Here is a 224,324-nt window from a genome sequence, read left to right on the forward strand (position 1 = left end):
GAGGCGTTCGGGTTCACCCAGGTCGCGGTCTACGAGGGCGACGACGGCTCGGTGATGCACGCGGAGCTGGCGTACGGCAACGGCGCGGTCATGCTGGGCAGCAAGGGGCGCGGCGGCACCTTCGACAAGGTCATGGAGGCGGCCGGCCCGGCCGGGGTCTACATCGTGGTCGACGACGTGGACGCCCATCACCGGCGGGCGGCCGAGCACGGCGTCGAGATCCTGATGGAGCCCACCGACCAGGACTACGGCTCCCGGGACTACATGGCGCGGGACGCCGAGGGCAACGTCTGGAGCTTCGGGACGTACGCGCCGCAGCTGTGACCCCGCGGCGCGTGCGCGCGTACGTACGGGCCGGGGCTCAGCCGCCGCCGGTGTGGACCTGGAAGGCGGCCCGGCGGACCGCCTTGGCGAGGGCGGGGTCGGGGTGGGCGGCGGCCAGGGCGACCAGTACCTGCACCGTGCGGGGGTGGCCGACCGCGCGGACCTCGTCCAGCAGCCGGGGGACGGTGGTGCGGACGGCGGAGTCGAGGTGCCGGGCGAGCAGTTCGGCCTCGCCGTGGTCGGCGATGGCGGCGGCCGTGTCCACCCACAGCCAGGTCGACTCCTCGGGGGTGAGCACGTCCTGGGCGTCGTCGGGGTCCGCCCCGTCGTGCTCGGCGAGCCAGAGCAGGACGTACGGGCGCAGCGCGGGCTCGCGCAGGGCCGCGCGCACCTCGCGCTCGGCGGGGGCTCCGACCACCCGCAGGGCTTCGAAGGCCAGGCCGCGCAGCAGGGCGTCCTCACCCCGGGCGGCGTGCAGCAGCTCGCTGACGGCGTGGCCGACGGGCCGGGCGGCGAGCCAGGCCTGGTACTCGGCGCGGGCCGGTCCGGGGGTGAGGCGGGCGCAGCCGTGCAGCATGGCGGCGGCGGACTGCTCGATGTTGCCGGCCGGGCTCTGGGCGGCGACGCAGATCTGCTCCAGCTTCACCCACACGGCCCAGCTGCCGAGGGGGGTGAGGGTGGCCCGGGCGGGGCCGAGGGTGACGGCGTCCACGGCGGCGAGTCCGCCCAGCGCCCAGCGCAGCAGCCGGGCGAGCGGCAGCGGCCGGGGTTCGGCGGTGGCGGTGGAGCCGGAGGCGGGCTCGGGGCCGTAGGGGACCTCGCAGCGCTCGTCGCGCAGCTCGGTGACCCGCTGGCCGAGCAGGTCCAGGAGGTCGGGGACGGTCACCGGCCCGGCGGACAGCTGGAGCAGCGACAGCAGCTGCGGCATGGCCTCGACCACCTCGGCGACGGCCGAGGTGGCGATGTCCGCGGGGGCCGGGTGGACGAGCGACCAGGCGTCGAAGAGGGCGACCCAGCCGCGCAGCACGGCGGTGTCGTCGCGGTCCCAGGCGCGCAGCCGCCAGCCGGGGCGGGCGTGTCCGCCGTGCACCTCGACGAGGCCGGAGAGGCGGGCGCGGTCCCAGCCGACCCGGATCTGCCCGTGCGTCAGGCCCAGTTCCGCGGCGGCCCGTTCGACATCTACGGCGGGCAGTGCGCCCGGGGGCGCGGGGCGTCCGCCGCCGCCCGCGCCGAGGTTCAGCTCGGCCCAGCGGGCCAGCCGTACCGCGTCGGCGAGCGAGGCGCGGGCGCGGTTCGCCAGGTCCGCCGTGGCGGGGGTGCCCGCCGGGGGTCGGGTGGCCGACCGGGTTCGCCGGTCGGTCACCGCCTTGCGCGCCGTGGCGACGGAGCGCTGGGAGACGAGTCGGAGTCTGGAGTCGCGAGCCAACTGCTCATCAGGCTTTCGGGACGTCACGGAAGCAGTCTCGCCCGTCACTGGCCGAAAGCCCAAACGGAACGGGTCATTTCCACAGGTCACGGGGCGGATGAACCGGGAGGAATCCCCCACCTCGCCCCGTCCGCCACAGGCCCTTCACCCGGGCGCCACATCACACGTCACATGAGAGGGGTGAGGAAGCGTCGCAGCGCCTCCTCGTAGCGCAGCGGGTCGGCGTTCCACATCGCCCCGTGCCCGGCGTCCATCACGGTGTGCAGGGTGACCAGGTCGGGCCGGGCCGCGGCGAGCCGGCGGGAGGGCTCCCAGGGGGCGATCGCGTCGGCGGGCCCGTGGAAGATCAGGACGGGCACGCGCAGCGCCCCGGGGTCGGCCCCCGGCGCGAGGTGGTCGGCGCGCAGCCCGGCGCGGCCCTCGGCGGCCCGGACGGCCAGCGGGAGCAGCGGGGACGGGGTGCCGCGGGCGGCGGCCAGGGCGCGCAGGGTGGCGTGCCAGTCCAGTACCGGCGAGTCCAGCACCACCCCGGAGACCCGGCCGGCCAGGGCCGAGCGCTCCAGGACGCGCAGGGCCATGGCGGCGCCGGTGGACCAGCCGTACAGGACCACGCGGCGGGCCCCGTAGCGCACGGCGTAGCGGATGGCGGCGTCCAGGTCCCGCCACTCCGACTCGCCGAGGTGGCCGAGGCCGTCCGGGGAGGCGGGGGCGCCGATGTCGCCCCGGTAGCCGAGGTCGAGCACCGGGAGGCGGTGGCGGTGCAGGAAGGGCATGACCGCCATCGGGTGCTCCCGGCCGGTGCCGAGTCCGTGGACGGTGATCACCCAGGTGCCCCGGGCGCCGGGCAGGAACCAGGCCGGGAGCGGGCCGAGCTCGCCGGGGACGTCCACGTCGGCGTGGTCCAGCCCGAGGGCGGAGCGCGGGTTGCCCCGGTGCACCTGGGGGGTGAGGGTGACCCGGGTGCCGGGGGTCAGGCTGCCGTGGGTGACGGCGAGGAGGCGGCGTACGACGGTGTCCGGGTCGTGCGGGACGCCGGTGAGGACGGAGCCGACCACGGCGTGCACCCCGGGCGCCTCCAGGCCGTGGACCCCGGGGCGCAGGGAGGCCAGCGAGCGGGTGAGGACCACCCGGCCGGCGCCGGTGGAGTGCACGCTGAGGCGTGGGCCGCCGGGCAGCGGCCGGCCCGGTTCGGGCCGCAGGGCCGCGTCGGCGGCGTACCGGCCGGCCGCGACCGCGGCCGCTCCGGCGCCGATCAGGGTCGTGGTGACGGCCGCTGCCGTCGCTGTGGCGGTACGCACCGTTCCAGTCTCGGCGCGCGGCGCTGGAGGGGCCACCGGAAGGGGTCGCTCCAAGCGGAGTGATCTACCTCTCTTTCCGGGGTCCGGGGAGGGGCGTCCGCAGGACTTCGGGCCTCCCGGAAGGACCCGTTCACCCTGCTTTGACGTGCAGGAATCAGGATGGCTACGAAAGAATCGGGACGAATGGCCCGATCGTGCGGCGCGCAGGGACACCGCACCGCCCGAGTCAGTTCATCTTCCGTTCACCCAGGTTGCCTACGGTCGCCGAGCCACTGACGCCAAACAGAAGCCTGGGTAAATGGAGCACATAACGCTTCTCCTCGGGATCGTGATCATCACCGCTCTCGTGTTCGACTTCACGAACGGTTTCCACGACACAGCCAACGCGATGGCCACCACCATCTCGACCGGCGCCCTCAAGCCCAAGACGGCGGTGGCCATGTCCGCCGTGCTCAACCTCGTCGGCGCGTTCATGTCCGTGGAGGTCGCCAAGACGATCTCCAAGGGCCTGGTCAACGAGGAGGGCATTCAGCCGGAGGTGATCTTCGCCGCCCTGGTCGGCGCGATCCTCTGGAACCTCGTCACCTGGCTGGTCGGCCTCCCCTCCAGCTCCTCCCACGCTCTGATGGGCGGCCTGGTCGGCGCGGCCGTCGCCTCCGCCGGCCTCGGCGCCGTCAACGGCGACACGCTCGTCACCAAGGTGCTGCTCCCCGCCGTCGCCGCGCCGATCGTGGCCGGTGTGGCCGCGATGCTGGCCACGAAGGTCACGTACAAGCTGAACGGCAAGGTCGGCGAGAAGACCTCCGCCAAGGGCTACAAGGCCGGCCAGATCGCCTCGGCCGGTCTGGTCTCCCTCGCGCACGGCACCAACGACGCGCAGAAGACGATGGGCATCATCACCCTGGCCCTGGTCGCCGGCGGCGCGCTCGCGCCCGGCTCCAACCCGCCGGTCTGGGTCATCGTCTCCGCCGGTCTGGCCATCGCCACGGGCACCTACCTGGGCGGCTGGCGCATCATCCGCACCATGGGCTCCGGCCTGACCGACCTGCAGCCGCAGCAGGGCTTCGCCGCCCAGACCTCGGCCGCCAGCGTCATCCTGGCCTCCTCCAACCTCGGCTTCTCCCTCTCCACGACGCACGCCTGCTCCGGCGCCGTCATGGGCGCGGGCCTGGGCCGCAAGGGCGGCGTGGTCCGCTGGTCCACCGCCACCCGCATGTTCGTCGCGTGGGGCCTGACCCTGCCGGCCGCCGCCCTCGTCGCCTCCGGCGCCGAGCTGGTCATGCGCACCGGTGACATCGGCGTCACCGCCGTCGCGGTCTTCCTGGTCGCCTCCTGCGTCGCCATCTGGCTGATCTCCCGCCGCCAGGTCGTCGACCACACCAACGTCAACGAAGCCGGCACCGCCTCCACCGAGGCCGAGGAGCCCGGCGTGGTCACCACCGCCATGGCCGCCGTCGTGGTCCCGCCGCTCGCGGGCACCACCGCCGCGGTCACCGACGAGGACCTCAAGGCCACCATCCCGGCCGCGACGGCCGCGACGGCCTCCCCGACGACCCCCACGGCTCCGGCCGCGGCGGTCTGACCCCGAGAACGACAGAGGAAACGGCAGTATGAAGATCGACTGGGCAGCACTCGGCTCCGTCTTCGGGGTCAGCCTCTCCGCCACCGTCGGCCTCGTGGCCCTCTTCACCCTGGGCCTGGTGGGCCTCTCCAAGCACGAGACCGCCACCGAGCAGGGCGGGGCCGCGACCCTGGCCCGCAGCGGCGCCTACGCCTGCTTCGCGCTCTGTGCGGCGGCCGTGGCCTACGGGATCTACCTGATCGTCAGCTGACACCGCCACCCCGCGTACGAAAGCTCCCTCCGGGATTCCCCGGAGGGAGCTTTCGCGTACCCGCACCCCTTCTCCGCCGTCCGTCCCACCAGGTCAACGGCAAGTTGACGGGCGTTCGCAGGGCGTGGTGGACTGCCCGAGCCAATACGGCGGCATGGAGAGGAAGTCCGGTGCGAATCCGGCGCGGTCCCGCCACTGTCACCGGGGAGCGCACGCGGCGCGTGCGCCCCGGGAGCCAGGAACTCTCGCCGCCGGACACGTCGAACCAGGGCGCGGACCCTGAGTGAGGACATACCTGCCACCATGCGTGCCGACCGCGTCTTCGCGTACGGCGCCACGGCGGGGCTGATCGGCGACCGGATCCTCGGGGATCCTCGCCGGGGGCACCCCGTGGCCGCCTTCGGACGAGCCGCCGCCGCCGTCGAGGGCGCCCTGTGGCGCGACGACCGCGCCCGGGGCCTCCTGCACACCCTCATCTGCGCGGGCGGCGCCGCCGCCGCCGGCGCGCTGGGCGCGCGCGCCGTGCGCTCCCGGCCCGCGGCCGCCCGTATCGCCCTGACCGCCGCGGCCACCTGGGCCGTGGTCGGCGGCACCTCCCTCGGGCGGGAGGCCCGCGCCATCGGCGGGGCGCTCGCCGCCGGGGACGCCGAGGTGGCCCGGGAGCGGCTCCCGCACCTGTGCGGACGCGACCCCCAGGCGCTCGACGAGCAGCAGATGGCCCGGGCCGTCGTGGAGTCCGTCGCCGAGAACACCTCCGACGCGGTGGTCGGGGCCCTGGTGTGGGGCGCCGTCGCCGGGGTCCCCGGGCTGCTGGCCTTCCGCGCCGTGAACACCCTGGACGCGATGGTCGGCCACAAGTCGCCCCGCTACCTGCGCTACGGCTGGGCCTCCGCCCGACTCGACGACCTGGCCGGCTGGCCCGGAGCCCGGCTCACGGCCCTCGCCGCCGTGGCCGCCGGCCCCGACCGGCGGGGAGCCGTACGGGCCTGGCGCGCCGACGCCGCCGCCCACCCCAGCCCCAACGCCGGCCCGGTGGAGGCCTCCTTCGCCGGTGCCCTCGGCGTCCGGCTGGGCGGAACCCTGTCCTACGGCGGCCGGATCGAGCACCGGGCGGTGCTGAACGGGGAGCGGGGGCGGCCGGTGGAGGTCGCGGACATCGAGCGGGCGGTACGGCTGTCACGGCGGGTGACCTGGCTGGCGCTCGGGGCCTGCGTGGCGGTCCGCTGCGCCGTGGCGAAGACGGCGAAGACGGCGAAGACGAAGAGGGGACGGGCATGAGCGGTACGGGGCGCGGCGGCGGACTGCTGGTCGCGGGCACGACGTCCGACGCGGGCAAGAGCGTGGTCACGGCGGGCATCTGCCGCTGGCTGGCCCGGCAGGGCGTGAAGGTGGCCCCGTTCAAGGCGCAGAACATGTCGCTGAACTCGTTCGTGACCCGCGAGGGCGCCGAGATCGGCCGCGCCCAGGCCATGCAGGCGCAGGCCGCCCGGGTGGAGCCGACCGCGCTGATGAACCCGGTCCTGCTCAAGCCCGGCAGCGACCGCAGCAGCCAGGTGGTGCTGCTGGGCAAGCCGGTCGGCGAGATGAGCGCCCGCGGCTACCACGGCGGCCGGCAGGAGCAGCTCCTCGGCATCGTCACGGACTGCCTGGAGCAGCTGCGGGGCACGTATGACGCCGTGATCTGCGAAGGGGCGGGCAGTCCGGCCGAGATCAACCTGCGCCGGACCGACATCGTGAACATGGGCATCGCGCGGGCCGCGCGGTTCCCGGTGGTCGTGGTCGGCGACATCGACCGGGGCGGGGTCTTCGCCTCCTTCTTCGGGACGACGGCACTGCTGTCCCCCGAGGACCAGTCGCTGATCGCCGGGTACATGGTCAACAAGTTCCGCGGCGACGTGTCCCTGCTGGAGCCCGGCATGGAGATGCTGCGCGGCCTGACGGGGCGTGCGACGTACGGGGTGCTGCCCTTCCAGCACGGGCTGGGCATCGACGAGGAGGACGGCCTGCGGGTCTCGTTGCGGGGCGCGGTACGCGAGTCCGTGGTCGCCCCGCCGGTCGGCGAGGACGTGCTGCGGGTCGCGGTGTGCGCGGTGCCGCTGATGTCGAACTTCACCGACGTGGACGCGCTGGCGGCCGAGCCGGGCGTGGTCGTGCGGTTCGTGGACCGCGCCGAGGAGCTGGCCGACGCCGACCTGGCCGTCGTACCGGGCACGCGCGGAACGGTGAAGGCGCTGGAGTGGCTGCGGGAGCGGGGCCTCGCCGACGCCTTGGCCCGGCGGGCCGCCGAGGGGCGGCCGGTGCTGGGCATCTGCGGCGGCTTCCAGGCGCTGGGCGAGCACATCGAGGACGAGGTCGAGTCGAAGGCCGGCTCGGTGGCGGGGCTCGGGCTGCTGCCGGTGCGGGTGCGGTTCGCCGCCGAGAAGACCCTGGCCCGGCCGGAGGGCACCGCGCTGGGCGAGGAGGTCTCGGGCTACGAGATCCACCACGGGGTGGCCGAGGTGCTGGGCGGCGAGCCGTTCCTGGACGGCTGCCGGGTCGGATCGGTGTGGGGCACCCACTGGCACGGCTCGCTGGAGTCGGACGGCTTCCGCCGGGCGTTCCTCCGGGAAGTCGCCGCGGCTGCCGGGCGGCGCTTCGTGCCGGCCCCGGACACGTCGTTCGCGGCGCTGCGGGAGGAGCAGCTGGACCTGCTGGGGGACCTGATCGAGGAGCACGCCGACACGGACGCGCTGCTCCGGCTGATCGAGTCCGGCGCCCCGGCGGGCCTCCCGTTCCTCCCCCCGGGCGCCCCGTGAGGGCGGCGGCCCTGCGGGGCCGTTCCCCTGCCCGCCCTTCGCCCGTTCCCGGGGGCTCCGCCCCTGACCCATTTGAGGCGCTGGGGTCTGGGGGCGGAGCCCCTGGGATGCGGGGTCCGGGGCAGCGCCCCGGGGAACGGGCGAAGGGCGGGGCGGGGAGCCGCCCGCGCAGCGGTACCCGCGCGGCCCTCCGCCCAGCACCCCCGACGGACCCCCGCACCCGCACCCGCACCCGCACCCACACCCACACCCACGACAGCCCGCGCAAGCGCACCCGTACAGGAGGAGTGAGCAACCCATGAGCACGCCCTACCCGTTCACCGCAGTGGTCGGCCAGACCGACCTGCGGCTGGCGCTCCTGCTCAACGCCGTGAGCCCGGCGGTCGGCGGCGTGCTCGTGCGCGGCGAGAAGGGGACCGCCAAGTCCACCGCCGTGCGCGCGCTGTCGGCGCTGCTGCCGCAGGTGGACGTCGTACCCGGCTGCCGGTTCTCGTGTGCGCCGGCCGCGCCCGACCCGGCCTGCCCGGACGGCCCGCACGAGCCCGGCCCCGGCGCCGACCGCCCCGCGCGCATGGTCGAGCTGCCCGTCGGCGCCTCCGAGGACCGCCTCGTCGGCGCCCTCGACATCGAACGCGCCCTCGCCGAGGGCGTGAAGGCCTTCGAGCCCGGCCTCCTCGCCGACGCGCACCGCGGGATCCTGTACGTCGACGAGGTCAACCTGCTCCACGACCACCTCATCGACCTCCTCCTCGACGCCGCCGCGATGGGCGCCTCCTACGTGGAGCGCGAGGGCGTCTCCGTGCGGCACGCGGCCCGGTTCCTGCTCGTCGGCACCATGAACCCCGAGGAGGGCGAGCTGCGCCCGCAGCTGCTGGACCGGTTCGGGCTGACCGTCGAGGTCGCGGCATCCCGGGAGCCCGCCCAGCGCGTCGAGGTGGTGCGCCGCCGGCTCGCGTACGAGGACGATCCGGCGGGCTTCGCCACCCGCTGGGCCGGGGACGAGAACGAGGTGCGGGCACGGGTCGTGGCCGCCCGGGCGCTGCTCCCGCAGGTCCGGCTCGGGGACAACGCGCTGCTGCAGATCGCCGCCACCTGCGCCGGGTTCGAGGTCGACGGCATGCGCGCCGACATCGTGATGGCCCGTACCGCGACCGCCCTGGCCGCCTGGGCCGGGCGGACCTCGGTGCTCAAGGAGGACGTCCGGCAGGCCGCCCTGCTGGCCCTCCCCCACCGGCGCCGGCGCAACCCGTTCGACGCGCCCGGCCTGGACGAGGACAAGCTCGACGAGATCCTGAACGGCTTCCCCGACGAGGAGCCGGAGCCCGAGCCCGACCCGGAGCCCGAGGGCCCGGACGACGGTGACGGCGACGGCGGCGGCCCCGACGGGGGCGGTGGCGGGGTGCCCCCGCAGGGCGGCGGGCCCGAGACCGGGCACGCGCCCGACACCCCTCAGGAGACTCCGCAGGAGGCCCCGCAGGAGGCCTCCGAGCCGCAGCCCTCCGCCCCGCAGGGCGGGGCCGGCGGGGCGGAGCAGGCCGCCGTGGGGGCCGCCGAGCCGTTCCGCACCAAGATGCTCAGCGTGCCCGGCCTCGGCGAGGGCGCGGCCGGGCGGCGTTCGCGCGCCCGTACCGCGCACGGCCGCACCACCGGCGCCCAGCGCCCCCGGGGGCAGCTGACGAAGCTGCACCTGGCGGCCACCGTGCACGCCGCCGCCCCGCACCAGAAGGCACGCGGGCGCGCCGGGCGCGGCCTCCTCGTGCGCCGGGACGACCTGCGCCAGGCCACCCGGGAGGGCCGCGAGGGCAACCTCGTGCTGTTCTGCGTCGACGCCTCGGGCTCGATGGCCGCCCGGCAGCGGATGAGCGCCGTCAAGGGCGCGGTGCTGTCGCTGCTGCTGGACGCCTACCAGCGCCGGGACAAGGTCGGCCTGATCACCTTCCGCGGGGCCGGCGCCGAGCTGGCGCTGCCGCCCACCTCCTCGGTGGACGCGGCCGCCGCCCGGCTGGAGAAGCTGCCGACCGGCGGCCGCACCCCCCTCGGCCCGGGCCTGCTCAAGGCCCACGAGGTGCTGCGGATCGAGCGGCTGCGGGATCCTTCGCGCCGCCCGCTGCTGGTGGTCGTCACCGACGGCCGGGCCACCTCGGCCGGGGCCGTCGGCGGTGACCCGCGCGAGCTGTCGGGGCGCAGCGCCCGGCTGCTGGCCGCCGAGGGGATCGCCTCGGTGGTGGTGGACTGCGAGTCCGGGCCGGTCCGGCTGGGGCTGGCGGGGGCGCTGGCCGCCGACCTGGGCGCGCCCGCCGTGACCCTGGACGGGCTGCGGGCCGACTCGCTGGCCGGGCTCGTGAAGAACGTACGTACCGCAGTGACCCACGAAACCCCCAGGAGGGCCGCGTAATGCCGCAGGGACAGCCGACCGTCGTTCCGGACGACGGGCTCACGACGCGTCAGCGCCGCAACCGTCCGCTCGTCTTCGTGCACACCGGGCCGGGCAAGGGCAAGTCGACGGCCGCGTTCGGCCTGGCGCTGCGCGCCTGGAACCAGGGCTGGCCGATCGGGGTGTTCCAGTTCGTCAAGTCGGCGAAGTGGAAGGTCGGCGAGGAGAACGCGCTGAAGGTTCTGGGCGCCTCCGGTGAGGGCGGGTCCGTCGTCTGGCACAAGATGGGCGAGGGCTGGTCCTGGGTCCAGCGGGACGCGCAGCTCGACAACGAGCAGGCCGCCAAGGAGGGCTGGGAGCAGGTCAAGCGCGACCTGGCCGCCGAGACGCACAAGCTCTACGTGCTCGACGAGTTCGCGTACCCGATGCACTGGGGCTGGATCGACGTGGACGAGGTGATCGAGGTGCTGCGGAACCGCCCCGGCACCCAGCACGTGGTCATCACCGGCCGCAACGCCCCGGAGAAGCTGCTGGAGTTCGCGGACCTGGTCACCGAGATGACCAAGGTCAAGCACCCCATGGACGCCGGCCAGAAGGGCCAGAAGGGCATCGAGTGGTGACGTCCGTGAACGTGCCCCGGCTGGTCATCGCCGCGCCGTCCTCCGGCAGCGGCAAGACCACCGTGGCGACGGGCCTGATGGCGGCCTTCGCGGAGCGCGGCCTCGCCGTGTCCCCGCACAAGGCCGGGCCCGACTACATCGACCCCGGCTACCACGCGCTGGCCACGGGCCGGCCGGGCCGCAACCTGGACGCCTTCATGTGCGGGCCGGAGCTGGTCGGCCCGCTGTTCGCGCACGGCTCCGCCGGGTGCGACCTCGCCGTGGTCGAGGGCGTGATGGGGCTGTACGACGGCGCCGCGGGGCGGGGTGAGCTGGCCTCGACGGCGCAGGTGGCGAAGCTGCTGCGGGCGCCGGTGGTGCTGGTGGTGGACGCCTCCTCGCAGTCGCGGTCGGTGGCGGCGCTGGTGCACGGCTTCGCCTCGTTCGACCCGCAGGTGCGGCTCGGCGGGGTGATCCTGAACAAGGTGGGCTCCGACCGGCACGAGGTGATGCTCCGGGAGGCGCTGGAGGAGGCCGGGATGCCGGTCCTCGGTGTCATGCGGCGGGCCCCTCAGGTGGCGACGCCGTCCCGGCACCTGGGCCTGGTCCCGGTGGCCGAGCGGCGGGCCGACGCGGTCGCGGCGGTGGCGGCGCTGGCCGGGCAGGTGCGGGCGGGCTGTGATCTGGACGCGCTGATGGCGCTGGCCCGGACGGCGCCGCCGCTGGACTGCGCGGCGTGGTCGCCGGAGGAAGCCGTCTCCGCCGTCTCTGCCGTCTCCGCCGTCCCGGGTGCCTCGGGTGCCTCGGGTGCCTCGGGGCGGCGTCCCGTCGTCGCCGTCGCCGGCGGGGCGGCGTTCACGTTCTCGTACGCCGAGCACGCGGAGCTGCTGACGGCTTCCGGCGCCGAGGTGGTCGCCTTCGACCCGCTGCGGGACGAGGCGCTCCCCGAGGGCACCGCCGGGCTGGTGATAGGCGGCGGGTTCCCCGAGGTGTACGCCCCGGAGCTGTCGGCGAACGAGCCGCTGCGCAAGGCCGTCGCGGACTTCGCGGCGGCCGGCGGGCCGGTGGCGGCCGAGTGCGCCGGGCTGCTGTACCTGGCGCGTTCCCTCGACGGGAAGCCGATGTGCGGGGTGCTCGACGCCGACGCCCGGATGTCGGAGCGGCTGACCCTCGGCTACCGCGAGGCGGTCGCGGTGTCGGACAGCTCGCTCGCCGCCGCGGGGACGCGGCTGCGGGGGCACGAGTTCCACCGCACGGTGGTCGAGCCGGGTGCCGGAGCGTCGCCGGCGTGGGGGTTCACGCATCCCGAACGCCGCGTCGAGGGCTTCGTACGGCAGGGCGTGCACGCCAGCTACCTGCACACCCACTGGGCGGCGCAGCCCTCGGTCGCCCGGCGCTTCGCGGAAGCCGCGGCAGCGCACCGGTGACGAGCCTCCCCGGCCGGGGGTCAGTCCGCGAGGCCGACCACGAGCCAGATGCCGGCCACCCCGCCGACCGTGCACATCAGCGTGGACAGGGCGGGGTGCTCGTGGTGCGCCTCGGGGAGGATCTCGGCGGCGGCCAGGTACAGCAGGGCACCGCCGAAGAATCCGAGGTACGCCCCGAGGGGTTCCTCCGGAAGGGTGAACAGCAGGGTGGACGCTGCGCCGACGACCGGGGCCACGGCGTCCGCGGAGAGCATCAGCAGGGCCTTGCGGCGGGCGTTCCCGTAGAGGCGGGTGAGCGTGTACGTGTTGAACCCGTCGGCGAAGTCGTGGGTGACGACGGCCAGGGCCACGGCCACGCCCATGCCGCCGCCGACCTGGAAGGCGGCGCCGAGGGCCACTCCGTCGGCGACGCTGTGGCCGACCATCGCGGCGGCCGCGGTGAGGCCGACCTGCGGGACGCGGCCGCCGCCGTGGCCGTCGTGCCCGCCGTGGGCGCCGTTGTTCGCGGCGCCGTGCGCGGCCTGGCGTACGGCGAGCAGGCGCTCCACCACGTGGGCGACCAGGAAGCCGGCCACGAAGAGCAGCAGGGCCAGCGGGACGCCGAACACCTCCTGGCCGGCGGCGTGCATGGCCTCCGGGAGCAGGTCGAGGCCGACCACGCCGAGCATCAGCCCGCCGGCCAGGCCGAGCACCAGGTGGCGGCGGTCGGTGACGCGTTGCGCCGTCCAGCCGCCCGCCAGCGTCATGAGGAACGCGCCCAAAGCAACGATCACCGCCATGTGCCCCTGGATACCGACTGGCGGCCGGGTGCGCACTTCCGCGCGCGGGTGGCGGGCGGCAGCGTGTTGACGACGACAGACGGACGACGGACGGAGGAGGGATCCCGGTGGGCGAATACGTGACGCGGCTGGTGGTCGGGGTCGGCGGACGCGCGGGGGTCTCCGTGGAGGAGGTCTGCGCGCTGGTCGAGGAGACGCTGCGGGGGGCCGGACTGGCCACGGAGGCGGTGACCGCGCTGGCCACGGTGGAGTCGAAGACCGGGGAGCCGGGCATCGCGGGGGCGGCGGAACGTTTCGGCGTGCCGTTGGTCGGCTATCCGGCGGAGCGGCTCGCGCTGATCCCGGTGCCGCACCCCTCGGCGTCGGTGCGGAACGCCTCCGGCACCGCTTCGGTGGCGGAGGCGGCGGCCCTGGCGGGCGGCGGGGAACTCCTCGTGCCGAAGCGGCGGTCGGTGGCGGCGACGTGCGCGGTGGCCACCGCCGAGGAGCACGACCTGCGCCACCACGGGGACGCGGAGGTGGCGGACGCGGGCGGCGCGCTGGTCGACCTCGCGGTGAACGTACGCTCCGACACGCCGCCGCGGTGGCTGAAGGAGCGGATCGCGGCCTGCCTGGGCGACCTGGCGGCCTACCCCGACGGACGGGCGGCGCGCGCGGCGGTGGCGGCCCGGCACGGGCTGCCGGTCGAGCGGGTGCTGCTGACGGCGGGGGCGGCGGAGGCGTTCGTACTGATCGCGCGGGCGCTGGGGGCCGTCCGGCCGGTCGTGGTGCACCCGCAGTTCACCGAGCCGGAGGCGGCCCTGCGGGACGCCGGGCACCGGGTGGAGCGGGTGGTGCTGCGGCCCGAGGACGGCTTCCGGCTGGACCCGGCGGCGGTGCCGGAGGAAGCCGACCTGGTGGTGGTCGGCAACCCCACCAACCCGACGTCGGTCCTGCACCCGGCGGGTGTCCTGGCGGCGCTGGCCCGGCCGGGGCGGACCCTGGTGGTGGACGAGGCCTTCATGGACGCCGTCCCGGGTGAACGGGAGGCGCTGGCCGGGCGGATGGACCTGCCGGGCCTGGTGGTGCTGCGCAGCCTGACGAAGACGTGGGGGCTGGCGGGGCTGCGGATCGGGTACGTGCTGGCCGAGCCGGAGGTCATCGCGAAGCTGGCCGCCGCGCAGCCGCTGTGGCCGGTGTCGACGCCGGCGCTGGTGGCGGCGGAGGCCTGCGTGTCGCCCGCGGCGCTGGCGGAGGCGGAGGCCGCGGCGCGGCGGATCGCGGTGGACCGGGAGCACCTGCTGGCGGGACTGACGGAGTTCGAGGAGGTCACGGTGTCGGGGGTGGCCGAGGGGCCGTTCGTCCTGGTCCGCGTCCCGGGCGCGGCGGAGGTACGCACCCGCCTGCGCGCGCTGGGCTTCGCGGTGCGCCGGGGGGACACCTTCCCGGGCCTGGACGCCGACTGGCTCCGCCTGGCGGTCCGCGACCGCGCGACGACCGGCCGCCTGCTCCAGGCCCTGGACCACGCCCTCGCGCTGGCCGCACGGTAGGGGCGGGGCGGTCGGGGGCGTCCTGACGGAAACCCCCGGACCAGCCCTGGGACCGCCCCGCCGCTGCTCCGGGCGCGGGCGGCGGGCGGCCGGCGGCGCGCCTACCATGGCGGCAGCAAACGACGGACGGGGGGCGGCACATGAGGACGGCGGCGCGAATAGGGATCGGGGTGGGGGTGCTCGCCCTGGTCGGCGGGGGCGTCTACGCCGTACCCCGGTTCATGGACCGTGGCGCGGACGCCACCGAGCAGCGGCTGCAGGGGAAGCCCGGGACGGCGAAGGGTCCGGCCGGGACGCCGTTCACGCTGGTGGCGACGGGCGACATCATCCCGTACCCCTCGATCATCCAGCGCGCGGCGGACGACGCCGGCGACAAGGCCGGCGAGTACGACTTCCGTAAGATACTCGCGGGCGTCAAGCCCATCGTGTCCGCCGCCGATCTGGCGATATGCCACCACGAGATACCGTACGGCCGGCCCGGCGGCCCCTACACCGGCTATCCCGCCTTCAAGGCCCCGCACCAGCTGGCCGACGCCCTCAAGGACGCCGGGTACGACAGCTGCTCCACCGCTTCGAACCACACCCTCGACGACGGCTACGACGGCCTCACCCGCACCCTCGACCACCTCGACCGGGTCGGCCTCAAGCACGTCGGTTCGGCGCGCAGCGCCGAGGAGGCCAAGGCGCCGGCCGTGCTCTCGGCCGGCGGCGCGAAGGTCGCCCAGCTGGACTACACGTACGGGACGAACGGCATACCGGTCCCGGCGGGCAAGCCCTGGGCCGTCAACCTGATCGACCAGTCCCGGATCATCGCCGACGCCCGCGCGGCCCGGGCGGCCGGCGCGAACGTCGTGCTCCTCAGCGTCCACTGGGGCACCGAGTGGCAGACGGCGCCCGACCAGCAGCAGAAGGACCTGGCGCAGGCGCTGACCGCCTCGCGCGGGGCGGACGGCCTGCCCGACATCGATCTGATCCTCGGGACGCACAACCACGTGCCGCAGCCCTACGAGAAGATCAACGGCACCTGGGTGGTGTTCGGGATGGGCGATCAGGTCGCGAGCTTCTACGAGCCGGAGAAGGCCCGGGGCAACATGTCCTCGATCCCCCGGTTCACCTTCGCCCCGTCGGCCGGGAACAGGGGCCGCTGGGAGGTGGTGAAGGCCGAGTACCTGACGCAGTTCTCGGACATGAAGCCGCCGTTCCGGGTCGTCTGCGCCTCCTGCGCTCCGGACCGTGCCGACTACGCCAAGGCCGACGAGGAGGTCACGGCGGCCGTCACCTCGCGCGGGGCCGTCGGACAGGGGCTGGAGCGCGCCACCCGCTGAGGGGGGGGCCGGCGGCTACTGGGTCCTGCCGCGCCGGGTCACGACGAGGGCGCCCGCGCCGATGCCGAGCAGGAGGAGGGCGCCGCCCGCGACGTACGGGGTGACCGAACCGGCGCCGGTCTCGGCGAGGTTGGCCTGCGTCGTGGTCCGGGCCGCGGTCTGCGGCTTGACGTCGGGCTTGGCGTCGGACTTGGCCTCCGGCTTGGCGGCGGGGCTCGGCTCGGTTCCCCCGGGGGCTTCGCAGTGGGCTTCGGCCAGTACGACCTCGCCGTCGACCTGGGCCACGTTCAGGTCCAGCGGGTTGACGGACACCTTCAGGCGCAGCGCGGCCGCCGCGGCGGTGGTGGAGGTGGTCTGCGTACCGGAGAGCTCCAGGGAGACGGATCCGACGCCGGGGACGTCGACCTTGGTGGCGGGGCCGCCGGCGGTGAGGGTGACCTTCTTGCCGAGGGCGGTGACCGTGCCGAGGACGTTCGAGGTGGCGACGGGCTTCCTGCCCGCTTCGCAGACGGCCTTGGAGGTGACCTTCTCGACCTCGATGAGGGAGAGCCGGGGCAGGCCGGGGACGTGGACCCTGGCGTGGGCGAGGTTCGATTCGGCCTGTGCGGTGTTCTTGTCGGCGGTCGCCTTGGCGGTGGCGACGTCCGCCTTCAGGACGCTGACGGGCCGTCCCTGTTCGGCACCGTCGAGGGTGACGGTGAGGGCCGTCTTCTCGGCGGTGGCGGGGGCGGTGACCTCGTTGAGGGTGGTCTTCAGCGGGACGTGCACGGCCTTGTTGAGCAGGCCCACGTCGAGTCCGGCCCGCAGGACGACGGCTCCGGACGTTCCCTCGCTCCCGGCGCCGCCGCCCGTGGCGAGGGCGGGCGGCGCGGTGAGCAGGGCTACCGCCCCCGTGGCGAGCAGAACGGCCGCGGGCATGCGGAAGGTGTTGCTGTTCAAGATGGTGGAACCCCCGGGGAGTTGGGTGCCGCCGGGGGCCAATGGGGGACATCGCGCGCGCCGACGGCTTCGACGTTCGAATCCTTGCGCACGGGGAGTGAACGGTCAGCGACCCGACGTGAGTTCACCCCAAAGGGTGGATTCCACGCATGTATTCGATTTGTGACGCACCACCCGTCTCAGAAGTCCCGTCCGTCGCAGCCGCTAGTGCTGTGGCCGACCCGGTGGACCTTTCCGGGCACGGCCCTAGGCCCGGACCACGCCGTTCACGATGACCCGGTCCGGCTGTGCCAGGGCGCGTACGTCGGCCCGCGGGTCGGCGGCGTAGACGACGAGGTCGGCCGGGGCACCCTCGGTGAGGCCGGGGCGGCCGAGCCATGCGCGGGCCGCCCAGGCCGTCGCCGAGAGGGCGTCCAGCGGCGGGATGCCGGCCTTCACGAGCTCCGCGACCTCGGCGGCGACCAGGCCGTGCGGCAGGGAGCCGCCCGCGTCCGTGCCCACGTACACCTGGATGCCCGCGTCCCAGGCCGCCCGGACGGTGTCGTAGCGCCGCTCGTGGAGCCGCCGCATGTGCGCCGACCAGCGGGGGAACTTCGCCTCGCCGCCCGCCGCCAGTTTCGGGAACGTGGCGATGTTCACGAGGGTCGGCACGATCGCGACGCCGCGCTCCGCGAACAGCGGGATGGTCTCCTCGGTCAGGCCGGTGGCGTGCTCGATGCAGTCGATGCCCGCCTCCACGAGGTCCCGCAGCGAGTCCTCCGCGAAGCAGTGCGCGGTGACCCGGGCGCCCAGGCGGTGCGCCTCGGCGATGGCGGCCTCGACCTCGGCGCGCGGCCAGCAGGCCGTCAGGTCGCCGGCGTCGCGTTCGATCCAGTCGCCGACGAGCTTGACCCAGCCGTCGCCGCGCCGGGCCTCCCGGGCGACGTACTCGACGAGCTGCGGCGGCTCGATCTCGTGGGCGTAGTTGCGGATGTAGCGGCGGGTGCGGGCGATGTGCCGGCCCGCCCGGATGATCTTCGGAAGGTCGTCCCGGTCGTCGATCCAGCGGGTGTCGGAGGGGGATCCGGCGTCGCGGACGAGGAGGGTGCCGGCGTCCCGGTCGGTGAGGGCCTGCGCCTCGGCCGTCGGGGCGTCGACCGGGCCGTGGGCGTCGAGGCCGACGTGGCAGTGCGCGTCGACCAGGCCGGGCAGAACCCATCCGGTGACCGTGGTGACCTCGCGGGCGGCGGTCGGCCGCTCGTAGGAGATCCGTCCGCCGACGACCCACAGTTCGTCGCGCACCTCGTGGGGCCCGACGAGTACGCGCCCCTTCACATGGAGCACACCGTTGTGATCACTCATGTCCGCACTGTACGTGCGCGCTGGGTAGGCTCGGCCGGGAACCCCGGACGAAGAGAGCACCGACGTGACCCACCCCCTGCTGGACCTCCCGCCGCTGACCGCCGAGCGTTTCGCGTCGATCGAGCGGGGGGTGGCGCGGCTGCTGGACACCCGGCACGACGTGGTGGTCACCCAGGGCGAGGCGCTGCTGCCGCTGGAGGGGTGCATCCGCGCGGGGGCGCGGCCGGGTTCGACGGCGCTGAACGTCGTCACTGGGCCGTACGGGACCACCTTCGGCAACTGGCTGCGGGACGCCGGGTCGAACGTGGTGGACCTGGCGGTGCCCTTCGACACGGCCGTCGGCGGCGAGCAGGTGGCCCGTGCGCTGGCGGAGCACCCGGAGATCGACTTCGTGTCGCTGGTGCACGCCGAGGCGGCCACCGGCAACACCAATCCGGTCGCGGAGATCGGCGAGGCGGTACGGGCCCACGGGGCGCTGTTCATGCTGGACGCGGTGGCCTCGGTGGGTGCCGAGCCGCTGCTGCCGGACGCGTGGGGCGTGGACCTGTGCGTGATCGGCGCGCAGAAGGCGATGGGCGGCCCGGCGGGGGTTTCCGCGGTGTCGGTGAGCGACCGGGCCTGGGAGCGGTTCGCGGCCAACCCGGCGGCGCCGCGCCGCTCGTACCTCTCGCTGCTGGACTGGAAGGAGCGCTGGATCGACGGGGGCCGCAAGACGCTGCTCCACGCGCCCGCGCAGCTGGAGATGCTGGCGCTGGAGGCCTGCCTGGACCGGATCGCGGAGGAGGGCCTGGAGGGCGTGCTCGGCCGGCACGCGGCGGCCGCCCGGGCCACCCGGGCGGGCGCGGCCGCGCTCGGGGTCGCCCCCTGGGTCGGCGACCCCGCGCAGGCCGCGCCGGTGGCGAGCACGCTGCGGGTCACGGACGCCTCGCTGGTGGTGGCGAAGGCCCTTGCGGCGGATCCGGCGGCCCCGCTCGCGGCGGGCGGCGGGTCGCTGGCCGGGGAGATGGTCCGCGTCAACCACTACGGCCCGGATGCGTCGCCGGAGGCGGTCGGCGCCGCGCTGGGGGCGCTGGCCCTCGCCCTCGACGCCGATCCGGCGCCGGCCCTGGCCGCGGCTTCGGCGGCCTGGGCGTAGCTCCCGGGCCCGCCGGCGTCAGCCGGCCAGCACCTCCAGCAGCCGGTCCACGTCCGCCTCGGTGTTGTAGAGGTGGAAGGAGGCCCGCAGGGCTCCGTCGCGGGCGGAGGTCTGGATCCCGGCGGCCTCCAGGTCGGGCTGCCGGTGGGCCAGGCCCGGTACCGAGACGATGGCGGCGTCGCCGGGGACGGGCTCGTGGCCGAGGCGGGCGAGCCCTTCCCGGTAGCGGGCGGCGAGGGCGGTGTCGTGGGCGTGGACGGCGTCGATGCCGATCCGCTCCAGCAGCGCCAGTGAGGGCTCGGCGGCGTAGTACGGGAGGAAGGCCGCGGACTCGTCGAAGCGGCGGGCGTCCCCGGCCAGTTGCCGCATGGGGCCGTAGACGGCGTCCCACTTGGACTCGGCGGCCACCCAGCCGGCGTGCAGCGGGGTCAGTCCGGGCTGGGCCTCCTCCGAGACCGTCAGGTAGGAGGCGCCGCGGCCGCCGAGCAGCCACTTGTAGCCGCCGGTGACGGTGTACTCGTAGGGCGAGGCGTCGAAGGGCAGCCAGCCGGCGGCCTGGGTGGCGTCCACGAGCATCCGCGCCCCGTGCGCGGCGGTGGCCGTGCGGACGGCGGCGAGGTCAGCCGTACGGCCGTCGGCGGACTGGACGGCGCTCAGTGCGACGAGTGCGGTGTCGGGGCGGACGGCTTCGGCGAGGGATTCCAGCGGGGCGAAGCGGACCTTGAGGTCGCCGCGGAGCACGAAGGGGTTCATGACGGAGGCGAAGTCCCGCTCGGGCACCAGGACTTCGGCGCCGGCGGGCAGGGAGGCGGCGATCAGGCCCACGTGGACGGCGACGGACGAGCCGACGGCGACGCGCCGCGGGTCGATCGAGACGAACCGGGCGAAGGCGGCCCGCACGCGCTCGACGATCGCGAAGTCGCCGGCGGGCAGTCCGGCTCCCGCCGCCTCGGCCAGCTCCCGCACCGCGGCGACGGAGGCCCGCGGGAGCACTCCGGCGCCGGCGGTGTTGAGGAAGGTGGTGGAGTGCGCGAACTCGGCGGCGCACACGCGGGACACGTGGGAGAGCGGAAGATCCATGCCGTCCACTCTGCGCCGAAGCCAACTGAAAGTCCATTGGCGAGTTTTATGTACCCAACCAAAGAAAACCTTATGAGGAGGTGATCGGGCGGGGTCAGCTCCAGTCGATGTCGGCCAGGCTCTCCAGTGGTGCCCGTGCCTCCAGGGATTCCGGTACCACCAGGGTGTCGGCGTCCGTCATCACGGCGGGGAAGCGGATGTGGGCCTGCTGCTGGACCTCGGTGACCTTGACCTGGAACACCCGGAACTCGTCCAGTTCCAGGGCCTCCGGCAGGACGATGTTCTGCGCCAGCAGGAAGGCCTTGGCCTTGAACGTGCCGTGTTCGGAGTAGGCGATGACCTTCCAGAAGGCGCGCGGGATCCGCACCCCGCGGAACTCCCGGTCGTCCTCCTGGAAGACCGGCCCGCCGAACACGCTGACCTTGAGGTCGTCCACGTCGACGTCCTCGAACACCGCGTCCTCGAGCCTTCCCCAGATGCCGCCGCGCTTGCTCTGGTTGAAGTCGTCCATCTGCGGGGCGATGTTGGTGTAGAAGAACGAGTCCTCGTTGGCCCGCTGCGCCTCGGGGAGCGGGCCCCAGCAGACGTCGGCGCGGCGCGCTATGTGGCCCCGGTCGAGGCGGTTGGTCTTGCCGCCCTTGTCCTTGTACAGCTCGTTGTCGACCTGGACCCCGGCCGGCAGGCGCGGGTCCTTGACGAAGTCCTTCGGGCGCTTGAGCGCCTTCAGCGCGCCACCGTCTATGTTCCAGGCCACCCAGATCGCGAAGCGCCGCGGCTTGCTCAGCGCCAGGGAGAAGTGGGTGTACGGAATCACGGCGGAGCCGTCGAGCAGTACCGCGGTGTCCTTGATCGACGGGTTGAGCGACGGTGTGCCGACCGGTACGGCGAGGAAGCCCGGGTCGTACCCGGTCAGGGACTCCAGCAGGGCGGTGGACGGCGCCTCCAGGGTGACCTTCAGCTGCTCGAACACCGCGCGCGGGAAGCAGGCGAGCGCCCGCTCCTCGGGAGCGGACTCGTCCTCGCCGCCGAAATGCAGGCCGGCCAGTACGTCCGAGGGCCTGCCCGAACGCGTCTTGAACATCCACGCGGAGCCGGAGTCGCCGAAGGTGCTGATCTCACCGCCGGCCGCGGGGTGGCGGGGGTCGGGGCCGATCTCGAAGCACTCGATCTCCTTCGTCCCGATCGGCGGCCCGTAGGGGACGCTGACCTTGACGAAGGGGCGGGTCACGATCCCGTGGGTGACGCCGGTGGTCCGCCCGGACTTGACGACCTTGTCGCCGATGTGCGGCTCGCCCAGCAGTTTCGGCGTGACACCGAGGCCGAGGATGTCGGTCTCGACGCCGCGCTCGGTGATGGTCGACACGGCGCAGTCGCCGACCGTGCCGAGGTGGGCGCGCCGCAGGGAGCCGAGGCGGTTCGCGGCGAAGCGGCTGTCGTCGTCCGTGCCGGGCTGGACGATCTCGTCGCCCGCCTGGCCCTCCCGGCCGTTCAGGACGTGCCAGTTGCTCAGCAGGCAGGTGGCGCCGTCGTTCTTGTCGAAGACGATGCACCCGAGGGTGCCGGCGTGCAGGCGGACGCTCCCGACGCTCACTCCCGGGCGGACCGGGTCGACGCGCATCTGCCGCTCCGGCGTCTGGGCCTCGGCGACGACGAGGAAGTGCGGCTGGTAGCTGCGTTCGATCACGTCGGTGTTCAGGACGAGGCCGTCGCCGATGTTGATGGACGGGGGTATCTCGGTGGTGCCCAGGGCCCTCATCCCCTCGGGCCGCACCTTCGTGCCGACCGTGAACTGGAGGGCGAGTTCCTTGGTCCGCTTCCCCTTGTCCGTCTCCTTGTAGCCGATGCCGATCGAGGAGATGTTCGGGTCCTTGAGGTAGGCGGACCCGTGGGTACGGATGTACCGCTTGGCCAGGTCGATGATCTTGTCCTGCCCGTCCGCGGATGTGGCGGCACGGGACTTGGCGGACGAACGCTTCTTGGCGGTCATCGGGGTCTCCTTCCGCAAAGGAGTCGGGTCCCCGAGTTGGTTGAAACCGAAGCGAACTGACGCAGTGCGGGGGCAGGCAGGGGCCTGCGCCGTGCGCGTGCACGTCCAGCCTACGGCCGGGCCGCCGGGCGGGCGCGCCGGGCGGCCCGGCTGCTGTGCCTCACGCGGCGGGGCGCCCGGTACGGGAGGTACGCGGGCGCCCCGGGAGCGGGACCGGCGGTTCAGCCCTGAGGGACGGCGCACGCCCCGTCGGGCTCGCAGGCCTCGGCACCGGGAGCCGTCTCCACGGCCTCGCGCCCGGCCCAGGCCTGCTCCAGGGCGCGGGTGAACACCTCGGCCGGCTGGCCGCCGGAGATGCCGTAGCGGCGGTCGAGGACGAAGAACGGAACGGCGTTGGCGCCCAGTTCGGCCGCCTCGCGCTCGTCGGCCCGTACCCGGTCCGCGTAGGCGGAGTCGTCGGCGAGGACCTCGCGGGCCTCCGCCTCGTCCAGTCCGGCCTCCACGGCCAGGGCGAGCAGTACCTCGGGGTCGAAGACGGACCGCTCCTCGGCGAAGTTGGCCCGGAAGGCGAGGTCGAGGAGCTGTTCCTGCCGGCCGCGGACGGCGGCCAGGTGCAGCAGGCGGTGGATGTCGAAGGTGTTGCCGTGGTCACGGCCGTCGGTGCGGTATTCCAGCCCCTCGGCGCGGGCGCTCGCGGCGACGTGCTCCTCCATCGCGCGGGCCTCGTCGAGGGTGCGCCCGTACTTGCGGGCGAGCATCTCCAGGACGGGAGCGGTGACTCCCTTGGGGCCGTTCGGGTCCAGCTCGAAGGACCGGAAGACGACCTCCACCTCGTCGCGGTGCGCGAACTCGGCCAGCCCCTTGGCGAACCGGGCCTTGCCGATGTAGCACCACGGGCAGGCGATGTCGCTCCAGATCTCGACGCGCATGTTCCTTCTTCTCTCCAGGTACGGCCAATCGGTTTCCCGTTCAACCATCCGGGGTTCCGTCTCATTCCCCGGACGCCGGGCCGACCTCCAGCCAGAGCGTGCGGTGGGAGCCCGCGGGGGCGTCGGCCGGATCGGGGCGCCAGCCGTGGGAGGCGTAGAAGGCCTGGGCGCGCAGGTTGTGCTCGTACACCTCCAGGCGGACCCGGTCGATCCCGGCCCGCCGCCAGGCGGCGAGGCAGGCCGCGTGCAGGGCGGCTCCGGTGCCCCGGCGCCAGTGGCCGGGGTCCACGTGGAGCTGGGTGAGGGTGGTCACGCCGTCGGCCGTGAGGAAGGCCGCCACTCCGGTGACCTCTCCGTCCCGCTCGGCGCACAGCACCTGGCCCTGCGCCGCCGGGCGGGCCACCGCCCGCTCCCAGCCCTCGCGGGTGCGCGCCGACTCGGTCTCACCCGCGTAGGCCTCCTCGGGGACCCGGTCCCGGTAGTAGGTGGCCCTGGCCCTGGCGTGCAGGGCTGCGATGGCGTCGAGGTCGCTGGTGAGCGCGGTCCGGATCATGGGAAGGGGAACGCGCCGGGAACCGTGTCGGTTCCCGGCGCGTCGGCCCCCTGCGAGCGGCGGCTACTTCTTCAGCCACGCCGCCATCATCTTCTGGGCGATCGGCGCGGCCAGCTTGCCGCCGCCGATCTCGGAACGGTCGGTGTCCGAGTTCTCGATCATCACGGCAACGGCGATCTGCTTGCCGCCCGCCTTGGCGTACGAGGTGAACCAGGCCAGCGGCGGGATGTTGTTGTTGACGCCGCGCTGGGCCGTGCCCGTCTTGCCGCCCACCTCGGCGCCCGCGACCTGGGCGGGCTTGCCGCCGCCTTCGGTGGCCACCGTGCGCATGGCGTCCTGGAGCATCGAGGCCGTCTTCGGGCTCATCACCTGCTCGGTCTTCGGGTCCTTGAGGTCCTCCAGCACGTTGCCGTCGGCATCGGTCACCTCGGAGACCATGTGCGGGGCGACGAGCTTGCCGCCGTTCTCGATCGCCGCCGTCACCATGGCCATCTGGAGCGGGGTGGCCTGCACGTCGAACTGGCCGATACCCGTCTGTGCCACCTGGTCGACCGACAGCTTCTTCGTGGGGTACTTGCTCGGCGGGTTGGTGCGGACCGGGGTGTCGATCTGCGTGTTGAAGCCGAGCTTCTCCGCCATCGCCCGCATCTTGTCCTGGCCGAGCTTGGAGGCGAGGTCCGCGAAGACGTTGTTGCAGGACAGCTTCAGGGCGGTGCGGGCCGAGACGTTGTTGCAGGCCTCGTCGCCCGCCTCGCTGGGCAGCTTGGTACGGGTCCCGGGGATCGTGTACGCGCCCTGCACGCCCGTCGGCGTGTCGATGCTCGTCACCAGGCCGTTCTCGATCGCCGCGGCGAGGGTGACCAGCTTGAAGGTGGAGCCGGGCGCCTGCGGCTTGCGCAGTGCCACGTTCTCCATGGCCTTGCCCTTGTCGGCGGACAGCTCGTCCCAGGCGGCCGAGTCGTTGGCACCGGTGATCCGGCCCGGGTCGTAGGACGGGTTGTTGACCACGGCGAGGATCTGGCCCGTCGCCGGGTCGATGGCCACGGCCGCGCCCTGCTTGCCGTTCAGGGCGTCGTAGGCGGCCTTCTGCACGCCCTTGTCGATGGTGGTGAGGACGTTGCCCGGATCGGCCCGCTTGTTGGTGAGCATGTCCATCACCGTCTTCAGCCGGGTGTCCGAGCCGTTGAGGACGTTCTTGTAGACGCCCTCCAGCATGGTCGTGCCGTAGGCCTGGGAGCTGTAGCCGGTGATCGGGGCGTAGAGCGGGCCGTCCACGTAGGTCCGCTTGTACCCGAAGTCCTTGCCGCCCGTCTTCGTGGAGCCGGTGATCGACTCACCGCCCACGATGATGTTCCCCAACGGGTTCTCGTACTGCCCGATGAGGTTGCGCCGGTTGTTCTTGTCGTCTGCGAGGGCCTGGCCTTGGTATGCCTGCACCCAGGTGACCCGCACCATGAGGGCCAGCACCAGAAGCAGACAGAAGACCGACGCACGCCTGATCGTCTTGTTCATCCCCCAGAAGGACGTACCAGCGGCCGCACCCGTTCCGCTCTGACCCGATTGTGGCGGGGTTCTCAGCCTTTCTTCATGTTGAAGCCCCCCTCGTAGGCGGCTATGACGGCCTGGGTCCGGTCGCGGGAGCCGGTTTTGGCGAGGACCGCGGCCACGTGCGTCTTGACCGTCTGCGGGCCCACGCCGAGGTGTTCGCTGATCTCCTGGTTGGACAGTCCGGTGGCCATCAGGCGCAGGACGTCGGCCTCCCGGTCGGTGAGCCGGGCCGCCCAGGGGGGTGCCGCGGGCGGGGCGGCCGCCGTGTGGGCGGCCGCCAGGGCGCGGACCGCCGCCGGGAAGAGCAGCGAGTCCCCCCGGGCGACGAGGCGGACCGCACCGATCAGCTCGTCGGGATCGGCCCGCTTGAGGAGGAACCCGGAGGCGCCGGCGCGCAGCGCGTCGTAGACGTAGGAGTCGTTCTCGAAGGTGGTGACGACCACGATCCGGGGCGGGTCGGGCATGGAGCGCAGGATCTGCCCGGTGGCCCGGATGCCGTCGATCTCCGGCATGCGGACGTCCATCAGCACCACGTCGGGGGTCAGCGAGCGGACCAGTGGGACGGCCTCGGCGCCCGTGGCCGCCTCTCCGACGACCTCCATGTCGGGTTCCGCGTCGAGGATGACCCGCAGGGCGGTGCGGACCATCCGCTCGTCGTCGGCGACGACGATGCGCAGCGGCGGCCGGCTCATCGCCCGGCTCCGCCGGCCGCGGCGGCCGCGGCGGCCGCGGTGCCGAGCGGCAGGACCGCGCGCAGCCGCCACCGGCCCTCGTGCGGGCCGGCCTCGACGCGGCCGCCCAGCAGGGAGGCCCGCTCGGCGGCGCCGTGCAGCCCGCGGCCCCCGGTGGTGCGCCGCCGCTCGCCTCCGGGGGCGGGCGGGGCCTGGGCGGGCGGGTTGGTCATGGTGATCTCCAGTTCGCGGTGGCCGTCGGGTGTGTGGACGCGGATCAGCAGGGCGATGGGGCCCAGGCCGTGGCGCAGGGCGTTGCTCAGGCCCTCCTGGACGATCCGGTAGGCCTCGCGGGAGGCGATGGCCGGGAGCTGCTCCCAGTCCCCGGCCGGGCCGGGGTCCTGCTGGACGGTGACGGTGGTGCCGCCGGCCCGGGTGCGGGCCAGCAGCCCTTCGAGGTCGGCGGCGAGGGTCGGGGCGGGTGCGGCGTCGGCCCGGGCGGGATCCCCGTCGCGCAGCAGGCCGAGGACCGTGTCGAGCTCGCCGACCGTGCGCCGGGTGGTCTCCTCGATCGCGGCGAGCGCCTCCCGTACGAACTCCGGGTCGCGGTCGAGCACCCGCCGGGCCGCGCCCGCCTGGAGGGTGACGGCGCTCAGGGCGTGCCCCACGGCGTCGTGCAGCTCGCGCGCCAGCCGGTTGCGGACGGCGAGGTCGGCGGCCCGTTCCTCGGCGGCGGCCAGCCGGTCCGCCGCGGTCGGCCCGAGGAGCACGGGCGCGAGCCGGGCCAGCAGCGCCCCCGCCACGGCGGAGGTGACGACGACCAGGGCCAGCAGCCCCACCCCGAGGAAGGGCGCGGCGTACGGGTTCGCCTCGCTGCTGAACCAGCCCGCCCCGAGGGGTGCCCGGCGCAGGGTGGCGGAGAAGGGCACCAGGATCAGCACCAGCGCCATGGGCGTCGCCGCGAGCGTCATCCCGCTGATCACCGCCCCGACCCCCAGGTGCAGGGTCCACCAGGCGGAGGCCCGCCACCGGGAGCCCCACGAGCGTGCGGGCCCGTCGGCCAGCGGCTGCCCCGGTACCCCGCACATGGCCCGCACGGCCGTCACCGACAGCGGCCGCACCAGCCCGAACAGCCCGGTCACGGCGGCCAGCGGCAGCGCGGCGGTGTAGGAGGCGAGGGTCAGGGGCAGGGAGCCCAGGACGTTGCCCCGGCCGGCCACGACACCGACCCACACCTGACTGAGCAGGAAGTAGGGCATCAGCAGGGCGCCGCCGAGTATCAGGTGCACCCAGCGCAGCCGGGCCCGTGCCCCCAGCAGCAGCCCGGGCCACCCCCGGACCCGCACCGCCGCCCCCGTCCCGTTCATCCCGCTCCCCCGTTCCTGCCGTTCCCCCGCCTCAGCGCGCCCGCCGGGCGTACAGGCGGTGGGTGAGGACCACCGCCGCGAGCAGCCCGGTGATCATCTGGCCAGCGTAGGTCAGGCAGGCGGCCGTGGTGGTCCGTTCGTCCGTCCCGAAGTCGACTCCCAGGGCGGCGACCGCCATCCACGCCCCCCAGGTCAGCGTCGCCGCCGAGCCGATCCAGGTGAGGGCCAGCGGCCACCGCGCCGTGCCCGCGGTTCCCCGGGCCAGCAGCAGCGCCCCCGCCCCGGCGGCCAGGGCGCATATCGCGTGGGCTCCCGAGACGACCCCCGTCTCCGCCGAGTACCCCGCCACCAGCCGGGCGGGCAGTCCGGCGCTCCCGCCGAACGCCCAGTACAGGTGCGCCGCGCCCACCGCGGTGCCCGCCAGCGCGGCGGCTCCCGCCACCACCCCCGTGGGAGACGGGAGCCTCCGCGCCGGCGCGTCCTGCCCGCGTCCGCCCCAGCGCTCCCGCGCATAGGGGACGAACAGCCCGGCCAGGGCGATCCCCTGGAGGATGAAGCCGCCGTAGACGACGTTGAACACCCAGGGGTCGAGGAAGGGCTCCCGGGCCGACTTCACGGCCTCCCCGGCACCCATCCCCAGGACCTTGACGAGGAGTTGGGCCGGGTAGCCCAGGACTATCGGGGTGAGCAGACCGGTGGCCACGAAGACCGGGACTGCCATCAGCCATCCCGGCACCCGTCTGCCCCAGGGCAGGGTGAGCGCCAGGACGAGCAGGATCACGGTGGCGTCCATGGCCAGCGTCACCGCGTTGGCCACGATGAGGGGCAGCCCGCCCTTCAGCAGCACGCTGCCCGCCGGTATCCCGATGTGGCTCCCGGCCAGCCAGGCCGCCTTGATGGTCAGGTACGGCAGGGTGGCGGCCAGCGCGACGCCCCGCAGGACCCGCCGGCCCGTGCCCAGCCGCGCGGCCGGGCGCGGCCCCGTACCGCTGCTGCCGGGGGCGCCTGCCCCGTGCCTCGCGCTCGCGGCGTTCGTCGCGCTCGTCGTGTTCGTCGCGTTCGTGGGCTTCATGGGGTTCGTCGGGGCGGTCGCGTGGACGGCTCGTGTGTTCATGTCCCCACGGTCCCGCGTACGGATCCCCGCCACCTCCCCCGCGAAGGTGAACCGCCTCCCCCGTGCGGGGGAGGCGGTACCCGCCGAGGTCGTCACATGCGCCGGGTCACGACCGACAGCCGGTCCCGAGCCTCGAACAGCGCCGCCTTGATGGTCTGTTCGTGCTCCTCCGTCAGCCGCGCCACCGGCACCGAGCAGCTCACCGCGTCGCGGGCCGGCGTCCGGTACGGGACGGCCACGCCGAAGCAGCGCAGGCCGAGCGTGTTCTCCTCCCGGTCCACCGCGTACCCCTGCTCCCGCACCAGCGCGAGCTCGTCCACCAGCTGCTCCCGGTCGGTGATGGTGTGCTCCGTGACCGCCTCCAGCCGCTTCGGCAGCAGCGCGCGCACCTCCTCGTCGGCGTGCGAGGCCAGCAGCGCCTTGCCGAGGGCCGTGGAGTGGACGGGGAGCCGGCGCCCCACCCGGGTGAAGGGCCGCAGGTAGTGCTGGGACTGGCGGGTGGCGAGGTAGACCACGCTCGTACCGTCCAGCCGCGCCAGGTGGATGGTCTCGGTGGTGTCGTCGGAGAGCCGGTCCAGGGTGGGCCGGGCCGCCGCGACCACCTCGTCGCCGTCGATGTACGAGCTCCCGACCAGCAGGGCCCGTACGCCGATGCCGTACCGCGTACCGGTGGCGTCGGTCTCCACCCAGCCCAGGTTCACCAGCGTGCGCAGCAGCATGTAGAGGCTGGACTTGGGCAGGGAGAGGTCGTTCTGGATGTCGGCGAGGCTGTGCAGGCCCGGCCGTGCCGCGAAGTGCTCCAGCAGCAGGACGGTACGCACCGCCGACTTCACCGGCGCCGCCGGCACGGGGACCCCCGGATCGGCCGGGCCGGCCGTCTCGGCTGTCGTCATACGCCTCTTCCCCTCTGGTCGGCTCTGATCGCCTCTTGTCACCCGGTGGACGCGGAAATAGAGTCCGCAGCAGAAGTGATCATTCATCCACCGGAACGGCGTTCAGAATACTGAACGGTCCAGGAGGTAGCGGGCCATGGCAGGGACACCAGTCTGGAGTGTGGACCCCCGCACCGGGAAGCAGCGCGGACAGGTTGCGGCGGAAGCCACACCCGAGGACGTGGACAGGGCCGTACGCGCGGCCCACGACGCCCGCGGGGCCCTGGCGGACGCGGCCCTCCGGGCCCGCTTCCTGCGCACCGCCGCCGAACTCCTCGACGGGGCCGGCCCGGCCGTGGTGGAGGCCGCCGAAGCGGAGACCGCGCTGGGCGCCGGCCGCCTCACCGGCGAGCTGGCCCGCACCACCGGCCAGCTGCGCGCCTTCGCCGACGCCGTCGAGGAGGGCTCGCACCTCGACATCCGGATCGACCGGGCCGACCCCTCCCTCAGCCCGCCGCGCCCCGAACTGCGCCGCTACAAGGTGCCGCTGGGCGTGGTCGCCGTCTACGCCGCCTCCAACTTCCCGCTGGCCTTCTCCGTGCCCGGCGGCGACACCGCGAGCGCGCTGGCCGCGGGCTGCCCGGTGGTGGTCAAGGCCCATCCCGACCACCCGGCCACCTCCGAGCTGTGCGCCTCGCTGCTGCGCCGGGCCGCCGTGGCGTGCGGGCTGCCGGCGGAACTGGTCACCGTCCTCCACGGCTTCGACGCCGGGGTGGAACTGGTCCGCCACCCCCTGGTGTCCGCCGCCGGCTTCACCGGGTCCATCCGGGGCGGCCGGGCCCTGTTCGACGCGGCCGCCGCACGGCCGGTGCCGATCCCCTTCCACGGCGAGCTCGGCTCCCTCAACCCCGTCGTCGTCACCCCGGCGGCCGCCGCCGAGCGCGCCGAGGAGATCGGCTCCGGGCTCGCGGGCTCGGTCACCCTCGGCGTCGGCCAGTTCTGCGTCAAGCCCGGCCTGGTCCTGGTCCCCGAGGGCCCCGACGGCGACCGGCTCGCCGGCGCTCTCGCCAAGTCCCTGGGCGAGAGCGGCCCCGGGGTCCTGCTCGACCACCGGATGCGGGAGAACTTCCTGGCCGGCGTGCGGGAACGGGCCGCCCTCCCCGGTGTCACCGCGCCCGTCACCCCGGGGCCGGGCGGCGAGCACACCGTCGGCGCCGGGTTCCTGAGCGTGCCCGCCGCCACCCTGCTGGAGGGCGGCGCCCACGAGGTGCTCCTGGAGGAGTGCTTCGGCCCCGTCACCGTCGTCGTCCGGTACGCCGGCCGGCCCGAGGCCGCCGCGGTCCTGGACCGGCTCGGCGGGAACCTGAGCGCCACCCTCCAGCTCTCGCGGGCCGAGACCGAGGGCGCGCCCGGACCGGCCGCCGCGCTGATCTCGCAGGTCACGGGGCTGGCGGGGCGGATCGTGGTGAACGGCTGGCCGACCGGCGTCGCGGTGGCCCCGGCCCAGCACCACGGCGGCCCGTACCCGGCGGCCACCTCGCACTCCACCTCCGTCGGCGGCACCGCGATCGAGCGGTGGCTGCGCCCGGTGGCCTACCAGTCGGTGCCGGACGCGCTGCTCCCGCCCGAGCTGCGCGAGGCCAACCCGCTGGGCCTTCCGCGCCGCGTGACCGGCCCCGCGTAATCCCGTTGCCGCCCCGCCCGCCGGCGGGGCAGGCTGCGCCCCATGCCGAAACCACAGGGGTTCACGTACGAGGTCCACGGCGACCGCACCGTCCGCATCACGCACCGGGGCCGCGCCGCGGGCACGCTGCGGGGCGCCCGGGCGGACAGGTTCCTGGCCGAGGTCGAGTCCGGTGACGCTCAGCTGGTGATGGCCCGGTGGACCGGCTCCTACAAGTTCGGCAACGAGCGCACCGCCCGCGACCACCCCCGCAACCGGCGCTGAAAATCACGCCGAGGGTAAGGGAACGGCAAAGCGGCTCCGGTCGTTCTCCGGGCATGACCGCTATGACCCCTGGTTCCAACCTGCCGCTCGACACCGTCCGCGTGACGGTGGACGTGGCTGCCCCGGTGCGTCTCGACGTGTCGGGGCTCCTGCTCGCGGCGGACGGCAAGGTGCGCTCCGACGCCGACTTCATCTTCTACAACCAGCCCTCCGGGCCCGGTGTCAGCTACCGGTCCGGCGGCGGTTCGGCGCCGGACTCCATCACCGTGGACACGGGCGCGCTGCCGCCCGGCATCGAGCGGATCGTGGTCACCGCGAGTCCCGACGCGGCCGGGCAGACCTTCCAGGGCATCGAGCCCACCGCCACCGTGCGGGACGCGGCGGGCGGCGCGGTGATCGCCACCTTCACCCCGCCGCGGCTGGGCCCGGAGACCGCCCTCGTGGTCGTGGAGATCTACCAGCGCGGCGGTGCCTGGAAGGTACGCGCGGTCGGCCAGGGGTACGCGAACGGCCTCGCGGGCATCGCCACCGACTTCGGGGTCTCCGTGGACGAGGAGCCGGCCCCGCCCGCGGCGACCGCTCCGGTCACCCCGGCAGCTCCGGTCGCCCCGGCCGCGCCGGCCGCCGCCGCTCCGGTCGCCCCTCCGGCACCCGCCGCACCGCCGGCCCCCGCCTCCGTCGGCGGCGGGAAGATCAACCTCGACAAGGGCCGGGTCAGCCTCCAGAAGAACCAGACCGTGTCCCTGGTCAAGGGCGGCCGCCCGCTGCTCTCGCAGGTCAAGATGGGTCTGGGCTGGGAGCCGGCCTACGGCGGCCGCGACATCGACCTCGACGCGTCCGTCATCGCCTACGGCCCGCAGCGCAATTTCATCGACAGCTGCTACTTCGGCAAGCTGTCGATCCTGGGCGGCGCGATCAAGCACTCGGGTGACAACCTCACGGGTGACGGCGCCGGGGACGACGAGGTGATCGTCGTGGACCTGGGCCGGCTGCCCGCCGAGGCCACCGGACTGGTCTTCACGGTGAACTCCTTCTCCGGCCAGAAGTTCACCGAGGTCGCCAAGGCCTACTGCCGGCTGATCGACGCGGCGAGCGGGGAGGAGCTGGTCCGCTTCGACCTGACCGGCGCCGAGCCGCAGACCGGGGTCATGATGGCCAAGCTCATCAAGCAGTTCTCCGGCGAATGGGAGATGACGGCCATGGGCGAGTTTGTGAAGTCCCGCACAGTGCGCGGCATGGTCAAACCCGCCTCGCAGGCACTCTGAGCAGGTGGGCGGGCATATGCCGACACCCTGGAGCCGATGGGCGGCCATCCGGGTGATGGATGCCACGCGTAATCCGGAGGTGGCTGTCAGTGCCCGCCCGTAGCCTTGGAGCCATGCAGAACACACTCCGGCCCGCGGGTCCCGCGCGCCCGTCCGCCGCCGAGGCGAACGAGGCGATACGGCACCTCGTCGAGACCTGGGACGGGGAGTGGCCCTCGGAGGCGTACGAGTTCCTGCTCGAGGAGTGGGCAGCGGCCTCCCGCGCCGAGGAGCTGGCCGCCGTCCAGTAGCCGGCGTCCCCCGGGGCACAGGGGTGCCCCGGGACCGCCGGCCCGCCCGCGTCAGCGCGGGGAGCGCCGCCAGGGGCCGGTGATGGCAAGCATGATGCCCGGGTCCTGGATGCTGGCGTACAGGGTGCGCCCGTCCGGGGAGAAGCAGACCCCGGTGAATTCCGAGTACTCCGGCTTGTCGGCCGTGCCGATGTTGAGTTCGTTGCGGGCGAGCGGGTAGACGCGGCCCGACTCCGTGGCGCCGAGCAGGTGTTGCAGGCCCTCGCCGTCCTCGGCGATGACCAGGCCGCCGTACGGCGACACCGTGATGTTGTCGGGGCCGTCGTAGCCGCCGTCGGCGGCCGGGTCCCGGTTGACGCCGATCAGCACGACCAGCCGGATCGTGCGCCGCTTGGGGTCGTAGAACCACACCTGGCCGTCGTGCGCGGCGCCCGGGCTCTCCTCGCGCGCGTAGGAGGAGACGAAGTAGGCGCCCCCGTCGGCCCACCACATGCCCTCCAGCTTGCGGGCCCTGGTCACCGCGCCGGCCGCGAACTGCTTGCGCACCGAGAGGCTGCGCGCGTCGCGGTCGGTCACCTCCACCCAGTCGACCCCGTACACGGTGCCGGTCTTCGTGGCGCGCGAGAGGTCGTCCACGAACCGGCCCTGACTGTCGAAGCACTTGGCGGCCGCGAGCACCCCGGCGTCGGGGGCGAGGGTACGCAGCCGGCCGCGCCCGTGCCGGAAGCCGTGCGGCGGGGTCCAGCGGTAGAGCAGCCCGTTGGGGCCGGAGGCGTCCTCGGTCAGGTAGGCGTGGCCCTGGCGCGGGTCGATGACCACCGCCTCGTGGGCGTACCGCCCGAACGCCTTGACCGGCTGCGGGTCGCGGTTGGCCCGGCGGTCGTGCGGGTCGACCTCGAAGACGTAGCCGTGGTCCTTGGTCATGCCGTTCTTGCCGGCCAGGTCCTCGGTCTCCTCGCAGGTCAGCCAGGTTCCCCAGGGGGTGGCCCCGCCCGCGCAGTTGGTCGACGTGCCCGCGACGCCCACCCATTCGGCCACCTCGCCGCCGCGCCGGACCTCCACGACGGTGCAGCCGCCGGAAGCGGCCGGGTCGTAGACGAGGCCCTCGGCGAGCGGTACGGGGTGCGCCCAGCCTCCGCGCGGGCCCTTCAGTTCGTGGTTGTTGACGAGGAGGGTGACTCCGTGGTGGCCCTCGAAGGCGGCGGTCCCGTCGTGGTTGGACGGGGTGCTCTCACCGGATTCGAGGGTGGTGACACCGCTGCGGGTGATCACGCGGTAGGTGAACCCGGCGGGCAGGGCCAGCAGCCCGGCGGGGTCGGCGACGAGCGGCCCGTAGCCGGGGGCGTGCGGGCGGCCGTGGGCGTCGAGCGCGTCGGGCCGGGGGTCGTCCGCCGCGAGTGCCCCGGGGGCGGTGGCGAGGGCGCCGACCGTCCCGGTCAGTGCGACGCCCGCACCGGCGATGACGGTGCGGGCGGTGAAGTCTCTGCGGCTGAGGGGCATCGGGTCTCCAGGGGTGGGGAGGTGGTGCGCCTGACGTACGGTCGCAGGCGCACACGCTCCCGCCCGTACGTGAACGGCGGCTGAACTACCCGCGAATGCGGGCCGAGCCCTTGCCGGTCCCCGGAATGGCGGAATTGATTCGAATGCCGTCCCGGAATCGGCCTGTTGCGGACCCTCGCCGAAACCTCCCCCCGCCTCCCCGCCGAACCCCCGGCCCGCCTGCCGGAACACCCGTCCGGGCGCCCGCCGTCCGCCGACGGGCGGCCGACGGGCACCGCGCTGACCCCGCCCGGACGGCCGTGCCGACGGCCGTCCGGGCCGCCGCATGGGCCGCCGCATGGGCCGTCGTACGGGGCTGCCGTACTGGTCAGGGCTGCCGGGAGCGGGCCTTGAACGCGGCCTTCCGCGCCTCCTTCGAGGCCTTCTTGTCCGGGTGCAGCCGGCCCATGGCCTCCAGGACGTACGCGGTGGCGGGGTGCTCCACCCGCCACGCCTGCTCGAAGAACCCGGTGTGGTGCTCCGTCAGGCTCCGCATCAGCAGCGGCAGCTCCTCGGTCTCCCCGTCCGCCGCGAGCTGCGCCGCGATCGTGTCCACCGTCAGCCAGAACACCATCGTCTCGTCCGGCACCGGTACGTCGGCCACCCCGTGCTCGGCGAGCCAGACCCGGGCGAGCCCGCCGAGCTCCGGGTCGTCCAGGACGGCGCGGACCGCTGGCTCCGCCTCCGGCCCGGCCGGGGCGAGGGCCTGCTGGCAGCGCAGCCGGCGCAGCGGGGCGCCCTCGTCGTCGCCGCGGGCGGCGGCCAGCAGTTCGGCGACGGCGTCCGGCAGTTCGCGCCCGGCCAGCCACTGCTCGATCTCGGACTGGGCGGCGCCCTCCGGGTAGAAGGAGACGGCGTCGAGCAGCGCGTCGGCGCCCTTGTCGGCCAGCTCCCCGACGGCGGGGGCCTCGACCCCGGCTTCGAGCATCCGGGCACGGACGCCGTACAGGCCGAGCGGGGTCAGCCGCACCATCCCGTACCGGGACACGTCCTCGTCGTCCTCCGGCCCCGTCCCCGGGCCCGTCTCCCCGGAGTCGTCGGCGAGCTCGTCCGCCTCGGCGAGCAGCGCCTCGTCCACCGGGCGGTACTCGACCAGCCCGATGGGCTCCAGCTGCCGGAACTGGTCGTCGAGGCGCATCATCGCGTCCGACACCTGTTCCAGGACGGCGTCCGTGGGGTCGCCCATCTCGTCGGGCACGATCATCGAGGCGGCGAGGACCGGCAGCGGCACCGGACCCTCGCCGGGGCCGCCCTCGGCGACGGTGAGCAGGTAGAGGTTGGCGAGGACCCCGTCGAGGAAGTCCGCTTCCCGCTGGGGGTTCCAGTCGAGGCGGTCGAAGTCGATCTCGCCGCCCGCGTCGAGGGCGTCGACGAGGTCGTCCAGGTCGGGTACGGCCGCGTCCGCGAGGACGGTATCCAGGGCGGCGAGCCACAGGTCGAGCACGTCGCCGGGCGCGCCGCCGGCGAGCAGCGCGAGGTCCTCGCCGGGGGTGGCGGTGCCGTACTCGGGCTCGCCCGCCTCGGCGCCGTCGCCGCTGTCCTCCTCCGGCTCGGTCACGTCGACGAGGCCGGTGTCCACGGCGACCCGCCAGGCCTGGCTCGCGTACACGGGCGAGTCCTCGTCGGCGGCGTCGAGGCCGAGGACGGCGACGGCCTCGGGCAGCTGGTCGGGGGCGAGCTCGCCGCCGACGTCCACGCGGGTGTCGGGGCCCGACCAGCGGGCGAGGCGTACGGCGCGGGCGAACAGCGGGGCGACGAGGGCGTCGCGGGCCAGCTCCGCATCGGATTGCAGCCGTACCGGCGGCAGCGTGGGGTGCGGCTCTGCGGACATGGGGTGGTTCTCCTCGGACGGGACGCACGGGGCGGAGGGACGGCTGAGCGGTGGGACGGGCGGGCCTCGGCGTCCGGGCGACGGGATGCCGTCCGGCCGTGTGGCCGAAAACACACGCAACGGACCGTCAGGCCGGTTGCGGCGACCAAGCGTAGACGCAATCGGGGCGGGCCCGGCGGCCATCACCCTCGGTTCATCGCACAGTCAGCTTCCGTATCCCCTGGAGGTCTTGACAACGTCCCTGGTCACCCAGGAAATTGACGCGCGTAGATGTACACGGGCCGTCAAGAGCCCGCACCCTCTCCTCCACACACCGGAGTTCCCGCCCATGCGCTCCTCGCATCCCCGTTCCGCCGCCGTCGCGGCCCTCGTCGCCACCGCCCTGGCCACCGGCCTGCTCGCGGGCACCGCCGACGCGGCCGAAGGCGCCGTGTCCGCCGATCCGATACGCATCCACGACATCCAGGGCACGACCCGGATCTCCCCCCTGAACGGCAAGCAGGTCGCCGACGTCCAGGGCATCGTCACGGGTGTGCGCACCTACGGCTCGCGCGGCTTCTGGATCCAGGACCCGGACGCCGACGACAACCCGGCCACCAGCGAGGGCGTCTTCGTCTTCACCGGCTCCGTCCCGACCGTCGCCGTCGGCGACGCCGTGAAGGTTTCCGGCACGGTCGGCGAGTACGTCCCGGGCGGCGCGAACTCCGGCAACCAGTCCGTCACCCAGATCGCCAAGCCCACGGTGACGGTGCTCTCCTCGGGCAACGCGCTGCCCGAGGCCACCGCGGTCAACGAGTACACCGTCCCCGCGGAGTACGCCCCCGCGGGCGACCCGGCGGCCGGTGGCAGCATCAACGGCCTCACCCTGGAGCCCTCCCGCTACGCCCTGGACCACTACGAGTCCCTCGAGGGCATGAACGTGAGGATCGGCACCTCGCGCGTGGTCGGCGCCACCGACGCGCACGCCGAGCTGTGGGTGACGGTGAAGGGCTGGGAGAACGCCGCCAAGCGCGGCGGCACCGTCTACGGCTCGTACGAGTCCCAGAACACCGGCCGCCTCCAGATCCAGCAGCTCGCGCCGCTCGCGCAGCAGCCCTTCCCGGTGGCCAACGTCGGCGACAAGCTGACCGGCACCACCGAGGGCCCCCTGGACTTCAACCAGTTCGGCGGCTACACGCTGGTGGCGCGCACCCTCGGCACGGTCAAGGCGGGCACCCTCGCCCCGGAGAAGACCAAGGCCCAGTCGCCCGGTGAGCTCGCGGTGGCCACGTACAACGTGGAGAACCTCGACCCGACCGACCCCCAGGAGAAGTTCGCCAACCTCGCCAAGGCGGTCGTGACCAACCTGGCCTCGCCCGACATCCTGGCCCTGGAGGAGATCCAGGACGACAACGGCGCCAAGAACGACGGCACCGTCTCGGCCGAGCAGACGCTGACGAAGTTCACCGAGGCGATCAAGGCGGCGGGCGGCCCGGCCTACCAGTGGCGCACCATCGCCCCCGAGAACAACAAGGACGGCGGCGAGCCCGGCGGCAACATCCGCCAGGTGTTCCTGTTCAACCCGGAGCGGGTCTCCTTCACCGACCGCGCCGCGGGCGACGCGGTGACGGCGGCCGGTGTGACGACGGAGCGGGGCAAGGCCGCCCTGACCCACTCCCCCGGCCGGATCGACCCGGCGAACCCGGCGTGGGCCGACAGCCGCAAGCCGCTGGCCGGCGAGTTCCTCTTCCGCGGCCGCACGGTCTTCGTGATCGCCAACCACTTCGGCTCCAAGGGCGGCGACGAGGGCCTGACCTCGCACCACCAGCCGCCGGTGCGCTCCTCGGAGGCCAAGCGGCTCCTGCAGGCGCAGGCGGTCAACGGGTTCGTCAAGCAGCTGCTGGCGGTCGACAAGAACGCGGCCGTGCTCGCGGTCGGCGACATCAACGACTTCGAGTTCTCCGGGACGGCGAAGGCGCTGGAGGACGGCGGCGCGCTGTACTCGGCGATCAAGTCGCTGCCGAAGGCGGAACGTTACTCGTACGTCTACCAGGGCAACGCCCAGGTGCTGGACCAGATCCTGACCAGCCCGTCGATCAAGAACTTCACGTACGACAGCGTGCACATCAACGCCGAGTTCTCCGCGCAGAACAGCGACCACGACCCGCAGGTGCTGCGCTTCCGCCCGTAACCCGGACCGTGGGGCCCGGCCGCCTTCCCCGGCCGGGCCCCTGCCACAATCCGGCCATGATCTTCCGCATCGCCACCCGCCGGGACCTGCCCGCCGTACTCGCCCTGCTGGCCGACGAGGAGCGGCTCCTGGACCCGGCCTCGGTCACCGTCGGCGAGGAGCACGAGCGTGCCTTCGCCGCCATCGCGGCGGACCCGCGCAACGAGATGCTGGTCCTGACGGACGGAGAGGCGGACGGGGCGGCGGTCCTGGGCTGCCTCCAGCTGACGTACGTGCCGGGCCTGGGCCAGGGCGGCCGCGAGCGGGCCCTGGTGGAGGCGGTACGGATCCGCGCGGACCGGCGCGGCGGCGGCCTGGGCGCGGAGCTGATGCGCCTCGCGGTCGAGCGGGCCCGCGAACGGGGCTGCGGACTCGTCCAGCTGACCAGCAACAAGCGGCGCGGCGCGGCCCACCGCTTCTACGAACGGCTGGGCTTCGCCCGCAGCCACGAGGGCTTCAAGCTGGTCCTCGAACCGTAGGTCGGGACCTTCGGCCCTGGCGTGACGCTGGACACACCGGGGCCAAAATCGTCCGGTTGTGGTGTTGAGTGTCCCCACGCCCGAACTTGCCCTCCTTGTACCCCCGCACTCCGGGAGGACCGCGTGTTCCCCTCCATGTCCCTCGCCCAGGAAATCGGCCTCGCCGTCCTCGCCGTGGCCGCGCTCGTCTGGGTCGTCGGCCTCGGCCACATGCTGTGGGACAGCCGCTTCCACCACCCGGAGCCAGGTGCCCACGAGGGCCTGCCGGTGATCCCGGCCCAGCGCACCGCGGTCACGCACCCGATGGAGTCGGTGGAGCTGACCGAGGCGGAGGAACGGGCCTTCGCGGGCCTGATCCGCACGATCGCCCTGAACTGACCGGGAGCGCCCCGCCCCCCTGAACCTCCCTGAACCTCCCGGAACGCCCCTCGCCCCCGCGGCGCGAGGGGCGTTCCGGCACGTCCGGGCGGAGGCGCCGCCCTCGGTTGCGGGCCCGGTCACGCGCGTCGATAGTGGGAGAGGCAGCCGCGCCTTGATCACCGGGGCCCGGGCGCCGTACACGGCCACGGACATCCGGCGGCCCGCGACGGCATGAGCCCCTGGGCGCTCCCCCTCCCACTCCGCACCCGGCGACCGGCCGGGTCACCCCCCGCACGGCGCGGCGTCCTGCCGATCCCCTTCACAGGACCGAGAGGAGCACCCCCATGCGCTCCATGCGCCCCAGGGCCCGGGTACGCCGCCTCCTTGCGACAGCGTCGGTTTTCGCGGCCGGAGGCCTCATGCTGCTGCCCGCGCCCCACACCGCGGCACAGCCGGCCGCGCCCACGATCACGGTGGCCGACGTTCCGGAGGGCACGTACCAGCTCGTGAACGTCCAGACCGGCAAGTGCGCGACGGTGGCGGGCGGGTCCACGACCGCCAACAACCACCCGCTCGTCCAGTTCGACTGCGACACCCACCCCTCGCGCCGCTGGCAGGTGACGAACGAGGAGGACGGCGCCTTCCAGATCGTCAACGGGCAGACGCGCAAGTGCGCCACCGTCGCGGGCGGGACCACGGACGCCAACAACCACCCGCTGGTCCAGTTCGACTGCGACACGCACCCGTCGCGCCGCTGGCGCATCACGAACAGCGACGGCAGGTCCTTCCAGCTCGTGAACGCGCAGACGGGCAAGTGCGCCACCGTCGCCGGCGGGACCACCACCGCCAACAACCACCCGCTGGTCCAGTTCGACTGCGACAGCCACCCCTCGCGCCGCTGGTTCCTGCGGCTGGTGGGGTGAGCGGTCCCGCCGTGCCGGAAAGGCGAGTGCCCTCCCGCGTCCGGCGGGAGGGCACTCGGTGGTGACGCGGGGACGGGCGCTGCCCGCGGCGTCAGTTGTGGCTGTGCAGGACCTCGTTGAGGCCGCCCCAGTTCGCCTTGTACGGGCGGGCCTCGACGGCGCCGGTGACCGAGTTGCGGCGGAAGAGGATGTTGTCGGCGCCGGAGAGCTCCAGGGCCTTGACGATCTGGCCGTCCGGCAGGGTCACCCGGGTGCCCGCGGTGACGTAGAGGCCGGCCTCGACGACGCACTCGTCGCCCAGCGCGATGCCGATGCCCGCCTCGGCGCCGACCAGGGTGCGCTCGCCGATCGAGATGATCTGCTTGCCGCCGCCCGAGAGGGTGCCCATGGTGGACGCGCCGCCGCCGATGTCGGAGCCGTCGCCGACGACGACGCCCGCCGAGATGCGGCCCTCGACCATGGAGGTGCCCAGGGTGCCGGCGTTGAAGTTGACGAAGCCCTCGTGCATGACGGTGGTGCCCTCGGCGAGGTGCGCGCCGAGGCGGACGCGGTCGGCGTCGGCGATGCGCACGCCCTTGGGGGCGACGTAGTCGGTCATGCGCGGGAACTTGTCGATCGAGGTGACCTGGAGGTGCAGGCCCTCGGCGCGGGCGTTCAGCCGGACGGTCTCGACCTGGTCGACGGCGACGGGGCCGAGCGAGGTCCAGGCGACGTTGGTGAGCAGGCCGAAGACGCCGTCCAGGTTCTGGCCGTGCGGCTTGACCAGGCGGTGGCTCAGCAGGTGCAGGCGCAGGTACGCGTCGTGCGCGTCCAGCGGCTTGTCCTCCAGGGAGGCGATGACGGTGCGGACGGCTACGACCTCGACCCCGCGGACCGCGTCCGAGCGGATGGCCTTGGCCGCCGCGGCGCCGAGGAGCTCCACGGCCTGCTCGGCGGTGAGGCGCTCGGTGCCGGCCGGGCCGGGCTCGGCGGCCAGCTCGGGGGCGGGGAACCAGGTGTCGAGGACGGTGCCGTCGGCGGTGATGGTGGCAAGTCCGGCGGCGACGGCGCCGGTGGTACGCGTAGCAGTCATGCCCGAAACCTAACCGGCGACGGCCGCCCTGGGCGAACCGGTCTCATGTGCCGGTCGCGCGCGTCGCCGTACCCCCCGCGCGCCCACGGCCAGCACGATCGCCCCGGCGGCCGCACCGAGAGCGGCGCACAGCGGCCACAGCAGGTCGGGCGCGGCGGCGTACAGGGCCCCGCCCAGGGGCGCGGCGAGGACGACGCCGCTGACGGACACCCCCGCGTACAGGCTCTGGAAGCGGCCGATGGCGTGCTCGGGCGACTCGTCGGCGACGTACGCGGTGGCGGTGGCCTTGTAGAGGATCTCGCCGAGGGTGAGCAGCACCATCATCGCGGCGGCGGTCGCGGTGCCCACGCCGAGCAGCAGCATCGCGTAGCCGCCGCCCACGAGCGCCAGACCGCTACCGATGACGTGCAGCGGGGAACGCCGGCGCAGGGCGAGGGCGGCGGGGATCTCCAGGAGCATGATGACGCCGCCGTTGATCCCGATGAGCAGCCCGTACGCACGGGTGTCCATGCCGTGGTCGGCGAGGAACACCGGGAAGGTCGTGTAGTGCTGCCGGTAGACGAGGTCGATGACGACGATCGCGCCGAGCAGGACGAGTACGGCGGGCCGTGCGCGCAGCTCCCGCCACAGCCCTCCGCGGCCCAGACCCCCGTCCGGGGCCGCGGAGGGAGCGGTGGCAGCCCTGACCGGGACGACCCGGGCGGTCCAGAGGGCGAAGAAGAGGGTGCCGAGGCCGTCCGCGACGAAGAGCCAGTCGTAGGAGAGCCCGGTCGCGACGAGGGCCCCGAGCGGTGAGCCCACCGCGAAGCCGGCGTTGGACGTGAAGCGGGTGACCGCGAAGGCCTGGCGCCGGGAGCCCTCCGGCACGGTGACGGCGACCAGCGCCGAGTTGGCGGCCCGGATCACCCCGGAGGCGTACTGGGCGAGCGGCAGGACGAGGGCCAGCAGGCCGGTGGGGGCCGCCGGCAGGACCACGAGGGCGGCGCCGCCGAGCACGGAGGCGGCGAGCAGGACGCGGCGGTGGCCGAAGCGGTCGCCGTACCAGCCGCCGGTGAAGTTCCCGGCGACCAGGCCGATGCCGCCGATGCCGACGACCAGTCCCGCCTGGGCGGCGCCGAGGCCGCGCGGGCCGGTCAGGTAGAGGAAGACGAAGACGAAGGTGAAGCTGACGACGGCATTGACGAAGATCCCCGCAGCCAGCAGCCACACGACCCTCGGTACGTCCTTGAACCCCTGCAGCACACCCGTGTCCCCCGTGCGTTCCGTGAGTCGGTTCCTTTTGGGAACGGACTATGTCAGCATGACAGCCTTGGGTCAACGGACAAAGGAGTTCCCATGGCCCAGCGCACGCACCTCGGCGACGCGGACTGCTCCATCGCCCAGGCCCTCGACGTCGTGGGCGACTGGTGGACGCTGCTGATCGTGCGGGACACCGCGCGCGGCCTGTACCGCTTCGAGGAGCTCCAGCGCGAGCTGGGCGTGTCCCGGAAGGTGCTCGCCGAGCGGCTGAAGCTGCTGGTCGAGGCCGGGGTGCTGACGCGCGAGCCGTACCAGGAGCGCCCGGTACGGCACGAATACCGGCTGACCCCGCGCGGGCGGGGGCTGCTGCCGGTCCTGGTGGCCCTCCAGGACTGGGGTGACACCTGGGTCCTGGGAGAGGGAGAGATGACGGCGACGACCGAGGAGTCCTCGAAGGAGGCCGTACGGGTCCACGCGCTGCGCGGCACCCGGCTGCCGGAGCTGCTGCTGCCGGACCGTTTCGGCGAGCTCCGCGACCCGGTGGCCGACACCCCGTTCACCGTCCTGTACTGCTTCCCCGGCGCGTACGCCCGGGCCGAGTCCTACCCGCCCGGGTGGGCCGGGATCCCGGGCGCGAAGGGCTGCACGCTCGAATCGTGCACGTTCCGCGACCAGCTGGCGGAGTTCACCGCCGCCGGCGCCACCGTGCACGGCGTCTCCACCCAGCGGCCGGACGAGCAGCGGGAGTTCGCGGAGCAGGAACGGCTGCGCTTCCCGCTGCTGTCGGACGCCGGTCTGGACCTGGTGACGGCGCTGCGGCTGCCGACGTTCCGCGCGGCGGGGGTGAGCCGGATCAAGCGGCTGACGCTGGTCGTGGACCGGGAGCGCACGGTGCGCGAGGTGATCTACCCGATCACGGACATCGAGGCGAGCGTGGCGGCGGCCCTGGGAGCGGTCCGCGGCACCGGCTGACGGTTTCCGCCGGGGCGCCCGCTCCGTAGATCCGCTGGAGGTGCCGCGCCTCCCGGTGGGGCGGAGAATCAGACGGGTGGGGGACGTCCCAGTACCACGAGGGAACGGGGAGTCCGATGTCATCCGCGAAGCGTCCGCGCCGGCTGGCGCGCCTTTCCGCCGCCGTGGCCATGACCTGCGGCCTGGCAACGGCCACGGCCGTCCCGGCGACGGCCGTCCCGGCGACGGCCGCCGACCCGATCACGAAGGCCCCGACCCTGCTGAACCTGCGGCTGGACGCCCCGACGGCCTATCTCACCTTCCGCGACAACGCGGAACCCGACACCCTGTACACGATCACCCTCACCGAGAAGGACGACCCGGGCTACACCAAGATCGTGCGCACGGCACCCGGGCACGTGCCGGGTACGGGCCGGGTCGCCACGCGCTCGGCCGAGGGCATCAAGCCGGGCGTGGCCTACTGCGCGACGATCCGGGCGACCGTCCACTACGAGGACTCCCCGCTCAACGCCTACGAGCTGGAGGATCCGGACACCGCGGAGTCCAACAAGGTGTGCGCCGCCCCCGCCGACCCGGCGAAGCCCGAGACCGCGCAGACCGACCTGTCCGTCGGCCCGATCACCGGCGAGGCCGCCCCTCCGTCGGGCACCAACCGGAACTACTGGGTGGGGTACGCCAACAAGGGCGCCGAGGCGACCGGCGTCGTGCTCGACGTCTGGGCGACCGGGCCGATGAAGCTGCGGCGGCCTCCGGACAGCGGCACCTTCAGCGGCTTCACCTGCGCGCCCTCCGGAGCCTCCGGCTTCCGCTGCACGGGCGGCACCGTCAAGGCCGGGGAGAAGGGCCAGATCCCGTTCCTGATCGCGGTGACGACGACCGGCAACGGCACCATCCACGCGTCGATCACCGGCTCCGGCGACACGAACACCGCCGACAACGGAGCCTCGTTCGCCTTCCAGGCGATCCCGCGAACGGTCTAGGGGATGTCTGGTGGATCAGGGCCGGGCCCTGATCCACCAGCCTAGGCCGGCCGCAGCACCCGGGACAGGACCTCGCGGGCGTACGGCTCCTCGTACGGGGCGCCCGTCAGCAGTACCTGGAGGCTGATGCCGTCCATCACCGCCACCAGCGCCCGCGCCGTGACCGGGTCGGTGTGCTCCGCCAGGGCCGCTGCCACCGCCTCGCACCATTCGGCGGCGACCGGCCGCAGCGCCGGGCGGCGCAGGGCGGCCAGGTACAGCTCGTACTCCAGCTCCGCCCGCCCCCGGTCCGCCTCCAGGATCTCCCCCAGCAGCCGCGCCAGCGCACCGGCGAGGTCCTCGCCCTCGCGCACCGCCGGCACGGGAGCGTACACCTCGCAGGCCTGCCGCAGGGAGGCGACCAGCAGGTCGTCCAGGGTCTTGAAGTGGTACGTGGTCGAGCCCAGCGGCACGTCCGCCTCCGCCGCCGCGCTGCGATGGCTGAGCCCCGCGATCCCCTTGGCCCCCACGACCCGGATCGCGGCGTCGATGATCCGCTGCCTGCGGTCGGGGTCGTAGCGGCGCGCTGCGGCGGCCATCAGTGCGTCGCCCCGCCCAGGTTCAGCAGCACCACGCCGCCGATGACCAGCGCGATCCCGGCGATCTTCGCGGCGGTGGTGGCCTCCCCCAGGAACACCATCCCTATCGCGGCGATGGCGGCGGTGCCGACCCCGGCCCAGATCGCGTACGCGGTGCCCACCGACATCGACTTCAGCGTCTGCGCGAGCAGGGTGAAGGCGATGACGTAGCCCAGCAGGGTGCCCAGCGAGGGCCAGAGGCGGGTGAATCCGTCGCTGTACTTCATGGCGGTGGTCCCGGCGACCTCCGCGGCTATGGCCATGGCGAGCAGTACGTAAGGCATGTGTACGACAGTACACATCGATGCGTACACATGTACACACGCACGTCCGGGTACACCCGGGCCCAGCGGAGCTACGGTGGCCCCCTCAGGGGACGGGGGCGGCTCATGGCGCAGCATTGGACCCACGCGGGCGGCGGCTGGCTGCCGCCGCGACGCCCCCGGCCCGGCGTGGTGCCGCTGCGGCCCCTGGGGCCCGGCGAGATCCTCGGGGGTGCCGCCACCACCCTGCGCCGGTACGGCGGAGCGCTGTGCGGCGCGCTGCTCCTCGGCCAGCTCGCGGGGGCCCTGCTGGTCGCCGCGGCGGCCGGGGCGGCCACCCTGGCCTCCCTCAGCCCCAGCTCCGGCAGCCGGGTCTTCGTCTGGACGCTGTTCCCGGCGGCGGCCCTGTTCCTGCTGTTCACCTGCGCCCTGGCGACCGCCCTGATCGCGGTGCTGCTGCGCCCGGCGGTGCTCGGCCGCGCCGTGACCGTACCGGGGCTGCTGCGGGCGGGGCTGACCCGGACCCCGGCCGTGCTCGGCGCGCAGCTGCTGGCGCTGTTCGCCGCGGCGGCCCCGGTCGTGGCGGCCGGGGCCGCCGGGCTGCCGGCGCCCGCGCTGCTGCCGCTGGTCCCGGTGGCCCTGTGGCTCGGGGTGCTGTTCGCCCTGGCGCCCACCGCCGCCGGGTACGAGGGGCTCGGGCCGGTGGCGGCGCTGCGGCGTTCGGCGCGCCTGGTGCGGGGCGCGTGGTGGCGGACCCTCGGGGTCACGGCCCCTGCGGTGGCGTTCACCTGCGCGGCCGGGTACGCGCTGCAGGCCTGGTTCGGCCTGGCCGGGGCGCTGTCGGCGCTGGTCCTGCTGCCGGCCTTCCCGCAGCTGCCCGCCGGGCTGCTCTACGTGGACCGGCGGATCCGCCGCGAGCACCTCGCCGAGGCGCTCGTGGCGGATCCGGAGCCGTTCAGTTCAGGGTGAACCAGGCCGCGCGGGCCTTCTTCCACTCCGGGTGCGTCAGGTCCTTGGCCTGGGTGCCGTCGCCGTACAGGTCGGCGGAGCCGCTGTCGGTGACCACCTGCACCCGGGCCCCGGGGGCGTTCAGGTCCGGCACCTCCACGACGGCCTCCCAGCCGCCGGGGTCGGTGGTGGGCAGGTCGGCCCGCTTGACGGGGGCGTGGCCCGGGACGCCGTCCCACTGGTAGAGGGCGTACGGGTCGGAATTGTCGTCGGCCGCCCAGGAGCCGGCCAGGATCAGGTACTGGTCGGCGGCGTTCTTCTTGACGTCCCGCACCGACAGCCCGCCGAGGTCGAGTTCGACGCCGGAGCCGAAGACCGCCTCGGCGCCGCTCGACAGCACCTGGTCGAAGTTGGTGACCGGCACGAGCAGGGCCTTGCCGCCGGGCACGGCCGGGGCGAGCGGGGCGCGGAAGCCCAGGTAGGCGGTGGTGGTGGAACCGGGTGCGAACTCCAGGCCCTCCACGTTGAACCCGTCGATCTGCTTCGGCGCTTCGCCGGCCGCGGTGCCCGCCGCGAAGCCGTAGCGGTTGCCGTTCGCGGTGTCCCAGGCGACGAGGTCGTCGCGGAGATTCTTGTACGAGCGCCCGTACGCGAGCTGCGTGCCCGGGCCGGACCCGCTGACGGTGGTGGTGAACACCGTGTTGCGGGGCGCCTTGTACTCGCCGTCCTTGTTGTTGCCGAGGGAACCGGTCCAGTAGACGGTGTTGCCGATCCGGGTGGCGCCCTCGATGTCCACCTCCTTGGTGACGCCGAGCTGGGAGCTGAAGTCCCAGGTGCGCACGGGGGCGGCGGAGCGGGAACGGTCGTACAGGCGCAGCACGTTGTTCTCGTCGTCGGCGACCACGGTGAAGCCGCCGCCCACGTCGACGGCGGCCGAGGAGTCCGAGGCGCCGCTGAAGTAGCGGGCGTCGGCCGGGTTCTGGACGGCGGCTGAGGCGGCGTAGGAGAGGGTCCTGGTGGCGGTCTTGCCGCCGAGCCCGGTGACCTTGACCGTCAGGCTGGTGTAGCCGCGGGCGTGCGCGGTGACGGCCAGCTGCCGTACGGCCCCGGTACCGGTGACCGTGACGTCGCCGGTGCCGGCGACGGAGGCGTTGCTGGAGGCCGAGGCGCTGACGGTCAGGGCGGAGGCGTCGGCGCCGCTCTGGCCTACGGTCACGCCGACGGTCTGGTCGCCCGCCCCGCCCACGGATCCCGACAGGTAGGCGGCGGACAGCGAGATGGCCGGGGTCCCGTAGGTGACCGCGTGCGCGGGCATGACGGTAGCGGCGACGATCAGTGCGGCGGCGCCCGCGGTACCCGCGATGCCGAGCTGCTTCTTCAAGGTGGCGTCCTCTCCCTCACGGCGTCACGCTGTGACGGCCGTCGAGAAGGTTCGGCCACCGTGGCCAACTCCCGGTGCACGTCACGCGTCGGCCCGGAAAAATCCCCGGAGAACCCTGAGTACAGGGAGGGCCCCCGGCACGACCGTGCCGGGGGCCCTCACGCGTACGCGTCGCTCAGACGTTGAAGCCGAGCGCGCGCAGCTGCTCACGGCCGTCGTCCGTGATCTTGTCCGGGCCCCACGGGGGCATCCAGACCCAGTTGATGCGGAGCTCGTTGACGATGCCCTCCGTCGCCGACTTCGCCTGGTCCTCGATGACGTCCGTCAGCGGGCAGGCCGCCGAGGTCAGGGTCATGTCGAGGGTGGCGATGTTCGCGTCGTCGATGTGGATGCCGTAGATCAGGCCCAGGTTGACGACGTCGATGCCCAGCTCGGGGTCGACCACGTCGTAGAGGGCCTCGCGGACCTCCTCCTCGGTGGCCGGCTTGGTCGACGCCTCGGGCGTCGCGTTCTCGGTCATGCCGTCTTCCTCTCCGCGTCGCCCAGCACCTGGGCGGTCGCGTCCTTCCACGCCATCCAGCTCAGCAGAGCACACTTCACGCGCGCCGGATACTTGGAGACGCCGACGAACGCGACCGCGTCCTCCAGCACCTCCTCCATGGCCTCGTCGGGCTCGATCTTGCCCTTGGACTGCATCATCTCCAGGAACACGCCCTGGATCTTCTGCGCCTCGGCCAGCTCCTTGCCGACCAGCAGCTCGTTCAGTACGGACGCGCTGGCCTGGCTGATGGAGCAGCCCTGGCCCTCGTAGGAGACGTCGGTGAGCGTCTCCCCGTCGTACTTCACGCGGAGCGTGATCTCGTCGCCGCACGTCGGGTTGACGTGGTGCACCTCGGCGTCGCCGTCGCGCAGGCCGCGCCCGTGCGGGTGCTTGTAGTGGTCCAGGATCAGTTCCTGGTACATCGAATCCAGCTTCACAGCCTCGTCCTCGTCGCCTTCGTCAGCCGAAGAAGTTCCGTACGTGCTCCAGCCCGTCGATCAGCGCGTCGACCTCGGCGGGAGAGGAGTACAGGTAGAAAGACGCTCGCGTGGTCGCGGGAATTCCGTACCGGAGGCAGACGGGGCGTGCGCAGTGGTGTCCCACGCGGACCGCGATGCCCTGCTCGTCCAGCACCTGGCCGACGTCGTGCGGGTGGATGTCACCGAGCGTGAAGGAGATCGCGGCACCGCGGTCCTCGGCCGTGGTCGGGCCGATGATCCGCAGGTCGGGCACCTCCAGGAGGCGCTTGACCGCGTACTCGGTGATCGCGTGCTCGTGGGCGGCGATGTTCTCCATGCCGATCGAGGTCAGGTAGTCCACGGCCGCGCCGAGGCCGACGGCCTGGGCGATCGGGGGCGTGCCGGCCTCGAACTTGTGGGGCGCCGGGGCGTACGTGGAGGAGTGCATCGAGACGGTCTCGATCATCTCGCCGCCACCGAGGAACGGGGGCAGGTCCTCCAGGAGCTCCTGGCGGCCCCACAGGACGCCGATGCCGGTCGGGCCGCACATCTTGTGGCCGGTGAAGGCCACGAAGTCGGCGCCGAGGGCCTGGACGTCCAGGGGCATGTGGGGAGCGGCCTGCGAGGCGTCGATCAGCACCAGCGCGCCGACCTCCTGAGCGCGCCGGACGATCGCCTCGACCGGGTTGACCGTGCCCAGGATGTTGGAGACCAGCGTGAAGGAGACGATCTTCGTCTTCTCCGTGATGACCTCTTCGATGTTGGACAGGTCGAGCCGGCCGTCGTCGGTGAGGCCGAACCACTTCAGCTTCGCGCCGGTGCGCTGCGAGAGCAGCTGCCACGGCACGATGTTGGAGTGGTGCTCCATCTCCGTGATGGCGATCTCGGTCTCGCGGTCGACCCGGTAGGGCTCGTCCGCCCAGCCGAGCATGTTCGCGACCAGGTTGAGCGACTCCGAGGCGTTCTTGGTGAAGATCACCTCGTCGCGGCTCGGCGCGTTGATGAAGGCGGCGACCTTGTCGCGGGCGCCCTCGTACAGCGCCGTGGCCTCCTCCGCGAGCACGTGCACGCCGCGGTGGACGTTGGCGTTGTGCCGCTCGTAGTACTCGTTCAGCGCGTCGAGCACCTGGCGCGGCTTCTGCGAGGTCGCCGCGTTGTCCAGGTAAACGATCTTCTTCCCGTCGTGGACCACACGATCCAGCAGGGGGAAGTCCTTGCGGATCGCCTCGATGTCGAGGAGGCCAGGCAGCTGTGTCACGCGGTCGCGCCACCCTTCACGTACTTGTCGTAGCCCTCGTTCTCCAGCTGGTCGGCGAGCTCGGCGCCGCCGGACTCGGCGATGCGGCCGTTGGCGAACACGTGGACGAAGTCGGGCTTGATGTAGCGCAGGATGCGCGTGTAGTGGGTGATCAGCAGGGTGCCGACCTCACCGGTCTCGCGGACGCGGTTGACGCCCTCGGAGACGATGCGCAGGGCGTCGACGTCGAGGCCGGAGTCGGTCTCGTCGAGGATCGCGATCTTCGGCTTGAGGAGCTCCAGCTGGAGGATCTCGTGGCGCTTCTTCTCACCGCCGGAGAAGCCCTCGTTGACGTTGCGCTCGGCGAAGGCCGGGTCCATCTGGAGCTGCTCCATGGCGGACTTGACCTCCTTCACCCAGGTACGCAGCTTGGGGGCCTCGCCGCGCATGGCGGTGGCGGAGGTGCGCAGGAAGTTGGAGACCGAGACGCCGGGGACCTCGACCGGGTACTGCATGGCGAGGAAGACGCCGGCGCGGGCGCGCTCGTCGACGGACATCTCCAGGACGTCTTCGCCGTCGAGGGTCACGGTGCCACCGGTGATGGTGTACTTCGGGTGACCGGCGAGGGAGTACGCCAGGGTGGACTTGCCGGAGCCGTTGGGGCCCATGATGGCGTGCGTCTCACCCTGCTTGACCGTCAGGTCGACACCCTTGAGGATCTCGCGGGCGCCGTTCTCGGCCTCGACGGAGACGTGCAGGTCGTGGATTTCAAGCGTTGCCATGGGTACCTCAGGACTCCTGGGTGAGGGAGACGAGCACGTCGTCCCCTTCGATCTTTACGGGATAAACGGGGACGGGGCGCGTCGCGGGCAGACCGGAGGGCTTGCCGGTGCGCAGGTCGAAGGCCGACCCGTGCAGCCAGCACTCGATCATGCAGTCCTCGACCTCACCCTCCGAGAGCGAGACGTTCGCGTGCGAGCAGACGTCGTTGATCGCGAACACCTCCCCCTCGGTGGAGACGATGGACACCGGCGTGCCGTCGAGTTCCACCCGCTTGGGGGTGTTCTCCTCCAGCTCGCTCAGCGCACAGGCCTTGACGTACGTCATCAGACGGCCGCCGCCAGCTCGGCCTCGATCTTCGCGATGAGGCGCTCCTCGATGTCCGCGACACCGATCTGCTGGACGAGCTCGGCGAAGAAGCCGCGCACGACCAGGCGGCGGGCCTCGTCGGCCGGGATGCCACGGGCCTGGAGGTAGAAGAGCTGCTCGTCGTCGAAGCGGCCGGTCGCGGAGGCGTGGCCGGCGCCGACGATCTCGCCGGTCTCGATCTCCAGGTTCGGCACCGAGTCGACGCGCGCGCCGTCCGTCAGGACGAGGTTGCGGTTCATCTCGTAGGTGTCGGTGCCCTCGGCGGTCTTCTCGATGAGCACGTCACCGATCCAGACGGCGTGGGCGTCCTGGCCCTGGAGCGCGCCCTTGTAGACCACGTTGGACTTGCAGTGCGGGGCGTCGTGGGTGACCAGGAGGCGGTGCTCCTGGTGCTGGCCCGCGTCCGTGAAGTACACGCCGAGCATCTCGGCCTCGCCGCCGGGGCCCGCGTAGCTGACGCGCGGGTGCAGGCGGACCAGGTCGCCGCCGAAGGTCACGACGACGGACTTGAAGCTCGCGTCACGGCCGACGAGGGCGTTGTGCTGCGAGGTGTGGACCGCGGTGTCGTCCCAGTCCTGGACGGACACGAAGGTCACCTTGGCGCCGTCGCCGACGAGGATGTCGACGTTGGCGGCGCGGACGCCGTCGCCGGTGTGGTCGATCACGATGATCGCCTCGGCGAAGGGCTTGATGTCGAAGACGGTGTGCCCGAAGGTCGTGCCGCCCTCACCGTGGAGCGCGACCCGGATGGGCTCGGCGAGCACGGTCTCCTTGGGCACGGTGACGACCGTGGCCTTGGCGAACGAGGAGAAGGCCTGCGCGGAGACCCGGTCGACGGGGGTGCCGGCCTTGCCGATCCGCTCGTCGCCGCGCTCGACGGACTCGACCGTCACGCCCTCGGGGGCGTCGATCTGGGCCTTCATGGTGCCGTTGGCGACCGCGGTGCCGTCGTGCAGGCCCTTGAGGCGGGCCAGCGGGGTGAACCGCCACTCCTCCTCGCGGCCGTGCGGAACGGGGAAGTCGGCCACGTCGAAGGACGGGGGCGCGCTCATCCGGGTGGCGACGGTGGACTCGGCGGCCACCGCGATCGCGCCGGCGGTGGTGGAGCCCGCCGGAATGTTCTGAGCCTCAGCCATGGCTGTCGTCTTGCTCACTCTCTGAAAAAGCACTGCCTGCATACGTGTGGCGAATGTGCTGGGACGGGGGCGGGGGCGGCCGGGGTGCGCCGGCCGCCGTCGGGACTAGCCGACCGAGCCCTCCATCTGCAGCTCGATGAGCCGGTTGAGCTCCAGCGCGTACTCCATCGGCAGCTCCTTCGCGATCGGCTCGACGAAGCCGCGCACGATCATGGCCATGGCCTCGAACTCGGTGAGCCCGCGCTGCATCAGGTAGAAGAGCTGGTCGTCGGAGACCTTGGAGACGGTGGCCTCGTGGCCCATCGTCACGTCGTCCTCGCGGACGTCCACGTAGGGGTAGGTGTCCGAGCGGGAGATGGTGTCGACGAGGAGCGCGTCGCACAGCACGTTGGACTTGGAGCCCGCGGCGCCCTCGCCGATCTCGACCAGACCGCGGTAGGAGGTGCGGCCGCCGCCTCGCGCCACCGACTTGGAGACGATGTTGGAGGAGGTGTTCGGCGCCATGTGGACCATCTTGGAACCGGCGTCCTGGTGCTGGCCCTCGCCCGCGAAGGCGATGGACAGGGTCTCGCCCTTGGCGTGCTCGCCCATCAGGTAGACGGCCGGGTACTTCATGGTGACCTTGGAACCGATGTTGCCGTCGATCCACTCCATGGTCGCGCCCTCGTACGCCACGGCGCGCTTGGTGACCAGGTTGTAGACGTTGTTCGACCAGTTCTGGATGGTCGTGTAGCGGCAGCGGCCGCCCTTCTTCACGATGATCTCGACCACGGCGCTGTGCAGCGAGTCCGAGGAGTAGATCGGGGCGGTGCAGCCCTCGACGTAGTGGACGTAGGCGTCCTCGTCGACGATGATCAGCGTCCGCTCGAACTGGCCCATGTTCTCCGTGTTGATGCGGAAGTAGGCCTGGAGCGGGATGTCCACGTGGACACCCTTGGGGACGTAGATGAAGGAGCCGCCCGACCACACGGCGGTGTTCAGCGACGCGAACTTGTTGTCGCCGACCGGGATGACCGTGCCGAAGTACTCCTGGAAGAGCTCCGGGTGCTCCTTGAGCGCGGTGTCCGTGTCGAGGAAGATGACGCCCTGCTCCTCCAGGTCCTCGCGGATCTGGTGGTAGACGACCTCGGACTCGTACTGGGCCGCGACACCGGCGACGAGGCGCTGCTTCTCCGCCTCCGGGATGCCGAGCTTGTCGTACGTGTTCTTGATGTCCTCGGGCAGTTCCTCCCAGGAAGCGGCCTGCTTCTCGGTGGAACGCACGAAGTACTTGATGTTGTCGAAGTCGATGCCCGAGAGGTCGGAACCCCAGTTGGGCATGGGCTTCTTGTCGAACAGCTTGAGACCCTTGAGGCGGAGCTTCAGCATCCACTCCGGCTCGGACTTCTTCGCCGAGATGTCGCGCACGACATCCTCGGACAGACCCCGCTTGGCAGCGGCGCCGGCCGCGTCGGAGTCGGCCCAGCCGTATTCGTAGGTGCCCAGGCCATCGAGCTCAGGGTGAGCAGTCTCCGTGGTCATGCGGGGTTCCTCCCGGCCGTACTTGCAGATACTGATGTGTCGGTCTGTGTGGCGCTCGTGCTACGCGGAATGAACGTCGTGCACACCCCGTCGCCGTGGGCGATCGTGGCGAGGCGCTGCACATGCGTCCCGAGCAGGCGGGAGAAGACCTCGGTCTCCGCCTCGCAGAGCTGCGGGAACTGCTCGGCGACGTGTGCGACCGGGCAGTGGTGCTGACAGAGCTGTTCACCGCTGTGCGGACCGGGAGCGCTCTTCGCCGTAGCAGCGTACCCGTCCGCGGTCAACGCCTTGGCAAGGGCCTCGGTGCGGTCCGCGGGTGCGGCCGCCTCCACGGCTTCCCGGTAGGCCCGCGCCTGTGTCTCCATCCGCGCCCTCGCGAAGGCGGCGACGGCCGCCTCGCCCTCGTCGCCCCCGCCGACGGACTGCGCGATCCAGCGCAGGGCGTCCGCGGCAAGGGTGTCGTAGGACTGGTCGAAGGCGTCGCGGCCGCAGTCGGTGAGCGCGAAGACCTTGGCGGGCCGGCCCCGGGTGCGTGCGCCGTACACACGCTGCTCACGGGGTTCGACCACGTCATCGGCGACGAGCGTGTCGAGGTGGCGGCGCACGGCGGCCTGAGTGAGGCCCAGACGCTGCGCGAGGTCGGCGACGGTGGAGGGGCCGTGGTCCAGGATGGACCGCGCGACCCGGTTGCGGGTTGACCGCTCCCCGGTCGCGAGTTCCCCCTGGGGGGCCTCGCTCGTCCGTTCGCCGTATTTCACAACGCCATTGTTGCGTAATTAAGCGAGCCCCGACAAGCCGTGACGGACGCCACGCCCGGTGGCGTCCATCACTAAGGGTTACCTTATTTATCTACGGAGAGTTAATCGGTAGATGGAATTCCGTTTCCATTCCCGGCGGGAGGAGTCGTGTCCGCGGCACCGCGTTCGAATCAATTCCCCCTTTCCCGGCCCGTCGACCCCGGGGCCGAGGCGCCCTTCCCGCGCTCCGTAGACTCAGTCACCATGAGCAACGACCCCGCCGTGGAAATCCGCGGACTGGTGAAGCGGTACGGCCCCAAAACGGCGGTGGACGGCCTGGACCTCACCGTCCCGCGCGGCTCCGTCACCGCGGTACTCGGCCCCAACGGCGCGGGCAAGACCACCACGGTGGAGACCTGCGAGGGCTACCACCGCCCCGACGCCGGCACCGTCCGCGTCCTCGGCCTCGACCCGGTGGCCCAGGCCGGGCGGCTGCGCCCGCGCGTCGGCGTGATGCTCCAGTCCGGCGGCGTCTACTCGGGCGCCCGCGCCGTGGAGATGCTGCGCCACATGGCGAAGCTGTACGCCGACCCCCTCGACGTCGACACCCTCGTGGAACGCCTCGGCCTCGGCGGCTGCGGCCGCACCGCCTACCGCCGGCTCTCCGGCGGCCAGCAGCAGCGGCTCGCCCTGGCCATGGCCGTCGTCGGCCGCCCCGAGCTGGTCTTCCTGGACGAGCCCACCGCCGGCCTCGACCCGCAGGCCCGCCGCGCGACCTGGGACCTCGTACGCGAACTGCGCGCCGACGGCGTCACCGTCGTCCTCACCACCCACCACATGGACGAGGCCGAGCAGCTCTCCGACGAGGTCGCCATCGTGGACGCCGGCAAGGTCATCGCGCACGGCAGCCCCGAGCAGCTGTGCCGGGGCGGCGCCGAGAACACCCTGCGGTTCACCGGCCGCCCCTCCCTCGACCTCGCCTCCCTGCTGAAGGCCCTGCCCGACGGCAGCCAGGCCGCCGAGCTCACCCCGGGCGCCTACCGGGTCACCGGCGACGTGGACCCGCAGCTGCTGGCCACCGTCGCCTCCTGGTGCGCCCAGCACGGGGTGATGCCCGACAGCCTCTCCGTCGAGCGGCACACCCTCGAAGACGTCTTCCTCGAACTGACCGGTAAGGAGCTGCGCGCATGAGCGCCGGTACGTTCACCCCCCGGCCGGGGGCCGCGCCGGTGTCCCGGATGATCTGGGCGCAGACCGCGCTGGAGACCCGGATGCTGCTGCGCAACGGCGAGCAGCTGCTGCTCACCGTGATCATCCCGGCGCTGCTGCTGACCCTCTTCTCCGCCGTCGACATCGTGGACACGGGCGACGGGAAGGCCGTCGACTTCCTGGCCCCGGGCGTCCTCGCCCTCGCCGTGATGTCCACCGCCTTCACCGGCCAGGCCATCGCCACCGGGTTCGACCGCCGCTACGGGGTGCTCAAGCGGCTCGGCGCCTCCCCGCTGCCGCGCTGGGCGCTGATGACCGCCAAGACCCTGTCGGTGCTGGTCACCGAGGTGCTCCAGGTGGCCCTGCTGACGGTGATCGCCCTCGCGCTGGGCTGGTCCCCGCACGGGAACCCGTTGTCGGTCGCGGTGCTGCTGCTGCTCGGCACGGCCGCCTTCTCCGGGCTCGGCCTGCTGATGGCGGGGACCCTCAAGGCCGAGGTGACGCTGGCCGCGGCGAACCTGGTGTTCCTGCTGCTGCTGGTCACCGGCGGGGTGATCGTGCCGCTGGAGAAGTTCCCCGGCGCGGTGCAGTCCGTGCTCGGCCTGCTGCCGATCTCGGCACTGTCCGACGGGCTGCGCGAGGTGCTCCGGAACGGGTCCGCGCTGCCGTGGGGCGACGCGGCCGTGCTGGGCGGCTGGGCGGTCCTGGGGCTGGGCGCCGCCGCGAAGTGGTTCCGCTGGGAGTGAGCCACAGCGGCGGGCGGCCGCCGGTGCGCCGGGAGTGAATCGGCGCCCCGGATCGTTGGCCCGACGGGAGGATGACCAGCCTCCACACATCGGAACGCCGGGGGGCGTGGCATGGCTCAGCGGGAGGCCGCTCTGCGGCTGGACGGACAGTGGGAGCGGATCAGATCGGGGGCCGAGCCGGCCGGGCCCGCCGAGAGCGAGCGGCTGCTGCGGGAGCTGATCGGCGCGCTGCGCGGGCCCGCGCAGACCGACCCCGAGTGCGCCGCCCGGCTCGGGCTGCGCCTGGGAGACCTGGCGGCACGCCGGTTCGGGGGCGGGGACCGGGCCGGGGCGCTGGCAGCCGTCGAGGAGGGGCTCGGCCACGCTCGCCGGGCCGCGCCGCACGCGCCGGAGTACGCCCGCTGGTACGCCCGGGGGCTGATCAACCAGGGGGTCTGGCTGGCGTGGCCGCTGAGCGACGCGGCCCGGCTGCCCCGGCACCCGCTGGGCGAGGGCGGCGAGAGCGGCCCGGGTGCGATGGAGCGGGCGGCCGGCGAGCGCGCCCGTGACGTGACGCGGGCCGCCGTCGAGGTCTGGGCCGGGCTGGACCAGGAGGACCCGGTCAACCGGCGGGGGCTCGCGCAGGCCAAGGTGTTCCTCGCGGACCGGCTCGCGGAGCTGGGCTCCGCGGCGCAGGCGGTCGCCTGGGCGGTGGACGCCGAGTCCGGGTTCCGCCGGCTGCTGCTCGCGGACCCCGGGCCGGAGGCCGCGCAGGAGGCCGGGGAGGCCCTGGACCACATCGGCCGCCAGCTGGAGCTGCGGCTGCGCTTCCTGGGCTTCGACGCGCTGGCGGGGCTCCGGGCCGACGGGCTGCTGCCCGAGCGGCTGCTGCCGCAGGCGGTGGTGGCGGCCCGGATCCAGGGCGTGCCCGAGGCGGTGATCGGGGGCCGGCTGGGGCTGGACGCCGAGCAGGTGGCCACGATGCTGGAGGTGACCCCGTGGCTCGCGGTGTGGCGGGTCGAGGTGCGGGCCGCCGACGGGCTGTGGAACGTACAGCCGGATCCGTGGCAGGGGTCGGCGCAGGTGCGGGGGCTGACCGCCGAGGAGGTGGGGGCCGACCTGGTGCGGGGGTTCGCCGGGTCGCCGCTGCACCCCGGCGAGGGCGGCCTGTGGCGGGTTCTGGTGTGGTGGCACGAGGAGGGGGATCCGGCGGGCGCCAGGTTCCGCCGGACGCTCGGACCCGACGCCCCCGTCGGCACCCCCTCGTGAAACTTTGCACAAGGCGCCGCATACGATAGGCGCCGTGTTGAACCCATTCGCATACATCGCCGACCGCTGGACGCCGTCACCCCGGACCGTCCGGCGGGCCGCGTCCGCCGCGCTCCTGATGAGCGTGGCCATCATCGTCACCGGCGGCGCGGTGCGGCTGACCGGATCCGGTCTCGGCTGCGACACCTGGCCCAAGTGCACGGACGACAGCCTGGTCGTCACCCAGGCCCAGGGTTTCCACGGAGCCATCGAGTTCGGCAACCGGATGCTGACGTACGTGCTGAGCGCGGCCGTCGGCTGGTTCATCCTCGCGGCGCGCTCCTCGAAGCCGTGGCGGCACTCGCTGACCGGGCTCGGCTGGATTCAGTTCGCCCTGGTGATGGGAAACGCGGTCCTCGGCGGCATCACCGTCCTGACTGGCCTCAACCCGTACAGCGTCGCCGGGCACTTCCTGCTCGCCACCGGCCTGATCGCGGTCACCACCGTCTCCTGGCAGCGCACCCGCGAGGGTGACGGCGCCCCCCGCCCGCGCGTGCCGGGGCCCGTGCGCAAACTGTCGTGGGCGCTGATCGCGACCACCCTGGTGCTGATCGCGGCGGGCACGGTCGTGACGGGCTCCGGTCCGCACGCCGGCGACAAGAGCGAGATCAAGCGCATGCCGTTCGACTGGGCGGCCACCGCCCACGTGCACGCCATCGCCGCCTGGCTGGTCTGCGCGCTCGCCGTCGCGATGTGGCTGGTGCTGCGGGTGGTGGACGCCCCCGGCGACACCCGGGCGCGCGCCCGCGACCTGCTGGTCGTACTGCTCGCCCAGGGCGCGATCGGCTACGTCCAGTTCTTCACGAAGCTGCCCGAGGTACTGGTCGCCGCGCACATGCTGGGCTCCTGCCTGGTGTGGATCTCGGTGCTGCGCCTGGCCCTGAGCCTGCGCGAGCGCTCCGCGGACCGGGTGGAGGCCCCGGCGCGGGACGAGGAGCAGCTCTCGGCGGTCTGACGCCGTCCGGCCGGACGGCGCCCGGCGCCGTCAGCCGCGCTCGTCGAGCCGGTAGACGCGCCGGGCGTTGCCGGCCGCGAGCATTCCCGCGACGCGCTGCGCGTCCTGCCAGGACCAGGCGCCCTCGGCGACCCAGCCCCCCAGGACCCGGTCGAGCGCCTCGCGGAACACCAGGGCGCCGACCGCGTGCAGCTCGGGCAGGTCCCGCCCGCCGCTGGAGAACAGCAGCTTGCCGAAGGGCGCGAGTTCCAGCAGCTCCGCCAGTACGGCGGCGGCCCGCGCCCCCGTGCGTGCGAGGGCCGGGCCGAGGTCGGCGTGGACGTGCGGGTGCTCCGCCGCCAGGCGGGCCGTCTGCCGGTGGTACGGGTACCCGCCGCTCAGCACCAGCCGCGCGCCCAGGCCCGCGGTGGCCCGTACGAACCCGGCGAGCGGCTCGGGGTCGTCCCCGCCGGTGTGCAGCTGGAGCGGCAGCCCGCAGGCCAGCGCGCTCCACACCAGGTGCCGCAGGAGCACGGGGTCCCGTAGCTCCCCTCCCCTGGTGCGGCCGGCCAGCCAGCGCCCGGCCGCCGCCCGGACCTCCCCGGGCCCGGGCGGTTCCGGGGCTGCGTCCAGGGCGGCCGCGCAGCCGGTGCGGGCCCCGCAGGCGAAGCCGACGGCTCCGGCGGCGGCGTGGTGGACGGCTCCGGCGAGGTTGGCGAGGAAGGCCACGACGGTCCCGGAGGTGTCGGCGGCCTGCTCGGCCAGTATCTCCAGCCGGACCACCTCGAAGGCCTCCGCGTCCCCGGCGAGGGCCAGCTCCTTGGGCCCCGTGAGGTCTCCGGCTGCTCCCGTGTCGACGAGGTACGTGCCCGTCCCCGAGCCCCGCAGCAGCCGTCTGGTGCTCTCCGCGGCGCCGAGCTCGCGCCGCCGGGCCAGGTACCGGGCGGGCGGGCAGTGCGGCTCCAGGCCGAGCAGGGGCGGGCACCAGCGGCGCACGGCGAAGCCCGTCTGGGTGTCGAAGAACGTGGTGCCCGGGGCGGGCGGGCCGGCCGAGCGGATGAGCTGGGCCTCGAAGGTGGCGATGCCCAGCTCGGTGCGGAGCACCCCGAGGCAGTGCTGGTCCGCCAGGGGCGGCGTTTCGATCATCCGGTCATCCCGTTGCGGACGTGGGGAAGCGGCTTCCACACGTCCTAACGGGTGAGCGGGGTGTGAAGTATTGCCCGCTCTGTTGACCGACCCGCGTTTCGGGGAATCGGGCGGCCGGGGATTCAGGCGGCCGGGTTGGCGGGGCCGCCGATCTGGATTCCGGCCATCCGGGTCCACTCGTACGGGCCGGTCTTCACCCGGGCGGCGAACTCCCCGTCGAACTCCTCGTGGAGGGTCAGCCCGGCCTGTTCGGCGGCGAGCTGGGCCACGGCGTACGTCGGGGCCACCAGGTCGCCCCAGCCGCCGTCGGTGCCCACGAGCACGATGCGGGTGCCGGCCTGGCCGATGTGCGCGAGCTGGCCCTCGGCGCCGCCGTGCTGCTTGGCGAACGCGCCGATCTGCCGGGCCAGCTTCGCGGCCGTGCGGCTGTGCTTCTTGTCCGCGGGCGCTGCGGCCCCGGAGGTGTCTGCGGTGTCTGGGGTCTCTGCCATGGACGGCATGCTACCGGCGAGTAATCAGCGGAGGAAGGGATCCACGGCCACGGCGACGAAGAGGAGCGACACATAGGTGATCGACCAGTGGAACAGCCGCATCTCCTTGAGCTTCGCGCCCGTCACCCCGGCCTTGGCCCGGGCGCTCAGCGCGTGCGCCTCCCACAGCCACCAGCCGCCGGCCAGCAGCGCGACCGAGGTGTAGAACCAGCCGGTGTACCCCAGCGGGGTCAGCAGCAGCGAGACCGCCACCATCACCCAGCTGTAGAGGACGATCTGGCGCGCCACGGCCTTGTTGCCCGCCACCACCGGCAGCATCGGCACGCCGACCCGCGCGTAGTCGTCCTTGACCTTCATGGACAGCGGCCAGTAGTGCGGCGGCGTCCAGAAGAAGATGACCAGGAAGAGGATGACGGCGGCCCAGGAGACCTCGTTCTTCACCGCCGACCAGCCGATGAGCACCGGCATGCAGCCGGCGATCCCGCCCCAGACGATGTTCTGCGCGGTGCGCCGCTTCAGCAGCATCGTGTAGACGACCACGTAGAAGAGGAGCGCGCCGAGCGCGAGTGCGGCCGACAGCCAGTTGATCAGCAGGCCGAAGAACAGCGTCGAGACGACGCCCAGCGAGATGCCGAAGACCAGGCACTCGGCCGGGCTCACCATGCCGGTCACCAGCGGACGCTGGGACGTGCGGTCCATCAGCGCGTCGATGTCGCGGTCGATGTACATGTTCAGCGCGTTGGCGCCGCCCGCGGACAGGTAGCCGCCGAAGCAGGTGGCGAGCACCAGCCACAGCGACGGCACGCCCTGCTCCGCGAGGAACATCACCGGCACTGTGGTGATCAGCAGAAGTTCGATGATCCGCGGCTTGGTCAAAGCCACGAAAGCCATGACCCGGGCCCCGAACGGCCGGTGACCGGGGCTCGTCCCGAGCACCCCCGCTGGACGGGATTCGACGGCCGTCACGCACACCCCTGAGAGAGAATCCAGCAAGCTTCCGAAGCGATGCCTCCAGTAAATGAAGGCTCGGTAAAGGCTTGCGCGTACCACGCCACTGTAGACGTAGCTCTTGCCCCGCCCCGCGCGGGGGTCGCCTCGTGTTGAGCCGATCGGACCGATGGCAAGATCACCGACGGCGGATCCCAGGTGAACGGCGGACACCGGGACGGCGACGCACTGCGTGCACTCGAATAGCCGCACGCCCTGGCGGGGGTAGGCTCGGAATCGCGCCGGTGTCACCGTTCGTCACCGGCAAAACAACATGTGGAGAGGAGCCCTGACCAACGGTGAGCACCAAGCCGACCACCCCAGAGCTCGAGTGGACCGAACTGGACCAGCGGGCCGTCGACACCGCCCGCATCCTGGCCGCCGACGCGGTCCAGAAGGTCGGGAACGGACACCCCGGTACGGCGATGAGCCTGGCCCCCGCCGCGTACACGCTTTTCCAGAAGGTCATGCGGCACGACCCCTCGGACCCGGAGTGGGTCGGGCGTGACCGTTTCGTGCTCTCCGCAGGGCACTCGTCCCTGACTCTTTACACCCAGCTCTACCTGGGCGGTTTCGGCCTGGAGCTGGACGACCTCAAGGCCTTCCGCACCTGGGGCTCCAAGACCCCCGGCCACCCGGAGTACGGTCACACGGCCGCCGTCGAGACCACCACCGGGCCGCTGGGCCAGGGCATCGCCAACGCGGTGGGCATGGCCATGGCCGCCCGCTACGAGCGCGGCCTGTTCGACCCGGAGGCCGCCGAGGGCACCTCCCCGTTCGACCACATGGTCTACGCGATCGCGGGCGACGGCTGCCTCCAGGAGGGCATCTCCCACGAGGCGTCCGCGCTGGCCGGCCACCAGAAGCTCGGCAACCTGGTGCTGCTGTGGGACGACAACCACATCTCCATCGAGGGTGACACGGAGACGGCCGTCTCCGAGGACACCATGAAGCGCTACGAGGCGTACGGCTGGCACGTCCAGCGCGTCGAGCAGCTGGAGAACGGCGACCTCGACCCGAAGGCCCTGTTCGCCGCCCTCCAGGCCGCCAAGGCCGAGACCGGGCGCCCGTCCTTCATCGCGGCCCGCTCGATCATCGCCTGGCCCGCCCCGCACGCCCAGGGAACCGAGGCCTCCCACGGCTCGGCCCTCGGCAACGACGAGGTCGCCGCGACCAAGCGCGTGCTCGGCTTCGACCCGGAGCAGACCTTCGAGGTCTCCGACGCGGTCCTCGGCCACACCCGCGGCCTGGTCGACCGGGGCCGTGACGCCCGCGCCGCCTGGGAGAAGGACTTCTCCGCCTGGCGCACCGCCAACCCCGAGCGCGCCGCCGCCTTCGACCGCATCGAGGCCAACGAGCTGCCCGAGGGCTGGGAGGACAAGCTCCCCGTCTTCGAGACCGGCAAGGGCGTCGCCACCCGCGCCGCCTCCGGCAAGGTCCTCGAAGCCCTCGGCGCGGTCATCCCGGAGCTGTGGGGCGGCTCGGCCGACCTGGCCGGCTCCAACAACACGACCATCGACAAGAACTCCTCGTTCCTGCCGGTGGGCAACCCGCTGCCGGAGGCCGACCCGTACGGCCGCACCATCCACTACGGCATCCGCGAGCACGCGATGGCCGCCGTGATGAACGGCATCACGCTGCACGGCCACACCCGCATCTACGGCGGCACCTTCCTGGTGTTCTCCGACTACATGCGCAACGCCGTCCGCCTGTCCGCGCTGATGCACCTGCCGGTGACGTACGTGTGGACGCACGACTCCATCGGCCTCGGCGAGGACGGCCCGACCCACCAGCCGGTCGAGCACGTCGCCTCGCTGCGCGCCATCCCGGGTCTGAACGTCGTCCGTCCGGCGGACGCGAACGAGACCGCCGTCGCCTGGCGCGAGATCCTCAAGCGCCACACCAAGGTGTACGGCAAGGGCGCCCCGCACGGCCTGGCCCTCACCCGCCAGGGCGTGCCGACGTACGAGCGCAACGAGGACGCCGCCAAGGGCGGCTACGTGCTGTTCGAGGCCGAGGGCGGCGACGCCCAGGTGGTCCTCATCGGCACCGGCTCCGAGGTGCAGCTCGCCGTCGCCGCGCGCGAGGCGCTGCAGGCCGAGGGCGTCCCGGCGCGCGTGGTCTCGATGCCCTCCGTCGAGTGGTTCGAGGAGCAGACCCAGGAGTACAAGGACAGCGTTCTGCCGCCCTCGGTGAAGGCGCGAGTCGCGGTCGAGGCCGGCATCGGCCTGACCTGGCACCGTTACGTCGGGGACGCCGGCCGGATCGTCTCGCTGGAGCACTTCGGTGCCTCGGCCGACGGCGCCGTCCTGTTCCGCGAGTTCGGCCTCACCGCCGAAGCCGTGACCGCAGCCGCCAAGGACTCCCTCACCGCCGCCGCGCGCTGAAGACCGGCACCTGAACCAGTAGGAGATGTAATTCCCATGGCAGACGCACTCAAGCGCCTCTCCGACGAGGGCGTGGCGATCTGGCTGGACGATCTGTCCCGCAAGCGCATCACGTCCGGCAACCTCGCCGAACTCATCGACCAGCAGCACGTGGTCGGTGTCACCACCAACCCGTCGATCTTCCAGAAGGCGATCAGCAGCGGCGACGGCTACGAGCAGCAGCTCGCCGACCTCGCCGCCCGCAAGGTCACCGTCGACGAGGCCATCCGCATGATCACGACGGCGGATGTCAGGGACGCCGCCGACATCCTGCGCCCGGTCTTCGACTCGACGGACGGCCAGGACGGCCGCGTGTCGATCGAGGTCGACCCGCGCCTCGCGCACAACACGACGGCGACCATCGCCGAGGCCAAGCAGCTCGCCTGGCTGGTGGACCGCCCGAACACGCTCATCAAGATCCCGGCGACCGAGGCCGGCCTGCCGGCGATCACCGAGGTCATCGGCAAGGGCATCAGCGTCAACGTCACGCTGATCTTCTCGCTGGAGCGCTACCGCGCGGTCATGGACGCGTACCTGGCGGGCCTGGAGAAGGCGAAGGCCGCCGGCCTGGACCTCTCCAAGATCCACTCGGTCGCCTCCTTCTTCGTGTCCCGCGTGGACAGCGAGATCGACAAGCGCCTCGACGGCGTGGGCACCGACGAGGCCAAGGCCCTGAAGGGCAAGGCGGCCCTCGCCAACGCCCGTCTGGCCTACGAGGCCTACGAAGAGGTGTTCGGCGGCGAGCGCTGGGCGGCCCTGGACAAGGCGCAGGCCAACAAGCAGCGCCCGCTGTGGGCCTCGACCGGTGTCAAGGACCCGGCGTACAAGGACACCCTGTACGTGGTGGACCTGGTCGCGCCCGGCACCGTGAACACCATGCCCGAGGCCACCCTGGAGGCCACCGCCGACCACGGCGAGGTCTCCGGCGACACCATCCGCGGCACCTACGAGCAGTCGCGCGCCGAGCTGGACGCGGTCGCGAAGCTCGGCATCTCGTACGACGATGTGGTGCAGCTGCTCGAAGACGAAGGCGTCGAGAAGTTCGAGGCGTCGTGGAACGACCTGCTGAAGTCGACCGAGGCGGAGCTGACGCGCCTCGCCCCCGCGGAGGACTGAGTATTTTGTCGGTGAACGGAGCGAACCCGCTTCGTGACGCACAGGACCGGCGGCTCCCGCGCATCGCGGGGCCGTCCGGCCTGGTCATTTTCGGCGTTACGGGTGACCTGTCGCGCAAGAAGCTCATGCCCGCCGTCTACGACCTCGCGAACCGCGGCCTGCTGCCCCCGGGCTTCTCGCTGATCGGTTTCGCCCGCCGCGAGTGGCAGGACGAGGACTTCGCCCAGGAGGTGTACGAGGCCGTCAAGGAGCACTCGCGCACTCCCTTCCGTGAGGAGGTCTGGCAGCAGCTGGTGCAGGGCTGCCGGTTCGTCCAGGGCGAGTTCGACGACGACGCGGCCTTCGAGACGCTCAAGTCGACCATAGAAGAACTCGACAAGGCCCAGGGCACGGGCGGCAACTTCGCCTTCTACCTGTCGGTGCCGCCGAAGTTCTTCCCCAAGGTGGTCCAGCAGCTCAAGAACCACGGGCTGGCCCAGAAGGAGGGCTCCTGGCGGCGTGCCGTCATCGAGAAGCCCTTCGGCCACAACCTGAAGAGCGCGGAAGAGCTCAACCAGGTCGTCCACGAGGTCTTCCCCCGTGACGAGGTCTTCCGGATCGACCACTACCTCGGCAAGGAGACCGTCCAGAACATCCTGGCGCTCCGCTTCGCCAACACGATGTTCGAGCCGATCTGGAACCGGTCGTACGTCGACCACGTCCAGATCACCATGGCCGAGGACATCGGCATCGGCGGCCGGGCCGGCTACTACGACGGCATCGGCGCGGCCCGCGACGTCATCCAGAACCACCTGCTCCAGCTGCTGGCGCTGACGGCGATGGAGGAGCCCGGCTCCTTCCACCCCAAGGCCCTGGTGGCCGAGAAGCTGAAGGTGCTCAGCGCCGTCCAGATCCCCGAGGACCTCGGCAAGCACACCGTGCGCGGCCAGTACTCGGCGGCCTGGCAGGGCGGCGAGAAGGTCGTCGGGTACCTCGAAGAGGACGGCATCGACCCCAAGTCGAAGACCGACACCTACGCGGCCATCCGCCTGGAGATCAACAACCGCCGCTGGGCGGGCGTCCCGTTCTACCTGCGGACGGGCAAGCGCCTGGGCCGCCGGGTGACCGAGATCGCGGTGGTCTTCAAGCGGGCCCCGTACCTGCCCTTCGAGTCCGGCGCGACCGAGGAACTGGGGCAGAACGCCCTGGTCATCCGGGTCCAGCCGGACGAGGGCGTGACGGTCCGCTTCGGCTCGAAGGTGCCGGGCACCTCCATGGAGGTCCGGGACGTCACGATGGACTTCGCCTACGGCGAGTCCTTCACGGAGTCCAGCCCCGAGGCCTACGAGCGGCTCATCCTCGACGTCCTCCTCGGCGACGCGAACCTCTTCCCGCGTCACCAGGAAGTCGAGCTGTCCTGGAACATCCTCGACCCGATCGAGGAGTACTGGGACAAGCACGGCAAGCCCGCGCAGTACGCGGCGGGCACCTGGGGGCCGGTCGAGGCGGACGAGATGCTCGCACGAGACGGACGGAGCTGGCGCCGGCCATGAAGATCGACCTCACGGAGACCACCTCCAGCAAGATCAACGCCGCGTTGGTGCAGGCGCGCCGGGACATCGGCACGCCTGCCATCGGCATGGTCCTCACGCTGGTGATCGTGACCGACGAAGAGAACGCGTACGACGCGCTCAAGTCGGCGAACGACGCGTCCCACGAACACCCCTCGCGGATCGTCGTCGTGGTCAAGCGGGTCAGCCGCTCCCCGCGCAGCCGCCGCGACGCCCGTCTCGACGCGGAGATCCGCGTCGGCGCGGACTCCGGCACCGGGGAGACGGTCGTACTGCGCCTGCACGGAGAACTGGTCAACCACGCCCAGTCGGTCGTGCTCCCGCTGCTCCTGCCGGACGCCCCCGTGGTCGTCTGGTGGCCGGAGGGCGCTCCCGCGGACCTGGCGGGCGATCCGCTGGGCGCGCTGGGGCAGCGCCGGATCACGGACACGTACTCCTCGGAGGAGCCCATCGGGGCCCTCGGCCTGCGGGCGGAGGCGTACGCGCCGGGTGACACGGACCTGTCGTGGACCCGGATCACCCCGTGGCGCTCCATGCTGGCGGCCGCGCTCGACCAGCAGACGATCTCGGTGGTCTCCGCGACCGTCGAGGGCGAGGACGAGAACCCGAGCTGTGAGCTGCTGGCCATGTGGCTGGCGGACCGCCTCGGGGTCCCGGTCAAGCGGACCCTGTCGGACGGGCCGGGGCTGACCGCCGTACGGCTGGAGACCAAGGACGGCGTGATCGTCCTGGACCGTGCGGACGGTGCGCTGGCGACGCTGTGCATGCCGGGTCAGCCGGACCGCGCGGTGGCGCTCAAGCGCCGCGACACGGCGGAGCTGCTGGCGGAGGAACTGCGCCGGCTGGACCCGGACAACACGTACGAGGCGTCGCTTAAGTTCGGCGTCGGCCGCCTGGCGGCCACGGCGGGCACGTCGCAGCCGAAGGCCGGTGCCGGTGCCGGCACCGGTGGCAAGGCTGGCGCTGTGGCCGGTGCCGGTGCCAACGCCGGCGCCGGGGCTGGTGCTGTGGCCGAAGCCGGTGCCGGTGCCGGTGCCGGTGCCGGTGGCAAGGCTGGGGCTGCGGCCGAGGCCGGTGGCGGTTCCGAGGCCGGTGGCAGCGCCGGCGCCGAGGCTGGTGCCAAGGCTGACGCCGCTGCCGAGGCCGAGGCCGACGGCAAGGGGTCGGCGGCGAAGCCGGCGGGCAAGCCCGCCAAGCGGGCGGCGGCCAAGTAGCAGGACGGGGGCCGCTGCGCGGAGCGGTCCCCTACCCGCCCTTCCACCGTTCCTCCCCCAGCTACCGCTGGGAGGTGCCCCCAGGGCTCCGCCCGGACCCGCGCCTCAACCGCCGGCGGGGCCGAGCACTTCCAGCCCCGCCGGCGATCGGGGCGACGGGCGCGCAGCGCCCGTACAGGGGTCCGGGGCGGAGCCCCGGTTTCGGGAAGGGGCGGGGTGGGGAACGGCTCCGCGCAGCGGCACCCGCGCACCCGCGCACCCGCACCCGGCACCCCCGACCTCCCCACCAGCCGGCACCCCGCAGGGGACCGGCTCCGCGCAGCGGAAACCACCCAGAACTACCAAGAAGGCGGCAGCACATGGGTATGACGACTCCCCAGGTCGTCGTCCACCGGGACAAGGAGCTGATGGCCCAGGCCGCGGCGGCCCGGCTCATCACGAAGATCGTGGACGCGCAGGCCGCCCGCGGCAGCGCCTCGGTCGTCCTGACCGGCGGCCGCAACGGCAACGGCCTCCTCGCGGCCCTCGCCGCCGCCCCCGCCCGGGACGCGATCGACTGGTCCCGCATCGACCTGTGGTGGGGCGACGAGCGCTACGTCCCCGCCGACGACCCCGAGCGCAACCACGTCCAGGCCCGCGAGGCGCTGCTGGACGCCGTCCCCGTGGACCCGGCCCGCGTGCACGCGATGCCCGCCTCCGACGGCCCGTACGGCGACGACGTGGACGCCGCCGCGGCCGCGTACGCCGCCGAGCTGGCGAAGGCCGCCGGGCCGGAGGACCACGGCCCGGTCCCCACGTTCGACGTGCTGATGCTGGGCGTGGGCCCGGACACCCACGTGGCGTCCCTGTTCCCCGAGCACCCTGCGGCCCGTGAGACCGAGCGCACGGTCGTCGGCGTCCACGGTGCCCCGAAGCCGCCGCCGACGCGCGTCTCGCTCACCCTTCCGGCGATCCGTGCGGCCCGCGAGGTCTGGCTGCTGGCGGCCGGCGAGGACAAGGCAGGGGCCGTCGCCATCGCCCTCGGCGGCGCCGGGGAGGTCCAGGCCCCGGCCGCGGCCGCCCACGGCCGCAGCCGCACCCTGTGGCTGCTGGACCGCGCGGCGGCGGCCAAGCTGCCCACCGGGCTGTACCCCCCGGCCTCGGCCTAGGCCGGCCACGGCGAAGGGCCCCGCACCGGCGACCGGTGCGGGGCCCTTCGGCGTTCGTCAGCGCCCGCGCAGCTCGCGGTACGTGGCCACCAGGGCCCGCGTCGACGGGTCGAGGCTCTCCACGTGCGAGCCCTCGGTCAGCGCCGGCTCCACGCGCTTGGCGAGGACCTTGCCGAGCTCGACGCCCCACTGGTCGAAGGAGTCGATGTTCCACACCGCGCCCTGGACGAACACCTTGTGCTCGTACAGCGCGATGAGCTGCCCCAGCACCGACGGCGTCAGCTCGGTGGCGAGGACGGTCGTCGTCGGGTGGTTGCCCTGGAAGGTCTTGTGCGGGACGAGCGCCTCGGCGACGCCCTCCGCGCGGACCTCCTCGGCGGTCTTGCCGAAGGCCAGGGCCTGCGTCTGGGCGAAGAAGTTCGCCATCAGCAGGTCGTGCTGGGCCTCCAGCGCCGGCGACAGCTCCGTCACCGGGCGGGCGAAGCCGATGAAGTCCGCCGGGATCAGCTTGGTGCCCTGGTGGATCAGCTGGTAGTAGGCGTGCTGTCCGTTGGTGCCGGGCGTGCCCCACACCACCGGGCCGGTCTGCCAGTCCACCGGATTGCCGTCCCGGTCCACGGACTTGCCGTTCGACTCCATGTCCAGCTGCTGCAAGTACGCGGTGAAACGGGAGAGGTAGTGGCTGTACGGGAGCACCGCGTGCGACTGCGCGTCGAAGAAGGCCCCGTACCAGATGCCCAACAGGCCCAGCAGGAACGGGGCGTTGCTCTCCATCGGCGCGGTGCGGAAGTGCTCGTCCATGGCGTGGAAGCCGCCGAGCAGCTCGCGGAAGGAGTCCGGGCCGATGGCGATCATCAGGGAGAGGCCGATGGCGGAGTCGAAGGAGTAGCGGCCGCCGACCCAGTCCCAGAACCCGAACATGTTGGCCGGGTCGATGCCGAACTCGGTGACCTTCTCCTCGTTGGTGGACAGGGCCACGAAGTGCCGTGCCACGGCGGCCTGGTCCCCGCCGAGCCCCGCGAGCAGCCACTCCCGCGCCGAGGTGGCGTTGGTGATGGTCTCGATGGTGGTGAAGGTCTTCGAGGCGATGATGAACAGCGTCTCCGCCGGGTCGAGCTCCCGCACGGCCTCGTGGAGGTCGGCGCCGTCCACGTTGGAGACGAACTTCAGGGTCAGGGCGCGGTCGGTGAAGGCGCGCAGCGCCTCGTACGCCATGGCGGGGCCCAGGTCGGAGCCGCCGATGCCGATGTTGACCACGTTCTTGATGCGCTTGCCGGTGAAACCGGTCCACTCCCCCGACCTGACCTGGCCGGAGAAGGCCGCCATCTTGTCGAGGACCTCGTGCACGTCGGGTACGACGTTCTCGCCGTCCACCTCGACGACGGCCTCCCGCGGGGCGCGCAGCGCGGTGTGCAGGACCGCGCGGTCCTCCGTCACGTTGATCTTCTCGCCGCGGAACATCGCGTCCCGCAGCTCCGCCACGCCGGTGGCCGACGCCAGTTCGCGCAGCAGCCCGAGCGTCTCGTCGGTCACGAGGTGCTTCGAGTAGTCGATGTGCAGGTCCCCGACCCGCAGCGTGTAGCCGGCGCCCCGGTCCGGGTCCGACTCGAAAAGCTCCCGCAGATGCGTCTGCCCCAGCTCTTCCCGGTGCTTGCCGAGTGCGTGCCACTCGGGCGTCCGGTTGAGCCTCGTACGGCTGTCTGCGTTCATCTCGGACATCAACCCACTTCTTCCGTCCTGTTGTGCCCCGCCACCGTCCAACCTAAGGGATCGGAAGGGGGACAACGCACACAAAGGGGCCCGGCCCGCGGGATTCGCTCTCCCGCGGGCCGGGCCCTGAGTCGCTCTTGAGGGCGGCCCCGTCGTGTGCGGACGGGCCGGCTCAGATCTCGCCGCGGAGCTTGGCGAGGGCCTCGGCGAGGATCGCCTCGCCGTCGGCGTCGGTGCGGCGCTCGCGGACGTACGCGAGGTGCGTCTTGTACGGCTCCGTGCGCGGCGGCGCGGGCGGGTTGTCCCGGTCCTGGCCGGCCGGGAACCCGCAGCGCGGGCAGTCCCAGGTGTCCGGGACCTGCGCGTCGCTGGCGAAGCTGGGCTGCGTCTCGTGCCCGTTCGAGCACCAGAAGGAGATGCGCAGGCGCGGTGCGGATTCACCGCGCTCGGCCTCGCCCATCGGCCCGGCTCCGACCCGACTTCCACGAATCGCGTTGCCACTTGCCACGGTCGTAACTCCCTGCGTGATGGTGCCGCGGAGCGTGAGGGATGTCCGCTGCGGGCGCCCCAGTCTACGTAAGGCCCAACGCACGTCCAGCAACCGGAGTTACTCGCTCCAGCCGTGGACGCAGGACCTCATGATAGGCCGGGCGGAACCGGCGGGACGGCCCGAATGGCCAGAACCGTCAGGAGCCGTTGGACTTCATGAGCAGGCCGAGCGCGACGATGCAGGCGAACCACAGCAGGCCGACGACGACCGTGATGCGGTCGAGGTTGCGCTCGGCCACGGAGGAACCGCCGACCGAGGACTGCATGCCGCCGCCGAACATGTCGGAAAGGCCGCCACCCTTGCCCTTGTGCATCAGCACGAGCAGCATCAGCAGAGCACTGAAGACGACCAGGGCGATCGAGAACCCCATAACCACGGCTGGTTCCTACTTTCTGGGCTTGCTGGGAGGAAGCGGGGGCCGGCAGGTCGCGCGTACGCGGCCCCCGGCCCCCGCAAGGGTACGACGGATCGGCCCTACCGCATACTCACTGGTCGCGGAAGCGGACGATCTTGACGAACTCGTCCACGTCCAGCGCCGCGCCGCCGATCAGGGCGCCGTCCACGTCGGGCTGGGCCATGATCGCGGCGATGTTGCCGGACTTGACCGAGCCGCCGTACTGGATGCGGACCTTGTCGGCCAGCTCCTGGGAGTACAGCTCCGCGAGGCGGCCGCGGATCGCACCGCAGACCTCCTGCGCGTCCTCGGGGGTGGCGACCTCGCCGGTGCCGATCGCCCAGACCGGCTCGTACGCGATCACGATGGACTCGACCTGCTCGGCCGGGACGTCCTTGAGGCCGCCGTCGACCTGGGCCAGGGTGTGCGCGACCTGGTTGCCGGCCTTGCGGACGTCCAGGCCCTCGCCGACGCACAGGATCGGGGTGATCCCGTTGCGGTAGGCGGCCTTGACCTTGGCGTTGCAGACCTCGTCGGTCTCGCCGTGGTACTGGCGGCGCTCGCTGTGGCCGACGGCGACGAAGGTGCAGCTCAGCTTCGCAAGCATCGGGCCGGAGATCTCGCCGGTGTAGGCACCGGAGTCCTGCGCCGAGATGTCCTGGGCGCCGTACTTGATCTTCAGCTTGTCGCCGTCGACCAGCGTCTGTACCGAGCGCAGGTCGGTGAAGGGCGGGAGCACCGCGACCTCGACGGCGTCGTAGTCCTTGTCGGCGAGGGCGAAGGCGAGCTTCTGGACGTGGGCGATGGCCTCGAGGTGGTTGAGGTTCATCTTCCAGTTGCCCGCCATCAGCGGGGTGCGGCCGTTGACAGTGGTCATAGGGGTTCAGCCCTCCAGGGCGGCGAGGCCGGGGAGCGTCTTGCCCTCGAGGTATTCGAGGCTGGCGCCACCACCGGTGGAAATGTGACCGAAGGCGTTCTCGTCGAAGCCGAGGATGCGGACCGCCGCGGCGCTGTCGCCGCCACCGACCACGGTGAAGGCCCGGCTGTCGAGGAGCGCCTGCGCGATGGCGGTGGTACCGCCGGCGTAGTCGGGGTGCTCGAAGACGCCGACCGGGCCGTTCCAGAAGACGGTCTCGGCATCGGCGATCTTCGAAGCGTACAGCTCGCGGGTCTTGGGGCCGATGTCCAGGCCCTCCTTGTCCGCGGGGATCCCGTCCGCGTCGACCGTCTCGAAGACGGCCGGGGTCTTGCCCTTCAGGTCCGGGAAGTCGGCGGAGACCAGGACGTCGACGGGGAGGACCAGCTCGACGCCGGTCTTCTCGGCGCGCTCCATGTACTCCTTGACCTTGTCCACCTGGTCCTTCTGGAGCAGGGAGATGCCGACCTCGTGGCCCTTGGCGTAGAGGAAGGTGTAGGCCATGCCGCCGCCGATGAGGATGCGGTCGGCCTTGCCGAGGAGCTCGTCGATGACGGCGAGCTTGTCGGAGACCTTGGCGCCGCCGAGGACGACGACGTAGGGCCGCCGGACGTCGGCGGTCAGCTTCTCCAGGACGCCGACCTCGGTCGCGATGAGGTAGCCGGCCGCGTGCGGGAGGCGCGCGGGCAGGTCGAAGACCGAGGCGTGCTTGCGGTGGACGGCGCCGAAGCCGTCGCCGACGTAGACGTCGGCCAGCTCGGCGAGCTGGTCCGCGAAGGCGCCGCGCTCGGCGTCGTCCTTCGAGGTCTCACCGGCGTTGAAGCGCAGGTTCTCGATGACCGCGACCCGGCCGTCGGCGAGGGCCGCGACGGTCTCATTGGCGGAGGCGCCGACGGTGTCGGTGGCGAAGGCCACCTCCGCGCCGAGCAGCTCGCCGAGCCGCTCGGCGGCCGGGGCCAGCGAGAACGCCGGGTCCGGGGCGCCCTTGGGGCGGCCCAGGTGCGAGGCGACGACCACGCGGGCACCGGCCTCGGCGAGCTTCGCGATGGTCGGCTGGACGGCGCGGATGCGGCCGTCGTCGGTGATCTCACCGTTCGCCAGCGGGACGTTGAGGTCCGCGCGGACGAAGACCCGCTTGCCGGCGACGCCCTCGGCGAGCAGTTCGTCGATCGTCTTCATGTGTTTCCTACTCCTTGGGAGACCTTCGCCCGGTGGGCGAGGAGGGGAGGGCCAGGCAAGCAACAGGGCCCGAACGGCGCCTCATCGCGCCGAGCGGACCCTGTGCTCACATCGTGGTGCCTTGCCCTACGCTTTTAAGAGCTGACGGCCTTAGAGCTGACCGCCGACGAAGACGGTGAGGTCGACGAGTCGGTTGGAGTAGCCCCACTCGTTGTCGTACCAGCCGACGACCTTGACCTGCTTGCCCTGGACCATGGTCAGGGAGGAGTCGAAGGTGCAGGAGGCCGGCCAGTTCACGATGTCGGAGGAGACGATCGCGTCCTCGGTGTAGTCGAGGATGCCCTTGAGCTGGCCCTCCGCGGCCTTCTGGAAGGCGGCGTTGATCTCGTCCTTGGTGACCTCGCGGTCGAGCTCCAGGACGAGGTCGGTGACCGAGCCGGTGGGCACCGGGACGCGCATGGCGATGCCGTCGAGCTTGCCCTTGAGCTGCGGCAGGACGAGCGCGGTGGCCTTGGCGGCACCGGTGGAGGTCGGGATGATGTTCTCGGCGGCGGCGCGGGCGCGGCGCAGGTCCGAGTGCGGGAAGTCCAGGATGCGCTGGTCGTTGGTGTAGGCGTGGACCGTCGTCATCATGCCCTTGACGATGCCGAAGTTCTCGTCGAGGACCTTGGCCATCGGCGCCACGCAGTTGGTGGTGCAGGAGGCGTTGGAGATGACGTGGTGGCTGGCCGCGTCGTACTTGTCCTGGTTGACGCCCATCACGATGGTGATGTCCTCGTCCTTGGCCGGAGCCGAGATGAGGACCTTCTTCGCGCCGGCCGCGAGGTGCTTGGCGGCGTCGGCCTTCTTCGTGAAGATGCCGGTGGACTCGATGACGATGTCGGCACCCAGCTCGCCCCAGGGGAGGTTCGCGGGGTCGCGCTCGGCGAAGGTCTTGAAGGTGTTGCCGCCGACGGTGATCGTGTCGTCGGTGTGGGAGACGTCGGCCTTGAGGCGGCCCAGAATGGTGTCGTACTTGAGCAGGTGCACCAGGGTGGCGTTGTCAGTCAGGTCGTTGACACCGACGATCTCGATGTCCGCTCCCTGCTCGAGAAGAGCCCGGAAGTAGTTACGGCCAATTCGGCCAAAACCATTGATGCCTACGCGGATCGTCACGAACCGATCTCCTCGTTGGTGCGCCGGCCTGTCCCGCCGGCGAGCTGTATGGGATGTCCCCGACCGCTTACGACCCTACCTCTCTGTGAGCTTTTGAGTGACATCGGTCGGAGCCTGACACTCCCCGCTCTGCGCGGGGGACATGCCCGAGGCCCTGTACCAGTGGCCGTGGCACGGGACCTCGGGGACTTCGGCCCCCGTCACCGAGAGTGAACGGGGACGGGGTCGTGGATCAGCGGTCCAGGGACCTGAGCGCCTTGCCGAGCACCGCGGCGCGGTCCGCCGGGGTGGTGACGTGCTCCAGCCCGAAGCCGAGGAGGACCGTGTCACGCGTAGTGACCGCCGCGTACGACTTGAACAGCTCTCCGGTCCTGGACCAATCTCCCGGAACGCCGGGACTTCCAGCGGGTGCCGGCTGCGCGGTCCACGTCCCGAGGGAGGTCTCGAAGCCCTCGGCGGGCTGGTCGGCGCCGCCGACGGACACCCGTGCCTCGTCGGCGAAGACGCCGCGGCCGCCCGAGGCGGGGTCGGTGATGTAGGAGAGGGAGACCTCCACCGTCTTCCCGGCGTAGGCGCTCAGGTCGAAGGCGGCCTGCTTCCAGCCGCCGGAGGAGCCGGTGAAGCTGTTCCACGCTCCGCTGCTGCCGGACGCGGTGCAGCCGCCGCCGGCGAGGGTGAGGTAGCGGCGCAGGAACGGGTGGCCGTTGACGAGGAACCCGGCCTCGCACTCCGCCGGAACTGTGGCGGAGCTCAGCCCGCCCGCTTCCGGGAGTGTGGTCCAGTCGTCCCCGCCGGCCGTACGGGCCTCCAGGACGGCGTGGTCGTAGCCCTCCTCGGTGTTCCAGTTGAGGGCCGTCTTCAGCTTCGGCTGGTCGGCGGCGGTGACCTTGGTGAGGTCGATGGTGCGCGTGAGGCGCTTCCAGTCGTCGTCATCATGGGTCGCCGACGCCATCCCGGTACCCGCGTAGGGGGCGTACGGGTTCGTCACTCCGGCGTACTGGCCCGCCTGCGCGCTCTTGAACTGCGGGAACTGCGCCGCCGGGAGCGCGTCGGAGGTGACGGTGTAGGCACCCGGGACGTTCAGCGGGTTGCCTGCCGCGTCGCCGAGGGCGCCCTTGGCGCCGGCGAGGGAGCCCGCGCCGCCGAAGCCGGTCGGGCCCGTGACCGAGGCGCGGCCGTAGGCTCCGAGGTAGTACTGGCTGAAGTCGTCGGTCAGCGCACGGCCGACCTGGGCCCGGCCGCCGGCCAGTTCACCGGCCTCGACGAGCTTGCCGCCCTCGTTCAGGAAGTCGCGGACCGCCAGCTGGGTGGGTCCGCCCGGGGTGCCCGCACCGGTGTAGTGGACGGCCGTGCGGAAGTGGGAGAGCACGCCGAGGTGGTGCGGGACGCCCTGGGCGGCCACGTCCCACACGGCGGCCGGCTTCCCGTTCGCCCGCAGCGCGTCCACGTAGCTCTGGGCGTGCTGCGCCTCGGCGCCCTCCTCGGCGATCACCAGGACGTCCGCGCGCGGGCGCTCGGCCACGGTGTACGTGAAGTGCTCGCTGGAGACCTTCTTGCCGGAGCGGTCGCGGCCGGTGAACCAGACCTCGACCTCGTCCCCGGGCTTCGCGCCGTCCACCGTGGCGCGGTACTCGTCGAACCAGTTGTTGTCCTCGCCGCCGTAGACGCCCCCGCCCTTCCAGGCCTTGAGCCCGTCGTCGTGCGTACGGCCGCCGTTGATGCGGAAGTTGAGCTGCTTGTCCTTCAGCGCCTTGCGGGCCGTGACGGCGACCGTCTGGTCCTCGCCCTTGGCCGCGTAGGAGGTGGTGAAGGTGTCGGGGGTGAAGTCGGCGGCGCTCAGGCCGACGGAGGAGGAGGGCCGGTCGGGGTGCGCGGCGCTCTCGCCGACGCTCAGCGCGAAGGGGACGTTCTTGGCGAACTCCTGCTGGATCAGCTTCTCGTCGTCGGGGAAGTTGAACCCGGAGGCGCAGTCCTCGGGCTTCCAGGCGTCGTTCGGGTCGATCGCGGACGCCGTCTGGCAGGTGGTCATCTCCGGCGTGAACATCATGACGCCGTTGACGTTGGCCGCGTGGCCGTCGGCCTCGCCGTTGGTCGTGTACAGCTCGGACGAGAGCTGCGGGTGGTAGCCGGGGACGGCCGGGTTCTCGGGGGTGCCGGCGAGCGCCTTGTAGGCGACGTCGTCGGGGGTGGGGGTGGCGACCTGCCAGCCCACGCCGTACAGGATCAGCTCGGACGCCGAGTGGTAGTTGACGGCGTACTCGAAGCCGATGCGCTTCTCGAAGCCGTCGAGGGCCGTGGTCTCGGGCTCGGACTGCGCCTTGGGGCCGCGGAAGGTCTCGCTGGAGGGGCTCGGGGAGGACCCCTCGTTGTCGTAGCCCCACTTGTGGGCGAAGTTGCGGTTGAGGTCGACGCCGTCCACCGCGGTGATCTTGCCGTCGCCGTCGTTGTCGCGGAGGTTCTTGCGCCACAGCCGGGTGCTGTCGGAGGTGAACGTGTAGTCGTAGCCGTCGGGGTTGGCGGAGAGCAGGAACCACAGCTCGGTGGAGTCCACCAGCGTGGTGATCCGCGGGTCCTTGCCGTAGTTGCCGAGGGTGTGGTGCATCAGCCGCCGGGTCATCTCGGGGGTGATCCACTCCCGGGCGTGCTGGTTGGACATGTAGAGCACGGAGGGCTTGTCGCCGTCCTTGGTCCGCTTCGCGTCCTTGGTGACCTTGAGGGCGAGGATGTCCTTGCCCTGGAGGCTCTTGCCGATGGAGACGACCTTGGTGAGCGCCGGGTTCTCCTGCGCGGTCCGCAGGATCTCCTCCTGGAGGCCGCCCTTGCCGCTGTACGGGCGGAAGACCCCGTCCCCGGCGGCCTTGGCGCGGGCCAGGCCCTGGGCGGGGACCTTGCGCTCGGCGAGCTTGACCCCCTGGGCCGTGAGCTGCCCGGCCTGCTCCCCGGTGAGGAAGAGCTCGACGCGGGCGGTCCCCGTCTCCGGGGCCCGCTCGGAGAGTTCGTGGGAGTCCTGGCCGGCGGCGAGGACGAGCGGGACCTGCTCGCGGGTGATGTCGGCGTCGTAGACCCGTACCTCGTCGGCGCCGGATGCCGTGCCGGACGCGGGCCGGGCCTGGGCCGCGACGGGTACCGCGGCCAGTGTGGTTCCGAAGACGAGTGCGCTTGCGGCGAGGATCGATCTCGCGCGGTGCCTCATGTGCCCCCCTGGGCGTCGTCTGCCACGAAAGCTTCGGACGCAAGGCTCACGATCCGAAGATGCACATGTCAACAGGACAAACGGGAGCGGACCGGGCCCGCACGCGGGTGGACGTGCGGGCCCGTCGGGGCGCGTACCGCGGGGGCGCGGTCAGCCGGCCATGTTGTCGGCCAGCTCCTCGCTGAGGTCCAGGTTCGACTCGGTGCCCGGGATGCCCAGGTCCTGGGCCCGCTTGTCGGCCATCGCCAGCAGGCGGCGGATCCGGCCGGCGACGGCGTCCTTGGTCAGCGGGGGGTCGGCGAGCGCGCCCAGCTCCTCCAGGGAGGCCTGCTTGTGCTCCATGCGCAGCCGGCCGGCCGCGGCGAGGTGCTCGGGGACCTCCTCGCCGAGGATCTCGAGCGCGCGCTGCACCCGGGCGCCGGCGGCCACCGCGGCCCGCGCCGAGCGGCGCAGGTTGGCGTCGTCGAAGTTGGCGAGGCGGTTGGCGGTGGCGCGCACCTCGCGCCGCATCCGCCGCTCCTCCCAGGCCAGCACCGACTCGTGGGCGCCGAGGCGGGTCAGCAGGGCGCCGATCGCGTCGCCGTCGCGGACCACGACCCGGTCCACGCCGCGCACCTCGCGCGCCTTGGCGGCGATGGAGAGCCTGCGGGCGGCGCCCACCAGGGCCAGGGCCGCCTCCGGGCCGGGGCAGGTGACCTCCAGGGAGGAGGAGCGGCCCGGTTCGGTGAGGGAGCCGTGGGCCAGGAAGGCACCGCGCCAGGCCGCCTCGGCGTCACAGGTGGCGCCGGAGACCACCTGCGGGGGAAGACCCCGGATGGGGCGGCCGCGGCCGTCCACGAGGCCGGTCTGGCGTGCCAGCTGGTCCCCGCCCGCCACGACGCGTACGACGAAGCGGCTGCCGCGGCGCAGTCCGCCCGGGGCCATGACCACCAGGTCGGAGGAGTGTCCGAAGATCTCCAGGATGTCCTTGCGCAGCCGCCGGGCGGCGATCCCGGTGTCCAGCTCCGCCTCGATGACGATGCGGCCGCTCACCAGGTGCAGGCCGCCCGCGAACCGAAGGATCGCCGAGACCTCCGCCTTCCTGCAGCAGGTCCGGGTGACGGGGAGGCGTGAGATCTCATCCTTCACCGCGGGCGTCATCGCCATGGGCCGATCCTTCCATGCATCCGAAAAATACGGTCGTACGCGGCGGCCAGCAGCTCCGGATCGTGCTTCGGAGAACCGTCCTGCCTGGCCACGGGAGCCAGCTCGACCGCGGCACCGAACCGTTTCGCGGCATCGGCGAGGGACTCGCGGTCGGGCACGGCGGCCTCGTCGGCCAGCACCACGTCCAGGGCGAGTTTAGGGGCGTGTCGGGCCAAAACCTCCAAATGACGCTGCGGAGAGAAGCCCTCTGTTTCGCCGGGCTGCGGCGCCAGGTTCAGCGACAGGACCCGCCGGGCCTTGGTCTGCACCAGCGCGTCCAGCAGCTCCGGCACCAGCAGGTGCGGGATCACGGAGGAGAACCAGGACCCCGGGCCCAGCACCACCCAGTCGGCGTCGAGCACGGCGGCGACGGCCTCCGGCACGGCCGGCGGGTCCGTCGGCACGACCTGTACGGAGAGCACCTCGCCGGGGGTGAGGGCGACCGTGGCCTGCCCCCGGACGGTGTCGACCTCGTCCGGGCGCGCCGGGTCGTGGCCCTTGACCAGGGCCTGGAGCTCCAGCGGCACCGCCGACATCGGCAGCACCCGGCCCTGCGCGCCCAGCAGCTTCCCGACCAGGTCGAGGGCCTGCACGGGGTCGCCGAGCTGCTCCCACAGGGCGACGATCAGCAGGTTGCCGACCGCGTGCCCGTGCAGGTCGCCCTCGGACTGGAAGCGGTGCTGGATGACCCGGGCCCAGGTCTGGCCCCAGTCGTCGTCACCGCACAGCGCGGCCAGCGCCTTGCGCAGGTCGCCCGGCGGCAGCACGCTCAGCTCCTCCCGGAGCCGTCCGCTGGAGCCGCCGTCGTCGGCGACGGTGACCACGGCCGTGAGCTCGCCGGTGATCCGGCGCAGCGCGGCGAGGGAGGCCGACAGGCCCATGCCGCCGCCGAGGGCGACGACCTTGGGCGCGGCCACCTTCGACGCCGCGCGGCGGCCGGCGCGGCCCGCGCCCTCCTCACCCCGCCCGGGGGTGAGGCGGCGCAGGCGGCGCAGCCGCAGGGTGCGTCCGGTCACTCGCGCCCCATGTCCCGGTGGACGACGACGGTCTCGACTCCCTCGGAGGCGAGGCGGGCGGCGAGCTTCTCGGACATGGCCACGCTGCGGTGCTTGCCGCCGGTGCAGCCGACCGCGATGGTCACGTACCGCTTGCCCTCGCGGCGGTAGCCGGCGGCGATGAGCTGGAGCAGCTCGGTGTAGCGGTCGAGGAACTCCTTGGCGCCGGGCTGGCTGAAGACGTAGCCCGACACCTCCTCGTTGAGCCCGGTGAAGGGGCGCAGCTCGGGGACCCAGTGCGGGTTGGGGATGAAGCGGCAGTCGACGACGAGGTCGGCGTCGACGGGCAGGCCGTACTTGAAGCCGAAGGACATGACGGTGGCCCGCAGCTCGGGCTCCTCGTCGCCCGCGAACTGGGCGTCCATCTTGGCGCGCAGCTCGTGCACGTTCAGGCTGGAGGTGTCGATGACCAGGTCGGCGTCACCGCGCAGCTCGCGCAGCAGGTCGCGCTCGGCGGCGATGCCGTCGACGATGCGGCCGTCGCCCTGGAGGGGGTGCGGGCGGCGGACCGACTCGAAGCGGCGGACCAGCGCGTCGTCGGAGGACTCCAGGAAGACGATGCGCCGGGTGACCCCGCGGGCCTCCAGGTCGGAGAGGGACTCGCGCAGGGCGTCGAAGAACTGGCGGCCGCGGACGTCGACGACGACGGCGATCCGCGCCACGTTGCCCTGCGAGCGGGCGCCGAGCTCCACCATGGTGGGGATCAGCGCCGGCGGGAGGTTGTCGACGACGAACCAGCCGAGGTCCTCCAGACACTTGGCCGCCGTACTGCGGCCGGCTCCGGACATCCCGGAGATGATCACCAGCTCGGGGATGGCGGTCTCGGCGTTGTCGCCGGGCTCCACGGTCGTGCCCGTACTCACCTGTGCTCCGTCTCGGTCGTGCTCGTTCGTGTGCTCGGTCGGCTGTGCGGTCTCGTGCTGGGTCATGGCGCGGTCCCCCGTTCGGACGATGTCTCCGCAGGTGCGGAGGCCTCGTCCTCAATGATCTCTCCTGTCGCCGTGTTGACTGCAGGACCGGCGGGAACCGCCCCGGCGAGGGCGGCGGCCACGGTCTCCGCCGTCTTCCGGCCTATGCCCGGGACCTCGCAGATCTGGTCGATTGTCGCCTGTCTCAGTCTCTTCACCGAACCGAAGTGCTTCAACAGGGCCACCTTGCGGCTCTCGCCGAGGCCCGGGACCTCGTCCAGCGGGCCCGCCTTCAGGCGCTTCCCGCGCTTGTTGCGCTGGTACTGGATGGCGAAGCGGTGGGCTTCGTCACGTACCCGCTGGAGCAGGTAGAGGCCCTCGCTGGTGCGGGGCAGCACGACGGGGTCGTCCTCCCCGGGCAGCCAGACCTCCTCCAGCCGCTTGGCGAGCCCGCACACGGCCACGTCGTCGATCCCGAGCTCCTCCAGGGCCCGCTTGGCGGCCGCCACCTGGGGCTGCCCGCCGTCGACGACGACGAGCTGCGGCGGGTACGCGAAGCGCTTGGGGCGTCCGTCGTCCTCGGGGACCTCCCCGTCCTCCGCGTCCCACTCGCCCGTCTTGAGCTTCTCCTGGAGGTAGCGGCGGAAGCGCCGGGAGACGACCTCGTGCATGGACCGGACGTCGTCCTGCCCCTCGAAGCTCTTGACCTGGAACCGCCGGTACTCGCTCTTCCTGGCGAGCCCGTCCTCGAAGACGACCATCGACGCCACGACGTCGTCGCCCTGGAGGTGGGAGATGTCGAAGCACTCGATGCGCAGCGGCGCGCCGTCCAGCTCCAGGGCCTCGGCGATCTCCTCCAGGGCCCGGGAGCGGGTGGTGAGGTCGCTGGCGCGCTTGGTCTTGTGCAGGGCGAGCGACTGCTGGGCGTTGCGGTGGACGGTCTCCATCAGCGCCTTCTTGTCCCCGCGCTGCGGGATGCGCAGGCTGACGCCGGACCCGCGCCGGCCGGCGAGCCACTGGCTCAGGGCGGGCGCGTCCTCGGGCAGCGCCGGTACGAGCACCTCCTTGGGGACGGCCTCGCCTTTCTCCTCCCCGTACAGCTGCTGGAGGGCGTGCTCGACGAGCCCGGCGGTGTCCACGGCCTCCACCTTGTCGGTGACCCAGCCGCGCTGGCCGCGGACCCGGCCGCCGCGGACGTGGAAGATCTGCACGGCCGCCTCCAGCTCGTCCTCGGCGACCGCGACGAGGTCGGCGTCGGTGGCGTCGGCGAGGACGACGGCGTTCTTCTCCATCGCGCGGCGCAGGGCGCCTATGTCGTCGCGCAGCCGGGCGGCCTTCTCGTACTCCATCTCCTCGGCGGCCTCGTGCATCTGCTTCTCCAGCCGGGAGAGGTAGGTGCCGGTGCGGCCCGCCATGAAGTCGCAGAAGTCCTCGGCGAGTTCCCGGTGCTCCTCGGGGGTGACCCGGCCGACGCAGGGCGCGGAGCACTTGCCGATGTAGCCGAGCAGGCAGGGGCGGCCGATCTGCGCGGACCGCTTGAACACTCCGGCGGAGCAGGTGCGCACCGGGAAGACGCGCAGCATCAGGTCGACGGTCTCGCGGATCGCCCAGGCGTGCCCGTACGGGCCGAAGTAGCGCACGCCCTTCTTCTTGGGCCCGCGCATGACCTGGACGCGGGGGTACTCCTCGTTCATGGTCACGGCGAGGGAGGGGTAGCTCTTGTCGTCCCGGTACTTGACGTTGAACCGGGGGTCGAACTCCTTGATCCAGGAGTATTCGAGCTGGAGCGCCTCGACCTCGGTGGACACGACGGTCCACTCGACGGAGGCGGCCGTGGTGACCATGGTCGCGGTACGGGGGTGCAGACCGGCGATGTCCTGGAAGTAGTTCGCCAGGCGCTGGCGCAGGCTCTTGGCCTTCCCGACGTAGATCACCCGGCGGTGGTCGTCGCGGAACTTGTAGACCCCCGGGGAGTCGGGGACCTGCCCGGGCTCGGGACGGTAGCTGGAAGGGTCGGCCATGCCAACCACCCTACTGGCGGGGGCCGACAACCCCCCGCACCCCGGCCCCGCCGACGGCCCATCCAGCCCGCCCAACCCCCGGCCCCGCCGACACCCCCGGCCCGTCCCCGGCCCCGCCGCCCCCCTCAGCCCCACCGGCACCCTCAGCCCCGCCGGCGTCCCCGGTCCCGCCGCCCCCCTCAGCCCCGCCGGCGTTTGAGGCGCGGGGGTCTGGGGGCGGAGCCCCCAGGAAGGGGGTCCGGGCGCAGCCTGGGGAGCGGCGGAAGGGCGGGTAGGGGACCAGCCCCGCAGGGCCCGGGCCCGCGGACGGGCGGCCGGACCCCGCGGGACGGAGGGGGCCGGGGGCTACGCCCCGACGGCGCGGCGCCGCCGCAGCAGGACGACCACCCCGCCCGCGCCCAGCGCCAGCGCCCCGGCGCCCCCGGCGGCGACCGCCACCGGCACCCCGCCAGAACCCCCGCCCGGGGCGTCGAAGCCCCCGGCCCGGCCCTCCTCGGCGTACGCGGACCCCGGCAGCTTGTCCCCGTACAGCCCCGTCACCCGGGCCCGGTATCCGGACAGCGTCGTCCCCCGGTCCCCCACGGCCCGCGCCGCGTCCTCGTCCAGCGGCAGCACCCGGTCGCCCCGGGCCACGTACCAGGCGTCGATCTGCGGCTCGCGGAACACGGTCCCGCCGGGCAGTTTCTCCGCGCCCAGCCGGGCGTACCGGAACTCGTCGTCCCCGGTGGCGATGTTCACCACCTGCCAGCCGGCCCCGGTCTTCGCGGTCCACAGGGCCGCCTTCTGCCCGTCCGAGGAGACGGCCGCGCCGGCCAGGAACTCCAGCCGCGCCACCGACGCCCCGGCCTTCCCGGCGACGAACTCCGGCGACAGGTAGCTCACCGGGGTCACCTCACCCTCCACGCGGGGCTGCGCGGCGGCGACCGACACCTTCCCCTCCCGGGCGAAGAACCTGGAGAGCGTCGCCAGGGTGTCGGGCGCGGCGGCGGCCCGGTGGGCGGCCGCCCGGTTCTCGGCGGTGGCGGTCTGCGGCTGCGGTACGGGCGCGGCGGCGGCCTGCCCGCCCGTGACCAGTACGACGGCACTGGTGGCGGCGGCCGCGAGGAGCGCGGCGGCGGAGGCGCGGAGCGTCATGGCGGTCACGCCCCGATCCGGTAGAGGGAGTGCGTCCAGGAGAAGGTGCTGTTGTCCACGTACCAGGCGTGGGAGGCCCAGTTGTAGCGGTCGCTGGAGGGCCAGGGGTCGCCCCAGTAGACCCAGCTGCCGGCGGTGTCGTAGCCGTGGACGACGTGCATGTGGCCGCCGCCGTTGGACCACTGGATGCGGGTCTCGATCGGGCGGTCGGCGTTGATCTCGGTCTGCACGGTGGAGTACTGGAGCCAGCCGGTCACGTACCGGCCGGAGTTGATGCCGGCCCAGTTCAGCGCCGTCTGCACGTTGCCCAGGGTGGCCTGGTTGTTGGGGCACTCGGTGCCCTGCTGGCGGTTGAAGGCCGCGTTGCAGAACTGGTTCTGGCTGTAGTTGCGGCCGAACCAGGTGGCGATGGTGTTGCCGCCGGCGGCCCAGCACCAGTTGTTCTTCTGCTGGGCCTGCATGGTGATGCCCAGGCGCTTGTAGGCCAGTGCGGTGCCCGGGGTGTCCGTGCCCGCGTCGGCGGCGGTGGCGGTACCGGCGCCGGTGCCGACGGGCAGCAGGACGAGGAGCAGGGCGGAGATCAGGGAGGCGGCCAGGGAAAGCCGCCCTCTTCTGTTGCGCATCGCGTTCCTCCCGAATGGGGACCCGAGGTGGGGACTCGGGGTGTGTGGGGGTGGAGGAGCGCGTCCGGACGCTGTGGAGGAGCATCAGGGTGTTGTCGCGATCAGGTCAACACGCTTCAATGCACGGTGACATTGCAGTGTGAACGGTGGGGCTGCGGTGTGAACGGGTTGCTGCCGTTCCACCAGGTCCCCCGGTACCACCGGCCCGGCCCCCACCCCGGCGCGTGTGAACGTTCACAGAGGAGTCGCCATGCGGCCCACCGGCGACCCGTCAGCCACGCCGGACGCGGCGGAGCTCGGCCGACTGCTGCGCGGCGGCCCCTTCCACGCCGCCCTGCGCGCCGCCATAGCCGCCCGCGGCCTGCCCCTGCAACGCGTCCAGCACCGGCTCGCCGCGCGCGGCATCAAGCTCGGGGTGACCAGCCTCAGCTACTGGCAGCAGGGCGCCCGGCGGCCCCGCCACCCCGAGTCCCTGCGCGCGGTCTCCGCCCTGGAGGAGATCCTGGAGCTGCCCGGCGGCTCCCTGCTGCGGCTGCTCACCGATCCCCTCCCCGCCGCCGGGCCGCCCCGTCCGGCCGCCCGCTCCTACCGGGCGCTGGTGAGCGTGGGCGCGGCGGTGGAGCGGCTGCTGGCCGGGATGGAGCTCCCGGCGGACGGCGGCCTGCACACGGTCAGCCACCACGAGCGGGTCCGCATCGGCCCGGGCGGTGAACTGCTCACGCGGGAGTCTCAGCAGATCGTCCGGGCGCACCGCGACGGCGTCGACCGCTACCTCGCCGTCCACCACGGCGATCCGGGGTGCGACGCGGCGCGGGTGGGGGTGACGGCGTACGAGAACTGCCGCACGGGCCGCGTGCGCTGCCACCCGGAGGCCGGCGTGGTGGTGGCGGAGCTGCTCTTCGACGCGCGGCTGCGGTGCGGGGACACGTACGTCTTCGGCTACGGGATCGAGGACGGCACGGGCGGCCGCAGCACGGAGTACGTGCGCGGCTTCAGCTACGCGGGCGGGCAGTACATGCTCCAGGTCGCCTTCGACGAGGCGGCCCTCCCGGTCCGCTGCCGCCGCTTCGCCCGCACGGGCCCCGGAGCCCCCCGCACCGCCCTCGGCGACCTCACCCCGAGCGGCCGCCACCGCGCGGTACACCTGCTGGAACAGGGCGTCCGGCGCGGGATCCTGGGCATCACCTGGGACTGGGAGTAGGCGGCGCTGCCGTCAGCGCCCTGCCGCGGCGTCGGGGGCATGATCTCGCGACCGACGGGCCGGGCCGAGGGCCGGCCGCTTCATGAACGACTGCGGCCAGGAATCCGCTAGCCCGCGATCAGCTTGCCGTTCTCCACCTTGACCGGGACGGCCGGCAGCGGGTCGGTCGCCGGGCCGCGCAGGACCTTGCCGGTGGTGACGTCGAAGCGGCTGCCGTGGCAGGGGCAGTTGCCCTCGCCCTCGACGATCTTGTCCAGGACGCAGCCGGCGTGCGTGCACTGGGCGCTGAACGCCTTGTACTGGCCCTCCGCCTGGCAGCTGACGACGACCTTGCGCTCGCGGAACAGCTTCGCGCCACCGACCGGGACGTCGGCCGCGCCGCCCAGCTCGACCGGCTCCTTCGGGACGGCCGGGCTGCCGGCTCCGCTGTTGCTCTCCGTGGAGCACGCGGTGAGCGCCGTCCCCGCGCCCACGGCCCCGGCGAGCGCGGCGGCGCCCTTGAGGACGGTACGGCGGGCGGCGGGCTGCTGCGCGGACATGCGGTTCTCCTGGCACGAGTGACGGGCCCCGGGTGCGGTTCCACGGGTCCACCCGACGATACCGGCGTCCGATGGGATACCTTCCCCCGCGTGATCGTCGTCGGTGGAGAAGCCCTGATCGACCTCGTGCCCGTCGAGCGTCCGGCGGGCGCCCTGCTGCCCCGGCCCGGCGGCGGGCCCTACAACACCGCCCTGGCGCTGGGCCGGCTCGGGGCGGAGGTCGCCTTCTGCTCCCGGGTGTCGGCCGACGGCTTCGGCGAGAGCCTGCTGGCCGGGCTGCGGGCGGCCGGGGTGGACCTCTCGCTCGTGCAGCGCGGGCCCGAGCCGACCACGCTGGCCGTGCCCTCGCTGGGCCCGGACGGCTCGGCCGTCTACGGCTTCTACGTCGAAGGGACCGCCGACCGGCTGTTCACCCTGCCGCCCGCGCTGCCCGCGGGGGTACGGGCCCTCGCGCTCGGGACCTGCTCACTGGTGCTGGAGCCGGGCGCGTCCGCGTACGAGGCGCTGCTGCGCCGGGAGTCGCGGCGCGGGCTGCTGACCCTGCTGGACCCCAACGTCCGTCCGGCGCTGATCGCGGACCCGGAGGCGTACCGGGAGCGGTTCCTGGGGTGGCTGCCGTACGTATCGGTGCTCAAGCTCTCGGAGGAGGACGCGGCCTGGCTGGGCGGCCGGGCCGGCGACTGGCTGGCGGCCGGCCCGGCGGCGGTGGTGCTCACCCGGGGCGCGGCGGGCCTGACGGTGTGGACCTCGGACGGCGCGGAGCACAGTGCGGCGGCCCTCCCGGTCACGGTGGCGGACACGATCGGCGCGGGCGACACCGTCAACGCGGCGCTGCTGCACCGGCTCGCCGGGGCCCCGGACGCCGGCGCCGCCGACTGGCCGGACGTACTGGCCTACGCGGCCCGCGCGGCCGCCCTGACCTGCACCCGGGCGGGCGCCGAGCCCCCGTACGCGGCGGAGCTGGAGCTCAGCCGATAGCCGCCCACAGGGTCCGGGCGACGGCCGGGGCGAACTCCTCGACCGGCTGGACCACGTCGGCGCCGGAGAAGTGCAGGAAGAAGGCCCGCTGGAAGCAGGCGCCGAGCAGCAGCGCGGCGGCGGCCCGGGGGTCGGCGTCCTCGCGGAGCCGGCCGGCGGCGAGCTCGCGGCGCAGCCGCCCCTCCAGGGCCTCCAGCACCACGTGCGGGCCGGCGCCGATCTCCCGGACCCCCTCGCGGTGGCGGCTGAGGAGGGCGGGTTCGGCGAAGAGCGAGGCGGCCAGCGGCATGGCCTCGGCGTAGAAGAGCGAGGCGTGCCGGGCGATCCGGGCGAGCGCCTGCTCTACCCCGGCCTCGTCCGGGTCCGGGTCGGCGGAGAGCGCGGCCATCAGCGGACCGGCGTTCGGGGTGCGCTCCACCAGCACACGCACGAACAGCTCCTCCTTGTTGGCGAAGTGCTTGTAGAGCGCGGCCTCCGAGCAGCCGGCCTCGCGGGCGATGGCCTTGGTGGTGGTGTTGGCGAGGCCGATGGTGCGCATGAGGCTCTCGGCGGCGTCCAGCAGGCGCTCGGGCGTGGGACGGCTTGACGTCGGGGTGGGCATTCACTCACCCTAGTGGACACAGGGGTGAGTGAATACTCACCCACCATCTTGGACGGGGTCCCACGATGAAGATCACGGTGTTCGGAGCGACGGGCGGCGTAGGCCGCGAGGTGGTCCGGCAGGCGCTGGACGCGGGCCACGAGGTGACGGCCGTCGTCCGCGACCCGGCCCGGCTGGACGTGCCCGCGCACGACCGGCTGCGGGTGGCGGTGGTGGCGGACCTGACGGACGAGGAGGCGCTGCTGCCGGTCCTCGCGGGGCGGGAGGCGGTGGTCTCGGCGCTCGGCGCCGCGAACAACAAGCAGGCCCGGCTGACCCCGGTCGCCGGACCGGCGCTGCGGGCGATCGTCTCCGCGATGGACCGGGCCGGGGTGAGCCGGCTGTCCGCGGTCAGCGCGGCACCGCTGGCGCCGGACCTGCCGGAGGACGGGGCGCTGACACGGATGGTGGTGTACCCCTTGCTGCGGCGGCTGCTGCGCGACCTGTACGCCGACCTGGCGGTCATGGAGGCGGCGATCGGCGCGAGCCGGGCCGAGTGGACGGTGGTCCGCCCGCCGCGGCTGCTGAACCGGCCGCGCACCGGGGCGTACCGGCGGGCGCTCGACGCCAATGTGCCGGGCGGGAAGGTGATCGCCCGCGCGGATGTCGCGGACGCGCTCCTGACGACCCTGGGCGACCCGTCGACGGCGGGCCACGCCCTTGGCGTCGCCGCCTGACCCTTCTCCCCGCGCCGCTGCGCCTGCCTCCGGCCGTCGGACCCGCGGCGGAGCCACTTGCCGGGCTGGGGCCGGCGGTCGGGTGCGGGTGGTGTGCCGCTGCGCGGGCCTGACCCCCGCCCTTCACCCTCCCCCAGACTCCGTCCGGGGGGACCCCCAGCCCTCAAACGCCGGCGGGGCCGATTTCAGCCCCGCCTGGGGCACCTCCCAGCGGTAGCTGGGGGAGTTTGAGGCGCTGGGGGTACCCCCAGCGGTAGCTGGGGGAGGGTCTGGGGGCGGAGCCCCCAGGGGTCCGGGGCGCAGCCCCCGCCCCCCCGGCCAGGGGCTACGCCTTGCGGGTGCGGGCCGCGGCCTTCTTCGCCGGGGCCGCCGCCTTCTTGGCCGGGGCCTTCTTCGCCCTCCGGGCGACCGGCGCCGGAGGCGCCCCCGCGTCGGAGATCCTCTCCGCCCCCAGGATGTCCCGCAGGAACTTGCCCGTGTGGCTCGCGCCCACCGACGCGACCTGCTCCGGGGTGCCCTCGGCCACCACCAGGCCGCCGCCGTAGCCGCCCTCGGGGCCCATGTCGACGACCCAGTCCGCGGTCTTGATGACGTCGAGGTTGTGCTCGATGACGATCACCGAGTTGCCCTTGTCCACCAGCCCGGACAGCACCTTGATCAGCTTCGAGATGTCCTCGAAGTGCAGACCCGTCGTCGGCTCGTCCAGTACGTACACCGTCCGGCCCGTCGACCGCTTCTGGAGCTCCGACGCCAGCTTCACGCGCTGCGCCTCACCGCCCGACAGGGTCGGCGCGGACTGGCCGAGGCGGACGTAGCCGAGACCGACCTCGTTCAGCGTGCGCAGGTGCCGGGCGATGGTCGGCACGGCCTCGAAGAAGTCCAGCGCCTCCTCGATCGGCATGTTCAGGACTTCCGCGATGGACTTGCCCTTGTAGTGCACCTCCAGCGTCTCCCGGTTGTACCGGTCGCCGTGGCACACCTCGCACGGGACGTACACGTCCGGCAGGAAGTTCATCTCGATCTTGATCGTGCCGTCACCGGAGCAGTTCTCGCACCGGCCGCCCTTGACGTTGAAGGAGAAGCGGCCCGGCAGGTAGCCGCGCACCTTCGCCTCCATCGTCTCCGCGAAGAGCTTGCGCACGTGGTCGAAGACGCCCGTGTACGTCGCCGGGTTGGACCGCGGGGTCCGGCCGATCGGCGACTGGTCGACGTGCACGACCTTGTCGACGAGGTCGTCGCCGTCCACCCGCGTGTGGCGGCCCGGCACCGACCGGGCGCCGTTCAGCTCGCGCGCCAGGTGGGTGTACAGGATGTCGTTGACCAGCGTCGACTTGCCGGAGCCGGAGACGCCGGTGACCGCCGTGAGCACGCCCAGCGGGAAGGACACGTCGATGTCCCGCAGGTTGTTCTCCTTGGCGCCGTGCACCGTCAGCTTGCGCTCGCCGTTCACGGGGCGGCGTACGTCCGGCAGGGGGATCGACTTCTTGCCCGACAGGTACTGGCCGGTCATCGACTCGCCGTTCTCCAGCAGCTCCTTCAGCGAGCCGCTGTGCACGACCTTGCCGCCGTGCTCGCCGGCGCCGGGGCCGATGTCCACGACCCAGTCGGCCACCTTGATCGTGTCCTCGTCGTGCTCGACGACGATGAGCGTGTTGCCCATGTCCCGCAGCCGCACCAGCGTCTCGATGAGCCGGTGGTTGTCGCGCTGGTGCAGGCCGATGGACGGCTCGTCCAGTACGTACAGCACGCCGACCAGGCCGGAGCCGATCTGCGTGGCCAGCCGGATGCGCTGGGCCTCGCCGCCCGACAGGGTGCCCGCGGCGCGGTTCAGGGAGAGGTAGTCCAGGCCCACGTCCACGAGGAAGCGGAGCCGTTCGTTGACCTCCTTGAGGACCCGCTCGGCGATCTTCTTGTCGCGGGCGTCGAGCTTCAGCCGCCCCAGGAAGTCGGCGCACTCGCTGATCGACATGGCGGCGACCTCGGCGATGGAGCGCTCCATCACCGTCACCGCGAGCACGATCGGCTTGAGCCGGGTGCCCTCACAGGTCGGGCAGGGCACCTCGCGCATGTAGCCCTCGAAGCGCTCGCGGCTGGCGTCGCTCTCGGACTCGGCGTGCCGGCGCTTGACGAACGGCACGGCGCCCTCGAAGGCCGTCGTGTACGCCCGCTCGCGCCCGTAGCGGTTGCGGTAGCGGACCTCGATCTGCGTCTTGTGGCCGTGGAGCAGGGCCTTCTTCGCCCGCTGCGGCAGCCCGGCCCACGGGATGTCGGTCCGGAAGCCCAGCTCCCCGGCGAGGGCGCCGATCAGCCGCTGGAAGTAGTCCTTGGTGTGGCCGAGCGCCCACGGCGAGACCGCGCCCTCGTCCAGGGACTTGTCCTCGTCCGGGACGATCAGCTCCGGGTCGACCTCCATGCGCGTGCCGATGCCGGTGCACTCGGGGCAGGCGCCGAAGGGCGAGTTGAAGGAGAAGGAGCGCGGCTCCAGCTCCTCGAAGGAGAGGTCGTCGTAGGGGCAGTAGAGGTGCTCGGAATACATCCGCTCGCGCTCGGGGTCGTCCTCGGCGAGGTCGACGAAGTCCAGGATCACCATGCCGCCGGAGAGGCCGAGCGCGGTCTCGACGGAGTCGGTGAGCCGGCGCTTGGCGCTGTCCTTGACGGTGAGGCGGTCGACGACCACCTCGATGGTGTGCTTCTCCTGCTTCTTCAGCGTGGGCGGCTCGGAGAGCTGGATGGTCTCCCCGTCCACCCGCGCCCGGCTGTAGCCCTTGGTCTGGAGGTCGGCGAAGAGGTCGACGAACTCGCCCTTGCGCTCGCGGACCAGCGGGGACAGCACCTGGAAGCGGCTGCCCTCGGGGAGCGCGAGGACCTTGTCGACGATCGCCTGCGGCGACTGCCGGGAGATCGGGCGGCGGCACTCGGGGCAGTGGGGCTTGCCGATGCGGGCGAAGAGCAGGCGGAGGTAGTCGTAGACCTCGGTGATCGTGCCGACGGTGGAGCGGGGGTTGCGGGAGGTCGACTTCTGGTCGATCGAGACGGCCGGGGAGAGGCCCTCGATGAAGTCGACGTCGGGCTTGTCCATCTGCCCCAGGAACTGCCGGGCGTAGGAGGACAGCGACTCGACGTAGCGGCGCTGGCCCTCGGCGAAGATCGTGTCGAAGGCCAGGGAGGACTTGCCCGAGCCGGAGAGGCCGGTGAAGACGATGAGCGAGTCGCGGGGCAGGTCGAGCGAGACGTTCTTCAGGTTGTGCTCGCGAGCGCCACGAACGATGAGACGGTCGGTCACGCCGGTCGCACCTTTCTTGAGAGAGCGGGGGCACGGGCCCCGACTGTCCAGGGTATGGGGGGCGCCTCTGCGATGGGATGGAGTCTGACTTCCGAGCGTATAGCACGCACATTCGATTTACGGCACTGCCGAGACCGCTTCACCCGATCGTGTGGCGGGGCCCCGCGCGCACTAGGCTCGGATCCATGACTGATCATGTGCACGACCTGGCCTCTGTACGTGAAGCCACGGACCGGCTGCTGACCGCGGTCGCGAAACTGGACAACGCCTCCCTCTCCGAGGAGTCACACCTCCCGGGCTGGACCCGCGGCCACATCCTGGCCCACCTGGCACGCAACGCCGACGCCCTCGTGAACGTCTTGGAGGGCCGCCCCATGTACGAGAGCGGCGCCGCCCGCGACGCGGACATCGAGCGTGACGCCGGGCGGCCCCTGGAAGAACACCTGACGGACCTCCGTGATTCCGGGGCCCGCTTCCTCGCCACGGCCGAGCCCGCCCAGGACTGGCAGCGCACCGTCGAGCTGCGCAACGGCGTCACCGACCTGGCCGCCAACGTGCCCTTCCGCCGCCTCGTGGAGGTCGAGCTCCACCACGTCGACCTCAACATCGGCTACGAGCTCGCCGACCTCCCGGACGAATTCGCCGACCGGGAGATCGCCTTCCTCGCCGACCGCTGGTCCGGCCGCCCCGACGTCCCGCCGGTCACCCTGCAGTACTCGGACGGCGAGTTCGTCGCGCGCACGGGCGGCACCGAGGGCACCCCGGTGACCCTCAGCGGCGCACGGGACGACCTGCTCGGCTGGCTGGCCGGGCGCGGCCTCAAGGGCGCCCATCTCGCCATCGAGGCCGGCGACGGCCTCCCCGCACTCCCCGCGCTCTAGGATTCCGACATGACGTACAGCGGAGCGGTCAAGGTCGGCGGTCCGGCCGACGTGCACGAACTCGCGGACCTGATGATTTCCAAGGTCGCGGTCGGTTCGATGAACAACAACGCGTACCTGCTGCGCTGCCGGGCGACCGGCGAGCAGCTGCTGATCGACGCGGCAGCCGAGGCGGACACCCTGCTGCACCTGATCGGCGACGACGGCATCGCGTCCGTCGTCACCACCCACCAGCACGGCGACCACTGGGGCGCGCTGCAGGCCGTGGTCGACGCCACCGGCGCGCGCACCTACGCGGGCGCCCACGACGCCGAGGGCATCCCGGTCCCCACGGACGTGCCGGTCCAGGACGGCGACACGATCACCGTCGGGCGGGTCTCCCTGACCGCGCGCCACCTGGTCGGGCACACCCCCGGCTCGATCGCGCTGGTCTACGACGACCCGCACGGGCACCCGCACGTGTTCACCGGCGACTGCCTCTTCCCGGGCGGCGTGGGCAACACGGGGGGCGACGCGAAGAACTTCGCCAGCCTCATCGACGACGTCCAGCACAAGCTCTTCGAGCAGCTGCCGGACGAGACCTGGGTCTACCCGGGCCACGGGAACGACACCACGCTCGGCACCGAGCGCCCGCACCTCGCGGAGTGGCGCGAGCGCGGCTGGTAGTGACCGCGGTCAACACCGCGGGGCCGTGCACTCCTTCCGGTCGACCTTGACCGAACGCATGTCCTGGGGATGCGGGTTGGGGTAGTTGCTGCGTCATGCAACAACACCCCTCCCCGTCCCCCGCCGCCGCCCCGCGCTCCCCCTCGATGCTGCGGCTCGCCACCGCCTCCCTGGTGGGCACCGCCATCGAGTTCTACGACTTCTTCGTCTACGGCACCGCCGCCGCCCTGGTGCTCGGCCCGCTCTTCTTCCCCTCCTTCTCGCCGCTCGCGGGGACCCTCGCCGCCTTCGGCACGTTCGGCGTCGGCTTCCTCGCCCGCCCGCTCGGCTCGGCCCTCTTCGGCCACGTCGGCGACCGCTACGGGCGCCGCCCCGTGCTGCTCGGCTCACTGCTGCTGACCGGCCTCGCCACGGTGGCCGTCGGGTGCGTGCCCTCCTTCGCCACCATCGGCATCGCCGCGCCGGTCCTGCTGCTCCTGCTGCGGTTCCTCCAGGGGCTGGGCCTCGGGGGCGAATGGGGCGGGGCGGTCCTGCTGACCGCCGAGCACGCCCCGGAGCGGCGGCGCGGACTGTGGTCGAGCTTCCCGCAGATGGGCCCCTCGGCCGGGTTCCTGCTGGCCAACGGCCTGACACTGGGGCTGTCCGGGGCGCTGAGCGAGGCCGAGTTCGCGGCCTGGGGCTGGCGGGTGCCGTTCTGGGCGGCCGGGCTGCTGGCGCTGGCCGGGCTGTGGCTGCGCCGGTCGGTCGAGGAGACCCCGGAGTTCCGCACCCTGGCCGAGGCCGGCCGGCAGGCCGACGCCCCGCTCGCCGAGGTGGTGCGCGTCCACTGGCGGCTGCTCCTGCTGACCGGCGGGGCGATGGCGGTCGGGTACGCCGTCTTCTACACGGTCACCACCTGGTCCCTCGCGTACGCCACCGGCCGCGCGGGCGTGGACCGCACCGCGATGCTGGCCATCGTGATGGTGGCGGTCCTGCTCATGGGGCTGGCCACCCCGCCGCTGGCGGTGCTCGGCGACCGGTGGGGGCGGCGGCCGCTCTGCCTGGCCGGCAGTGCGGCCTGCGCGCTGTGGATGTTCCCGTTCATCGCCCTGCTGCACACCGGGGATCCGCTGCTGATGACGGTGGGCTGCGTGGGGGCGCTGCTGGCGATGGTGCTGATGTTCGCCGTGGTCGGCGCCTATCTGCCCGAGCTGTACGCCCCGCGCCTGCGCTGCACGGGCGCGGCCGTCGGCTACAACCTGGGCGGCGTGCTGGGCGGTGCGCTGACCCCGGTGGTGGCGACCGCCCTGGCGGACGGCGGGGGTCCGCCGTGGGGCGTGGCGGTGTACCTGACGGGGGTCTCGCTGGTCAGCCTGGGCTGCTTCGCACTGCTGCCGGAGACCCGGCCGGCCCTGGCCCGGGCGGCGAGGAGCGAGCCCGCGGTGGCGTGAGGCGGGTGCGCCGCGGGAACGGGGACGGGCCCGGGAGCCGCTGCTCCCGGGCCCGTCCCCGTACGGTCGGCCGGTCGGCCGGAGGGCCGGTCAGGCGTCGACGCTCGCCTCCGCGGCGGCGGCCTCGGCCGCGGCCTGCTTCTTCGAGGCGATCAGGCTGGTGAGGGTGGTGATGACCAGGACGCCGCAGATGACTCCCAGGGAGACCGGGATGGAGATCTGCGGGACGTGCACCCCGGACTCGTGCAGGGCGTGCAGCACCAGCTTGACGCCGATGAAGCCGAGGATCACCGACAGGCCGTAGCTGAGGTGGACCAGCTTCTTGAGCAGGCCGCCGATCAGGAAGTACAGCTGGCGCAGACCCATGAGGGCGAAGGCGTTGGCGGTGAAGACGATGTACGGGTCCTGGGTGAGGCCGAAGATCGCGGGGATCGAGTCCAGGGCGAAGAGCACGTCGGTGGTGCCGATGGCGAGCATCACGACCATCAGCGGGGTCAGGACGCGCTTGCCGTTGTTCCGGATGAAGAGCTTGGTGCCGTGGTAGCGGTCGGCGACGCCGAACTTCTTCTCGATCGACTTGAGGAGGCGGTTCTCCTCGAACTCGTCCTCGTCCTCGTCCTTGCGGGCCTCCTGGATCAGCTTCCAGGCGGTGTAGATCAGGAAGGCGCCGAAGATGTAGAAGACCCACGAGAAGGTGGTGATGATCGCGGCGCCGGCCGCGATGAAGATCGCGCGCAGTACGAGGGCGATCAGTACGCCCACCAGCAGGACGCGCTGCTGGAGGTGGGAGGGCACGGAGAACTTCGCCATGATCAGGACGAAGACGAAGAGGTTGTCCACGCTCAGGGACTTCTCGGTGATGAAACCGGCGAAGAACTCCTGGGAGGCCTGGCCGTTGCCGAAGAACAGCAGGCCGAGGCCGAAGAGGACGGCGAGCACGATCCAGACGACGGTCCAGATGCCCGCTTCCTTGATCGAAACGTCGTGCGGTTTGCGGCCGATGAGGAAATCGGCGCCGATGAGGATGCAGAGACCGGCGATGGTCAGCACCCAGAGGGTCAACGAAACGTCCACGGTATTTCACGCCTCCGGCGGATGGCTCAGCACATGGTCAGCGTCATCGCTGCCGGAGGTCTCTTCCACCCGGCGGCCGGGTGGCCGCGGGCCGGCGCCCCGGGACCCACTGCGTCAGGTCACCACAGTGGTCCGTATTGACGGGCACGCCGCGCAGGAAATAGCAGGAATACTCCCCTCCGCGGGTCCCAGGGTACCCGCGGAAGGGGTGAAAGGTAAAGGGCTCCCCAAGAAGCGGTCACCCGTCGGTCATGGGCCGCTCATGGGCCGCTCATGGGCGGGCCGTGCGCCGCGCCTCCCTCACCCGCTCCAGAGCCCGTTCGAGCACCGTGCTGCCCTGCGGGGGCAGGTCCGGCTCGAAGGTCCAGGCGTGCTGGACCCAGGGGTCGGCGAGGTGGCCGTCCGGCACCGGTGACAGCCGCATCAGCGAGCGCCACAGCGGATCCAGCAGCGGCCCGTAAGCGGAGGCCTCGTCCCGGTCCGCGACCATCAGCAGGTGCACCCCGACCGCCGGGCCCTCGTCGGCCAGGTAGCGCAGCTGGGTGACCGCCCGGTCGTCGAAGCCGTGCGGGAAGTCGTGGACGACCAGCAGCTGCTCGGCCCGGTCCACGTCCGCGGGCAGCTCCTCGGGGGCGCCGGCGCGCAGCGCCATCTGTACGAGGTCCACCCGCCGCGTCAGCTGCGCCAGGGTCCGGCTCACCCCCTCGACCCCGGCGGCGGGCGGCCCCGCGAGCACTCCGGCCCGCACCAGCGGCGCCAGGGAGGCGGCGCCCGCCCCGGCGGCGTCGATGACGTGGACGGAGAACCGGTCGGCGGGGTGCACCGCGAGCAGCCGCACGGCGTGCGCGACGGCCATGTCCATGGCCGCGCGGCGCAGCCGGTCGGTGTCCATGGCCATGGCGGCCTCGGAGCCGGTACGGCCGTTGTCGATCCACAGGCCGCGCTCCAGCGGGAGCCGCATCAGCATCGGGATCCGCAGGCCCGGCATCTCGGGCAGGCTCAGGTCGCCCAGGCGCAGCGCGAGCGGGGCCTCCTCGGGCACGCCGCCGCCGTGCCAGACGGGGTTGTCCCAGCGGGCGTACGCGGCCGGCAGCGCGGGCTCCACCACCTCGGACTCGGCGACCAGCTGGGCGAGGTCCCGGTCGAGGACGGCCCTGGCCTGCGCGACCAGATCGTCCCGGCGGGCCCGGGCGGTCTCGCGTGCGGCGTCCCCGGCGCCGCCGATGCGGTGGCGCGGGTCGGACAGGGCCTCGTCCAGTTCGCGTTCCTGCCGCGAGTCGGCGAAGTCGACGGCGCTGCGGTAGGCGGCGACGGTGCGGGCCAGGTCCTCGAACATGCCCCAGACCTGGTTGTAGAGCCGCTCGTCCATGGACCAGCCGCTGGCGTCGCCGGCGACCGGGGCCGGGGGCCGGCCGGGCTCGGCGGCGGGCGCGGGCCGGGGTGCGGGCTCGGGCGCTTCGGCGCTGGTGCGGCGGCGGCGCGGGTGCGCGTAGTCGATGGTGGGCGGGCCCTGCATCGCCGCGGTGTCCCCCGCCGCGGCGGGCGCGGGGCCGGGCGTGCCCGGGTAGGGCACGCCGGAGACCGGCACCGGATCCGGCGGTTCGGGCGCGGAGGCCGGGCCCGCCTGCCGGTCGGGGTGCGGGGCGCCCTGGGCCTGCGGGGGCAGGGAGGCGAGGGCCCGGTCGCCCCCGGCGGCCCCCTCGGAGCCGCGCAGGGTGGCCGCGGCGAGCTCGGCGGCCTCCGGCGCGGGCAGGCCGCCGTCGGTGAGCAGGGCGCCGAGGCCCTCGGCGTACCCCTGGCCGACGGCCCGGACCTTCCAGGCGCCCTGACGCCGGTAGAGCTCCAGGGCCACGACGGCGGTCTCGGCGTCCAGCCCGGTGAGGGTGAAGCCGGCGAACTCGGGCCCGTCCGGCGGGGCCACGGCCGCGTGCGGGGCGGGCACGGAGCCGAAGCTCAGCGGCCCGCCGGGCGGCAGCACGAGGAGCAGGCCGATCCGGTGGACCGCCGCAGCGACGGCTTCGAGGTCGACGGCCAGCGTGTGCCGGTCGGCGGCCTCCTGCGGCAGCCGGAGCCAGCCGGGGGCCGGGGTGCCCGGCCGGGCCAGCGCCCCGGGGCCCGCGAGGCGGCCCTGCTCGTCGGCCAGGGACGCCAGGGCGAGCACGGGTGTGCCCGCCGAGACCCTGACCTCGACCCTGTCGTGGGGCACGGGGTGGTTCTGCCCCCGGACCAGTTCGGCCGTCATCGTGCAGCCCCTCCCCCGTGCCTTCTTCTCTTGTCCGGTACCGCTCTTACAGGTGCGGCAGGATCGCCGGCATCAGGTCCTGGAAGGTCCGGCCGTTGGCCGGGTTGCCGAGGGCGGTCATCTGCCAGCCGCTGCCGGACCGGGACACCTTCGCCATGATCTGCGCGGTGTACTGGCCGCCGCCGTCGAGGGTGTAGCGGGCCAGCTCCTGGCCGTTGGTCTCGTCGACGATGCGGCAGAAGGCATTCTGCACTTCCTGGAAGGTCTGGCCGGTGAACGAGTTCACCGTGAAGACGATCGTGTCGATGTGGACCGGGACCCGCTGGAGGTCGACGAGGATGGCCTCGTCGTCCCCGCCCTGGCCCACGCCGCCGACCAGGTTGTCGCCGGTGTGGCGGACCGAGCCGTCGTCGCTCTGCAGGTGCCGGAAGAACACCACGTCCACCGGCTGCTTGTCGGCGAAGAGCACCGCCGACGCGTCGAGGTCGATCTCCCGCGTCCGCGAGCCGAACAGCCCGCGGCGCTTGGCCGCCTGCCAGCCGAGGCCCATCCGGACCGCGGTCAGCGTGCCGCCGTCCGTCTTCTGCAGACTGATGGCCTGACCCTTGGTCATGTTGACCGTCACGCGCGTTCCCCTCTCCATAGCCCGCCCCTAAAGGCCCGCAGCGTGCACCTGCGGCGTTTCCACACCCTACTGACCGCCCCGGGGTCAGGCGAGGCCCGCTTCCCTCATCTGGCGAAGCTCCTTCTTCAGCTCGCCCACCTCGTCCCTGATCCGGGCCGCCACCTCGAACTGGAGCTCGGCGGCCGCCCCCCGCATCCGCTCGGTCATCTGCTCGATGAGCGCGGCCAGCTCGGCGGCGGGCCGGTCGGTCGGCGCGACGGCCGCGGCGCCCTTGGCCGTCTTGCCGCCCTTCCCCTTGGCCGGGGCCGCGGCCTTGCCGCCGAGCGCGGGGACCGGCGCCTTCGCGCCCTTGCCGTCCTTGGCCTGCCGGTAGCCGGTGCCGAGCAGCTCCTCGGTGTCCAGCTCCTCGCGGGCGATGGTGGCGACGATGTCGTTGATCTTCTTGCGCAGCGGCTGCGGGTCGATCCCGTTGGCCGTGTTGTAGGCGATCTGCTTCTCGCGGCGCCGGTTGGTCTCCTCGATGGCCTTCTCCATCGCCGGGGTCATCTTGTCCGCGTACATGTGGACCTGGCCGGAGACGTTGCGGGCGGCTCGGCCGATGGTCTGGATGAGGGAGGTCCCCGAGCGCAGGAAGCCCTCCTTGTCGGCGTCGAGGATCGCGACGAGCGACACCTCGGGCAGGTCGAGGCCCTCGCGCAGCAGGTTGATGCCGACCAGGACGTCGTACTCGCCGGCCCGCAGCTCGCGCAGCAGCTCGATGCGGCGCAGGGTGTCGACGTCGCTGTGCAGGTATCGGACCTGGATGTCCAGTTCCAGGAAGTAGTCCGTGAGGTCCTCGGCCATCTTCTTGGTGAGGGTGGTGACCAGGACCCGCTCGTCCTTCTCCACGCGGCTGCGGATCTCGTGCACGAGGTCGTCGATCTGGCCCTCGGTGGGCTTGACCACGACCTCGGGGTCGACGAGGCCGGTGGGGCGGATGATCTGCTCGACGAAGCCGTCGCCGCGCGAGAGCTCGTACTTGCCGGGGGTGGCCGACAGGTAGACGGTCTGGCCGATGCGCTCCTGGAACTCCTCCCACTTCAGCGGCCGGTTGTCGAGTGCGGACGGCAGCCGGAAGCCGTGGTCGACCAGGGTCCGCTTGCGCGAGGCGTCGCCCTCGTACATGGCGCCGATCTGCGGCACGGTGACGTGCGACTCGTCGATGACGAGGAGGAAGTCCTCGGGGAAGTAGTCGATGAGGGTGTTGGGCGCCGAGCCGCGCTCGCGGTCGTCCATGTGCAGGGAGTAGTTCTCGATGCCGGAGCAGGAGCCGATCTGGCGCATCATCTCCAGGTCGTAGGTGGTGCGCATGCGCAGCCGCTGGGCCTCCAGCATCTTGCCCTGCTTCTCCAGCTCCGCGAGCCGCTCGGCGAGCTCGGCCTCGATGCCGGTGATCGCCTTCTCCATGCGCTCGGGACCGGCGACGTAGTGGCTGGCGGGGAAGACGTAGAGCTCGCGGTCCTCGCTGATGACCTCGCCGGTCAGCGGGTGCAGGGTGGACAGCGCCTCGATCTCGTCGCCGAACATCTCGATGCGGACGGCCAGTTCCTCGTAGACCGGGAAGATCTCGATGGTGTCGCCGCGCACCCGGAAGGTGCCGCGCGTGAAGGCCAGGTCGTTGCGCGTGTACTGGATGTCGACGAAGCGGCGCAGCAGCTGGTCCCGGTCGATCTCCTCGCCCACCTTGAGGGGGACCATCCGGTCCACGTACTCCTGCGGGGTGCCGAGGCCGTAGATGCAGGACACGGAGGCGACGACGATCACGTCGCGCCGGGTCAGCAGCGAGTTGGTCGCGGAGTGGCGCAGCCGCTCCACCTCCTCGTTGATCGAGGAGTCCTTCTCGATGTAGGTGTCCGACTGCGGTACGTAGGCCTCGGGCTGGTAGTAGTCGTAGTAGGAGACGAAGTACTCGACGGCGTTGTTCGGCAGGAGCTCGCGGAACTCGTTCGCCAGCTGTGCGGCCAGCGTCTTGTTCGGCGCCATCACCAGCGTGGGGCGCTGGAGCTTCTCGATCATCCACGCCGTGGTGGCGGACTTGCCCGTGCCGGTCGCACCGAGCAGTACGACGTCCTTCTCACCTGCGCGGATGCGCTTCTCCAGCTCGGCGATGGCCGCCGGCTGGTCACCGCTGGGCTGGTACGGGCTGACGACCTCAAAGGGTGCCACCGTGCGTTCGATCTTCGATACGGGCCGCATGAGTCCACCGTACGACCCCGCACTGACACTCACTCCCTTCCGCGGGGCCGCGGGGCCCCGGCACAGGTCCGGCGGGCGGAGCGGATCTCCTCCTTTCCGGTCCGTTTGTCGTAGTTCGGTGGCGTCCCGGTGATCTTCGCGCCGATGATCGCCGTGAACGCTCCACCGTGAAGTGCACCGCCGCAACGGCTCCCGCTCCGTACCCGTCTGACGCAGGACCAGGGCTCACGACCCGAGGAGAGACCACATGTACGTCCGACCCGCCACCGCGGCAGCCGCCGCGATCCTGGGTTTCGCCCTCACGGTGCTGGGCGGGACGGCCTCCCCGGCCGCCACCGGCCCCCGCTCCCCCGACGGCACGAGCGGGGTCCTGGGCCCCGTCGTCTACGCCCACCGGGGGGCTTCCGCGTACGCCCCGGAGAACACCCTCGAATCGATCGACCTGGCCGGGCGGCTGGGCTTCGACTGGGTCGAGAACGACGTCCAGCGGACCAAGGACGGCGAGCTGGTGGTGGTCCACGACGACACCCTCGCCCGCACCACGGACGCCGAGCAGGTCTACCCCGGCCGGTCGCCCTGGCGGGTCAAGGACTTCACGGCGGCGGAGATCGGGCGGCTGGACGCGGGCAGCTGGTTCTCACCGCGCTTCACGGGCGCCCGGGTACCGACGCTGCGCGAGTACATGGAGCGGGTCCAGGAGAACCGGCAGAAGCTGCTGCTGGAGATCAAGAAGCCGGAGCTCTACCCCGGGATCGAGGGGGAGACGCTGCGGCTCCTGGACGAGCTGGGCTGGCTCGACGAGGACCACGTCTCGCGCCGCCTCGTGGTGCAGAGCTTCAGCGCCGGCTCGGTGCGGATCGTGCACGGCCTGCGCCCCGACCTGGTGACGGCCTTCCTGGGCACCCCGGCGGTGGCCGACCTGCCCCGCTACGCGGAGTTCACGGACCGGATCAACCCGTGGCACACGACGATCTCGGCGGACTGGGTGACGGCGGTGCACGGCCTGCTGGGGGCCCACGGCAAGGCCATGGAGGTGGACACCTGGATCGTGGACGACGCCGCCACCGCCCGCAAGGTCCGGGACATGGGCGTGGACGGGATCATCACGAACGCACCCGATGTGGTGCAGAACGCCGTGATCGGCTTCTGAGGCCGGAGCGGGGGCGGGGCGCGGGTCCGGAAGCCGTCCGCGGTGTCGGTGGCGGGCCGTACCGTGGAGGCGTGGACAGCACCGAGCGGCCCCGCGGGCCGCACCTCGAATGGACCGTCGTCCCCAGTGACATCGGCCCCCTGCTCCTGGCCGCGACCCCCGAGGGTCTGGTCCGGGTCGAGTTCCACGCGCGCCCGGACCGGGCCGGCCGGATGATCGGCTCGCTGGTCTCCCGGCTCGGCGCCGACGCGTGGCGGCCGGACCCGGGCCAGGAGGTGCTGCTCGCCGAGCCCATACGCCAGCTGGCGGCGTACTTCGCCGGTTCGCTGCGGCGCTTCGAGCTGCCGCTGGACTGGCGGCTGAGTTCCGGCTTCAACCGCCAGGTGCTGCTGGAGCTCGACCGCTCGGTGCCGTACGGGTCGGTCGTCGGGTACGGGGAGCTGGCCGCCCGCGTCGGACAGCCGGGGGCGGCCCAGGCCGTGGGCAACGCCATGGGCTCGAACCCGCTGCCCGTGGTCGTGGCCTGCCACCGCGTGGTGGAGAACGACGGCGGGATCGGGGGTTTCGGCGGCGGGGTGGAGACCAAGCGGATCCTGCTCGCACTGGAGGGCGTGCTCCCGCAGCCCCTCTTCTGACCTGCGGATTCCGGCGCTGCCGTGACAGCGGGTGGCCGCGGGACCCCGGGCCGCGATACCCGGTTCCCCCGCGCGGCCGACGGTGGGAAACTGCCGCCGTGACCACTCCCGCCGCTCCAGGCCCCGTCCCGTCCGGTCCCACCGAACCCCCCGCGACGGGGGTGGCCGGCGTGAGCACCTCCCCCGGCACCTCCCCCGACACGGCCGCCGGCACCACCGGCGCGGCCGCGCCGGTCCTCGCCGCCGACCTGCCCCGGCTCCAGCGCCGGACCTCCGCCGTCCTGATGGCCAGCCAGATCCTGGGCGGCCTGGGCGTGCCGATCAGCATCGCCCTGGCCCCCGTACTGGCCACCGAGATCAGCGGCACCGAGGCCCTGTCCGGCCTCGCGTCCACCGCCGCGGTGATCGGCACCGCCCTGGTCTCGCTGCCGCTCGCCGCCCTGATGACCGCGCGCGGACGCCGGCCGGGGCTCGTGGTGGCGTACGCCATCGGCACGCTCGGCGCGGCCCTGGTGGTCCTGGCCGCCTCGGTCGGGAACTTCCCCCTGCTGATGCTCGGCATGGCCGCCTTCGGCGCGGCCTCCTCCGCCAACCTCCAGGCCCGCTTCGCCGCCGCCGACCTCGCCCCGCCCGACCGCCGGGCCCGCGCGATCTCGCTCGTCGTCTGGTCCTCCACCCTGGGCGCGGTGCTCGGGCCCAACCTCTCCGCCCCCGCCAGCGACAGCTTCGCCGGCACCTCCATACCGCAGACGGCGGGACCCTTCGTATGGGCCGGCGCCGTCTTCGTCCTCACCGGCACGCTGATCGCCGTGTTCCTGCGGCCGGACCCGCTGCTGACCGCCCGGGCCCTCGCCGGGCCCGGCGAGCAGTCCCGTCAGGCCCGGTCGCTGCGCGCGGGCATGGCCGCCGTCAAGGCCTCGCCGCGGGCCAGGCTCGCACTGCTCACCGTCGCCGTGTCCCACACCGTCATGGTCTCGATCATGGTGATGACCCCGATGGACCTCGGCCACCACGGTGCCGGCCTGCGCCTCGTCGGCCTGGTGATCAGCGGCCACATCGCGGGCATGTTCGCCTTCTCCCCCGTCATGGGCTGGCTCGCCGACCGCCTCGGCCGGCTGTCCGTGATCGGGCTCGCGGCCGGGCTGCTCTGCATCGCCGCCCTGCTCGCCGGCACGGCCCACGGGAACCACGCCCAGAGCGCGGCCGGCCTCTTCCTGCTCGGGCTCGGCTGGTCCGCCGGAATGGTCTCCGGCTCGGCGCTGCTGACCGACTCGGTGCCCCAGGCCGCACGGGCCGCCGTACAGGGCCTGAGCGACCTCACGATGAACACCGCCGCGGGGGTCGGCGGGGCCGCCGCAGGGCTGGTCATGTCCCAGGCCGGCTACGGCTGGCTCAACGCGATCGGGGCCGCGCTGCTCCTGCCCATGGCGGCGCTGGCCCTGTTCACCGCCCGGCGGCACCCCGCGCCCGGGAAGGCAGGACTCAGCAGTTGATGTGGTAGGCCTTGCGCAGCGTCTCGTGGACCGTCCAGGTGGTCCGGTCGCCCTCGCGCAGCACACAGGCCGAGCCGGGGCCCACCTCGAACGTCGCCCCGCCCTCGACCTCGATGGTGGCGCGGCCGCTGACCACCACGAACAGTTCGTCGGCCTCGGTGTCGGTGACCACCCCGGGGGTGATCTGCCAGATCCCCCGGATCTGCGAACCGTCCGCCGACTCCCACAGGACCCTGCCGGTCACGACCGGCGTGCCCGAGACGATCTGCGCGGGATCGAGCTCCTCGGCCTCCAGCTCGGCGTCGGGGACGTCCGCGACGGACACGGCGAAGGAAGCGGGGGCGCTGTGGTCACTGGTGCTCATGGTGCGTCAGCCTAGGACCGCCGCCCCCGCCCACGGGGTGACCACAGCGTCCAGCGCGGGCGCGTCCGACACGTCATTCCGTCGAGCGCGTCCGCGCCACCGGCCGTCGCGCGCCGAGCACGGGCTGGTGGAAGCCGGTGTCCGCGGCGGGGTGCCAGACGGGCTCGCCGAAGCCCGCCTGCCGCACGTACCGCGCCGTCTCCTCCTCGGGCAGCGCCCAGTACGTGGCGGTCGACGTCTTCGTGTTCCAGCTCTCGCCGGACGGCAGCAGCTGGAAGAGCTCCACGTCGTAGCGCTCGCCGTCGGGGTGCCAGTGCCACAGCTGGAAGGTGACGGTCCGCCCCTCCGGCCCGGTCCGCACGTACGGGGCCTGGCTCGCCGGGCGGGTCCGGCGCAGCTCGCCGTACGGGCGGGTGGAGAGCAGCAGCAGCCCGCCGGGCCGCAGCACCCGGCGGCTTTCGGCCAGCGCGGCGCCCACGTCCTCGGCGGTCAGCAGGTGCGGGAGCGCGTTGTCGGCGCACACGACGGCGTCGAAGGAGGCGTCGGGGAAGGGCAGCGCGCGCATGTCGGCGGCCACGACCGGCAGCGCCAGACCGCGGGCGGCCGCCTCGCGGGCGGCGCGGGCCGCGGCGAGGGGGCTGAGGTCGGTGCCGGTGACCCGGTGGCCCAGGCCCGCCAGGCCCAGTGCCTGGGTGCCGATCCCGCACGCGCTGTCGAGCACGGTGTGCGGCCCCGGGCCGAGCGAGGCCTTGAGCAGGGCGTCCAGAGCACGGCCCTGGCGGGCGATGCTCGCGTCCCAGTCCGCGTACATGAGGTCGTAGCGCGGGGCGAGTTCGTCGTAGAAGGTCCGGGTGTCCATCCGGGCACGCTACTCGGACAGGTTCGCGCCGGAGCGGGAAGGGCGAGTTTGGGGGCGTGAATCCCGTGCCAGGGATGGGGACATGCCACAGCACAGAGCATCCGAGATCCCGGTCCTGTCGGAAGAGGTGCGCGAGGCGCTCGCCGCCCGCCGGCCCGTCGTCGCCCTGGAGTCGACGATCATCGCGCACGGCCTGCCGCGCCCCCGCAACCTGGAGGTGGGGCTGGAACTGGAGGAGCTGGTCCGGGCGGAGGGCGCGGTACCGGCGACCGTCGCCGTGCTGGACGGGGTCCCCAGGGCGGGCCTCGACAAGGCCGCGCTGGAGCGGATCGCCGCCGGCGAGGGGGTGCGCAAGCTGGGCCACCGGGACCTCGCGCCCGCCCTCGCGGCGGGGGCGACCGGGGCGACGACGGTGTCGGCGACGGCCTTCCTGGCCGCGCGGGCGGGGCTGCGGGTCTTCGCCACGGGCGGGCTGGGCGGCGTACACCGGGAGTGGACGCTCTCGCAGGACGAGTCGGCGGACCTGTCGCTGCTCGCCCGGACCCGGATCACGGTCGTGTGCGCGGGGGTGAAGTCGATCCTGGACGTGCCGGCCACGCTCCAGCGCCTGGAAACGCTCGGGGTCGGCGTCGTCGGCTACCGGACGAAGCGCTTCCCCGGCTTCTACCTGGCCGACTCGGGAGAGCCAGTCGACTGGACGGTGGAGGGGCCGGAGGAGGTCGCGGCGGTGATGGCCGCTCAGGACGCCGTCGGCGGACCGGAGTCGGCGCTGCTGGTCGCCAACCCGGTGGCGGAGGCGGACCAGCTGGATCCGGCGCTGCACGACCGGGTCCTGTCCGAGGCCCTGGCCGAGTGCCGGGAGCGCGGCATCACGGGGCAGGCGGTGACGCCGTTCCTGCTGGGGTTCCTGGTGCGCGCGACGGGTGGTGCCTCGCTGGAGGCGAACCTGGCGGCGGTACGCGGCAACGTGCGGCTCGGCGCCCGGATCGCCGGGGCCTGGGCGGCCCGCGCATGACGGCGGCGCCGGCGGGTGCGCCGCCGGGGGCACCGCCCGGGGCACCTCCGGGTGCGCTGCTGGTGGTCGGCGACGTGGTGACGGACGTGGTGGCGGTGCACCGCGAGCCCCTGGCCCCGGCCACCGACACCGCCGCCCGCATCCGCACCCTCCCCGGCGGGGCCGGGGCCAACGCGGCCTGCTGGGCGGCCCGTACGGGCACCGTGGAGGTGCGCCTGCTCGCGCGGGTGGGCTCCGAGTCGGCCCGCTGGCACGAGCGGGCGCTGGTCGACGCGGGGGTGCGGCCCCGGCTGGTGGTGGACCCGGCGGAGCCGACCGGGACGGTGGTGGCGCTGGTCGGCGAGGACGCGGAGCGCACCTTCCTGACCGACAGCGGGGCCTCGCTGCGGCTGTGCCCGGCCGACTGGGTGCCCGCGCTGCTGGACGGTGCCGGGCACCTGCACCTGTCGGGCTACCTGTTCTTCTCGGAGAGCAGCCGGGAGCTGGCCCTGGTCGCGCTGCGGGCCGCCCGGACGCGCGGGGTGCCCGTGAGCGTCGACCCCGCGTCGGCGGGGTTCCTGGCCGAGCTGGGCCCCGAACGCTTCCTGGCCGCCGTGGCGGGGGCCGGCGTACTCCTGCCGAACGAGGACGAGGCCCGGCTGCTGGCGGGCGTACGGGAGCCGGCCCGGGCGGCGGAGGAGCTCAGCCGGCGGGTGCCGCTGGTGGTGGTCACCCGGGGCTCGGGCGGAGCGCTCGTCGCCGAGGGCGGCCGGATCACCGCCGAGGTCGAGGCGGAGCCGGCCGAAGCGGTGGACACCACGGGGGCCGGGGACGCCTTCGCGGGCGGCTTCCTGGCGGCCCGCCTCTCCGGGGCCACCCCGGGGGATTCCGCCCGGGCCGGCTGCCGCGCGGCAGCCGCCGCGGTGACCCGCATGGGCGGCCGCCCGCCCTTTTGACGCGCCGCTCGCACGGCTCGGCGCCGGGGCGCCTTACCGGCTTCGCGCCGCTGCGCGGACTCCGTCCGGCGGCCTGCCGGGCGGGCCGCTTCCGCTGGTCGAGGCCGGTGGCGCGTCTGCGGGTCGGCGCTACCGCGCCCGCGCCTCAAACGCCGGCGGGGCTGGGGTTGCCGACCCGGGCCGGCAAATTCCAGCCTCGCCGGCGTTTGAGGCGCTGGGGGCACCTCCCAGCGGTAGCTGGGGGAGGGTCTGGGGGCGGAGCCCCCAGGGGGTCCGGGGCGCAGCCCCGGGGAACGGGCGAAGGGTGGGGCGGGGAGCAGCCCGCGCAGCGGCGCACCCGCCCGCACCCGGCACGGCACGGCTACCTCCGGCGGAGGCCGGTCCAGGCGGGGTGGCGGGGGTCGTCCGCGCGGATGAGGACGTCGGCCGTCGCGGCCGGGTCGGTGTCCCGGGCGTAGCGGGCGAACGCCGGGAGGGTCCACCGCTCGGACTCCGGCGTACGACGGCCCAGCGCCCCCGCCGAGAGGCTGACGTGCACGCTCAGGTCGAACGGGAACCAGTGCCCCAGCAGCAGCGGCCCGTGCACGACCACCACCCCGCCCGGCGGGAGTTCGGTGTACGGGCTGCGGGTGGCCCGGTCGGTGACGGGGTCCCACAGGTCGGGCAGTACCCGCCCGCTGCCGCCGGGGTCCGTCGGACCGAACACCTCGCGCCACAGCGCACCCGTGTCGTACCAGCCCGCGAGGTACGCGTCCACGTCCTCCCGCCCGTACTCGAACCGCAGCGACGCCGGCCGCAGGAACCCCCCGGCGGCCACCACCAGCACCGGCCGCCCGCGCGAGCGCAGCGCCCCGGCCAGTTCCTCCGCCAGGACCCCGGTGTCGGCCGCCGGCGCCCCGTCGATGCCCACCCGTTGCCAGGTGTCGCCCCCTCCGGGCGCGTCGAGGTGGCCGGCGAGCCGCTCGGCCATCCGCTGCCAGGTGATCGCTTCCAGCTTCACGAGCCCATTGTCAGTGGTGCGCCCTAACGTTTTTCACGAGGGATCACCGGTGGAAAGGAGCCGGCGGCCCTGCTCTTGGGGAGGGGTCTGTCATGGCTCGGGAGACGACGTATCTGGAGCTGTCGCAGGAGAACGGCGCGGCGCACAAGTTCTACGAGGTGACCCTGGACGGCACCGCCGTCTCGGTGCGCTACGGGCGCATCGGCGCGGCCGGACAGTTGCAGAGCTCCTCGTTCCCGACGGCCGAGAAGGCCCGGGCGGCCGCCGCCAAGAAGATCGGCGAGAAGGTCCGCAAGGGGTACGCGCCGGCGGTGCGGGGGGCGCGTGCCGCCCGCTCGGTGACGCGCCGGCAGGTGGCCTCGGCGCCGTCCACGGCCCGCGCGGTGGCGCCGGTGCTGTGGCGCTTCCGCACCGGCTCCTCGGCCTTCGGCATCCACGTGGACGAGGACCGCTGCTGGGTGGGCAACCAGGCGGGGGACGTCTACACGGTGAGCCACGGCGGCGAGGTGCTGGCCCGCTACTCCCTGCCGGACGGGGTGAAGTGCCTGGTGGCGGACGAGTTCTGGATATACGCGGGCTGTGACGACGGTACGGTGTACGACCTGTCGTCGAAGGTGCCGTTCGGGGCGTACGGAATAGCCGCGGACGTGGACATCTACTGGCTCGACATCCACGAGGGCGTGCTCAACGTCTCCGACGCCAATGGCGGTCTGACGGTCATCGACCACGAGGACGAGCACCAGTGGTCGCGGAAGTCCTCCGGTACCGGCGCCTGGATGGTCCGGGCTGACGAGCGGGCCGTCTACCACGGGCACAGCGCCGGTGTGACGGCCTACGCGGCCGACGGCACCGGCCAGTTGTGGCACACCGCGACGCCCGGCGGGGTGCTGTTCGGCTGGCAGGAGGAGCACGCGGTGTACGCGGGCACGGTGCGCAACACCGTGCAGCGCCTGTCGAAGGCGACGGGCCGGGTCGAGGCCTCGTACCCGTGTGACTCGGCGGTGTACTCGTGCGCGACCTCTCCGGACGGCCGGCACGTCTTCGCCGGCGACTCCTCCTCCTCGGTGTACTGCTTCGACGCGGACGGGCGCCGGCTGTGGAAGCTGGGTACGGGCGGGGGTTCCGCCCTGTCGATGCAGTACCTGGACGAGCGGCTGTACCTGGTCACCACGGACGGGTCGCTGGTGTGCGTGGACGCGAGCGAGGCGGCGATCGCCGCGGCCCAGCAGGGTTCCGTCCCGACCGCGGTGGACGTGAAGTCGGCGGCCGCGCTGCCGGTGTTCACCCCGGCGGCTTCCGCCTCGGCGGTGGCGACGGTCTCCGTGGCCTCGGTGCCGGCCGGCGGTGTGGTGGTGGAGTGCGTCCAGCAGGGCGGGCGGATGCGGGTGCAGGTGATCTCGGAGGGCTTCGAGCACGGCTGGAACGTGCAGTTCCCGCGCGGGATCCGGGAGGCGGGCGCCCGGTACGTGGTGGACGGCCTGCACGCGGCGAGCGGGGGCTTCTACCGGGTGCGCGGGGAGATACGCCGGCTGGTCTGAGCGGCGCACCGGGGGTCCTCGGGGCAGAGGCAGGGCACGGTGCCCCGCGGGGGCGGGGCGGCCACCGACCAGGGGTCGTCCTCGGCGAGGGCGCAGGTTATCTGGAGGACGACGGGCCGGGTCCCGAGGTTGCGGCCGAGGTGTACGTTGCCGGCGCCGGCGGGTTCGACGAAGGTGGCCCCGGCCGGGTGCACCTCCACGGTGCCGTCGGACAGGATGCGGGTCAGGGTCCCTGACTTGACCACCGCCATCAGGGGGACGTGGTGGTAGTGCCATCCCGTGCAGCCGCCGGGGGCTATGACGACCTCCCGGCCCGTAAGGCCCGAGGGCGCCGTCTCCCTCGCCGCTCCCGCGGCTCTCGGGCGCCGTACCGTCGCCTGCCGTCCACCCATGTGCTCCTCCTTGCCAGGGGCTCACGGTAGACGGACCTCATGACTTCCGGTCGGATTTTACGAAAGACCAACAACCCTTCCGCGGCAGGTGATATGGGGGCCGACGGGCGGTATCACAACGGCATGAGCCTCGTCGTCTTCGAGTCACAGAAGCCGATCCACTGCGCCGCGTGCCGGCGGGGACCGCTGCGGCACCTCGTCCGCGAATCCGGCGTGCCCCGCTGCCTTGACTGCGCCGACCTCGGCCATCTCGTCTACCTGCCGCGCGGTGACGCGGCGCTCACCCGGCGGGCCCGGGAGGGCAGTTCGCTGCACGCCGTCGTGGTGCGCCGGCACAGGGGCCGCCGCCGCTACGAACGCCAGGGGCTGCTGGTGGAGGACGCCGCGCTGGCCCGCGCCGAGCGCTCCTGCCTCGCCGACGCCGATGCCCGGGCCCGCCGCCGGGAGCGGGACCGGCTCCGCCGCGCGGCCGAGGACGTCCGGTTCACCGCGGCCTTCGCGGCCGAGATCCGGCGGCTGTTCCCCGGCTGCCCGGCCGACCGCGCCCAGGCGATCGCCGCCCACGCCTCGGTGCGCGGCAGCGGCCGGGTCGGGCGTACCGCCGCCGGCCGGGCGCTCGACGAACAGGCGGTGTCGGTCGCGGTACGGGCCGCGGTGCGGCACACCGACACCGAGTACGACGCGCTGCTGATGGCGGGGGTGCCCCGGTTCGCGGCCCGGGCCCGGCTGGCGGCGCGGATCGACGCGATCCTCGACGGCTGGCGTGCGGGGGCCGTCAGTTGAGGCGGAAGCGGCGGTAGAGGAGCACCCCGCCGAGCAGCAGGGCGCCGCTGCCGGGCACCAGGTAGCCGAGCCCGTCGGAGCCGGTGCGGGCCAGGGCCGAGGGGTCCCGCGGCGGTGCCGGCGGAGTGGGCGGGGCGGGCGGGGTCACCGGCCGCTGGGCGACCGGCGGCTGCACGGCGGGCGGCTGCACGGCGGGCGGCTGCGCCGGCTTGCCGCCGGTCGGGGGCTCGCCGTTCACGGAGGTGTTCCCGTGGGAGCCGTTGCCGACGCCTACGACGTTCACCGAGTTGCCGCTGACGTTCAGCGGGAGATCCACGGGGAGCTGGACGCCGTTGCCGGACAGCAGCCCGGGGGAAGCCTTTCCGCTCCCCTCGGCACTCGCCCCTCCCCCGTGGCCGCCGGACCCGGGTTTCGAGGGACGGGAGGGCCGGGGGTCCGGATTGCCCCCGCCCGAGGCGGTGTTGGTACAGCGGTTGCCGGCGGCGGAGTTCAGTACGCCGACCACGCTCACGGTGTTCCCGCACACGTTCACCGGGGTGTGCACGGGCAGCTGCACCAGGTTCCCGGAGAGCAGCCCCGGGGAGCTCTCGGTCTGCCCGCCCGCTTCGGCATCGGCGTACGCGAAGCCGCCCACCCCCGCGACCGCCAGTCCGCCACCCGCGACCATCGCCGCGATCAAGCCATTCCGACGACTGTGACGCATCAGATTTCCTGCCTTCCGGAGGGTTTCAGGGCATCGAGCCCGCACCCGAAACAACGCGGTAGACCCGTTCGGGTTATAGAGCCGGTAGGCATTTCACTCCATCGTGTACTGGGTAGTGCCTACTCCATGACTGAACGACCGCTCCTGCTCCTCGACGTGGACGGCCCGCTCAACCCGTTCCGGTCCCTCTTCGCAGGTCTGCGCGGCTACACGAGCCACCGGATGCGCCCGGACGTCTGGCTCTCCTACCGCGACCCGGAGTCCCGCAAGGCCCGGCGCGGTGTCCGGGTGCGCCTCCATCCCTCCCACGGCGCCCGCCTCCAGGCCCTGCCCTTCGAGCTGGCCTGGGCCACCGCCTGGACGCACCAGGCCAACACCCTGATCGCCCCGCACATCGGGCTCCCCGCCGACCTGCCCGTGGTGGAGTGGCCGGAGCTCTTCGCCCGCGACCCCGACGGCCTCTCCTGGAAGACCCGCCCGCTGCTCGACTGGGCGGCCGGCCGGCCCTTCGCCTGGGTCGACGACATGATCACCGCGCAGGACCGGGCCTGGGTCAGCGCCCACCACCCGGCGCCGAGCCTCCTGCTGCGCATCCATCCCCGCCACGGCCTGCGCGACCGGGACTTCGCGGCCCTCTCCGCGTGGGCGGGCGAGGTCAGCGCAGCAGGGCGGTGACCGGATCGGGGGACGGAGTGGCGGTGGGCCACCAGTCGTCGGCGTCCGGGCGGGACTCGTAGGCGTACCAGAGGCCCTCGCGGCTCAGGCGGAGCTGGCGGGTGCGGGCGGTGAGCCGGTTGCGCTCGGGACGGAAGGGTCCCTGGCCGGCGGCGAGCAGGGCGGGCCGGGCCCGGTCGAAGGGCCCGGCCGGGGGGTCCCAGGGCTCGTCGAGCACCGTCAGCGCGGGCAGGCCCCCCTGCCGCCAGGCCGCGGCGGCGCGGGCCAGGTCCGTGGTGCTGCGGCCGGTGGCGCGGGCCAGGTCCCGGTACAGGGTGCGGGCGGTGCCGGTGAGGCCCGAGGTGGGGTGTGCGGAGGCCAGCCGGACGGCGTCCTGCCAGAGGGTGAGCCCGCCGACGGGGTCCTCGGCCGTGGCGAGCAGGGCCAGCGCGCGGGCGGCCGCGTCGGTGGCGAGCTGCTCCAGCGCCAGCGGATCGGGCGCGGCCGGATCGGCGGGGTAGGCGGGCGGCGGGCCCGCGACGGCGGGTGCGGCGAGCGGGGCCGGCAGCAGGGGCAGGCCGGTGCGGGCGAGCGCGGCCCGGGCCGGGACACCGGGGAAGTCCGCCTCGGCGTCGGGCCGTTCGCGCGCCGCGTGGGCGGCGCTGCGCCGGCCCAGCTCGTCGAGGAGCTCGCGCTCACCGCGGCCGCGCAGGAGCAGCAGGACGAAGGGGTCGGCGTCCAGGAGCCGGGCCGCCCGGTAGCAGAGGGCCGCCGCGTGCTTGCAGGGCGGCAGCACCGTGTCGGGGCAGGAACAGCGCGCGGCGAGCTCGCCCGCGCCGGGCAGCACGGTCTCCGCGAGGGACTGCGGGACCTCCCGCTCCAGCAGCGCGGCGAGGGCCGAGGGGTCGGCGGCCAGTGCCTCCAGCAGTGCCGACCACTCGGCGTCCGCGAAGGCGGGCAGGGTCAGCTCGGTGCGGTAGGGGCGGGCCCGGCTGCCCCGGACGTAGGCCACGATCCGGCCGGGGGTGACCGTGACCGCGTCGACATGGCCTTCGGCGGCGTACGCGTGCCCGCGCCGCAGGCGGGCCGCGTCCTGCGCGCGCTCCTCCAGCGCGGCCACCCAGGCCCGGCCCCACCAGGTCGCGGCCTCCACCCCGGCGGGCACGGTCTCGAAGGTGCGGCGGCGGTCGTCCCGCGCGGTGATCACGCCGGCCTCCGCAGGGAGACGAGATCGGCCAGCTCGCGGTCCGTCAGCTCGGTCAGCGCGGCCTCGCCGGAGCCGAGTACGGCATCGGCCAGCGCCCGCTTGGCCTCCAGCAGTTCGGCGATGCGGTCCTCGACGGTGCCCTCGGCGATGATGCGGTGGACCTGGACGGGCTGGGTCTGGCCGATGCGGTAGGCCCGGTCGGTGGCCTGCTCCTCGACGGCCGGGTTCCACCAGCGGTCGTAGTGGATCACGTGTCCGGCGCGGGTGAGGTTGAGGCCCGTGCCCGCGGCCTTGAGGGACAGCAGGAAGACGGGGACCTCACCGGACTGGAAGCGGTCGACGAGCTCCTCGCGGCGGGGCACGGGCGTACCGCCGTGCAGGAGCTGCGAGGGGATGCCCCGGGAGGCGAGGTGCCGCTCCAGGATCCGGGCCATGGTCACGTACTGGGTGAAGACCAGGACCGAGCCGTCCTCGGCCAGGATCGTGTCCAGCAGCTCGTCCAGCAGGGCGAGTTTGCCCGAGCGGTGCGCGAGGCGGGGCTCCGCCTGCTTCGGCCCGGCTTCCTTCAGGAACTGCGCCGGGTGGTTGCAGATCTGCTTGAGCGAGGCCAGCAGTTTCATGATCATGCCGCGCCGCTCGATGCCCTCGCTGCCCTCGATCACGGCCATCGCCTCGTCCACCGCCGCCTGGTAGAGGGAGACCTGCTCGCGGGTCAGGGACACCGGATGGTCCGTCTCCGTCTTCGGGGGCAGCTCGGGGGCGATGCCGGGGTCGGACTTCTTGCGGCGCAGCAGGAACGGCCGGACCAGCGCGGCCAGCCGGGCCACCGCCGCCTCGTTGCCCCCGTCCTCCTCCTGCTGGTGCTCGACCGGGCGGGCGTGCCGGGCCCGGAAGGTGGTGAGCGGGCCCAGCAGCCCCGGTGTCGTCCAGTCGAGCAGCGCCCACAGCTCGGAGAGGTTGTTCTCGACGGGGGTGCCGGTGAGGGCCACCCGCGCCGGGGAGGGGATGGTGCGCAGCGCCTTCGCCGTCGCCGAGTGCGGGTTCTTGACGTGCTGGGCCTCGTCCGCGACGACCAGGCCCCAGCTCTGCTCGGCCAGCCGGGCGGCCGCCGCGCGCATGGTCCCGTACGTGGTGAGGACGAAACCGCCGGCCAGCCCGTCGAGGCTGCGGCCGGCGCCGTGGAAGCGGCGCACCGGGGTGCCGGGCGCGAACTTCTCGATCTCCCGCTGCCAGTTGCCCAGCAGCGACGCCGGGCAGACCACCAGCGTGGGCTCGGGCCGGTCCCGGTGCAGGTGCAGGGCGATCAGGGTGACCGTCTTGCCGAGGCCCATGTCGTCGGCGAGGCAGCCGCCCAGCCCGAGCGAGGTCATCAGGTCCAGCCAGGCCAGCCCGCGCAGCTGGTAGTCCCGCAGGGTCGCCTTCAGGGCCGCGGGCGCCGCGACCGGGGGCAGTTCCCCGGTGAGCCGGTCCCGCAGGGCGGCCAGCGCGCCCACGGGAACCGCCGGCACCGCCTCGCCGCCCACCTCGGCCGTGCCGGTGAGCACGGTGGCCAGCGCGTCCACCGGGTCCAGCAGGCCCAGCTCCCGCTTGCGCGCCTTGCGCACGAGCCCGGGATCGACCCGCACCCACTGGTCGCGCAGCCGCACCACGGGCCGGTGGGCCTGCGCGAGCGCGTCCATCTCCCCCGGGGTGAGCCGGTCCCCGCCGAGGGCCAGCTCCCAGGAGAAGGAGAACAGGGAGGCCGCGTCGAAGAAGGCGGTGCCGTCGGTCGCGGAACCGGGCGCGGCCGGCCGTACGACGGCGGTCGCCGAGAGCGTACGGGCCAGCTCGCGCGGCCAGCGCACCACTACTCCGGCCGCCGCCAGCCGGGTCGCGGCGGTGCCCAGCAGGTCCTCCAGCTCCGGGTCCGACAGGGCGAGGGCGTCCGGCACCGGCTGGTCGAGCAGGCGCAGCAGCGGCGGCCAGACCCTCGCCGCCCGGCGCAGCGCGAGCACGGCGTCGATCCGGGCGCGCGGGCCGAATCCGGCGGCCGCCGCCCCGGCCCACAGCAGCCCCGCGTCGGTGACCAGGGTCGGATCGGCCAGGCTGTGCACCTGGACCACGGCCGCTCCGGCGCGGCGGACGTCCTCCGGCTCGGCCTCGTCGAACAGGCGGAAGGAGGACAGGTCGAGCCGGAGCGAGATCCCCACCCCGGCATCGGCGCCGGCCGCGACCTGCGCGGCCCACTCCTGTATCCCCGGCACCCGCTGCGGCTCCCGGGCCGCGAACGGACGCCCGGAGGCGAAGGGCGCGGCGGGCGTGCGCGGCAGCACGTCGGCGACGGCGTCGAGAAACGCCCGGACCAGGGCTTCGGGCTCGGGCAGGGCCGTCGGGCGGCGTCCGGCGAGCGGGGTGGCGTACCCCTCGTACGGCAGGGCGGCCGCGACGGCGCGCAGGTACCCGACGTCCTCGGCGTCCAGCGGCCCGGCACGCCAGGCGTCGACCCCGTCGGCGGTGAGCCCGGGCAGCAGGCGGCCCCGCGCGGCGAGGGACAGCGCCTGCGTGGCGGCCGTGCCCCAGGCGCGGGTGGCGGGATGCGCGGCGGGGCTGCGGGCAGCCCGCACCAGCACGGGCAGCGCGGCGGCCACCGACAGCGCCACCGCGGGCACCGTACGCGTGCGGACGCCGTCCCCGTGCGGCCGGACCACCTGGAGCGGATGCGGGGTCCCCAGCTCGGGCGGCAGGTCCCCCTCCGGGCACCAGAACGCCACCCGCCCCTCCCGGGGTACGGCCGCGGGGAGGAACACTGCGGCGCGGCGCAGCAACGACGGCTGCGGCGGCGGCTGCGCGGTCACGGGGTCCCCCTCCCTGGTGCTCGGCTCCGCCCGGTCATGGCGGATCCACTGCCGCCGAGTCTAGGCGGCCCCACTGACAACCGGCGCTGACCTGCGCATACGCCGTACCGGTGCAGCGTCGGGGTGCTGGTGTGCAGCCGTTCCAGTGTCCCGGTTGCGCCGCAAACCGTGCTCCAACGCCCCGGACCGGGGAAGGCTGTTCGGGCAGTCGCACACCGACCGCACCGCGATCACGACCGCAAGCGCATCTCTTACCGGGAGACACCGTGTTCCGACGCACCGACACCGGCACCACCCGCACCCCGGCCCTCGTGGCCGCCGTCATCGCGGCGTCCGCCGCCCTCGCCCTCACCGCCTCCGGCACCGCCACCGCCGCCACCGCCCCCGGGTTCCTGAACGGCACCGACCTGCCCCCGCACCCCTCCTCCCCCTGGTACTCCGGCAAGATCACCAAGGGGCTGCCCGAGGACGCCCCCTTCTGTCTGGACGGGGCGCTTCCGGGGACCGGCAGCCGGCACCGCGCGTTCGGTACCGAGTTCGACACCGGCGCCGTCCAGATCTCCGTCCGCGCCGCCTCGGACGCCGCCGCCGCGAAGCTCGCCGCCGCCCTGGAACGCAAGGTCGCCGCCTGCGCCGCGGACTGGCTGCGCGCGAACCCGGGCGGCACCGCCTCCTGGCAGGACTACGGGAAGCTGGCCGTCGAGGAGGGCGCGCACGTCTACGGCGTCGGCGCCTCCATCCCGGAATCGGAGCCGGGCGTGCACCTGTACGGGATCGGACGCGACGGCTCCACCGTGACCGTCGTGAAGTGGGGCCAGATGGGCAACCTGCCCGACGCCCCCGTACCCGCCTTCAAGAAGACGACCACGACGGCCGTGAACAAGCTCAACCCCTGAAGCCCGGCCCCCGGGCCCGGCCCCCGGGTGGGACCATGGAACCGAGGCCTCCACCCGAGGTGAGGCGATGGCCATGCGTACCGGAAACGAGCCGGTGACCGCCCGCAGTCCGCTGCGGCTGCGGTTCTGGCTGAGCCTGTGGGGGCTGCTCTGGGCCGCCGCCGGGGCGGCCGCCTTCTCGCTGGCGGGCCGTCCCGGATGGGCGGCCGCCTGCGCGGCAGTCACGCTGGTGGCCGCCGTCGACCTGACCGTCGTCGTCCGGCACATCCACCAGGGCCCGCACTACCAGCCGGGCCCGGACGTCCCCCCGTACGAGCCTCCGCGCAAGCGCTAACTCTCGAAGCGGGCCGCCTCCAGGTACTCGGGCTGCGGATCGAGGGCGGCGGCGAGCCGGAAGTGGCGCCGGGCCCGCTCGGGGCGCCCGGCCCGCTCGTGGGTGCGGGCGAGCGCGAAGTGGGCGAAGGCGTTGTCGGGCTCCCGCTCCAGCACCAGCTCGAACTCCAGCTGTGCGGGCCGCAGCTGCGCCGCCGCGAAGAAGGCGCGGGCGCGAAGCAGCCGGGCCGCGGTGTTCTCGGGGTGCGCGGCTATGACGGAGTCGAGCAGCCGGACCGCGCCGCGCGGGTCCCGGGCGGCGAGGAGCTGCTCGGCGGCCCGGTAGTCGATGACGTGCGTCTCGGGGCTCGCGGAACCCGACGGCCCGGCGGGTCCGGATCCGGGGCCGGTGGACGACGGCGGCGGGGGCGTGGTGTCGGACACGTTGTCTTTCCTTCCCTCTACGGGCGCGTTCAACGCCCTCCGCCGATGCGGCTATTCCGCCGCGACGCGCGCGGTGAGCTCCTCCCAGACCTTGCGCACCTGGGGCTCCAGGGCCTCCAACGGCCCGTCGTTGTCGATCACGAGCGTGGCCACCGCCAGCCGCTGCTCCCGCGTGGCCTGGGCGGCCATCCGGGCGCGGGCCTCCTCCTCGGTCATCCCGCGCAGTGCGGTCAGCCGGGCCAGCTGCGTGCCGGGGGCCGCGTCCACGACCACGACGAGGTCGTACAGGGGCGCGAGGCCGTTCTCCGTGAGGAGCGGTACGTCGTGCACCACGATCGCGTCAGGTCCCGCCGCCTCCTCCAGCTCGGCGGACCGGGCCCCGACGAGCGGGTGCACGATGGCGTTGAGGGTCCGGAGCTTCGCCGGGTCGGTGAAGACGATCGCCCCCAGCTTGGGGCGGTCCAGCCGTCCGTCGGCGGTGAGCACGGAGTCCCCGAAGGCCTCCACCACGGCCGCGAGGCCGGGCGTGCCCGGCTCCACGACCTCCCGCGCGATCCGGTCGGCGTCGACGACGACCGCCCCGTACCCCGCCAGCAGCCGGGAGACCTCGCTCTTGCCGGCACCGATTCCGCCTGTCAGGCCCACTTTCAGCATGGTCAGCACCCTAGGCGGTGTCCCCCGCCCGAGGAACACCGCCCGAGGAACACCGCCCGAGGAACACAGGAGGGCGGGCGGGACGGCCCCGCTCCTACCCTTCGCCCTCGCGCTCCGCCAGGAACCGCTCGAACTCGCGGCCGATCTCGTCCGCCGACGGGATCTCGGCCGGCTCGGCGATCATGTTGCCCCGGGTCTCGGCCCCGGCGGCGGCGTCGTACTGGTGCTCCAGGCCCTGGACGAGGGTGACGAGCTCCTCGTCGCCCTCGCGGATCTGCCGGTCGATCTCCGTCTGCGTGCGGTGCGCCTCGGTGCGCAGGCCGTGCGCGACGGCCGGCAGGACCAGCCCGGTGGCGGCCGTGATGGCCTCCAGGGCGGTCAGTGCCGCGTCCGGGTAGGGGGAGCGGGCGACGTAGTGCGGGACGTGCGCGGCGACGCCGAGCACGTCGTGGCCGGCCTGGGCGAGGCGGAACTCGACCAGAGATTCCGCGCTGCCGGGCACCTGGGCCTCGTCGAAGGGGCTGCGGTGGCCGGGCATCAGGTCGGTCCGGTTGCCGTGCGGGGTGATGCCGACGGGCCGGGTGTGCGGAACGCCCATGGGGATGCCGTGGAAGTTGACCGAGAGGCGGACCCCGAGGCGCTCCACGATCTGCCGGACGGCGACGGCGAAGCGCTCCCATTCCACGTCCGGCTCGGGGCCGGAGAACAGCAGGAACGGCGCGCCGGTGGCGTCCTGGACCAGGCGCACCTCCAGGCGGGGCTCCTCGAACTCGGTCCAGTGGTCGCGCTGGAAGGTCAGCAGCGGGCGGCGTGCCCGGTAGTCCACCAGCCGGTCCGCGTCGAAGCGGGCCACCACCTGGTGGGGCAGGGTGTCGAGGAGGCGTTCGACGATCTGCTCGCCGGTCTCGCCCGCGTCGATGTACCCCTCGAAGTGGTACAGCATGACCAGTCCGGCCGAGTCCTGGGTCAGCGCCAGGTCCGCCACCGCCAGACCCTTGGCATCCCATTCGTACAGACCCTGTGGATCAAGCACCGTCACCACTCCTCCCTCGCGCCGTGTTCCCTGCGAAGAACGTCCGGGACCGCGCGGCCATTCCCAGGTGGGCGGCATTCACACAAACGCAACGCGACGGCGGGCGGACCCACGGTGCCGGCGCCGGCCGCACACCCGGCGCCCCGCGCCCCCGTCCCGCACCCGGGAACGCGACGAGGCCCGCCCCCCGAAGGGGACGGGCCTCGTCGTTCAGCTCAGCTCAGCTCACACCGGAGTGTGATCGCGCTGCGATCAGCTCTGGCCGCCGGCCAGCTTCTCGCGGAGCGCGGCCAGGGCCTCGTCCGACGCCAGGGCGCCGGAGGTCTCGTCCGCACCCTCGGAGGAGTACGAACCACCGGAGACGCCCGCACCGGCGTTGCCACCGGCGGCCGGGGCGGCAGCGCCCTCGGCGGCAGCGGCCTCGTCGGCCTCGCGGCTCTTGATGACCTGGGCCTGGTGCTGCTCGAAGCGGACCTGCGCCTCGGCGTACTGGCGCTCCCACGTCTCACGCTGGGTCTCGTAGCCCTCGAGCCAGTCGTTGGTCTCGGGGTCGAAGCCCTCGGGGTAGATGTAGTTGCCCTGGTCGTCGTAGGACGCGGCCATGCCGTACAGGGTCGGGTCGAACTCGACCGACGCCGGGTCGGCACCGAAGGACTCGTTGGCCTGCTTGAGGGACAGCGAGATCCGGCGACGCTCGAGGTCGATGTCGATGACCTTGACGAAGATCTCGTCGTTGACCTGGACGACCTGCTCCGGGATCTCCACGTGGCGCTCGGCCAGCTCGGAGATGTGGACCAGACCCTCGATGCCCTCGTCCACGCGGACGAACGCACCGAACGGAACCAGCTTGGTGACCTTACCCGGGACGACCTGGCCGATCTGGTGGGTCCGGGCGAACTGCTGCCACGGGTCCTCCTGCGTCGCCTTCAGCGACAGGGAGACACGCTCGCGGTCCATGTCGACGTCGAGGACCTCGACGGTGACTTCCTGACCGACCTCGACGACCTCGGACGGGTGGTCGATGTGCTTCCAGGACAGCTCGGAGACGTGGACGAGACCGTCGACGCCGCCCAGGTCCACGAAGGCACCGAAGTTGACGATCGAGGAGACGACGCCGGAGCGGACCTGACCCTTCTGCAGGGTGGTGAGGAACGTCTGGCGAACCTCGGACTGGGTCTGCTCGAGCCAGGCGCGGCGGGACAGGACCACGTTGTTGCGGTTCTTGTCCAGCTCGATGATCTTCGCCTCGAGCTCCTTGCCCACGTAGGGCTGGAGGTCGCGGACGCGACGCATCTCGACGAGAGAGGCCGGCAGGAAGCCACGGAGGCCGATGTCGAGGATGAGACCACCCTTGACGACCTCGATGACGGTACCGGTGACGATGCCGTCTTCTTCCTTGATCTTCTCGATCGTGCCCCAGGCACGCTCGTACTGAGCGCGCTTCTTGGACAGGATCAGGCGGCCTTCCTTGTCCTCCTTCTGGAGAACCAGGGCCTCGATCTCGTCGCCGACCTTGACGACCTCGTTCGGGTCGACGTCGTGCTTGATCGAGAGCTCGCGGCTCGGGATCACGCCTTCGGTCTTGTAACCGATGTCGAGCAGGACCTCGTCCCGGTCGACCTTCACGATGACGCCGTCGACGATGTCGCCGTCGTTGAAGTACTTGATCGTCTCGTCGATCGCGGCCAGGAAGGCTTCCGCGTTACCGATGTCGTTGACCGCTACCTGCGGAGGGGTGGTGGCGGTGGTCTCGGTGCTGCTCGTCATGTGGGAAAGGGCTCCGGTTACGGACAGAAAGTCGTAGGTACTGCTACGCCGGGAGCCCTTATCGGCACCTGCCGAAGAAGCCGGACAGCCAAAGAAGCCCAAGATCCCCCGAAAGGGGGAAGGGCCTCGAAAACCGAGGGGACATTCAACAGATGCAAGCGCAGCCTGCTAGGTCTGAGGAGCACAGGCTCGCAGCGCAACTTGTAGCATACGGGGGCAGCCGGACAGGGTCAATGCGCGAAGGCGCACACCGCGGGCAGATCACCGCATAACCGGCGCAATTCGTGGGCGGGGACGCGGTGATGAGCGCTCCGCACGAATTTTTCCGGCCCACCCGGACCACTGAGCCATCCGCAGACTACGACGACGGGCCCCATGAACCAAGAGGACTACGCCCCCGAAACCGACGCCGAGGACGACGCCGCGGCCACCCGGCGCGACGCCGGTGAGGCGGAGAGCAGCCGGGCCAGCCGCGGCTGGTGGGACCGCAACGCCGACGAGTACCAGAGCGAGCACGGCGCCTTCCTCGGCGACGACCGCTTCGTCTGGGGCCCCGAGGGCCTCGACGAGGCCGACGCCGCGCTGCTGGGCCCGGCCGCCTCCCTCAAGGGCAAGGACGTCCTGGAGATCGGCGCCGGCGCCGCCCAGTGCTCGCGGTGGCTCGCCGCGCAGGGAGCCCGCCCGGTCGCCCTGGACCTCTCCCACCGCCAGCTCCAGCACGCCCTGCGCATCGGCGGGGACGTCCCCCTCGTCGAGGCCGACGCCGGCCGGCTGCCCTTCCGCGACGGTTCCTTCGACCTCGCCTGCTCCGCGTACGGGGCCGTCCCCTTCGTCGCCGACCCGGTGAACGTCATGCGGGAGGTGCGCCGCGTCCTGCGCCCCGGCGGCCGCTGGGTCTTCTCCGTGACCCACCCGATCCGCTGGGCGTTCCCCGACGAGCCGGGCCCCGAGGGGCTCTCCGTCTCCGCGTCCTACTTCGACCGGACCCCGTACGTCGAGCAGGACGAGCAGGGCCGCGCCGTCTACGTCGAGCACCACCGCACGATCGGCGACCGGGTCCGCGACGTGGTCGCGGGCGGCTTCCGCCTGCTGGACCTGGTGGAGCCCGAGTGGCCGGAGTGGAACAGCCAGGAGTGGGGCGGCTGGTCCCCGCTGCGCGGCAACCTGATCCCGGGCACCGCGGTCTTCGTGTGCGAGCGGGACTGACGTGATCCGGACCGCCGCCCTCGACTCCCTCCCCGTACGGGAGGCCGTGCCCGCGCTCGTCTCGGCGCTGGACGGCCACGGCGCGGCCGTGCTGTGCGCCCCGCCCGGCACCGGCAAGACCACGCTGGTCCCGCTCGTGCTCGCCGGGCTGGTGGGCGGGGGCCCGCGGCGCCGGGTGGTCGTCGCCGAGCCCCGCCGGATCGCCGCCCGGGCGGCGGCGCGGCGGATGGCGTGGCTGCTGGGCGAGGCCGTCGGCGGTTCGGTGGGCTTCACGGTGCGCGGGGAGCGCGTCGCGGGCCGGGACACGGCCGTGGAGGTGGTGACCACCGGTGTGCTGCTCCAGCGCCTCCAGCGCGACCAGGAGCTGGCCGGGGTGGACGTGGTGGTGCTGGACGAGTGCCACGAGCGGCACCTGGACGCCGACACCGTCGCCGCGTTCCTGCTGGACGTACGCGAGACCCTGCGCCCGGAGCTGCGCCTGGTGGCGGCCTCGGCGACGACCGACGCGGCCGGCTGGGCCCGGCTGCTGGGGGACGCGCCGGTGGTGGAGGCCGCCGGGGTGGCGTACCCGGTGGAGACGGTGTGGGCGCCGCCGGCCCGGCCGGTGCGGCCGCCGCACGGGATGCGGGTGGATCCGGCTCAGCTGGCGCACGTGGCGGGGGTGGTCCGCCGGGCCCTGGCGGAACGTTCCGGCGACGTGCTGTGCTTCCTGCCCGGCGTCGGCGAGATCGCCCGGGTCGCCGGGCAGCTGGCCGGGGTGGACGCGGAGGTGCTCCAGGTGCACGGCCGGGCGCCGGCCGCGGTGCAGGACGCCGCGCTGACGGCCTCGGAGCACCGCCGGGTGATCCTGTCGACCGCCGTCGCGGAGTCGAGCCTGACCGTGCCGGGCGTACGGGTGGTCGTGGACTCCGGGCTGGCCCGTGAGCCCCGGGTGGACCACGCCCGGGGGCTGGGCGCGCTGGCGACGGTACGGGCTTCCCGCGCGGCGGGCCGCCAGCGGGCGGGCCGGGCCGGGCGCGAGGCGCCGGGCGTGGTGTACCGGTGCTGGGCCGAGGCGGAGGACGGGCGGCTGCCGGCCTTCCCCTCCCCCGAGATCCGGATCGCGGACCTGGCGCCGTTCGCCCTGCAGGCTGCCTGCTGGGGCGACCCGGACGCGGCCGGGCTGGCGCTGCTGGACCCGCCGCCGGCCGGGGCGATGGCCGCGGCGCGGGAGGTGCTGGTGGCGGTGGGCGCCGTGTCGGCGGCGGGGCGGCCGACCCCGCGGGGGCTGCGGATGGCCCGGCTGGGGCTGCACCCCCGGCTGGCGCGCGCCCTGCTGGACGGCTCGGCCGCGCTGGGTACCCGGCGGGCGGCGGAGGTGGTGGCGCTGCTGAGCGAGGAGCCGCCGCTGGAGTACGGGGACGACCTGGCCGCCGCGTGGCGGCGCGTGCGCCGCGGGGACGACCCGTACGCGGGGCGCTGGCGCGCGGAGACGGCTCGCCTGGAGCGGTCGCTGTCCGGTGACGCCCCGCACGGGGCCGCCGCGCGCAGCGGCCCGCGGGGCGACGACCGCGCCGCCGCGCTGGTCGCGGCCCTGGCGTTTCCCGAGCGGGTGGCACGGGCCAAGGGCCAGGGGGGCTTCCTCATGGCCGGCGGCACCGCCGCCGAGGTCGGGGAGGGGTCGCCGCTGCGCAACGCGCCCTGGCTGGCGGTGGCCGTCGCCGACCGGGCCCCGCATTCGGCGTCCGCACGGGTCCGGCTGGCCGCCGTCCTCGACGAGGACACCGCCCGGGCCGCCGCCGCACACCTGTTCACCTCCGGTGAGGAGGTGCACTGGGAGGACGGCGACGTGGTCGCGCGCGCCGTCGAGCGGCTCGGGGCGGTCGAGCTGGTCGCCCGCCCGCTGCGCGACCCGGCCCCGGAACTGGTGCGGGCCGCCCTGCTGGAGGGGCTGCGCGCCGAGGGGCCGGCCCTGCTGCGCTGGTCCCCGGACGCGCTGGCGCTCCGGGCCCGCCTCGGGTTCCTGCACCGTACGCTCGGCGGCGCCTGGCCGGACGTGTCGGACGACGCGGCACTGCTGGAGCGGGCCGGGGACTGGCTGGAGCCCGAGCTGTCGCGCGCCCGCCGCCGCGCCGACCTGGGGCGGATCGACGCGGGGCAGGCCCTGAACCGGCTGCTGCCCTGGGCCACCGGGGAGGCGGCCCGGCTCGACGAGCTGGCTCCCGAGCGGATCGAGGTGCCCAGCGGGTCCCGGATCCGCGTGGACTACTCGGCCGGGCAGCCGGTGCTGGCGGTGAAGCTCCAGGAGCTGTTCGGGCTGGCCGAGACGCCCCGGGTGGCGGGGGTGCCCGTACTCGTGCACCTGCTGTCCCCGGCCGGGCGGCCGGCCGCCGTCACCGCCGACCTGGCCTCCTTCTGGCAGGGCGGCTACCGGGCCGTCCGGGCGGAGCTGCGCGGCCGCTACCCGAAGCACCCGTGGCCGGAGGACCCGGCGACGGCCGAGCCGACCCGGCACACCAACGCCCGGCTCAGGGGACGCTGACCCCGGGGGCGCGGCGTCCCCGGGCCTCCAGCCAGAGGGCGGCGGCGAGCAGCGCCAGGCCGGCCAGGGCGAGGCCGGCCGGGGCGTAGGTGTGGAGCGCGAGGACCTTCGTACGGTTGGCGGCGACCAGGTCGAGGGTGTGCTTCGCGTAGTCCTCGCGCATGGTGACGTGTCCGGCGAAGGCGGTCAGCTTGCCGTCGGGGGCTCCGGCCGCGATGCCGCCGCGCATCTCCTGCTGGATGTCCTGTTCGGCGTTGACGGGCGCGCCGGTGACGGGGTCGACCCAGAACCTGGCCTTGACCGTGTACCAGAGGGTGGTGCCGGTGGTCTGTTCGATGGTGGCGGGGTCGATGCCCTCGATCGGCATCTTCTTCGGCATGGGGACCTTGGTCCAGGGGACGGTCTGCTCGAAGTAGTAGACGTCCATGCCCCGGTAGGTGCGCGGGCCGACGTAGTGGACCGGCGAGGAGGTGCGGGTCTGCGCGTCGAAGTAGAGGTAGTCGCGCGGCTCGGTGAAGAAGGGCCATTTGAACTCGATGCCCTCGCGTTTGACCGGGTCCCCGTCGACCGTCTCGCCGGTGGCGTGCACCGGGTCCTGGGTGTGGGCGTCGAAGATGTAGCGCTCGGGGATCCGGGAGACCATCTTGCCGTCCGGCCCGATGATGTAGGAGAGCGTGTCCCAGACGACGACGTCCTTGCCGGCGTCGGCCTCGATCTCCTTCGACGCCTCGACGTTGCCCTTGAGCGTCTGGACGATGGTGACCTTGTCGACCTTCTTGGGCTGCATGCCGCCCGCGTAGTCGAGGAGGGTGGCGTCCTTGGCCTCCAGGACCATCTCCTGGTACTGGCCGGCCGGGATCTTGGCGAGCCGGGGGTACGCGTACCAGCGCAGCAGCGGTGCGAGGGCTGCGCAGAACACGGCCAGGGCAAGCAGTACGAGGCTCGCTCTGCGTCGCACGGCCGGGCCTCCTCTACTTTCCGGGCGCGGCGGGCGCGGTGGTGAGCAGCGGTCTGGGCGAGGTCTTGCCCTCCGGTACCCCGGCGGCGGTCACGGCGAGGACGAGGGCGAGCGCGGCGGCCAGCCCGACGGCGGCGGCGGCGAGTGCGCGCACGGCGGAGCCTCCGGAATCTGATGGGTCGTCAGCGGAGGCGTACCGTAGCAACGCGGCGGCGAGATGAGAACCGTCTGGGCCCGCGGGTACGGGCACCGGCCGGCCCGGGTGTCCGTACCCGGGCCGGCGGCTGCTACGAACTCGGGTTCAGGACTGGTCCCAGGCGTCGATGGTGAGCACCTGGTCCGCCGGGCAGGCGGCGATGCGGTCGGGGTGCAGCCTCACGTCGAAGGGTGCGCGGCCGTGTCCGGAGCCGGAGCCGGGCGGGTGTCCGTCCGCGAACAGCGGCAGTACGTCACCGGCGCGGGCGGTGTAGCGGCTGGGGTAGCCGGAGCGCCACAGCTCCTCGGCCCGGCCCGCCCTGACGAGTTCGGCGAGCCAGTCCAGGCCGTACAGGCCGACCAGCCAGTACGCGAGGGTCGCCGCCTCGCGGTCCTCGGGAGTGGCGCGGTCCCGTTCCTCCGGGGTCCCGCGCCAGAGGGTGATGCTCCAGCCGAGCATGCCGTACGTCCTTCCGTCGGTGGTGCGCTCTGTGGGGCGGGGTCCTCAGCCGGCCGTCGCGGGGCTCGGCGTGGCACTCGGCGCGGACGACGGGGTCGCCTTCGCGGTGGCCGTCGGGGTGGGGGCGGTGCTGGGGGAGGAGCTGGGCTTCGGGGTGGGAGCGGGGCTCTGCGTCGGCTTCGTCGACGGCGACGGCGACGGCGTGGGGGTGGGCGTCGTCGACGGCGTCGGGGTCGGGGTGGGCGTCGGAGTAGGCGTCGGGGTGGGGGTGGGCGTCGGAGTAGGCGTCGGGGTGGGCTTCGGCGTCGGCGTCGGCGTCGGCGTGGGCTTCGGGGAAGGGGTCGGGGACGGGCTCGGCTTCGGGTCCGACGGCCGGGGGCCCGCCGGGACACCCGCGCCCGCACCGGCACCCGCGCCGCTGCCGCCCGCGTCCGGGACCTCGTGCGCGCCCTGGAGGTAGTACGTGAACCAGGACCGCACCGTCCGCAGGTACTCCGCGGACTGGTTGTACGACAGCACGGCGCGGTCCAGGCCCGCCCCCGTGCGCAGGTCGCGGTCGCCCGCGCACAGGTAGCGCCCGGCCGCCAGCGCGGCGTCATGGACGTTGTTCGGGTCGCGCCGCCCGTCGCCGTTCCCGTCCTGGCCCCAGGCCGCCCAGGTGGACGGGATGAACTGCATCGGTCCGACGGCCCGGTCGTAGCGGGCGTCGCCGTCGAAGGCCCCGCCGTCGGTGTCGGAGATGTTCGCGAAGCCGTTCCCGTCGAGCACGGGGCCGAGGATGGGGCGCAGGGTGGTTCCGGCGGCGTCCACCTGCCCGCCGCGCGCCTGCCCCGACTCGACCTTGCCGATCGCCGCGAGCAGCTGCCAGCGGAGCCCGCAGCCGGGGTCGTTGGCCGCCACCCGCTGCTCGGCCGCACGGTACGCCGCGAGCACGCTCGCCGGTATTCCCTGCGCGCCCTCCACCACCGGCTGGACCGCCGCCGGCGCCGCGGCCGGCGAAGGCGCGGGCGCGGGCTGCGCCTCGGCGGCCGGCGGCCCGTCGGGCAGAACGACGGCGGGTGGCAGGGGACTTACGAGCGGCGGGAGTTCGGTGAAGTAGGCGGAGTCGCCACCGGAGCGCGGGGCCGCCTGCTGCGGCCGGGCGGCCTCCTCGCCGGACGCCGCCGTCCGCTCCTCGTCGGCGCCCGCCGGGGCCTGTGACGCCGTCATGGCGGCGGCCACCAACGCCGAGACCAGAGCCGCGGCCGCGCCCCTGCGCAGGCCGCGTCCGAATATCCGTGCCGACATGACGGGTCCCCTCCCCTAGACGTCCGCGTGACCCTACGTCAGCTCGCTTCACAGGGCACGCAATGGGCCGCGGAAATTCACCACATCCCCACGTTCCCTCGCAGCTCACGCATACTGTCCGGACGCCGAAAGCCCTAGGGGAAGCAATGCCGTTCACTCTCAGCCACGCGGCCGCCGTACTTCCGGCCATACGCCGGGCCGGGCACGCCCGGGGGCCGCTGGTCGCTTCGGCGCTCGTCCTCGGGTCGTTCGCCCCGGACACCTTCTACTTCGCGGACGCGGTCGTGAACGGCGTGATGGGCTACGGCCGCTTCGCGCACTCCCTGCTCGGGGTGGCCACCGTGGACGCCGTCCTGACCGCGCTCCTCGCGGCGTGCTGGCTGCTGCTGCGTGAGCCGCTGATCGCGCTCATGCCGCGGAACCTGCGGGGCCGGGTGCACGCCTTCGTCCGGGGCGAGCGCTGGCGGGGGCGCCCGGCGGCCGCGCTCGCCCTGTGGTTCTACCTCTCGGCGGTGGCCGGCTCCCTCACCCACGTGCTGTGGGACAGCTTCACGCACCTGGACCGCTGGGGGACGAACGCGCTGCCCTGGCTCGGCGACCCGCTCGCCTTCGGCCTGCCCCTCTACTCCTACCTCCAGTACGGCTCCTCGGCGGTGGCCGCCTGCACGCTGCTCTGGTTCACGGTGAGCGGCCTGCGGCGGCTGCCGGCCGGGCCCGCGCCCGCCTCCGTACCGGTCCTCGGCCGCGCGGAGCGCTGGGGCGCCGCCGCCCTGATCGCCGGCTGCGCGGCCGTGGGGATCACGCTGCGGGTGCTCCGCTTCTACACCTTCTACGACCGCGTCCGCACCCCGCTCGACATCATCCCGACCGTCTGCTTCGGCGCGGGCGGCGGGCTCACCGTCGGGCTGCTGCTGTACGGGGCCCTCGTACGGCTGCTCCACCGCCGCGACCGGAACCGGCCCCGCCACCCGGACCCGGAGACGCGGACGCCCGTCCCCGCCGCCTGAGGCAGGCGGGAGACGGGCGTCCGGGCACCGCGTACGGAGATCAGTGCGCGGCGGACTCCCAGTCGCCGCCGACACCCACCGACACGTCCAGCGGGGCCCGCAGCTCGACGGCCGCGCCCATCTCCCGGCGCACCAGCTCCTCCACCCGCTCCCGCTCACCGGGGGCGATCTCCAGGACGATTTCGTCGTGGACCTGGAGCAGCATCCGGGACTTCAGCCCGGCCCCGGCCAGGGCCTTGTCCACGCGCAGCATGGCCACCTTGACGATGTCGGCGGCGGTGCCCTGGATCGGGGCGTTCAGCGCCATCCGCTCGGCGGCCTCACGGCGCTGGCGGTTGTCGCTGTTGAGGTCCGGCAGGTAGCGGCGGCGGCCGAAGACCGTCGCCGTGTAGCCGGTGGCCCGGGCCTCGTCGACCACGCGCTGGAGGTAGTCGCGGACCCCGCCGAACCGCTCGAAGAAGGTCTCCATCAGCCCGCGCGCCTCGGCCGGCTCGATGTTCAGCTGCTGCGCCAGACCGAACGCGGACAGCCCGTACGCCAGGCCGTACGACATGGCCTTGATCTTGCGGCGCATCTCGGCGTCGACCCGGGAGCGTTCCACGCCGAACACCTGCGAGGCGACGGTGGTGTGCAGGTCCTCACCGGACAGGAACGCCTCGATCAGGCCCTCGTCCTCGGAGAGGTGGGCCATGACGCGCAGCTCGATCTGGCTGTAGTCGGCCGTCATCAGGGACTCGTAGCCCTCGCCGACGACGAAGCCGCGGCGGATGGCACGGCCCTCGTCGGTGCGCACCGGCACGTTCTGCAGGTTGGGGTCGGTGGAGGAGAGCCGGCCCGTCGCCGCGGTGGTCTGGCTGAAGCTGGTGTGCACCCGGCCGTCCGCGGCGATCGCCTTGACCAGGCCCTCGACGGTCACCCGGAGCTTGGCCTGCTCACGGTGCCGCAGCATGATCACCGGCAGTTCGTGGTCGGTCTGCGTGGCCAGCCAGGCCAGGGCGTCCGCGTCCGTGGTGTAGCCGGTCTTCGTCTTCTTCGTCTTCGGCAGGTCCAGCTCGCCGAAGAACACCTCCTGGAGCTGCTTGGGCGAGCCGAGGTTGAACTCGTGGCCGACCGCCGCGTGCGCCTCCTTCACCGCCTGCTGCACGGCGCCCGCGAACTGCTGCTCCATGCCCTCCATGTGGTCGCGGTCGGCGGCGATGCCCGCCCGCTCCAGCCGGGCCAGCAGCTCGGAGGTGGGCAGCTCCATCTCGTGGAGCAGCTCGACCGCGCCGACCTCGGGCAGCTTCGCCGTGAACGCGTCGCCCAGGTCCAGGACCGCCCGGGCCTGCGCCATCAGCGCGTCCGCCTCGGCGGTGTCGTCGGCGCCGAAGGCGAGCTGGCCGTCGGCGGCCGGCGGCTGGAGCTCACGGCCCAGGTACTCCACGGACAGCACGTCCAGCGCGAAGGAGCGCCGGCCCGGCTTGACCAGGTAGGCGGCGAGCGCGGTGTCCATGGTGACGCCCGCCAGGGTCCAGCCGTGCTCGGGGAAGACCCGCATCAGGCCCTTGGCGTTGTGCACCACCTTGGGCCGCGCCGCGTCGGCCGCCCAGGCCGCGAAGGCCCGCTCGTCGGCCTCGTCCAGCGCGGACGGGTCGAACCAGGCGGCCGCGCCGCCCGCCGAGGCCAGCGCGATCTCGCTGACGTTCCCCGTGCCCAGCATCCAGCTGTCCACGGTGGACACGCCCAGCGGGCCGCCCGCGTGCTCCTGGAGCCACGGCGCGAGCTCGCCCGCGCCCAGCACCGAGCCGTCCAGCTCCACACCCGCCGCCGGGGCGGGGGCCTCCGCCTCGGCCGAACCCGGGTCCACGGCCAGCAGCCGCTCGCGCAGCGAGGCGTTGCGGATCTCCAGCACGTCCAGCACCCCGGTGACCGCGGTGCGGTCGTACGGGGCGCGGGCCAGGTCGGCCGGGGTCTTCGGCAGCTCCACGTCCTTGACCATCTCGGTCAGCACCCGGTTGAGCTTCACGGCCTCCAGGTGGTCCCGGAAGTTCTGCCCGGCCTTGCCCTTGACCTCGTCGGCCCGCTCCACCAGCTCCGCGAACGACCCGAACTGGGTGATCCACTTCGCGGCGGTCTTCTCGCCCACACCCGGGATGCCCGGCAGGTTGTCCGACGGGTCGCCGCGCAGCGCCGCGAAGTCCGGGTACTGCTGCGGGGTCAGCCCGTACTTCTCCTCGACCTTCGCCGGCGTGAACCGGGTCAGCTCGGAGACGCCCTTCGTCGGGTACAGCACCGTCGTGTGCTCGGAGACCAGCTGGAAGGAGTCCCGGTCACCGGTGACGATCAGCACGTCGAAACCGAGGGCCTCCGCCTGCGTCGCCAGCGTGGCGATCACGTCGTCGGCCTCGAAGCCGTCCACCGCGAACCGCGGCACCTTCATCGCGTCGAGCAGCTCGCCGATCAGCTCGACCTGCCCCTTGAACTCGTCCGGGGTCTTCGAGCGGTTCGCCTTGTACTCGGGGAACTCCGTCGTGCGCCACGTCTTGCGGGACACGTCGAACGCCACCGCGAAGTGCGTCGGCGCCTCGTCACGCAGCGTGTTCGCCAGCATCGACGCGAAGCCGTAGATGGCATTGGTCGGCTGGCCCGTGGCCGTCGTGAAGTTCTCCGCGGGCAGCGCGAAGAACGCCCGGTAGGCCAGGGAGTGCCCGTCCATGAGCATCAGGCGGGGGCGGTCCGCTGCGGTCGGCTGGTCGGTCTTCTTCGATGCTGTCTCTGCCACGCCCCCGATCCTAGGCGCCCCCACCGACAAATCCGCCGTCGGCGATGTCGGCGGAGCGTGACAGGATCGGAGGTGCACGCGAATACTGCTCGAAGGGGAGCGACATGGCCACGAAGCCGCCCGCAGGTGATCCGGTACAGGACGCGCCGCACGTCGGCCCCCCTCAGCACGCCGCGGCGGGCCTGCCCGCCATCGCGCACACCCTGAAGATCGCGAACGAGCAGATGGGGCTGGCCCGCACCGCGCGGACCCTCCTCAAGGTCAACCAGAAGGACGGCTTCGACTGCCCCGGCTGCGCCTGGCCCGAGGGCGACAAGCGGCACACGGCCGAGTTCTGCGAGAACGGCGCCAAGGCCGTCGCCGAAGAGGCCACGCTGCGCCGCGTCACCCCCGGCTTCTTCGCCGCCCACCCGCTCCCCGAGCTCGCCGCCCGCAGCGGCTACTGGCTCGGCCAGCAGGGCCGCATCACGCAGCCGATGTACCTGCCCGAAGGCGCGGACCGGTACGAGCCCGTCAGCTGGAAGAAGGCCTTCGCGATCATCGCGGAGGAGCTCGGCGCCCTCGCCTCCCCCGACGAGGCCCTCTTCTACACCTCCGGCCGCACCAGCAACGAGGCCGCGTTCCTCTTCCAGCTCTTCGCCCGCGAATTCGGCACCAACAACCTGCCGGACTGCTCCAACATGTGCCACGAGTCCTCCGGCTCCGCACTCGGCGAGACCATCGGCATCGGCAAGGGCAGCGTCTCCCTCGAAGACCTCCACCGCGCCGACCTGATCATCGTCGCCGGACAGAACCCGGGCACCAACCACCCCCGCATGCTCTCCGCGCTGGAGAAGGCCAAGGAAGCCGGCGCGAAGATCATCTCGGTGAACCCGCTGCCCGAAGCCGGCATGGAACGGTTCAAGAACCCCCAGACCCCCCTCGGCATGCTCAGGGGCACCCCCCTCAACGACCTCTTCCTGCAGATCCGCATCGGCGGCGACCAGGCCCTCTTCCGCCTCCTGAACAAGCTCGTCATCGAGACCGACGGCGCCCTCGACGAGGACTTCATCCGCGACCACACCCACGGATACGACACCCTCGCCGCCGCCGCCAAGGACGCGGACTGGGACGAGACCCTCACCGCCACCGGCCTCACCCGCCCCGAGATCGAACGCGCCCTGGCCATGATCCTGGCCTCCGAGCGCACCATCGTCTGCTGGGCCATGGGCCTCACCCAGCACAAGCACTCCGTCGCCACCATCCGCGAGGTCGTCAACCTCCTCCTGCTCCGCGGCAACATCGGCCGCCCCGGCGCCGGCGTCTGCCCCGTCCGCGGCCATTCCAACGTCCAGGGCGACCGCACCATGGGGATCTTCGAACGCCCCGCCCCCGCCTTCCTCGACGCCCTCGACGAGGAATTCGGCATCACCTCGCCCCGCGCCCACGGCTACGACGTGGTCCGCTCCATCGAGGCCATGCGCGACGGCAGGGCCAAGGTGCTCTTCGCCATGGGCGGCAACTTCGCCGGCGCCACCCCCGACACCGACGTCACCGAAGCCGCGATCCGCCGCACCGCCCTGACCGTGCACGTCTCCACCAAGCTCAACCGCTCCCACGTGGTCACCGGCCGGCGCGCCCTGATCCTGCCCACCCTCGGCCGTACCGACAAGGACGTCCAGAAGAGCGGCCGCCAGTTCGTCACCGTCGAGGACTCCATGGGCATGGTCCACGCCTCCCGCGGCAACCTCGCCCCCGCCTCCCCCCACCTCCTCTCCGAACCGGCCATCGTCGCCCGCATGGCCCGCGCCGTCCTCGGCACCGCCTCCAGGACCCCCTGGGAGGAGTTCGAGAACGACTACGCGGCCATCCGCGACCGCATCGCCCGCGTCGTCCCCGGCTTCGAGGACTTCAACGCCCGCGCCGCCCGCCCCGCCGGCTTCCAGCTCCCCCACGCCCCCCGCGACGAACGCCGCTTCCCCACCAAGACCGGCAAGGCCAACTTCACCGCCGCCCCCGTCGAGTACCCGAAGGTGCCCGCCGGCCGGCTCCTGCTGCAGACCCTGCGCAGCCACGACCAGTACAACACCACCATCTACGGGCTCGACGACCGCTACCGCGGCATCACCGGCGGCCGCCGCATCGTCATGGTCAACCCCCAGGACGCCGCCGAGCTCGGCCTCGCCGACGGCTCCTACACCGATCTCGTCGGCGAATGGAAGGACGGCGTCGAACGCCGCGCCCCCGGCTTCCGCGTCGTCCACTACCCCACCGCACGCGGCTGCGCCGCCGCCTACTACCCCGAGACCAACGTCCTGGTCCCCCTCGACTCCACCGCCGACACCAGCAACACCCCCGCCAGCAAGTCCGTCGTCGTGCGCTTCGAACCGGCCTGATAGAACGACCCCAGACACCGGTTAACGATCGTTGACGAACGGAGCACGCACATGGCCGACGAGCAGCAGCACGCCGTGAAGTTCCCCCAGGAAGTCCTCGACGAGTACGCGGCCCTGGGCATAGACCTGCCCGCCCTCTTCTCGGCGGGCGCCCTCGGACAGCGCATGGACATCCAGATCCTGGAAGCCTCCGCCGAACGCGTCGTCGCCACGATGCCCGTCAAGGGCAACACCCAGCCCTACGGACTCCTGCACGGCGGCGCCTCCGCCGTGCTCGCCGAGACCCTCGGCTCGGTCGGCGCCATGATGCACGGCGGCAGCAAGAAGATCGCCGTCGGCGTCGACCTCAACTGCACCCACCACCGCGGCGTCCGCGACGGCCACGTCACCGGCACCGCCACCCCCGTCCACCGCGGCCGCTCCACCACCACCTACGAGATCGTCATCACCGACGACCAGGACCGCCGCGTCTGCACCGCCCGCCTCACCTGCCTGCTGCGCGACACGGACTCTTAACACCCCGGCCGGTACGAGCCGTTGTGCCGCCCCCGGCGCCGGTCTAGCGTTCCCGCATGGGATCCGGACCGGCGCCGCGCGGCGCCACGGCCACACACGGGACGACGGCACTCCTCACCACCGGCCCCCGCGCCGAACAGCGCACCGAGGGCACCGCCGCCGCCCGCGAGAGCGCCGCCCCCGAGCGCGCCGCCCCCGAGCGCGCCGCCCGCGACGCGGAGGCCCGCTGCGCCGAGCGCCACCGCTCGGGCACCCCGACCGGCGGGCCCCGGCAGTGAGCGCCGGCATCGGCCCGGTGGAACCCGGCGAGGGCACCGGGGACGGACAGGGCCCGCGCAGGGGTCCGCGTACGCCCCGAGCGGACTGGATCCGCTCCCGCTACGCCCGCCACCGCAGGGCCGTCCTCTCCGTCGCGTCGGCCGCCGTACTGGCCGCGGCCGCCGCCCGCATCTACGCCACGCGGCCCGAGCCGCCGCGGCCCGAGGTCCCGCCCGCCCCCTCGCAGTCCCTGTCGCTCACGTACGGGGAGCCGGTGGAGCCGGCGCCCGAGGGAGCCGCCTTCGCGTTCACTGTGCGTGTGCGGACGGCGGGCGGACCCGCCGTCACGGTGGAGCGGATCGGGCAGCCGTCCCCGGCGCTGGGCGTGACGATCCGGCCACCGCTCCCGGCCACGGTCGGTGCGGGGGAAGTCCGCGAGCTCTTGGTTCTCATTCAGGCAAAAGACTGCGTGCATGTAGCACGGAATTCGGGGCTCCCATTCCTGGAAGTGACCCTGAGTAATGGATTCCAGAAAGAGGATCACAGTTACATCCCCGGTGACCGATATGCCAGAGATCTTTCTGCCGCCCTGACCAGGGCCTGTCCCGAAGCCCGAGACACGGCCACCGCCGGGCCGTCATGAGCAAAAACCCCCAGAGTCCTGGCGTGACAGGACTCAAACCGCCCGATGGTCCTGCCCCGTCTCACCATGCGGACAAGACGAACCGGCCTGAATTCCCCCGTTCCACCCGCCGCGAACCGCTATGTATTACGCCGTGGCATAACAAGAGAGTCACATCATTGGCCTCAGCCCTCCATATAGGCCGATGAGCCGCCTAGAGTCACGGCCAGTTACCGCGACCGCCGGATTTCCTCAGTTCGGTCCCCGCGTTCGACTCGACGCGTCCCACGGGGGACGCGGCGCCAGGAAAGGACTGATCGTGCGTTCTCGTCAGCTCATCGCCGTGACCGCCGCCCTCGCCGCGGGCGCTCTCACTCTCACCGCCTGCGGCTCGCGCGACGACAAGGGCGGATCCACCGGCGACGGTGGCACCACCGTCGTCATCGGCGTCGACGCCCCGCTGACGGGCGACCTCTCCGCCCTCGGCCTCGGCATCAAGAACTCCGCGGACCTCGCCGCCAAGCAGGCCAACGAGAAGAAGTACGTCAAGGGCGTCACCTTCAAGATCCAGGCCCTCGACGACCAGGCGCAGGCCTCCTCCGGCCAGCAGAACGCCACCAAGCTCACCGCCGACAAGGACGTCCTCGGCGTCGTCGGCCCCCTCAACTCCTCCGTCTCCGAAGCCATGCAGAAGGTCTTCGACGACGCGAAGCTGGCCCAGATCTCCCCGGCCAACACCAGCCCCTCCCTGACCCAGGGCCCCAAGTGGGCCGAGGGCCAGAAGACCCGCACCTACAAGAGCTACTTCCGCACCGCCACCACGGACGCCATCCAGGGCCCGTACGCGGCGCAGTACCTCTTCAACAAGGCGGGCAAGAAGAAGGTCTTCATCATCGATGACAAGAAGACCTACGGCGCCGGCCTCGCCGGGACCTTCAAGGGCGAGTTCACCAAGCTCGGCGGCCAGGTCGCCGGCGAAGGCCACATCGACCCCGAGTCCAAGGACTTCTCGGCAATCGTGACCCAGGTCAAGAGCTCCGGCGCCGACGTCGTCTACTACGGCGGCGAGTACCCGGCGGCCGGCCCGCTCAGCAAGCAGATCAAGGCCTCCGGCACCAACATCCCGCTCGTCGGCGGCGACGGCATGAAGGACAAGAAGTACGTCGAGCTCGCCGGTGCCGGCGCCCAGGGCGACCTCTGCACCTCCGTCGGCGCCCCCGTCGAGAGCCTGGCCTCCGCCAAGGAGTTCGTCGACAACTACAAGAAGGCCGGCTACAAGGACGACTACTCCGCCTACGGCGGCTACTCGTACGACTCCGCCTGGGCCGTCATCGAGGCCGTCAAGAAGGTCGTCGAGGCCAACAACGGCAAGCTCCCCTCCGACGCCCGCGCCAAGGTCCTCGAGGCCGTCCAGGGCGTCAACTTCGAAGGCGTGACCGGCAAGGTCTCCTTCGACGAGTTCGGCGACGCCACCAACAAGCAGCTCACCGTCTACAAGGTCGACGGCGACGACTTCAAGACCGTCGAGTCCGGCACCCTCGCCGGCTGACCTCCCACCGGCTGACCCCCTAGCCCTCACCCCTCACCTGCCGCGCGGGGCGCGCACCATGGCGCCCCGCGCGGTGTCACATCCGTCGAAAGACTCGGAGGACCTGCGGTGCACGAACTGCCGCAACAGCTGGTCAACGGCCTGCTACTGGGATCCATGTACGGGCTCGTCGCCATCGGCTACACGATGGTCTATGGCATCGTCCAGCTCATCAACTTCGCCCACGGCGAGATCTTCATGACCGGCGGGTTCGGAGCCCTCACGGTCTGGCTGATGCTCCCCGGCGGCACCACCATGTGGGTGGCCCTGCCCCTCATGCTCATAGGCGCCATCATCGTCGCCACCCTCATCGCCGTCGGTGCCGAACGGTTCGCCTACCGGCCCCTGCGCAGCGCCCCCCGCCTCGCCCCGCTCATCACCGCCATCGGCCTCTCCATCGTCCTCCAGCAGGTCGTGTGGGCCTGGTACCCCGACGCGAAGTCCTCCGTCGTCTTCCCCGAAATCCCCGGCGGCCCCTTCCACCTCGGCAGCATCACCATCCAGACCGGTGACGTCTTCCTGCTCCTCGCCGCCCCCATCTCCATGGCCTTCCTCGGCTTCTTCGTCAAGAAGACCCGCACCGGCCGCGGCATGCAGGCAACCGCCCAGGACCCCGACACCGCGAAGCTCATGGGCATCAACACCGACCGCATCATCACGGTCGCCTTCGCCCTCGGCGCCGCCTTCGCCGCCGTCGGAGCCGTCGCCTACGGCCTCAAGTACGGCGAAGTCAACTACCGCATGGGCTTCATCCTCGGCCTCAAGGCCTTCACCGCAGCCGTCCTCGGCGGCATCGGCAACATCTACGGCGCCATGATCGGCGGCATCGTCCTCGGCCTCGCCGAAACCCTGACCACCGCCTACATCGCCGACGTACCGGGCATGCAGCAGCTCGGCGGCCAGTCCTGGGGCAACACCTGGGCGTTCGTACTCCTCATCCTCGTACTCCTCTTCCGGCCCCAGGGCCTGATGGGCGAGCGCGTGGCGGACAGGGCGTGAGAACCATGACGACCACCACAGACACCACGCCGCAGACGGCGGCCACCGGCCGAGCGGGAATCTCCCTCCCCGAGAAGACCGCCCGCGCCCTCGCGACCGCCGGCGGCGCCCTCACCGCCCTGTCCTGCTTCCTCGCCTGGACCTGGACCTCCGCCTTCCCCGGCGACCTCACCGTCTACGGATACCCCGGCGGCCTCCAGTGGCTCGTCCTCGTCGGCGGCGCCCTCACCACCCTCTTCGGCCTCAGCTCCTACGGCATCAAGGGCCTGCGCTGGATCGCCCCCGCCGGAACCGACGCCGCGATCAAGCTCTGCGCCCTCGGCACCCTCCTGACCGTGGCCTACACCGCCTGGGCGATCAGCAACACCCTCGGCGGCCTCGTCAACCTGGAGCCCGGCGGCTTCGTCGCCATCGTCACCGCGCTCGCCGCCTACCTCGGCGCCCGCTCCCTCCCCTTCGAGCGCCCCGCCACCGAGCTCGCGGACCCCGAAGACAGCTGGTGGGAGCAGACCAAGCACAACATCGGCAACAGCTGGGCCGTCACCAAGGCCGCCCACGCCAGCGGCACCCCGAAGCCGGCCCGCGCCCTCCCGGCCTACGCCGAGATCCTCATCATCACCGCCGTCCTCGCCGTCGCCCTCGGCGTCTTCACCTACGGCGTCACCACCCCCTACCAGGAACTCTTCATCGGCTTCCTGATCACCGCCGGCTTCGGCTTCACGGCCCTCAACAAGGCCGGCCTGGTGGCCCGCTTCACCGCCCTCACCAACAAGCACCGCAACGTCGCCCTCGTCGGCGCCTTCGTCGCGGCCGCCGCCTTCCCCCTCACCCAGACCGACGACCAGTACGCGACCCTCGGCGTCAACATCCTCATCTTCGCCACCGTCGCCCTCGGCCTGAACATCGTCGTCGGCCTCACCGGCCTCCTCGACCTCGGCTACGTCGCCTTCCTCGGCGTCGGCGCCTACACCGCCGCCCTGGTCTCGGGCTCCCCCAACTCCCCCTTCGGAGTGCACCTCCCCTTCTGGGCCGCGATCCTCCTCGGCGCGCTCGCCTCCATGGTCTTCGGCGTCCTCATCGGCGCCCCGACCCTGCGCCTGCGCGGCGACTACCTCGCCATCGTCACCCTGGGCTTCGGAGAGATCTTCCGCATCTCGATGAACAACCTCGACGGCGTCTCCGGCCCCGACCTCACCAACGGCCCCAACGGCGTCGCCGGCGTCCCCAACGTCGACCTCTTCGGGTTCGACTTCGGCGCCACCCACAGCATCGCCGGAATCGCCGTCGGCCGCTTCGCCAACTACTTCCTGCTGATGCTCCTGGTCACCCTCATCGTGATCATGGTCTTCCGCCGCAGCGCCGAATCCCGCATCGGCCGCGCCTGGGTCGCCATCCGCGAAGACGAGACCGCCGCCGAAGCCATGGGCATCAACGGCTTCCGCGTCAAGCTCATCGCCTTCGCCCTCGGCGCCACCCTCGCCGGCCTCGCCGGAGCCGTACAGGCCCACGTGAACTACACCGTCACCCCGGACCAGTACGTCTTCGCCAACGCCGTCCCCCCGAACTCCGCCTTCCTCCTCGCGGCAGTCGTACTCGGCGGCATGGGCACCATCTCCGGCCCCCTCGTCGGCGGCGCCCTCCTCTTCATGATCCCCAACAAGCTCCAGTTCCTGGGCGAGTACCAGCTCCTCGTCTTCGGCATCGCGCTCGTCATCCTGATGCGCCTGCGCCCCGAAGGCCTCATCCCCAACCGGCGCAACCAGCTCGAACTCCACAAGGACCTCGAAGCGCCCACAGTCCTCGGCAAGGCAGGGGCCTGATCCATGACCACCACCACGACCGAAACGGCCACCGCCGAGACCGTCCTCGACGCCCGCGGTGTCACGATGCGCTTCGGCGGCCTCACCGCCGTCAAGAACGTCGACCTCACCGTCCGCAGCGGCGAGATCGTCGGCCTCATCGGCCCCAACGGTGCCGGCAAGACCACCTTCTTCAACTGCCTCACCGGCCTCTACATCCCCACCGAGGGCGAAGTCCGGTACAAGGGCACGGTCCTGCCCCCCAAGTCCTTCAAGGTCACCGCGGCCGGCATCGCCCGCACCTTCCAGAACATCCGTCTCTTCAACAACATGACGGTCCTGGAAAACGTCCTCGTCGGACGCCACACCCGCACCAAGGAAGGCCTCTGGTCCGCCCTCCTGCGCCTTCCCAGCTTCGGCAAGGAGGAGCAGGCCAGCCGCGAGCGCGCCATGGAGCTCCTGGAGTTCATCGGCCTCGCCGACAAGGCCGAACACCTGGCCCGCAACCTCCCCTACGGCGAGCAGCGCAAGCTGGAGATCGCCCGCGCCCTCGCCAGCGACCCGGGCCTCATCCTCCTGGACGAGCCCACCGCCGGCATGAACCCGCAGGAGACCCGGGCCACCGAGGAACTCATCTTCGCCATCCGGGACATGGGCATCGCCGTACTCGTCATCGAGCACGACATGCGCTTCATCTTCAACCTCTGCGACCGCGTCGCCTGCCTGGTCCAGGGCGAGAAGCTCATCGAAGGCACCGCCGGCGAGGTCCAGAGCGACGAGCGCGTCGTCGCCGCCTACCTCGGCGAGCCCTTCGAAGGCGCCCCCGGCGCCGAAGAAGCCGCCGAAGTAGAGGCCGCCGAGGAAGCCGCCGAGGCCGAGGTCGTGGCCGAAGCCGAGGCCGCCGTCGAGGCCGTCGAGGCCGCCGAGGACGAAGCCGCGGAATCCGCCGACAGCACCGCGACCGGCGAGGCGGACAGCACCACCAGCACGGACGGAGAGGCCAAGTGACCGCACTCCTGGAGGTCGAGGACCTCCGCGTCGCCTACGGCAAGATCGAAGCCGTCAAGGGCATCTCCTTCAGCGTCAACGAGGGCGAGATCGTCACCCTCATCGGCACCAACGGCGCCGGCAAGACCACCACCCTGCGGACCCTGTCCGGCCTGATCAAGCCCAAGGGCGGCCAGATCAAGTTCCAGGGCAAGTCGCTGAAGAAGGTCCCCGCGCACGACATCGTCTCGCTCGGACTCGCCCACTCCCCCGAGGGGCGGCACATCTTCCCGCGCATGTCGATCGAGGACAACCTCCTCCTCGGCGCCTTCCTCCGCAGCGACAAGGAAGGCATCCAGAAGGACGTCCAGCGCGCCTACGACCTCTTCCCGATCCTGGGAGAGCGCCGCAAGCAGGCCGCCGGCACCCTCTCCGGCGGCGAGCAGCAGATGCTCGCCATGGGCCGCGCGCTCATGTCGCAGCCGAAGCTGCTCATGCTGGACGAGCCCTCGATGGGTCTCTCCCCGCTGATGATGCAGAAGATCATGGCGACCATCGCCGAGCTGAAGGCGGCCGGCACCACGATCCTGCTGGTCGAGCAGAACGCCCAGGCCGCGCTGTCGCTGGCCGACCAGGGCCACGTCATGGAGATCGGCAAGATCGTCCTGTCGGGCCCGGGCCGCGAGCTCCTCGTCAACGAGGACGTCCGCAAGGCCTACCTCGGCGAGGACTAGCCGACAGAAGCCGTGAGGCCCGTCTCCCCTCGGGGGGAGACGGGCCTCACGCGTGTCCGGAACTACTTCCCGGCGTTCTGCTTCTTCTCCTCGGCGTCCTCGATGACCGCCTCGGCGACCTGCTGCATGGACATGCGGCGGTCCATGGAGGTCTTCTGGATCCACCGGAACGCGGCCGGCTCGGAGAGCTTGTACTCGGTCTGCAGGATGCTCTTGGCCCGGTCCACGAGCTTGCGGGTCTCCAGGCGCGCGGAAAGGTCCGCGACCTCCTTCTCCAGCGCCTTCAGCTCGGCGAACCGGGACACGGCCATCTCGATGGCCGGGACGACGTCGCTCTTGCTGAAGGGCTTGACCAGGTACGCCATGGCCCCCGCGTCCCGCGCCCGCTCGACGAGGTCGCGCTGCGAGAACGCGGTGAGCATGAGCACGGGGGCGATGGACTCCTCCGCGATCTTCTCGGCGGCGGAGATCCCGTCGAGGACGGGCATCTTCACGTCGAGGATCACCAGGTCGGGCCGGTGCTCCCGGGCCAGCTCGACGGCCGTCTGCCCGTCCCCGGCCTCGCCCACGACGGAGTAGCCCTCCTCTTCGAGCATCTCTTTCAGGTCGAGACGGATGAGCGCCTCGTCCTCGGCGATGACGACGCGGGTCGTCAGCGGCGGAACGTGCGACTGGTCGGCGTCGGGCATGGGCGTCGACTCGTGCTCGGCGGTCACGGAGGCTCCTCTTTACGGGGCATATCAAGCTCCCCCGAGCCTACCTAGCTACGGTAAGGTGGACACGCAGCGGGTCAGGGGTAACCTTCGATTCGCCGGGCCCCGGTAGCCCAATTGGCAGCAGGCGATGGATTCAAAACCCATACAGTGTCGGTTCGAGTCCGACCCGGGGCACTTTTCCTTCTTTTCCAAGGTCACGCGAATATCGCGTGACCTTCACTCGTTTCAGCGAAGCGTAGCCAAATGCGGCACGTGAGCGAATTTCGCACGACAGCGTCGCTCGCATGTACGAACGGGCTCAACCACCGGAAGGAATCCGTCGCGCTCATGGACGCCCACGTCGGGCCGGAGTTCTGATCGGTGCCGGGGGTGGCGGCGGGGTCGGTGCCCTAGGTTGAGGGGGACAACGGTGTTCGTGGTGGAGGGACGTTTCGGTGAGCGAGAAGGCTCGGAAGCTGTTCGATGCGCTGGATCTGAACCATGACGGGGAGCTGACCAGGGCTGAGGTGATTTCGGCGTTGCGGGACAAGGGGCCGACGTTGGCGGCTCGGGGGGATCTGCCGTTCTGGGGGCTCGGGGACCCGGATGCGTCGTCGGCGTTGTTCGATGCGGCGGACAAGAACGGTGATGCGGTGTTGTCGTTCGAGGAGTTCGAGGCCGAGGTGGACCGGCGGTTCGGCTGGTAGGGCAGGGAACGTGAAGCGCCGCCGGCCTCCTGTGGGGGTTCCGGCGGCGCTTGCGTGTGCGGGGGGGTCAGCGGACGGGGTCGCCGATGTGGTGGATGCGGACGAGGTTGGTCTTGCCGGTGACGCCGGGGGGTGAGCCGGCGGTGATGACGACGACGTCGCCGGGGACGCAGCGTCCGATGCGCAGGAGTTCCTCCTCGACCTGGGCGACCATGGCGTCGGTGGAGTCGACGTGGGGGCCGAGGAAGGTTTCGACGCCCCAGGTGAGGTTGAGCTGGGAGCGGGTGGCGGGGTCTGGGGTGAAGGCGAGGAGGGGGATGGGGCTGCGGTAGCGGGAGAGGCGGCGGACGGTGTCGCCGCTCTGGGTGAAGGCGACGAGGAATTTGGCGCCGAGGAAGTCGCCCATCTCGGCGGCGGCGCGGGCGACGGCTCCGCCCTGGGTGCGGGGCTTGTTGCGTTCGGTGAGGGGCGGGAGGCCCTTGGCGAGGATGTCCTCTTCGGCGGCTTCGACGATCCGGGCCATGGTGCGGACGGTGTCGATGGGGTGTTTGCCGACGCTGGTCTCGCCGGAGAGCATGACGGCGTCGGTGCCGTCGATGACGGCATTGGCGACGTCGGAGGCTTCGGCGCGGGTGGGGCGGCTGTTGTCGATCATCGAGTCGAGCATCTGGGTGGCGACGATGACCGGCTTGGCGTTGCGCTTGGCGAGTTTGATGGCGCGCTTCTGGACGATGGGGACTTGTTCGAGGGGCATTTCGACGCCGAGGTCGCCGCGGGCGACCATGATTCCGTCGAAGGCGGCGACGATGTCGTCGATGCTTTCGACGGCCTGGGGCTTCTCGATCTTCGCGATGACGGGGAGGCGTCGGCCTTCCTCGTCCATGATGCGGTGGACGTCTTCGACGTCGCGGCCGGTGCGGACGAAGGAGAGGGCGATGACGTCGGCGCCGGTGCGCAGGGCCCAGCGGAGGTCTTCGATGTCCTTGTCGGAGAGGGCGGGGACGGAGACGGCGACGCCGGGGAGGTTGAGGCCCTTGTGGTCGGAGACCATGCCGCCTTCGATGACGCGGGTGTGGACGCGGGGGCCGTCGACGGAGGTGACTTCGAGGGTGACGCGGCCGTCGTCGACGAGGATGCGTTCGCCGGTGGTGACGTCGTCGGCGAGGCCCTTGTAGGTGGTGCCGCAGGTGTGGCGGTCGCCCTGGTGGTCTTCGACGGTGATGGTGAATGCGTCGCCGCGTTCAAGGAGTACGGGGCCTTCACGGAAGCGGCCGAGGCGGATCTTCGGGCCTTGAAGGTCGGCGAGGACGCCGACGCTGCGGCCGGTCTCGTCGGAGGCCTTGCGTACGCGTTGGTAGCGCTCCTCGTGTTCGGCGTAGGTGCCGTGGCTGAGGTTGAGGCGGGCGATGTCCATCCCGGCTTCGACCAGGGCTTTGATCTGGTCGTATGAGTCGGTGGCGGGGCCCAGGGTACATACGATTTTCGCTCGGCGCATGGGGCGAGCGTATGCCCTACCGGGGGGTAGGAAATGAGGGAAGGGCGTCTCCCCAACGACCTTTGAGCGAAAGCTTGTTGACATTATTTGAATGTGCGTGGGGGTGCTCTGATGAGCACCCCCGAGGGGGTTTTTCAGAGCCGGGGCGGGGTCATGGTGAAGCGGGCGTTGACCTGGGCGAAGACGGTCTGGCGCTGGGGTTCGAGGTCGAGGGGCGGGGCGCCGGCGTCCTCGGCGGGGGCGGCGAAGGCCATGGTGCGCATTCCCCCGCCGGGGCGGGGGTAGGGGGCCGCGTCCTCGGCTCCGAGGTCGGCGAGTTCGACGAGGGCGGCGAGGTCGGCGCCGAGGGCGTGGGCGTATTCGCGGGCGCGCTGGACGGCTTCGAGTACGGCTTGGCGGCGGGCTTCGCCGTGGGCGGGTGAGGTGGGGCGCAGGGCCCACCAGGGGCCGTCGACCTGGGTGAGGTCGAAGTCGGCGAGGCGGGTGGTGAGTTCGCCGAGGGTGGTGAAGTCGTTGAGTTCGGCGGTGACGTGGACGCGGCCGTGGTAGGTGCGGATGCGTTCGCCGCGGCCGTGGCGGGTGAGTTCGGGGGTGATGGAGAAGGAGCCGGTTTCGATCTTCTCGACGGGTTCGCCGTAGCTCTTGAGGAGTTCGAGGACGGTGTTGTTGCGGCGGGTGAGGTCGTCGAGGGCGGTGCGGCGGTCGGTGCCTCGGGCGCTGACGGTAATGCCGATGCGGGCGATCTCGGGGTCGACTTCGAGGCGGGCTTCTCCGCGGACGGCGACGCGGGGGACTTCGGGGGTTCCGTAGGGCTGGTGGGCGGCGTTCGGGACGTCCTGGGTCATGGTTTCACTCTCGCACCGTCGCCCGTTCGGGTCTGGTCATCGGATCGAAACCTGAGGGGGGTGTTGCGGCTTGTTACTGGTGGGTCAGAATCTACGCGCGTCGTTCACGCTTCGTAACACGCCTCACAAGGGGAGATGGCAATGGCGTTTGACCGTAGGACGTTCATGGGGGCTTCGGCCGCCACGGGTGCCGCTGTGGCGATGACGGGGGCCACGAGCTCTCCGGCCGCCGCCTCGGCCGCGCCGTCGAAGGCTTCCAAGACGTACGCGTTCACCGTGATGGGTACGACCGATCTGCACGGGAACGTCTTCAACTGGGACTACTTCACGGACAAGGAGTTCGACGACAAGGCGCACAACGACGTCGGTCTGGCGAAGATCTCGACGCTGGTGGAGCAGGTCCGCGCGGAGAAGGGGCGTTGCAACACGCTGCTGATCGACGCGGGTGACACGATCCAGGGGACGCAGCTTTCGTACTACTACGCGAAGGTGGATCCGATCACGGCGCGGCGTGGTCCGGTGCATCCGATGGCGCAGGCGATGAACGCGATCGGGTACGACGCGGCGGCGCTGGGGAACCACGAGTTCAACTACGGCATTCCGGTGCTGCGGAAGTTCGAGGAGCAGTGCGACTTCCCGCTGCTGGGGGCGAACGCGCTGGACGCGAAGACGCTGCGGCCGGCGTTCCCGCCGTACAGCATGCACCGGCTGCGCACCCCGCACGGGCGGGACGTGAAGGTGGCGGTGCTGGGTCTGACGAACCCGGGGATCGCGATCTGGGACAAGGCGAACGTGCAGGGGCAGATGACGTTCCCGGGTCTGGAGGAGCAGGCGGCGAAGTACGTGCCGAGGCTGCGGTCGATGGGTGCGGACGTGGTGATCGTGTCGGCGCATTCGGGGTCGAGCGGTACGTCCTCGTACGGTGACCAGCTGCCGTACGTCGAGAACGCGGCGGGTCTGGTGGCGGAGCAGGTGCCGGGCATCGACGCGATCCTGGTGGGGCACGCGCACACGGAGATCCCCGAGTACCGGGTGAAGAACAAGGCGACCGGCAAGGACGTGGTGCTGTCGGAGCCGCTGAAGTGGGGTCAGCGGCTGACGCTGTTCGACTTCGAGCTGTCGTGGGAGCGGGGCCGCTGGTCGGTGGCGAAGGTCTCGGCGAAGGTGCTGAACTCGAACACGGCGGCCGAGGACCCGAAGATCACGCGGCTGCTGTCGGACGAGCACCGCAAGGTGGTGTCGTACGTCAACCAGGTGATCGGGACGTCGACGCAGGCGATGTCGTCGGCCGAGGGGCCGGTGAAGGACGTGCCGATCATCGACCTGATCAACCACGTGCAGGCGGAGACGGTGAAGGCCGCCCTGGCCGGTTCCGAGTGGGGTGCGCTGCCGGTGCTGTCCCAGGCGTCCTGCTTCTCGCGGACGGCGGCGATACCGGCCGGCCAGGTGACGATCAAGGACGCGGCGGGGCTGTACCCGTTCGAGAACACCCTGGAGGCGCGTCTGCTGACGGGTGCGCAGCTGAAGGACTACCTGGAGTACTCGGCGCGGTATTACGTGCAGACGGCTGCGGGTGGTGCGGTGGATCCGGCGAAGCTGACGAACGCGGAGAACATCCCGGACTACAACTACGACGCGGTGTACGGGCTGACGTACGACATCGACATCGCGCAGCCGGTGGGTTCGCGGATCACGGGGCTGTCGTTCGCGGGGAAGCCGGTGGATCCGGCGGGGCAGTTCGTGTTCGCGGTGAACAATTACCGGGCTTCGGGTGGCGGGGCGTTCCCGCACGTGCCGAAGGCGAAGCAGTTGTGGGCGAACTCGGACGAGATCCGCAACACGATCATCCAGTGGGTGAAGGCGAAGGGCACGGTGGATCCGGCTCGGTTCGCTTCGGTGGACTGGCGGCTGACGCGGGCGGGCGTGCCGGTGTTCTAGGCGTTCGTGCCGTCCTGCGGCGTGTGTGCGGCCGGGTCCTGCTGTGGCGGGTCCCGGCCGTTCGCGTCACGGGTGGTCGACGAGGGGGCGGAGTCCGACCGGCGGGTGGGGGCGGGTGGGGGTGCGCTGTTCGAGGCCGAAGGTGGTGAAGGCGGTGCGGTGGGGCTGGGGGTAGGGCTCTTTGCCGGTGAGGGTGTTGAGGATGGCGGCGCTGCGCCAGGCGGCGAGGCCGAGGTCGGGGGTGCCGACGCCGTGGGTGTGGCGTTCGCCGTTCTGGACGAAGACGGTTCCGCTGACGGAGGGGTCGAGGATCATGCGGTAGCGGTCGTCGATGCGGGGGCGGCCGGAGGAGTCCTTGCGCATGTAGGGGTCGAGGCCGGCGAAGAGGCTGGTGAGGGGGCGTTCCTTGTAGCCGGTGGCGAGGACGACGGCGTCGGTGGTGAGGCGGGAGCGGGTGCCCTGCTGGGTGTGTTCGAGGTGGAGTTCGACCTTGGTGGTGGCCACCCGGCCGGCGGTGCGGACGGTGACTCCGGGGGTGAGGACGGTGTCGGGCCAGCCGCCGTGGAGGGTGCGCCGGTAGAGCTCTTCGTGGATGGCGGCGATGGTGGCGGTGTCGATGCCCTTGTGGAGTTGCCATTGCGCGGGGACGAGGCGGTCGCGGACGGGTTCGGGGAGGTCGTGGAAGTAGCGGGTGTAGTCGGGGGTGAAGTGTTCGAGGCCGAGCTTGGAGTACTCCATGGGGGCGAAGGAGGGGGTGCGGGCGAGCCAGGTGAGGCGTTCGCGGCCGGCGGGGCGGGTGCGGAGCAGGTCGAGGAAGACTTCGGCTCCTGACTGGCCGGAGCCGATGACGGTGACGTGTTCGGCGCCGAGGATGCGCGTGCGGTTGTCGAGGTAGTCGGCGGAGTGGATGACGGGGACGGTGGGGGCGTCGGCGAGGGGGCGCAGGGGTTCGGGGACGTAGGGGGCGGTGCCGATGCCGAGGACGAGGTTGCGGGTGTAGGTGCGGCCGAGGGCTTCGGCTTCCCCGTCGGTGTCGAGCTGGGTGTAGTCGACTTCGAAGAGGTCGCGTTCGGGGTTCCAGCGGACGGCGTCGACCTGGTGGCCGAAGTGCAGGCCGGGGAGGCGTCCGGCGACCCAGCGGCAGTAGGCGTCGTATTCGGCGCGTTGGATGTGGAACTGCTCGGCGAAGTAGAAGGGGAAGAGCCGTTCCTTGTGCTTGAGGTAGCTGAGGAAGGTCCAGGGGCTGGCGGGGTCGGCGAGGGTGACGAGGTCGGCGAGGAAGGGGACCTGGAGGGTGGCTCCGTCGAGGAGGAGTCCGGGGTGCCAGCGGAAGTCGCGGCGCTGGTCGTAGAAGGCGGTGGCGAGGCGGTCGACGCCTTGTTGGGGGAGGCCGTGGGCGAGGGCGGCGAGGGAGAGGTTGAAGGGGCCGATGCCGATTCCGACGAGGTCGTGGGGTGCATCGTGCTGGGCGGTCATCGGTGGGTGCTGCCTTCCAGGAGGGCGACGAGGGTGTCCAGGTCCCGCGTGGTGGTGTGGGGGTTGAGCAGGGTCGCCTTGAGCCATAGCCGGCCGTCGGCGGTGGCGCGGCCGAGGACGGCGGTGCCGTCGTGGAGGAGGGTGCGGCGCAGGGCGGCGAGGCGGTCGTCGTCGGTGGGGGTGGGCCGGAAGAGGACCGTCGTGATGGTGGGGTGCGCGTGGAGTTCGAAGCCGGGGTGTGCGTCGAGGGTTTCGGCGAGCCGGTGGGCTGTGGCGCAGGTGTGGTCGATGAGCCGGGCGAGGCCGTCGCGGCCGAGTGAGCGGAGGGTGGCGGCGATCTTGAAGGCGTCGGGGCGGCGGGTGGTGCGCAGGGAGCGGCCGAGGAGGTCGGGGAGGCCGGCTTCGGTGTCGTCGGTGGCGTTGAGGTAGTCGGCCTGGTGGGCGAGGGGTGCCAGGAGGGTGGTGTCGGGGACGGCGAGGAGGCCGGCGGCGACGGGTTGCCAGCCGAGTTTGTGCAGGTCGATGGTGATGGACCGGGCTCGGTGGAGGCCGTTCAGCTTGGTGCGGTGGCGGGGGCTGAAGGTGAGGGCTCCGCCGTAGGCGGCGTCTACGTGGAGTTCGGCGCGGTGGCGTTCGCAGACGTCGGCGAGGGCGTCGAGGGGGTCGATGAGGCCTGCGTCGGTGGTGCCGGCGGTGGCGGTGACGAGGGCGGGGCCGGGGGTGTCGGCGAGGGCCGCGTCGAGGGTGGCGGGGTCGAGGGTGCCGGTGGGGGTGGGGAGGGAGGTGGCCGGGGGGAGGCCGAGGAGCCAGGCGGCGCGCGGGACGGAGTGGTGGGCGTTGGCGCCGTGGAGGACGGTGAGGCGGGGGCCGTGGCGTTCGCGGGCGAGGAGCAGGGCCAGCTGGTTGGCTTCGGTGCCGCCGGTGGTGAGGAGGGCGTCGGCGCGGGGGGTGTCGTAGAACTCGGCGGCGAGGGTGCGGGTGAGGAGGGCCTCGATGGCGGAGGCGGCGGGGGCCTGGTCCCAGGAGTCGAGGGAGGGGTTGAGGGCGCTGACGGCGAGGTCGGCGGCGGCCGCGACGGCGAGCGGGGGGCAGTGCAGGTGGGCGGCGCAGAGGGGGTCTGCGGGGTCTGCGGCGCCGGCGGCGAGGGTGTGCACGAGGGTGGCCAGGGCTTCGTGGGCGCCGGTGCCGTGGGCGGGGAACACGTCGCCCAGTGCGGCCCGGACGCGGGCCGTGGTGGCGTCGGGGCCGCCGGCGGGGAGGGGGCCTTTGCGTTCGGCCGCGCCGGTGTGGAGGGCGGTGAGGACGGTGTCGAGGAGGGGGCGCAGCGTTTCTGCTGCGTGGGGGCCGCCGGCGAGCGGGGGCGCGGGGGCGGGCGCGGGCCCTGGCTCGGTCATCGGTCCTCCTGCTGTCACCGGGGTGGGCGGGACACCCGACCGGTACAACGATCAGACCCGAATGGGGTAACCGGTCGGGGCCGGTGGGTTGTCGGCCGGTGACTGGAGAGGGCGGCCGGGGTTGGTTCTGGGCATGGCTGAGCGCCGCAGTTGCCAGGTCAGTACCAACTGCGGCGCTCGGTATGGGGCCCTGAGGGCGGGTTACTTCGCCAGGAGGGTGAGGGTGTCGATCACGCGGTTCGAGAAGCCCCACTCGTTGTCGTACCAGGCGACGACCTTGATGTGGCGGCCCTCGACGCGGGTGAGCTCGGAGTCGAAGATCGAGGAGGCGGGGTTGCCCGTGATGTCGGAGGAGACCAGCGGGTCGTCCGAGTATTCGAGCACTCCGGCCAGCGGGCCCGCGGCGGCGGTGCGGTAGGCCTCCAGGACCTGCTCGCGGGTCACGTCGCGGGCGACGGTGGTGTTGAGCTCGACGATGGAGCCCACCGGTACGGGTACGCGGATCGAGTCGCCCGACAGCTTGCCGTCGAGCTGCGGCAGGACCAGGCCGATGGCCTTGGCGGCGCCCGTCGAGGTCGGGACGATGTTGACGCCGGCGGCGCGGGCGCGGCGGGGGTCGCGGTGCGGGCCGTCCTGGAGGTTCTGCTCCTGGGTGTAGGCGTGCACCGTGGTCATGAAGCCGTGCTCGATGCCGGCGAGGTCGTCCAGGACGGAGGCCAGCGGCGCGAGGGCGTTGGTCGTGCAGGAGGCGTTCGAGACGACCGTGTGCAGTTCCGCGTCGTAGGCGTCGGTGTTGACGCCGTACGCGAGGGTGACGTCGGCGCCGTCGGAGGGGGCGCTGACGAGGACCTTGCGGGCGCCGGCCTTGATGTGGGCGCGGGCGGCCTCGGCGGAGGTGAAGCGGCCGGTGGCTTCGAGGACGAGGTCGACTTCGAGGTCGGCCCACGGCAGCTGGGCGGGCTCGCGTTCGGCGAGGACCTTGATGCGGTGGCCGTCGACGACGAGGACGTCGCCTTCGACGGTGACCGGGCGGCCGAGGCGGCCGGAGGTGGTGTCGTAGGCGAGCAGCCGGGCGAGGGTGGCGGGTTCGGTGAGGTCGTTGATGGCGACGACCTCGAGGTTGCTGTCGCGTTCGAGGAGCGCGCGCAGCACGTTGCGTCCGATGCGGCCGAATCCGTTGATGGCGATGCGAGTCATGTGTGCCAGTCCCTTCTGTTCGCGCCATCAGGTTCGCGTGTGGCGTGCGGGCGTGACAGGGGCGAGATCGCCATGGTTCGAAAGGATCCCGCCAGGGGTCGGGTCAGTCGCCCTGGGTGAAGGTGCGGCGGTATTCGGTGGGGGTGGTGTCGAGGATGCGCTGGAAGTGGAGGCGCAGGTTGGCGCCGGTGCCGAGGCCGACGTCGGCGGCGATCTGTTCGACTCCGCGTTCGGAGCGTTCGAGGAGTTCGCGGGCGAGGTCGATACGGGCGCGCATGACCCATTGCATGGGGGTGTATCCGGTGTCTTCGACGAAGCGGCGGGAGAAGGTGCGGGGGGACACGGCGGCGTGCTGGGCGAGGGTTTCGAGGGTGAGGGGTTCGGCGAGGCGGTGCAGGGCCCATTCGCGGGTGGCGGCGAAGCGTTCGCCGAGGGGTTCGGGGACGCTGCGCGGTACGTACTGGGCTTGGCCGCCGCTGCGGTAGGGGGCGGCGACGAGGCGGCGGGCGGCGTGGTTGGAGGCGGCGACGCCGAGGTCGCGGCGCAGGATGTGCAGGCACAGGTCGATGCCGGAGGCGGCGCCGGCGGAGGTGAGGACGCTGCCCTCGTCGACGAAGAGGACGTTCTCGTCGACGTGGACGTGGGGGTGTTTGGCGGCGAGGGCGCGAGCGTAGTGCCAGTGGGTGGTGGCGCGTTTGCCGTCGAGGAGGCCGGTGGCGGCGAGGGCGAAGGCTCCGGTGGAGATGGCGGCGAGGCGGGCGCCGCGCCGGTGGGCGGCGGTCAGCGCGTCGAGGACGGGCTGGGGCGGGTCGTCGCGGTCGGGGAAGCGGTAGCCGGGGACGAAGACGATGTCGGCCCAGGCGAGTGCGTCGAGCCCGTGGGTGACGTAGTAGGAGAGTCCGTCGCCGCCGGTGACGAGTCCGGGTGCGGCGCCGCAGACGCGGACTTCGTACGGCATGCTCGCGCGGGTCGTGAAGACCTGTGCGGGGATGCCGACGTCGAGCGGTTTGGCCCCCTCGAGGACGAGAACGGCGACGCGATGCAGGTGGGAGGGCGGCACGGGACGAAGCGTACGCGGACGGGGCGGGGCCCGTCGGGCGGCCGGGGTGGTGGCGTGGCCGCCCGACGGGTGGGGTGCGTACGGGGTCAGGCGCCGCGGACGCGCAGGGCGCGGGCGAGGTCGTCGAGCTGGTCGACGAGGACGCGGCGCAGCATGGGGATGATCTCGGGGTCTTCGAGGCAGGTGTGGCCGGTCCGGAGGTTGGCGGGGTCGACGGCGTGGGCGGGGAAGGCCCAGCGGCCGGCTGCTTCGCCGATGGCGGGCCCGCGGCGGGTGGCGAGGGCGACGGCTTCGGGGTAGTAGCGGGGGACGTAGTCGCGTACGAGGTCGGCCTGTTCGGGCTGCCAGAAGCCGTGGGCGGTGGCGGTGAAGAGGTAGTTGGACAGGGTGTCGTCGTGGAAGAGGCGCTGCCAGGCGGCGGCCTTGGCCTCGGGGGTGGGGAGGGAGGCGTGGCAGCGGGCGGCGCCCTGCTGTCCGGTGGCGCTGGGGTCGTCGGCGAGGGCGGTGTCGATGGCGGCTCCGTCGACGGCGCCGAGTACGGAGAGGCGGGCGAGGATGCGCCAGCGGAGTTCGGGGTCGAGTTCGGGGCCGCCGGTGACGGTGCCGTCGGCGAGCCAGGCGGCGATGGTGTCGGGCTGGGTGGCGCTGTCGATGAGGGTGCGTACGGCAGCGAGGCGCAGGCCCGGGTCGGTGCCGTCCTCGGTGCGGCGCAGGAGGTCGCGGGTGGCGGTGGTGATGAGGCCGAGGGCGGTGTCGCGGTCGGCGGGGGCGACGTAGCGGTCGGCGATCTGGGTGCGGGCGAAGCCGAGGACGCCTTGGACGACGGCGAGGTCGGATTCTTCGGGGATGTGGGCGGCGAGGGTGTGGAGGTAGTCGGCGGGGTCGAGTTCGCCGTCGCGGACCATGTCGCGCAGGGAGCCCCAGACGACGGCGCGGGTGAGGGGGTCGGGGATGCGGGAGAGGCCGCGGAGGGCGGTTTCGAGTGAGGTTCCGTCGAGGCGGATCTTGGCGTAGGTGAGGTCGCCGTCGTTGAGGACGAGGAGGTCGGGGCGGGGGCCGGCGGAGGAGAGGACCTCGTCGGTGGGGACGTCGAGGTCGAGGAGTTCGGTGCGTTCGAGGGTGCCGTCGGCGGCGCGGGCGTAGGTGCCGGCCTGGATGCGGTGGGGGCGGCTGCCGTGGCGGTCGACGGTGAGGGTCCAGCCGCCGGGGCTGTCCTGGATGCGGGGGGTGAGGGTGTCGGTGCCGGTGGTGCGGAGCCAGGTTTCTGCCCAGGCGTGGACGTCGCGGTCGGTGTGGGCGGCGAGGGAGTCCACGAAGTCGGCGAGGGAGGCGTTGGCGAACTTGTGGCGGGTGAAGTGGGTGTTGATGCCGGCGAGGAAGTCCTTCTCGCCGAGCCAGGCGACGAGCTGGCGGAGGGCGGAGGCGCCCTTGGCGTAGGAGATGCCGTCGAAGTTGAGGAGGGCGGAGGCGGTGTCGGGGACGTCGTCGGGGCCGGGGGCGACGGGGTGGGTGGAGGGGCGCTGGTCGGCGGCGTAGCCCCAGGGCTTGCGTTCCATGCCGAATTCGGTCCAGGTGCCGGTGAAGCGGGTGGCTTCGGTGAGGGTCTGGTAGCCCATGTATTCGGCGAAGGACTCGTTGAGCCAGATGTCGTCGAACCAGGCGAGGGTGACGAGGTCGCCGAACCACATGTGGGCCATCTCGTGGGCGATGACCATGGCGCGGCGCTGGCGTTCGGTGTCGGTGACGGCGGAGCGGAAGACGAATTCGTCGCGGAAGGTGACGAGGCCGGGGTTTTCCATGGCGCCGGCGTTGAACTCGGGGACGAAGGCCTGGTCGTAGGAGTCGAAGGGGTAGGGCTCGGTGAACTTCTCGTGGTAGCGGTCGTAGCAGGCGGTGGTGACGGAGAGGATCTCGTCGGCGTCGGCGTCGAGGTGGGGGGCGAGGGACTTGCGGCAGTGGATGCCGAAGGGGAGTCCGGCGTGGGTGGTGATGACGCTGTGCCAGGGGCCTGCGGCGACGGCGGCGAGGTAGGTGGAGATGACGGGGGTGGCGGCGGAGGTCCAGAGGCCGGCGCCGTCGTGCTCGCGGTCGCCGGTGCGGGTGGTGATGCCGTTGGCGAGGACGGTCCAGTGTGCGGGGGCGGCGACGGTGAACTCGAAGACGGCCTTCAGGTCGGGCTGGTCGAAGGCGGGGAAGACGCGCTGGACGTCGTCCATGAACATCTGGGAGTAGACGTACGTCTCCCCGTCCGCGGGGTCGGTGAAGCGGTGCAGTCCCTCGCCGGTGCGGGAGTAGCGCATGCGGGCGTCGATGCGCAGCTCGTGGGGGCCGGGGGTGAGGCCGGTGAGCGGGAGGCGGTTGTCGGTGAGGGTGGCCGGGTCGAGGGGGTTGCCGTCGAGGGTGGCGGTGCGCAGCTCTTCCGGCTTGAGTTCGACGAAGGTGTCTCCGGTCGTGCGGGCGGTGAACCGGATGACGGTGGCGGAGTCGAAGGTCTCGTCGCCGGTGGTGAGGTCGAGGCTGACGACGTAGTCGTGGACGTCGAGGAGCTGGGCTCGGAGCTGCGCTTCGTTGCGCGTCAGTGCGGACATGCGGCCCATGCTGCCGGATGGCCGCGTCTGCTCCCAGGGGTTTCGCGGGCGGGTGGGGCGGGTCCCGGCCGGGGTGGTGCGGCCGGGGCCGGGCGGGTGCCCGGCCCGGTGCCTCTACTCCTCGCCGGCGGCGATGGTCTCGTGGTGGCGGATGACTTCGGCGATGATGAAGTTGAGGAGTTTTTCGGCGAAGGCCGGGTCGAGTTTGGCGTTTTCGGCGAGCTGGCGGAGGCGGGCGATCTGGCTGGCCTCGCGGCCCGGGTCGGCCGGGGGCAGCTGGTGCTTGGCCTTGAGGTGGCCGACCTGCTGGGTGCACTTGAAGCGCTCGGCGAGCATGTGGACCACGGCCGCGTCGATGTTGTCGATGCTGTCGCGCAGGCGGGACAGTTCGGCGGTGACGTTCTCGTCGATCTCGTCGATGTCGCTGTTGTTCATGGTTCCCGAGCTTACGTGGCGGGCGTCGCCGGCACCTCTGCCAGTCGGTCCGTGAGACGGGGCCGGGGGTCGGGGCCGGGGGCGCCACTGTCGCGCGCCGATGCCGCTGGATTCCTCCCGTGGGACCGGCGCGCGCTGCCGCCCGCAACCACAGGGCGGCGGGCGGCGGGCGGCGCGGATATCGACGTCAGGGGCGTTCGGGACATTGCGCCTCGCCCTTCCGGCCGGTTCGGGTCCGGCCGGAAGGACGAGCGGGAGCGGCCGGGGGCCGCCCGGGCGCCTACAGGGTGGCCGCGGCGGCCTTGATGTCGGCGGCGAAGGTGGAGACCTCGGTGTACACGCCGGGGTAGCCGGCGCGGGCGCAGCCCTCGCCCCAGCTGACGATGCCGACCTGGATCCAGGCGTTGTTGTTGTCGCGGCGGAACATGGGGCCGCCGGAGTCGCCCTGGCAGGTGTCGACGCCGCCCTGGTCGTAGCCGGCGCAGATCTCCTCGGCGGGGACGAGGTCGTTGCCGTAGGAGCTCTGGCAGGAGGCGTCGGAGACGAAGGGGACCTGGGCCTTGAGGAGGTAGCGCTGCTGGCCGCCGCCTTCGCGGGCGGCGCCCCAGCCGGCGACGGTGAAGGTGCCGTTGTCGTAGGCCTTGGTGTCGGCGATCTTGAGGGTGGGCAGGTTGACCGGCTTGGCGAGCTTGATCAGGGCCCAGTCCCTGCCCTTGCCGTTGTAGCCGGGGGCCTGGAGCACCTTGGTGGACTTGACCTTGATGGCGCTGCTGCTCTGGAGGTCGACGACGCCGGCGGTGGCGGTGATGGAGGTGTTGTTGCCGGAGCCGCTGACGCAGTGGGCGGCGGTGAGGACGATCTGCTGGGTGTAGAGGGCTCCGCCGCAGCCCATGGAGAGGCGGACCATGAAGGGGAACTCGCCCTGTGCGGCGCGGGTGCCGCCGACGACGGGGGTGGGTGAGGCGTTGGCTCCGGCGGGCTGGAGGCTGACGGCGGCGAGGGTGACGGCGCCGACGGCGAGGGCGCGCTTGACGATCCTGCCAAGGGTGGTCACGGTCAACACACTGCCTTTCGTGGGGGGTTGGGCTGTGCGTGCCATCGGGTGAATGACGCGTCCATGACACATCCGGCCCCGGGCCGCCATCAAGAACGCCTTTTCGGACAAGTTCCGGCGCCACTCCGGAAGTGGAAGATCATTCACCGGGCGGTCACAAAATGTTTCCTACCGGCCAGTAGACATGGGTGCGGTTCTGGCCAACCCTGGTCACGTACATGCCAAGTCGTGACCGAGGAGCGCCCCCACATGCGCAGCACCCCCCGCACCCGCACGTCCCGTACCGCAGCCGCCGCCGTGGCCGTCGCCGCCGCCGTGCTGACCCTGCTTCCGGCCACCGCCGCCGAGGCGGCCCCCGCCGCCCCCGCGCCGGTCCCGGCGCCGGTCACCGCCGCCGCCATCACCTCCGCGCCCGGCGGCAACGCGGCGATCCTCGGCATCGACTACGCCACCTGGCAGCGCGACGTGGCCGCCGTGATCGACGCCGCGCGCCCCGCCATCGAGCGGCGCATCGCCGCCTCCCCGGCCGGCGAGAAGCCCGCGATCGTCCTCGACATCGACAACTCGTCGCTGGAGACGGACTTCCACTGGTTCTGGACCTTCCCCACGCCCGCGATCGAGAAGGTCCGCGCACTGACCCAGTACGCGGACCAGCGCGGCGTGGCGATCTTCTTCGTCACCGCCCGCCCCGGGATCGTGTACTCGATGACCGAGCGGAACCTGAAGTCGGTCGGCTACCCGGTCAGCGGGCTGTACGTGCGGGACCTGCCCGCCCTGTTCGAGCAGGTCAGCGCCTACAAGACGGCCAAGCGGGCCGAGATCGAGGCGCGCGGCTACACGATCATCGCCAACATCGGGAACAACGAGAGCGACCTGGCCGGCGGGCACGCCGAGCGCACCGTGAAGCTGCCGGACTACGGCGGCAAGCTGTCCTGACCCGGCACGCCCGGGCGGCCGCCCACCCGGCGGCCGCCCCGCTCCGGCGCCGCCGGCTCAGCCGCCGCAGCCGTAGAGGCGGCTGCCGCAGCTCTCCTCGCGCGTCCAGTCGGTGCCGCCGGAGTCGCCGTCGCCGGGTACCCCGGGCTCGTCGAGGAGGAACACGAGCAGGATGCCGAACAGGACGGGGACGCCGAAGAAGATGGCCAGCATCCACCAGCCGATGGCGTCCTGGACACCCTGGAGGTCCGGATCCCACAGGACCCAGAGCTGCGCCGCCCACACGGCGGCGTTCAGCCCCAGGTAGACCCCTGTCCAGCGTTCTTCCTTCATGCCCCACCCCCGTCACCGCCGTATCGGGCATATGTTCCCGCGGCCCGGCAACGGAACACGTGACTCCGTCAGGGGCCGCCGGCTGCGGCGCCCCGATCCCCCGCGATGGCGTTGACCGCCGCCCAGGCGAAGGCCCTCGCCGGGCCGATGCTCGCCCCCGGGCCGGGGCAGGTGCCCCCCATCACCGCCGCCGACCAGTTCCCGGCCGCGTACAGGCCCGGGACCGGGGTGGCGTCCCCGCGCAGCACCCGGCTGTCCGCCCCCCGACCTGGAGCCGGCGGTGCCGGCGCGGGCGATGGACAACATGATGGGCCGGCTGCGGTTCAGCGAGTGGATGTAGCGGGTAGTCATATGGCAGCGCACGAGAAGGGCTCCGGCCCCGACCCCTCGCCAGGGGGCCGGGCCCGGAGCCCATTTGCCGTTCGGGCCAGGGGTCGTACGTGATCCGGACCCGGTCGGTCAGCGGCAGCGCCTGGCAGGCCAGGACGTACCCGCCGGTCAGGTCCTCGCCGTCCAGGACCTCGTTGCGGGCCGTCCTCACCTCGCCCTCCGCCACCCGGCAGCGGCAGGCGCCGCAGGCTCCCTCCCGGCAGGAGTACTGGCCTGCATGACGGGCGACGAGAGGCCGACGTTGTGGCCGGTCACGGCGGCGCCGTCGGCGCAGCGGCGGCGGACGTTCGGGAGCCGGTGTTCCCGCTGAGCGGGAACACCGGCGGAAAGGCGCGCGCTAGCTCTTCTTCGGGCCGCCGGGGCAGACCTGCCAGGCGAGGTGGTAGAGGGTGCTGACGCTGGCGTCGGTGGAGTCCATGGCCATGAAGCTCGTGGTCTGGGGGCTGGAGGTGCCGGCGTTCACGCGCAGTTCGGTGTTGATGTTGAAGTTGCGCTTTTCACCGCACGGGGCCCAGACGAGGTCTGCGTATTCCGTCTTGTCGCTCGTCTGCCAGTTGTCGTTGAGGGGGCCGGTGAACTGGTGGGTCCGCTGCGACGTCTGCGGCATTCCCTGGAAGTAGTAGTTCGCCCTTTCCTGGCCGGACGCGCCGGGCTGGAGGAATGCGAATCCGCGGTAATCGGCCTGCACGATGGCGTAGGTGAAGCCGGAGGGCACGTGGACGCGGAGATTGAGCTGGCAGTTCTTGCGGAAGCCGGTCGGCGGGGCGCCCGGGCCGACCTGGGCCATGTAGTCGCTGTAGGTGACGGTGAAGGCGGTGTTGTCGGGGGCGACGGCGACCTGGGCGGTGCCTTCGCGGCAGCCGGAGCCGTTGACGGTGGCGAGCTCGATCACGATCTTGTCGGGCGGGACGGTGATCGGGCCGCCGGCGACGGCGGGGGTGGACGCGGTGACCAGTGCGGCGGCCGCGGCGCCGATGAGCAGTGTGCGGGTCCTGGGGCGAGACATCGTTGTCACTCCTGACCTCCGGGTGGCTTCGGGCGCTGGCGTCAGCGGACGGGGCATTCCTTCCACTCGAAGTGGTAGACGGTGCTGACGCTGCCGTCGGTCGAGTCCATGCTCATGAAGCTCAGCGCCTGCGGGCTGGAGGTGCCGCCGTAGACCCGCAGTTCGGTGTTGACGTTGAGGTTGCGCTCCTCACCGCAGGGGGCCCAGACGAGGTCTGCGTACTCGGTCTGGTCGCCGGCCTGCCAGTTGTCGGTGAAGGGGCCGTTGAACTGGTGGGTGGTGCGGGCCGTCTGGGCGTTGCCCTGGAAGTAGTAGTTCGCGCGCTCCTGGCCGTAGGCGCCGCGCTGGAGGTGGGCGAAGCCGCGGTAGTCGGCGCGGGCGATGGCGTACGTGAACCCCTGGGGGACGTGGATCCGCAGGGCCAGCTGGCAGTTCTTGCGGAACTCGGTGCCGCCGGAGCCGGCGCCGGTCTGGGCGAGGTAGTTGCTGTAGGTGACGGTGAAGGCGGTGTTGTCGGAGGCGGCGGCGACGGTGGCGGTGCCCTGGGGGCAGCCGGAGCCGTTGACGCCGACGACGTCGACGGTGATGCGGCCGGGCGGCGGAATGGACGGGGGGCCGGCCTGGGCGTGCGCCTGGGCCTGCGCCTGGACGGGTGCGGCCAGGGCCGACAGCACCGTGATGGCTGCGCCGACGGCGATTCTGCGGAGCGGCGGCATGTTGGGTTCCCCATTCGTCGGGAATTCGGCGTGGACATGCCATCACGCTGCCGCTGGGGTGGGGAGGGCGTGATACGGCCAAGGCCGTTCCGGGGTGTTCCCGGGCCCCATTCCTGGCCGGAACCGGCGGAGCGGGCTCGTCCGCCGCGCCGCCCATCAGCCCGGGGACGGCGGCCCTGATCCACCCCGCCGCCCACGATGGCCGGTTCCCCGGACCGGTGGCCGCGCCGCCGCTGCGCGGGGCTTGCCCCTCCCCGCCCTTCACCCTTTCTCGCCCTCGGTCGCCGGGCGCGGCTCACTGCACGGCGCTACCGCGCCCGCGCCTCAAACACCGGCGGGGCTGGAAGTGCGCTGCGCGCACTCCGGCTCCGCCAGGCGGATCCACCCTCGCCTGGGGACACCTCCCAGCGGTAGCCGGGGGAGGTCCCGGGGGCGGAGCCCCCAGGCGGGGTCCGGGGGCGCAGCCCCAGGGGGTCCGGGGGCGCAGCCCCGGGGGGGGGCGGGGGGCGGAGCCCCCAGGGGGTCCGGGGCGCAGCCCCGGGGAACGGGCGAAGGGCGGGTAGGGGAACCGGCCCCGCGCAGCGGCCACCCACCCGCACCCACCCCCGGCCCGCCCTGGCCAGTCGGCCGCCCCCGCCGAGCCATCCGGGCCGACCGGGCTGCGGTCGGGGGCCACCCGGGCCGACCGGCCGGAGCCGGACTGCCGGGCCGCCGGAGGGGCCTGGGCGGCGGGGCCGGGCTACCGGGAGCCGTACGGGGGGAGCGGGGGCTCGGATTCCGCGAGGAGCTCCGTCACGGCCACCCCCGCCCGGAACGGGGTCCAGCGCGCGCCGCGATCGGCGGTGGGGCCTGGACGCCAGCCCTCCATCACCGTGATCCGGCCGCCCTCCACCTCGAAGACCCGCCCCGTTACGCCCGCGGATTCCTCGGAGCCCAGCCACACCACCAGCGGGGACACGTTCTCCGGGGCCATCGCGTCGAAGCCCCCGGTCTCCGGCGCGGCCATCGACTCGGCGAAGGTCTGCTCCGTCATCCGGGTCCGTGCCGCCGGGGCGATCGCGTTGACCTGGACGCCGTACCGCTCCATCTCGGCCGCCGCCACGAGCGTCAGGCCGAGGATCCCCGCCTTGGCCGCGCTGTAGTTGCCCTGGCCGACGGAGCCCAGCAGTCCCGCCCCGGAGGAGGTGTTGACCACCCGGGCGGCCCGCGGGCGCCCGGCCTTCGCCTCGGCCCGCCACCACGCGGCCGCCGACCGCAGCGGCAGGAAGTGCCCCTTGAGGTGCACCCGCATCACCGCGTCCCAGTCGGCCTCCCCGAGGTTGACCAGCATCCGGTCCCGCAGGAACCCGGCGTTGTTGACGAGGGTGTCCAGGCCGCCGAAGGCGGAGACCGCGCAGTCCACCAGCGAGGCCGCGCCCTCCTGCGAGGCTATGTCCCCGCCGTGCGCCACCGCCTCGCCGCCCGAGGCCCGGATCTCCTCGACGACCAGCGACGCCGGGCTGTCGGGCCCCGGGCGGCCGTCGAGGCCCACGCCGAGGTCGTTGACGACCACCCGCGCGCCCTCCGCCGCGAAGGCCAGGGCGTGGGCCCGGCCCAGTCCCCGTCCCGCGCCCGTCACGATCACCACGCGTCCGTCCGCAATGCCCATGTCCGCCTCAGCTCTCCTTGTTGACCGTTGCCGCGTCCAGGAACGCGGGGCGCTCCCCGCCCCCGTGCACCAGCAGGCTCGCGCCGCTCACGTAGCCCGCCCTGCCGGAGGCGAGGAACACCGCCGCCTCCCCCACGTCCGAGGGCTCGGCCAGCCGTCCCAGCGGCACGGTGGCGCCGACCGCCGCGATGCCCGCCTCGTCCCCGTAGTGCAGGTGCGCCAGTTCGGTCCGCACCATGCCCAGGACGAGCGAGTTGACGCGTACTTCGGGCGCCCATTCCACCGCCATCGAGCGGGCCAGGTTCTCCAGGCCCGCCTTGGCCGCGCCGTAGGCCGCCGTCCCCGGCGAGGGGCGGGTGCCGCTGACGCTGCCGACCATCACGACCGAGCCGCGGCTCTCGCGCAGCCACGGGTACGCGGCGAGCGAGGCCGTCATCGGGGCCACCAGGTTGAGTTCGACGACCCGGGCGTGCCGCTCGGCACCGCCCTCCCCCAGCAGCCGGTACGGGGTTCCGCCGGCGTTGTTCACCAGGCAGTCGAGCCGCCCGTGGCGCTCGCCGACGGCGTCGAGGAACTCCCTCACGGCGGCCGGGTCGCGCAGGTCCACGGCGGTGAAGGCGGCCTGCCGCCCGCCTGCCGCCACCGGCTCCCGCGGTGGCCGCCGGGCGCAGACGACGACCTCCGCCCCGGCCGTGAGGAACGAGCGCGCGATCCCGGCGCCCACCCCCCGGGTTCCGCCGGTGACGACGACAACCCTCCCCTTGAGCTCCATCGGCTGCTACCTTCCTCACCTAACAAATGTTTGGTGGAAAGGTAGCTGATCCGCTCATGGGTGTCTCCACCTCCGGCCCGGCCAAGGGCATCGCACTCGTCACAGCCGACTTCCCGCCCGTCAACGCGCTCCCCGTACAGGGCTGGTACGACCTCGCCGACGCCCTGCGCGCCGCCGGCCGCGACCCCGAGGTCCGCTGCGTGGTCCTGGCCGCCGAGGGCCGGGGCTTCAACGCCGGGGTCGACATCAAGGAGATGCAGCGCGACACCGGGCACGACGCCCTCATCGCCGCCAACCGCGGCTGCTACGAGGCCTTCGCCGCCGTCTACGAGTGCGAGGTTCCGGTGGTCGCCGCGGTGAACGGGTTCTGCCTGGGCGGCGGCATCGGCCTGGTCGGCAACGCCGACGCGATCGTCGCGAGCGAGGACGCGGTCTTCGGGCTCCCGGAGCTCGACCGGGGCGCCCTCGGGGCCGCCACCCACCTGGCCCGTCTCGTCCCGCAGCACCTGATGCGCGCCCTGTACTACACCTCGCGCACCGCCACCGCCGCCGAACTCCACGCGCACGGCTCCGTCTGGAAGGTGGTCCCGCCCGAACGGCTGAGGGACGCCGCCCTGGAGCTGGCCGCCGAGATCGCCAGGAAGGACGGCTACCTCATCCGCCTGGCCAAGGCGGCCATCAACGGCATCGACCCCGTGGACGTGCGCCGCAGCTACCGCTTCGAACAGGGCTTCACCTTCGAGGCCAACCTCAGCGGGGTCGCCGACCGCGTCCGCGACACCTTCGGCAAGGGCTCGACCTCTGGAAAGGGACGGGAGGAGACCGCATGACGGACAAGACGATGACCCCCGAAGAGGTGATCGGGCAGCTCAGCAGCGGAATGACCCTCGGCATCGGCGGCTGGGGCTCCCGGCGCAAGCCCATGGCCCTGGTGCGAGCACTGCTCCGCTCGGAGATCACCGGTCTCACCGTGGTCTCGTACGGCGGCCCCGACGTCGGGCTGCTGGCCGCCGCCGGACGGATCCGCAGGCTCGTCGCCCCCTTCGCCACCCTCGACTCCATCGCCCTGGAGCCGAACTTCCGTGCCGCCCGCGAGAGCGGGGCCATCGCCCTCACCGAGTACGACGAGGCCATGTTCATGTGGGGGCTGCACGCCGCCGCGAACCGGCTGCCCTTCATGCCCGTCCGGGCCGGCCTCGGCTCCGACGTGATGCGGGTCAACCCCGGACTGCGCACCGTCACCTCCCCGTACGCCGACGGCGAGGAGTTCGTCGCCGTACCCGCCCTGCGCCTGGACGCGGCCCTGGTGCACCTCAACCGCGCCGACCGGCTCGGCAACGCCCAGTACCTGGGCCCGGACCCCTACTTCGACGACCTCTTCTGCGAGGCCGCCGACGCCGCGTACGTCTCCTGCGAACAGCTCGTGGAGACCGCCGAGCTGGCCAAGTCGGGGCCCCCGCAGTCCCTCCTGGTCAGCCGGCACTCCGTCACCGGGGTCGTGGAGACCCCGAACGGCGCGCACTTCACCTCCTGCGCCCCCGACTACGACCGCGACGAGGCCTTCCAGAAGCTGTACGCCGCCACCCCCTGGCCCGAGTTCGCCGCCCGCTTCCTGGCCGGCGGGAGCGAGCACGACTACCAGACCGCCGTCCGGACCTGGCACGAGGAGCAGAAGTGACCGCCGCGACCGCCGCCACCCGACAGGAATACTGCGTGATCGCCTGCGCCGAGGCCTGGCGCGACAACGGCGAGGTCCTCGCCAGCCCGATGGGGCTGATCCCCTCCTTCGGGGCCCGGCTCGCCAAGCGCACCTTCTCCCCCGACCTGCTGCTCACCGACGGCGAGGCCCTGCTGGTCGGCCTCGACGGCACGCCCGAGGGCTGGCTGCCGTACCGCCGCCACCTGACGATGGTCACCGGCGGGCGGCGGCACGTGATGATGGGCGCCAGCCAGATCGACCGGTACGGCAACCAGAACATCTCCTGCATCGGCGACTGGGAGCGGCCCTCCCGCCAGCTCCTCGGGGTGCGCGGCGCGCCCGTGAACACCCTGAACAACCCGGTGAGCTACTGGGTCCCCAAGCACTCCCCCCGGGTGTTCGTCGAGCGCGTCGACATGGTCAGCGGGGTGGGGTACGACCGCGCGGAGGCGGCCGGGGTGACCCGCTTCCACCGGCTGCCGCGGGTGGTCAGCGACCTCGGGGTCTTCGACTTCACCGGCCCGGACCGCTCGATGCGCCTGGCCTCCCTGCACCCGGGCGTCACGGTCGAGCAGGTCCGCGCGGCGACCGGGTTCGAACTGGCGGTCGCGGACGGGGTCCCGTACACGCGGGAGCCGAGCGCCGAGGAGCTGCGGCTGATCCGCGAGGTGATCGACCCCCAGGGCCTGCGGGACCGGGAAGTCCGGGTCTGAGGCGCGGCGGCGGAGGGACGGGAGTCGGCGATGGAGACGGCATTCACCAAGCTGGTCGGGGTCCGCTGTCCGATCGTGCAGACGGGCATGGGCTGGGTGGCCGGGCCGCGCCTGGTCTCGGCGGCGGCGAACGCGGGGGCGCTGGGCATCCTGGCCTCGGCGACGATGACCGTGGAGCAGCTGCGGGCGGCGGTCCGGGAGGTCGGGTCCCGCACGGACGCTCCGTTCGGGGTGAACCTGCGGGCGGACGCCTGGGACGCGGCCGAGCGGGTCCGGCTGATCATCGACGAGGGCGTGCGGGTGGCGTCGTTCGCGCTCGCGCCGTCCCGGGAGCTGATCGCCCGGCTGAAGGACGCCGGGGTGGTGGTGATCCCCTCGGTCGGGGCGCGCCGGCACGCCGAGAAGGTCGTGGCCTGGGGCGCGGACGCGGTGATCGTGCAGGGCGGCGAGGGCGGCGGGCACACCGGTGACGTGGCCACCACGGTGCTGCTTCCGCAGGTGGTCGACGCGGTGGACGTCCCGGTGATCGCGGCGGGCGGCTTCAGCGACGGGCGGGGCCTGGTCGCGGCGCTGGCGTACGGGGCGGCGGGCATCGCGATGGGCACCCGCTTCCTGCTGACCTCCGATTCCACCGTCCCCGACGCGGTGAAGGCCGAGTACCTGAAGGCCACGGTCAAGGACGTCACCGTCACCACGGCCGTCGACGGGCTGCCGCACCGGATGCTGCGCACCGAGCTGGTCACGGCCCTGGAGCGGTCGGGCCGCGCCGGGGCGCTGGCGCGGGCGGTACGGCACGCGGCCGGCTTCCGGAAGCTGTCGGGCCTGTCCTGGGCGCAGATGGTGCGCGACGGCCTGGCGATGAAACACGGCAAGGACCTGTCCTGGAGCCAGGTCCTGCTGGCGGCGAACACCCCGATGCTCCTGAAGGCGTCCATGGTCGAGGGCCGTACGGACCTCGGCGTCATGGCATCGGGCCAGGTCGCGGGGGTGATCGAGGATCTGCCGTCCTGTGCGGAACTCGTCTCCCGCGTCATGGCCGAAGCACGACAGGCAATGGAAGCACTGCACTCGCTCCACACCCTGCCACCACCAGGGTGATCCCCCTTCTCCGTTTCAGGAGTCGCAAAGATGAGCCGTGCCCGAATCCGCCTGGCGACCGCGGCGGTCGCCGCCGCCCTCGCCATCGGGACCCTGCCCGCCGCCTCCGCGTACGCGGCGCCGGCGGACGGCGCCGCGTACGCCAGGCACCCGTACCAGCGGCAGTACTCGCCGGAGACGATCCGGCAGATCCCCCTCCAGGGCGCCGTCAACTTCCGGGACGTCGGCGGCTACCGCACCTACACCGGCGGTCAGGTCCGCCAGGGGCTGGTGTACCGCTCCGACGCGCTGAGCAAGCTGACCCCGGCGGACATCACCACCGTCGCGGGTCTGGGCCTCACGAAGGCCGTCGACTTCCGCATCCCGATGGAGCTCCAGTACGACGGCGCCGACCGGCTGCCGTCCGGGCTCTCGGCCACCTCCCGCCCGATCAGCGACCTGGGCCTGTACGGCACCCTGGTCGGCGCGATAGCCACCGGCGATCCCGTGAAGCAGGAGCAGATGCTCGGCGGCGGGCGCGCCGAGGCGTACATGCGGGACATCTACCGCACCTTCGTGACCAGCCCCGAGAACCGGGCGCAGCTGGCGACGACGCTGCGGGAGATCGCGGACGGGAACCAGGGCCCGCTGCTGTACCACTGCACGTCCGGCAAGGACCGTACGGGCTGGCTGAGCTATGTCCTGCTGCGTTCGCTGGCCGTGCCGCAGGAGACGGCCGAGCAGGACTACCTGGCCTCGAACACGTTCCGGGCGGCGTACGACGCCCAGGTGCGGGCGGGGCTGAAGCAGTCGGGGCGGATGCAGAACCCGGACCTGCTCATCCCGCTCCAGGAGGTCCGCCAGGACTACCTGGACGCGGCGACGACGCAGCTGGAGGCCGATTACGGGAGCTTCTACGGCTATCTCACGGACGGTCTGGGCCTGGACCTGCGGACGCTGATGAAGCTGCAGGACAAGCTGGTCCGCTAGTGCTGTGGCCGGGAACGCCGGACGCCGGGCCGCGCGCGTGCTGCGCGCGGCCCGGCGTCCGTCCGTGTGTGCTGCGGGTGCTGCGGATGCTCCGGGTCAGACCGCCCGGCGGCGGCCCTGGCCGCCCGTGCCGACGCGGCTGCGCGCGGAGGCCGCGGCGGCACCGCCGGAGGACGAGCCGCCCGAGCGGCGTCCCTGGGCGGGGGCACCGCCGTTGCCCTGGCCGGAGCCCTGGCCGCGGCGGGCCTGGCCCGAGCCGGCGGCGGGGGCCTGCCCGGAGGCGGAGCCGCCGGAGCGCCGGCCGCGGCCGCCGGCCGCGGGGGCGGAGCCGGTCGCGGAGCCGCCGCGGGAGCCGCCGCCCGAGCGGCGGCGCGAGGAACCGGAGCCGGAGCCCGAGCCGGTGCGCGCCTTGGGCTGCGGGGGCTGGGGGACCTCCAGCACGACGGGGACGCCGGAGGGCTCGCGGGCGCCGGTGAGGCGGGACAGCTCCTCGTCGGAGGACTTGACCTGCGCGGTGCGGGGGGTGATCCCGGCGTCCGACATCAGGCGGGACATGTCGCGCTTCTGGTCGGGCAGGACCAGCGTGACGACGCTGCCGGACTCGCCGGCGCGGGCGGTGCGGCCGCCGCGGTGCAGGTAGTCCTTGTGGTCGGTCGGCGGGTCCACGTTGACGACGAGGTCGAGGTCGTCGATGTGGATGCCGCGTGCGGCCACGTTGGTGGCGATCAGCGCGGTGACCTCGCCGCTCTTGAACCAGTCGAGGGTGCGGTTGCGCTGCGGCTGGGAGCGGCCGCCGTGCAGGCCGGAGGCGCGGACGCCGTCGGCGAGCAGCCGCTTGACCATGCGGTCGACGCCCCGCTTGGTGTCCACGAACATGATGACCCGGCCGTCGCGGGCGGCTATGCGGGTCGCCACGGCCTTCTTGTCGGTCTCGTCCATGACGTACAGGACGTGGTGCTCCATGGTGGTGACCGCGCCGGCCGACGGGTCGACGGAGTGGCCGACCGGGTCGGTCAGGAACATCTTGACGAGCTTGTCGATGTTCTTGTCGAGGGTCGCCGAGAACAGCATGGTCTGGCCGCCGGGCGCGACCTGCTTGAGCAGGGCGGTGACCTGCGGCATGAAGCCCATGTCGGTCATCTGGTCGGCTTCGTCGAGGACGGTGACGGTGACCTGCGAGAGGTCGGCGTCGCCGCGGTCGATGAGGTCCTTGAGGCGGCCGGGGGTGGCGACGAGCACCTCGGCGCCGCGGCGCAGGGCGCCGGACTGCCGGTTGATCGACATGCCGCCGACGACGGTCGCGATGCGCAGGTTGACGGCCGTGGCGTAGGGGCTCAGGGCGTCGGTGACCTGCTGGGCCAGCTCGCGGGTCGGTACGAGGACCATCGCGAGCGGCGCCTTGGGCTGGGCGCGGCGGCCGGCGGTGCGGGAGAGCACGGCCAGGCCGAAGGCGAGGGTCTTGCCGGAGCCGGTGCGGCCGCGGCCGAGCAGGTCGCGGCCGGCGAGCGAGTTCGGCAGGGTGGCGGCCTGGATGGGGAACGGCTCGGTGACGCCCTGGGCGGCGAGGGTCTTCAGCAGCGCCTCGGGCATGTCCATGTCCTCGAACGCGGCGACCGGCGGGAGGGCCGGGGCCTGCGGTTCGGGCATGGTGAATTCCTGGGGCCGGGCCACGGGTGCGGACTTCTGCCGTCCCGCGCCAGACTTCGGACGCCCCTGGGCCGCACCTCGACCCCGGGTGGGGCGGCGGCTGGGTCGTGCGGAGCTGGAGCTGGTCATGCGGAAAAGCCCTCCTGAAGCCGGCAGGTCGAACAAGGGTGGAGACAGCAGACAAGCCGGGGTCCGCACCGTGCGGTGCGGACCCCGGCATGCTGAAGAAATTAGGCGGGGAGGATGTTCTCCGCCTGGGGGCCCTTCTGGCCCTGGGTGACGTCGAAGGTCACGCGCTGACCCTCGGTCAGCTCACGGAAGCCCTGGGTGGCGATGTTCGAGTAGTGGGCGAAGACGTCCGGGCCGCCGCCGTCCTGCTCGATGAAGCCGAAGCCCTTTTCCGAGTTGAACCACTTCACGGTACCGTTAGCCATTTGTATCTCCTGAATAGGCGGCAAGGGCCCCATCCGGGAGAATCCGGCAAAAACAATAAAAGCGCCTGTCGGAGCAATCCCGTCAGGCGCACATAAAGTTCATGGGTACCACAACTGCAACTGCCCCTAAGCTAGCACACCCCGGCCCGGTGGCGCTGCGACCTACGTCATATGGCCGCAGCCCCGCCGGTCCGGACCCGGCTCAGAGCCGCTCGATGATCGTCACGTTGGCCTGCCCGCCGCCCTCGCACATCGTCTGGAGGCCGTAGCGGCCCCCCGTGCGCTCCAGCTCGTGCAGCAGGGTGGTCATCAGCTTCACGCCCGTCGCGCCCAGCGGGTGGCCCAGGGCGATGGCGCCCCCGTTGACGTTGACCCGGTCCGGGTCGGCGCCCGTCTCCTTCAGCCAGGCCAGGACCACCGGCGCGAAGGCCTCGTTGATCTCGACCAGGTCGATCTCGTCCAGGGTCAGCCCGGTCTTCTTCAGGGCGTACGCGGTCGCCGGGATCGGGGCGGACAGCATGCGGATGGGGTCCTCGCCGCGGACCGACAGGTGGTGGATGCGGGCCCGGGGGGTCAGGCCGTGCTCGGCGACCGCCCGCTCGGAGGCGATCAGCATGGCCGCCGCGCCGTCGGATACCTGGGAGGAGACGGCCGCCGTGATGGTGCCGCCCTCGACGACCGGCTTCAGGCCGGCCATCTTCTCCAGGGTGGTGTCCCGGCGCGGGCCCTCGTCCACCGCCACGTCCCCGTAGGCGACGGTCTCCCGGTCGAAGCGGCCCTCGTCGATGGCGCGGAGCGCCCGCCGGTGGGAGCGCAGGGCGAACTCCTCCATGTCCTGCCGCGAGATCCCCCACTTCTCGGCGATGAGCTGCGCCCCGTGGAACTGGTTGACCGGAGCGTCCCCGTACCGGGCCCGCCAGCCGCGCGATCCCGCGTAGGGGCCCTCGGTGAAGCCCAGCGGCTCGGCGGCCTGCCGGGAGGCGAAGGCGATGGGGATCATCGACATGTTCTGGGTGCCGCCCGCCACCACCAGGTCCTGGGTCCCGGACAGGACGCCCTGCGCCGCGAAGTGCACGGCCTGCTGGGAGGACCCGCACTGCCGGTCGACGGTGACGCCGGGGACCTCCTCGGGCAGGCCGGCGGCCAGCCACGCCGTCCGGGCGATGTCGCCCGCCTGCGGCCCGACGGTGTCCAGGCAGCCGAACACCACGTCCTCCACCGCGGCCGGGTCCACCCCGGACCGCTCGACCAGCGCCTTCAGGACGTGCGCGCCCAGGTCGGCGGGGTGCACGGCGGACAGGCCGCCGCCGCGCCGCCCCACGGGGGTGCGTACGGCGTCGACTATGTAGGCCTCGGGCATGACGGGCTCCTCAACGGGGTCAGGGGCGTACGGCGATCCCGTCCAGCACCATCGACAGGTACTGGCGGGCGATCTCCTCCGGGCTGTGCTGGCCGCCCGGCCGGTACCAGGACGCCGCGACCCACACCGTGTCGCGGACGAAGCGGTAGGTGAGGCGGATGTCGAGGTCGGCGCGGAAGACCTGGGCGGCGACGCCCCGCTCCAGCGTCCCCAGCCACGCCTTCTCGAACTTGACCTGCGAGTCGGAGAGGTAGTGGAAGCGGGGCTGCGCGGAGAGGGTGCGGGCCTCCTTCTGGTAGATGGCGACGGCGGCTCGGTGCCGGTCGATCTCCCGGAAGGACTCGGTGACGAGGGCCTCGATGGTCTCCCTGGGGCCGAGGCCGGCGGCGAGGACGGTGTCGTACCCCGCCCACAGCTCGTTCAGGAAGGCCGAGAGGATCTCGTCGAGCATCGATTCCTTGGAATCGAAGTGGTAGTAGAGGCTGCCGGCGAGCATCCCGGCGGCGTCGGCGATCTTGCGGACGGTGGTGGCGTTGTAGCCCTGGGCGGCGAAGACCTCGGCGGCGGTGTCGAGGAGTTCCCGGCGGCGCTCCGGCGAGGCGGTCACCTGTGTCTTCTTCGGCTTGTTCGTTGGCACGGGCCCATTCTCGGCCTACGCGTGCTGGCTGCTGACCGACACCGTCTCGCCCGTCATGTACGACGAGTAGCCGCTGGCCAGGAAGACGATGACGTTGGCGATCTCCCAGGGCTCGGCGTACCGGCCGAAGGCCTCGCGGGCCGTCAGCTCGTCCAGCAGTTCCTCGCTGGTGACCTTCACCAGGTGCGGGTGCATGGCCAGGCTGGGGGCGACCGCGTTGACGCGTACGCCGAACTCCGCGGCCTCCAGGGCCGCGCAGCGGGTCAGGGCCATCACCCCGGCCTTGGCGGCGGCGTAGTGGGCCTGGCCGGTCTGGGCGCGCCAGCCGATGACGGAGGCGTTGTTGACGAGGACGCCGCCGCGTCCGGAGGCCTTCAGGGAGCGCAGGGCGGCGCGGGTGCAGCGGAAGGTGCCGTTGAGGGTGACGTCGAGGACCCGGCCCCACTGTTCGTCGGTCATGTCGACGAGGTTCGCGGTGCCGCCGAGGCCGGCGTTGTTGACGACGACGTCGAGGCCGCCGTGGAGTTCCCCGGCGTGCGCGAAGAGGGCCCGGACCTGTTCCTCGGCGGTGACGTCGCAGGGCAGGGAGGCGACGCGGCCGGGCCCGAACTCGGCGGCGAGGGCTTCCTCGGTCTCCTTCAGGCGCCGGGCGTGGGCGTCGCTGATCAGTACGGTGGCGCCCTCCTCCAGGAAGCGGCGGGCGGTGGCGCCGCCGATGCCCGCCCCGGCGGCGGCGGTGATGACGGCGGTGCGGTCCTTGAGCAGCCCGTGGGCCGGGACGTACGCGGGGGCGGTCATGCCCGTACCTCCTTGGGAAGGCCGAGGATCCGCTCGGCAACGATGTTGCGCTGGATCTCGTCGGAGCCCGCGCAGAGGGTGTCCGCGCGGGAGAAGAGGAAGAGCCGCTGCCGGTCACCCGCCGGTGAGGTGGGCGCGGAGCCGGCTGCGGACCTCGGTGCGGAACTCCTCGACGCTGCTCATGGCCGTACGTTAACCTACCAAACACTTGTTAGGGAAGGATGTGCCGATGCCCGCCGCCGACGCCTTTGCCGAAGACTCCCCCGCCGACCCGCCCGCGGGTCCGCCCGCCGGCTCCCCGGCGCAGTACGCCGTGCGCGGTCCCGTCGCGTACGCGACCACGAACCGTCCCCGCTACCGCAACGCCCGGAACAGCGCGATGACCTGCGCCCTGGACGACGCCTTCCACCGGGCCGCCGGCGACCCCGAAGTGAAGGTGGTCGTCCCGGCCGGGGCCGGCGACCACTTCTCCGCCGGCCACGACATCGGCACCCCGGGGCGCGACGCCCACCAGGAGGCGAGCGCCTCGTGAACCTCGACCACTCCCCCGGCGTGGAGGACTTCCGGGCCGAGGCCCGCGACTGGCTCCGCTCCCACGTCCCGGCCCGCCCCCTGCCCTCCCTGGAGACCGGGGAGGGATTCGCCGCGCACCGCGAGTGGGAGGCGCTGCTGCACGCGGACCGCTGGTCGGCGGTGTCCTGGCCCGAGGAGTACGGGGGCCGGGGCGCGGACATCGAGCGGTGGCTCGTCTTCGAGGAGGAGTACTGGGCGGCGGGCGCCCCCGGCCGGGTCTCGCAGAACGGCATCAGCCTGCTGGCCCCGACCCTGTTCGAGCACGCCACCGCCGAGCAGCGGGCCCGCGTACTGCCCCCCATGGCGAGCGGCGAGGTGATCTGGGCGCAGGCCTGGTCGGAACCGGAGTCCGGCTCCGACCTGGCCTCGCTCAGCTCGCGGGCGGTGCGCACGGAGGGCGGCTGGCTGCTGCACGGGCAGAAGACCTGGTCCTCGCGGGCCGCCTTCGCCGACCGGGCCTTCGGCATCTTCCGCACCGATCCCGGGGCGCCGAAGCCGCACCAGGGGCTGACCTACCTGATGTTCGACCTGCGGGCCCCCGGGGTGACGGTACGGCCCATCGGCCGCCTCGACGGCAAGCCGGCCTTCGCGGAGCTCTTCCTGGACGGGGTGTTCGTCCCCGACGAGGACGTGATCGGCGAGCCGGGGCAGGGCTGGCGGATCGCGATGTCGACCACCGGCAACGAGCGGGGCCTGACCCTGCGCTCCCCCGGCCGGTTCCTGGCCGCCGCCGACCGGCTGGCCCGGCTGTGGCGCGCGCAGGGCGACCCCGCCGACACGGCGCTGCGCGACCGGGTCGCGGACGCGGTGGTCGGGGCCCGCGCCTACGAGCTGTTCACCTGGACGGGCGCCTCCCGGTTCGCGGCGGGCGAGCGGATCGGCGCCGAGTCCAGCCTGAACAAGGTGTTCTGGTCCCAGTACGACATCGCCCTGCACGAGACGGCCCTGGACCTGCTGGGCGCGGACGCGGAGCTCGCCGAGGGCGAGTGGGCCGAGCCGTGGGTCTTCTCGCTGGCCGGGCCGATCTACGCGGGCACGAACGAGATCCAGCGCGACATCATCGCCGAGCGGCTGCTCGGCCTCCCGAAGGGCCGCCGCTGATGCGCTTCCTGCCGACCGAGGAACAGTCCGACTACGCCCGTACGCTGCGCTCCCTGCTGGGCGCGGCCGGGGTCCCTGCGGCCGTACGGGCCTGGGCGGCCGGGGAGCACGGGCCCGGGCGGGCGGTGTGGTCCGCTCTCGCCGGGACGGGCCTGTTCGCGCTGGCCGTGCCGGAGGCGTACGAGGGGGTGGGCCCGCTGCCGGTGGAGCTGGCGCTCGGCTTCGTCGAGCTGGGGCGGGCCGGGGTGCCGGGGCCGGTGGTGGAGACGGCGGCGGCCGCGGTGCTCCTCGCCGAGCTGGGCGACGAGGCGCTGTCGAAGCGCTTCCTGCCGGGGCTCGCCTCGGGCGGGGCCTCGGCGACGGTGACGCTACCGGGCGGCTCCCCGTACGCCCTGGACGCGGACGCGGCGACGCACCGCTTCACGGTGACGGAGGCCGGCGAGCTGCGGCTGGCCGCCGGCCCCGGCGAGCCGCTGGCGTCCACCGACCCGGCGAGGCGGCTGTACCGGCCGGCCGGGGACGGGGAGCCGCTGGCGGCGGGCCCGGCGGTGACGGCGGCGGCGGGGACGGCCCTGCGCTGGGCGCGGCTGCTGACGGCGGCCCAGTGCCTGGGCGTGGGCGAGGCGCTGCTGGCGCGGACGGTGGAGTACGCGAAGCAGCGCACCCAGTTCGGGACGCCGATCGGCGGATTCCAGGCGGTCAAGCACCGGCTGGCGGACACCCTGCTGGCGCTGGAGTTCGCCCGGCCGCTGCTGTGGGCGGCGGCGCTGTCCCTGTCCCGCCGGGACGTGGCGGCGGCGAAGCTGACGGCCGGCGAGGCGGCGTACGCGGCCGCGCTCACCGCCCTCCAGCTGCACGGCGCGGTCGGCTACACGGAGGAGCTGGACCTGTCCCTGTGGCTGCGCAAGGCCCGCCCGCTGCGCGACGCGTGGGGCGGGCCGTCACGGTGCCGGGCGGAGGTGGTGGGCTAGGCCGGCCCCGCCCGGGGCACCTCTCAGCGGTAGCCGGGGGAGGAACGGGCGGAGGGCGGGGCGGGAAGCGGCCCGCGCAGCGGCACACCACCCCGCACCCGGTACCCGGCGCCGCTCAGCGGAACTCCCGGACCACCTCGATGCGCCCCACGATGTGCGCGTTGAACTCGGGGAGTTCCTCGGCCGGGACCCAGAGTTCCAGGATGGTCTCGCCGCCCGCCCGCTGGACGGGGTAGCGCTCAAGGAACGCCGAGTCGACCTCGAAGCGGGTCACGAAGCCGGCGCCGTCGTGCTTGACGTTCCAGTCGCGGGCGATGCGGACCGCGTAGTCCTCGTTGAGCACCGGATAGAAGATCGGCTGCTCCGGCAGGCGCGGCGGCCAGGCCCGCCAGTCGAGGGCGCGCACCAGTTCGAGCTCTACGGGGCCGGTGGGACGCCAGAGGGTGGTGGTGGACATGCCCGCGACCCTAGACGAGCGGCCGCCGCGGCGGAAACGACTTCGGGCGGTTCCCGGTGTACCGGGAACCGCCCGAAGATCAGGTGCGCCGCCAGGGACTCGAACCCCGGACCCGCTGATTAAGAGTCAGCTGCTCTAACCAACTGAGCTAGCGGCGCCTCGACAGGAAAAATACCCGGTCCGCGGGACTCTTCCAAATCGCCCCTGGTCGCGGGCCGTCCCCGTCGTGGGGGTACGGGCAGCGGGCCGGGCCGGCGGCCGGGGCCTCCGTGGGGGGTGGGGGCCGGGCCGCGGTCTCCGCGGAGGGCGGTGAGCAGCCCGTCGCCGGGCAAGGGCCGGGCGAAGGCGCGGAAGCGGTCGGTCTCCTCGAAGAGCGACCCGTTCCTGATGAGGATCTCGTGGGCCATCTCGACGGAACTGACGAAATAGCAGTCCTGTCCGGCGAGCCGGTAGGCACCGATGTCACCACAGGATTCGAAGGTGCGCGGAAAAGGTCCAGCCGGTCCTTCTTGAATTCCCAGGTGTTTCCGATGCCGACCCGGCCCTTCACTTTCGGACCGGACGGACGGGCGTGCCGACCTCAGGAGACATTTCTGTTCCTCCCAGGCGGAGAATTCCTCGAACGGACTTCGCCGTGCCCGTTCGGAAATCAGCCGCCGCCGGCTTCCGCCGGCAATGCCCGGGCAGCTAGCTGCCAGAAGGCCCGTCGGAGCGGCGGAAGGACAGCAGGACCACGAGGGCCCCGGCCGCGGCAGCGGCGGCGGCGACCAGCGAGGTGGTGTGCATGGCGTGCAGGAAGCTCTGGTCGGCGGCCGCCGCCAGGTCGGGCCGGCCCAGCCGCCCGGCGACCAGCCGGGCGGCCTCGGCCGAGTCGCCGGCCGCGTCCGCCGCCGGGCCCGGCAGCCCGGCCAGGGCCGGGGTGACGTCCGTACGGTAGGAGCCGGTCAGCAGGGAGCCGAGGACGGCGACGCCGAGCACCCCGCCGATCTGCCGCACCGAGTTGTTCACCGCCGAGCCCGCCCCGGTGCGCTCCGGGGGCAGCACCGACATGACCGCCTCGGTGGTCGGCGCCATGGCGGCGCCCAGCGTCGCGCCCTGGACCAGCATCAGCAGCCAGAACCAGGCCATCGGGGTGTCCGGGCCCAGCCGGACGTACGCCAGGAAGGTGCCGGCGGCCACCAGCATCGCCGGGGCCACCACCGGTCCGAGGCCGAAGCGGCGCACCAGGCCCGCCGACAGGGGCGCGCCCAGCAGCACCCCGGCCGCGACCGGCACCAGGTTCAGCCCCGCCTCGAAGGGGGTCTGCTCCCGTACGCCCTGGAGGTAGAAGGCGGTGTAGAACATCGACCCGGACAGGCTGAAGTAGACGAGCATCACGGAGGTGGTGGCGCCGCTGAAGCGGGCGTTGGCGAAGAGGCGCACGTCCAGGCTGGGGGTGGCGACCCGCAGCTCGACGAGGACGAAGACGGTGAGCACGGCCAGGCCGCCGGCGATCGGCCCGAGTACGCCCCACGCGGTCCACTCGCCCCGGTGGCCGCCCTCGATCAGCCCGTAGACCACGGCCAGCAGCCCGGCGGTCGACAGCGCCACGCCGACCGGGTCGAGCTTCGCGCGGCCGTGGTGGCGGCCCGCCGGCAGCAGGAGCACGGCGCCGGCCAGGGTCACGGCGGCGAGCGGCAGGTTGACCAGGAAGACCGAGCCCCACCAGAAGCGCTCCAGCAGCGCGCCGCCGGCCAGCGGGCCCGCCGCGATGGCCAGGCCGCTGGCACCGGACCAGATCGCGATCGCCATCGCCCGCTCCCGGGCCTCGAAGACGGCCGAGATCAGGGAGAGCGTGGCCGGCATGATCAGCGCGCTGCCGATGCCCATGGCGCCGCGCGCGACGACCAGCTCGCCGGGGCTGCCGCTCAGCCCCGCCCACAAGGAGGCGGCGGCGAACACGGCCGTCCCGGTCAGCAGCAGCCGGCGGTGTCCGTACCGGTCCCCGAGGACGCCTCCGGTGAACAGCATCACCGCGAAGATGAGGGTGTAGGAGCTGATGCTCCACTGGAGCTGGTGGGGGCTCGCCCCCAGGCCCTCGTCCGGGTCGGCCAGGGTCTTCAGGGCCACGTTCAGGATCGTGTTGTCGAGCCAGACGGTCAGCTGGGCCAGCACCAGCACGGCGAGGGCGAGCCACCGGCGCCCCGGCGGGGCCCCGGCGGCACCGCCCGCCGGCTGGTCCGGCCGGGGACCGGCGAACTGCTGAACCACGTGACACGACCTCTCGGTTGGGGCGAAGGACTGCCCCGTGATCGTCCACGTCGGCGCGAAGCACGGTCAACGAATGCCGTCCGGCTGGCAGTTAACTGCCAGTCGCCCCGGCTTCGGCCAGCTCGCGCAGGGTGAGCAGCTGGCGCCGCATCATCAGCAGGTCGCCCCAGGCCATCATCCGCAGCCGGGCCCCGCCCAGCGGGCCGGTGTGGCGGCCGGCCATCAGCTTGGCCACGAGACGGCTGCGGCCGGGCCCCAGGGCGCTCACCCGGTAGGTCAGCGCGAACCCGCCGAAGGCGCGTACCGCCCACGGGGTGGTGAGCAGCAGGGTCAGCTCGTGGTCCTGCTCGAAGGAGACCAGTTCGAAGATGGTCATGACCCGCTGGCCCGCCGCCAGGCGTTCGGCGCCCGGGGTGAGCCTGCGGGGGCTGCGCCGGCCGAAGTTGTCCAGCAGGTCGTAGCTGTACGGGGCCACCTTGAGCTGGCACAGCCAGCGGAACACCTCGGGCGGGTCGGCGGCGACGGTGACCGCCCGCAGCCACGGCTCGGCGGCCGGGCCGAGCAGCCCGTCGCAGGGGTAGGCGGCGGCCTGCTCCGTGGGCCGCGCGCCCCAGTTCCGGGGGAGATCCATGGCGGCCCCCTACCCCAGCGCCCGCTTGAGGAAGTCCAGGACCGCGGTGCGGTAGCGGTCCGGGTCGGTCTTCATGCCCTGGAGGTGTTCGGTCGCCGGCAGCACCTCGACCTCCGCCTCGGGATAGCGGCCGGCCAGCGCCCGTACGTTCTCGACGGGGATGATGCTGTCGTCCTCGCCGGCCAGCACCAGCACCGGCGTGTGCAGGTAGGCGCCGCGCGCCGGCGGCGGCCAGTCCGCCTGGAGCATGGCCGTGCCCAGCCGGGCGAACACCGAGGTGAGCAGGGCCCAGGACGGTCCGGAGCGCAGCGGGCCCGGGACGGGGAGCCCCTTGGCGCGCAGGAAGTTCTCGAACAGCGGCCTCAGTTCCAGGGCCGGGCCGCTGTCGCAGATGACGGCGTCGACGGGGCAGCCGGGCCTTCCCAGGAGGTAGAGCGAGGGGAAGGTGGAGAAGGAGAAGCCGAAGACGGCGTAGCGGGCGTCCTGGTACTCGTCGTATCCGCGCAGGTGCTCGACGACCGCGACGACGTCGTCGGTGTGGCGTTCGCTCAGTCCCCAGAAGGCCTTGTCCGCGTCGCTGAGCCCGTGGTTGCGGTGGTCGAACAGGGCCACGGTGTAGCCGGCCTCGTGCAGGAACGCGGCCTGTGCGAGGCTCGCCGACTTGCTCAGGCCGATGCCGTGCCCGATGACCACGACCCGGTCCCGGCCGCCGCGGCACAGCCAGACGTGCAGCGTGCGACCGCCTCCGGGGAGGGGGACGGACACCTCTTCCACGGGCAGGCCGAAGTCGCGCGGGTGCTTGTGGTGCGGCCGGCGGGGCGGGTGGTAGACGAGGTAGGAGAGCGCCGCCCCGTACGCCGGGGCCGCGGGCAGCGCCAGCAGCGAGGCCAGCGCTCCGAGGGGGCCCCGCCGGAGTGCCGTCCTTTGGGCGGATCCGCTTTCCGCCGCGGCGTTTTCCCGTATCTCAGGACGGTTGACTTCCCTCTGCAACTGAATTCCCCTCGGTGAATGTGACGGGGCGGTCCGGTGCGGCTTTCGGCTTCAGCCGCAGCCCCCGGCATGGCCCCCTTCTGCCGACCGCGCCACCGTATCGGCACGAGTCGGCGGAACGCTCGTTTTCCCGGCGTCTTCCCACCCGTTGGACACCTCGGGCAGCCGGGCCCGAACGGAATCGGCGAAATCCGCCAGCCGGTCCGCGCCCCAGAATTTCTCGCGGCCGTCGACGAAGAAGGGAACTCCGAAGACGCCGTCGCGGTGTACGTCGAGCAGTGCCGCCACGCCCCGTTCGCGCAGCCCGGGGTCCCGTGCGGCCCCGGCCAGCAGGTCCGGGGGCAGGCCGAGCGCCTCGGCCAGTTCCCCCATCACCCGCGGGTCGCAGATGTCGCGGCCCTCCTCCCAGCGGGCCCGTTGGGCCAGTTCGACGAACCGCGGGCCCCGGCCCCGGTCGGCCGCCGCCATCCAGGCCAGGTGCGGGACCTCCCAGCAGGGGTCGCGGTCCACGGGCCAGGTGGGTTCCAGTCCGCGCGCGCGGGCGAGGCGCCGTACGTCCTGGAGGATGTACAGGTGTTTCTCCCGGGACATGGCCACGTACGGGAAGTGCCCGCCGGCCGCGGCCAGGGCGCGGGCGCTCGTCTCGTCCGGCTCGAAGAACGGCCGCCATTCGACCAGGTCCGCGAGGCCGGGGTGGCGGGCGTGCAGGTCCCGGTGGGCGAGCCAGGAGTAGGGGCTGCGCAGGGAGAAGTAGAAGCGCGGGGGACCCGCCCGCCGCGCGGCGCGGCGGCCCGCCGGGGGGCGGTGGTCAGACAACGAGTCCTCCGTCGATCTGCAGCACGGCTCCCGTCACGTACTCGGCGCCGACCAGGTACGCGACCGCGTCGGCCACTTCCTCGGCGCGGCCCAGGCGGCGCAGCGGGATGCCCTTCAGGGCCTCCTCGCGGACCTTTCCGGACAGGCCGGCGGTCATGTCGGTCTCGATGAAGCCGGGCGCGATGGCGTTGGCGCGGATGCCGTAGTGGCCGGTCTCCTTGGCGAGGGCCTTGGTGAAGCCGATGATGCCCGCCTTCGAGGCGGAGTAGTTGGTCTGCGTGGCGTGTCCGTAGACGCCCGCGACCGAGGAGATGTTGACGATGCAGCCCTTCTTGCGCTTCATCATCTCGAAGACCACGGAGCGGCAGACGTGGTAGGTGCCGTCCAGGTTGACGCGGAGCACCTGCTGCCAGTCGTCGTCCGACATCATCAGCAGCGGCTGGTCGCGGACGATGCCGGCGGAGGTCACGACGGTGTCGATGCCGCCGAGGCGGTCCTCGGTCTCGGCGACGAGGGCGCGGACCGCGTCGGCGTCCGCGACGTCGGCGCGGTGGCCGTAGGCGCGGACGCCGAGTTCGGCCACCTCCTTCTCCAGTTCCGCGGCGGCGTCCGGCCGCGAGGTGTAGCAGAAGGCCACGTCGTGGCCGTCGCGGGCCAGGCGGAGCACGGTGGCCCGGCCGATGCCGCGGGTCCCGCCGGTGACCAGGGCGACCCCGGTGGTGCTGTCCGACATGCGGCTCCTCCTCACTTGGCGCCGGCCGCGGCGGCGGCCGTGCTCTGCGTACGTGCGTCGGTCAGCTCCTGCGCGGGGCGCATGGCCATGACCACCCGGCCGACCTCCATGACGGTCTCGCCGTCGACGAGCGACTCCCCTTCGAAGATCACGGTGTCGCTGAGGGCGCGGAACAGCCGGATCCGGTGCTCCAGCACCGAGCCGGGGAGCACCGGCCGGTGCAGGACGACGTCGGAGATGCTGCCGAAGAGCATCACCTGGCCCGAGAGCACGTCGGGGTTGGGCCGGTCCCAGGCGGCGAGGACGCCCGCCGCCTGGCACCAGGACTCGATGAGCAGGGTCTGCGGGTAGCCGTGGCCGGCCTCGTCGGCGTCCGGGGCGAGGTCCGCGTACCAGGGCTCGTTGCAGGTGACCGCCTTGAGGGCGGTCAGCCGCTCGCCGGGGACCAGCTCGGTCACCCGGTCGACGAGCAGCATCGGATACCGGTGCGGCAGGACCTGCTTGATCCGGGTGATCGTCAGCACGGGTTGCTCCCTTCGGTGAAGCGCAGGCGGACCGTCGCGGCGCGGCCCCGGCCGGTGGCGGCGACGGCGTCGCAGCGCCAGTGCTCGCCGCGGCGGGACCAGGCGAGGTCGATGGTGAGGGCGTCGCCGGGGAAGACCGGGCTGAGGAAGCGCGTGGACTCCACGGCCCGGAGGGTCACCGGGACGTCCGGGACGGGGGCGGCGGCCACGGCGCTGCGGTGGACCAGTTCCACGATGCACACCCCGGGGAAGATCGGGAAGCCGGGGTAGTGGCCGGGGAAGACCTGCTCGTCGGCGTCGACGCGGACCGTGGTGCGGGGGCCGGCGGGGGTGGGCTCGCCCACCGCCGGCACCGCGCGGACGGGGCTTGCGACCGGGGCCGGCATCAGGCGGCCTGGAGCTTGGTGTCGAGCAGGTCGTACGCCTTGCGCAGGCAGGTGACCTCCTTCAGCTCGGACTCGCCGAGCTTGACCCCGTACTTCTTCTCCAGGACGACCATGACCTCCAGGGCCATCAGGGAGTCGACGCCCAGGTCGTTCACGAAGTCGGCCTCGTCGGTGAGCTCCGACTCCTCGACGTCCAGGACGTCGGCGACGGTGCCGCGCAGGTCGTCGAGGTCCAGGGCGGGGGCGGCGGTGGTCTCGGACATGTCTTTCTCCTTCATCGGATTCATCGGGTTCATCGGGTTGGTGGATGTGGTGCGGGCGTGGGTGCGGCCGGCGGTGGTGCGGCTGCTCCCGGGTGCTCAGCGCAGGCGCAGGAGGGCGCAGCCGGCCACGCCGTCGCGGTCGACGGAGGTGACGAGGGCGACGGTGCCGGCCAGGTCCCCCCGGTGCTCGGCGGTGGCCAGCACGGCCGCGATCTGGAAGGAGGCGGAGGCCGCGTGCGTGTCGCCGATCAGGTCGGCGCCGGGCACGCGCGAGGGGCCGTGCTCGCCGAACACCTTCCGCAGGGCGGCGCGTTCGCCGTCGCCGCGCACTCCGTGCGCCTGCGAGTCGGCGACGAGGCCGACCTCGTCCGCGCGGACGGCGGCGCGGTCCAGCGCCCGGCCGACGCAGTCGGCCAGCACCGCGCCGGCGTTCTCGTCGGTGTGGAAGACGCCGAACTCCAGGGCGAGGACCTCGGCCAGGCCCGGCCGCCCGTGCTCCCGGGCCGCTTCGGCGGATTCCAGCAGCAGTACCGCGGCGCCCTCGCCGAGTACGGCGTCGGCCTCGTCCGGCCGCCGGGTGTGCACCTCCAGCCAGGCGCGGGCCGGCGAGAACTCCTCCACCGCCCCGCACAGCACGGTGGAGGTGTGGCCCGAACGCTGGATCCGCAGGGCGTAGTTGAGGGCGAGGAGTCCGGAGGCCCGGCCGCCCGCCACGGTGGTGTTGGGGCCCTTGAGCCGGTGCCAGATGGCGCACTGCCCGGCGGCGCAGTTCATCACCGTGTTGGGGAACCGCATGGGGTCCACGTAGAACGGCTTCTCCTGGACCAGGGAGTCGCGGGTGAAGTCCATCATGCTCTGGGCGCTGCCGGTGTTGGTGCCCAGCACCAGTCCGGCGTCCTCGCCGACGCCGGGGATCCGCCCGCCCCGCTCGTCCTGGAGGAGCCGGCCGACGGCGGTGACGGCCAGGCCGGTCACCCGGTCCATCGAGCGGGTGCCCTTGCGGCCCAGTACGGCCTTGCTGCTGAAGTCGGGGACCAGGCAGGCGGTGTCCACGGGCCCGCCCCATTCGGACGGGTCGAGGGCGGTCGCGGCGGGGCGGCCGGCGGCGAGGCCGGCCGTGAGGTCCGCGCCGTCCAGCCCGAACGGCGAGACGGCGGACCAGGCGGTGATGAGCGGCCCTCGCCCGGCGGGGGTGGCGGTTTCCATGATCGCGGTGCTCCTTCGGTGGCTTCGGTGGGGCTGGGGGGCTGGGCTGGACATGAGGGCCCCGGGCGTCACAGGAAGTGCACGCCCTGGTACGAGGACCAGTGCGGGCGGTCCTCCGGTCCGGCCAGGCGGACCCCCGGCAGCAGCCGGCCGGGGCCGGCCCCGAGCCGGGCCAGGTCCCCGTCCTCCGCCCAGACCCGGGCGCCCTCCTCGAGCAGCGTGCGCAGGGACGCGCGCGGGTCGGGCAGGGTGTCGAGGACGCGGCCGCCGACGCGCAGGGCGGGCGGCGGGGCGGCGTCCGCGGCGAAGGTGACCGCGAGGCCGCGCAGCAGGATGTCCAGGCCGCCCTGCTGCCGGTTCAGTTCGCGGGCCAGGTACAGCACGTCGGCGAACTGGGTCTCGACGGAGCCCCGGTAGGCCCTCTCGATGATCAGCAGCCGGCGTCGGGTGACGGACACGGTCAGCACACCCCCAGGAAGAACGCCTTGTCCGCGGCGTCGAGATGCTCGGTGAACTTGAACGGGGCGCGCAGCCTGACCCCCGGGACGTGGGCCTCGACCCCTCGCTCCTGGCTGCAGAACCGGCAGGCGAACCAGGTCAGGGAGACCGGGTGGGCCGCCATGAGCTCGGCCGCCAGGGTGGCGGTCGTCGGGTACTCCCGGACCCAGTCCACGACGTTGCGCGGTTTGTCCGCGCCGAGCGCGGACCGGGTCAGTCCGGTGGCGTGGCCGCAGGTCCACAGGTGGACCGAGGCCCCCCGGGCGAGCAGGGCCTGCGCCAGCCGGAAGGCCGAGGTGACCAGGTCACCGGTGTGCGGGGCGCCCATGACGGCGATCAGCACGTCCGCGCGCGGAAGCTGTCGTGCCATGTCAGTGCCACACTCCCTGTACGGCGGGCGCCAGCAGCCGCTCCGCCACCTCGTCCATGTCCACCGGCCGGACTCCCTCGGCCAGCCGGTGCCGCGGGAGCGCCCGCTGGTCCAGGGAGAACCCGTCGGCCCACACCTCGCCGCCGGCCGCCAGGACCCGTCCCACGGCCGGTCCGGCGCCGCGGAGGCCTTCGGTGACGCCGTTCTCGATCAGCAGGACGACCACGCCGTGGCCGTCGCCGGCCAGCCGGGCCGCGTCGTCGAGGAAGGCCCCGGCCCCGGGTCCGGCCCAGCCGCCCTGGGATTCCACGAGCAGGTAGTCAGCCACGGCCGGTGCCCTCCGTCTCCCGCCCGGCGGCGGCGAAGGCCGCCGCGAGGAACTCCGGTACGCGGCGCCGGTATTCCGCCGCGTCGAAACGCAGGGCGCTCATGTGCATGGCCTGCGGGGCGGTCCACCGCTCCGCGTCCGGGTAGTGGTCGGCGACGCCCGCGATCTGGGCCTCGCTGATCACCGGGTCCTGTGCGCCGGCCACGAACAGCAGCCGGGTGGGCAGTCCGCTCAGGTCCGGCGGGAAGTCCCGGACGGCCAGCATGCGCAGCGACAGCAGGGCGAACAGCCGGTGGTAGAGGGCGAACGCCGCGCCCTCCCGGATGCCTTCGGGCAGGGCCGGCCGGCGCAGGTCGGCGAAGTGCCGCAGCCCGGCGGCGGTGTCGGACATCGGGCCGCTGTCGCAGACGACCGCGGCCACGGGCGTGCCGACGCGGCGCAGGACGTGCAGGGAGACCCAGGTGGAGAAGGAGAAGCCGAAGAGGGCGAGCCGGCCGCCGCCGACCTCGGGGTCCCGGCGCACCGCCGCGACGACGTCCGCGAGGTCGCTCGTGTAGCGCTCGGACATGGCTCCCCAGCGGCTGTCGCGTCCGCTCTCGCCGTGGTTGCGCATGTCGTACGCGACCACGTGGTGGCCCGCGTCGTGCAGCAGCCGGATGTGGCCGAGCACGCTGGACTTGGTGCGGCCCATGCCGTGGCAGAGGATGACGGTGTGCGGGCCGTCGCCGGGCACCACCCAGGCGTCCAGGCGCAACCCGTCGAGGGTGGTGCGGACGGTCAGGGAGCGCGTCGGCAGGCCCTTGCTCCGCGGGGTCCGGCCGGGGCGGGCCGGCGGCGGGTGGTACAGCTCGTGGGCGTGCCGGGCGGCGAGGCGCACCGCGGTGGGCAGGGCCCGCAGGGTGTGCAGGGCGCGCGGCACGGCGGCGGGCCGTTCGTCCGGTCGGGTGTCGGTGGGCATCAGGTGGTCAGCGCCTCGCCGCCGTCGACGCCGATCACGTTGCCGGTGATCCAGGAGGAGTCGGTGCGGGCCAGGGTGACGACGGCCTCGGCCACGTCCTCGGGGCGGGTCAGCCGGCCGTGCGGGTTGGCGCGTGCGGCGGTCTCGACGAGCTTGTCGTGGCCGGGTATGCGCTCCAGCGAGGGGGTGACCGTGACGCCCGCGCGCAGGGAGTTGACGGCGACGCGCCGCGGGGCGAGTTCGAGGGCCAGCTGCCGCACGTGCGACTCCAGGGCGCACTTGGCGGCCGACACCGCTCCGTAGCTCGCGGTCACCCGCTGGTCGCCGGCGCTGGTCATGGCGAAGATCTTCGAGCCCTCGCCCAGCAGCCCGGCCGCGTCCAGGGCCTGCGTCCAGTAGACGAGGGAGTGGGCCATCACGTTCAGCGTCATGTCCATCTGGCGGCCCGTGATGGCGGGGTCGCCGTCGGCGGGCAGGTACGGCAGCAGCGTGCCGAAGGCCAGGGAGTGCAGCACCACGCGCAGCGGCCGGCCCCCCGTCAGCCCGGCGATGCGGGGCACCAGTTCGCTCCTGGTGGCCGGCGCGGCCGCGTTCGCGTTGAAGAACTCGGCCCGCACCCCGGTCGAGCGGATCTCCTCGACGGCCGCCCCGGCCTTCTCCTGGCCCTCGGCGGTGTCGAAGTGGACGCCGAGGATGTTGGCCCCCTCGTCCGCGAGGGCCCGGGCGGTGGCCAGGCCGATCCCGCTGGAGGAGCCGAGGACGAGGCACCAGGAACCCTCAAGTGACGTGGTCATGAACTCTCTCTCTTCGTGCTCTTCGTGCTCTTCGTGCGTGTACGGGTACGGGTCAGGCGGCGTCGGAGGGCGGGGTGAGCAGGGCCAGCGCGAGGTTCCCCTGCGCCGCGGCCGTGACGACCAGCACGGGCCCGTCCAGTCCGGCCAGCGCCCCGGCCGCCTGGACCAGCGGCTCCAGGGCCCCCGCGCCGGCCGGGACCAGTTCGGCGTCCGGGCCGAGCGCCCCGGCCACCGCGCGGCCGACGGCCGAGTCGTCGAGGACGGCGACCACCCGTGCGGGCGGGGTGTCCGCGCCGAGCAGGGCGAGGCCGGAGCCGATCAGCCGCCGGGCCCGGTCCGCCCCCTCGGGCCGCGCCGCCGCGTGCGGGGGCAGGAACATGCTCCTGACCCGGCAGTGGCCGTACGCCGGGCCGCCGCGGGCCCGTACGGCCTCCAGCGGTTCCAGGACGAGGGCCACGGCCCCGCGCTCGGACTGCCCGCGGCCGGCGTGCGCGGCGGCCAGGGCGTCCTCGGTGGCCCCGGCGAGGAGCCAGTCCGCGCGGCCGGCCGCCACGGCCCGGGCGCCCGCCTCGATCGACTCCAGGCCGGCGGTGCGCGGTGAGGTGACGGTGAGGTTGAAGGCCTTCAGGCCGTGCTCGGTGGCCAGCCGGCTGCCGAACAGGTTGATGGAGAAGTAGGGCGCGGTGACGGGGCTGAGTGCGCCCGCTCCCTCCGTGAGGACGGTGGCGTCCATGGCCTCGTGCAGGGCGGCCGCGGAGCTGTTGGTGCCGACGGCGGCGCCGCGCAGTTCGCCGGGCCGGCGGTCCGGCTCGTCCCCGGCGTCCGCGAGGGCCTCCTTCGCGGCGGCGAGGAAGAACTGGGAGGCGGCCGGCAGGTACTTGTAGCCGCGCGGCCCGAGCCGGGTGCGGTGGTCGAACCAGCCGTCGGCCGGTACCGGTTCCGCGTCCCGGGCGGCGCGCGCCGCGTCCTGCGGGCGCCCGCCGCGCGGGGTCACCACGCCGATGCCGGAGACCACGAGGGCGGGGCCGGTGGCGGGGGCGCTGTGCGGAGCCGTGGTCATGCGCCGGCCTCCTGGAGGACGAGGGATACGTTGTTGCCGCCGAAGGCGTACGCGTTGACGAGGGCGTAGGGGCCCGCGAGGCCGGTCCGCTGCACCGGCAGGAACACGTCGCAGGCGGGGTCCTGTTCGGCGACGGGGTGGTTGGGCGGGACGGCCCGGTGGTGGAGGATCAGCGCGGCGGCGACGACACCGAGTGCGGCGGCCGCACCGCCGGTGTGCCCCACCAGGGCCTTGAGGCTGTACAGGGGGGTGCGCGGGGCGCTCCCGCCGAGCACGGCGTGCAGGGCCCGGCTCTCGACGGCGTCGTTGAGGGCGGTGCCGGTGCCGTGCGGGACGACGCAGCCGACCTGGTCCGGCGCGGCGCCCGCCCGGTCCAGCGCCTCGCGCATGGCCCGGACGATCTGGGTGCCGCCGGGCTCGGGGGCCGTCGCGTGGTGGGCGTCGCAGCTCCAGCCCTCGCCGGCGAGCCTCGCGTAGACCTTCGGGGCCCGGCGGGCGGCGGCGTGCGCCGCGGATTCGAGCACCATGATCCCGGCGCCCTCGCCGAAGACGGTGCCCCGGCGGTTCGCGTCGAAGGGCCGGCACCGCTGCGGGTCGACGGCGCCGAGCCGGTTGAAGCAGGCCAGGGCGACCCGGGAGTACGCCTCGGCGCCCCCGGCGACGACCACGTCCGCGGCGCCCGTGCGGATCAGGTCGGCCGCGGCCGAGAGGCCGAATCCGCTGGCGGCGCAGGCGTTGCTGATGCTGCTGTTGGCGCCCTCGGCGCCGAGCCACGCGCCGACGGCACTGGCGACGGAGAACACCGGGGACCAGGAGTCGCCGGCGGGCCGCTCCGCCACCCGCCACTGCTCGTGCAGCCCGGAGTCGCCCATGCCGGTGCCGATGACCACGGCGATCCGCTCGGGTGCGGCCGGGACCGCTCCGGGGCCGGTCAGTCCGGCGTCGGCCAGTGCCTGGCGGGCCGCCTCCACGGCGAAGCGGGAGGCGGCTCCGGGCAGTTCGGACGGCGTGGACAGCGCGGGCGACCCGGGCACCGCGGGGGCCGTGTACATGAGCGGGATGTCCATCCGCGCGTACGGATCGGCGGCCGGCGCGGGACCGCCCTCCGCCCGCATCAGGCCGTGCCAGAAGGCATCGACCCCGAGGCCCAGGTGCGAGATCGCGCCCAGACCAGTGATCAGCACTTGTTCCATCGGGTCTACTCCGGATGCGGGGGGGACGTGGTGGTCGGTGGCCGGTGCGGCCGGTCAGACGGCGGCGGGTACCTCGCCCAGCGCCTTGACGACACGCTCGTCGAAGCCGACCAGGCTCCAGTCGCGGCGGTTCTCGAAGACGGCGTAGCCGTGGGTGATGCGGCCGGTGGCGGTCTGCACGAGGCGGCCTTCGCGCACCACGTAGAAGTCGGTGCGGGCCGTGTAGGTGAAGTCCTTGAAGACCTCCTCGACGGTGAAGACCGTGTACAGGTCCTCCTCCATCAGGGCCTCGTCGAGGAAGCGGACCTGCGAGCGGGGCACGACCGGGATCCAGCGGCGGTCGTCCAGCAGGGTCTTGATGGAGATCCCGCGGTCGGCGAGGAACAGGTCGACGACCTCCTCGATCTGGCGCAGGTAGCCGGACAGGGCGAGGCGCTCGTTGAAGTGGCAGTACGGGTAGGGGATCCGCCACTTCCAGCCGAAGGCGTTCTCCCCGGCGAGGAGCTGCTCCAGGACCGGGTCCGCGCCGGTGGTGCCGCGGCCGGCGGACAGGGCCGTGGTGGGGGCCGGGGCGGCCGGCGTGCCGTGGTGCGCGGAGCGCTCCCCGGTTCCGCCCAGTCGCGGGGTGGCGAAGCGGCTCAGCTCCTCGGGGTGGGCGAGCGGCGCGAGGTAGTCGTCGGCGCGCAGGGAGACCTTCACCTTCGAGGTGACGGCCTTCAGCTCGCGGCCGTCGCGCTCGACGTAGAGGGTGACGGAGAAGCCGAAGCGGGTGTCGCCGTCCTTCGTGGCGGGCACGACGACGGCGCGGGCCTCGTCGTCCTGGTGGAAGGCGTGCAGGATGCGGGTGTCGAGGTCGACGACGTCGAGACCGAGGCCGTGCTCCTCGAACAGCTCGCGGGAGGGCAGTCCGGCGCTGCGGAAGTGCTCCAGGACGGCTTCCTCGACGAGGTAGTTGACGTGCTTGAAGCCGATCCAGGTGTTGATGTTGGAGCCCTCGAAGCGGGGGCGCAGGCGCAGCGTGGTGGCGCTCTCCAACAGGTACGTGACGGCCGTTGCGGTCGGGTTGCTCATGTCGTTCGCTTCCTTGTCGGCGGTTGGTGCGGTGCGGGGGGATCGGCCCGTCACCCGGCGGTCCGGAGGAACTCCTCGGTGCGGAGGGCGAACTCCGGTGCCCGCTCGGTCATCGCGAAGTGGCCGCAGTCGGGCAGGATCTCGGCCTCGGCGCGGGGCAGGGCCGCGCACAGGGCGCGGCTGTCGGCGGGGAAGGACGCGAAGTCCCCCTCGCCGCCGACGATCAGGCAGGGCATCGTCAGCCGTTCGGTGCGCAGGGCGGGGGTCCGCAGGTAGGTGTCGAAGAAGCTCACCCAGCCGTACGGGCCGATGCGGTCGCGGACCTTGAGCGCCATGTCCCGGCGGGTCGCGTCCGGTATCCGGCCGCCGGAGCGGACCCGCAGGCCGTCGGCGAGGATCCGGTCGAAGTCGTTCAGGTAGTAGGAGATCGCCTCCCAGTCGAACCCTTCCGGGTCCGGCCGGTAGAACGGCGACACCAGGACCACGGCCCGGGGTCCCGGCGGGCCGCTCCCGGCGGGGGCGGGGGCGGCCGGGTCCCGCGCGGCGAGGTGCGCGAGCAGGGCGTTGGCGCCGAACGAGTGGGCGATCACGACGTCCGGGCCGCCGGGTACCAGGCCGATGGCCCGCTCCGCCCAGTGGGCGGGTGCCCGGCCGGTCCAGCCGGGCACCGTTTCGGCCCGCCAGGGCAGTTCGGCGGTCCACACCTCGTCGGGGGAGCCGGCGGTCTGCTCCAGGTAGGCGTCCCAGACCCCGGCGCCGCCGGCGAGTCCGTGCAGCAGCAGGATCCGCCGAGCGCCGGGGGCGCGGCCGGCCCGGCGCAGCGCGACCGTCACCGGCTCGGGGGCCGGGCTCACGCGCTGCCGGGGACGGCGGTGAGCAGCAGGGCCGCGCAGGCGTCGTCGGTGTCGGTGCCGGAGCTGGCCAGTACGGGGCCGGCGGGGGCGTCCGGGCGGGCGAGCCGGGCGGCGGCGGCCGCGCACTGGAGCACGCCGAGCGCTCCGGAGGCGGCGCCGAGGGTACGGGTGAGGTCGTGGCGCGGGACGTCGCCGCCGCGCAGGGCCCCGGGTTCGCCGGTGTAGCCCTCGGGGACGAGCCACAGGCCGGGGCGCAGCGGCCCCCGGGGGGTGTCCAGGAGCCGTTCCAGGCAGGCTTCGACGTCGGCTTCCCGGGCGTAGCCGCCGAGTACGGCGAGGGCTTCGGCGCCGCGCGCGGCGGCGGCGGAGGACCGCTCCAGGACCAGGGCGGCGGCTCCGTCCAGGAGTTCGCCGGCGGGCCGTCCGAGGAGGCCCTCGACGTAGCGGTTGTGGGTTTCGACGCCGATGACCAGGGCCCGGTCCGCGCGGCCCGCGCGGATCAGCACGGCGGCCCAGTGGACGGCGTCGAGTCCGGAGGTGGGGCCGTTGCAGACCATCACGTTGGGGCCGCGCAGGCCGTGCCGGATGGCGACGGAGGAGGCGACGACGTTGCTCGACGCGTTGGGCAGCCCCATGGGGCTGATTCCGGCGACGCCGTGTTCCTTGATGCCGTCGGCGACCTCGCAGACGGTGTCGAGGTTGCCCAGGTTGGAGCTGACGACGACGGCGGTGGAGCCGCCGGGGAGCTCCGGTGTGCCGTCCCCGAGCAGGCCGGCGTCGCGCAGGCCTTCCTGGGCGGCGCACAGGGCGAGCTGTGAGGCGCGGTCCTTGTAGCGCAGGCCCCGGCGCCCGATCAGGGCGCCCGGGTCGACGGGGGCGGCTCCGGCCGGGAGGTCGGCCGCGAGCAGGCCGCCGGCGTCGGTGATGCCGGGCAGGGCGGTGCCGATGCCGGTCACCAGGATCGCTTCGGCGTCCGGGGGGCAGCTGTCCTCGGGACTGTGGCCCGCGGTGTCTCTGCCCGTGGTGCTGGTGGTGGTCGCGGTGCTGGTGGTCACAGTGCTGCCCTCTCCACGATGGCGACCGCGTTGACGCCGCCGAAGCCGAAGGCGTCGATCTGGGCCAGGGAGGGGCGGGCGGTCGCGGCCCGGTCCCGTACGAGGCGGAAGCCGGCCGCCTCGTCGATCGGCTCGCGCAGCCCGATGACGGGCGGGATCCGCCCCGATTCGAGGGCCTTGAGGGCGACGATCAGGCTGAGCAGGCCGGAGCCGCCCGAGGTGTGCCCGGTCATCGACTTCACCGCCGTCATCAGGGGGGTGGCCGTGTCGGGGCCGAAGACGTCGCCGATGGCGGCCGCCTCGGCCTCGTCGTTGAGCAGGGTGCCGGTGCCGTGCAGCATCACCAGGCCGATGTCCTTCGGTTTCACGCCGGCGTCGCGGTGGGCGCCGCGGACGGCCTCGGCGATGCCGTCGCGGTCGGGGGCGGTGACGTGGTAGCCGTCGCAGTTGACGTGGACGGAGCGGAGCCGGCCTCGTACCGGCCGGCCCGAGGGGGCCGGGTCGCGGCGTCCGCCGTCCGTGCCCGCGCGCCGCAGGACCACGGCGGCCGCGCCCTCGCCCATGAGGACGCCCTTGCGGTCGCGGTCGAAGGGCCGCAGTGTGTCGGGGGCTTCCATGTGGACCCGGTCGAGCAGCCCGTACATGCTCTCGGTGAGGGTGTCCACGCCCGCGACGATGACGGTGTCGCCGGTGCCGGCCGCACCTTCGGCGAGCAGGTCGCCGCCCATGGCGAGCGCGTACAGGGAGGCGGAGCAGGCGTTGGAGAAGGTGTAGGTCCGGTGGGCGCCGAAGCGTTCGCGCAGGGCCGTGCCGAAGTGCAGGCCGGCCATGTCGAAGTCGGCCCCGTCCCGCCAGCGCAGTTCCGCCGAGCGCAGTTCGCGCAGCCCGGTGCCGACCAGGATCGGTACGTCGGACAGGTCCTCTCCGAGTCCGGCGTCCCGGGCGGCCTCGGCGATGGCGGCGAGCAGCCAGCGGGTGGCGCGGGCGGGCTCGTCGGTTCCGGGGGCGGGCCGGTCGTCGATCTCGTAGGCGTGCCGGGCTCGGAAGCCGGCGGGGTCGAAGCCGCGGAGCGGGGCCCGGCCGGTGCGGCCCGCGCAGAGGGCCTCGAACACCTCGTCGACGCCGTTGCCGATGCTCGCCACCGCGCCCAGTCCGGTGAAGACGAGGTCGGGGACGGCCGCTCCGGCCGGTGCGGGACGTGCGGTCATGCGACGGACTCCTCGTACTTGCCGAAGATCACTACGGAGTTGTTGCCGCCGAAGGCCAGCCCGTTGTTCTGCACGACGCGCAGGTCGGCCTCGACGGCGTGGTTGGGTACGCAGTCCACGGCGCATTCGGGGTCGGTCTCGACGTGGTTGATCGTGGGCGGGATGAACCCCTCGGTCAGGGCGAGCGCGCAGCCGATGGAGGCCAGGGCGCTGGCCGCGCCCATGCTGTGGCCGAGCATCGACTTGATCGAGACGGTCTTCGGGGGGCGGTCGCCGAACACCTGCCGGATGGCCCGGGCTTCGGTGACGTCGTTGGCCTTGGTGCCGGTGCCGTGGGCGGAGATGAAGTCCACGTCCCCGGCCGAGACCCCGGCTCCGTCCAGCGCGAGCCGCATGCACTGCGCGACGCTGTCCTGGTCGGGGGCGACCGGGTGGTGGGCGTCGCAGTTCAGCCCGTACCCGAGCACCTCCGCGTAGATCCGGGCGCCGCGCGCCCGTGCGGACTCCAGGGTCTCCAGCAGCAGGACGCCCGCCCCCTCGCCGGTGAGGATGCCCTTGCGGTCCACGTCGAAGGGCCGGCACAGCTCGGGGGCGATGGTGCCGAGCCGGTAGAAGCCGGTGAAGGTCTTGCGGCACAGGGCGTCGGCACCGCCGACGAGGGCGTAGTCGGCCTCCCCGGTGCGGACGGCGTCGAAGCCGTAGCCGATGGCGTAGTTCCCGGCCGCGCAGGCGGTGGGGAGGGTGACGGCCTCGACGCGGCTGAGCCCGAACTCGTGGGCGATGGCCGCCGAGAGGCGGCCGGCGGGCACCCGGGCGGTGACCGTGGGGTCCATCCGCTCGGGGCCCTCGCGGACCTCGGTCTCGACGAGCTGGTCGAGGTCGCGGGATTCGCCGTCGGTGGTGCCGATCGAGATGAGGACGCGTCCGGCGCGCAGGTGGTCCTCCGGCAGCGCCGCGTCCTCGGTCGCCATCCGGGCCGCGGTCACCGAGAACTGGCTGGCCCGGCCGAGCGTTTCGGGCTCCAGGTTGCGGATCCAGCGGGCCGGGTCGAAGTCGGTGATCTCGCAGCCGTTGGCGTGGTCGAAGCCGTCGGTGTCGAATGCCGTGATCGGTTTTGCGGCGCTACGGCCCGAACGCAGTCCGGAGAGGAACTCGGCGGCGCCCAGCCCGATGCTGGAGACCGCACCGAGCCCGGTGATGACCACCCTGTTCGCCGGTACATCAGACATGTTCATCCCGTTGTCTCGAGGGCCGGGGCAGCCGGCCGTTCCCAAGGTGGTGCGTCCGTGCGGTGCGGTGTCCGTGAGGTGCTGCGTACGTGCGCACGGCGCCGCCCGGTCCTACTTCCAGTCGGCGGCTTCCGCGACGACTTCGTATACGCCGTCGAGGTTCACCATCCGGCCGAGTTCGGTCTGGTTGATGACGACGTTGAATTCCTTCTCCAAGGAGGCGAGGATTTCGATCGCGCGCAGCGAGTCCGCGTCGTGGTCCTCCTTGAAGAGGCTGGTGTCGGTCACGTCCTCGGGGTCGATCTCGAGGATGTCGCAGACGATGTCCTTGATGGTCTCGCGGCGCTCTTCGGTCGTAGCGGACACAGTGGTCCCTCATTCCTGACGGAGATTGGTGGGAGTTCGTAAAGAATGCGCGATCTATTTCCGCGTCGGTTTCGACTCTATTCAGTCGGCCGGGCGGTGCAGAAGGCTCGTGTCAGTTAGCTGCCAGCGCGCTTTCCGGAGCGTCCGGAGGGCCGCTCGGATGGCATTTTCCGGCCGGACGCGAACCGTTCAGGCGGAGCGCCGCCAGGCGCCGGGCGGGATGTGGCGGCCGCCGCGGTGGGGCCCCCGGGGGCGGGCGGGCGGCAGGCCGGCGCCGGCGTCCGCCGCGGTGGCCGCGGCCCGCGCGAGGAGGACCGCGGCGAGCGCGGCGAGCTCCTCGGCGGCGGGCGCTCCCCGGGTGACGCGGAACAGCGGTTCGCCGTGGGTGTGCGGGTGCATCGTGGACCGTCCCCCCGTCACATCGGCGGATTGCCGTGCTTGCGGCCCGGCAGTTCGGCGTACTTGGTGCGGAGCATCGCGAGGGAGGCAGCGAGGACGGAACGGGTGTCGGCGGGGTCGATCACGTCGTCGACGAGGCCGCGTTCGGCCGCGTAGTACGGGTGCATCAGCTCGGTCCGGTACTCCTTGATCCGCTGGGCCCGTACCGCCTCGGGGTCGGCCGCGGCGTTGATCTCCCGGCGGAAGATGACGTTCGCGGCGCCCTCGGCACCCATCACGGCGATCTCGTTGGTGGGCCACGCGAAGGAGAGGTCGGCACCTATGGAGCGGGAGTCCATGACGATGTACGCGCCGCCGTAGGCCTTGCGCAGGATGACCTGGACGCGCGGCACCGTCGCGGCGCAGTAGGAGTACAGCAGTTTGGCGCCGTGCCGGATGATCCCGCCGTGCTCCTGGTCGACGCCCGGCAGGAAGCCGGGTACGTCGAGCAGGGTGACCAGCGGGATGTTGAAGGCGTCGCAGAGCTGCACGAACCGGCCGGCCTTGTCGCTGGCGTCGATGTCGAGGACGCCGGCCAGCGACTGCGGCTGGCTGGCGACGATGCCGGTGACGTGCCCGTCGACGCGGGCCAGCACGCACAGCACGTTCGTCGCCCACAGCTCGTGGACCTCCAGGAACTCGCCGTCGTCGACGATCTCCGCGATCACCCGCCGCATGTCGTAGGGGCGGTTGCCGTCGGCGGGGACCAGCTCCGCGAGCGCCTCGCAGCGCCGGCCGGCCGGGTCGCCCCCGGGGAGGTGCGGCGGGTTCTCCTGGTTGTTCTGCGGCAGCAGCGACAGCAGGAAGCGGACGTCCTCCAGGCAGGAGCGTTCGTCGTCGTAGGCGAAGTGGGAGACGCCCGAGACGGCCGAGTGGACGTCGGCTCCGCCCAGTCCGTTCTGGGAGATCTCCTCGCCGGTCACGGCACGGACGACGTCCGGGCCGGTGATGAACATCTGCGAGGTCTCGCGGACCATGAACACGAAGTCCGTCAGCGCCGGGGAGTACGCGGCGCCGCCCGCACAGGGGCCGAGCATGACGGAGATCTGCGGGATGACGCCCGAGGCCCTGGTGTTGCGCTGGAAGATGCCCCCGTAGCCCGCCAGCGCCGAGACGCCCTCCTGGATGCGTGCGCCCGCACCGTCGTTGAGGGAGACCAGCGGGGCACCGGCCGTCAGGGCCATGTCCATGATCTTGTGGATCTTCTCGGCGTGGGCCTCGCCCAGCGCCCCGCCGAAGATCCGGAAGTCGTGCGCGTAGGTGAAGACCGTGCGGCCGTGCACGGTTCCCCAGCCGGTGACCACTCCGTCGGTGTGCGGCTTCCTGTCCTCCAGCCCGAAGCCGGTCGCCCGGTGCCTGCGCAGCGGCTCCACCTCGTGGAAGGAGCCGTCGTCGAGCAGCAGGTCGATGCGTTCGCGGGCGGTCAGTTTTCCCCTGGCGTGCTGCGCCGCGGTCGCCTGTTCACCCGGGCCCTGCCGGACCTGTTCGCGCAGTGCGTGGAATTCGGCGAGGCGGTCCTCCCGGCCCTCCGTCGACAACTCGCTCATCGGCCGTTCCCCCAAAAGTCGGCGGATTCGGGGGCCCGTCGGTAATGAGCCGCCCGAACGCGGCGGCGGCCGCGCCGGATGCACCGTAGTTTTCTCCGGAGCGGCCGGGCCACATGTCATCCGCGAACTGTCAGCAAGGTGTCATACCGGCCGGTATACGGCGCGCATTCGCACCGCGCAGAACGGAATTGGCAGCTAGCTGCCCGCCTGGCCGCAGCGGTGGAGCGGTCAGACCGCACCGCTCGCCGCCGCGGGCGGACGGGACCGGCGGGCGGATCAGCCCGTGCTCGGCGGCCCGCACGCCGGCCTGGAAGCGGGACTTCGTCCCGAGCGCCTCCATGATCTCGGCGACGTAGCGGCGGTAGGTGCGCACCGACACCCCGAGCTCGCGGGCCGCGGTGTCGTCGGTGTTCCCCGTGTGCAGCTGCCGCAGGACACCGGCCGTGAAGTCGCTGCGCAGCGGGCTGGCCGGCCCGATGCCGCCGCCCGGGGGCGCCGCGCCCCGCCAGGCGCTCGCGAACAGCGCCTGGAAGGGCTCCAGGACGGCCGGGGTGCGGATCACCGCCGCGTCGGCGGTGCGCTCGGCGCGGACGAGCGCCACCTGGCCGTCGACCACCAGCGTCTCCAGGTACGGCATCGGCGCCACCCGTATGCCGAAGGGGTGGTCCGCCTTGAGGAAGTCGCGGAAGGACTCCTGCTCGACCGTCGCGTGGGTGCACAGCACGCGCGCCCTCACCCCGGCCCGCTCCCCGCGCAGCAGGTGGGACAGCGCGGTGCACACCTCCACCGCCTTGTCCCCGCCGGCGGCGACGACCACGTCCACGCTGTGCCGCGCCTGCGCGACCAGGTGCCGGGCGGCCTCCCGCATGCCGCTGCAGCCCGGCCCGACGGGCGTGTCGATCGGGCTCCGGTTGCACCACTCCCGGTATTTCGAGACCGCTTCGTCTATAAGGTCGTGTATATCGCCGAGCACCCCATCGAATTCCTCGCCGCGCTGCATTTCGCCACGCCCTTGACCCATCACATTTCCCCCAAAATGCTTTTGTTTCACCGCGAAGGCCGGGACACCGTCGGCGCCGCCCCGGCCATCCGCCGCTATTCGTCCTTCTTCAACAAGCCGAACCACACCGCACAGACCCCCGCCTGAAATCGCGAATCCGCCCCGAGTTCGCGCATTATTTCCGCCACGTAGCGGCGGTACGTACGCAGCGGGATGGAGAGCTCGCGGGCCGCGGCCGCATCGGTGCGGCCGTCGCGCAGGGCCTCCAGGATCCGCTGCCCCGTCTCGCTGCGGGCCCTGCTGGTCCCGGCTTCCCAGACCGTCGCCCCGTTCCACACCGCGGCGAACAGGGCGGTCAGCGCGGTGACCGGCGCGGGGTCCTCGACCAGGGACACGACCTTGTCGCCGCCGCGCGGCCCGGACCACAGCACGGCCACCGAACCGTCCACCACGACGGCCTCGTTGAGGGCGCATTCGGCGACCCTGACCACGCATCCGTCAGCGCCGGCCAGCGCTTCGCGGAACGCCGCGGCGCGCACGACGGCGGGCGCGCACAGCAACCGGACCCGCGCCCCGCCGGCCGGCCCCGCCCCGGACGCGGACCGCATCAGGTCCAGCGCCACCGCCCCCGCCCGGGAGGAGGCGGCCTGCACGATGACGCTCACGTCCCGCCGGGCGTTCTCTGCCAGGCGACCGGAAACCCCGATGACGTCCTCGTCGCGTTCCAGTATTCGGACAGAATGCTCGGGACCCGCCGGGGAGCGGCGGCTTTGGGCCGCCTCAATGAGTCCCTGAACCTGCAAAAGTGCCCGGCTGACTTCATCGTCGACCGGAGCTCTTTTCCGGGTGATCGGCTGCGGCTCTGTTTTTCCGTTGCCCAACTTCCCCCGCCTTCTCGTCACAGCGCCGCGCCCCCAGCGAGGCTATCCCGCTCGAAGTCGGACGGTCAACCGAGCCCCTACGGTGAGTGATTGTTGAACTTCTCGCCGGTGCGGGAATTTCCGGGAATGGCCCGATGCCGCTCTTATTACTGGAGAGTTATTCCGGTTCCGGTGCGGGCGCACTTCACAGGAAGCTGCCTGCACGGGGGCCCGGACGGCTGCGGTCGGCGAACTGACCGGTGCGTAGGGTCACATCCCGGCCCCCTCCTGGCATCTTGCTGCCAGCGCCGCCGCAGTCCGCTCCCCCGGCTCCTACAGTCACCAGGCCCGCCCGGCCGAGTGCCGGGCACCGAGGAGAACGGCGAACGTGACCAGGACCACAGCACTCCGGCGGCCCGACCCCGCACGCGGCGGCACCGACGGCCCGGCGGCCGCGGAGATCTGGTGGTGGCTCACCGAGGAGGTCTCCCGCCCGGGCGACCCGGGCCCGCTCACCGCCGCCGAGCTCGCGGCTGCCGCCAGGCGGCCGGCCGACCGCCGGCCCGACTTCACCGCCTCCCGGGCGGCCGTCCGCACGGTGCTGGGCGCACTGCTCGACGTCCCGCCGGAGCAGGTCGAGTTCGGCCGCCGGCCGTGTCCCGAGTGCGCCGACGCCGGGCACGGTCCCCCGTACGTCCGTCACCCCCGCAACGACCTGTGGATCAGCATCTCCCACACCCGGGGCTGCGGCCTGCTGGCCGTCGCCGGGCACCCGGTCGGGGTCGACGTGGAGCACGGGCGCCGCCGGGCGTGGTCACCGGAGATGGCCGCCAAGGCACTGACGCCGGCCGAGCGCGGCCACGTCGGCGCGATCGCCGACGCCGGGGAGCGCAACCGGGCCTTCCTGCGCTGCTGGACCCGCAAGGAGGCCGTGCTCAAGGGCGTGGGCACGGGCATCGTCGCCGACCTGTCGGCACTGGAGACCCGGCCCGCCGATCCGGGACCGGTGCGGGTCCGCACGGCCGTACCGGGCGTGCCGGCCCACTGGCGGGCCGTCGACCTGGCGCTCCCCCTGCCCTATCTGGGCTCACTGGCCTACCCGGACGCGGCCGGCCCGCCGACCGTGAGACTGCACCGGTACACCGGAGCCCCGCGGCCCTCAGGTCCGGCGCGCTGAGCGGCGCCGCCCGCGCAGGGACAGCCGCATCAGGACCGCCGTCTGGAACAGCAGCAGCGCACCGAGCCCCACCGCCGCGGGCAGGCCGCGCCCCTCCCAGGCCGTGGCCCCCAGCCGGGCGGCCCCGACCGCGGTCAGCGCGACCAGGAAGCGGCCGGCGAACTCCGCCTCGGTTCCGTGCGGTACGGCCGAGCCGGCCACGAACACCGCCAGCAGCACGGGGATCCACGGCGTCCCGGCATCGCGCAGCAGCGCGGCGGCCCCGGACTCCACGGCGAGGAGCAGCAGGGCGCGCAGCAGGAAGGCAGGCATGGACACATCATGCCGGGGATATCCCGGTGCGGACCCCGCCGGGGGTCGTCTAAGATCCATCTCAAGCGGGGTCGTAGCACAGAGGTAGTGCGCCTACACAGCATGGAGGAGGACGCCGGTTCGAATCCGGCCGCCCCGCCCTTCTCTCTCCCCCCGTCGCGGGGCCGTACGATCGGCCGCACGGGCGGGGTCGTGGTACAGAGGTCGTTGCACCCCCTTGCGAAGGGGAGGACGCCGGTTCGAATCCGGCCGCCCCGCCCCCTCGACCCTTCAGGGCGTCGCCGCCAGCCAGGCCGCCGCTCCCGTCACCGCCGTCCGCGCGGCCGGCAGGGGCAGGCCGAGGAAGCCGTGGAAGACCCCCGGGTAGAGCCGGACCTCGCAGTCGACCCCCGCCCGCGCCAGGCGGCGCGCGTACGCCAGCCCCTCGTCGCGCAGCAGGTCGCAGTCCGCGAGGAGGACCAGCGTGCGCGGCAGCCCGGCCACCTCGGCGGCCCGCAGCGGCGAGACGTGCGGGTGGGCGGGGTCGCCGCCGTACTGGTCCCAGTACCAGGCCATGTGCGCGGCGGTGTGGAAGTACCCCCGCCCGTACGCCGCCACCGACTCGGAGCCCATCGAGGCGTCCAGCGGCGGGTACGCCAGCAGCTGCCCGGCGACCAGTCCGGGGGCCCGCAGCGCGGTGACCGCCGCCAGGTTGCCCCCGCTGGAGTCCCCCGCCACCACCACCCGGCCCGGGTCGCAGCCGAGCCGGACCGCCTCGGCCCGCGCCCACAGCAGCACGGCCAGCGCGTCATCGGCCGCCGCCGGCCAGGGGTGTTCCGGGGCGAGCCGGTAGTCGGCGGAAACGACCACCGCCCCGGAGGCCGAGGCCAGGGTGCGGCACAGGGCGTCATGGGTGTCCGGGCCGCACATCACCCACCCGCCGCCGTGGAGGTACACCGCCAGCGGCCGGCCCGCCGCCCCGGGCGCGGGGTCGTACACCCGCACCGGCACCCCGCCCGCGGTGGTGTCGTACACCGAGGCCACCTCCGGCCCCGCCGGGCGCGCCGGGGCCCCGGCGGCCACCGCGGCCCGCAGGGCGGCCACGTCCCCGGGCCCGGGGAAGCCGGCGGCCATCACGTCGCACAGTCGCCGCGCGGCCCCTGACAGCTCGTCCCGCGTCATCGCGCCGTCATCCCCCCGTCGACCGCGAACTCCGCGCCCGTGATGTACGAGGAGGCGTCCGAGCACAGGAACAGCACCAGTTCCCCGACCTCCCCGGGCCGGCCCATCCGCCCCAGCGGCACGTGCGACCAGTCCCGCCCCGCGACGGCGTCGGCCACCATCGGGGTGTCGATGGCCCCGGGGTGCACCGAGTTGACCCGGATCCCGTCCGGGGCCAGGTCCAGCGCCGCCGACCGGGTCAGCCCGCGCAGCCCGAACTTGGCGGACCCGTACGCCGCGTGGCCGGGGATGCCGACCAGTCCGGCGGTGGAGGAGATGTTGACGACGGAGCCGCCCCCGCCGGCGCGCAGCACCGGGGCCAGTGCCCGGATGCCGAGGAAGGGCCCGAGCAGGTTGACCCGCAGCAGTTCCTCGAAGCCCTCCTCGCTCTGCTCCTCGACGTGCGCGGTGCGCCACAGGGCGGCGTTGTTGACCAGGGCGGAGACCGTCCCGAAGGCGGCCACCGCCTCGCGCACCACCCCGGCCCAGCTGCCGGCGTCGGCCACGTCGTGGCGTACGTACAGGCCCTGGCCGCCCAGCCCGGCGGCGACCGCCCGGCCCTCCTCCTCACGGAGGTCGGTGACGACGACCCGCGCGCCGGCCTCGGCGCACAGCCGGGCCTCGGCGGCGCCCTGGCCGCGTGCGGCGCCGGTGATGAGCACGACCTTGCCCTCCAGGGAGACCATCTCAGGCCGCCCGATCGCGCACGGGCGCGAGGTCGCGTTCGGGGGTGGGGGCGACGAGTTGGGCTTCGGAGCGCATCGAGAACGTCACGGGGTCCCTCCAGCCGGGGCCGTTTCTCGGTTATCCCTAACAGAAATACTTCTAGCAGGCATACCCGATAGGGGAAAGGGTGCGGCGGGACCGGTCGTAGACTGCGCTGCGTGGTAGACGAGACGGCCGAGACGGCAGACGACACGTCGGCGGGGACGAAACCGCGCACCCTCCCCGCGACCGGCTGGGCGGTCCTCGGGCTGCTCTCCTTCGGCGAGGAACTCTCCGGCTACGACCTGAAGAAGTGGTCGGACCGGTCGCTGCGCTTCTTCTACTGGAGCCCGTCCTTCAGCCAGATCTACAGCGAGCTCAAGCGGCTGGAGAAGGCCGGCTACGCCTCCTCGCGGATGGTCGCCCAGGACACCGGCACCCGCGACAAGCGCGTGTACCGGATCACCGACGCGGGCATGACCGCCGTACGGACCTGGGCGCGCGAGGCGCCGGTCGACCCGCCGGTGCTCAAGCACGGGCCGATGCTGCGGCTGTGGCTGGGCCACCTGCTGGAGCCGGAGCAGATGCGGGAAGTGCTGCTCCGGCACCAGGAGTTCGCGGAGAGCATGCGCCGCGGCGCGGAGGCCGACGCCGAGGGCGCCCAGGACGAGGCGGCCTGGGCGTACCCCACCCTGACCCTCAAGTGGGCCGAGCGGTACTACACCTCCGAGCGGGACCTCGCGGCCGCCATGCTGGAGGACATCGACGCGCTGGAGGCGGCCCGCGCCGCCTCCGAGGACCCCGGCAACCGCCCGTAGGACAGCGGCCACCCGCTCCGCAGGCACCATGCGCGTCTGACCCGCCACGGTCGCCGGGGCACGGTTTGATGGACGCATGACGACGAACAACTGGGCAGCGTTCGAGAAGGCGGAACCGGACTTCGCGGCGGCCGTACGGGCCCGCTTCTCGCAGTTCCCGCACCACGTCCTGGCCACCCTGCGCAAGGACGGCTCGCCCCGGGTGGCCGGGCTCAACGTCGACTTCCGTGGCGGGGAGCTGTGGCTCGGCATGATGCCGGGCTCGATGAAGGCCCGTGACCTCCAGCGCGACCCGCGCTTCGCGCTGCACACCAACCCGGGCGGGGGCGACAGCATGCCCGACGGGGACGTGCGGATCTCGGGGCGGGCGGTGGAGGTCGTGGAGCCGCCGGAGCTGCACCGGTACGCGGAGGAGACCGACGCCCCGGCGCACCCCTTCCACGTCTTCCACGCCGACCTGACCGAGGTGGTGCACACCACCGTGGAAGGCGACGAGCTGGTGATCCGCTCGTGGACCCCCGCACGCGGGATGCGGGTGCTCCGCCGCGGCAACGACGACGAGCCGCCGCGCGAGGAGCCCGCCGGCTGAGGCACGGGGCGGCCGGGGCCGTCCCCCGGCCCCAGGAGCGTTGTCAGTGGCGGCACTTACCGTGGGAACGGTCAGCTCGTCGACACTCGACACTCAAGGGGAAGACATGACACGCAAGGCGCTCACGGTCGCAGCGGTCACGGCGGTACTCGCACTGGGCACGGGGGTAGGACAGGCATCGGCGGCGGAGGAACTGATCGGCCACCCGGGACCCGACGGCCTGATCTGGGTACCGGAACAGATCGGCGACGGCGGTTTCGTCTCGGGCGGCCTGTCACCGTCGCTGGACACCTTCACCACGTTCGCCTGCGAGGGCGGCGGCAGCATCGAGGTGTCCTTCGTCCTCGACAACCACCCCGACCGCAACCCGGCCCCCTTCACCCTGGCCTGCCCGCAGGACACCCCGGCCCGCATCACGGTCCCCCTCGGCACCGGCCTGTCCGGCGGCTTCGGCGCCGCCGTGACGGCCACCTCCCAGTCCATACGCTGGGGCGCCACGGTCGTCCAGCCGGAGTAGCCCGTGCCGTGCCGTAGCGTGGGGCCGAGATCGCCGCGGGCACTGCGCCGGCCGGAACCGCCAGGATCCGCGGCGGCGCCGTGACCCTGCCGGCAGCCCTGGGGCACGTCGGCGTGCGGGTCGTGGAGACGGTGCTCCAGCTCGCCCGCACCACGTACGACTCGGCGGACCGGGCGATCCAGGCTGACGTGATGGTCATGCCCGCCGGGCGACAGCAGCTGCGGTACGAGATCAGCCTCGGCGCTTCACGTCCTGGATGAAGGAGGACCAGGCCGCTGCCGGGAAGGCGATTACCGGGCCCGTGCCCGCCAGCTTGCTGTCGCGCACAGGGATCAAGCCCGGGACGTCACCGGACACCTCGACGCACTCACCGCCGTCCCCATTGCTGTACGAGGACTTCCGCCAGGACAGGCCGTTCACGTCTGCACGCATGCCGCGTACTCCTCTGCCACCGACTCGATCAAGGTCAGGGACACCTCCGGTGACAGCGCAGCGGCCCTGGCGAGATCGTATGACTTCCAGTAGCGCCGGACCAGGGCCGGATAGTCGAGCAGCTGACCCGCGTAGGGTCCCTCCGTGTAGGCCACATCAGGCGCTTCGGCGAACTGCATGATCCTCACCAGTGAGCCGAGGGCACCATGGGCACCGGCCGAGAATGGCACCACCTGAACCGTCACCCGGTGGGCGCGGACGTACGAGCGGATATGCCGCAGCTGCGCTGCCATCACGGCCCGCCCACCCACGCAAGTCCGCAGCACGGCCTCATGCACAACGATCCACATTTCGGGATTCACCGGATTGTCCAGGAGTCGCGCGCGATCCACGCGGGCTTCCACCAGGCCCTCAACGTACTCATTCAGAGCTGTGGGGTTAGCGGCCCGCACCACGGCCCGGGCGTAGTCCGCCGTCTGAAGCAGCCCCGGAACCAACGTGGAGGCATAGTCGTAGATGCCCGTTGCCAGAACTTCCAGCTCGGCCACAGCGGCGAAGTACTCAACGTGCTTGGATTTGAACGCCTTCGCCAACCGGACGAAGTAGTCACCAGTGCCGAGCTCTTTGTCGATCAGGACTGCGAGTTCCGGTCGCAACCGCCGCGTACCGCACTCCATCTGCCCGACGTAAGACCCACTCGTGAAGATCTTCTCGCCCAGACCCTCCTGGGTCAGCCCAGCCGCCTCCCGGTGCCGACGCAGCTCCTCACGGGCGAACTCCTCGGGCGTCTGCGCCCCGTCCTCGTCCTTCGGCTTGGCCATGAGCCAACTCCCCGCGTCCGCAGTCCTGTCGCTTGCGAAAAGCGTAGCCCCCGCCAATCTGACGGATCAACTAAACGCAATCATGCGACTACCGAACGCCACCGCGCCCGCCATCCCTGGTCGGGGACATGGCGGGCGCGGTGTCAGAGTTCCGCACGTCGTTGTGCGGACCGTATGAGGGGTCCCGCCCCGGAGGGCGGGGGTACTGCTGGGTTACACCATCAGCGAGCGGTCCGTCGGCTTGACCGGGTACGGGAGGGCGCTGGTGCCGGTCAGGTAGCGGTCCACGCCGCGGGCGGCCGAGCGGCCCTCCGCGATGGCCCACACGATCAGCGACTGGCCGCGGCCCGCGTCACCGGCGACGAAGACGCCGTCGGCGTTGGTGGCGTACGAGGCGTCGCGGGCGATGTTGCCCCGCTCGTCCAGGTTCACGCCGAACTGCTCGACCAGACCGTTGGCCTGGTCGGTGCCGGTGAAGCCCATCGCCAGGGTGACCAGCTGGGCCGGGAGGACCCGCTCGGTGCCGGGCTTCTGGACCAGCTTGCCGCCCTCGAAGGAGACCTCGACCAGGTGCAGGGCCTGGACGTTGCCGTCCTCGTCGCCCTCGAAGTGGGTGGTGGAGACGGAGTAGATCCGCTCGCCGCCCTCCTCGTGGGCCGAGGTGACCTTGTACAGCATCGGGAAGGTCGGCCACGGCATGGACTCCGGGCGGTCCTCCGACGGACGCGGCATGATCTCCAGCTGGGTGACCGAGAGGGCACCCTGGCGGTGGGCGGTGCCCACGCAGTCCGCGCCGGTGTCGCCGCCGCCGATGACGACGACGTGCTTGCCCTCGGCGGTGATCGGCGGGGCCAGGAAGTCACCCTCCTGGACCTTGTTCGCGAGGGGCAGGTACTCCATCGCGAAGTGGATGCCCTTGAGGTCGCGGCCCGGGACGGGCAGGTCGCGGGAGACGGTGGCGCCCGCCGCGACGACGACCGCGTCGAAGCGCTTGCGCAGGTCCGTCGCCGTGATGTCGCGGCCGACCTCGATGCCGGTGCGGAACTTGGTGCCCTCCGCGCGCATCTGCTCGATGCGGCGGTTGATGTGCACCTTCTCCATCTTGAACTCGGGGATGCCGTAGCGCAGCAGCCCGCCGATGCGGTCGGCGCGCTCGTACACCACCACGGTGTGGCCGGCCCGCGTCAGCTGCTGGGCGGCGGCCAGGCCGGCCGGGCCGGAGCCGATGACGGCCACGGTCTTGCCGGACAGGCGCTCCGGCGCCTGCGGGGTGACGTCGCCGTTGTCCCAGGCCTGGTCGATGATCGAGACTTCGACGTTCTTGATCGTGACGGCCGGCTGGTTGATGCCGAGGACGCACGCCGACTCGCACGGGGCCGGGCACAGCCGCCCGGTGAACTCCGGGAAGTTGTTCGTGGCGTGGAGGCGCTCCGACGCGGCCGACCAGTCCTCGCGGTACGCGTAGTCGTTCCACTCCGGGATCAGGTTCCCGAGCGGGCAGCCGTTGTGGCAGAACGGGATGCCGCAGTCCATGCAGCGGCCGGCCTGCTTGCTGATGATCGGGAGCAGCGAGCCCGGGACGTAGACCTCGTTCCAGTCCTTGAGGCGTTCGGCCACGGGACGGGTGCAGGCGGTCTCGCGCGGGGTGGTGAGGAAGCCCTTCGGGTCAGCCATTGGTCGCCGCCTCCATCATCTTCTCGGTGGTCTCGGACTCGGAGAGTCCGGCCAGCTCAGCGGCGTCCTTGGCGGCGAGCACTGCCTTGTACGTGGTCGGGATGATCTTGCTGAAGCGGGCCGCGGCGGCGTCCCAGTCAGCCAGGAGCTTCGCGGCCACGGTCGAGCCGGTCTCCTCCTCGTGGCGGCGCACCACATCGTGCAGCCACTGCTTGTCGGCGTCCGAGGGGGCCTCTACGGCCTCCGCGTTGCCGGCGTTGACCTGGCGCGGGTCGAGGTCGATGACGTACGCGACGCCGCCCGACATGCCGGCCGCGAAGTTGCGGCCCGTCTCGCCGAGGACGACCGCCGTACCGCCGGTCATGTACTCGCAGCCGTGGTCGCCCACGCCCTCCGAGACGACCAGGGCGCCGGAGTTGCGGACGCAGAAGCGCTCGCCGGTGCGGCCGCGCAGGAACATCTCGCCGCCGGTGGCTCCGTAGCCGATGGTGTTGCCGGCGATGACGGAGTACTCGGCGAGGTGGTCGGCGGCGCGGTCCGGGCGGACCACGACGCGGCCGCCGGAGAGGCCCTTGCCGACGTAGTCGTTGGCGTCGCCCTCCAGGCGCAGGGTGACACCGCTCGGCAGGAAGGCGCCGAAGGACTGGCCGGCCGAACCGGTGAAGGTCAGGTCGATCGTGTTGTCGGGCAGGCCCGCGCCGCCGAACTTCTTGGTGACGTGGTGGCCGAGCATCGTGCCGACGGTCCGGTTGATGTTGCGGATCGCGACCTGGGCGCGGACCGGCTGGGCCGTCTCGGCGGAGTCGGCGTTCAGCGCGTCGGCGGCGAGCTCGATGAGCTCGTTGTCGAGGGCCTTCTCCAGACCGTGGTCCTGCTCGATCAGGGCGTGGCGGACCGCGCCCTCGGGCAGCTCGGGCACGTAGAAGAGGGGCTCGAGGTCGAGGCCCTGGGCCTTCCAGTGCGTGACGGCCTTGCTGGTGTCGAGGAACTCGGCGTGGCCGACGGCCTCCTCGATCGTGCGGAAGCCCAGCTCGGCGAGGAGCTCGCGCACCTCCTCCGCGATGAACTCGAAGAAGTTGACGACGAACTCGGGCTTGCCGGAGAAGCGGTCGCGCAGGACCGGGTTCTGGGTGGCGATGCCGACGGGACAGGTGTCCAGGTGGCAGACGCGCATCATGACGCAGCCGGAGACGACGAGCGGCGCGGTCGCGAAACCGAACTCCTCGGCGCCGAGCAGCGCGGCGATGACCACGTCGCGGCCGGTCTTGAGCTGGCCGTCCGTCTGGACCACGATGCGGTCGCGCAGCCCGTTGAGCAGCAGGGTCTGCTGGGTCTCGGCGAGGCCGAGCTCCCAGGGGCCGCCCGCGTGCTTGAGCGAGGTGAGCGGGGAGGCGCCCGTACCGCCGTCGTGGCCGGAGATCAGGACGACGTCCGCGTGGGCCTTGGACACACCGGCCGCGACCGTACCGACGCCGACCTCGGAGACCAGCTTCACGTGGATGCGGGCGACCGGGTTGGCGTTCTTGAGGTCGTGGATCAGCTGGGCCAGGTCCTCGATGGAGTAGATGTCGTGGTGCGGCGGCGGGGAGATCAGGCCGACGCCGGGCGTCGAGTGACGCGTCTTGGCGACCCACGGGTAGACCTTGTGGCCGGGCAGCTGGCCGCCCTCGCCGGGCTTGGCGCCCTGCGCCATCTTGATCTGGATGTCGTCCGCGTTGACCAGGTACTCGCTCGTGACACCGAAGCGGCCGGAGGCGACCTGCTTGATGGAGGAGCGGCGCGCCGGGTCGTACAGGCGGTCCGGGTCCTCGCCGCCCTCACCGGTGTTGGACTTGGCGCCCAGCTGGTTCATGGCGATGGCGAGGGTCTCGTGCGCCTCCTTGGAGATGGAGCCGTACGACATGGCGCCGGTGGAGAAGCGCTTGACGATCTCGGAGACCGGCTCGACCTCGTCGATGGAGATCGACGGGCGGTCCGACTTGAAGCCGAACAGGCCGCGGAGCGTCATCAGGCGCTCGGACTGCTCGTTCACGCGGTCCGTGTACTTGCGGAAGATGTCGTACCGGCGGTTGCGGGTCGCGTGCTGGAGGCGGAAGACCGTCTCCGGGTCGAACAGGTGCGGCTCGCCCTCGCGGCGCCACTGGTACTCGCCGCCGATCTCCAGCGCGCGGTGCGTGGCCGCGATGCCGGAGACGGGGTACGCCTTGGCGTGGCGGGCGGCCACCTCCTTGGCGACGACGTCCAGGCCGGCGCCGCCGATCTTGGTGGCGGTGCCCGCGAAGTACGTGCTGACGAACTCCTCGTCCAGGCCGACGGCCTCGAAGACCTGGGCGCCGCGGTAGGAGGCGACGGTGGAGATGCCCATCTTGGACATGACCTTCAGGACGCCCTTGCCGAGGGCGTAGATCAGGTTCTTGATGGCCTGCTCGGGCTCGATGTCCGAGAGGAAGGTGCCGGCGCGCAGCAGGTCCTCGACGGACTCCATGGCCAGGTACGGGTTGACGGCCGCGGCGCCGTAGCCGATGAGCAGGGCGACGTGGTGGACCTCGCGGACGTCGCCGGCCTCGACCAGCAGGCCCACCTGGGTGCGCTGCTTGGTGGCGATGAGGTGGTGGTGCACGGCGGCGGTGAGCAGCAGCGACGGGATCGGCGCGTGCTCGGCGTCCGAGTGGCGGTCCGAGAGGACGATCAGGCGGGCGCCGGCCGCGATGGCGGCGTCGGCCTCGGCGCGGATCTCCTCGATCCGGGCGGCGAGGGCCTCGCCGCCGCCGGAGACCCGGTAGAGGCCCGACAGGGTGGCGGCCTTCATGCCCGCCATGTCGCCGTCGGCGTTGATGTGGATGAGCTTGGCGAGCTCGTCGTTGTCGATCACCGGGAAGGGCAGGGTGACGCTGCGGCAGGACGCGGCGGTCGGCTCCAGCAGGTTGGACTGCGGGCCGATCGAGGACAGCAGCGAGGTGACGAGCTCCTCGCGGATGGCGTCCAGCGGCGGGTTGGTGACCTGCGCGAAGAGCTGGGTGAAGTAGTCGAAGAGCAGGCGCGGGCGCTCGGACAGGGCCGCGATGGGCGAGTCCGTGCCCATGGAGCCGAGGGCTTCGCCGCCGGTGCGGGCCATGGGCGCGAGGATGACGCGCAGCTCTTCCTCGGTGTAGCCGAAGGTCTGCTGGCGGCGGGTGACCGAGGCGTGGGTGTGCACGATGTGCTCGCGCTCGGGCAGGTCCGTCAGCTCGATCTCGCCGGTCTCCAGCCACTCCGCGTAGGGGGCGGCGGAGGCCAGCTCGTCCTTGATCTCGTCGTCCTCGACGATGCGCTTCTGCGCGGTGTCGACGAGGAACATCTTGCCGGGCTGGAGGCGGCCCTTGCGGACGACCTTGGACGGGTCGATGTCGAGGACGCCGACCTCGGAGCCGAGGACGACGAGGCCGTCGTCGGTGACCCAGTAGCGGCCGGGGCGCAGGCCGTTGCGGTCGAGGACCGCGCCGACCTGGGTGCCGTCGGTGAAGGTGACGCAGGCCGGGCCGTCCCAGGGCTCCATCATCGTGGAGTGGTACTGGTAGAACGCGCGGCGGTCCGGGTCCATGGAGGTGTGGTTCTCCCACGCCTCCGGGATCATCATCAGCACGCTGTGCGGCAGGGAGCGGCCACCGAGGTGGAGCAGCTCCAGGACCTCGTCGAAGGAGGCCGAGTCGGAGGCGTCCGGGGTGCAGATCGGGAAGATGCGGTCCAGGGCGCCCTCGCCGAAGGCGGAGGTGGCCAGCTGGGACTCGCGGGCCTTCATCCAGTTCCGGTTGCCCTTGACCGTGTTGATCTCGCCGTTGTGCGCGACGAAGCGGTACGGGTGGGCGAGCGGCCAGGACGGGAAGGTGTTCGTCGAGAACCGGGAGTGGACCAGGGCGAGCGCCGAGGCGAAGCGGCGGTCGGAGAGGTCCGGGAAGAAGGGCTCCAGCTGGCCGGTGGTCAGCATGCCCTTGTAGACGATGGTGCGGGCGGAGAGCGACGGGAAGTAGACGCCGGCCTCGCGCTCGGCGCGCTTGCGCAGGACGAAGGCCTTGCGGTCCAGCTCGATGCCGGTGCTGCCTCCCCCGGACACGAACAGCTGGGAGAAGGCGGGCATCGTGGTGCGCGCGCCGTTGCCGAGCAGGTCGGGGGTGACCGGGACCTCGCGCCAGCCGAGGACCGTGAGGTTCTCCTCGGCGGCGATGGCCTCGATCTGCTCCACGGCGACGGCCTGTGCGGTGCCGTCGGCGGGGAGGAAGGCGATGCCGACGGCGTACGCGCCGGCCTCGGGGAGGTCGAAGCCCGCGACCTCGCGGAGGAAGGCGTCCGGCACCTGGGACAGGATGCCCGCGCCGTCGCCGGAGTCCGGCTCGGAGCCGGTGGCGCCGCGGTGCTCGAGGTTCCGCAGGACGGTCAGGGCCTGCTCAACGAGGGTGTGGGTGGCCTCGCCGGTGAGGTTCGCCACGAATCCGACGCCGCAGGCGTCCTTCTCGTTGCGGGGGTCGTACATGCCCTGCTGGGCGGGGCGACCGTCCATGGGCGACCAGGCCGTGTTGCTGAGGCCGGTCGCGGAGTGCGTGGATGCGGAACGCATCGGCTCTCCCGTCGTCGTCGTGGCAATGTGCTGGCCGAGGGACGACGTTGGCCCTCTGCGAAAGTTCGTGCAGGTTACATGATGACGGCAATTCCGAGAACCGGATATCACATTCCAGCATGCGGACACTGCGCGAGGCAGAAAGAAGGGACCTTCAAGGGATTCTCGGGTCGCAGACGCTGCTTCCGACGAGGTCTGCTGGGCACAACACGGGGTGAAGGTCCCGGCGCGAGACGGGCATCATTGCCCGGCGCCCTGGTCTGATGCCCAGCGGTCACGGAATCGAAACCACCGGGTAACGGACTACTTATGTTGCGTGCTGCATAGTGTCGCACTCCCGCGGCCTTTAGCCTATGGCGCCGCCGATCCAGGTTCCCAGGATGTACGTCACACCCGCGGCGGCGCCACCCAGGACGAGCTGGCGCATACCGCTGTACCACCACGACCGGGCCGTGACCCGCGAGACCACCGCACCGCAGGCGAAGAGCCCGACGAGCGCCAGCAGCACGGCCGGCCACAGGGCGGTCGCCCCGAGCAGGTAGGGCAGTACGGGGAGCAGCGCGCCCAGCGCGAAGGAACCGAAGGACGACACGGCGGCGACCAGCGGCGAGGGCAGGTCGTCGGGGTCGATCCCGAGCTCCTCGCGGGCGTGGATCTCCAGCGCCTGGTCCGGGTCGCGCGAGAGCTGCATCGCGACCTCGCGGGCGAGGGCGGGCTCGACGCCGCGCGAGACGTAGAGCTCGGCGAGCTCCTCCATCTCGTCGACGGGGTGCTTGCGCAGCTGCTGGCGCTCCACGTCCAGCTCGGCGAGGACCAGCTCGCGCTGCGAGGCGACGGAGGTGTACTCGCCGGCCGCCATCGAGAACGCGCCGGCCGCGAGACCGGCGAGGCCCGTGATCACGATCGTCGCGGGGGCCACCGCGCCGCCGGCCACACCGGTCATCAGGGCGAGGTTGGAGACGAGCCCGTCCATGGCGCCGAAGACGGCCGGCCGCAGCCATCCGCCGTTGACATCGCGGTGGGTGTGGTTGTCGCGGTGGGCGGTGTGCAGCGGCGCTTCGATGTCGATGATGGACACGGCGTATCTCCCCTTTTGTACGAATGGGTACGAGCGGGTACGCGAAAGCGACGCGCAGCTGTGCCCGGCGCGGGGCACTCCCCCTGAACACCTCGAAACTACGGACGATTTCCGGCTCCCGCCAGCAAGGAAGGCCGTACTTACCTGGGGTTTCACGGGTCGGCGACCGGGTGACGGGGACGGGCGGGGGGCGTTTCGCGGCGACCGACAAACCTCATGCCGTGGCACAAATCCCCCAAGGGCTCATGATGAGTCCCCCACGAAGTGGAGAGGCGCGCCATGGAGCTGATTGCATGCAATCCGCAGGTCCTCCTGGAACGGGCCAGGGGCGCACTTCTCGGCCTCGCGGTGGGTGACGCGCTGGGCGCCCCCGCGGAGAACATGAAGCCGTCGGAGATCCGCGCGAAATGGGGCCGGATCGAGGGCTTCGTCTCGGACGACCCGGCGGGCACGGACGACACCGAGTACGCGATCTTCTCGGGCCTGCTGCTGGCCCGGCACGGCTCCGCCCTGACCGTCGCGCACGTCGAACGGGCCTGGCACCACTGGATCGCCGACCTGGACGAGGGCCCCTTCCGGGGCGCCGGCTTCTCGGAGCGCGGCACCCTGGAGAACCTCCGCCGGGGACTGGCGGCGCCGATCTCGGCACAGCACCGGCACGCCTGGTCGGACGGCCTGGCGATGCGGGCGGCCCCCTTCGGGGTGTTCGCCGCGGGCCGCCCGGCCGAGGCGGCCCGGCTGGTCGCGATCGACGGCACGGTCAGCCACGACGGGGAGGGCATCTACGGCGGCCAGGCCGTCGCCGCCGGGGTCGCCGCCGCCATGGCCGGCGGCTCCCCCGCCTCGGTGGTCTCGGCGGCCCTGTCCGTCATCCCGTCCGACTCCTGGACGGCCCGCTCGCTGCGCCGGGCGGTGACCGCGGCCCCGCGCGGGGAGCGGGCGGTGCGCTCGGCGGTGGTCATCGGCGGCTACCCGTGGACGGACCTGGCCCCGGAGGCGGTGGGCCTGGCCTTCGGCGCCTTCGCCGCCTGCGCGGGCGACTTCCCGGCCTCGGTCCTCACCGCGGTGAACATGGGCCGGGACGCCGACACCACCGCGGCGGTGGCGGGCGCCCTGGCCGGCGCCCTGTCGGGCGCCGCCGCCATCCCCGCCGCCTGGGCCTCGGCCATCGGCCCGGTCCGGGGCAGCTGCCTGCCCTCGATGCGCGGTTACCACGTCCTGGACATCGCGGACCTGCTCACCCCGGAAACCGAGCCCGCCCGATGACCCCGGACACGGCCCTCACCGACCCCCCGGCCCCGGCCGGCTTGCCCGCAGCACCGCCGAGCGGGACCGTCACCGCGTCCGGAACGGACGCGGGCGCCGCCACGGGGCCGCCGGCCGACGCCCCGGACCCGACAGCCGGGGCCACCACCCCGCCCGCCCGGGGCAGGGCCCCGGAACCCGAGGCCCTGCCCCCCGTCGCCGGGCAAGGGCCGGTGGCAGTCCCCCCGGCCACACCGGCCGCCCCCGCCCGAGGCACGGCCCCGGGGCCCAAGGCCCTGCCCCCCGTGGCCGGGCAAGGGCCGGTGGCGGCCCCCCCGGCCGTCCCCGCCCGGGGCACCGGTCCGGGGGCCGAGGCCCTGCCCCCCGTCGGCGGGCAGGGCCCGGTGGCAGCCCCCCCGGCCGCGCCGGCCGCCCCCGCCCGGGGCACGGGCCCGGGGGCCGGGGACCTCCCCCCGATCGGCGGGACCGAGCCGGTGGCGGCCGCCCTGCCGGACGCCACGACGACCCCGCCCGCCCGGGGCACGGCCCTGTGGGCGGCGGGTCCCGCCCGGGCCGCGGGCCCGGAGTCCCGGCCCCCGGCGGCCGTACTCGTCCTCACCGGCCCGCCGGCCGGGCCCGGCACCACTCCCGCCCCGCCCGCTCCCACCGAGGGCCCGGGCCCGGGGGCCGGGGGCCTGCCCCCGTCACGCGGCGGAGCGGCCCCGGCCGGCGCACCGGGAAGGGGCGGGGCGGGGGGAATCTCCGCCCCCGGCCGGCCCCCGCGCACGGAGCCCCGCACCCCCGCCCGACCGCCGGAGGCACCCGGCACGGAACCGCGCATCACCCCCGCCACCCCGCCGGAGGCATCCGGCACGGGGCGCCGTACCCCCGCCCCACCACCGGAGACACCCGGCACGGGGCGCCGTACCCCCGCCCGACCGCCGGAGGCACCCGGCACGGAACCGCGTGCCACCCCCGCCACCCCGCCGGAGGCGGCCCGGCGGATCGAGGGGCTGCTCCTCGGCCTCGCCGCGGGCGACGCCGCCGGGTGGCCCGCAGCGAGGCACCGGGCCAGCCGGATGCCCGAGTGGACCCGCCGCCTCACCCGCGAGCTCGACACCTTCGCCGAGCAGAACGCCACCACCACCCTCCCCGTCCCCATCGCCCTCAACCAGCCGCCCGAACCGCTGCGCCTCGGCCCCTCCGACGACGCCGAATGGGCCGCCTTCGCCGCCGAGTCCGTACTCACCGCCGCCGGGGTGCTGCTCAGCGACCTCTCCCGGTCCCGCCGCATGCGCGCCGCCATCGACCTCGCCTGGAACGCCCTGGCCAGCGAGGTCGCCGCCGCCGCGGAACGGGCCCCCGAGGTCGAGTCCGCCGTCCTGCCGATGCGCGCCCGGATCTCCGTACGCGCCGGCCTCGGCAACCTCGCCGCCGGCCTGCGCCCGCCCGCCACCGGCCACGACAACCCGCACTACTTCGACGACGCCGCCTGCGTCCGCGCCTGCGTACTCGCCGTCGTACACCCCGGCGACCCGGAGGCGGCCGCGGACCTCGCCGAGTTCGATGCCCGCTACACCCAGGACGGCGACGGCGTCCACGGCGCCCGCGCCATGGCCGCCGCCGTCGCCGCCGCCCTCGCCGGCGCGGACACCGACACCGCCGTCGACGCCGCGCTCGCGCAACTGCCCGCTCCCACCGAGATCGGCCGCAACGCCCGGCACGCCGTCAAACTCGCCCGCGCGGAGACCGGCGGCGCCTTCGCCCTCGTCCCCCTCCTGGAACACCAGATCGTCGACCACGTCTACAGCTACGGCATCGCCGCCGCCGAGACCGTCCCCGTCGCCCTCGCCCTCGCCACCGCCGCCCGCGGCAAGACCTGCGAGGCCGTCCCGGCCGCCGCCTGCCTCTCCCGCGTCGCCGACTCCGCCCCCGCCCTCGCGGGCGCCCTCACCGGCGCCCTCGGCGGCGGCGACTCCCTCCCCCCCGCCTGGCGCGAGGCCTGCCGCACCCTCTCCGGCTGCGCCCTGCCCCGACTGGCCGGAACCGACCTCGTGGAACTCGCCGCGCTGCTCTCACGTACGGAACTCACCTCTCCGAAGGGATGATTCGGGCATGACCCTCACACTGGAGGACCGGTTCTCGGGCGCTCTCGTCGGCGCCGCCGTGGGCGACGCCCTCGGCGGGCCGGTGGAGGGCTGGTCCCCCGAGCAGATCGCCGAACGGCACGGCGGCCGTGTCCACGGCATCGTCGGCCCCTGGTACGAGGACTGGCGCACCGCCCGGCCCATCGCGCCGTACCACAAGGGCGACGGCCACGTCACCGACGACACCCTCATGACGCACGCGCTGGTACGCGTCTACACGGCCGTACGCGACCACCTGGACGCCTACGCGGTCGCCGAGCACCTCGTGCCGGACCTGATGGGCACCCCCCGGTGGATCCCCGAGCTGGAGGCCGAGGCCCTGCCCCTCCAGCGGATCTTCCTCGCCGAGAAGTGGATCGTGACCCGGCTGCACTACGCGCACGCGGACCCCCGCGAGGCCGGCACCGGCAACATCGTCAACTGCGGCGCGGCGATGTACATGGCGCCGGTCGGCCTGGTCAACGCGGGCAACCCGGCCGCCGCCTACGCCGAGGCGCTGGACGTCGCGGGCGCGCACCAGTCCTCGTACGGGCGGGAGGCGGCGGGCGTGTTCGCCGCGGCGGTCGCGGCGGCCTGCGCCCCGGGCGCGACGGCCGCGACGGTGGTGGACACCGCGCTCGCCCTGGCCAAGGACGGCACCCGCGACGCCATCTCCGCGGTACGCGAAGTCGCGCTGCGGCACCGGGACTTCGAGTCGGCGCTCGCACCACTGCGGGCGGCCGTGGCCCCGTACGACTCGGTCGGGCCGGACTACCGCGCGCCCTCCCTCGGCGCCCGTCGCCCCTCGCGCCTGCACTCCATCGAGGAACTCCCCGTCGCCCTCGGCATGCTGCTGGTCGCGGACGGCCGGTACGAGGCCTCCGTGCTCGGAGCCGTCAACTACGGCCGCGACTGCGACTCCATCGCCACCATGGCCGGGGCGGTGGCCGGCGCCCTCGGCGGGGAGTCCGCCGTACCGCCCGCCTGGGCCAAGCAGGTCGCCGAGGCCAGCCGGCTCGACCTGCACGCCCCGGCGGCGGCACTGGCCGCCGTGGCCCGGGAGGTCTTCGACCGGGACCGGTCCCGCCGACGGGCCCACGAGGCCGCCTTCGACGCCATCGCCTCACCGCGGTGACCGGCTCCTGCGCCGGAGGCCCGGCCACCGCCGCCCCGGCCCCCGTACGCCTCACCTGGGTCCAGCCCGAGGACCTGCTCGGCCACGAGCTGCGCCAGGCGGCGGAGGACGGCCGCGACCCCGGCCCGGCCCTCGCCGCATGGCTCGCGGCGGGCGGCCGCCCCGCCCCCGCCCGGGCCGGGGCCTCCCCCGCCCCCGCCGCGCCGGACCTGCGCGCGCTCGCCACCCGCCTGCTGGACGGCCTCGCGGAGCTCCCCGTCCCCACGGCGGGCGCCGAGCCCACCGACTGGCCGGCCATCCGGGCCACCTGGCCCGCGTCCCCGCCCCCGGCCGCGCGCCCGCCGGAACCCGGGCTGCGCCGCAGGCTGGAGGCCGCCTGGGCCGGGCGGGCCGTCGGCTGCGTACTCGGCAAACCCGTCGAGAAACTCCCCCTGGACGGCATCCGCGCCCTCGCCCGCGCCGCCGGGAACTGGCCGCTGGACGACTGGTTCACCGCACGCGGCGTCCCCGCCGAACTGCTGGCCGCGTACCCGTGGAACCGCCGCTCCGCAGCCACCTCCCTCGCCGAGAACATCGACGGCACCCCCGAGGACGACGACCTCGACCACCCCCTCCTCGGCCTGCTCCTGCTCCAGCGGCACGGCAAGGGCTTCACCACCGCCGACCTGGCCCGGCTCTGGCTCGACGAGCTCCCCGCCGGCCGGACCTTCACCGCCGAGCGCGTCGCCTACCGCAACCTCCTCCAGGGGCTGGAGCCCCCGCACACCGCCACCCACCACAACCCCTTCCGCGAGTGGATCGGCGCCCTCATCCGCGCCGACGTCCACGGCTGGACCAACCCCGGCGACCCGGCCGCCGCCGCCGAACAGGCCTGGCGGGACGCCACCCTCACCCACACGGCGTGCGGGGTCCACGCCGCGCTCTTCGCCGCCGCCGCCATCGCCGAGGCCGCCGGCGGCCGGGCGGACGTGCACGGCGCGCTGCGGGCCGGGCTGGCCGTCGTACCGCCCGGCTCGCGCCTCGCCGAGGCCGTCCGCCACGGGATCCGCGCCGCCCGCGAGGAGCCGTGCTTCGACCGGGTCGTGGACCGGCTGCACGCCCGCTACGGCCACTACCACTGGGTGCACGCGGTCCCCAACGCCGCCCTCGTCGCCGCCGCCCTCACCCGCGCCGACGGGGACTTCACCCGCTCCGTCTGCCTCGCGGTGTCCGGCGGCTGGGACACCGACTCCAACGGCGCCACCGCCGGCTCGGTCGCCGGACTCCTGGCCGGGTCCCCCGACCGGATCCCGGAGCGCTGGACCGCGCCGCTGAAGAACCGCCTCGCCACCACCGTCGCCGGCTTCGACGGCATCGGCTTCGACACCCTCGCCCACCTCACCGCCCGGCTCACCACCCAGGAGGCAACCCGCTCATGACGGCCATCGCCGTGCTCGGCAGTACCAACATGGACCTCGTCGCCTACGTGCCCAAGGCCCCCCGCCTCGGCGAGACCGTCACCGGACGGGAGTTCCGCACGGCCCCCGGCGGCAAGGGCGCCAACCAGGCGGTGGCCGCCGCCCGCCTCGGCGGGGAGGTGGTGATGATCGGCGCGGTCGGGGCGGACGAGTTCGGCGTACGGCTGCGGGCCGGGCTGGCCTCCGCCGGGGTCGAGACCGCCGCGCTGCGCACCGTCGAGGGCGCGAGCGGCACCGCGCACATCACCGTCGACGACGAGGGCGGCAACAGCATCATCGTCATCCCCGGCGCCAACGCCCGCGTCACCGGCCTGGAGGCGGGCGACGCGTCGCGGATCGGCGCCGCCGACTGCCTGCTGCTCCAGCTGGAACTCCCCCTGGAGGCCGTCCTCGCCGGCGCGGAGGCGGCCCGCGCGCACGGCGTCCGTACGGTCCTCACCCCGGCCCCCGCACAGCCGCTGCCCGCCGGACTGCTCGCCGCCACCGACCTGCTGGTCCCGAACGAGCACGAGGCCGCCGCCCTCACCGGGCTCACCGACCCGCACCGGGCCGCGGAGGCGCTGCTGCGGGAGGTGCCCGAGGTGGTGGTCACCCTGGGCGCGGCCGGCTGCCTGTACGCGGCCCGGGGGCGCGAGCCGCTCACGGTGGCGGCCCCCCGGGTGCGGGCGGTGGACACCACGGCCGCCGGGGACACGTTCGTCGGGGCGCTCGCGGTGGCGCTCGGGGAGGGGCGCGCCATGCCCGAGGCGCTGTCCTGGGCCTCGGTGGCGGCCGCGCTGTCCGTCCAGCGGCCCGGGGCGCAGGACTCGATGCCGACCCGCGCCGAGGTCACGCGGGCGGCGGGAGGAGCGGCGTCATGACGGCCGGCGCCCCCCGCTCCGCCGGCTCCCCCGGCGGCCCCCTGGCGGGGCTGCGCGTACTCGACCTGGCCACCCTGTTCGCCGGGCCGCTGGCCGCCACCCTGCTCGGGGACTTCGGCGCCGAGGTGGTCAAGGTCGAGCACCCCCGGCGGCCCGACCCCTCCCGGGGGCACGGGCCGGCCAAGGACGGGGTCGGGCTGTGGTGGAAGCTGCTCGGGCGGAACAAGCGGACGATGACCCTCGACCTGTCCACGCCGGGCGGCCGGGACACGCTGCTGCGGCTGGCCGCCACCGCCGACGTGGTCGTCGAGAACTTCCGACCCGGCACCCTGGAGAAGTGGGGCCTGGGCTGGCCCGAGCTGTCGGCCGCCAACCCGCGCCTCGTCCTGGCCCGGGTCACGGCCTTCGGCCAGCAGGGCCCGTACGCCCACCGCCCCGGCTTCGGCACCCTGGCCGAGGCGATGAGCGGCTTCGCCGCGATCACCGGGGAGCCGGACGGCCCGCCGACCCTCCCGCCGTTCGGCCTCGCGGACTCCATTGCCGCGCTGACCTGTGCGTACGCGGTGATGACCGCGCTCGCCGGGCGGGAGCGCACCGGTCAGGGCCAGGTGGTCGACCTGGCGATCATCGAGCCGATCCTGACCGTGCTGGGCCCGCACCCGCTCTGGTACGACCAGCTCGGCTACGTCCAGCCCCGCACCGGCAACCGCTCCGCCAACAACGCCCCCCGCAACACCTACCGCAGCGCGGACGGCCGCTGGCTGGCGGTGTCCGCCTCGGCCCAGTCGATCGCGGAGCGCGTGCTGCGCCTCGTCGGCCGGCCCGAACTGATCGCCGAGCCCTGGTTCGCGACCGGGGCCGGGCGGGCCGCGCACACGGAGCTCCTCGACGAGGCGGTCGGCGGCTGGATCGCCCGGCACAAGGCCGACGAGGTGGTCGCGGCCTTCGAGGAGGCCGAGGCCGCCGTCGCCCTGGTCTACGACGTCCGGGACGTGATGGCCGATCCGCAGTTCGCGGCCCTCGGCACGGTCACCGAGGTCGAGGACCCCGAACTCGGCCCGCTCCGCATGCAGAACGTCCTCTTCCGGCTGTCCGGAACCCCCGGCGGGATCCGCTGGGCCGGCCGCCCGCACGGCGCGGACACCGAATCCGTCCTGACCGAGCTCGGCCTGTCCGGGGCCGAGATCTCCGCTCTCCGCCTGGAGGGGGCCCTGTGATCCTGACCTGGCTCTACGCACCCGGGGACCGCCCGGAGGTGGTGGCCAAGGCCCTGCGCAGCGGGGCCGACGCCATCATCGTCGACCTGGAGGACTCGGTGTCGGCCTCGCGCAAGGAGTACGCCCGCGCGGCCACCGCCGAACTGCTCACCGAGCGCCCGCCGGTCCCCGTCCACGTCCGCGTCAACGCCCTCGGCTCCCCCTGGTCGGGCGCCGACCTCACCGCGCTGGCCCGGCTGCACGGGCTGGCGGGCCTGCGGCTGCCGAAGATCGACGCGCCGGAACAGATCACCCGGGTCGCGGACCGCACCGGAGGGGTGGCGCTGTACGCGCTGCTGGAGTCCGCGCTGGGGGTGGAGAGGGCGTACGAGATCGCGCGCGCCCACCCTTCCCTGCAGGGGCTGACGCTGGGCGAGGCGGACCTCTGCGCGGACCTCGGCGTCTGCGCGGAGGGCGGGCTGGACTGGCCGCGTTCCAGGGTCGTCGTGGCCGCCCGGGCCGCCGGGCTGGCACCGCCGGCCCAGTCGGTCTTCCCGGACATCCGGAACCTGGAGGCACTGGCCGCCTCCTGCGCCCGGGGCCGGACCCTCGGCTTCCTGGGCCGTGCGGCGATCCACCCGCGGCAGCTCCCGGTGATCGAGCGGGCCTACCTCCCCGGCCCGGAGGAGGTCACCGCCGCCGAGGAGATCGTCACCGCGGCCCGGGCCACACCGGGTGCGCTGGCCCTCCCGGACGGCCGCTTCGTCGACCCCGCCGTGGTGGCCGCCGCCCACCGCACCCTGTCCTTGTCCCGGCGCGCACCCTCTCCTTCTTGACGCGCCGCTCGCGCGGCTCGGCCGCGGGCGGCCTCACCGGCTTCGCGCCGCTGCGCCGGACTCCGTCCGTCGGGCGTGGGGCGGGGTCGGTTCGGGTGGCTGGGGCCGGTGGGCCGTGTGCGGGTGGTGTGCCGCTGCGCGGAGCCTGCCCCTCCCCGCCCTTCCACCGTTCCCAGGGGCGCTGCCCCTGACCCCGTACGGGCGCTGCGCGCCCGGGCACCTCCCAGCGGTAGCTGGGGGAGGGTCTGGGGGCGGAGCCCCCAGGGGGTCCGGGGCGGAGCCCCGGGGAACGGTGGAAGGGCGGGTAGGGGACGGCCCCGCGCAGCGGCACGCCCAACGGCACCGGCCGGGTACGACGGAGGGGGCGCCGCGACTCGCGCGGCGCCCCCTCCGGTACGACCCGGTCAGCTCTTGTCGGCCTCCGCCGCCTTCGTGAGACTGGTCGGCTTCGCGCCGGCGTCGGCCTTGGCGTCCTCGGGCTCGGCCCCGACGGCCTTCGCGTCGGCCTTCGCGTCGGCCTTCGCGTCCGCCGGGACCGCCTCGGCATCGGCCTTGGCCGCGTCGGCGGCGGGGGCGTCGGCGGAGCCGGCGGAGCCCGCGTCCCCGGAGGGACCCGGCTCGACGACCGACTCCCGGCCCGGCCGCAGCTTCGCCGAGAGCACGAAGTACACCACCGCGAGCACGAAGACCACGATCGCGGTCCACACGTTCAGCCGCAGGCCCAGGATGTGGTGCGCCTCGTCGACCCGCATGTACTCGATCCACACGCGCCCGGAGCAGTACGCCGCCACGTACAGGGCGAACGCCCGCCCGTGTCCCAGCTTGAAGCGCCGGTCGGCCCAGATGACCAGGGCGGCGACGCCCAGGCACCACAGGGACTCGTAGAGGAAGGTCGGGTGATAGGTGCCGGCGGCCCGGTTCGGGCCCTCGCTGATCTTCAGCGCCCACGGCAGGTCGGTCGCGCGGCCGTACAGCTCCTGGTTGAACCAGTTGCCCCAGCGTCCGAAGGCCTGGGCGATCGCGATGCCCGGGGCGAGCGCGTCGGCCCAGGCGGGCAGCGGGATGCCGCGCAGCCGGCAGCCGATCCAGGCGCCGACGGCGCCGAGCGCGATCGCGCCCCAGATGCCGAGGCCGCCCTCCCAGATCTTGAAGGCGTCGACCCAGTCCCGGCCTTCGCCGAAGTAGAGCTGGTAGTCGGTGATCACGTGGTAGAGGCGACCGCCGACCAGGCCGAAGGGCACCGCCCACACGGCGATGTCCGCGACCGTGCCCGGCTTTCCGCCGCGCGCGATCCACCGCTTGTTGCCGAGCCAGACGGCGACGAAGACGCCGATGATGATGCAGAACGCGTAGCCGCGCAGCGGGATCGGTCCAAGATGGATCACGCCGGTCGACGGGCTGGGGATGTAAGCAAGGTCCATGGCAGACCTGACGCTACCCTGCCGGGCGGTACGGACCGCAACCCGCCCGGCAAGCTGAAACCAAAACCACACACGGCGCGGCCGCCGCTCAGCCTCCCGAGCCGGCCCCCGTCCCCGCCCGGGAGCCCGAAGCGGAACCCGGTGCGGAACGGGAGCCGACCGCCGGGGAGCCCTTGGTGCCGGTCTTGGAACCGCCGTTCCCGGAGGCGGACGCGGAGGGGGACGCCGACGGTGACGGGGCGGTCTTGCCGCCGGTTCCCTCGACCTTCTCCTTGAGCTTCTGCGGGGTCAGCGGGTTCGCCTGGTCGGAGAAGATGTCCTTGCCGTCGAGCAGCACGGTGGGGGTGCCCCGGAACTTCCCGTCGGCGAAGGCCTCGTGCGACTTGCCCACCCAGCTGTTGTGGGTGCCGTCCTCCACGCAGGAGCGGAAGGCGGGGGTGTCCAGCCCGTCGACCTTGCCCGCCAGCTCCAGCAGCTTGGCGTTCTTGCCGAAGGCGTCGTCGGTCTCCGGCGGCTGGTTCTGGAAGAGGACGTCGTGGTACGCGGAGAACCTGCCGGCGTCCTGGGCGCAGGCGGCGGCGTTCGCCCCCTTCAGCGAGCCGGTGCCGCCCATGTTCCCGTCGATCAGGGTGACCAGGTGGTACTCGACCTTGAGCAGCCCCTTGGCCTCCAGGTCGTGGACGGTGGTGCGGTAGTTGTCCTCGAAGGCCTTGCAGGCGGGGCAGCGGAAGTCCTCCCACACGGTGAGGGTGGACTTGGCCTCGTTCTTGCCGGTCTGGATGGCGAGCGCGTCCTTGCCGGTGGCTCCGGAGGGCGCGGCCACCGGACCGGCCTTGGCGGACTTGTCGCCCTTGCCAGTGTTGGCCGCGATCACGCCGACGACGGCGGCCAGGCCGAGCACGCCGACGACCGCGCCGGCCACCAGGAGGGCCCGCCGGCGCTTGTCCCGGGTCTTCTGCCGCTCGCGCTCCTCCTGGAGTCGCTCCCGGGCCGATCGTTTCGTCGCATCGCGGTTCGCACCGTCGTTCTTCTCGCTCACGTTCGGCCAAACGAAGCGGGGAGGCACTCGCGTGCCTCCCCGCTGCCGAATCCACCCGATCGGGCTACAGAACCTCGTCCTGGGCCCGTCCGGGGTCAGGACCTGCGTACGCCTTCCGCAAGCTCGCCCGCCAGGGCCCGCACGGCCGACAGGCCCGTCGGCAGGTCGGGGGCGTCCAGGAGCAGCTTCACGAAGGCCGAGCCGACGATCACACCGTCGGCGAAGCCCGCGACCTGCTTGGCCTGCACGGCGTTGGAGACGCCCAGGCCCACGCAGACCGGGAGGTCGGTGGTGGCGCGGGTGCGGCGCACGAGGTCCTGGGCCTCGTTGCCGACGGACTCGCGGGTGCCGGTGACGCCCATGAGGGAGGCGGCGTAGACGAATCCGGAGCCGGCGGCGGTGATGGTCGCCAGGCGCTCGTCCTTGCTGCTGGGGGCCACGACGAAGACGGTCGCCAGGCCGTGCTTGGCGGCGTGCTCCCGCCACAGCGCGGACTCCTGGACCGGCAGGTCGGGCAGGATGCAGCCCGCGCCGCCGGCGGCCGCCAGCTCGGCGGTGAACCGCTCGACGCCGTAGCGGTCGATGGGGTTCCAGTACGTCATGACCAGGATCGGGACCCCGGTGGCCTCGAAGGCCTCGCGGACGGTGCGCAGCACGTCGGCGATCTTGACGCCGCCGCGCAGGGCGATGTCGTCGGCGGTCTGGATGACGGCGCCGTCCAGGACCGGGTCACTGTGCGGCAGGCCGATCTCGACGACGTCGGCGCCGCCGGCGATGATCGCCTTGACGGCCTCGATGCCGCCGTCGACGGTCGGGAAGCCGGCCGGGAGGTAGGCGACGAGGGCGGCGCGGTCCTCGGACTTGGCCTTGGCGAGGGTCGCGCTCAGCAGTTCCAGGCGGCCTGCGTTCTCACTGGTGCTCACTTGTTCTCCCCCTCGGGCTCCGTGCCGTCGTACAGCCCGAAGTAGCGGGCGGCCGTGTCCATGTCCTTGTCGCCGCGGCCGGACAGGTTGACGACGATCAGGCCGTCCTTGCCCAGTTCCTTGCCCAGGTCGAGGGCGCCCGCGAGGGCGTGCGCCGACTCGATGGCCGGGATGATGCCCTCGGTGCGCGACAGCAGGCGCAGGGCCTGCATGGCGGCGTCGTCGGTGACCGCGCGGTACTCGCCGCGGCCGGTGTCCTTGAGGTAGGAGTGCTCGGGGCCGATGCCCGGGTAGTCCAGGCCCGCGGAGATGGAGTAGGGCTCGGTGATCTGGCCCTCCTCGTCCTGGAGGACGTAGCTGCGGGAGCCGTGCAG

At 73.0% G+C, this 224,324-nt stretch carries 210 protein-coding genes, 4 tRNA genes, 2 pseudogenes and 1 riboswitch (2 of these 217 only partly in view); of the genes and pseudogenes, 85 read left to right on the top strand and 131 right to left on the bottom strand.

The genetic code is table 11. The annotated features are described in order from the left end of the window. Positions 1 to 324, top strand: partial view of a VOC family protein gene (locus ACZ518_RS12470; RefSeq protein ID WP_469113013.1) — the 3' portion only. The gene continues 72 nt to the left of window position 1, outside the view; only the last 324 of its 396 coding nucleotides appear in the window; its start codon lies off the left edge, out of view; the stop codon is at positions 322 to 324. Between the two features lie 37 nt (positions 325 to 361). On the opposite strand, the gene ACZ518_RS12475 is transcribed toward ACZ518_RS12470, so the two are convergent. After that, a complete protein-coding gene (locus ACZ518_RS12475) occupies positions 362 to 1,777 on the bottom strand; it encodes a hypothetical protein (RefSeq protein WP_469113014.1) in 1,416 nt (471 codons plus the stop codon). 140 nt (positions 1,778 to 1,917) lie between these two features. Further along, positions 1,918 to 3,048, bottom strand: a complete 1,131-nt coding sequence (locus tag ACZ518_RS12480; protein WP_469113015.1) for an alpha/beta hydrolase family protein — start codon at positions 3,046 to 3,048, stop codon at positions 1,918 to 1,920. Positions 3,049 to 3,346: 298 nt separating this feature from the next. Here ACZ518_RS12480 and ACZ518_RS12485 point away from each other — a divergent pair, with 298 nt between their 5' ends. From ACZ518_RS12485 to ACZ518_RS12515, 7 genes are all read left to right on the top strand, one after another. Further along, positions 3,347 to 4,630, top strand: coding sequence for an inorganic phosphate transporter (locus ACZ518_RS12485; RefSeq protein ID WP_469113016.1), 1,284 nt, complete (start codon positions 3,347 to 3,349; stop codon positions 4,628 to 4,630). A 28-nt stretch (positions 4,631 to 4,658) separates the two neighbouring features. Beyond that, a complete protein-coding gene (locus ACZ518_RS12490; RefSeq protein ID WP_469113017.1) occupies positions 4,659 to 4,880 on the top strand; it encodes a hypothetical protein in 222 nt (73 codons plus the stop codon). Positions 4,881 to 5,039: 159 nt separating this feature from the next. Continuing rightward, positions 5,040 to 5,125, top strand: a riboswitch (cobalamin riboswitch). Between the two features lie 58 nt (positions 5,126 to 5,183). After that, on the top strand, positions 5,184 to 6,158 hold the full coding sequence (locus ACZ518_RS12495) for a cobalamin biosynthesis protein (protein ID WP_469113018.1): 975 nt from the start codon (positions 5,184 to 5,186) through the stop codon (positions 6,156 to 6,158). Then, positions 6,155 to 7,675 (top strand): cobyric acid synthase, encoded by a 1,521-nt coding sequence (locus ACZ518_RS12500; RefSeq protein ID WP_469113019.1) that lies wholly within the window; start codon positions 6,155 to 6,157, stop codon positions 7,673 to 7,675. Before ACZ518_RS12495 ends, ACZ518_RS12500 begins: the two co-directional genes overlap by 4 nt. A gap of 298 nt (positions 7,676 to 7,973) precedes the next feature. Further along, the gene (locus ACZ518_RS12505) at positions 7,974 to 10,070 is read left to right on the top strand and encodes a putative cobaltochelatase (protein ID WP_469113020.1); all 2,097 of its coding nucleotides are present in this window, start codon (positions 7,974 to 7,976) and stop codon (positions 10,068 to 10,070) included. Then, positions 10,070 to 10,669 carry a cob(I)yrinic acid a,c-diamide adenosyltransferase gene (cobO, locus tag ACZ518_RS12510; RefSeq protein ID WP_079425618.1) on the top strand — a complete coding sequence of 200 codons (600 nt, stop codon included), beginning with the start codon at positions 10,070 to 10,072 and terminating at the stop codon, positions 10,667 to 10,669. The genes ACZ518_RS12505 and cobO overlap by 1 nt, the downstream gene beginning before the upstream one ends. Positions 10,670 to 10,674: 5 nt before the next feature. Continuing rightward, the gene (locus ACZ518_RS12515; protein WP_469113021.1) at positions 10,675 to 12,075 is read left to right on the top strand and encodes a cobyrinate a,c-diamide synthase; all 1,401 of its coding nucleotides are present in this window, start codon (positions 10,675 to 10,677) and stop codon (positions 12,073 to 12,075) included. Between the two features lie 20 nt (positions 12,076 to 12,095). On the opposite strand, the gene ACZ518_RS12520 is transcribed toward ACZ518_RS12515, so the two are convergent. Then, entirely contained in the window at positions 12,096 to 12,854 is a 759-nt protein-coding gene (locus ACZ518_RS12520) for a ZIP family metal transporter (protein ID WP_469113022.1), read from the bottom strand. A 119-nt stretch (positions 12,855 to 12,973) separates the two neighbouring features. On the opposite strand from ACZ518_RS12520, the gene cobC reads away from it, so the two are divergent. Both cobC and ACZ518_RS12530 read left to right on the top strand, forming a co-directional pair. Continuing rightward, on the top strand, positions 12,974 to 14,383 hold the full coding sequence (cobC, locus tag ACZ518_RS12525; protein ID WP_469113463.1) for an Rv2231c family pyridoxal phosphate-dependent protein CobC: 1,410 nt from the start codon (positions 12,974 to 12,976) through the stop codon (positions 14,381 to 14,383). Positions 14,384 to 14,523: 140 nt separating this feature from the next. Then, positions 14,524 to 15,708 (top strand): CapA family protein, encoded by a 1,185-nt coding sequence (locus ACZ518_RS12530; RefSeq protein WP_469113023.1) that lies wholly within the window; start codon positions 14,524 to 14,526, stop codon positions 15,706 to 15,708. 15 nt (positions 15,709 to 15,723) lie between these two features. On the opposite strand, the gene ACZ518_RS12535 is transcribed toward ACZ518_RS12530, so the two are convergent. Both ACZ518_RS12535 and ACZ518_RS12540 read right to left on the bottom strand, forming a co-directional pair. After that, complete coding sequence (locus ACZ518_RS12535) at positions 15,724 to 16,647, bottom strand: SCO1860 family LAETG-anchored protein (protein ID WP_469113024.1); 924 nt, start codon at positions 16,645 to 16,647, stop codon at positions 15,724 to 15,726. Positions 16,648 to 16,893: 246 nt separating this feature from the next. After that, positions 16,894 to 17,988: an amidohydrolase family protein gene (locus ACZ518_RS12540; RefSeq protein WP_469113025.1), complete on the bottom strand. Its 1,095-nt coding sequence runs from the start codon at positions 17,986 to 17,988 to the stop codon at positions 16,894 to 16,896. A gap of 64 nt (positions 17,989 to 18,052) precedes the next feature. Here ACZ518_RS12540 and ACZ518_RS12545 point away from each other — a divergent pair, with 64 nt between their 5' ends. After that, positions 18,053 to 19,123 (top strand): pyridoxal-phosphate-dependent aminotransferase family protein, encoded by a 1,071-nt coding sequence (locus tag ACZ518_RS12545; RefSeq protein WP_469113026.1) that lies wholly within the window; start codon positions 18,053 to 18,055, stop codon positions 19,121 to 19,123. 18 nt (positions 19,124 to 19,141) lie between these two features. On the opposite strand, the gene ACZ518_RS12550 is transcribed toward ACZ518_RS12545, so the two are convergent. From ACZ518_RS12550 to ACZ518_RS12590, 9 genes are all read right to left on the bottom strand, one after another. Continuing rightward, on the bottom strand, positions 19,142 to 20,203 hold the full coding sequence (locus ACZ518_RS12550) for an aminotransferase class V-fold PLP-dependent enzyme (RefSeq protein ID WP_469113027.1): 1,062 nt from the start codon (positions 20,201 to 20,203) through the stop codon (positions 19,142 to 19,144). Positions 20,204 to 20,297: 94 nt separating this feature from the next. Further along, positions 20,298 to 22,190, bottom strand: coding sequence for a DNA/RNA non-specific endonuclease (locus ACZ518_RS12555; protein WP_469113028.1), 1,893 nt, complete (start codon positions 22,188 to 22,190; stop codon positions 20,298 to 20,300). Positions 22,191 to 22,411: 221 nt separating this feature from the next. Then, on the bottom strand, positions 22,412 to 23,119 hold the full coding sequence (locus ACZ518_RS12560) for a DsbA family oxidoreductase (RefSeq protein WP_469113029.1): 708 nt from the start codon (positions 23,117 to 23,119) through the stop codon (positions 22,412 to 22,414). A gap of 61 nt (positions 23,120 to 23,180) precedes the next feature. Continuing rightward, positions 23,181 to 23,672: a GNAT family N-acetyltransferase gene (locus ACZ518_RS12565; RefSeq protein ID WP_469113030.1), complete on the bottom strand. Its 492-nt coding sequence runs from the start codon at positions 23,670 to 23,672 to the stop codon at positions 23,181 to 23,183. A 63-nt stretch (positions 23,673 to 23,735) separates the two neighbouring features. Beyond that, positions 23,736 to 25,184, bottom strand: coding sequence for a peptidoglycan D,D-transpeptidase FtsI family protein (locus ACZ518_RS12570; RefSeq protein WP_469113031.1), 1,449 nt, complete (start codon positions 25,182 to 25,184; stop codon positions 23,736 to 23,738). Positions 25,185 to 25,246: 62 nt separating this feature from the next. Continuing rightward, the gene (locus ACZ518_RS12575; protein WP_469113032.1) at positions 25,247 to 25,912 is read right to left on the bottom strand and encodes a response regulator transcription factor; all 666 of its coding nucleotides are present in this window, start codon (positions 25,910 to 25,912) and stop codon (positions 25,247 to 25,249) included. Then, on the bottom strand, positions 25,909 to 27,258 hold the full coding sequence (locus tag ACZ518_RS12580) for a sensor histidine kinase (RefSeq protein WP_469113033.1): 1,350 nt from the start codon (positions 27,256 to 27,258) through the stop codon (positions 25,909 to 25,911). The genes ACZ518_RS12575 and ACZ518_RS12580 overlap by 4 nt, the downstream gene beginning before the upstream one ends. A gap of 31 nt (positions 27,259 to 27,289) precedes the next feature. Continuing rightward, complete coding sequence (locus ACZ518_RS12585; RefSeq protein ID WP_469113034.1) at positions 27,290 to 28,372, bottom strand: hypothetical protein; 1,083 nt, start codon at positions 28,370 to 28,372, stop codon at positions 27,290 to 27,292. 92 nt (positions 28,373 to 28,464) lie between these two features. Further along, entirely contained in the window at positions 28,465 to 29,265 is an 801-nt protein-coding gene (locus tag ACZ518_RS12590) for an IclR family transcriptional regulator (RefSeq protein ID WP_469113035.1), read from the bottom strand. 136 nt (positions 29,266 to 29,401) lie between these two features. Between ACZ518_RS12590 and ACZ518_RS12595 the strand changes: the two genes are divergently transcribed. From ACZ518_RS12595 to ACZ518_RS12610, 4 genes are all read left to right on the top strand, one after another. Then, positions 29,402 to 30,928 (top strand): aldehyde dehydrogenase (NADP(+)), encoded by a 1,527-nt coding sequence (locus ACZ518_RS12595; RefSeq protein ID WP_469113036.1) that lies wholly within the window; start codon positions 29,402 to 29,404, stop codon positions 30,926 to 30,928. A 42-nt stretch (positions 30,929 to 30,970) separates the two neighbouring features. Continuing rightward, positions 30,971 to 31,192 carry a hypothetical protein gene (locus ACZ518_RS12600; protein WP_469113037.1) on the top strand — a complete coding sequence of 74 codons (222 nt, stop codon included), beginning with the start codon at positions 30,971 to 30,973 and terminating at the stop codon, positions 31,190 to 31,192. Between the two features lie 53 nt (positions 31,193 to 31,245). Then, entirely contained in the window at positions 31,246 to 32,457 is a 1,212-nt protein-coding gene (locus ACZ518_RS12605; RefSeq protein ID WP_469113038.1) for a TerD family protein, read from the top strand. A gap of 113 nt (positions 32,458 to 32,570) precedes the next feature. After that, entirely contained in the window at positions 32,571 to 32,747 is a 177-nt protein-coding gene (locus ACZ518_RS12610; protein WP_165364985.1) for a hypothetical protein, read from the top strand. 51 nt (positions 32,748 to 32,798) lie between these two features. On the opposite strand, the gene ACZ518_RS12615 is transcribed toward ACZ518_RS12610, so the two are convergent. Together ACZ518_RS12615 and ACZ518_RS12620 are read right to left on the bottom strand one after the other, a co-directional pair. After that, the gene (locus tag ACZ518_RS12615) at positions 32,799 to 34,247 is read right to left on the bottom strand and encodes an alkaline phosphatase PhoX (RefSeq protein WP_469113039.1); all 1,449 of its coding nucleotides are present in this window, start codon (positions 34,245 to 34,247) and stop codon (positions 32,799 to 32,801) included. A 367-nt stretch (positions 34,248 to 34,614) separates the two neighbouring features. Next, the gene (locus tag ACZ518_RS12620; protein ID WP_469113040.1) at positions 34,615 to 36,117 is read right to left on the bottom strand and encodes a hypothetical protein; all 1,503 of its coding nucleotides are present in this window, start codon (positions 36,115 to 36,117) and stop codon (positions 34,615 to 34,617) included. 328 nt (positions 36,118 to 36,445) lie between these two features. On the opposite strand from ACZ518_RS12620, the gene ACZ518_RS12625 reads away from it, so the two are divergent. The 4 genes from ACZ518_RS12625 (at position 36,446) to ACZ518_RS12640 (ending at position 40,088) form a co-directional block, all read left to right on the top strand. Beyond that, positions 36,446 to 38,287 carry an endonuclease/exonuclease/phosphatase family protein gene (locus tag ACZ518_RS12625; RefSeq protein ID WP_469113041.1) on the top strand — a complete coding sequence of 614 codons (1,842 nt, stop codon included), beginning with the start codon at positions 36,446 to 36,448 and terminating at the stop codon, positions 38,285 to 38,287. Positions 38,288 to 38,343: 56 nt separating this feature from the next. Beyond that, positions 38,344 to 38,805 (top strand): GNAT family N-acetyltransferase, encoded by a 462-nt coding sequence (locus ACZ518_RS12630; RefSeq protein ID WP_469113042.1) that lies wholly within the window; start codon positions 38,344 to 38,346, stop codon positions 38,803 to 38,805. Between the two features lie 123 nt (positions 38,806 to 38,928). Continuing rightward, a complete protein-coding gene (locus ACZ518_RS12635; RefSeq protein WP_469113043.1) occupies positions 38,929 to 39,183 on the top strand; it encodes a hypothetical protein in 255 nt (84 codons plus the stop codon). A gap of 326 nt (positions 39,184 to 39,509) precedes the next feature. Continuing rightward, entirely contained in the window at positions 39,510 to 40,088 is a 579-nt protein-coding gene (locus ACZ518_RS12640; protein WP_469113044.1) for an RICIN domain-containing protein, read from the top strand. A 91-nt stretch (positions 40,089 to 40,179) separates the two neighbouring features. Here the strand turns inward: ACZ518_RS12640 and dapD are convergent, their stop codons facing one another. Beyond that, the gene (gene dapD / locus ACZ518_RS12645) at positions 40,180 to 41,160 is read right to left on the bottom strand and encodes a 2,3,4,5-tetrahydropyridine-2,6-dicarboxylate N-succinyltransferase (protein WP_469113045.1); all 981 of its coding nucleotides are present in this window, start codon (positions 41,158 to 41,160) and stop codon (positions 40,180 to 40,182) included. A 9-nt stretch (positions 41,161 to 41,169) separates the two neighbouring features. Further along, entirely contained in the window at positions 41,170 to 42,399 is a 1,230-nt protein-coding gene (locus ACZ518_RS12650; RefSeq protein WP_469113464.1) for an MFS transporter, read from the bottom strand. A gap of 96 nt (positions 42,400 to 42,495) precedes the next feature. Here ACZ518_RS12650 and ACZ518_RS12655 point away from each other — a divergent pair, with 96 nt between their 5' ends. Continuing rightward, the gene (locus ACZ518_RS12655; RefSeq protein ID WP_469113046.1) at positions 42,496 to 43,371 is read left to right on the top strand and encodes a winged helix-turn-helix transcriptional regulator; all 876 of its coding nucleotides are present in this window, start codon (positions 42,496 to 42,498) and stop codon (positions 43,369 to 43,371) included. Positions 43,372 to 43,487: 116 nt separating this feature from the next. Then, the gene (locus tag ACZ518_RS12660; protein WP_469113047.1) at positions 43,488 to 44,351 is read left to right on the top strand and encodes a hypothetical protein; all 864 of its coding nucleotides are present in this window, start codon (positions 43,488 to 43,490) and stop codon (positions 44,349 to 44,351) included. Between the two features lie 41 nt (positions 44,352 to 44,392). Here ACZ518_RS12660 and ACZ518_RS12665 read toward each other — a convergent pair whose 3' ends face one another. Both ACZ518_RS12665 and ACZ518_RS12670 read right to left on the bottom strand, forming a co-directional pair. Further along, positions 44,393 to 44,929, bottom strand: coding sequence for a TetR/AcrR family transcriptional regulator (locus ACZ518_RS12665; RefSeq protein WP_469113048.1), 537 nt, complete (start codon positions 44,927 to 44,929; stop codon positions 44,393 to 44,395). After that, positions 44,929 to 45,252 (bottom strand): DMT family transporter, encoded by a 324-nt coding sequence (locus tag ACZ518_RS12670; protein ID WP_469113049.1) that lies wholly within the window; start codon positions 45,250 to 45,252, stop codon positions 44,929 to 44,931. The genes ACZ518_RS12665 and ACZ518_RS12670 overlap by 1 nt, the downstream gene beginning before the upstream one ends. A gap of 105 nt (positions 45,253 to 45,357) precedes the next feature. On the opposite strand from ACZ518_RS12670, the gene ACZ518_RS12675 reads away from it, so the two are divergent. Continuing rightward, a complete protein-coding gene (locus ACZ518_RS12675) occupies positions 45,358 to 46,200 on the top strand; it encodes a hypothetical protein (protein WP_469113050.1) in 843 nt (280 codons plus the stop codon). Here the strand turns inward: ACZ518_RS12675 and ACZ518_RS12680 are convergent. The 9 genes from ACZ518_RS12680 to ACZ518_RS12720 all read right to left on the bottom strand — a co-directional run bounded on the left by ACZ518_RS12680 (position 46,187) and on the right by ACZ518_RS12720 (position 54,360). Then, positions 46,187 to 47,494 (bottom strand): hypothetical protein, encoded by a 1,308-nt coding sequence (locus ACZ518_RS12680; protein ID WP_469113465.1) that lies wholly within the window; start codon positions 47,492 to 47,494, stop codon positions 46,187 to 46,189. The two genes, ACZ518_RS12675 and ACZ518_RS12680, sit on opposite strands and share 14 nt — an antisense overlap. Positions 47,495 to 47,735: 241 nt before the next feature. Further along, complete coding sequence (locus ACZ518_RS12685; protein ID WP_469113051.1) at positions 47,736 to 48,080, bottom strand: metal-sulfur cluster assembly factor; 345 nt, start codon at positions 48,078 to 48,080, stop codon at positions 47,736 to 47,738. Further along, complete coding sequence (sufU, locus tag ACZ518_RS12690) at positions 48,077 to 48,538, bottom strand: Fe-S cluster assembly sulfur transfer protein SufU (protein ID WP_469113052.1); 462 nt, start codon at positions 48,536 to 48,538, stop codon at positions 48,077 to 48,079. The genes ACZ518_RS12685 and sufU overlap by 4 nt, the downstream gene beginning before the upstream one ends. Before the next feature lie 22 nt (positions 48,539 to 48,560). After that, the gene (locus ACZ518_RS12695) at positions 48,561 to 49,817 is read right to left on the bottom strand and encodes a cysteine desulfurase (protein WP_469113053.1); all 1,257 of its coding nucleotides are present in this window, start codon (positions 49,815 to 49,817) and stop codon (positions 48,561 to 48,563) included. Then, entirely contained in the window at positions 49,814 to 50,578 is a 765-nt protein-coding gene (gene sufC, locus ACZ518_RS12700; RefSeq protein ID WP_469113054.1) for a Fe-S cluster assembly ATPase SufC, read from the bottom strand. Before sufC ends, ACZ518_RS12695 begins: the two co-directional genes overlap by 4 nt. 7 nt (positions 50,579 to 50,585) lie before the next feature. Continuing rightward, positions 50,586 to 50,903 (bottom strand): bifunctional 3-phenylpropionate/cinnamic acid dioxygenase ferredoxin subunit, encoded by a 318-nt coding sequence (locus tag ACZ518_RS12705; protein ID WP_469113055.1) that lies wholly within the window; start codon positions 50,901 to 50,903, stop codon positions 50,586 to 50,588. Further along, on the bottom strand, positions 50,903 to 52,081 hold the full coding sequence (sufD, locus tag ACZ518_RS12710) for a Fe-S cluster assembly protein SufD (RefSeq protein WP_469113056.1): 1,179 nt from the start codon (positions 52,079 to 52,081) through the stop codon (positions 50,903 to 50,905). The genes ACZ518_RS12705 and sufD overlap by 1 nt, the downstream gene beginning before the upstream one ends. 105 nt (positions 52,082 to 52,186) lie before the next feature. Then, the gene (gene sufB, locus ACZ518_RS12715; RefSeq protein ID WP_365179148.1) at positions 52,187 to 53,602 is read right to left on the bottom strand and encodes a Fe-S cluster assembly protein SufB; all 1,416 of its coding nucleotides are present in this window, start codon (positions 53,600 to 53,602) and stop codon (positions 52,187 to 52,189) included. After that, the gene (locus tag ACZ518_RS12720; protein WP_469113057.1) at positions 53,599 to 54,360 is read right to left on the bottom strand and encodes a helix-turn-helix transcriptional regulator; all 762 of its coding nucleotides are present in this window, start codon (positions 54,358 to 54,360) and stop codon (positions 53,599 to 53,601) included. Before ACZ518_RS12720 ends, sufB begins: the two co-directional genes overlap by 4 nt. A 243-nt stretch (positions 54,361 to 54,603) precedes the next feature. Here ACZ518_RS12720 and ACZ518_RS12725 point away from each other — a divergent pair, with 243 nt between their 5' ends. From ACZ518_RS12725 to ACZ518_RS12740, 4 genes are all read left to right on the top strand, one after another. Next, positions 54,604 to 55,530: an ABC transporter ATP-binding protein gene (locus ACZ518_RS12725; protein WP_469113058.1), complete on the top strand. Its 927-nt coding sequence runs from the start codon at positions 54,604 to 54,606 to the stop codon at positions 55,528 to 55,530. Further along, complete coding sequence (locus tag ACZ518_RS12730; protein ID WP_469113059.1) at positions 55,527 to 56,294, top strand: ABC transporter permease; 768 nt, start codon at positions 55,527 to 55,529, stop codon at positions 56,292 to 56,294. Before ACZ518_RS12725 ends, ACZ518_RS12730 begins: the two co-directional genes overlap by 4 nt. A 111-nt stretch (positions 56,295 to 56,405) precedes the next feature. Further along, complete coding sequence (locus ACZ518_RS12735) at positions 56,406 to 57,542, top strand: hypothetical protein (protein ID WP_469113060.1); 1,137 nt, start codon at positions 56,406 to 56,408, stop codon at positions 57,540 to 57,542. Positions 57,543 to 57,546: 4 nt separating this feature from the next. Further along, complete coding sequence (locus ACZ518_RS12740; RefSeq protein ID WP_469113061.1) at positions 57,547 to 58,536, top strand: COX15/CtaA family protein; 990 nt, start codon at positions 57,547 to 57,549, stop codon at positions 58,534 to 58,536. A gap of 30 nt (positions 58,537 to 58,566) precedes the next feature. Here ACZ518_RS12740 and ACZ518_RS12745 read toward each other — a convergent pair whose 3' ends face one another. The 3 genes from ACZ518_RS12745 to ACZ518_RS12755 form a co-directional block, all read right to left on the bottom strand. Further along, entirely contained in the window at positions 58,567 to 59,661 is a 1,095-nt protein-coding gene (locus ACZ518_RS12745; RefSeq protein WP_469113062.1) for an amidohydrolase family protein, read from the bottom strand. Positions 59,662 to 59,783: 122 nt separating this feature from the next. Then, the gene (locus ACZ518_RS12750) at positions 59,784 to 60,161 is read right to left on the bottom strand and encodes a hypothetical protein (RefSeq protein ID WP_469113063.1); all 378 of its coding nucleotides are present in this window, start codon (positions 60,159 to 60,161) and stop codon (positions 59,784 to 59,786) included. Between the two features lie 15 nt (positions 60,162 to 60,176). Beyond that, entirely contained in the window at positions 60,177 to 61,118 is a 942-nt protein-coding gene (locus ACZ518_RS12755) for a heme o synthase (RefSeq protein WP_125594321.1), read from the bottom strand. Positions 61,119 to 61,438: 320 nt separating this feature from the next. On the opposite strand from ACZ518_RS12755, the gene tkt reads away from it, so the two are divergent. The 5 genes from tkt to pgl all read left to right on the top strand — a co-directional run bounded on the left by tkt (position 61,439) and on the right by pgl (position 68,593). Continuing rightward, a complete protein-coding gene (tkt, locus tag ACZ518_RS12760) occupies positions 61,439 to 63,526 on the top strand; it encodes a transketolase (protein ID WP_469113064.1) in 2,088 nt (695 codons plus the stop codon). A 36-nt stretch (positions 63,527 to 63,562) separates the two neighbouring features. Further along, positions 63,563 to 64,681 carry a transaldolase gene (tal, locus tag ACZ518_RS12765; protein WP_469113065.1) on the top strand — a complete coding sequence of 373 codons (1,119 nt, stop codon included), beginning with the start codon at positions 63,563 to 63,565 and terminating at the stop codon, positions 64,679 to 64,681. A gap of 2 nt (positions 64,682 to 64,683) precedes the next feature. Next, entirely contained in the window at positions 64,684 to 66,213 is a 1,530-nt protein-coding gene (zwf, locus tag ACZ518_RS12770; protein WP_469113466.1) for a glucose-6-phosphate dehydrogenase, read from the top strand. After that, complete coding sequence (gene opcA / locus ACZ518_RS12775; RefSeq protein ID WP_469113066.1) at positions 66,210 to 67,445, top strand: glucose-6-phosphate dehydrogenase assembly protein OpcA; 1,236 nt, start codon at positions 66,210 to 66,212, stop codon at positions 67,443 to 67,445. Before zwf ends, opcA begins: the two co-directional genes overlap by 4 nt. Positions 67,446 to 67,810: 365 nt before the next feature. Then, the gene (pgl, locus tag ACZ518_RS12780; protein ID WP_469113067.1) at positions 67,811 to 68,593 is read left to right on the top strand and encodes a 6-phosphogluconolactonase; all 783 of its coding nucleotides are present in this window, start codon (positions 67,811 to 67,813) and stop codon (positions 68,591 to 68,593) included. 57 nt (positions 68,594 to 68,650) lie between these two features. On the opposite strand, the gene pgi is transcribed toward pgl, so the two are convergent. The 13 genes from pgi to ACZ518_RS12845 form a co-directional block, all read right to left on the bottom strand. Next, complete coding sequence (gene pgi, locus ACZ518_RS12785) at positions 68,651 to 70,303, bottom strand: glucose-6-phosphate isomerase (protein ID WP_469113467.1); 1,653 nt, start codon at positions 70,301 to 70,303, stop codon at positions 68,651 to 68,653. Positions 70,304 to 70,475: 172 nt separating this feature from the next. Further along, positions 70,476 to 70,811, bottom strand: coding sequence for an RNA polymerase-binding protein RbpA (locus ACZ518_RS12790; RefSeq protein WP_007263454.1), 336 nt, complete (start codon positions 70,809 to 70,811; stop codon positions 70,476 to 70,478). A gap of 178 nt (positions 70,812 to 70,989) precedes the next feature. Beyond that, positions 70,990 to 71,223, bottom strand: a complete 234-nt coding sequence (gene secG, locus ACZ518_RS12795; RefSeq protein ID WP_365152514.1) for a preprotein translocase subunit SecG — start codon at positions 71,221 to 71,223, stop codon at positions 70,990 to 70,992. Between the two features lie 115 nt (positions 71,224 to 71,338). Then, positions 71,339 to 72,124: a triose-phosphate isomerase gene (tpiA, locus tag ACZ518_RS12800; RefSeq protein ID WP_469113068.1), complete on the bottom strand. Its 786-nt coding sequence runs from the start codon at positions 72,122 to 72,124 to the stop codon at positions 71,339 to 71,341. 6 nt (positions 72,125 to 72,130) lie between these two features. Further along, positions 72,131 to 73,342, bottom strand: a complete 1,212-nt coding sequence (locus ACZ518_RS12805) for a phosphoglycerate kinase (protein WP_469113069.1) — start codon at positions 73,340 to 73,342, stop codon at positions 72,131 to 72,133. 150 nt (positions 73,343 to 73,492) lie between these two features. Beyond that, entirely contained in the window at positions 73,493 to 74,497 is a 1,005-nt protein-coding gene (gene gap / locus ACZ518_RS12810; RefSeq protein WP_469113070.1) for a type I glyceraldehyde-3-phosphate dehydrogenase, read from the bottom strand. Between the two features lie 232 nt (positions 74,498 to 74,729). Further along, the gene (locus ACZ518_RS12815; RefSeq protein ID WP_469113071.1) at positions 74,730 to 77,690 is read right to left on the bottom strand and encodes a M14 family metallopeptidase; all 2,961 of its coding nucleotides are present in this window, start codon (positions 77,688 to 77,690) and stop codon (positions 74,730 to 74,732) included. A gap of 150 nt (positions 77,691 to 77,840) precedes the next feature. Next, positions 77,841 to 78,836 carry a DNA-binding protein WhiA gene (gene whiA, locus ACZ518_RS12820; RefSeq protein WP_030237199.1) on the bottom strand — a complete coding sequence of 332 codons (996 nt, stop codon included), beginning with the start codon at positions 78,834 to 78,836 and terminating at the stop codon, positions 77,841 to 77,843. Continuing rightward, a complete protein-coding gene (locus ACZ518_RS12825; RefSeq protein ID WP_469113072.1) occupies positions 78,827 to 79,891 on the bottom strand; it encodes a gluconeogenesis factor YvcK family protein in 1,065 nt (354 codons plus the stop codon). Before ACZ518_RS12825 ends, whiA begins: the two co-directional genes overlap by 10 nt. Next, on the bottom strand, positions 79,888 to 80,859 hold the full coding sequence (gene rapZ / locus ACZ518_RS12830) for an RNase adapter RapZ (protein ID WP_469113073.1): 972 nt from the start codon (positions 80,857 to 80,859) through the stop codon (positions 79,888 to 79,890). Before rapZ ends, ACZ518_RS12825 begins: the two co-directional genes overlap by 4 nt. Beyond that, positions 80,856 to 82,859 carry an excinuclease ABC subunit UvrC gene (gene uvrC / locus ACZ518_RS12835; protein WP_469113074.1) on the bottom strand — a complete coding sequence of 668 codons (2,004 nt, stop codon included), beginning with the start codon at positions 82,857 to 82,859 and terminating at the stop codon, positions 80,856 to 80,858. Before uvrC ends, rapZ begins: the two co-directional genes overlap by 4 nt. Positions 82,860 to 83,204: 345 nt before the next feature. Further along, on the bottom strand, positions 83,205 to 84,002 hold the full coding sequence (locus tag ACZ518_RS12840) for a hypothetical protein (protein WP_469113075.1): 798 nt from the start codon (positions 84,000 to 84,002) through the stop codon (positions 83,205 to 83,207). Continuing rightward, complete coding sequence (locus ACZ518_RS12845) at positions 83,999 to 84,616, bottom strand: papain-like cysteine protease family protein (RefSeq protein WP_469113076.1); 618 nt, start codon at positions 84,614 to 84,616, stop codon at positions 83,999 to 84,001. Before ACZ518_RS12845 ends, ACZ518_RS12840 begins: the two co-directional genes overlap by 4 nt. Before the next feature lie 250 nt (positions 84,617 to 84,866). Between ACZ518_RS12845 and ACZ518_RS12850 the strand changes: the two genes are divergently transcribed. Further along, the gene (locus ACZ518_RS12850) at positions 84,867 to 85,817 is read left to right on the top strand and encodes a hypothetical protein (protein WP_469113077.1); all 951 of its coding nucleotides are present in this window, start codon (positions 84,867 to 84,869) and stop codon (positions 85,815 to 85,817) included. 107 nt (positions 85,818 to 85,924) lie between these two features. On the opposite strand, the gene ACZ518_RS12855 is transcribed toward ACZ518_RS12850, so the two are convergent. Further along, on the bottom strand, positions 85,925 to 86,356 hold the full coding sequence (locus ACZ518_RS12855) for a Rieske (2Fe-2S) protein (RefSeq protein ID WP_125817129.1): 432 nt from the start codon (positions 86,354 to 86,356) through the stop codon (positions 85,925 to 85,927). A gap of 90 nt (positions 86,357 to 86,446) precedes the next feature. On the opposite strand from ACZ518_RS12855, the gene ACZ518_RS12860 reads away from it, so the two are divergent. Continuing rightward, positions 86,447 to 87,334 carry a carbohydrate kinase family protein gene (locus ACZ518_RS12860; RefSeq protein ID WP_469113078.1) on the top strand — a complete coding sequence of 296 codons (888 nt, stop codon included), beginning with the start codon at positions 86,447 to 86,449 and terminating at the stop codon, positions 87,332 to 87,334. On the opposite strand, the gene ACZ518_RS12865 is transcribed toward ACZ518_RS12860, so the two are convergent. Further along, positions 87,324 to 87,935, bottom strand: coding sequence for a TetR/AcrR family transcriptional regulator (locus tag ACZ518_RS12865; RefSeq protein ID WP_469113079.1), 612 nt, complete (start codon positions 87,933 to 87,935; stop codon positions 87,324 to 87,326). The two genes, ACZ518_RS12860 and ACZ518_RS12865, sit on opposite strands and share 11 nt — an antisense overlap. A gap of 65 nt (positions 87,936 to 88,000) precedes the next feature. Here ACZ518_RS12865 and ACZ518_RS12870 point away from each other — a divergent pair, with 65 nt between their 5' ends. Continuing rightward, entirely contained in the window at positions 88,001 to 88,651 is a 651-nt protein-coding gene (locus ACZ518_RS12870) for an NAD(P)-dependent oxidoreductase (RefSeq protein ID WP_469113080.1), read from the top strand. 325 nt (positions 88,652 to 88,976) lie between these two features. Here ACZ518_RS12870 and uvrA read toward each other — a convergent pair whose 3' ends face one another. Continuing rightward, on the bottom strand, positions 88,977 to 91,934 hold the full coding sequence (uvrA, locus tag ACZ518_RS12875; RefSeq protein WP_469113081.1) for an excinuclease ABC subunit UvrA: 2,958 nt from the start codon (positions 91,932 to 91,934) through the stop codon (positions 88,977 to 88,979). Between the two features lie 185 nt (positions 91,935 to 92,119). Between uvrA and ACZ518_RS12880 the strand changes: the two genes are divergently transcribed. From ACZ518_RS12880 to ACZ518_RS12890, 3 genes are all read left to right on the top strand, one after another. Then, positions 92,120 to 92,815 (top strand): maleylpyruvate isomerase family mycothiol-dependent enzyme, encoded by a 696-nt coding sequence (locus ACZ518_RS12880; protein WP_469113082.1) that lies wholly within the window; start codon positions 92,120 to 92,122, stop codon positions 92,813 to 92,815. A gap of 9 nt (positions 92,816 to 92,824) precedes the next feature. Then, entirely contained in the window at positions 92,825 to 93,481 is a 657-nt protein-coding gene (locus ACZ518_RS12885; protein WP_469113083.1) for an MBL fold metallo-hydrolase, read from the top strand. Between the two features lie 95 nt (positions 93,482 to 93,576). Then, positions 93,577 to 94,911 (top strand): MFS transporter, encoded by a 1,335-nt coding sequence (locus tag ACZ518_RS12890; protein ID WP_469113084.1) that lies wholly within the window; start codon positions 93,577 to 93,579, stop codon positions 94,909 to 94,911. Between the two features lie 90 nt (positions 94,912 to 95,001). On the opposite strand, the gene ACZ518_RS12895 is transcribed toward ACZ518_RS12890, so the two are convergent. The 4 genes from ACZ518_RS12895 to uvrB all read right to left on the bottom strand — a co-directional run bounded on the left by ACZ518_RS12895 (position 95,002) and on the right by uvrB (position 101,087). Further along, a complete protein-coding gene (locus ACZ518_RS12895) occupies positions 95,002 to 95,985 on the bottom strand; it encodes a TerC/Alx family metal homeostasis membrane protein (RefSeq protein WP_469113085.1) in 984 nt (327 codons plus the stop codon). 271 nt (positions 95,986 to 96,256) lie between these two features. Beyond that, entirely contained in the window at positions 96,257 to 98,227 is a 1,971-nt protein-coding gene (locus tag ACZ518_RS12900) for a TerD family protein (protein WP_469113086.1), read from the bottom strand. A gap of 46 nt (positions 98,228 to 98,273) precedes the next feature. Further along, positions 98,274 to 98,852 (bottom strand): TerD family protein, encoded by a 579-nt coding sequence (locus tag ACZ518_RS12905; RefSeq protein WP_469113087.1) that lies wholly within the window; start codon positions 98,850 to 98,852, stop codon positions 98,274 to 98,276. 84 nt (positions 98,853 to 98,936) lie between these two features. Continuing rightward, positions 98,937 to 101,087: an excinuclease ABC subunit UvrB gene (gene uvrB / locus ACZ518_RS12910; RefSeq protein WP_469113088.1), complete on the bottom strand. Its 2,151-nt coding sequence runs from the start codon at positions 101,085 to 101,087 to the stop codon at positions 98,937 to 98,939. 247 nt (positions 101,088 to 101,334) lie between these two features. Between uvrB and ACZ518_RS12915 the strand changes: the two genes are divergently transcribed. The 3 genes from ACZ518_RS12915 (at position 101,335) to ACZ518_RS12925 (ending at position 104,365) form a co-directional block, all read left to right on the top strand. Further along, positions 101,335 to 102,237, top strand: a complete 903-nt coding sequence (locus ACZ518_RS12915) for a glycerophosphodiester phosphodiesterase (RefSeq protein WP_469113089.1) — start codon at positions 101,335 to 101,337, stop codon at positions 102,235 to 102,237. Between the two features lie 71 nt (positions 102,238 to 102,308). Next, positions 102,309 to 102,872: a methylated-DNA--[protein]-cysteine S-methyltransferase gene (locus ACZ518_RS12920; RefSeq protein ID WP_469113090.1), complete on the top strand. Its 564-nt coding sequence runs from the start codon at positions 102,309 to 102,311 to the stop codon at positions 102,870 to 102,872. Positions 102,873 to 103,156: 284 nt separating this feature from the next. Beyond that, on the top strand, positions 103,157 to 104,365 hold the full coding sequence (locus tag ACZ518_RS12925; protein ID WP_469113468.1) for an MFS transporter: 1,209 nt from the start codon (positions 103,157 to 103,159) through the stop codon (positions 104,363 to 104,365). Here the strand turns inward: ACZ518_RS12925 and ACZ518_RS12930 are convergent. Together ACZ518_RS12930 and ACZ518_RS12935 are read right to left on the bottom strand one after the other, a co-directional pair. After that, the gene (locus ACZ518_RS12930; RefSeq protein WP_469113091.1) at positions 104,355 to 104,729 is read right to left on the bottom strand and encodes a cupin domain-containing protein; all 375 of its coding nucleotides are present in this window, start codon (positions 104,727 to 104,729) and stop codon (positions 104,355 to 104,357) included. The genes ACZ518_RS12925 and ACZ518_RS12930 overlap by 11 nt on opposite strands. Positions 104,730 to 104,802: 73 nt before the next feature. Beyond that, entirely contained in the window at positions 104,803 to 105,588 is a 786-nt protein-coding gene (locus ACZ518_RS12935) for a class I SAM-dependent methyltransferase (protein WP_469113092.1), read from the bottom strand. 82 nt (positions 105,589 to 105,670) lie between these two features. On the opposite strand from ACZ518_RS12935, the gene ACZ518_RS12940 reads away from it, so the two are divergent. Both ACZ518_RS12940 and ACZ518_RS12945 read left to right on the top strand, forming a co-directional pair. Continuing rightward, positions 105,671 to 106,603 carry a pseudouridine-5'-phosphate glycosidase gene (locus ACZ518_RS12940; protein ID WP_469113093.1) on the top strand — a complete coding sequence of 311 codons (933 nt, stop codon included), beginning with the start codon at positions 105,671 to 105,673 and terminating at the stop codon, positions 106,601 to 106,603. Further along, entirely contained in the window at positions 106,600 to 107,538 is a 939-nt protein-coding gene (locus tag ACZ518_RS12945) for a carbohydrate kinase family protein (RefSeq protein WP_469113094.1), read from the top strand. Before ACZ518_RS12940 ends, ACZ518_RS12945 begins: the two co-directional genes overlap by 4 nt. A gap of 361 nt (positions 107,539 to 107,899) precedes the next feature. On the opposite strand, the gene ACZ518_RS12950 is transcribed toward ACZ518_RS12945, so the two are convergent. Continuing rightward, entirely contained in the window at positions 107,900 to 108,538 is a 639-nt protein-coding gene (locus ACZ518_RS12950; protein WP_469113095.1) for a nucleoside/nucleotide kinase family protein, read from the bottom strand. Positions 108,539 to 108,630: 92 nt separating this feature from the next. Between ACZ518_RS12950 and ACZ518_RS12955 the strand changes: the two genes are divergently transcribed. Continuing rightward, on the top strand, positions 108,631 to 110,076 hold the full coding sequence (locus ACZ518_RS12955; protein ID WP_469113096.1) for a WGR domain-containing protein: 1,446 nt from the start codon (positions 108,631 to 108,633) through the stop codon (positions 110,074 to 110,076). Here ACZ518_RS12955 and ACZ518_RS12960 read toward each other — a convergent pair. Continuing rightward, a complete protein-coding gene (locus tag ACZ518_RS12960; RefSeq protein WP_469113097.1) occupies positions 110,040 to 110,468 on the bottom strand; it encodes a cupin domain-containing protein in 429 nt (142 codons plus the stop codon). The genes ACZ518_RS12955 and ACZ518_RS12960 overlap by 37 nt on opposite strands. A 123-nt stretch (positions 110,469 to 110,591) precedes the next feature. On the opposite strand from ACZ518_RS12960, the gene ACZ518_RS12965 reads away from it, so the two are divergent. Beyond that, positions 110,592 to 111,251 carry a DUF2293 domain-containing protein gene (locus tag ACZ518_RS12965; RefSeq protein ID WP_469113098.1) on the top strand — a complete coding sequence of 220 codons (660 nt, stop codon included), beginning with the start codon at positions 110,592 to 110,594 and terminating at the stop codon, positions 111,249 to 111,251. Here ACZ518_RS12965 and ACZ518_RS12970 read toward each other — a convergent pair. Continuing rightward, positions 111,244 to 111,954 carry a chaplin gene (locus ACZ518_RS12970; RefSeq protein WP_469113099.1) on the bottom strand — a complete coding sequence of 237 codons (711 nt, stop codon included), beginning with the start codon at positions 111,952 to 111,954 and terminating at the stop codon, positions 111,244 to 111,246. The genes ACZ518_RS12965 and ACZ518_RS12970 overlap by 8 nt on opposite strands. A gap of 126 nt (positions 111,955 to 112,080) precedes the next feature. Between ACZ518_RS12970 and ACZ518_RS12975 the strand changes: the two genes are divergently transcribed. Beyond that, positions 112,081 to 112,629 carry a hypothetical protein gene (locus ACZ518_RS12975; RefSeq protein WP_469113100.1) on the top strand — a complete coding sequence of 183 codons (549 nt, stop codon included), beginning with the start codon at positions 112,081 to 112,083 and terminating at the stop codon, positions 112,627 to 112,629. On the opposite strand, the gene ACZ518_RS12980 is transcribed toward ACZ518_RS12975, so the two are convergent. Both ACZ518_RS12980 and ACZ518_RS12985 read right to left on the bottom strand, forming a co-directional pair. After that, positions 112,610 to 113,815: an SWIM zinc finger family protein gene (locus ACZ518_RS12980; protein WP_469113101.1), complete on the bottom strand. Its 1,206-nt coding sequence runs from the start codon at positions 113,813 to 113,815 to the stop codon at positions 112,610 to 112,612. The genes ACZ518_RS12975 and ACZ518_RS12980 overlap by 20 nt on opposite strands. Next, entirely contained in the window at positions 113,812 to 116,649 is a 2,838-nt protein-coding gene (locus tag ACZ518_RS12985; RefSeq protein WP_469113102.1) for a DEAD/DEAH box helicase, read from the bottom strand. The genes ACZ518_RS12980 and ACZ518_RS12985 overlap by 4 nt, the downstream gene beginning before the upstream one ends. A 266-nt stretch (positions 116,650 to 116,915) precedes the next feature. Between ACZ518_RS12985 and ACZ518_RS12990 the strand changes: the two genes are divergently transcribed. Both ACZ518_RS12990 and ACZ518_RS12995 read left to right on the top strand, forming a co-directional pair. Then, entirely contained in the window at positions 116,916 to 117,545 is a 630-nt protein-coding gene (locus tag ACZ518_RS12990) for a hypothetical protein (RefSeq protein WP_469113103.1), read from the top strand. Between the two features lie 73 nt (positions 117,546 to 117,618). Then, positions 117,619 to 117,879: a DUF6343 family protein gene (locus ACZ518_RS12995; RefSeq protein WP_469113469.1), complete on the top strand. Its 261-nt coding sequence runs from the start codon at positions 117,619 to 117,621 to the stop codon at positions 117,877 to 117,879. Here the strand turns inward: ACZ518_RS12995 and ACZ518_RS13000 are convergent. From ACZ518_RS13000 to rpsA, 4 genes are all read right to left on the bottom strand, one after another. After that, positions 117,876 to 118,208 carry a tetratricopeptide repeat protein gene (locus tag ACZ518_RS13000; RefSeq protein ID WP_469113470.1) on the bottom strand — a complete coding sequence of 111 codons (333 nt, stop codon included), beginning with the start codon at positions 118,206 to 118,208 and terminating at the stop codon, positions 117,876 to 117,878. The genes ACZ518_RS12995 and ACZ518_RS13000 overlap by 4 nt on opposite strands. A gap of 144 nt (positions 118,209 to 118,352) precedes the next feature. Then, positions 118,353 to 118,955, bottom strand: a complete 603-nt coding sequence (coaE, locus tag ACZ518_RS13005) for a dephospho-CoA kinase (protein ID WP_469113104.1) — start codon at positions 118,953 to 118,955, stop codon at positions 118,353 to 118,355. Positions 118,956 to 119,049: 94 nt separating this feature from the next. Then, complete coding sequence (locus tag ACZ518_RS13010; RefSeq protein ID WP_469113105.1) at positions 119,050 to 119,988, bottom strand: PAC2 family protein; 939 nt, start codon at positions 119,986 to 119,988, stop codon at positions 119,050 to 119,052. A gap of 252 nt (positions 119,989 to 120,240) precedes the next feature. Beyond that, positions 120,241 to 121,755 carry a 30S ribosomal protein S1 gene (gene rpsA / locus ACZ518_RS13015; protein ID WP_007263497.1) on the bottom strand — a complete coding sequence of 505 codons (1,515 nt, stop codon included), beginning with the start codon at positions 121,753 to 121,755 and terminating at the stop codon, positions 120,241 to 120,243. A gap of 375 nt (positions 121,756 to 122,130) precedes the next feature. Here rpsA and ACZ518_RS13020 point away from each other — a divergent pair, with 375 nt between their 5' ends. Both ACZ518_RS13020 and hrpB read left to right on the top strand, forming a co-directional pair. Further along, complete coding sequence (locus ACZ518_RS13020; RefSeq protein WP_469113106.1) at positions 122,131 to 122,961, top strand: class I SAM-dependent methyltransferase; 831 nt, start codon at positions 122,131 to 122,133, stop codon at positions 122,959 to 122,961. Between the two features lies 1 nt (position 122,962). After that, positions 122,963 to 125,482: an ATP-dependent helicase HrpB gene (gene hrpB / locus ACZ518_RS13025; RefSeq protein WP_469113107.1), complete on the top strand. Its 2,520-nt coding sequence runs from the start codon at positions 122,963 to 122,965 to the stop codon at positions 125,480 to 125,482. On the opposite strand, the gene pgfA is transcribed toward hrpB, so the two are convergent. From pgfA to ACZ518_RS13045, 4 genes are all read right to left on the bottom strand, one after another. Beyond that, the gene (gene pgfA, locus ACZ518_RS13030) at positions 125,469 to 126,440 is read right to left on the bottom strand and encodes a cell envelope lipid trafficking protein PgfA (RefSeq protein ID WP_469113108.1); all 972 of its coding nucleotides are present in this window, start codon (positions 126,438 to 126,440) and stop codon (positions 125,469 to 125,471) included. The two genes, hrpB and pgfA, sit on opposite strands and share 14 nt — an antisense overlap. 13 nt (positions 126,441 to 126,453) lie before the next feature. After that, positions 126,454 to 126,594: an SPW_0924 family protein gene (locus ACZ518_RS13035; RefSeq protein ID WP_405981209.1), complete on the bottom strand. Its 141-nt coding sequence runs from the start codon at positions 126,592 to 126,594 to the stop codon at positions 126,454 to 126,456. Between the two features lie 147 nt (positions 126,595 to 126,741). Continuing rightward, on the bottom strand, positions 126,742 to 127,095 hold the full coding sequence (locus ACZ518_RS13040; RefSeq protein ID WP_469113109.1) for a hypothetical protein: 354 nt from the start codon (positions 127,093 to 127,095) through the stop codon (positions 126,742 to 126,744). Positions 127,096 to 127,140: 45 nt separating this feature from the next. Beyond that, complete coding sequence (locus ACZ518_RS13045) at positions 127,141 to 128,382, bottom strand: lytic transglycosylase domain-containing protein (RefSeq protein ID WP_469113110.1); 1,242 nt, start codon at positions 128,380 to 128,382, stop codon at positions 127,141 to 127,143. Between the two features lie 146 nt (positions 128,383 to 128,528). Here ACZ518_RS13045 and ACZ518_RS13050 point away from each other — a divergent pair, with 146 nt between their 5' ends. Next, the gene (locus tag ACZ518_RS13050) at positions 128,529 to 129,389 is read left to right on the top strand and encodes a DUF4184 family protein (RefSeq protein ID WP_469113111.1); all 861 of its coding nucleotides are present in this window, start codon (positions 128,529 to 128,531) and stop codon (positions 129,387 to 129,389) included. A 40-nt stretch (positions 129,390 to 129,429) separates the two neighbouring features. Here ACZ518_RS13050 and polA read toward each other — a convergent pair whose 3' ends face one another. Next, the gene (gene polA / locus ACZ518_RS13055) at positions 129,430 to 132,150 is read right to left on the bottom strand and encodes a DNA polymerase I (RefSeq protein WP_469113112.1); all 2,721 of its coding nucleotides are present in this window, start codon (positions 132,148 to 132,150) and stop codon (positions 129,430 to 129,432) included. Positions 132,151 to 132,254: 104 nt separating this feature from the next. On the opposite strand from polA, the gene ACZ518_RS13060 reads away from it, so the two are divergent. From ACZ518_RS13060 to ACZ518_RS13095, 8 genes are all read left to right on the top strand, one after another. Then, on the top strand, positions 132,255 to 134,525 hold the full coding sequence (locus ACZ518_RS13060) for an FdhF/YdeP family oxidoreductase (RefSeq protein ID WP_469113113.1): 2,271 nt from the start codon (positions 132,255 to 132,257) through the stop codon (positions 134,523 to 134,525). Positions 134,526 to 134,576: 51 nt separating this feature from the next. Beyond that, positions 134,577 to 135,041: a PaaI family thioesterase gene (locus ACZ518_RS13065; protein ID WP_469113114.1), complete on the top strand. Its 465-nt coding sequence runs from the start codon at positions 134,577 to 134,579 to the stop codon at positions 135,039 to 135,041. A gap of 56 nt (positions 135,042 to 135,097) precedes the next feature. After that, positions 135,098 to 135,319, top strand: coding sequence for a hypothetical protein (locus tag ACZ518_RS13070; RefSeq protein WP_469113115.1), 222 nt, complete (start codon positions 135,098 to 135,100; stop codon positions 135,317 to 135,319). Between the two features lie 921 nt (positions 135,320 to 136,240). After that, on the top strand, positions 136,241 to 137,470 hold the full coding sequence (locus tag ACZ518_RS13075) for a branched-chain amino acid ABC transporter substrate-binding protein (protein WP_469113116.1): 1,230 nt from the start codon (positions 136,241 to 136,243) through the stop codon (positions 137,468 to 137,470). Between the two features lie 108 nt (positions 137,471 to 137,578). Then, positions 137,579 to 138,508 carry a branched-chain amino acid ABC transporter permease gene (locus ACZ518_RS13080; protein ID WP_469113117.1) on the top strand — a complete coding sequence of 310 codons (930 nt, stop codon included), beginning with the start codon at positions 137,579 to 137,581 and terminating at the stop codon, positions 138,506 to 138,508. Between the two features lie 5 nt (positions 138,509 to 138,513). Next, entirely contained in the window at positions 138,514 to 140,328 is a 1,815-nt protein-coding gene (locus ACZ518_RS13085; protein WP_469113118.1) for a branched-chain amino acid ABC transporter permease, read from the top strand. A gap of 3 nt (positions 140,329 to 140,331) precedes the next feature. Continuing rightward, positions 140,332 to 141,315: an ABC transporter ATP-binding protein gene (locus tag ACZ518_RS13090; protein ID WP_469113119.1), complete on the top strand. Its 984-nt coding sequence runs from the start codon at positions 140,332 to 140,334 to the stop codon at positions 141,313 to 141,315. Continuing rightward, positions 141,312 to 142,028 (top strand): ABC transporter ATP-binding protein, encoded by a 717-nt coding sequence (locus tag ACZ518_RS13095; protein ID WP_469113120.1) that lies wholly within the window; start codon positions 141,312 to 141,314, stop codon positions 142,026 to 142,028. Before ACZ518_RS13090 ends, ACZ518_RS13095 begins: the two co-directional genes overlap by 4 nt. 62 nt (positions 142,029 to 142,090) lie before the next feature. Here the strand turns inward: ACZ518_RS13095 and ACZ518_RS13100 are convergent, their stop codons facing one another. Continuing rightward, entirely contained in the window at positions 142,091 to 142,717 is a 627-nt protein-coding gene (locus tag ACZ518_RS13100) for an ANTAR domain-containing response regulator (RefSeq protein ID WP_469113471.1), read from the bottom strand. Positions 142,718 to 142,843: 126 nt separating this feature from the next. Here ACZ518_RS13100 and ACZ518_RS13105 point away from each other — a divergent pair. Then, positions 142,844 to 142,918 (top strand) — tRNA-Leu (locus tag ACZ518_RS13105). 260 nt (positions 142,919 to 143,178) lie between these two features. Next, positions 143,179 to 143,430: an EF-hand domain-containing protein gene (locus ACZ518_RS13110; protein WP_469113121.1), complete on the top strand. Its 252-nt coding sequence runs from the start codon at positions 143,179 to 143,181 to the stop codon at positions 143,428 to 143,430. Between the two features lie 67 nt (positions 143,431 to 143,497). Here ACZ518_RS13110 and pyk read toward each other — a convergent pair whose 3' ends face one another. Both pyk and ACZ518_RS13120 read right to left on the bottom strand, forming a co-directional pair. Beyond that, positions 143,498 to 144,925: a pyruvate kinase gene (pyk, locus tag ACZ518_RS13115; RefSeq protein WP_469113122.1), complete on the bottom strand. Its 1,428-nt coding sequence runs from the start codon at positions 144,923 to 144,925 to the stop codon at positions 143,498 to 143,500. A 134-nt stretch (positions 144,926 to 145,059) separates the two neighbouring features. Next, positions 145,060 to 145,770, bottom strand: coding sequence for an SIMPL domain-containing protein (locus ACZ518_RS13120; RefSeq protein WP_469113123.1), 711 nt, complete (start codon positions 145,768 to 145,770; stop codon positions 145,060 to 145,062). A gap of 141 nt (positions 145,771 to 145,911) precedes the next feature. Between ACZ518_RS13120 and ACZ518_RS13125 the strand changes: the two genes are divergently transcribed. Continuing rightward, complete coding sequence (locus tag ACZ518_RS13125) at positions 145,912 to 147,708, top strand: bifunctional metallophosphatase/5'-nucleotidase (protein ID WP_469113124.1); 1,797 nt, start codon at positions 145,912 to 145,914, stop codon at positions 147,706 to 147,708. 66 nt (positions 147,709 to 147,774) lie between these two features. Here the strand turns inward: ACZ518_RS13125 and ACZ518_RS13130 are convergent, their stop codons facing one another. From ACZ518_RS13130 to ACZ518_RS13160, 7 genes are all read right to left on the bottom strand, one after another. Beyond that, positions 147,775 to 149,184, bottom strand: a complete 1,410-nt coding sequence (locus ACZ518_RS13130) for a lysine N(6)-hydroxylase/L-ornithine N(5)-oxygenase family protein (protein ID WP_469113125.1) — start codon at positions 149,182 to 149,184, stop codon at positions 147,775 to 147,777. After that, positions 149,181 to 150,578: a pyridoxal phosphate-dependent decarboxylase family protein gene (locus ACZ518_RS13135; RefSeq protein WP_469113126.1), complete on the bottom strand. Its 1,398-nt coding sequence runs from the start codon at positions 150,576 to 150,578 to the stop codon at positions 149,181 to 149,183. Before ACZ518_RS13135 ends, ACZ518_RS13130 begins: the two co-directional genes overlap by 4 nt. Before the next feature lie 201 nt (positions 150,579 to 150,779). Beyond that, positions 150,780 to 151,775: a type I glyceraldehyde-3-phosphate dehydrogenase gene (gene gap, locus ACZ518_RS13140; protein WP_469113127.1), complete on the bottom strand. Its 996-nt coding sequence runs from the start codon at positions 151,773 to 151,775 to the stop codon at positions 150,780 to 150,782. A gap of 103 nt (positions 151,776 to 151,878) precedes the next feature. Next, positions 151,879 to 152,835 (bottom strand): GlxA family transcriptional regulator, encoded by a 957-nt coding sequence (locus ACZ518_RS13145; protein ID WP_469113128.1) that lies wholly within the window; start codon positions 152,833 to 152,835, stop codon positions 151,879 to 151,881. An 86-nt stretch (positions 152,836 to 152,921) separates the two neighbouring features. Continuing rightward, positions 152,922 to 155,432 carry an aminopeptidase N gene (gene pepN / locus ACZ518_RS13150; RefSeq protein WP_469113129.1) on the bottom strand — a complete coding sequence of 837 codons (2,511 nt, stop codon included), beginning with the start codon at positions 155,430 to 155,432 and terminating at the stop codon, positions 152,922 to 152,924. 105 nt (positions 155,433 to 155,537) lie between these two features. Continuing rightward, the gene (locus ACZ518_RS13155; RefSeq protein ID WP_125605821.1) at positions 155,538 to 155,858 is read right to left on the bottom strand and encodes a chorismate mutase; all 321 of its coding nucleotides are present in this window, start codon (positions 155,856 to 155,858) and stop codon (positions 155,538 to 155,540) included. A 280-nt stretch (positions 155,859 to 156,138) separates the two neighbouring features. Next, positions 156,139 to 156,957, bottom strand: a complete 819-nt coding sequence (locus ACZ518_RS13160; RefSeq protein ID WP_469113130.1) for a S1 family peptidase — start codon at positions 156,955 to 156,957, stop codon at positions 156,139 to 156,141. Between the two features lie 204 nt (positions 156,958 to 157,161). Between ACZ518_RS13160 and ACZ518_RS13165 the strand changes: the two genes are divergently transcribed. Continuing rightward, on the top strand, positions 157,162 to 157,848 hold the full coding sequence (locus ACZ518_RS13165) for an HAD family acid phosphatase (RefSeq protein WP_469113131.1): 687 nt from the start codon (positions 157,162 to 157,164) through the stop codon (positions 157,846 to 157,848). A gap of 57 nt (positions 157,849 to 157,905) precedes the next feature. Here ACZ518_RS13165 and ACZ518_RS13170 read toward each other — a convergent pair whose 3' ends face one another. From ACZ518_RS13170 to ACZ518_RS13200, 7 genes are all read right to left on the bottom strand, one after another. Beyond that, complete coding sequence (locus ACZ518_RS13170; RefSeq protein WP_469113132.1) at positions 157,906 to 158,181, bottom strand: hypothetical protein; 276 nt, start codon at positions 158,179 to 158,181, stop codon at positions 157,906 to 157,908. Between the two features lie 68 nt (positions 158,182 to 158,249). After that, positions 158,250 to 158,429 (bottom strand): FAD-binding protein, encoded by a 180-nt coding sequence (locus tag ACZ518_RS13175; protein WP_469113133.1) that lies wholly within the window; start codon positions 158,427 to 158,429, stop codon positions 158,250 to 158,252. Continuing rightward, a complete protein-coding gene (locus ACZ518_RS13180; protein WP_469113472.1) occupies positions 158,363 to 158,845 on the bottom strand; it encodes a 2Fe-2S iron-sulfur cluster-binding protein in 483 nt (160 codons plus the stop codon). Before ACZ518_RS13180 ends, ACZ518_RS13175 begins: the two co-directional genes overlap by 67 nt. Positions 158,846 to 158,908: 63 nt before the next feature. Further along, positions 158,909 to 159,577, bottom strand: a complete 669-nt coding sequence (locus tag ACZ518_RS13185) for a DUF4360 domain-containing protein (protein WP_469113134.1) — start codon at positions 159,575 to 159,577, stop codon at positions 158,909 to 158,911. Positions 159,578 to 159,618: 41 nt separating this feature from the next. Further along, a complete protein-coding gene (locus ACZ518_RS13190; RefSeq protein WP_469113135.1) occupies positions 159,619 to 160,293 on the bottom strand; it encodes a DUF4360 domain-containing protein in 675 nt (224 codons plus the stop codon). A 739-nt stretch (positions 160,294 to 161,032) separates the two neighbouring features. Continuing rightward, a complete protein-coding gene (locus tag ACZ518_RS13195; protein WP_469113136.1) occupies positions 161,033 to 161,941 on the bottom strand; it encodes an SDR family oxidoreductase in 909 nt (302 codons plus the stop codon). Between the two features lie 7 nt (positions 161,942 to 161,948). After that, on the bottom strand, positions 161,949 to 162,713 hold the full coding sequence (locus ACZ518_RS13200) for an SDR family oxidoreductase (RefSeq protein WP_469113137.1): 765 nt from the start codon (positions 162,711 to 162,713) through the stop codon (positions 161,949 to 161,951). Positions 162,714 to 162,769: 56 nt separating this feature from the next. Here ACZ518_RS13200 and ACZ518_RS13205 point away from each other — a divergent pair, with 56 nt between their 5' ends. Genes ACZ518_RS13205 through ACZ518_RS13225 form a run of 5 tightly spaced genes read left to right on the top strand, consistent with a single transcriptional unit; the run spans position 162,770 to position 167,192 of the window. After that, positions 162,770 to 163,543, top strand: coding sequence for an enoyl-CoA hydratase family protein (locus tag ACZ518_RS13205; protein WP_469113138.1), 774 nt, complete (start codon positions 162,770 to 162,772; stop codon positions 163,541 to 163,543). Then, positions 163,540 to 164,391: a CoA transferase subunit A gene (locus tag ACZ518_RS13210; protein WP_469113139.1), complete on the top strand. Its 852-nt coding sequence runs from the start codon at positions 163,540 to 163,542 to the stop codon at positions 164,389 to 164,391. The genes ACZ518_RS13205 and ACZ518_RS13210 overlap by 4 nt, the downstream gene beginning before the upstream one ends. After that, positions 164,388 to 165,125 carry a CoA-transferase subunit beta gene (locus ACZ518_RS13215; protein WP_469113140.1) on the top strand — a complete coding sequence of 246 codons (738 nt, stop codon included), beginning with the start codon at positions 164,388 to 164,390 and terminating at the stop codon, positions 165,123 to 165,125. The genes ACZ518_RS13210 and ACZ518_RS13215 overlap by 4 nt, the downstream gene beginning before the upstream one ends. A 30-nt stretch (positions 165,126 to 165,155) precedes the next feature. Next, positions 165,156 to 166,223 (top strand): NAD(P)H-dependent flavin oxidoreductase, encoded by a 1,068-nt coding sequence (locus ACZ518_RS13220; protein ID WP_469113141.1) that lies wholly within the window; start codon positions 165,156 to 165,158, stop codon positions 166,221 to 166,223. 30 nt (positions 166,224 to 166,253) lie between these two features. Continuing rightward, the gene (locus ACZ518_RS13225) at positions 166,254 to 167,192 is read left to right on the top strand and encodes a tyrosine-protein phosphatase (RefSeq protein WP_469113142.1); all 939 of its coding nucleotides are present in this window, start codon (positions 166,254 to 166,256) and stop codon (positions 167,190 to 167,192) included. Positions 167,193 to 167,288: 96 nt separating this feature from the next. Here ACZ518_RS13225 and ACZ518_RS13230 read toward each other — a convergent pair whose 3' ends face one another. The 6 genes and pseudogenes from ACZ518_RS13230 to ACZ518_RS13255 all read right to left on the bottom strand — a co-directional run. Next, a complete protein-coding gene (locus ACZ518_RS13230; RefSeq protein WP_469113143.1) occupies positions 167,289 to 168,968 on the bottom strand; it encodes a DEAD/DEAH box helicase in 1,680 nt (559 codons plus the stop codon). Positions 168,969 to 169,069: 101 nt separating this feature from the next. Further along, positions 169,070 to 169,273 (bottom strand): cold-shock protein, encoded by a 204-nt coding sequence (locus ACZ518_RS13235; RefSeq protein WP_007263537.1) that lies wholly within the window; start codon positions 169,271 to 169,273, stop codon positions 169,070 to 169,072. Between the two features lie 202 nt (positions 169,274 to 169,475). Then, a complete protein-coding gene (locus ACZ518_RS13240; protein ID WP_469113144.1) occupies positions 169,476 to 170,633 on the bottom strand; it encodes an acetyl-CoA C-acetyltransferase in 1,158 nt (385 codons plus the stop codon). A 19-nt stretch (positions 170,634 to 170,652) separates the two neighbouring features. Next, positions 170,653 to 171,270: a TetR/AcrR family transcriptional regulator gene (locus ACZ518_RS13245; RefSeq protein WP_007263539.1), complete on the bottom strand. Its 618-nt coding sequence runs from the start codon at positions 171,268 to 171,270 to the stop codon at positions 170,653 to 170,655. 15 nt (positions 171,271 to 171,285) lie between these two features. Beyond that, complete coding sequence (locus tag ACZ518_RS13250) at positions 171,286 to 172,068, bottom strand: SDR family oxidoreductase (protein ID WP_469113145.1); 783 nt, start codon at positions 172,066 to 172,068, stop codon at positions 171,286 to 171,288. Next, a pseudogene (locus tag ACZ518_RS13255) lies at positions 172,065 to 172,184 on the bottom strand (acyl-CoA dehydrogenase family protein); the annotation flags it as partial. The gene ACZ518_RS13250 and the pseudogene ACZ518_RS13255, both read right to left, overlap by 4 nt. 113 nt (positions 172,185 to 172,297) lie before the next feature. Between ACZ518_RS13255 and ACZ518_RS13260 the strand changes: the two are divergent. From ACZ518_RS13260 to ACZ518_RS13270, 3 genes and pseudogenes are all read left to right on the top strand, one after another. Then, positions 172,298 to 172,579: pseudogene (locus tag ACZ518_RS13260) on the top strand (enoyl-CoA hydratase-related protein); the annotation flags it as partial. Between the two features lie 17 nt (positions 172,580 to 172,596). Continuing rightward, the gene (locus ACZ518_RS13265; RefSeq protein WP_469113146.1) at positions 172,597 to 173,742 is read left to right on the top strand and encodes an acyl-CoA dehydrogenase family protein; all 1,146 of its coding nucleotides are present in this window, start codon (positions 172,597 to 172,599) and stop codon (positions 173,740 to 173,742) included. Continuing rightward, positions 173,742 to 174,713, top strand: coding sequence for an acyl-CoA dehydrogenase family protein (locus ACZ518_RS13270; RefSeq protein WP_469113147.1), 972 nt, complete (start codon positions 173,742 to 173,744; stop codon positions 174,711 to 174,713). The genes ACZ518_RS13265 and ACZ518_RS13270 overlap by 1 nt, the downstream gene beginning before the upstream one ends. Positions 174,714 to 174,828: 115 nt before the next feature. On the opposite strand, the gene ACZ518_RS13275 is transcribed toward ACZ518_RS13270, so the two are convergent. The 27 genes from ACZ518_RS13275 to ACZ518_RS13405 all read right to left on the bottom strand — a co-directional run bounded on the left by ACZ518_RS13275 (position 174,829) and on the right by ACZ518_RS13405 (position 196,806). Then, complete coding sequence (locus tag ACZ518_RS13275) at positions 174,829 to 175,170, bottom strand: hypothetical protein (protein WP_362469167.1); 342 nt, start codon at positions 175,168 to 175,170, stop codon at positions 174,829 to 174,831. Between the two features lie 84 nt (positions 175,171 to 175,254). Continuing rightward, a tRNA-Lys gene (locus ACZ518_RS13280) sits at positions 175,255 to 175,328 on the bottom strand. Between the two features lie 529 nt (positions 175,329 to 175,857). Then, a complete protein-coding gene (locus ACZ518_RS13285) occupies positions 175,858 to 177,420 on the bottom strand; it encodes a DHA2 family efflux MFS transporter permease subunit (RefSeq protein ID WP_469113148.1) in 1,563 nt (520 codons plus the stop codon). A gap of 91 nt (positions 177,421 to 177,511) precedes the next feature. Then, positions 177,512 to 178,051 carry a hypothetical protein gene (locus ACZ518_RS13290; RefSeq protein ID WP_469113149.1) on the bottom strand — a complete coding sequence of 180 codons (540 nt, stop codon included), beginning with the start codon at positions 178,049 to 178,051 and terminating at the stop codon, positions 177,512 to 177,514. Positions 178,052 to 178,060: 9 nt separating this feature from the next. Beyond that, the gene (locus tag ACZ518_RS13295) at positions 178,061 to 179,041 is read right to left on the bottom strand and encodes an alpha/beta hydrolase (protein ID WP_469113150.1); all 981 of its coding nucleotides are present in this window, start codon (positions 179,039 to 179,041) and stop codon (positions 178,061 to 178,063) included. Between the two features lie 51 nt (positions 179,042 to 179,092). Continuing rightward, complete coding sequence (locus ACZ518_RS13300) at positions 179,093 to 179,857, bottom strand: DsbA family protein (protein ID WP_469113151.1); 765 nt, start codon at positions 179,855 to 179,857, stop codon at positions 179,093 to 179,095. Continuing rightward, entirely contained in the window at positions 179,850 to 180,590 is a 741-nt protein-coding gene (gene fabG / locus ACZ518_RS13305; RefSeq protein WP_469113152.1) for a 3-oxoacyl-[acyl-carrier-protein] reductase, read from the bottom strand. Before fabG ends, ACZ518_RS13300 begins: the two co-directional genes overlap by 8 nt. 11 nt (positions 180,591 to 180,601) lie before the next feature. Further along, a complete protein-coding gene (locus ACZ518_RS13310) occupies positions 180,602 to 181,114 on the bottom strand; it encodes a 3-hydroxyacyl-ACP dehydratase FabZ family protein (protein WP_469113153.1) in 513 nt (170 codons plus the stop codon). Then, positions 181,108 to 181,458: a 3-hydroxyacyl-ACP dehydratase FabZ family protein gene (locus ACZ518_RS13315; protein WP_469113154.1), complete on the bottom strand. Its 351-nt coding sequence runs from the start codon at positions 181,456 to 181,458 to the stop codon at positions 181,108 to 181,110. Before ACZ518_RS13315 ends, ACZ518_RS13310 begins: the two co-directional genes overlap by 7 nt. Before the next feature lie 41 nt (positions 181,459 to 181,499). Next, positions 181,500 to 181,763 carry an acyl carrier protein gene (locus ACZ518_RS13320; RefSeq protein ID WP_469113155.1) on the bottom strand — a complete coding sequence of 88 codons (264 nt, stop codon included), beginning with the start codon at positions 181,761 to 181,763 and terminating at the stop codon, positions 181,500 to 181,502. Between the two features lie 96 nt (positions 181,764 to 181,859). Continuing rightward, positions 181,860 to 182,969 carry a beta-ketoacyl synthase N-terminal-like domain-containing protein gene (locus tag ACZ518_RS13325; RefSeq protein ID WP_469113156.1) on the bottom strand — a complete coding sequence of 370 codons (1,110 nt, stop codon included), beginning with the start codon at positions 182,967 to 182,969 and terminating at the stop codon, positions 181,860 to 181,862. 68 nt (positions 182,970 to 183,037) lie between these two features. Continuing rightward, on the bottom strand, positions 183,038 to 183,427 hold the full coding sequence (locus ACZ518_RS13330) for a hypothetical protein (RefSeq protein WP_469113157.1): 390 nt from the start codon (positions 183,425 to 183,427) through the stop codon (positions 183,038 to 183,040). A gap of 2 nt (positions 183,428 to 183,429) precedes the next feature. Then, a complete protein-coding gene (locus ACZ518_RS13335; RefSeq protein ID WP_469113158.1) occupies positions 183,430 to 183,837 on the bottom strand; it encodes a hypothetical protein in 408 nt (135 codons plus the stop codon). 1 nt (position 183,838) lies between these two features. Next, the gene (locus ACZ518_RS13340; RefSeq protein WP_469113159.1) at positions 183,839 to 184,165 is read right to left on the bottom strand and encodes a hypothetical protein; all 327 of its coding nucleotides are present in this window, start codon (positions 184,163 to 184,165) and stop codon (positions 183,839 to 183,841) included. Beyond that, entirely contained in the window at positions 184,158 to 185,123 is a 966-nt protein-coding gene (locus ACZ518_RS13345) for an alpha/beta hydrolase (RefSeq protein WP_469113160.1), read from the bottom strand. Before ACZ518_RS13345 ends, ACZ518_RS13340 begins: the two co-directional genes overlap by 8 nt. After that, positions 185,123 to 185,917: an SDR family oxidoreductase gene (locus ACZ518_RS13350; RefSeq protein ID WP_469113161.1), complete on the bottom strand. Its 795-nt coding sequence runs from the start codon at positions 185,915 to 185,917 to the stop codon at positions 185,123 to 185,125. Before ACZ518_RS13350 ends, ACZ518_RS13345 begins: the two co-directional genes overlap by 1 nt. Positions 185,918 to 185,969: 52 nt before the next feature. After that, positions 185,970 to 186,977 carry a beta-ketoacyl synthase N-terminal-like domain-containing protein gene (locus ACZ518_RS13355; RefSeq protein ID WP_469113162.1) on the bottom strand — a complete coding sequence of 336 codons (1,008 nt, stop codon included), beginning with the start codon at positions 186,975 to 186,977 and terminating at the stop codon, positions 185,970 to 185,972. Further along, a complete protein-coding gene (locus ACZ518_RS13360; protein ID WP_469113163.1) occupies positions 186,974 to 188,170 on the bottom strand; it encodes a beta-ketoacyl-[acyl-carrier-protein] synthase family protein in 1,197 nt (398 codons plus the stop codon). Before ACZ518_RS13360 ends, ACZ518_RS13355 begins: the two co-directional genes overlap by 4 nt. Before the next feature lie 54 nt (positions 188,171 to 188,224). After that, positions 188,225 to 189,241 carry a thioesterase family protein gene (locus ACZ518_RS13365; RefSeq protein ID WP_469113164.1) on the bottom strand — a complete coding sequence of 339 codons (1,017 nt, stop codon included), beginning with the start codon at positions 189,239 to 189,241 and terminating at the stop codon, positions 188,225 to 188,227. Between the two features lie 50 nt (positions 189,242 to 189,291). After that, on the bottom strand, positions 189,292 to 190,095 hold the full coding sequence (locus ACZ518_RS13370; protein ID WP_469113165.1) for an alpha/beta fold hydrolase: 804 nt from the start codon (positions 190,093 to 190,095) through the stop codon (positions 189,292 to 189,294). Next, positions 190,092 to 191,150, bottom strand: coding sequence for a beta-ketoacyl synthase N-terminal-like domain-containing protein (locus ACZ518_RS13375; protein WP_469113166.1), 1,059 nt, complete (start codon positions 191,148 to 191,150; stop codon positions 190,092 to 190,094). The genes ACZ518_RS13370 and ACZ518_RS13375 overlap by 4 nt, the downstream gene beginning before the upstream one ends. After that, the gene (locus ACZ518_RS13380; protein WP_469113167.1) at positions 191,147 to 192,358 is read right to left on the bottom strand and encodes a beta-ketoacyl-[acyl-carrier-protein] synthase family protein; all 1,212 of its coding nucleotides are present in this window, start codon (positions 192,356 to 192,358) and stop codon (positions 191,147 to 191,149) included. Before ACZ518_RS13380 ends, ACZ518_RS13375 begins: the two co-directional genes overlap by 4 nt. Continuing rightward, positions 192,355 to 193,587 (bottom strand): beta-ketoacyl-[acyl-carrier-protein] synthase family protein, encoded by a 1,233-nt coding sequence (locus ACZ518_RS13385; RefSeq protein ID WP_469113168.1) that lies wholly within the window; start codon positions 193,585 to 193,587, stop codon positions 192,355 to 192,357. The genes ACZ518_RS13380 and ACZ518_RS13385 overlap by 4 nt, the downstream gene beginning before the upstream one ends. A gap of 111 nt (positions 193,588 to 193,698) precedes the next feature. Continuing rightward, on the bottom strand, positions 193,699 to 193,953 hold the full coding sequence (locus ACZ518_RS13390; protein WP_469113169.1) for an acyl carrier protein: 255 nt from the start codon (positions 193,951 to 193,953) through the stop codon (positions 193,699 to 193,701). Between the two features lie 189 nt (positions 193,954 to 194,142). Next, positions 194,143 to 194,352: an acyl-CoA carboxylase epsilon subunit gene (locus tag ACZ518_RS13395; protein ID WP_469113170.1), complete on the bottom strand. Its 210-nt coding sequence runs from the start codon at positions 194,350 to 194,352 to the stop codon at positions 194,143 to 194,145. Between the two features lie 17 nt (positions 194,353 to 194,369). Further along, complete coding sequence (locus tag ACZ518_RS13400; RefSeq protein WP_469113171.1) at positions 194,370 to 195,938, bottom strand: acyl-CoA carboxylase subunit beta; 1,569 nt, start codon at positions 195,936 to 195,938, stop codon at positions 194,370 to 194,372. Positions 195,939 to 196,068: 130 nt separating this feature from the next. After that, positions 196,069 to 196,806 carry a LuxR family transcriptional regulator gene (locus tag ACZ518_RS13405; protein ID WP_469113172.1) on the bottom strand — a complete coding sequence of 246 codons (738 nt, stop codon included), beginning with the start codon at positions 196,804 to 196,806 and terminating at the stop codon, positions 196,069 to 196,071. Between the two features lie 87 nt (positions 196,807 to 196,893). On the opposite strand from ACZ518_RS13405, the gene ACZ518_RS13410 reads away from it, so the two are divergent. Further along, complete coding sequence (locus ACZ518_RS13410) at positions 196,894 to 197,085, top strand: hypothetical protein (protein ID WP_469113173.1); 192 nt, start codon at positions 196,894 to 196,896, stop codon at positions 197,083 to 197,085. Here the strand turns inward: ACZ518_RS13410 and ACZ518_RS13415 are convergent. Further along, positions 197,034 to 197,603 carry a helix-turn-helix domain-containing protein gene (locus ACZ518_RS13415; protein ID WP_469113174.1) on the bottom strand — a complete coding sequence of 190 codons (570 nt, stop codon included), beginning with the start codon at positions 197,601 to 197,603 and terminating at the stop codon, positions 197,034 to 197,036. The genes ACZ518_RS13410 and ACZ518_RS13415 overlap by 52 nt on opposite strands. Before the next feature lie 583 nt (positions 197,604 to 198,186). Here ACZ518_RS13415 and ACZ518_RS13420 point away from each other — a divergent pair. Continuing rightward, positions 198,187 to 198,975 carry a 4'-phosphopantetheinyl transferase family protein gene (locus tag ACZ518_RS13420; protein ID WP_469113175.1) on the top strand — a complete coding sequence of 263 codons (789 nt, stop codon included), beginning with the start codon at positions 198,187 to 198,189 and terminating at the stop codon, positions 198,973 to 198,975. Here ACZ518_RS13420 and ACZ518_RS13425 read toward each other — a convergent pair. Continuing rightward, a complete protein-coding gene (locus ACZ518_RS13425) occupies positions 198,958 to 199,287 on the bottom strand; it encodes a hypothetical protein (RefSeq protein WP_469113176.1) in 330 nt (109 codons plus the stop codon). The two genes, ACZ518_RS13420 and ACZ518_RS13425, sit on opposite strands and share 18 nt — an antisense overlap. A gap of 65 nt (positions 199,288 to 199,352) precedes the next feature. On the opposite strand from ACZ518_RS13425, the gene ACZ518_RS13430 reads away from it, so the two are divergent. Both ACZ518_RS13430 and ACZ518_RS13435 read left to right on the top strand, forming a co-directional pair. Beyond that, positions 199,353 to 199,427: transfer RNA gene (locus tag ACZ518_RS13430), tRNA-Ala, on the top strand. Positions 199,428 to 199,471: 44 nt separating this feature from the next. Further along, a tRNA-Arg gene (locus tag ACZ518_RS13435) sits at positions 199,472 to 199,546 on the top strand. 11 nt (positions 199,547 to 199,557) lie between these two features. Here the strand turns inward: ACZ518_RS13435 and ACZ518_RS13440 are convergent. Continuing rightward, positions 199,558 to 200,448, bottom strand: coding sequence for an alpha/beta hydrolase (locus tag ACZ518_RS13440; RefSeq protein WP_469113177.1), 891 nt, complete (start codon positions 200,446 to 200,448; stop codon positions 199,558 to 199,560). Further along, positions 200,445 to 201,173, bottom strand: a complete 729-nt coding sequence (locus tag ACZ518_RS13445) for an SDR family NAD(P)-dependent oxidoreductase (protein WP_469113178.1) — start codon at positions 201,171 to 201,173, stop codon at positions 200,445 to 200,447. Before ACZ518_RS13445 ends, ACZ518_RS13440 begins: the two co-directional genes overlap by 4 nt. A 198-nt stretch (positions 201,174 to 201,371) precedes the next feature. Between ACZ518_RS13445 and ACZ518_RS13450 the strand changes: the two genes are divergently transcribed. The 4 genes from ACZ518_RS13450 (at position 201,372) to ACZ518_RS13465 (ending at position 203,376) form a co-directional block, all read left to right on the top strand. Further along, positions 201,372 to 202,010 carry a PadR family transcriptional regulator gene (locus ACZ518_RS13450; RefSeq protein WP_469113179.1) on the top strand — a complete coding sequence of 213 codons (639 nt, stop codon included), beginning with the start codon at positions 201,372 to 201,374 and terminating at the stop codon, positions 202,008 to 202,010. Between the two features lie 76 nt (positions 202,011 to 202,086). Continuing rightward, entirely contained in the window at positions 202,087 to 202,599 is a 513-nt protein-coding gene (locus ACZ518_RS13455) for a pyridoxamine 5'-phosphate oxidase family protein (protein WP_469113180.1), read from the top strand. Between the two features lie 106 nt (positions 202,600 to 202,705). Then, a complete protein-coding gene (locus tag ACZ518_RS13460) occupies positions 202,706 to 203,116 on the top strand; it encodes a hypothetical protein (protein ID WP_469113181.1) in 411 nt (136 codons plus the stop codon). 80 nt (positions 203,117 to 203,196) lie between these two features. Continuing rightward, positions 203,197 to 203,376: a hypothetical protein gene (locus ACZ518_RS13465; RefSeq protein WP_469113182.1), complete on the top strand. Its 180-nt coding sequence runs from the start codon at positions 203,197 to 203,199 to the stop codon at positions 203,374 to 203,376. Here ACZ518_RS13465 and ACZ518_RS13470 read toward each other — a convergent pair. The 5 genes from ACZ518_RS13470 to ACZ518_RS13490 form a co-directional block, all read right to left on the bottom strand. Further along, positions 203,348 to 203,548 (bottom strand): DUF397 domain-containing protein, encoded by a 201-nt coding sequence (locus ACZ518_RS13470; protein ID WP_469113183.1) that lies wholly within the window; start codon positions 203,546 to 203,548, stop codon positions 203,348 to 203,350. The two genes, ACZ518_RS13465 and ACZ518_RS13470, sit on opposite strands and share 29 nt — an antisense overlap. Next, positions 203,533 to 204,369 (bottom strand): helix-turn-helix domain-containing protein, encoded by an 837-nt coding sequence (locus tag ACZ518_RS13475; RefSeq protein WP_469113184.1) that lies wholly within the window; start codon positions 204,367 to 204,369, stop codon positions 203,533 to 203,535. Before ACZ518_RS13475 ends, ACZ518_RS13470 begins: the two co-directional genes overlap by 16 nt. 213 nt (positions 204,370 to 204,582) lie before the next feature. Then, positions 204,583 to 206,043, bottom strand: coding sequence for a glutamate synthase subunit beta (locus tag ACZ518_RS13480; RefSeq protein WP_469113185.1), 1,461 nt, complete (start codon positions 206,041 to 206,043; stop codon positions 204,583 to 204,585). Beyond that, the gene (gene gltB / locus ACZ518_RS13485) at positions 206,036 to 210,577 is read right to left on the bottom strand and encodes a glutamate synthase large subunit (protein WP_469113473.1); all 4,542 of its coding nucleotides are present in this window, start codon (positions 210,575 to 210,577) and stop codon (positions 206,036 to 206,038) included. Before gltB ends, ACZ518_RS13480 begins: the two co-directional genes overlap by 8 nt. Before the next feature lie 403 nt (positions 210,578 to 210,980). Further along, positions 210,981 to 211,712 (bottom strand): VIT1/CCC1 transporter family protein, encoded by a 732-nt coding sequence (locus ACZ518_RS13490; protein ID WP_007263553.1) that lies wholly within the window; start codon positions 211,710 to 211,712, stop codon positions 210,981 to 210,983. A gap of 279 nt (positions 211,713 to 211,991) precedes the next feature. Between ACZ518_RS13490 and ACZ518_RS13495 the strand changes: the two genes are divergently transcribed. The 7 genes from ACZ518_RS13495 to ACZ518_RS13525 all read left to right on the top strand — a co-directional run bounded on the left by ACZ518_RS13495 (position 211,992) and on the right by ACZ518_RS13525 (position 220,567). After that, positions 211,992 to 212,978, top strand: coding sequence for an ADP-ribosylglycohydrolase family protein (locus ACZ518_RS13495; RefSeq protein ID WP_427712521.1), 987 nt, complete (start codon positions 211,992 to 211,994; stop codon positions 212,976 to 212,978). 818 nt (positions 212,979 to 213,796) lie between these two features. Then, positions 213,797 to 215,065 carry an ADP-ribosylglycohydrolase family protein gene (locus ACZ518_RS13500; RefSeq protein WP_469113474.1) on the top strand — a complete coding sequence of 423 codons (1,269 nt, stop codon included), beginning with the start codon at positions 213,797 to 213,799 and terminating at the stop codon, positions 215,063 to 215,065. A gap of 7 nt (positions 215,066 to 215,072) precedes the next feature. Beyond that, positions 215,073 to 216,218: an ADP-ribosylglycohydrolase family protein gene (locus ACZ518_RS13505; protein ID WP_469113186.1), complete on the top strand. Its 1,146-nt coding sequence runs from the start codon at positions 215,073 to 215,075 to the stop codon at positions 216,216 to 216,218. Beyond that, the gene (locus tag ACZ518_RS13510; RefSeq protein ID WP_469113187.1) at positions 216,215 to 217,636 is read left to right on the top strand and encodes an ADP-ribosylglycohydrolase family protein; all 1,422 of its coding nucleotides are present in this window, start codon (positions 216,215 to 216,217) and stop codon (positions 217,634 to 217,636) included. The genes ACZ518_RS13505 and ACZ518_RS13510 overlap by 4 nt, the downstream gene beginning before the upstream one ends. Continuing rightward, positions 217,633 to 218,535, top strand: coding sequence for a ribokinase (rbsK, locus tag ACZ518_RS13515; RefSeq protein ID WP_469113188.1), 903 nt, complete (start codon positions 217,633 to 217,635; stop codon positions 218,533 to 218,535). The genes ACZ518_RS13510 and rbsK overlap by 4 nt, the downstream gene beginning before the upstream one ends. Then, on the top strand, positions 218,532 to 219,752 hold the full coding sequence (locus ACZ518_RS13520; RefSeq protein ID WP_469113189.1) for a CaiB/BaiF CoA transferase family protein: 1,221 nt from the start codon (positions 218,532 to 218,534) through the stop codon (positions 219,750 to 219,752). Before rbsK ends, ACZ518_RS13520 begins: the two co-directional genes overlap by 4 nt. Next, positions 219,749 to 220,567: an HpcH/HpaI aldolase/citrate lyase family protein gene (locus ACZ518_RS13525; RefSeq protein ID WP_469113190.1), complete on the top strand. Its 819-nt coding sequence runs from the start codon at positions 219,749 to 219,751 to the stop codon at positions 220,565 to 220,567. The genes ACZ518_RS13520 and ACZ518_RS13525 overlap by 4 nt, the downstream gene beginning before the upstream one ends. A gap of 404 nt (positions 220,568 to 220,971) precedes the next feature. On the opposite strand, the gene lgt is transcribed toward ACZ518_RS13525, so the two are convergent. The 4 genes from lgt to trpB all read right to left on the bottom strand — a co-directional run. Then, on the bottom strand, positions 220,972 to 221,988 hold the full coding sequence (gene lgt, locus ACZ518_RS13530) for a prolipoprotein diacylglyceryl transferase (RefSeq protein WP_469113191.1): 1,017 nt from the start codon (positions 221,986 to 221,988) through the stop codon (positions 220,972 to 220,974). Positions 221,989 to 222,076: 88 nt separating this feature from the next. Beyond that, on the bottom strand, positions 222,077 to 223,027 hold the full coding sequence (locus ACZ518_RS13535) for a DsbA family protein (RefSeq protein ID WP_469113192.1): 951 nt from the start codon (positions 223,025 to 223,027) through the stop codon (positions 222,077 to 222,079). 95 nt (positions 223,028 to 223,122) lie between these two features. After that, positions 223,123 to 223,950, bottom strand: coding sequence for a tryptophan synthase subunit alpha (trpA, locus tag ACZ518_RS13540; RefSeq protein WP_469113193.1), 828 nt, complete (start codon positions 223,948 to 223,950; stop codon positions 223,123 to 223,125). Beyond that, positions 223,947 to 224,324 carry the 3' end of a tryptophan synthase subunit beta gene (gene trpB / locus ACZ518_RS13545; RefSeq protein WP_469113194.1) on the bottom strand. 876 nt of this gene lie beyond the right edge of the window, so only the last 378 of its 1,254 coding nucleotides appear in the window; its start codon lies beyond the right edge, outside the window; it ends in the stop codon at positions 223,947 to 223,949. The genes trpA and trpB overlap by 4 nt, the downstream gene beginning before the upstream one ends.

It is taken from the genome of Streptomyces sp. NPDC033966 (genome assembly GCF_055575955.1).

Coding starts and splice junctions, on each gene's coding strand:
- ACZ518_RS12500 (WP_469113019.1), top strand. CDS start 6,155: ATGAGCGGTACGGGGCGCGGCGGCGGACTGCTGGTCGCGGGCACGACG.
- ACZ518_RS13060 (WP_469113113.1), top strand. CDS start 132,255: ATGGCCACGAAGCCGCCCGCAGGTGATCCGGTACAGGACGCGCCGCAC.
- ACZ518_RS13405 (WP_469113172.1), bottom strand. CDS start 196,806: ATGCGGGAGGCCGCCCGGCACCTGGTCGCGCAGGCGCGGCACAGCGTG.
- ACZ518_RS12965 (WP_469113098.1), top strand. CDS start 110,592: ATGAGCCTCGTCGTCTTCGAGTCACAGAAGCCGATCCACTGCGCCGCG.
- ACZ518_RS12550 (WP_469113027.1), bottom strand. CDS start 20,203: ATGGATCTTCCGCTCTCCCACGTGTCCCGCGTGTGCGCCGCCGAGTTC.
- ACZ518_RS13195 (WP_469113136.1), bottom strand. CDS start 161,941: ATGGGCATTGCGGACGGACGCGTGGTGATCGTGACGGGCGCGGGACGG.
- ACZ518_RS12660 (WP_469113047.1), top strand. CDS start 43,488: ATGTCATCCGCGAAGCGTCCGCGCCGGCTGGCGCGCCTTTCCGCCGCC.
- ACZ518_RS12880 (WP_469113082.1), top strand. CDS start 92,120: ATGACTGATCATGTGCACGACCTGGCCTCTGTACGTGAAGCCACGGAC.
- ACZ518_RS12530 (WP_469113023.1), top strand. CDS start 14,524: ATGAGGACGGCGGCGCGAATAGGGATCGGGGTGGGGGTGCTCGCCCTG.
- ACZ518_RS13480 (WP_469113185.1), bottom strand. CDS start 206,043: ATGGCTGACCCGAAGGGCTTCCTCACCACCCCGCGCGAGACCGCCTGC.
- lgt (WP_469113191.1), bottom strand. CDS start 221,988: ATGGACCTTGCTTACATCCCCAGCCCGTCGACCGGCGTGATCCATCTT.
- ACZ518_RS13520 (WP_469113189.1), top strand. CDS start 218,532: ATGACGGCCGGCGCCCCCCGCTCCGCCGGCTCCCCCGGCGGCCCCCTG.
- ACZ518_RS12585 (WP_469113034.1), bottom strand. CDS start 28,372: ATGAACACACGAGCCGTCCACGCGACCGCCCCGACGAACCCCATGAAG.
- ACZ518_RS13120 (WP_469113123.1), bottom strand. CDS start 145,770: ATGACCCAGGACGTCCCGAACGCCGCCCACCAGCCCTACGGAACCCCC.
- ACZ518_RS13135 (WP_469113126.1), bottom strand. CDS start 150,578: ATGACCGAGCCAGGGCCCGCGCCCGCCCCCGCGCCCCCGCTCGCCGGC.
- ACZ518_RS12540 (WP_469113025.1), bottom strand. CDS start 17,988: ATGAGTGATCACAACGGTGTGCTCCATGTGAAGGGGCGCGTACTCGTC.
- ACZ518_RS13425 (WP_469113176.1), bottom strand. CDS start 199,287: ATGCCTGCCTTCCTGCTGCGCGCCCTGCTGCTCCTCGCCGTGGAGTCC.
- gltB (WP_469113473.1), bottom strand. CDS start 210,577: ATGGACGGTCGCCCCGCCCAGCAGGGCATGTACGACCCCCGCAACGAG.
- ACZ518_RS13210 (WP_469113139.1), top strand. CDS start 163,540: ATGACGGACAAGACGATGACCCCCGAAGAGGTGATCGGGCAGCTCAGC.
- ACZ518_RS12580 (WP_469113033.1), bottom strand. CDS start 27,258: ATGAACGGGACGGGGGCGGCGGTGCGGGTCCGGGGGTGGCCCGGGCTG.
- opcA (WP_469113066.1), top strand. CDS start 66,210: ATGAAGATCGACCTCACGGAGACCACCTCCAGCAAGATCAACGCCGCG.
- ACZ518_RS13190 (WP_469113135.1), bottom strand. CDS start 160,293: ATGCCGCCGCTCCGCAGAATCGCCGTCGGCGCAGCCATCACGGTGCTG.
- secG (WP_365152514.1), bottom strand. CDS start 71,223: ATGGGGTTCTCGATCGCCCTGGTCGTCTTCAGTGCTCTGCTGATGCTG.
- ACZ518_RS13355 (WP_469113162.1), bottom strand. CDS start 186,977: ATGACCACGGCTCCGCACAGCGCCCCCGCCACCGGCCCCGCCCTCGTG.
- ACZ518_RS12620 (WP_469113040.1), bottom strand. CDS start 36,117: ATGTCCGCAGAGCCGCACCCCACGCTGCCGCCGGTACGGCTGCAATCC.
- rbsK (WP_469113188.1), top strand. CDS start 217,633: ATGACGGCCATCGCCGTGCTCGGCAGTACCAACATGGACCTCGTCGCC.
- uvrB (WP_469113088.1), bottom strand. CDS start 101,087: ATGCGGCCCGTATCGAAGATCGAACGCACGGTGGCACCCTTTGAGGTC.
- pgi (WP_469113467.1), bottom strand. CDS start 70,303: ATGAACGCAGACAGCCGTACGAGGCTCAACCGGACGCCCGAGTGGCAC.
- ACZ518_RS12590 (WP_469113035.1), bottom strand. CDS start 29,265: ATGACGACAGCCGAGACGGCCGGCCCGGCCGATCCGGGGGTCCCCGTG.
- rpsA (WP_007263497.1), bottom strand. CDS start 121,755: ATGACGAGCAGCACCGAGACCACCGCCACCACCCCTCCGCAGGTAGCG.
- gap (WP_469113127.1), bottom strand. CDS start 151,775: ATGACTCGCATCGCCATCAACGGATTCGGCCGCATCGGACGCAACGTG.
- ACZ518_RS12850 (WP_469113077.1), top strand. CDS start 84,867: ATGCGGCCCACCGGCGACCCGTCAGCCACGCCGGACGCGGCGGAGCTC.
- ACZ518_RS13160 (WP_469113130.1), bottom strand. CDS start 156,957: ATGGCACGCACAGCCCAACCCCCCACGAAAGGCAGTGTGTTGACCGTG.
- ACZ518_RS13400 (WP_469113171.1), bottom strand. CDS start 195,938: ATGAGCGAGTTGTCGACGGAGGGCCGGGAGGACCGCCTCGCCGAATTC.
- ACZ518_RS13155 (WP_125605821.1), bottom strand. CDS start 155,858: ATGAACAACAGCGACATCGACGAGATCGACGAGAACGTCACCGCCGAA.
- ACZ518_RS13250 (WP_469113145.1), bottom strand. CDS start 172,068: ATGACCGCCCCCGCGTACGTCCCGGCCCACGGGCTGCTCAAGGACCGC.
- ACZ518_RS13065 (WP_469113114.1), top strand. CDS start 134,577: ATGGCCGACGAGCAGCAGCACGCCGTGAAGTTCCCCCAGGAAGTCCTC.
- rapZ (WP_469113073.1), bottom strand. CDS start 80,859: ATGACCCAGCACGAGACCGCACAGCCGACCGAGCACACGAACGAGCAC.
- ACZ518_RS12485 (WP_469113016.1), top strand. CDS start 3,347: ATGGAGCACATAACGCTTCTCCTCGGGATCGTGATCATCACCGCTCTC.
- ACZ518_RS13185 (WP_469113134.1), bottom strand. CDS start 159,577: ATGTCTCGCCCCAGGACCCGCACACTGCTCATCGGCGCCGCGGCCGCC.
- ACZ518_RS12575 (WP_469113032.1), bottom strand. CDS start 25,912: ATGAGCCGGCCGCCGCTGCGCATCGTCGTCGCCGACGACGAGCGGATG.
- ACZ518_RS12970 (WP_469113099.1), bottom strand. CDS start 111,954: ATGCGTCACAGTCGTCGGAATGGCTTGATCGCGGCGATGGTCGCGGGT.
- ACZ518_RS12745 (WP_469113062.1), bottom strand. CDS start 59,661: ATGATCGAAACGCCGCCCCTGGCGGACCAGCACTGCCTCGGGGTGCTC.
- ACZ518_RS12930 (WP_469113091.1), bottom strand. CDS start 104,729: ATGAGCACCAGTGACCACAGCGCCCCCGCTTCCTTCGCCGTGTCCGTC.
- ACZ518_RS13200 (WP_469113137.1), bottom strand. CDS start 162,713: ATGGAGCTCAAGGGGAGGGTTGTCGTCGTCACCGGCGGAACCCGGGGG.
- ACZ518_RS13505 (WP_469113186.1), top strand. CDS start 215,073: ATGACCCTCACACTGGAGGACCGGTTCTCGGGCGCTCTCGTCGGCGCC.
- ACZ518_RS12925 (WP_469113468.1), top strand. CDS start 103,157: ATGGCCAGCCAGATCCTGGGCGGCCTGGGCGTGCCGATCAGCATCGCC.
- ACZ518_RS12870 (WP_469113080.1), top strand. CDS start 88,001: ATGAAGATCACGGTGTTCGGAGCGACGGGCGGCGTAGGCCGCGAGGTG.
- ACZ518_RS13325 (WP_469113156.1), bottom strand. CDS start 182,969: ATGGAAACCGCCACCCCCGCCGGGCGAGGGCCGCTCATCACCGCCTGG.
- ACZ518_RS12915 (WP_469113089.1), top strand. CDS start 101,335: ATGTACGTCCGACCCGCCACCGCGGCAGCCGCCGCGATCCTGGGTTTC.
- ACZ518_RS13455 (WP_469113180.1), top strand. CDS start 202,087: ATGACGACGAACAACTGGGCAGCGTTCGAGAAGGCGGAACCGGACTTC.
- ACZ518_RS12630 (WP_469113042.1), top strand. CDS start 38,344: ATGATCTTCCGCATCGCCACCCGCCGGGACCTGCCCGCCGTACTCGCC.
- coaE (WP_469113104.1), bottom strand. CDS start 118,955: ATGCTGAAAGTGGGCCTGACAGGCGGAATCGGTGCCGGCAAGAGCGAG.
- ACZ518_RS13130 (WP_469113125.1), bottom strand. CDS start 149,184: ATGACCGCCCAGCACGATGCACCCCACGACCTCGTCGGAATCGGCATC.
- tpiA (WP_469113068.1), bottom strand. CDS start 72,124: ATGACCACTGTCAACGGCCGCACCCCGCTGATGGCGGGCAACTGGAAG.
- ACZ518_RS12705 (WP_469113055.1), bottom strand. CDS start 50,903: ATGACGTACGTCAAGGCCTGTGCGCTGAGCGAGCTGGAGGAGAACACC.
- ACZ518_RS13350 (WP_469113161.1), bottom strand. CDS start 185,917: ATGACCACGTCACTTGAGGGTTCCTGGTGCCTCGTCCTCGGCTCCTCC.
- ACZ518_RS13220 (WP_469113141.1), top strand. CDS start 165,156: ATGGAGACGGCATTCACCAAGCTGGTCGGGGTCCGCTGTCCGATCGTG.
- pepN (WP_469113129.1), bottom strand. CDS start 155,432: ATGGGCCGCATGTCCGCACTGACGCGCAACGAAGCGCAGCTCCGAGCC.
- ACZ518_RS13070 (WP_469113115.1), top strand. CDS start 135,098: ATGGGATCCGGACCGGCGCCGCGCGGCGCCACGGCCACACACGGGACG.
- ACZ518_RS13470 (WP_469113183.1), bottom strand. CDS start 203,548: ATGCGTGCAGACGTGAACGGCCTGTCCTGGCGGAAGTCCTCGTACAGC.
- ACZ518_RS12505 (WP_469113020.1), top strand. CDS start 7,974: ATGAGCACGCCCTACCCGTTCACCGCAGTGGTCGGCCAGACCGACCTG.
- ACZ518_RS12975 (WP_469113100.1), top strand. CDS start 112,081: ATGACTGAACGACCGCTCCTGCTCCTCGACGTGGACGGCCCGCTCAAC.
- sufC (WP_469113054.1), bottom strand. CDS start 50,578: ATGGCAACGCTTGAAATCCACGACCTGCACGTCTCCGTCGAGGCCGAG.
- ACZ518_RS12665 (WP_469113048.1), bottom strand. CDS start 44,929: ATGGCCGCCGCAGCGCGCCGCTACGACCCCGACCGCAGGCAGCGGATC.
- ACZ518_RS12595 (WP_469113036.1), top strand. CDS start 29,402: ATGGCAGGGACACCAGTCTGGAGTGTGGACCCCCGCACCGGGAAGCAG.
- ACZ518_RS12555 (WP_469113028.1), bottom strand. CDS start 22,190: ATGACCGCCAAGAAGCGTTCGTCCGCCAAGTCCCGTGCCGCCACATCC.
- ACZ518_RS12865 (WP_469113079.1), bottom strand. CDS start 87,935: ATGCCCACCCCGACGTCAAGCCGTCCCACGCCCGAGCGCCTGCTGGAC.
- ACZ518_RS12935 (WP_469113092.1), bottom strand. CDS start 105,588: ATGGACACCCGGACCTTCTACGACGAACTCGCCCCGCGCTACGACCTC.
- ACZ518_RS13240 (WP_469113144.1), bottom strand. CDS start 170,633: ATGCCCGAGGCCTACATAGTCGACGCCGTACGCACCCCCGTGGGGCGG.
- ACZ518_RS13290 (WP_469113149.1), bottom strand. CDS start 178,051: ATGGATCTCCCCCGGAACTGGGGCGCGCGGCCCACGGAGCAGGCCGCC.
- ACZ518_RS13345 (WP_469113160.1), bottom strand. CDS start 185,123: ATGCCCACCGACACCCGACCGGACGAACGGCCCGCCGCCGTGCCGCGC.
- ACZ518_RS12750 (WP_469113063.1), bottom strand. CDS start 60,161: ATGCCGTCCATGGCAGAGACCCCAGACACCGCAGACACCTCCGGGGCC.
- ACZ518_RS13050 (WP_469113111.1), top strand. CDS start 128,529: ATGCCGTTCACTCTCAGCCACGCGGCCGCCGTACTTCCGGCCATACGC.
- sufB (WP_365179148.1), bottom strand. CDS start 53,602: ATGACCACGGAGACTGCTCACCCTGAGCTCGATGGCCTGGGCACCTAC.
- ACZ518_RS12520 (WP_469113022.1), bottom strand. CDS start 12,854: ATGGCGGTGATCGTTGCTTTGGGCGCGTTCCTCATGACGCTGGCGGGC.
- ACZ518_RS13445 (WP_469113178.1), bottom strand. CDS start 201,173: ATGGTCTCCCTGGAGGGCAAGGTCGTGCTCATCACCGGCGCCGCACGC.
- ACZ518_RS12490 (WP_469113017.1), top strand. CDS start 4,659: ATGAAGATCGACTGGGCAGCACTCGGCTCCGTCTTCGGGGTCAGCCTC.
- ACZ518_RS13125 (WP_469113124.1), top strand. CDS start 145,912: ATGGCGTTTGACCGTAGGACGTTCATGGGGGCTTCGGCCGCCACGGGT.
- ACZ518_RS12960 (WP_469113097.1), bottom strand. CDS start 110,468: ATGGGTGGACGGCAGGCGACGGTACGGCGCCCGAGAGCCGCGGGAGCG.
- ACZ518_RS12855 (WP_125817129.1), bottom strand. CDS start 86,356: ATGTCCGCGCAGCAGCCCGCCGCCCGCCGTACCGTCCTCAAGGGCGCC.
- ACZ518_RS12615 (WP_469113039.1), bottom strand. CDS start 34,247: ATGCCCCTCAGCCGCAGAGACTTCACCGCCCGCACCGTCATCGCCGGT.
- ACZ518_RS12945 (WP_469113094.1), top strand. CDS start 106,600: ATGACGGCGGCGCCGGCGGGTGCGCCGCCGGGGGCACCGCCCGGGGCA.
- ACZ518_RS12495 (WP_469113018.1), top strand. CDS start 5,184: ATGCGTGCCGACCGCGTCTTCGCGTACGGCGCCACGGCGGGGCTGATC.
- ACZ518_RS13165 (WP_469113131.1), top strand. CDS start 157,162: ATGCGCAGCACCCCCCGCACCCGCACGTCCCGTACCGCAGCCGCCGCC.
- cobO (WP_079425618.1), top strand. CDS start 10,070: ATGCCGCAGGGACAGCCGACCGTCGTTCCGGACGACGGGCTCACGACG.
- ACZ518_RS12655 (WP_469113046.1), top strand. CDS start 42,496: ATGGCCCAGCGCACGCACCTCGGCGACGCGGACTGCTCCATCGCCCAG.
- pgl (WP_469113067.1), top strand. CDS start 67,811: ATGACGACTCCCCAGGTCGTCGTCCACCGGGACAAGGAGCTGATGGCC.
- ACZ518_RS12730 (WP_469113059.1), top strand. CDS start 55,527: ATGAGCGCCGGTACGTTCACCCCCCGGCCGGGGGCCGCGCCGGTGTCC.
- ACZ518_RS12625 (WP_469113041.1), top strand. CDS start 36,446: ATGCGCTCCTCGCATCCCCGTTCCGCCGCCGTCGCGGCCCTCGTCGCC.
- ACZ518_RS13270 (WP_469113147.1), top strand. CDS start 173,742: ATGCGCTTCCTGCCGACCGAGGAACAGTCCGACTACGCCCGTACGCTG.
- ACZ518_RS13335 (WP_469113158.1), bottom strand. CDS start 183,837: ATGGCACGACAGCTTCCGCGCGCGGACGTGCTGATCGCCGTCATGGGC.
- ACZ518_RS13045 (WP_469113110.1), bottom strand. CDS start 128,382: ATGTCGGCACGGATATTCGGACGCGGCCTGCGCAGGGGCGCGGCCGCG.
- ACZ518_RS12890 (WP_469113084.1), top strand. CDS start 93,577: ATGCAACAACACCCCTCCCCGTCCCCCGCCGCCGCCCCGCGCTCCCCC.
- ACZ518_RS12610 (WP_165364985.1), top strand. CDS start 32,571: ATGCAGAACACACTCCGGCCCGCGGGTCCCGCGCGCCCGTCCGCCGCC.
- ACZ518_RS13235 (WP_007263537.1), bottom strand. CDS start 169,273: ATGGCTAACGGTACCGTGAAGTGGTTCAACTCGGAAAAGGGCTTCGGC.
- ACZ518_RS12605 (WP_469113038.1), top strand. CDS start 31,246: ATGACCGCTATGACCCCTGGTTCCAACCTGCCGCTCGACACCGTCCGC.
- whiA (WP_030237199.1), bottom strand. CDS start 78,836: ATGGCGATGACGCCCGCGGTGAAGGATGAGATCTCACGCCTCCCCGTC.
- ACZ518_RS12735 (WP_469113060.1), top strand. CDS start 56,406: ATGGCTCAGCGGGAGGCCGCTCTGCGGCTGGACGGACAGTGGGAGCGG.
- ACZ518_RS12570 (WP_469113031.1), bottom strand. CDS start 25,184: ATGAACAAGACGATCAGGCGTGCGTCGGTCTTCTGTCTGCTTCTGGTG.
- ACZ518_RS12995 (WP_469113469.1), top strand. CDS start 117,619: ATGCGTACCGGAAACGAGCCGGTGACCGCCCGCAGTCCGCTGCGGCTG.
- ACZ518_RS13040 (WP_469113109.1), bottom strand. CDS start 127,095: ATGCTCGGCTGGAGCATCACCCTCTGGCGCGGGACCCCGGAGGAACGG.
- ACZ518_RS13495 (WP_427712521.1), top strand. CDS start 211,992: ATGGAGCTGATTGCATGCAATCCGCAGGTCCTCCTGGAACGGGCCAGG.
- ACZ518_RS13230 (WP_469113143.1), bottom strand. CDS start 168,968: ATGACCAGCTCCAGCTCCGCACGACCCAGCCGCCGCCCCACCCGGGGT.
- ACZ518_RS12815 (WP_469113071.1), bottom strand. CDS start 77,690: ATGAGGCACCGCGCGAGATCGATCCTCGCCGCAAGCGCACTCGTCTTC.
- ACZ518_RS12670 (WP_469113049.1), bottom strand. CDS start 45,252: ATGCCTTACGTACTGCTCGCCATGGCCATAGCCGCGGAGGTCGCCGGG.
- ACZ518_RS12600 (WP_469113037.1), top strand. CDS start 30,971: ATGCCGAAACCACAGGGGTTCACGTACGAGGTCCACGGCGACCGCACC.
- ACZ518_RS12560 (WP_469113029.1), bottom strand. CDS start 23,119: ATGCGCGTCGAGATCTGGAGCGACATCGCCTGCCCGTGGTGCTACATC.
- ACZ518_RS13020 (WP_469113106.1), top strand. CDS start 122,131: ATGAACCAAGAGGACTACGCCCCCGAAACCGACGCCGAGGACGACGCC.
- fabG (WP_469113152.1), bottom strand. CDS start 180,590: ATGTCGGACAGCACCACCGGGGTCGCCCTGGTCACCGGCGGGACCCGC.
- ACZ518_RS12685 (WP_469113051.1), bottom strand. CDS start 48,080: ATGACCGAGAACGCGACGCCCGAGGCGTCGACCAAGCCGGCCACCGAG.
- sufD (WP_469113056.1), bottom strand. CDS start 52,081: ATGGCTGAGGCTCAGAACATTCCGGCGGGCTCCACCACCGCCGGCGCG.
- ACZ518_RS13365 (WP_469113164.1), bottom strand. CDS start 189,241: ATGAGCAACCCGACCGCAACGGCCGTCACGTACCTGTTGGAGAGCGCC.
- ACZ518_RS13385 (WP_469113168.1), bottom strand. CDS start 193,587: ATGTCTGATGTACCGGCGAACAGGGTGGTCATCACCGGGCTCGGTGCG.
- ACZ518_RS13320 (WP_469113155.1), bottom strand. CDS start 181,763: ATGTCCGAGACCACCGCCGCCCCCGCCCTGGACCTCGACGACCTGCGC.
- ACZ518_RS13440 (WP_469113177.1), bottom strand. CDS start 200,448: ATGACGCGGGACGAGCTGTCAGGGGCCGCGCGGCGACTGTGCGACGTG.
- pyk (WP_469113122.1), bottom strand. CDS start 144,925: ATGCGCCGAGCGAAAATCGTATGTACCCTGGGCCCCGCCACCGACTCA.
- ACZ518_RS13205 (WP_469113138.1), top strand. CDS start 162,770: ATGGGTGTCTCCACCTCCGGCCCGGCCAAGGGCATCGCACTCGTCACA.
- ACZ518_RS13380 (WP_469113167.1), bottom strand. CDS start 192,358: ATGACCGCACGTCCCGCACCGGCCGGAGCGGCCGTCCCCGACCTCGTC.
- ACZ518_RS13395 (WP_469113170.1), bottom strand. CDS start 194,352: ATGCACCCGCACACCCACGGCGAACCGCTGTTCCGCGTCACCCGGGGA.
- ACZ518_RS12900 (WP_469113086.1), bottom strand. CDS start 98,227: ATGACGGCCGAACTGGTCCGGGGGCAGAACCACCCCGTGCCCCACGAC.
- ACZ518_RS12640 (WP_469113044.1), top strand. CDS start 39,510: ATGCGCTCCATGCGCCCCAGGGCCCGGGTACGCCGCCTCCTTGCGACA.
- ACZ518_RS13360 (WP_469113163.1), bottom strand. CDS start 188,170: ATGGAACAAGTGCTGATCACTGGTCTGGGCGCGATCTCGCACCTGGGC.
- ACZ518_RS12940 (WP_469113093.1), top strand. CDS start 105,671: ATGCCACAGCACAGAGCATCCGAGATCCCGGTCCTGTCGGAAGAGGTG.
- ACZ518_RS13475 (WP_469113184.1), bottom strand. CDS start 204,369: ATGGCCAAGCCGAAGGACGAGGACGGGGCGCAGACGCCCGAGGAGTTC.
- dapD (WP_469113045.1), bottom strand. CDS start 41,160: ATGACTGCTACGCGTACCACCGGCGCCGTCGCCGCCGGACTTGCCACC.
- ACZ518_RS12805 (WP_469113069.1), bottom strand. CDS start 73,342: ATGAAGACGATCGACGAACTGCTCGCCGAGGGCGTCGCCGGCAAGCGG.
- ACZ518_RS13225 (WP_469113142.1), top strand. CDS start 166,254: ATGAGCCGTGCCCGAATCCGCCTGGCGACCGCGGCGGTCGCCGCCGCC.
- ACZ518_RS13090 (WP_469113119.1), top strand. CDS start 140,332: ATGACCACCACCACGACCGAAACGGCCACCGCCGAGACCGTCCTCGAC.
- uvrC (WP_469113074.1), bottom strand. CDS start 82,859: ATGGCCGACCCTTCCAGCTACCGTCCCGAGCCCGGGCAGGTCCCCGAC.
- ACZ518_RS12725 (WP_469113058.1), top strand. CDS start 54,604: ATGAGCAACGACCCCGCCGTGGAAATCCGCGGACTGGTGAAGCGGTAC.
- ACZ518_RS12680 (WP_469113465.1), bottom strand. CDS start 47,494: ATGCCCGCGCACGCGGTCACCTACGGGACCCCGGCCATCTCGCTGTCC.
- ACZ518_RS12885 (WP_469113083.1), top strand. CDS start 92,825: ATGACGTACAGCGGAGCGGTCAAGGTCGGCGGTCCGGCCGACGTGCAC.
- ACZ518_RS13085 (WP_469113118.1), top strand. CDS start 138,514: ATGACGACCACCACAGACACCACGCCGCAGACGGCGGCCACCGGCCGA.
- ACZ518_RS12845 (WP_469113076.1), bottom strand. CDS start 84,616: ATGCGCAACAGAAGAGGGCGGCTTTCCCTGGCCGCCTCCCTGATCTCC.
- ACZ518_RS13100 (WP_469113471.1), bottom strand. CDS start 142,717: ATGCCCGACGCCGACCAGTCGCACGTTCCGCCGCTGACGACCCGCGTC.
- ACZ518_RS13275 (WP_362469167.1), bottom strand. CDS start 175,170: ATGTCCACCACCACCCTCTGGCGTCCCACCGGCCCCGTAGAGCTCGAA.
- ACZ518_RS13170 (WP_469113132.1), bottom strand. CDS start 158,181: ATGAAGGAAGAACGCTGGACAGGGGTCTACCTGGGGCTGAACGCCGCC.
- ACZ518_RS12675 (WP_469113050.1), top strand. CDS start 45,358: ATGGCGCAGCATTGGACCCACGCGGGCGGCGGCTGGCTGCCGCCGCGA.
- ACZ518_RS12955 (WP_469113096.1), top strand. CDS start 108,631: ATGGCTCGGGAGACGACGTATCTGGAGCTGTCGCAGGAGAACGGCGCG.
- ACZ518_RS12565 (WP_469113030.1), bottom strand. CDS start 23,672: ATGATCCGGACCGCGCTCACCAGCGACCTCGACGCCATCGCAGCCCTG.
- ACZ518_RS13460 (WP_469113181.1), top strand. CDS start 202,706: ATGACACGCAAGGCGCTCACGGTCGCAGCGGTCACGGCGGTACTCGCA.
- tal (WP_469113065.1), top strand. CDS start 63,563: ATGGCAGACGCACTCAAGCGCCTCTCCGACGAGGGCGTGGCGATCTGG.